This is a genomic window from Cellulomonas sp. URHB0016, from assembly GCF_054057935.1.
The window spans coordinates 854,511-1,084,103 of sequence record NZ_JBSRZU010000001.1 but is presented as its reverse complement, the minus strand read 5'-3'; the positions used below and the strand labels follow the sequence as shown (position 1 = coordinate 1,084,103).

Genomic DNA, 229,593 nt, shown 5'->3' with positions numbered 1-229,593 from the left:
TCGCGCACTACGGCGGTCTGCAGGCGCTCAACACGGTCGCCGGTCCGCTCCAGGTCTTCCGCGGCGCGGCCGTGCTCGACGGGCACGTGCTGCCGCTGACGCCGAGCGGTCTGGAGGTCCTGCGGCTGCTCGCTGCTGCGAACGGCTCGGTCGTGGCGCGCGAGCAGGTGCTGCAGGCGCTCCCCGGTGACTCGACCGACCCGCATGCCGCCGAGGTCGCCGTCGCTCGCCTCCGGGACGCGACGGGGAGCCGGGAGCTCATCAGGACGGTCGTCAAGCGGGGGTACCGCCTCGAGCTCGAGCACACCGCATGACGAACGCGCTCCACGCGGCCCGGCCGGCGCCCGTGCTCGTCGGCTGCTCGCACGGCACCGACAACGAGGACGGCCGGGCGGCGATCCGGTCCATCCTCGACGGCGTCCGGACCCGTCGGCCGGACCTCGCCGTCCGCGCGGCGTTCGTCGACGTCCAACAGCCCGAGGTCGCCGATGTGGTCCGCAGCGCCCTCGCCGAGGGCGCGCCGGGCGTGGTCGTGGTGCCTCTGCTGCTGTCGGTGGGATTCCACGTGAAGGTCGACATCGCCGCCGCGGTCGACGTGCCGGCCGCCGACGCGTCCGCACCCCTCGGACCCGACCCGCGGCTGGTCGACATCCTTGCCGACCGCCTCGCGGCCGCCGGGCTGCGGGACGGTGACGCGGTGGTGCTCGCCGCCGCGGGGTCGAGCGACCCGGCCGCCGCGCTCGCGGTCGAGGCCGTCGCCGCCGGGCTGTCCGACACCCTGGACCTGCCCGTGACGATCGGCTACGGCGCCGGGGCCGAGCCGCGGGTGCCTGCCGCCGTCGCCACAGCCCGCGACGGACTCGCCGGCGGCGGCCGTGTCGTCGTCGCGTCCTACCTGCTGGCGCCGGGCTACTTCCGCGACCGGGTCCTCGAGGCCGGGGCCGATGTGGTGGCCGAACCGCTGGCACCCGACGAGCGCCTCGTCGAGATCGTCCTCGACCGGTACGAGGAGGCCGCCGACGCCGTCCTGGCCGAACGACCGGCCCAGGGTCCGACCGACCCGGACTGAAGCGTTTCGGGGAGCCAGTCCGTGGACATGCCCTTGCCGTCCCACCGTGCTCACCGTAGGAATCGTCGGTGCCCTCCGACTCGCCCCGCCCCCGCCCGTTCCTGCCGCTCCTCGCCCTGCTCGCAGGGGGTGCCCTGCTCGCGGGGTGCACCGCCGGTGAGGTCGACGGCAGCGTCGAACCGGTCGCGGACGTCTCCGGCGGCCCGACCATCGGACCGTCCCCGGACATGCGGCCCGCCGACGCGCTCGACTGCCTCCCGGAAGGCTCGGCGACGGCCACCACGGGATCCGAGGACGACCCGACGCTCGTCGCCTGGACGGGGGCGGGCTCCAAGGCCGTGCTGCTCGCGCCGCAGAACGAGAGCGGTCCGTGCGAGTGGGCCGACCAGATCACGCGCCTCGCGGGCGAGGGCTACCTCGTCGGCACGTTCAGCTGGTCCTCCGACAGCGCCCAGTCGGTGCGGGACGCCGTGCAGGTGCTGCGGAACGTCGGCGGGCAGGACTTCGCGCTCGTCGGGGCGTCGAAGGGCGGCACGTTCGTCGCGGGGCTCGCCGACGAGATCTACCCGAAGACCGTGGTCGCGCTCAGCCCGCCCGCGGACTTCGAGGGGCAGGACGCCCGCGCCGAGTCCAGCACCTACGACGGCCCCCTCCTGGTCATCGCGTCGGCCGACGACACCGTCGTGCCCGCGGACTCGTCCAAGCTCGTGTCCCGCGCCGACGACCCGTCGACGTTCGTGGTCGTCGACGGCGGCGCGCACGGCGTGGACCTGTTCGCCGGGCCGCACAAGGCCGAGGTGGAGCAGGCGATCGACGACGCGCTCGCTCAGGGGTTCGCCGACTGACGCCGGCACCGCCCCTGGGCCGCCGTGGACGTCAGAGGTAGCGCAGCGGGTCGAACTCCTCGAGCGGGATGATCCGCAGGCGCGGCAGCTGCACGTTGAACGCCGCCACGTCCGACTCCAGGTCGAACGTGGCGAGCCCGCGTGCTGTCAGGCCGGCCAGCGCGGTGCTCGTGAACTCGCGGAACGCCAGCAGGCCCACCCGGCGGTCGGGGTCGTCGACCAGCACCTCCACCTCGGGTGCGAAGTCCCCGTCGTGGCTGGCCAGGAGCACGTCCCCCTCGCGGTCCGCGATCGCGGCGAGGGTGCGCTTGATGCCGATGTCGACGACCTTCTCGTACGACTCGCCCGAGAGCGGGATCGGCTGGAAGCCGATCGCGAGGAGCGCCTGCACGAACGGCATCGGCAGGTTGCCGTTCGACGCGTTGAGGAAGAAGAGGCCCTTCACCGGCTGCTGCCAGGTCTGCTGCGCGAACGTCAGCACGCGCTCCCAGCGCGGACGCTGCTCGGGCGTCGGGCGGCCGCCGAAGATCGACGACCCCAGGGTGGCGTCGATGTTCTCGCCGTCGACGAGGAGGTAGGTGGTCCTGCCGGCGGTGTCCTGGCTCATCGGGCCAGCGTATCGGCGCCCCAGCAGCTGCCGCGGGCGGGTGCCGGCGCGATGCGGGGTTTCGCGGGGAAGCATGCGGGCAGGTCGGACGTTGTTGCGAACGCATGGTCCTGACGACAGGAGGCAGCAGGATGACGACGCACGGTCGTGAGCCCGCAGGGACCCGCGAGGCGGCCGAGGCGTGGGAGTCGCTGTTCCGCGCGCAGGTGGCGCTGATGCGTCGGTTCCAGCGCGACGACGTGTGGGGACCGCTGTCCATCCGTGAGTACGACGTGCTGTTCACGCTGTCCCGCTGCCCCGGACGCTCGGCCCGGCTGAAGGAGCTCGGCGAGGGCTCGCTGCTCACCCAGCCGAGCCTGTCACGGCTCGTCGAGCGGCTCGAGGCCGACGGCCTGGTGGTCCGCGGCCCGGTGCCCGACGACGCCCGAGGGGTCGCCGTGACCCTGACCGAGGACGGCGCTCGCGTCCAGCGCGAGATCGGCCGCAGGCACGTCCGCACCATCGGCCGCCTCGTCGGCGGAGCGCTCGACCCCGACGAGCTCGCGACGCTGCGGGCGCTGACCGACAAGCTGCGCGCCGCCCAGGCCCGGATCCCCGACCCGGCCTGACCAGGTCAGGACCTCCGGCCCATCCGCCGGTCCCGTCCCTCGCGCACGATGGACGAGGTGGTCGGCGAGTGCCCGGCGGCTGTGCGGTGCGGAGGGGAGCCAGGAACATGCGCGTGCTCGTCACGATCGCGTCTCGGCACGGGGGAACCTGGGGAATCGGCGAGACCGTCGCCGACGTCCTCCGGCGGCGCGGGCACGAGGTGTCGATGCTGGAACCGGACGACGTGGCCTCGCTCGACGGCGTCGACGCCGTGGTGCTGGGCTCCGCGGTCTACACGGCCCACTGGTTGCCCGCGGCCCGCGAGCTCGCGGAGCGGCTGGGCAGCGAGCTCGCCGAGCGGCCCGTGTGGCTCCTCTCCTCGGGGCTGGCGACGCAGCCCGCCGCGGCGGCGAACTCGCCGCACGAGATCCAGGAGCTCGTCAGGCGGATCGGAGCCCGCGGGCACCGCAGCTTCCGCGGCCGCCTCGACCGGAACGCCCTGACGTTCACCGAGCGGGCCGTCATCGCCGGCGCCCGGGCCAGGGACGGCGACCACCGGGACATGGCAGCCGTCGCCGCCTGGTCGCAGGAGGTCGCCGACGCGCTGACCCCCGTGCACGTCTGACCGTCACCGCCCGCGGGCCGCATGCCGGCCCGGCGCCGGTCAGACGACGCGACGCTCCGTGAGCCGCAGCGCCCTGAGCTCGGCCGCGACGGCTGCGGTCGCCGGCCGGTCCGAGGGGTCCTGTGCGGTCATGGCGCCGAGGAGGCGTCCCCACTCCGGGCCGAGCTCGGGCGGGATCGGTGTGGGGTGCAACAGGCGCGCGAGCGAGCTCGTGAGCGCGTCGCCCGGGTAGGCGCGCACGCCCGTGAGGCACTCGAGGAGCACCAGTCCGAGCGAGTAGACGTCGCTCGCCGGTCCTGCCTCGCGGCCGAGCGCCTGCTCGGGGCTCTGGTAGCCGGCGGTACCTGACGTGGTGAGCCGCGGCTGGTTCGGCTCCGGGTCGACCGCCGCACGGGTCGCCGAGCCGACGGCCGCAGCCGTCGTCGCGGACGCGATGCCGAAGTCGGCCAGGACCACCGGCAGCCACGGCGCGTCCCGTCCGCCGGTCGGTGCGGGGGCCGAGGCGACGAGCACGTTCGAGGGCTTGACGTCCCGGTGGGTCACCCCGGCTGCGTGGGCGTGGCCGAGGGCGACGGCCAGCTGCCGGCCGACGTCCGCGGTGAGGGCCGGATCCAGCGGCCCGTCGGCGATCGTGTCCCGCAGCGTGCGCCCGTCGACGAGCTCCATGACGAGGAACGCCACGGGACCGACTCCGTCGAGCACGTCGGCGCCCACGTCGAGCAGGGCGACCAGGTTCGGGTGCGCGAGGCCCGACAGCACCCGCGCCTCGTGCGCGTAGCGGCGGATCTCGTCCGGTGACGCGGACCCGAGAGCGAACACCTTGACGGCGACCTTGCGGTCCAGCCGCGCGTCGGTCGCGACCAGCACCTCTCCCGACCCGCCGCGGCCGAGCGCACCGCCGAGCCGGTAGCGCCGGCCGAGCACGGCTCCGCCCGGCAGGCGGTCGTCGGTCAGGGTCACGGTGTCCTCGGAGGGCTCGGAACGGGGGACGGTGCCGGGAGCACCTCCGAAGAAGGTATGAGCGGGAGGTCCTGGCCGCACGTCCAGGGCGGTCTGGTCGCCCATCCGGGTGAGGGGCCGGCGCCTGTGTCCACCGGGCGACGGACCGCCGGCGATGAAGGACCGGGCCTCGTCACCGAGCGCCGGGAGCGGCCGGAGGCGGTGCCTGGTTTCCTGACAGGTTGTCCTATCAAGATCACGCCGCTGCAGGCCTCCGCCGTCGCGGGCGCCCGCGCGTGCGGTGCGATGATCGGTCGGTGGCCCCCAACACACCGCCGAGCCTCCGCACGCCCGAGACCCAGCCGGCAACGGCGCCCGCAGCCTCGCTCGGAGCAGCCCCGTACGACGCCCTGCTGCTCTTCTCGTTCGGCGGCCCGAACGGTCCCGAGGACGTCATGCCGTTCCTGCGGAACGTCACGGCCGGCAAGGGGATCCCCGACGAGCGCCTCGCCGCGGTCGCGGAGCACTACCTGCACTTCGGCGGCGCGAGCCCGATCAACGGCCAGAACCTGGCCCTGCAGACCGCGCTGACGGCCGAGCTGGACAGACGCGGCCTCGACCTGCCCGTGGTGTGGGGCAACCGCAACTGGGAGCCCTACACGCGGGACGCGCTCGCGGCCGCGTACGCCGCGGGTGCCCGGCGGGTCGTCGCCCTCGTGACCAGCGCCTACGCGTCGTACTCCGGCTGCCGGCAGTACCGCGAGAACCTCTGGGCGTCCCTCGACGACCTGGGGTCGGAGCTCGGTGGGCCCGACGGTGCGCACCCCCTCGTCGTCGACAAGGTCCGCGCCTACTTCAACCACCCGGGCTTCGTCGAGGCGAACGTCGACGCCGTGGCGGAGGCCTACGGGCGGCTCGGCGCCGACGCCCGTCTCGTCTTCGTCACGCACTCGATCCCCGGCACGATGGAGGCCGCCTCGGGCGCGGCCGGCCCGACGTACCGCGAACAGCACCTCGACGTCGCGGAGGGGGTGGCGGCTGCCGTCGGCGAGCGCCTGGGCCGCACCCTCACGTGGGACCTCGTGTACTGCTCGCGCTCCGGGCCGCCCAGCCAGCCGTGGCTCGAGCCCGACGTCAACGATCACCTGCGCGTGCTCGCGGCCGAGGGCACCAGCGCCGTGGTGCTCGCGCCGATCGGCTTCGTCTCCGACCACATGGAAGTCGTCTTCGACCTGGACACAGAGGCGCTCGCCACCGCCGCCGAGCTCGGCCTCACGGCGGTCCGCGCCGACACGGTCGGCACGCGCGAGGTGTTCGTGCGCGGTCTCGTCGACCTCGTGCTCGAGCGTGCCGCGCGTGCTCGGGCCGTCGACGCGGGGGAGCCCGCCGTCGAGCCCACCGTGACCGGGAGCCTGCCGCCCCGCCGCGACGTGTGCGCCCCCGGCTGCTGCCGCCAGCGCGACGGCGTCGACTCCGGCATCCCCGCCGCCTGCTCCGCGGACCCCTGGTCCTGACCCCATCCCTGCTGCGAGAGGACCACCCGTGAGCCACCCCGCCCCCGACGCCGAGGCGCTGAACACCACGATCCGCTACACGATGTGGTCGGTGTTCGCCCTGGAGGAGGTGCTCCCGGAGGACGAGGACGAACGCGCCGGTCTCGTCGCGGCCGCTCAGCGCGCCGTCGGGGCAGACGGTCTCGTGGTCCGCGGGTGGTACGACGTCGCCGGTCTGCGGGCGGACGCCGACCTCATGGTCTGGTGGCACGCGGAGACCGTCGAGGAGGTGCAGGGCGCCTACCAGCGGCTGCGGGCCAGCGAACTCGGTCGGCACCTGCTGCCGGTGTGGTCCGTGGTCGGCCTGCACCGCGCCGCGGAGTTCAACCGCGCCCACGTCCCCGCCTTCCTCGCGGGCGAGCCGGCGGGCGACTACCTCTGCGTGTACCCGTTCGTGCGGTCGTACGACTGGTACGTGCTCGACGGCGACGACCGCCGCCGGATGCTCGTCGAGCACGGCGAGGCCGCCCGGGACTACAAGGACGTGCGCGCCAACACGGTGTCCGCGTTCGCGCTCGGGGACTACGAGTGGATCCTCGCGTTCGAGGCCGCCGAGCTGCACCGCATCGTCGACCTGATGCGTGACCTGCGGAACACCCAGGCCCGGCTGCACGTGCGCGAGGAGATCCCGTTCTACACCGGCCCCCGCACGACGCTCGAGGCCTGGGCGGACCGCCAGCCGCGCGGCTGACCGTGCGCCGGCGGCACGCCCCGTCGAGCACCGGACAGGGTCGCGTCTGCGGTGCCATCATCGGGACATGGTCGACGTGGACGGGACATGGCGGTTCACCGCGCTCGCGGGTGCTGACGTCGGGGCGCTCGGGGGACGCGCGCCCTGGCTGACGTTCGACGGTGACGGGCAGGTCTACGGGATGGCGGGCGTGAACCGGGTGCGTGGCACGTGGACGGCCGACGGGGACACGATCAGCTTCGGTCCCGTCGTGTCGACGCTCATGGCCGGGCCACCTGAGGCCACGGTGTGCGAGCGTGCGGTCCTCGCGCTGCTCGGCGCCCGGCTGACCGTCGCCGCACCCGGCACCGGAGAGCTGGAGCTGAGCTCGGCCGGGGGTGCCGCGGCCACGCTCGTCCGCGACGACGAGGTCGGTCGGGTCTGAGCCTCGGCCCTCAGCGTGGCCAGGCGGCGGCCAGCGACCTCAGTGTGCCGATGCGCGTCTCCACGTCGTAGGCCGTCCCCGTCACCATGAGCTCGTCGGCTCCGGTCCGGTGCACCAGGTCGGCGAGCTCGGCGACGGCTCGCTCGGCGGTCGTGGCCACCTGCGTGCCGGGGACCTTCGCGAAGAACTCGGCGGCGGCCTGCGGGTCCAGGTCCGCCAGCGCGGTCGCGGCGTCCTCCGGCGAGAGGATCGGCGCGAGCGGTCGGCCCGTGCGCAGGCTCAGCGCCATGACCCTGCTCGGTCCGGCGAGGAAGTGCGCCTCCTCGTCGGACGCCGCGACCAGCACCGATGCCGACACCATGAGCCGTGGTGCCTCGAGGACCACCGAGGGCCGGAACGACCGGCGGTAGGTGTCGGCAGCCTGCAGGGTGTGACCGGTGTTGAAGTGGTGGGCGTAGCTGAACGGCAGGCCGAGGCTCCCGGCGAGCTCGGCGCTGAACAGGCTCGACCCGAGCAGCCACACCTCCGGGCTGGACGTGGCGACCGGTGTCGCCGTCAGGCGCTGTGCCCGCACCGACGGGGCGGGGCCGTCCAGGCGGACGCCCAGCAGGGCCAGCACGTCGACGACCTCGCCCGGGAAGTCCTCGTGCCCGAGCCCTTCGACGGTCCGGCGCAGGGCCGCGGCCGTGGTGGGGTCCGCGCCCGGCGCGCGCCCGATGCCGAGGTCGATCCGCCCGGGATGCAGCGCCTCGAGCATGGCGAACTGCTCGGCGACGACGAGTGACGGGTGGTTGGGCAGCATCACGCCGCCCGACCCGACCCGGATGTGCGCGGTCGCGGCGGCGAGGTGGGCGATGAGCACCCCGGGCGCCGTCGACGCGACGGCGGGCATGGCGTGGTGCTCCGCGACCCAGAACCGGTGGAAGCCCAGCTCGTCGGCGGCGGCCGCCAGCCGGGTGGTCGAGGCGAGCGCGCTCCCGCTCGTGCCGCCGGCGCTCACGGGCGCGGTGTCGAGGACGGACAAGGGCACCGAGGGTGCTGGTGAGGTGGTCACGCCCAACGCAACACGTCACGGCCACGGGCTACTCCCGCGCCGGCCGTCAGGGGTAGAGGCCGCGGATCTGGTGCGCCTCCGCCACGCGCCGGACGCCGATCGCGAGCGCCGCGTCGCGCATCGACAGGCCCTCGGCGTGTGCGAGCGACGCCACCGCACGGTAGGACGTGAGCATCCGCTGCTCCAGGCGTTCGGCGATCTCGTGCTCGGTCCACCAGTACGCCTGGTTCGCCTGGACCCACTCGAAGTACGAGACGACGACGCCGCCGGCGTTCGCCAGGATGTCGGGCACGACCACGACGCCACGGTCGGCGAGCACGCGGTCGCCCTCGGTGGTCGTCGGCCCGTTGGCGGCCTCCACGACCCAACGCGCCTTCACGCGCGCCGCGGAGTCCTCGTCGAGGACCCCCTCGACGGCGGCGGGGATGAGCACGTCGACGTCGAGGGCCAGCAGCTCGGCGTTCGTCACGGGCTCCGCGCCGGCGAAGCCGACGACCGTCCCGCTCTGCTGGACGTGACGCAGGAGCGACGGCACGTCGAGCCCGTCGCTCGCCCGCACCCCGCCGTGCTCGTCGCTCACCGCGACCACCCGGGCACCCGCCTCGTGCAGGAACCGTGCCGCGTGGGAGCCGACCTTGCCGAAGCCCTGGACGGCCGTCGTCACCTCGTCGAGCCGTACGCCGGCGTCGGCGAGCGCCGCCGTGGCGGCGTGGACCACGCCACGGGACGTGGCCGTGGGGCGCCCGAGGGAGCCGCCCACGGCGAGGGGCTTGCCGGTCGTGACCGCGGGGATCGTGTACCCGAGGTTCACCGAGTAGGTGTCCATGACCCAGGCCATGGTCTGCTCGTCCGTGCCGATGTCCGGAGCCATGATGTCGCGCTCCGGGCCGATGATCGGCATGATCTCGCTGGTGTAGCGGCGGGTGACCCGTTCCAGCTCCGCCGACGAGTGCAGTCGCGGGTCGATCGTGACACCGCCCTTGGCGCCGCCGTACGGCACGTCGACCACGGCGCACTTCCAGGTCATCCACATGGCCAGGGCGCGGACCTCGTCGACGTCGACCGACGACGAGTACCGCAGGCCCCCCTTGCCCGGCCCGCGCGAGATGTTGTGCTGTACCCGGTACCCGGTGAACAGGACGATGCTGCCGTCGTCGCGCCGCAGAGGGATGGCCACGTTCATCTCGCGGCGTGGCGTGGCGAGCATCTGGTGCAGGCCCTCGTCGTAGCCCAGGATCTCGATCGCCGACGCCAGCTGGGCGCGGGCGGTCTCGAGAGGGGCGGTGTGCGGGGGACGGGGCTCCGTTGCCTGGTCGGTCACGTCCCTACCCTGGTCATCCCTGCACCGTCCCGCCACCGCGGCCAGCGGGCGAGCCGAACCCGTCCGCTCCTCGGTCGAGACAGTCCGGCACATCAGCAGATCTGCGACTCCTCCATGGGCCTGACCACCGACCCGCCGAGGTGCCGCGAGTGGCGGGCGGGCACGAGCACGCAGGTGCCGAACGTGCCGTTGAGGTACACGGGCTTGACGAAGACGTCCGTGGAGCGGCAGTTGATGGTCCGCACCGAGTAGTAGGCCGGCTTGTACACGTACACGCCCGTGAGGTACCCGCACCAGGCGTCCTCGTCCTCGATCGTGGCGGTGACCTCCGCCCCGGCGTGCGTCTGCGGCAGGCCGGACACGGCCTCGACGGCCAGGTCGCCGCCGGCCACCGGGCCGGTCGCGTCGGTCGCGTGGGCCGGTGCCACACCCAGGCAGAGCGCAGCGCCCAGGAGCACGCTCGCCAGGGTGACGGATCGGGTCGATGGACGCAGGCTCACGGGGGGTCCTCTCGTTCGACGACGGTGTCGACGGCGCTCGGCCGGGCGCCCAGGATGGCCGGACGCCCTCGCCCGGTGCAAACGTGCTGTTCCCGTCCACCCCGTTGCGTCGTCGGTCGGTCCGGCAGCGCCCCTCGTCGGCAGGGCACAGACTGTGTGGACCAGCGGCAGGGGGTCCGCCGGCGACGGCGGGCTCGCCAGAGCCGCGGACGACGAGGGCGGTGCGGACGGTCGATGGCGGACGACGGGCAGGTGGTGGACGAGGCGGTCCGCCTGGCAGGGTCCTGGCTCGCCGCGACGTCGAGCGCGCAGACCGCCGCGGAACGCCGCACGACGGGTCGGCTCGCCGCCCTCGTGGCAGACCCTGCCGGGCTCGAGCTGGCGGTCCGCTTCGTCGACAGGGTGGCCCGGCCGCGGGACGTGCGGGTCGCTGCCCGGGAGCTCGAGGCGCTCGCGGGCACGGCGGACGCCGCTGCGGGTTTCCTCGGTCCGCTCGACCGAGCCCTGCTGGGGCTGGGGACACGCGTCGCTCCCGTGCTCCCGGGCGTCGTCGTGCCGGCGGCCCGGCACCGCCTCCGCCAGCTCGTCGGGCACCTGGTGGTCGACGACGGCCCCGCGCTGCGGCGCCATCTCGCGGCGATGCGCACCGCGGGCTTCCGGCTCAACCTCAACCTGCTCGGCGAGGCCGTCCTCGGTGAGCGGGAGGCGACGGCGCGCCTCGCGAGGGTGCGGACCCTCGTGGAGCGGCCGGACGTCGACTACGTGTCGGTCAAGGTGTCGGCGGTCGCCAGCCAGCTCTCCACCTGGGACACGGAGGGCAGCGTCCGGCGCGTCGTCGAGCGCCTGCGGCCGCTGTACGTGGCCGCGGCGCGCCACGGTAGCTTCCTCAACCTCGACATGGAGGAGTACCGGGACCTCACCCTCACCGTGCGGGTGTTCGAGCGTCTCGTGTCCGACCGTGACCTGCTCGGTGCGCCCGCGGGGATCGTGCTGCAGGCCTACCTCCCGGACGCCGCGGACGCGCTCGACGAGCTCACCGACCTCGCGACCCAGCGGCGCGACGCGGGCGGCTCACCGCTCAAGGTGCGTCTCGTCAAGGGCGCCAACCTCGCCATGGAGCGGGTGGAGGCCGAGCTGCACGGCTGGCCGCAGGCGCCCTACCCGACGAAGGCGGACGTCGACGCCGCGTACCTGCGCCTCGTCGACCGGGCGCTCACGCCGGGCCGTGCCGAGGTCCTGCGGGTCGGCGTGGCCAGCCACAACCTGTTCCACGTGGCCGCCGCACACGTGCTCGCGACGTCACGGGGCGTCGGCGCGGCACTGGACGTCGAGATGCTCCAGGGCATGGCACCCGCGCAGGCCCGCGCGGTCCGGGACCAGGTGGGACCCGTCCTGCTCTACACCCCGGTCGTCGCCCGCGACGACCTCGACGTCGCGGTGTCCTACCTGGTCCGGCGGCTCGAGGAGAACGCGGCGGGCGAGAACTTCCTGCACGCGCTGTTCGCACCGGCCGACGAGCACGCGATGCCCGCCCAGGAAAGGGCGTTCCGGGACGCCTGGCGGGACCGCGAGGAACCGTCGGTGGCGCCGCGCAGGGTCGCACGTCCCTTCACCGACTCGCTCGTGCCCGCCGGGTTCCTGAACACGCCGGACACGGACCCCGCCGTGGCGGTCGCGCGTGCGTGGGCCCGAGGAGTCACGGCGCGGGACGTCCCGGTGCTCTCCGGCGCGATCGAGGTGACGACGGCCGCCGAGGTCGACGCGGTCGTCGCCCGCGCCGTCGTCGCCGCACCGGCCTGGGCGTCGACCTCCCCGCCGGTGCGGGCAGCCGCCCTGCGACGCGCCGCGGACGCTCTCGAGGACGCTCGGGCGGCACTCGTCTCGACCATGGTGCACGAGGCGGGAAAGACCGTCGCCGAGGCCGACCCGGAGGTGAGCGAGGCCGTCGACTTCGCGCGGTACTACGCGGACCGGACCGACGACCTCGCCGACGGCGTCGTCCCCGGAGCAGTCCACCGGCCCGACGGCGTCACGGTCGTGACCCCACCCTGGAACTTCCCTGTCGCGATCCCCGTCGGTTCCGTGCTCGCGTCGATCGGCGCCGGATCGCCCGTCGTCGTCAAGCCCGCGCCCCAGACGCCGCGGTGCGCGCGGGTCGCGATGGCCGCCGTCGCCCAGGCCCTCACGGACTCGGGTGTCCCGGAGGGTGTGCTGACCGTGGTGCTCAGCCCGGAGGGGGAGGTGGGCCGCAGGCTCGTCGCCCACCCGGACGTCGCCCGCGTCCTGCTCACCGGCTCCATCGAGACGGCCCGTCTCTTCGCGCGGTGGCGCCCCGGACGCGACGTGCTCGCCGAGACGTCGGGCAAGAACGCGGTGGTCGTCACCCCCTCCGCGGACGTCGACCTCGCTGTCGCCGACGTCGTCCGGTCCGCCTTCGGCCATGCCGGGCAGAAGTGCTCCGCGGCGTCCCTGCTGATCCTCGTCGGTTCCGCGGGACGCGACGACAGGCTGCGTCGCCAGCTCGCCGACGCCGTCGCGTCGCTGCACGTCGGGCCCGCGGACGACCTGTCCACCACCGTCGGCCCGCTCGTGGAGCCCGCGTCCGGCAAGCTCGAGCGTGCCCTGACGACGCTCGACCCGGGGGAGGCGTGGCTCGTCGCCCCGCGGCGGCTCGACGACGAGGGCCGGCTCTGGACCCCGGGCGTGAAGCACGGCGTCGCGCCCGGGTCGTGGTTCCACGTGACCGAGTGCTTCGGACCGGTGCTCGGGGTGATGCGTGCCGACACCCTGGACGACGCGATCGAGCTGCAGAACGGCGTGCCGTTCGGCCTCACCGGCGGTCTGCACAGCCTGGACGACGACGAGATCGAGCACTGGCTCGACGAGGTCCAGGTCGGCAACGCGTACGTCAACCGGCACATCACCGGGGCGATCGTGCAGCGCCAGCCGTTCGGCGGGTGGAAGGCGTCGGTGGTCGGCCCCGGCGCGAAGGCCGGCGGACCCCACTACGTCGCGCAGATCGGCACCTGGGCCGACGCTCCGGACGTGCCCCAGGACGACGAAGGGTGGCTCGCGTGGGCGTCCCGCGACGACGAGCGCGCGTGGCGGGCGACGTTCTCCCGGGAGCACGACGTGACAGAGCTCCGGGTCGAGGCGAACGTGCTGCGCTACCGCCGCGTGCCCCTGCTCACGCTGCGCGTCGGCGACGGGGCACGGCCGCGCGAGGTGGAGCGGGTCCGCAGGGCGGCCCGGACCGCGGGCGTCCCCGTCGTCCTGAGCCACGTCGGCGACGAGTCGCACGAGATGTTCGCCCGCCGCGTGCGCAGGGGTGCGGTACGGGGACGGGTCCGGGTGGTCGGCGGCGCGCCCGGGCTGCGGACCGCGGCCGCCCAGCACGCCGGGGAGGTGACCGTCCTGGACGGTCCGGTGCTGGCGAGCGCCGAGCGTGAGCTGCTCACCGTGCTGCGCGAGCAGGCGGTGAGCCGGACGCGGCACCGGTTCGGGCACGTGGACGAGTCCCAGGATCCGGGCTGAGACCGACCACGTGCTGAGCTCGGCGGCCGCCCTGTCAGGCGGAGGCGCGGATGACCAGCTCGGGCGCGAAGATCAACGGCTCGGCCGGCAGCGCCGCACCCTGGAGCTGGTCCAGGAGGCGTGCGCCGGCGGCACGCGCCATCGCCACGACCGGCTGGATCACGCTCGTCAGCGGTGGCGTGGTCGACGCGGCGACGCCGAGGTTGTCGTACCCCACGACCGCGATGTCCCCCGGGACCTCCCGGCCGTGCTCGGCGAGCACGCCCAGCGCGCCGGCCGCCATGAGGTCCGACGCGATGAAGATCGCGTCGAGGTCCGGGAAGCGGGCGAGCAGCTCGCGTGCGGCCCGTGCGCCGGAGGCGATGGTGAAGTCTCCGTGCACCACCGCGTCCTGCGGGAGCCCGGCGGCCTCCATGGCGTCCCGCCAGCCGAGGAGCCGGTCGATGCCGGCGGACATGTCCTGGGGCCCGGCGATCGTCGCGACGCGACGACGGCCCTTGTCGATGAGGTGCTGGGTCGCCATGCGACCGCCCTCGTGGTTGTCCGTGTCGACGTACTGCACGTCGCGCTCGTCGGCCGAGAGCGGCCGCCCCACGAACACGTTCGGTACCCGGGATGCGAGCAGCGCACGGTCCAGGTCGTCGTCACGGTGGTGCGACACGACGATCGCGCCGTCGACGTGGCCGTTGCGCAGGTACCGGATGGTCCGCTCGCTCTCACCCGGCCGGGCGATGACGAGGACCACCTGGATGTCCGAGTCGGCGAGAGACGTGCTCAGTCCGTTCAGGGTGCCCGCGAAGAAGGGGTCCGACAGCACGCGTTCGTCGGGCTCCGGGACCACCAGGGCGATCGAGTCGGTCCGCTTGGTGACGAGCGAGCGGGCAGCACGGTTCGGGGTGTAGCCCAGGTCGGCGACGGCGGCCTCGACGGAGGCGAGCGCCTCGGGCGAGACCCGAAGGCCCCCGTTGATCGCGCGTGAGGCCGTCGAGCGGGAGACTCCCGCGCGCTCGGCGACCTCCTCGAGCGTCGGCGCGGGCGGCCGGACGGGCTCGATGCGGGCCGGGATGTTGTCGACCACCATTGGTCTTCCCTCCTGTGGCTGCCTGGGCGGGCAGCGGATACGTGCTGGACGGACGACGAGGGCGGGGTGCCGGGGGCACCCCGCCCTCGTGACCTTCACCGGATCATTGCGCAGACGGTGTCGCGCGACATCCGGGGTGGAACCAGACGCACGGCGTCAGCCCTTGACGGCGCCTTGCATGATGCCGGCGACGAGCTGACGGCCCGCGATGAAGAACAGGACGAGGAGCGGGATGATCGAGACCGTGACCCCGGCCATGATCAGAGCCATGTCCTTGAAGTAGGACGCCTGGAGCAGCTGGACCGCCATGGGGAGCGTGGGGTTCTCGCTGCTGAGCACGATGAACGGCCAGAAGAACTGGGTCCACGAGCCGACGAACGTGAACAGACCGAGCATGACGGCGGCCGGCCGGGCGGCGGGCAGCGCGACGTGCCAGAACGAGCGGATCATCGAGGCGCCGTCCACGCGGGTCGCCTCGATGAGCTCGTACGGGAGCGCCCCCTCGAGGTACTGGGTCATCCAGAACACGCCGAAGGCCGTGACGAGGCCCGGCACGATGACCGCGACGAGCTTGCCCGTCCAGTGCAGCTGGGCCATCACGATGAACAGCGGGATGATGCCGAGCTGCACCGGCACGGCCGTGGTCGCGATGACGAACACGAGCAGACCGTTGCGGCCGCGGAACCGCAGCTTCGCGAAGGAGAAGCCGGCGAGGGTCGAGAACAGCACGACCGACAACGACGTGACCACCGCGATGATGATGGAGTTGCTCAGGGCCTTCCAGAAGTGGATGTTCGAGCTCAGGACCCGGTTGACGTTGTCGAGGAACTCGCCCTGCGGGATCGGCGACGGGATCGGGTTCTGCGCGATGTACTGCGAGTTCGACGACGCGAGCAGGAACGCGTAGTAGAGCGGCAGCATCGCGGCCACGACGGCGATGGCGATGATCAGGTAGGTGACCCAGCCCGGCCGCCGGTCGGAGCCGGCGACCTTGCTCTTCTTGCGGGCCGCCGCGCGTGCAGCGCCCTTGCCCGCGGTCTGGGCGATGACGGGAACAGAGGGGGCGCTCATCGCTTGACCTTCTTTCGGGACTGCTCCGGCGAGTCGTCGGACGAGATGCGCCGGGTGATCGAGAAGTTGATGATCCCGACCGCGACGATGATCAGGAAGAGGATCCAGGCGACGGCGGATGCTCGGCCGAAGCTCTTCTGGTTGCCCCAGCCGACCTCGTAGATGTACATGGTGGCGGTCATCCACTGGCGGCTAGGACCGCCCTGGCCGGTCTGGTCGAACAGGCGCGGCTCGTCGAAGATCTGCAGGCCACCGATGGTGGACGTGATGACCACGAAGATGAGCGTCGGCCGGAGCATCGGGATGGTGACCGAGAAGAACTGGCGGACCCGGGTCGCACCGTCGAGGACGGCCGCCTCGTACAGGTCTCGCGGGATCGCCTGCATGGCGGCCAGGAGGATCAGGGTGTTGTACCCGGTCCAGCGGAAGTCCACCATCGAGGCGATCGCGATGTGGCTCGGCAGGACCTGGGCGTGCCACCCGATCGGGTCGATGCCCATCTTGCCGAGGATCGTGTTGACGATGCCGAACTGGTCGGCGAACAGCTTGCCGAAGATGAGGCTGACCGCGACGGGCGCCACGACGTACGGCAGCAGGACACCCATGCGCCAGAACGTCTTCGCCCGCAGGTTCGCGTCGAGCAGCGCCGCCAGGACGATCGCGATGACGAGCTGCGGGATCGTCGACAGGAAGAAGATGCTGAAGGTGTTGCGGATGCCCTTCCAGAAGTTCGGCTGCTGGAGGATGTAGGCGTAGTTCTCGAACCCGACGAACTCACCCTTGCCGCCGATGAGGTTCCAGTCGTGCAGCGACACGAAGGCCGTGTAGACGAGCGGGAACAGGCCGGTCAGCGCGAAGAGGAGGAAGAACGGGGAGATGTACAGGTAGGGCGAGAGCTTGACGTCCCAACGCCCGAGCGTCTGGCTGAGACCGACCCGGCGCGGGGAGCGTCCCGGATCGGTCTGTCCGCCGCGGTTCGTGCGCGGGGACGTGGTGGAGGTGGCCATCGGTTGTCCTTAGCAGGGGGCGAGCGTCGAGAGGGGAACGGCTGTGAAGCCGGGCCGGTGCGACCAGCGCACCGGCCCGGCTTCAGCTCAACGTCAGCCCAGCGCCTTGACGGCGGTGAGGAACGTGTCCCACTGCGCGGCCGGGTCGCCCTTGTTGACGTCCACCTCGGTGAGCGCCGACTGCATCGCGTCGTTGATCGCGAAGAAGTGCGGGCCCTTGTAGGTCGGGACGATGCCCTCGGCGCGGTTGGCGAGGATCTCGCCGGTCGGGGCGTTGTTGAAGAACGCGTTCACGGCGCCCGTGAACTTCGGGTCCTTCAGGCCGTCGACCTGGCTGGGGACGGTGCCCTTGTTGAGGAACGCCTGGACCTGCTGCTCAGGAGCGGTCAGCCATGCGGCCAGCTCCTTCGCCTCCTTGGGGTGCGCGCCCTGCTCGGGAACCGTGAGGAACGAGCCGCCCCAGTTGCCGGCGCCGCCGGGGTAGACGTCCGCGAGGTCCCAACCGGTCACGCCGGCCGAGTTGCCCTCGATGACACCGAGCATCCAGCCCGGCGCGAGCATCGTGGCGAAGCCGTCCTTCTGGAAGGACGCGGTCCAGTCGTCGCTCCACTGGGACATGTGGGCGGACAGGTTGTCCGTGACCGAGGCCTTGATGACCGCGTCGTAGATCTCCTTCACGCGCGGGTTCTCCGCGGCGATGATCTCGTTGGAGTCGGGGTCCTCGTAGGGGGCCTCCTCCTGGTAGATCATGCCCTGCCAGATCGCACCGGCCGAGTCGAACCAGGGGCCGCCGCCGCCGGCCTGGTACTGCTTGCCGGCCGCGAAGTAGTCGTCCCAGCTGTTGCTCGTGCCCTTGATGAGCTTGGCGACCGACTCGCGGTCCTTCGGCAGGCCGGCCTTCTCGAGGAGGTCGCCGCGGTAGGCGATGCCCTCGGGACCGAAGTCCGTGCCGTAGCCGAGCAGCTTGCCGTCGGGGGTCGTGACCGCCTTGGTCTTGAAGTCGAGCCAGCGGCCCTCGAGGGCGGGGTCCGTCAGGTCGACGAACTTCTCGGGGTACTGCATGAGCTCGGGCATCCAGTCGGTGTCGACCGCCTCGATGTCCGAGAGGCCCGAGCCGGCGGCGAGACGCGTGTTGAGGTTCTCGCGAGCCTCGTTCGACGTCGCGGCCTTCTTCTCCTTGACCGTGATACCCGGGTGCGACTCCTCGTACTGCTTGAAGAGGTCCTCGGTGTAGCCGAACTCGTTGAACGTGGCGACGGTCAGCGTGATGTTGCCGCCGCTCGTGCCCTCGTCGTCGGAGCTGTCACCCGAGTTGCCGGAGCAGGCGGTGGCGAGCAGGGCGATGCCCGTGACCCCGGCCGCGGCTGCCCACATCTTGCTTGTGGTCTTGCGCACAATGACTCCCTTGTCAGTCGGACGGCGTCCTCGCCGTACCCCTGGGCGTCCGTCGACCGTCTGCCGCAGGGGCCGCCGGCGGGCGTCGGACGTGGGCCTGGTGGACCCCGCGCGAGAGGCTCCCATCCGCAGTCTTGCGGGAGCGTTCCCACGCGCTGGATGAACTGTCGTCGGCCGCCTAGGCGGTGTCAAGGATCACCCGGTGCACCGGCTCGGTGGTAGCGATCTCACGGACACGTTGCCGCAGGTCAGAGCGTTTTCGGGAGCCAGCCGTGTTACCGAATCGTTACGGCTGGTTCGCTCGTCCGTGATCTGCGAGCCATTGCGCCGCGACGGCCTCCTCGGCGCTGAGCGCCCCCTGGACCGCGCCCGCGGCGGCCTGCTCGACCGCTGCCCCGAACAGGGGGACCGCCGCGTGCAGGTCGCCCTCGTAGACGAGCTGGCTGGCGCCTGCGCCGGCGGGCTGGAGCGACGCACGGCCTGTCAGGCGCACGGGCGCTCCCGCGATCTCGACGACCACGGTGCCGACGCGCCCACCGTCCGCCCCTGCGGCCTCCCACGCCTCGACATGCCGCACGTCCAGGCTGCTCCCGACGAACCCCCGCAGGTGGGCGGGGATGCTGTCGGTCGGCAGCGAGCGCCGCGTCGTCACGGTGAACGCGTCCTGCGGCGAGCCGGTGACGTCGACGTGCTGGTCCAGCGCACCGCTCGCGGCGAGCTTGAGGTGCACGTACTCGGGGTCGGCGAGCATGACGGCCGCCGACGTGGGACCGGTCGCGATCGCGACCGAGACGCTCAGGTGCACGATGTTCCTTCCAGGCATGCAGCGGGCCTCCGGCGGATCTGCGCCGGACGGCACGTGGCGGCGGCTCCGCCGTCCTGACGAGGGTATCCGTCGATGCTCTCCGCGCGCCCCCGCGGTGGGTGCGAGGCCGCGGAGCCCGTCACGGGGCGGTCCGTGCCGTGGGGCCACCTACCCTGGTCTCGTGTCCACCCTGAGCACGCTCGTCGCCCGCCACGCCTCGCTCGACGCCGCCGACCTCGAGTGGCTGCACCTGCTGGTGGGGGACTGGCAGGTCCTGTCGGACCTCGCGTTCGCCGACCTCGTCCTCTGGCTCCCCACCCAGGACGGCGACTTCATCGCGGTCGCGCAGTGCCGGCCGTCGACGGGGGCGACCGTCCACTACGACGATGTCGTCGGGTCCCGTGCGCCCGAGGGCCAGCGGCCGCAGCTGCAGCGCTCGCTCGACGAGGTGGCCCCGCAGCGGTCCCGCGAGCCGCGCTGGTTCGGCTCGTACGCGGTCCGCGAGGAAGCCGTGCCGGTGGTGCGGCGCGGACGTCCCATCGCGGTGATCGCCCGGCAGACGAACCTGGGCGGGGCGCGGACGCCGAGCCGGCTCGAGCTCAACTACGTCGAGGCAGCGGACGACATCTTCGCGATGATCTCCCGCGGTGAGTTCCCCGCCACGGACGCGCCGACCGGTCCGCGCCGCGGCGCCCCCCGCGTGGGCGACGGCCTGGTCCGGCTGAACTCGGAGGGCGAGGTGCTGTTCGCGAGCCCCAACGCCCTGTCCTGCTTCCACCGCCTCGGCGCCCTCGGGGACCTGGCCGGCCGCTCGCTCGTCGAGGTCACGGCCGACCTCATCGAGCACGAGGCCACCGTCGACGAGTCCATGCCGCTCGTGCTGATGGGCCGGGCGCCGTGGCGGACCGATGTCGAGGCCCGCGGCGTCGCGCTGTCGCTGCGCGCCGTGCCGTTGACCGAGCACGGTCAGCGCATCGGCGCGGTGCTGCTCTGCCGCGACGTCTCCGAGCTGCGCCGGCGGGAGCGCGAGCTCATCACCAAGGACGCCACGATCCGTGAGATCCACCATCGCGTGAAGAACAACCTGCAGACGGTCGCCGCCCTGCTGCGGCTGCAGTCGCGGCGGATGGAGTCGCCCGAGGCGCGGGAGGCGCTCGCGGAAGCCATGCGCCGGGTCTCGACGATCGCACTCGTGCACGAGACGCTGTCGCAGACGCTCGACGAGATCGTGCCGTTCGACGACCTCGTGGGCCGGAGCCTGCGCCTGGCGGCCGACGTGGCGACCGCGGGTGCGCACGTGCGGACGCTCGTCCGCGGGACGTTCGGGGCCATCCCCGCCGAGGACGCGACGGCGCTCGCACTGATCCTGACGGAGCTCGTCACCAACGCCGTCGAGCACGGTTTCGACGGCAGGGACTCGGGGACCGTCGAGATCTTCGTCGAGCGGGACGTCGACCGCCTGCGCGTCGAGGTCGCGGACGACGGCGCCGGCCTGCCGCCGGGCCGGGGGGCCGGCAGCGGTCTCGGCACGCAGATCGTCTCGACGCTCGTCACCAACGAGCTCGGCGGCACCATCGCGTGGACGCCGCGCGAGGGTGGCGGTACGTCCGTCGTGATCGAGGCCCGCCTGCGGGCCAGGGACGCCGCGGTCTCCGGCCTCTGACGGGCGCGACCCGGCGTGAGCCCCGCGGCTCGCCGCAGGTCCGGTGTCCGTTCGGTCGTCGGTCCGCTGAACGGCGGGGGAGTCCTCAGACGGACGGACCGGCACGCCGTGCGGCGGGCCGGTCCGTCCGGTGGTGCGTGGTCGAGGAGGTCAGCCGGCGCGACGCTGGCGGGCGGTCCGGCGCTTGAGCGCGCGGCGCTCGTCCTCCGACAGGCCACCCCACACGCCCGCGTCCTGACCGGTCTCGATGGCCCACTTCAGGCAGGTGTCGACCACGGGGCAACGCCGGCAGACGGCCTTCGCCTCGTCGATCTGCATCAGCGCAGGACCCGTGTTCCCGATCGGGAAGAACAGCTCAGGGTCCTCGTCGAGACACGCTGCGCGGTGGCGCCAATCCATGACACTCTCCTTGGGCGCACGACTGCCCACCGCCCCGGGTGAGGGCGCGCGGCTGTCCTGCATGATCGGGGTGGGGGGGAACGTGCTCCACCAAGGGTCACACCGTGGCCGCCGGGGCACAAGGGGTTACAGGAAGGTTTCGGCCCGGTAACGGATGAGGCGTTGGTCACACCTGTGCGCCCGTTCGGGGGCGTGGCAGACCGTGCCTCCGGCGAGGTCGACGCGCTCTCGGACGAAGGTCCAGGTCAGCGCGCTGCGCCGCGTTGACGCTGGCCACGTCGGTCCCGAGCGCTCCGTGTGCCTACGCTGGAGCTGTGAGCCGCCCCCGATCCGTCCCCCTGGCCGTCGTGTGCGCCCTCGTCGCCGCGGAGGCGCTGGGGTTCCTCGGACTCGGGATCGCGTTCGTGACGGAGCTCGCGCGTGGTAATGCGGACCTCCCCGCTGCGACCGTGTTCCTCGCCCTGTTCGTGCTGGGCGTCGCCGCGCTGCTGGGTGGGGCCGCCAGAGGTCTGTGGAAGGGCCGGCGCTGGGCGCGATCGCCGGTCATGACCTGGCAGATCCTTCTCCTGGTGCTGTCCCTGGGGTGGTTGGGCGTCGAGGCGTCGGCGTGGGCCGTCGCCGTGGCCTGCGTGGCCGTGCTCGTGGGTGTCGGGCTGCTGCTGCCACCGGTCGTCGCGGCAACCACCAGTGCCGACGCCGGACGGGACGCCTCCGACCGTCAGGACGGCGGCCCTGGGCCCACGGTCGATCCCTCCCGGTCGAAGGCGTAGAGCTGCACGGGCGTCACCGTCCGGCCCACGACGACGACGCCCCGCCCGGCAGGGCGGTCCGCGGGATCCGCGAGCCAGGCCGCCCGGCCGCCCACGAGCTCGGCCGACGCGGCGTCGTGCAGGTCCAGGACCACCGCCCGTCGCTGCCGGAGGAGCGAGGGCGTGAGGCCGCGGAACGCCCCCGTCGCGGCTGACGACGTCGTGGCCGCGACGAACCGGCGGCCAGGACCCGACCATCGCGCCCACGCGTCGACGAGCTCGGGGTGCGTCCGTTCCTTCTCGTCGAGGTCGTCCACCAGCACTGTCCAGCGGCCCGACCGGTCGAGCGCTGTCAGGTCCGCCGCCCCACCGGCCAGGTCGAGGTCGACGACGCCGCGGAGCGCGGGGACCGGCCCGCCCGCGAGGTCGACGAGCCGGAGCACGGGCTCGCCGTCAGCAGCGAGCGCCTCCGCCACGAGCCTGAGCACTGTCGACCGGCCCGACCCCGGCGGACCGACCACCAGCAGACCGGGCCGGACGTCGAGCTCGACCACGGCCGCGCCGTCGCCGCCCACACCGATCGGGACGCGCCCGGCGGTCCCGTGCGCCCCCAGCGGGCGTGCCGTGTACCGCGGGAGCGGCTCGACGCGGACGGGAGGGAACAGAGCAGCCGCGACCTGGCCCCGCGCCGCCCCGGCGGACGTGGGCGCAGGTCCGGGCAGTGCCACCTGACAGAGCAGGGCCTGTTCCGGTCCGAGGTGCACCGCGCGACCGGGCACAGGACGCGGTCCACCGACGGCAGCGGGCACGCCGGCGACAGCATCCAGTGACGGGTCGGCGACGCGGAGGACGAGCCGGTCGCGGAACTGTGCACCGTGACGCACTGCGCTGCCGGTGACGTCGCTGCTCGCGACGACCGCGACGGCCGGTCCACCCGCTCGCCACAGCCCGGCGAGCCGGTCCGACCCGGCACCCCGGGCCAGCGTGCCCAGTGCGTCGAGCACCGCCGGCAGCCCGTCCACGAGGAGGACAGCACGTGGTCCGGGCCCGGCCGGCCGGTCGGCGGCGGGGCGCGATCCCAGCAGCTCGGCCAGCCGTGCGACGCGGACCACCTCGTCCGACCGGGCCACGGTGCCGACCCGACCATGGAGGTCGTGTGCCCGGATCAGCTCGACGGCGCCTGGTGGAAGGCCGACGGCGTGCACGGCGAGGCCGGCGCGCAGCGCCTCGACGCCCACCGTGACGAGCGTCGTGGTCCGGCCGGACCCGGGGCCGCCGAGGACCAGGAGGTGCCCGTCGGCCGGGTCCCACCGGACGGGCGTGCGGCGCTGCTCGTCAGGGACGTCGGCGACCGCCACGGCCAGCCCGGGTCCCGGAGCGACGTCATCGACCGTGAGCACGTCGGGAAGGGCAGGCAGCCATGGCACCGGCCGTGCCGGACGTCCGGCGGCAGCGCGCCGCGCGGCGGTGACCCAGGCAGCGGTGTGGTCCTCGGAGGTGCGCGCCGGGGACTCCGGCGTCCAGGCCCGTGCGCCCGCCGTGCCGGGGCCAGGTGCTCCTGAGGCAGGACTCCGCCGGCCGGGCGCGGCGTCGCAGTGCGTCACAGGCTCGCAGTCGCGCGACCGCAGGGGGGCTGGGCCATGGCCGCGCGAGGGCGGCACCGTCGAGGGTCGCCCTGCCCCCGGGTCGAGCCACCTGGAGGTGCTCGGGGCTGCCGCCTGCCCGCCGCAGCACCGCACGGCCGGGCGTCGAGGGAGACAGCAGCGCAGCATCGGGCACCTCGACGACGTCGAGGGAGTCGGCCGGGTCGGCCACGCGCAGCGCGATGCGCAGGGAGGTGTTCGCGCGCAGGTCGGCGCTGACCGCCCCCGCCGGGCGCTGTGTGGCGAGGACGAGGTGCACGCCGAGGGCCCGGCCCTGCGCGGCGAGCCGCACCAACGTCCGGGTGGCGTCGGGCAGGTCGTCGACGAGCGCGCGGAGCTCGTCGACGACCACGAGGAGGCGCGGGGGACTCGCGGGGTCGCGCGGGTCGAGCTCGGCGACGTCGCGGGCACCGTGGTCGGCGAGCACGCGTTCGCGACGACGCAGCTCGGCACGCAGGCCTGTGAGGACCCGGCGGGCGCGGGGCTCGTCGAGGTCGGTGACGTGGTCGACCACGTGCGGCAGGCCGGCGACGGAACCCAGGCCGGCCCCGCCCTTGAAGTCGACGAGCAGCACCGCGAGCCGTTCGGGCGGGTACCGCAGCGCCGTCGAGAGCACCCAGGTGGTCAGCAGCTCGGACTTTCCCGCGCCGGTCGTGCCGGCCACGAGCGCGTGCGGTCCGTCCGCGACGAGGTCGACGACGACCGTGGCGAGCCCCGACGTGCGTCCGATCGGCGCGGCAAGTCCGGCGTGCGTGGAGCTCCACGCCGCGCGGATCGCCTGGGCGTCCGGGGCAGGCACGTCCGGCAGGGCTCCGAGCGACACCCGGGCAGGCAGGTCGTCGGCGGGACGACCGCTCGAGCCTGCGGTCGGCTCGAGCGTCTGCGCTCGCAGCTCACGGACGCCCCACGCCCTGGTGAGCTGCGCCCGTGCGGTGTCGGTCGAGACCGCCTCCAGCGGCACCCGCCGCCACCCGCCGTGACCTCTGCCGCTCCGAACCCGGCCCGGGGGGCGGGCGCCCGACCTCGTCGTCGGCCCTCCACGCAGCCGCGCGGTCGTCGGCGCCACCTCGAGCACGTTCCGGCACCATGCGGGTACCTCGCTGCGCGAGGGCAGCACCAGGAGCAGCCGTCCGCCGAGCCCGGCGTCCGACCGCAGGGAGGTCACCCCGCCCGTGACCCGCGGCAGGTCGACGACGACCACGTTCTCCTCGTCTCCGGTCAGTGGTCCGTCGGCTGCGTGCGCCGCCGGTGCGGCCCAGGACCAGGCGTCCGGCGCGTGGGTGTGAACCGTGACGGACACCCGTACGTGCGTGCCCAGCTCGCCGAGGAGGATCGCGCGTGCCGCGGCGAGCGCGGTGCTGCGAGGCCCGACGACAGCGAGCGTGCCGTCGCTGTCCCACGGCGCCGCACGGTGGAGCACCGGACCGCCGTCCAGCGCGAGCACGGTCGCGGCGACCAGGCCGGCCGGGTCCCGCACCTCGTCCTGCGAGGGCGCTTGCGCCGGCCCCTCGAGGGAGGTCGCACGGTTCGTGGCCAGCAGGGCGAGCGGACCCGAGACCGCGGTGAGCAGCAGGAGCGGCTGGCGCAGGACGGCGGCGAGCACCACGGAACCGGCGACGGGCGCGAGCACCGTCAGCCAGGTGGCTCCGCGCCCCGGTCGCCCGACCGCGGGTCGCCCGTCCGTGCGGGCCGGGGGCGACGGGGCAGAGCTCGACCGGGACCGCAGGACGAGCGTCGTGCCCCCGACGTGGAGCTCGTCGTCCGACCGCCAACGCCGCCACGCGCGACGGCGCACCGTCAGGGGCCGCCCGGCCCGCCGTCGCCACCACGCGGGGGCGGCCCGCACGAGGACGGCACGGCTGTCCGCCTGGACCCGGACCCTGCCGTTGCTGCACCGGACGCGGACCGAACCGAGGTCCGGGTCCGCAACCGCCAGGTGCTCGCGGCCGGTCGGCCGGGTGGGGTCCGTGGCGCCCGTGGTGCGGACGATCACGTCGCCGTCCGGCCTGACGCGGTGCAGCCGGCCGCAGTCCGGTCCGGCGACGACCGCCACATGGAGCGCCGAGTCCAGCGCGCGCTCCGCCTCCGGGCGTGGCCCTGCGCCGGGTCGCAGTCGGCACCCCGGCACCAGCGGATAGGCACCCACCTCGTGCGTGTCGTCGAGCACCGCGTCGTCGACGGCCAGGCGCACGGCCCCGCTCGACCAGCCGGCCCACCCGGTCAGGCGGGCGAGCTCGCCGCGGAGGCGTGACGCGCGCAGCCCGCGCTCGACCTCGACGACGGTCGAGACCAGTCCGGGGCCACGACGCGGGTCGGGGTGCAGGGCGGTGAGACGCACGCGTGCAGGGTGCCCTGCCGTGCGGGCGGTACCGGCGTCCACCCGGAGCTCCGGGGGACGCCGGCGCCGTCCACAGGCCCGGCCGTCGGCTCGGTGTCAGTCCACCGCGAGCGCCGCGACCGGTGACGTGCGGGCGGCGGCCCGTGCGGGCAGGACCGACGCCCCCAGGCCGGCCAGCAGCGCGACGACCATGACCAGCGCGAGGTCCGCCCACGGGACCGCCAGCCGCAGGTCGTTCGTCCGGCCGAAGGCCGTGGCAGCACCCGCCCAGCCGTAGAGCAGCCCGAGGACCACGCCGAGCGCGGCTCCGACCACGGCGATGAGCATCCCCTCGACGGCGAGCATCCACCGCAGCTGCCGCCGTGTCAGGCCGATCGCCCGCAGCGTCGCCGACTCACGACGGCGCTCGATCACGGACAACGACAGGGTGTTCGCCACGCCGACCACGGCGATGACCACGGCGACGGCCAGCAGACCCACCACGACCGCGAGCAGCGACGAGATCAGCCGCTCGTAGGACTGCCGCTCGGCCGCGGCGCTCGCCACGGAGACGGGGGTCCCCGACAGGGCATCCTGCACGTCCTGGATCACCTGGCTCGCGTCGGCAGAGTCGTCGAGCCGCACCCACAGCTCGGCAGGCGCCGGATAGGAGGCGAGGCGGGCCAGCGTCGCTCCGGTGACGATCGGGTCCTGGCCACCGAGGTCGGACGCGACGGCCTCGAGGGGGAGCGACCCGGGGGCCGGGGGAGGGGTCCCGTTCCCGTCGTCGTCCCCGTCGGGCGGCTTCGGCACGGCACGGAGGTCGACGCTCCCGGCGAGGCGGTCGTCCCGCTTCGTCAGGAGCAGCGTGCCGTCGGTCAGGTCGTCGAGCGCCCCCGTGCTGCGGAGCACCTGGGCGGCCTCCGTGGGGTCCGGGCCGGCGACCTGCAGCTGGTCCTCACCGATCCGGGCGTAGGCGACCGGGACGGAGACGACGGCGTCGACACCGGGCAGGTCCGCGACCGTCGCGACCGCGCCGTCGAGCGGCTCGGTGCTCCCGTCGGTCCGGGTGACGGTGAGGTCCACCGGGTACCGCTCGGCCAGGTCCTGCGCCAGCGACTCGCGTGCGCTCGCGGCGCCCGTGCTCATCATCACGACGAGCGTCACCCCGATGAGCAGCGCGGTGCTCGTGGCGGCCGTGCGGCGCGGGTTGCGGACCGTGTTGGCCGACGCGAGGCGTGCGCTCGTGCCGGTCGCCCCGAGCGCCGTGCCTGCCAGCGAGACGACGCGCGGCACCCAGAGCACGGCACCGAGCAGGATGCCGACGAACGACACCGCACCGGTGAGGAGCCCGAGCCCCAGCAGGGCGAGGTCGTCGCCGCTGCCGGCCCGGGACGCCGCGACCGTGAAGAGCAGGCCGGTGACCCCGCCGATCGTGAGCACCAGGGAGACCGCCAGCCGGAGCCTGCCCGCCCGGGCGCCGACGGTCGGCGCGTCGACCGGTCGGAGGGCGGCGACCGGGGGGACGCGGGTCGCGGTGCGCGCGGGGACGAGCGACGCCAGGACGGTGACGAGGGTGCCGACGAGCACCGGGACGAGGGCCACTGTCACCGTCACGTCGACGGTCCGCGGCAGGGGCACTCCCTCGTTCATGCGTCCGAGCACCGTCAGCGCGCCCTGGGCGAGGGCGGTGCCCGCGAGCAGCCCGACGAGCGATGCGGCACCGCCGAGGATCGCCGCCTCCAGCAGGACGGAGCGGCGCAGCTGACGCTTCTCCGCGCCGACGCAGCGCAGCAGCGCCAGCAGCCGGACCCGCTGGGCGACGAGCACCTGGAACGTGTTGGAGATGACGAGCGCTGCGACCAGGAGCGCCACGGCAGCGAAGCCGAGCGCGACGGCGCGCAGCACGTTGCCCCCGCCGGACACCTCGGACACCGCCTCGGCGGCCGCCTCGTCCTTCGTCAGGACGCGCAGCTCCGGGACCCTCTCGCGGAGGGCGGCCCGGGCGGCGTCCACGCTGCCGTCCGTGGCGATCAGTGCGGTGCCGTCGCGCAGGTCGTCGGAGGCGGCCGGGGACCAGCGGGCGAGGTCGTCGGGGAGCGCGAAGCCGGCGCCGCCGAACTGGGCCCAGGCACCGTCCGGGTCGTCGACGATCCCGACCACGGTCAGCGTCTCGGTCGTCATGGCGTCGCGTCCGGAACCGGTGTCCTGCGCCGTGAGCGTGTCGCCGACACCGACCCCCAGACGTGCGGCGGTCGCGCGCGGCAGCGCGATCTCGCCGGCGACGGCCGGCATCGCACCGAGGCCGAGCCTCAACGGCGTGAGGCTCTCGTCGGACGGGAGCGGCACGAAGTTCTGCCATGTCGTGCGGGTCGAGCCGCGCAGCTCGACGCCGCCGACGTACACGTGGTCCGCGGCCGCGACGCCCGGGGTGCCCCGCACCTCGTCGAGCGTGCCCCCGGTGAGGTCACCGGTGACGACGAGGTCCGCGTGGCCCAACGTGGCGGTGACGGCGTCGTAGCCGGTCCGCGTGATGACGCCCCCGGCGAGCAGCGTGGTGGTGAGGAACGCCGTGCCGATCGCGATGGCGACCGCGGCGGCGACGAGCCGCCCGGCGCTGCGGCGCATCTGGGCGAGCGTGAGCTGCAGCATCAGAGCCCCACCGCCGGTGCCGGCGAGGTGCCGTCGAGGGTGCGCAACGCGTCCAGACCGGTGAGGACGGACTCGGGGGTGGGGTCGACGATGTCGCCCGCCACCCGGCCGTCGGCCAGCATGACGACCCGGTCCGCGTACGCGGCGGCGGTGGGGTCGTGCGTGACCATGATGACCGTCCGGCCGAGCTCGCGGACGGAGCGGCGCAGGAAGCTGAGCACCTCGGCGCCCGAGCGGGAGTCGAGGTTGCCGGTCGGCTCGTCCGCGAACACCACCTCCGGCTTCGCGACGAGCGCCCGCGCGATGGAGACCCGCTGCTGCTGGCCGCCGGACAGCTCGCCGGGCCGGTGCCCGAGGCGCTCGCCGAGGCCCAGCGTGGTGACGAGCATGTCGAACCACTCGCGGTCCGGCCTGCTGCCGGCGAGCTGCAGCGGCAGCAGGATGTTCTGCTCGGCCGTGAACATCGGCAGCAGGTTGAACGACTGGAAGACGAAGCCGACCCGGTCTCGTCGCAGCCGCGTGAGCGCGCCGTCGTCGAGCGACGTCAGCGCCGTCGGCCCGAGCCGTACCTCGCCGGACGTGGCGTCGTCGAGACCCGCGAGGAGGTGCATGAGGGTGGACTTGCCCGAGCCCGAGGGGCCCATGATCGCCGTGAACGCCCCCGACGCGAAGTCGACGTCGACCTCGTCGAGCGCGCGGACGGCTGCGGGACCCTGCCCGTACACCTTGGTGAGCCCGCGTGCGCTCGAGGCGGGCGGGTGCGGCTCGTCCGGGCGGGTCGGCTCGGGGGTGCGGGAGAGGGCGGTGTCCATGAGGGCTCCTTCGCGGCGTCGCTGGCAGGTTCGACGCTAGGTCCCGGACCTGCGGCGACGCGTCGGGCGCGAGGCTGGCCGGGGTGCTCCGGGTGTCATCCCGCAGGCGTACGTGCCGGCCGGCGGCGTCAGCCGCCGGGTCGGACCAGGCCCGTCTCGTAGGCCACGACGACGGCCTGGACCCGGTCGCGCGCACCGAGCTTCGCGAGGATCCGTCCGACGTGCGTCTTGACGGTGGCCTCCGCCACGAAGAGGTCGCGACCGATCTCGCTGTTGGACCGGCCGCGGGCCATGAGGAGCAGGACCTCGCGCTCGCGGTCGGTGAGGTCGGCGACCGCCTGCCGCGCGGGGTCGGTGGGTGCCCCCGGCTCGTCGGGCGGCAGCACGTCGACGAGGTGCTCGAGCAGCCTCCTGGTGCTCGACGGGGCGATCACGGCGTCGCCGCGGTGCACGGTGCGGATAGCGGCGAGCATGTCCTCGGGCGGCGTGTCCTTGAGCAGGAAGCCACTGGCTCCCGCACGGATCGCCGCGAGCACGTACTCGTCGAGGTCGAACGTGGTGAGCACGATGATGCGCGGCGCGGGCGAGTCCTCCGTGGCCCTCGCCGTGATCTCCGCCGTGGCGACGAGCCCGTCCATGGTGGGCATCCGCACGTCCATCAGCACTACGTCGACGGGCCCGGTGACGGTCCTGGCGGCCGGGTCGAGCGCGCGCACCGCCTGCGCCCCGTCACCGGCCTCGAGGACGACCTCGAGGTCGGGCTGCGAGTCGATGACCATGCGGAACCCTGCGCGGACCAGCTGCTGGTCGTCGACGAGGGCCACCCGCACCGGGTCGGGGATCGGGTCGCTCACAGGGTCTCCTCGTCGTTCGCGCTCGCGGTGGTTCTCTCGGCGGGGGTGGGAAGCTGTGCGCGGACCCGGAAGCCGCCGCCAGGACGCGGGCCCGCCGTGACCGTGCCGCCGAACATCGTGGCGCGCTCGCGCATGCCGAGCATGCCCTGCCCGAGGCCGTCGCTCTCCGCGGACGCGCCCCGTCCGTCGTCGTCGACCTCGACCAGGATCGCCTCGGGCTGCCAGCTCACCATGACGGTGACCTGCGGGTCCGGTCCGGCGTGCTTGAGGACGTTCGTGAGGGCCTCCTGCGCGATCCGGTACACGGCGAGGCCCATGCCGGGCGGGAGACGCCGCGGGGTGCCCATCCGGACGAGCGAGACGCGCACGCCGCTCGCGCGGACCTGCTCGACGAGGGCGGTGATGTCGTCAGCGCCCGGCTGGGGCGCGAAGCGGTCGGTTCCCGGGACCGACCCGGTCCCGGGCGAGTCGGCGCCGTCCGGACCGGCCCGGAGGATGCCGAGCAGCCGCCGCATGTCGGTGAGAGCGGCGCGTCCCGTCTCCCCGATCGTGGCCAGCGCCCGCGTGGCGGCCGTGGGGTCTGCGTCGGCGGCGTACCTGCCACCGTCCGCCTGCGCGATCACCACGCTGAGCGAGTGGGCCACGATGTCGTGCAGGTCGCGCGCGATGCGGGCGCGCTCGGCGGCGGTGGCGATCTGGGTCTGCTGGTCGCGCTCGACCTCGAGACGCTGCGCGCGGTCGACGAGCGCCTCCATGGCCTCGCGGCGGGATCGTCGCGCGAGCCCGAAGGCCCAGACCGCGACCATGAGGGACGACGCGAGCACGGCCGTCATCACGGCGGCCGGCGGGTAGGACGAGCCGGTCAGCAGCACCGTCAGCGTCAACGACCCGAGCAGGGCGCCGATGATGGCGACCCGGTGCGCCCACCGCGGCCCGTGCACCGTCACGGAGTAGAGCGCGACCAGCACGGCGAGGTCCCCCGGGAGGACGACCGGTGTGAGGAACAGCATCTGCAGCAGGGCGACCACGTAGACGGTGGCGGCCGACGCGGTGGGGCGGACCCTGCGCCAGGCGAGCGGGGCCACGAGCAGCACCGTCACGAGAGGCAGCAAGTACGTCGGGCCGCTGTAGAGGGCGGGTGCGGCCGCCGAGACGGGCACGCCCAGGAGGAGCAGGAAGGCGGTCGCCATGCCGTCGACCGCGAAGCGGTGCGACTCCTCCCAGCGCAGCAGCCGCTCCCATCGATTCACACCCCGAGGGTAGGTTGCGGTGCGTGCGGCGACGTGACCCTGCAGGAGGACGGGCCCGCCGCGCAGGTCAGCCTGCGGGTGCAGACGGGCGGGCGTGCCACCGGCCGGCAGAAATCGGGCGCGCGCCTGTGCCGGACGAGACCCGCTCGTGACCTAGCATGAGCGAATGACCCAGGTGCTTCTGGCTGAGGACGATCCAGCGATTGCCGAACCTTTGGCCCGCGCGCTCGGGCGTGAAGGTTATGACGTGCGCGTGCAAGGAACAGGTCAAGGCGCGATCGACGGTGCCGCATCGGCGGACCTGGTGGTGCTCGACCTCGGTCTGCCGGACATGGACGGGCTCGACGTGGCGCGTGCCATCCGGAACATGGGGCTCACCACCCCGGTGCTGGTGCTCACCGCGCGGGCGGACGAGGTGGACCTCGTGGTCGGCCTGGACGCCGGCGCCGACGACTACGTGACGAAGCCCTTCCGCCTCGCGGAGCTGCTGGCCCGCGTGCGGGCCCTCCTGCGCCGGAGCGTCGGCGACCCCGGCGACGAGGACGAGCTGCACGCGCAGAACGTGCGCGTCGACGTCGCGGCCCACCGGGCGTTCCAGGCCGAGCGCGAGCTGCACCTGACGGCCAAGGAGTTCGACCTGCTGCGGGTCCTGGTGGCGGCCGCCGGCACCGTCGTGGCGCGCGAGACCCTCATGCGCGAGGTGTGGGGCTCCGACCCCACCGGCTCCACCAAGACCCTGGACATGCACGTGTCCTGGCTGCGTCGCAAGCTCGGCGACGACGCCAACTCCCCGCGGTACGTCACCACGGTGCGGGGCATGGGCTTCCGGTTCGAGACCGGCAACGTGAGCGCCGTCGAGCGGGTCTGACGGGTGCGTCGTCGCGTCCTGCAGGCGACCATCGCCGCCGTCACCGTCGCGGTCGTGCTGCTCGGCTTCCCGCTGGCCTTCCTCGGCGCCCAGCTGGTCCGGGAGAACGAGGTCCAGAGCCTGCAGGTCCGGGCGCAGAACATCGCCCGGTCCGTCGACTTCCGCATCGAGTCGAACATCGCGCTCACCAACCGCATGCTGGTGTCCGCCACCGGCGGTGACGGGGAGATCCCGGCCTCGGTGATCGTGCGCGCGCCGGACGGCACCGTGTACGAGGCCGGCGACCGCGTGCAGGGCCGCAGCCTCTCGGTACAGACCACGTCGGCGAAGCGCGCCACGGTCCTGCTGTACGTCTCGTTCTGGGACGTGTTCTGGCTCAGTGCCCGGGTCATCGCGCTCGTGGTCGTCGCCGCCGTGGTCGCGTTCGCCGCCGGCATCGCGATGGCGATCTGGCAGGCCAACCGCCTCGCCGCCCCTCTGGTCTACCTCGCGGCGTCGGCGGAGCAGCTCGGGTCGGGCCAGGTCCGACCACAGCTCGAGCCGTCCGGGGTCGAGGAGATCGACCTCGTGGCCGCCGAGCTCGCGCGCAGCGCGGACCGGATGGCCGGACGGCTCGCCGCCGAGCGCCAGTTCGCGGCGGACGCCTCCCACCAGCTCCGCACGCCGCTGACCGCACTGTCGATGCGGCTCGAGGAGATCATGCTGACGAGCGCCGAGCCCGAGGTCTCCGAGGAGGCCCGGATCTCGCTCGAGCAGGTCGAGCGTCTCGTCCGGGTGGTCGACGACCTGCTCACGCGCTCCCGCCGGGCACACGGCGGGACCACCGAGGCCGTCAGCCTTCTCGACGTCGTGCACCAGCAGGAGGAGGAGTGGGCGCCGACGTTCGAGGCGGCGGGACGCCGGCTCGTCGTCGAGGTCGAGCCCGGCACGCAGGTGCTCGCCACCCCCGGCGCGCTGGCGCAGGTGCTCGCCACGCTCATCGAGAACTCCCTCAAGCACGGCGCAGGCACCACCACGGTCCGGTCGCGCGTCGGTGGGCCCGCCCGGGCGGTCGTCGTGGAGGTCGCCGACGAGGGGCAGGGGGTGCCCGACGACCTCGCGCCCCGGATCTTCGAGCGGGAGGTCACCTCCGGTGCAGGGACGGGGCTCGGCCTGTCGCTCGCCCGTGACCTCGCCTCGGCCGACGGCGGGCGCCTCGAGCTCGCGCAGCGCCGGCCGGCCGTGTTCGCGGTGTTCCTGTCCGGCGTGCCCGCCTCCATGCGCCCCGACGTGGTGCTGCCCCGGGGCTCGGTCGTGTCGGCCCGACCGGACCGGCGCCGTCGATGAGCGCGACGGGCATCTCCCGTGCGGCCGGACCCGGCGGCCTCCGACGACGGCGGCGTCCGACGACGTAGCCTGCGAGCCGGCGGGCCGCACCGGGCGCCCCATGTCCGGACGACGACGAGGAGGAGCGGATGTACCGGCTCACACCTGCCACGCACCACGACGCATGGGGTTCCACGACCGCCATCCCGGACCTGCTCGGGCTCGTACCTGACGGTCGCCCTGTCTCGGAGGCGTGGTTCGGCGCCCACCCGAGCTCACCGTCGGTGGTGGCCGGCTCCGACGGTCCGGAGCCGCTCGACGCCGTCGTCGCGGCCGACCCCCACGGGACGCTCGGCGCCGACGTCGCCTCCCGGTCCGGTGACAGGCTGCCGTACCTCCTCAAGATCATCGCCGCCGCCTCGCCGATCTCGCTCCAGGTCCACCCGAGCGTCCAGCGCGCCCGCGCGGGATACGCCGCGGAGGACGCGGCCGGCGTCCCGATCGACGCCCCGCAGCGCAGCTACCGCGACCTCAACCACAAGCCCGAGCTGGTCTACGCACTGAGCCGCTTCGATGCGATGGTCGGGTTCCGGGCGCCGCGTCGCGCCGCGGAGCTCCTGGTGGGTCTCGACGCGCCCCTCGCCGCCGACCTGCGCGACCTGCTGGTGGCCGACCCGTCGCCGGAGGGCGTCCGTGCCGCGTTCGAGTGGCTGGTCTCACCAGGGACGCGTCCCGGTGCGGGGGCGGTGCTCGAGTTCGCCGAGGCGTGCACCAAGCGGCTCGTCGACGGGTCGCCCTCGCCGCGCACCGACCGGACCGTCAACCGCCTCGCTGCGGCGTACCCGGGTGACGCGGGGGCGGTGACGTCCGTCCTGCTCAACCCCGTCACGCTGCGCACGGGCGAGGCGCTGTTCGTCCCGGCCGGCACCGTCCACTCCTACCTGCAGGGCGTGGCCGTGGAGATCATGGCGAACTCGGACAACGTCCTGCGGGCGGGCCTGACGACGAAGCACATCGACCTCCCCGAGCTGCTCGCGAACCTCGACTCGGTCGCGGCGCCGCCGATCCGCATCGCGCCCGAGCGCGTGTTCACCTCGACGGAGATCTTCTACGCTCCCGTCGACGACTTCGAGCTGTCCGTCACGCGGCTGACGGACGAGGGCGTCGCGACGATCCCCGGTCGAGGTCCTCGGGTGCTGCTCTGCCTGGAGGGGGAGGTCGAGGTGCGCACCGCCTTCGACGGCTCCCTGTCGCTCACCCGCGGCCAGGCGGCGTTCGCGCCGGCGAGCGAGGGCGCGGTGACGGCGTGGGGCGACGGGTCGCTCGTCCAGGCGGACGTGCCCTGACCGCCAGGATCGGGTCGTCAGGTGGCCACGGCCTCCGTGGTCAGATCTGGTGGCCGGTGAACACCCAGCGCTTGTAGCCGAGGTACCGCAGCACGGTCCCGATCGCGATGCCGACGACGGTCGCCACATTGTCCTGGAGCGGGGTGGCGAGGCCCAGCACGTAGTGCGAGAGCGCGAGCGTGCCGATCGGGACCACGGCCGCGATCAGATTGATGGCGCTGAACACCACGAGCTCCTTGCCGCGCCGGTCCGTGCGGTGGGCCGAGAACGTCCAGTGCCGGTTGCCGAGCCACGACACGAGCGTCGCGGCGAGGACGGAGATGATCTTGGCTGTGATCGGCTTGTGCTCGAGCAGGTGGTTCGGGCCGAAGCGGAGCAGGTTGAACAGACCGAGGTCGACGACGAACGCGACGCCGCCGACGGACAGGAAGCGCGCGATCTCGTAGACCCGGGCGCGCATCGCCGCCGACAGCAGGGCCGACTGCACCACGGTCGGCTCCGTCGCTGCGGTGCCGGGGAGCACGCCGGGGGACGCGGCGACTGCTGGTCCGTCGGCTGTGCTCACGGTCGGCTCCTTCGGGGTCTGCAGGCTGCAGGGCTCCGGCGAGGATAGCCCTGCCACCTGGGAGCCCGGTCGGCCTCCTGCGGGCGAAGCGTTTCAGCAGCCCTGCGGCGCCCCTCGTCGGAGCCCCGTGCGGCTCGGCTAGGCTCGTCGCCCGTGACAGCACCCGTGGTGGCAGTGGTCGGTGGTGGGCAGCTCGCCCGCATGTTGGCGCCTCCGGCGACCGCGCTCGGCGTGCACCTGCGGGTGCTCGTGGAGAGCGCGACGTCCTCGGCCGCGCAGGTGGTGGTGGACGCGCCGGTCGGCTCCGCGCGTGACGAGGACGCGATCGAGCGCCTCGCCGCAGGGGCTGCGGTGCTCACGTTCGAGCACGAGCACGTGCCGAACCGGCTGCTCGACACCCTCGCCGGCGCAGGCGTGGCCGTCCGCCCGGCCGCCGCCGCACTCGTCCACGCCCAGGACAAGATCACGATGCGCACGCGGCTGGGCGAGCTCGGCATCCCGTGCCCGCGCTGGTCGGTCCCGGCGGCGCCCGCGGACCTCGAGCAGTTCCTCGGGACGGTGGGCGGCGTCGCGGTCGTCAAGGTCGCCCGAGGGGGCTACGACGGCAAGGGTGTCCGGGTCGTGCGCGCCGCGACGGACGTGAGCGACTGGTTCGCGGCCGCGGCGGACGGCAGCGGTGCACAGCTCCTGGTGGAGGAGAAGGTCCCGTTCCGGCGCGAGCTCGCGGTGCTCGTGGCCCGCCGCCCGGGCGGCGAGGTGTGCACGTGGCCCGTCGTCGAGTCGGTGCAGCGCGACGGCGTCTGCGCCGAGGTCGTCGCCCCTGCGCCCGGCCTGGCCGACGCCACGCGTCACGAGGCCGTCGAGGTCGCCGTCCGTGTCGCCGAGGGGCTCGGGGTGACGGGCGTCCTGGCCGTCGAGCTGTTCGAGGTCGACGACGCGGCCGGAGGACCCCCGCGCGTCCTCGTGAACGAGCTCGCGATGCGACCGCACAACTCCGGGCACTGGACCATCGACGGTGCCGTCACGAGCCAGTTCGAGCAGCACCTGCGGGCCGTGCTCGACCTGCCGCTCGGCGACACCGCAGCGCGGGCGACGTGGACGGTGATGGTGAACGTGCTCGGCAGCACGCTGGAGGAGCTCACGGACGCCCTGGCGGACGTGGCGAGGCTGGACGCCGGGGCGAAGGTGCACCTGTACGGCAAGGAGGTGCAACCGGGCCGCAAGCTCGGCCACGTCAACGTGAGCGGCGACGACCTCGACGAGGTCCGTCGCCGCGCGAACGCCGCTGCAGCGCTGCTGCGGGGCGAGGCACCGCACCGGACGACGGAGGCGTGATGGCAGCACAGGCCCTGGTGGGCATCGTCATGGGATCGGACTCGGACTGGCCGGTCATGGAGGCCGCCGCACAGGCGCTCGCCGAGTTCGACGTGCCCGTCGAGGTCGACGTGGTGTCCGCGCACCGGCAGCCCGACAAGATGGTCGACTACGGGCGGACCGCCGCCGACCGAGGGCTGCGGGTGGTCGTCGCGGGCGCCGGTGGCGCGGCCCACCTGCCCGGCATGCTCGCCTCGGTCACCCCGCTGCCGGTCATCGGGGTCCCGGTGCCGCTGGCGCACCTCGACGGACTGGACTCCCTGCTCTCGATCGTGCAGATGCCCGCCGGCGTGCCGGTCGCGACCGTGTCGGTCGGCGGCGCGCGCAACGCCGGCCTGCTCGCTGTCCGGATCCTGGCCGCAGGCGTCGACGCGGACGCCGGGCGGTTGCGGGCGGCGATGAGCGCGTTCCAGGACGGGCTGCGGGCTCAGGCCGACGAGAAGGGCCGTCGGCTCCGGGAGAGGTCCTCGGGCCGCCCCTCCACGGGGTTCACCGCCTGACGCGGGTCGCCGCACGCTCCGCTCCGCCCTCGGGGGGATCCGACGTCTCGTCGTGTGAAGACGCGGTGACGTTTCCCGGTGGCGTGCGCCCTCGACGCGCGGACCGGGCCGGTCCTGCCTACCGTCGACCGGATGACGACCCCGCCCGCACGTCTCGCGGTCCTGGACGGCCTGCGCTTCGCCGCGGCCGCGGCCGTGGTGCTCTACCACCTGACCGCCCGCACGTCGCCGGCCTGGGGCCCGGACCAGGCCGGACGCCTCGGCGGCATCGGTCGGTGGACGGCGTACGGATCGCTCGGCCCCGAGCTGTTCTTCGTCATCAGCGGCTTCGTCGTCCTGATGACCGCCTGGGGGCGGCCGACCGCGCAGGTGGTCGCCTCCCGGGTGGCGCGGCTCTACCCGGCGTACTGGGTGGCGGTGCTGGCCACGGGCGGGCTGCTGCTCGTGCTGTGGCCGGAGGGCAAGCAGGTGACGGCCCACCAGGTGCTGGTCAACCTCTCGATGGTGCAGGCCGCGTTCGGCGTCGACCACGTCGACGGCGTGTACTGGACGCTCTGGGCGGAGCTGCGGTTCTACCTCCTCGTCGGGCTGCTCTCCCTGGTCGGGATCACCCGGCGGCGGGTTCTCGCCGTCGCCCTCGCGTGGCCCGTGGTCGCGCTCGTCGCCGAGCGTGCCGGGCAGGAGACGGCGGCGGTGGCGCTGGTCTCGGACTACGCACCGCTCTTCGCGGCCGGCATGGCCCTGTACCTGCTGTACCGCCCGTCCGACGACGACGGCAGGCGCTTCGTCACGCTCACCTGGTGCGTGGTGGCGGTCGACAGCGCCGCGGCGGTGTGGAGGGTGGTGCCGTCACGCGAGGCGGTGCTCGCCCGGACCACCGGGCACGCGCCGTCGGCCGTGCTACTGGGGGTGGGCGTCGTGCTGTGCGTCGCCGCCGTGGCGGTCGCGACGCTGACACCCGTCGCGCTCCGGTCGTCGCGGACGCTCGTCGCGGTCGGGGCGCTCACCTATCCGCTCTACCTGGTCCACGAGTACTGGGGGATGTACGTGGTCCACCTGCTCGCGACCCGGGTGCCCGCTGCGCTGGCGCTCGCCGGCGCGCTCACCGTGGTGGTCGGGGCTGCCTGGCTGGTCCACCGGTACGTCGAGGTGCCGGGGGGTCCGTGGTTGCGGTCCACCGTGGAGCGCATGCTCGTGCGCGCCCGGGCTGCGGTCCTCGACCCGGTGACGGTGGGGCCGCGGCTGCTCGGCCTGCACGGCTGAGACCGCTCAGGACGTCGGCATCCCACCCACGGGGCCGGCGGGGAGCTTGCCGTCCCTGATCGCCACGAAGAACGCCGGCGCGGCGTCAGGGTCGAGCAGGACCGTCGAGCCGATCTTGCCGGGCCGGTAGTTGATGCTCTTGATCGGCGGTGTCCCGGTGATCCCACCCTCGCCGTTCGCCGCCTTGAACGCCAGCGCCATGCGTGCCAGGTCGACGATGCCCGACCCGTCGTCGACCGTCAGCGACGCCGTGCCGGCATCGACGAGCGCGACCTGCTGGCCCGGGTGCCAGACGAGCGACGTGGGCTTGACCTTGCCCATCACCGCGCTGATGAGCTGGCGCTGCCGTTCGGCACGCCCGACGTCGCCGGTGGGGTCGGCCTTGCGCATCCTCGAGAACGCCAGGGCGTCCACGCCGCCGACGTCGTGGCAGCCCGGGGTCCAGACCATCCCGGAGTCCGCGTCGTCCACGGCGGTGTCGTAGCAGAGGTTCACGCCGCCGACGGCGTCCACGACCTGCTCCACGCCTGCCATCCCGATCTCGGCGTAGTGGTCGACGGTGAGGCCGGTGAGCTGCTCGACGGTCTTCACCAGCAGCGGCGCCTGGCCCCACGAGAAGGACGCGTTGAGCTTCGCGTCGCCGTGCCCCGGCACCTGCACGAACGTGTCGCGGGGGAGCGAGATGAGCGCCGTCGGGCCATGCTCCGGCACGTGCAGGACCAGGATCGTGTCGGTGCGCGCGCCTTCCGTCGTCGTGTCGTCGATGGCGCCGTCAGCGCGCGAGTCGGAGCCCGTGAGCAGGTAGGTGGTGCCGGGCGTGCCCGCCGCTCCGGAGAGCGCGGCGGTGTGCTGGACCTTGCCGTCGGCCCACATGACGAGACCGATCGGCCAGGCGAGCAGGGCCACGGTCACGGCGAGCACCACCACCACGACCAGCCCGCGACGGCGTCGGTGCGGCGACGCGAGACCGGTGCGTGCGGCCGCGCCCCCAGGACCCACACGAGCTGCCGTCGCCGCAGGACCGACGCCGGCCGGCGTCGCCGCAGGACCGACGCGAGCCGGCGTCGCGGACGGACGCCCGGCGGTGCCCGGGGGCTGCGGACGGGTCGCGGGCCGGGGCGGGACGCCCCGTGCCGGTGCGCCGACAGGCCGGGTCGTGCTCCGGGGCGCCGGCGACGCAGGACGCGTCCCCGACGCGGAGCCGGCCGTCCGCGCGGCCTGACCGGCTGGAGGACGGGAGTGCTGTCCGGCAGGGGTGAAGGAGGCAGGCCGGCCCGGCGTCCCGCGTGGCGGCGTCGCGGGCGAGGCGCCGGACGGAGCCGGACGGTCCGGGCGGCCACCGCCGACGACGATCGCGTCTCCGTCGGCACCCGCCGCCGGGCGGGAGGGCGCGGACCCCGGCGTGAACGACGGGGGAGCGGGTCGGCTGCGACGGTCGTCGGTGCTCATCGAGCGCTCACTCGGCCGCGCACACGGCGGTGGTGTCGTCGGCGGTGAACGCCTCGCGCCCGGCCTTCTTGGTGGGCGCCGGGGTGGGGGCCGCCTCGACCGGCGGCGGGGGGACCGCGGGGCTCGCCGGTGCCGTCGGCGGGGCGGTCGTCGGCGCGGTGCCCGGCGCAGTGGTCGCGGCCGTGGTCGGCGCTGTCGTCGGGGCCACGGCCGTGGCCTCGCCCAGGGCCGGCACGTCGTTCGCGATGTTCTGCCAGACCTGATCCGCCGCAGGCAGCCACACCACTCGGTTCGGGTCGCTCGGTGCGGGCCCCCACGGCACGGTCATGAAGGTGATGCTGCCACCGCGGATGGTGCGCATGTTGTAGGCGAGGCCGACCATCGTGCTCGTCGACATCCCGCTGTCGACGGTCAGCGAGCTGGTCGCCGCGTTGAGGAAGCCGGCGAGCCGCGGCACGTCGGTCAGGACGTTCTGCGACAGGACCTTCTGCACCATGGCCGCCACCAGCCGCTGCTGGTTGCCGATCCGGTTGGTGTCGGACCCGTCGCCGACGCCCTTGCCCTTGCGGGCCCGGGCGAACGCGAGCGCGGTCCCGCCGTCCAGCGTCTGGTTGCCGGCCTGCACGTACAGGCCGGCGTCCTCCGACGTCATGGCGGTCGGGATGCAGATGGGAACGCCGCCGATCGCGTCGACCATCGCCTGGAAGCCGGCGAAGTCGACCACCACGAAGTGCTCGGGCTGGATGCCGGTGTTCTCGGCGACGGTGCGGATGGTGCAGGCCGCCGCGGAGGCCATGTCCCCACCCATGTCCCAGCCCGTCGCGAAGGCCGAGTTGAACATCCCATGCGTCGCCTTGGACGTCCTGCCGTTCGACATGGTGCAGGACGGGATGTCGACGAGCGAGTCGCGGGGGATCGAGACCGCCTCGACGCGGGTCCGGTCCGCGGAGATGTGCACGAGCATCGTGGTGTCCGACCGCATCCCCGACGCCTTGCCGCCGATCTGCGCGTTGACGCCGTCGCGCTGGTCCGACCCGAGGATGAGCAGGTTCACGGCCTGGCCGGCGTTCGGGTCGTCCGGGTCGGGCGCCTTGCTCGGTGCCGGCGCCTCGCCGACGAGCGCGGAGACGTCCACGCGGTCGACGTTGCCGTCGAACTTCTTGATCACCGCTGCGGCCCCGGTGATGCCGAACGCGAGGACCCCGACCAGGGTGAGCGCCAGGACGCGCACCGTCCGGTGGGAGCCATGGGTGCGGGCATGCCTGGCGGCTCGGGCGCGCTGGACAGCGGCGTGGCGGGATGTCACCGGATGATCCTAGGAGGGCCATCGGCAGTCCCGGGGGAGCGCGCGCACCGGCGGGGTGGAGGATCTGTGCAGATGAGCGGCTGCGCCGGCGTGTGCGGAGCTGCTGCGGCGGTCCGTTAGGTTCTACGCATGGCAGTCGTGGTGACCGGGGGCGCGGGGTACATCGGTGCACACCTGGTCCGGGTGCTCCAGGGCACGGGACGGGACGTGGTCGTCGTCGACGACCTCTCCACAGGTCGGGAGAGCCGGGTGCCCGGCGTGCCGCTGGTCCGGCTCGACCTGGCCGAAGCGGACGGTGCCGCCCGTCTCGAGCGTGTCCTGCGGGACAACGACGCCGACGAGCTCGTGCACCTCGCGGCACGCAAGCGGGTCGACGAGTCCGTCGCACGACCGCTCTGGTACTACCAGCAGAACGTCACCGGCCTGGCGCACGTGCTCGAGGCGGTCACCGCTGCCGGCGTCGGACGCGTCGTCTTCTCGTCGTCCGCGGCCGTGTACGGCGACACGCACGAGCGGCTGGTCCGCGAGCAGTCGGCCACGGTCCCGGTGAACCCGTACGGGGAGACGAAGCTGATCGGCGAGTGGCTCCTGCGGGACTGCGCCCGGGCCGGCACCCTCCGGGCGGTGGCGCTGCGGTACTTCAACGTGGCGGGCAGCGGCTGGCCCGAGCTCGGCGACCCCGCTGTCCTCAACCTCGTCACGATGGTCCTCGAGCGGCTGTCCCGCCACGAGGCGCCGCGCATCTTCGGGTCGGACTACGAGACGCCCGACGGCACGTGCGTCCGGGACTTCGTGCACGTGATGGACCTGGCTGAGGCGCACGTCGCCGCGCTCGACCACCTGGCACGACCGGACCGCCCGGCCTTCGAGGCGTTCAACGTCGGCACGGGCCGGGGCGCCTCGGTGCTCGAGGTGGTCCAGCAGCTCGTCGCGCTGGCCGGCGCCGATGTCGCGCCTGTCCTCGAGGGGCGGCGTGCGGGTGACCCGCCGAGCGTCGTCGCGCAGGTCGACCGGTTCCACGAGACGGTCGGCTGGCGAGCGACCCGTGACCTGTCCGAGGTGCTGGCGAGCGCCTGGAGCGCCTGGCAGCACCAGGAGCGGCCGCCCGGCTGACCGCCGGACCCACGACCGCCGGGCCCACGACCGCCGGGCCCACGACCGCCGGGCCCCACGACCGCCGGGCCCCACGACCGCCGGGCCCCACGACCGCCGGCGGTAGCGCGTCAGGCAGGGAGGCGGCGCGCCGCGACCGCCGACTGCTCGCTTCCCTCAGGTGCCGGCACGGTCAGCGGGTCGATCCCGGCCTCGTCGAGCGCGATCCGCCGGGCGAGCTGGGTGATCTGGGTCTCCAAGCCGCGGAACCGCAGGTAGGACGACGCCATGTAGCCCAGGAACACCAGGACGAGGACGTACAGGAGCAGGTCCGTGCCGCGGCCCACGCCGAGCACGTTGGCAATGGCGTTCCACACGTCCGGCACGACCACTGACGCCATGGCGAACAGCACGAACGCCAGCATCGCGATGCGCCGCAGCGCGAGGTGCCGGGCACCCTGAGGTGCGCGCATCGCGACGAGCGCGATCAGCAGGATCGCGACGATCAGGACGACCTTGATCCACATGGTGACCTACTTGTACAGGAGCTCCGTGAGGATGTTCACGGAGTTCAGGATGGACTGGCCCTTGGACCGGGAGTAGTCGGTGTAGAGGATGTGGACCGGCATCTCGGTGTAGCGCAACTTCGCCTTGCCCACCTGGTCCACGATCTCGGACGCGTGCGCCATCCGGTTCTGCTTGATGGACAGCGCCGCTGCCGCCGTCGCGTTGAACGCGCGCAGCCCGTTGTGCGAGTCGGTGAGCCGGACGCCCGAGCTCATGTTGGAGAAGCGGATGGCCGTCTTGAGCACGAGGGTCTTGAGGAAGCCCGGCTTGGTCCGGCCGTCGAGGAACCGCGAGCCGAAGACCACGTCCACGTCCCCTGCACGCAGGAGGTCGACCATGGCGGCGGCGTCGCTCACCTGGTGCTGCCCGTCCGAGTCGAACGTGACGAGGTAGCGGCATCCGGGCTGACGCAGCGCGAACGTCAGCCCGGTCTGGATCGCCGCTCCCTGACCGAGGTTGATCGGGTGGCTCACGACCCTGGCACCGGCGTCCCCGGCCTCCGCGGCCGAGTCGTCGCTGCTCCCGTCGTCGACGCACACGATGTTCGGGAACGTGGTGAGCGCGTCCTTGACGACCTGGGCGATGACCGTCGCCTCGTTGTAGAGCGGCACCACGAGCCACGTGTCGTCGTAGCGTGCCGCGTCCGCGGGCGCGCCGGAGGGCACGCCCACGGGCACGTCACCGTCCGAGCTGGGCATACTTCACCTCGGTCGCGTCCTTCTGCGGGCGCCACCACGACTCGTTCGCGCGGTACCAGTCGACGGTGGCCTCGAGCCCGGCACGGAAGTTCTCGTAGCGCGGGACCCAGCCGAGCTCGGTGCGGAGCTTGGTGGAGTCGATGGCGTACCGCAGGTCGTGGCCCGGGCGGTCGCTCACGAGGTCGTACGCGTCGGCGGGCTCGCCCATGAGCTCGAGGATCGACTCGACGACGGCCTTGTTGTTCTCCTCGCCGTCGGCGCCGATCAGGTACGTCTCGCCGATCCGGCCCTTGTCGATGATGGCCCACACGGCGCTGTTGTGGTCCTCGACGTGGATCCAGTCCCGCACGTTCTCGCCCGTGCCGTACAGCTTGGGGCGGACCCCGTCGATCACGTTGGTGATCTGCCGCGGGATGAACTTCTCGACGTGCTGGAACGGACCGTAGTTGTTCGAGCAGTTCGAGATCGTCGCCTGCACCCCGAAGCTGCGGGCCCAGGCGCGCACCAGCAGGTCGGAGGCGGCCTTCGTCGAGGAGTACGGGCTGCTCGGGTTGTACGGCGTGTCCGGTGTGAACTTCGCCGGGTCGTCGAGCTCCAGGTCGCCGTACACCTCGTCGGTGCTGATGTGGTGGTAGCGCACACCGTGGCGGCGGACGGCCTCGAGGAGCTGGTAGGTACCGATCACGTTGGTCCGCACGAACGGCCACGGGTCGTGCAGCGAGTTGTCGTTGTGCGACTCCGCGGCGAAGTGGACCACGAGGTCGGCGTCCTTGACGAGGCCGTCGACGATGTCCGGGTCTGCGATGTCACCCTTGGCGAGGACGACCTTGCCGTCCACCGGGTCCAGGCTGCGCTCGTCACCGGCGTACGTGAGGGCGTCGAGCACCGTGACATGGACGTCCGGACGCTCGCGGACGGTCTGGTGGACGAAGTTGGAGCCGATGAATCCGGCCCCGCCGGTGACGAGCAGGCGCATGGAGGAGTCCCTCGTGTCGTGGATGTTTCCCGCACAGATGGTAGTCCGCTCCGTGCTCCGGACAGGACGACGTCAGCCGCGCGCCGGTGACCGGTACGGTCCCACCGCTCGTGCGGGCACAGGCACGAGGAGCGCCTGGACCTCCGCCCGGGGGACGGTCGCCGTGCGCCCGATCCGACGGCGTGCGGCGAGCATCCGGGGCAGGAGGCGGGTCGCCGAGCCGAGCACCCGCAGCCGGACGCGGACCTGCTCGGCAGGCTGGGAGCGTCGCAGCGCCACCGACGCCGTGGTGAGGACGAACCGGCCGAGCGCGCGGCACGCGAGCCCGACCGTCGCGTCCTTCGTGAGCACGAGGAGCCGGTTGCGCTGGTCGTGGAACTGGAAGAACGCGCTGCCCTCCCGCGACGACGCCGAGTGCTGGTGGCGGACGACGGCGTCGTGGACGTGCTCGACGGTCCAGCCGGCCAGCCGGAGCCGCCACGACAGGTCGGTGTCCTCGTAGTACATGAACAGGGTCTCGTCGAACAGCCCGACCTGCTCCAGCGCCGCGGAGCGCAGCGCGACGGCGGCCCCGGAGAACCCGAACACCTCTGTCGGCGGCCGGTGCGTCGCGGCGTCCTCCAGCCAGCCACGGTCCACCCCGTACCCGTCGACGCGCACGCTGTTCCCGGTCGAGTTGACCAGGACGACGTCACCTTCGGGATCCGCGACGTACGTCCCGTGCGGCCCGACGACCGCGTGCGGCGCCGCCTCCGTGCCGACGGCGCGGAAGCGCTGGTCGAGGAGCACCGTCGAGGCCAGCGCGGCGACATCGGCCGCAGCCGCGCGCGCCGCCCCGGCGAGCGCGGCCAGGAAGCCCGGGTCCGGGACGGCGTCGTCGTTCAGCAGGACGACCCAGGGGCTCGTCGCGCCGCGCAGCCCGACGTTGTTGCCGGCGGCGAAGCCGAGGTTGGTCGGCGAGCGCACCAGCCGCACCTCGGGGTACCGGGCGGCGACCAGGTCGGCGGTCCCGTCGGTGCTCGCGTTGTCGACCACGACGACGTCGAGCTCGGCCGTGCCACCGTCCTGCCCACGCAGCGCGTCGAGGCACGCGGTGATCCGGTGGGCGGCCTGGTAGGCGACGACGACCACGGTGAACCTCATGACGCCGCCCGCAGGTAGGCCGCGAGCGTCCGGTCCGCGCACAGCGCCCAGGAGAACCGGCGGGCATGCTCCCGTCGTCGGGTCCGGGCGTCGTCGTCGTCCACCGTGTCCAGGACGCGAGCCAGCGCGTCGGCGAGCGACGCCACGTCGAGTGGGTCGCCGAACGTGCCGAGGTCGCCCACGACCTCGCGGAGCGTCGGGATGTCGGCGGCGACGACGGCACGTCCTGTGGCGAACGCCTCGATGGCGGGCAGGCCGAAGCCCTCGTCCACCGACGGCAGGACCAGCGCTCGGGCTCCGCCCACCAGCGCGCGCAGCTCGTCGTCGGAGAGCCAGCCCGTGAGCAGCACGCCCGGCTCGCTCAGCAGCCCCTGCTCCCGCCCGGCCGGACCGGCGAGCACCAGTGCCGGCGCGTCCGGACGGGACGTGCGCAGCAGCCGGTAGGCCTCGACCAGGCGCGGCAGGTTCTTGCGTGGGTCCAGCGACCCGACGAACACGAGGTAGCCGTCCGGCAGGTCCGCGACGGCGGCGGGGGGCGCGCTGGTCGACGCCTCGAACCACGCCTCGTCGACCCCGAGGTGCGTCACGGTCACGCGGTCCTCGGCCAGCCCGTAGTGCTCGATCACCTGGTCGGCGACCGTCCGGGTCGGTGTCAGGACGTGCGCACCGCGCTCGATGGCACGCGGCACGAGGACGCGGTACGCGAGGCTGGCCGCGCTCACCGTCTCGGCGTGCCGCTCGTAGGTGAGGTCGTGGACGGTCACGACCTCACGGGCCCGGCGCGTGGGCGGGCTCACGAAGTTCGTGCCGTGGAACACGTCCGTGGCCCCGGTGAGCAGCTCGACCGGCGGCCACGAGGCGCGCTGCCAGGCGGCACGGACCACCCGCGCCGGGACGCGTCGACCGACCTGCCGGACCGTCGAGGGGAGGTCGGTGAGGCGCCCACCGTTCCAGGTCCAGGTGGTCGCCTGCAGCCCGACGGGGGCACCGGCACGCTCCACCGCACCGGGCAGGTGTGCGAGCAGCTGCTCGACGTACCTGCCGATCCCCGTGCGCGTCCCGAGCAGGGGCGTGGCGTCGAGCGTCGTCAGCATCGGCATCGCCTCATGCTCCCGCCGCGAGCGCGACGGGAGCGGAAGCCCGGTCGGCGCCGGGTGGGAGGGGCGCGGGGGCGAACCGCACGCGGGCGAGCAGGGCGAGGGGGGCCGCCGCGATGATCATCTGCGTGACCAGCGTGTACCGGGGGTTCGGGTCCAAGCTCGTCATCAGGGTGAAGAACGCCGCGCAGGCGAGCGCGGTCGTCCCGAGGACGAGCAGCACCCCGCCCAGGGCCTTGTCCTCGGCCCAGCCCCGTCGGCACGCGACCGACACCACCGCGATGACGAGGACGAGCAGCGCGCTCATCACCACCGACCACGCCATGACAGCCCGGCTGAGCGCGGGCTGCGGGCCGGCCATGCGGGTGAAGTCCCACTGCGAGTACGTGCTGGCCCCGGACAGCCAGTCCGCCGAGACCGCGAACGGTCCGAGCGCAACGTGCGCGACGTCCAGGGCCGTCTGGCCGGCGACCTCGAGCGCGCAGCAGCCGATCGCGGCCCGGATGACGGCGTTCACCCCGTCTGCGCCGGTGCTCGCGCGGAGCTGGGCCAGGGCGGTGCCCCGGCTGTCGAATGCCTCCACGGCCGGAGGGTCCGGGACCTCGGCCGCGATCTCGGGGTCGAGCAGTGGCGCGAGCTCCTCGAGGTGCTCGTAGGCGATCCGGTCGAACAGCGCTCCGGAGACGGTCTGCTGCTGGCGGCCCAGGTCCGCCGTCTGGGTCTGCTCGTTCAGCGCGGTCGCGGCGAACGCAGGAACGACGGCGCACGTCACCAGGATCACGACGCCCACGCCGAACGCGCGCATCGTGAGGTGGTGCCGCAGCAGCCGCACCAGGAGGTAGATGCCCGCCACGCCTGCGATGCCGAGGCAGATGTATGTCCGGTCGGGGCGGATCAGCACTGACGCGGCACACCCGCCGGCCACCGCGACGACCGCCGCCGGGCGCCGGTCGTCGCGTGCGACCACCCGCGCCAGACCCGCCGCGAAGACGAGAAGCGCCGACGCCGCCAACGAGTCCGTGAGCACGGCGACCGTGTAATGGAGGGGCAGCGGCAGGGTGACGACGACGGCCGTGACGGCCGCCACCCAGCGTCGCTGCATCGTTGGCGTCACGGCGCGGACGAGGAACCAGGTGGCCAGGACCGACACGACGAGCTGGACGCCGGCCACCAGGGGGTGCCACGGGATGCCGAGGGTGTCCCCGACGTCCATGGCCGCGCGGAGCACCAGGGGGTACGCCAGGGTGCGGTACCCGTCGATCGCGAACGTGACCGACTCCACGAGGTACTCCGGGGTGTCTCCGTACTCGGGGATGCTGCCGAGGTTCGCGCACCACCACCACAGCCCGAGGAGCACCTGGACGACGCCCGTCACGGCGACCGCTGCGGCGGTCCAGCGCACCGCGGTGGAGAGGCGGGTGGAGGCTCGCGCGTGTGCGACCGTCACCCGTGGTTCCCCGTTCCGCGGCGGAACGTCCGCCGTCCCGACCCGCAGGATCGTACCCGGCCGAGGCGTCCGGCCGAGATCCGGGCTGCCGCCGACACGCAGCCGGCGGAGCCCCGCGTCGCGGTGCCTCGCCCGTACTGTGCAAGGGACGGCCAAGGAGGTTCGATCATGGCGCGACGCACGCGCGGTCTCTGCTCGGCGGGTGCGGTGCTGGCGCTGCTGGTGGTCGGGCTGCTCCCCGGTCCGGCAGCGGCCGCCGGAACCGGCTCGACGGCCGGCCAGGAGCCCTCGGCCCCGGTCACCGCCCCGGCGCCGACGCCGACGCCGAGCGTCACGGAACCTGCGCCGATCCCGAGCGTCACCGACGCCGCGCCGACGCCGACCGTCACGGCCCCGGCGCCGAGCGTCACGAGCACCGCGCCCGCCCCCGCACCGAGCCACTCGCTGCTCGCCACGGCACGTGGATCGCTCTCCGCCGAGCCGCGGCCCTCGTCGTTCACCCCGCACGCGCTCGACCCCGGGACGGGCACGGACCTCTCGGTCGAGCTCGAGACGGCGCCCTTCACGCTCGCCGCCGTCACGTGGACGGACGGGTCTGCCACCGTCGGCGTGGAGATCTCCGTCAGGACGTCCGGCGTGTGGACCGCCCCGCAGACGCTCGAGGCGGAGGAGGGCGGCGAGTCGGGTCGCGGCGGCACGGCGCCGCTCATCTCGGTCGACCCGTCGACTGCGGTCCGGGTGCACCTGAGCCGCGCCGCCGGGGCCGCGTGGCCCGCAGGGCTCCGGCTCGACCTGGTGGACGCCGGCACGGGCCCGGCGGCGCCGTCGGCGTCCGCCAGGTCCGTGTCTCCCGACGCGTCCACCGACGCGAGCGCGAGCGTGATGTCCGCCGCGGTGGGTCAGCCCGACATCATCACGCGCGCGCAGTGGGGCGCCGACGAGTCGATCAACACCAACATCCCGTCACCGGCGCGGTTCCTGAACGTGGCCTTCGTGCACCACACGGCCACGACGAACGCCTACGGCCCCGCGGACTCCGCCGCGCAGGTGCGCAGCATCTACGAGTACCACGTACACGGACGCGGCTGGCCGGACATCGGCTACAACTTCCTCGTCGACCGCTACGGCCAGATCTTCGAGGGACGGTCGGGCGGCATCGAGCTGCCGGAGGTCGGCGCGCACGCGGGCTCCGGGTTCAACACGGGCAGCGTCGGGGTCGCCGCGATCGGCACGTTCGACGCCTCGGTCCCGGCTATCGTCCCGGAACGCATCTCCCAGGTGATCGCCTGGAAGTTCGGCCTGCACCAGGTCGACCCGTACTCGACCGTCGCGATGACCAGCGGGGGTGAGGGCAACGTCCGCTGGCCCGCTGGCACCACCGTGTACCTGCCCGCGATCTCCGGGCACCGCCACACGTCGTTCACCGACTGCCCGGGCGAGGCGCTCTTCGCCTATCTGCCTGCGATCCGGGACCGCGTGTCGACGCTGCTCGCCCAGGCGGCCAACACACCGTGGCTGGCGGGGACGTTCGACGGCCTGCGCCTGCAGGGGGACCGCGTGACGGCGTACGGCTGGGCGGTGTCCACGGAGGCGCCCGGCCAGGCGCCGACGGTCCGCGTCCGCACGTGGAGCCGCTCGGCCACGGGCAGCACGGGCGTCGCGCGGCCGGACGTGGCCGCGATCCATCCTGAGCTCGGGGGCCGCACCGGGTACGAGGTGTCGCTCACGCTGCCCCGCGGCGGCTACCAGGTGTGCGTGGACGTGACCACCGCCGGGCGGCCCACGGTCACCGTCGCCTGTCGTTGGATCACGGTCGCGGCGGGCAGGATCGTCGGCAACTTCGAGGAGGTGCAACCGCGGATCGGCGGAGCCACCGTCCGCGGCTGGGCGCTGCAGGTGGGCGCCGGCGGGTCGAACAAGGTGCACGCGTACCTCGACGGCCACTGGGCCGCGGAGCTGTCCGCCGACGGGTCGCGGCCCGACGTCGCGGCGGCCTACCCCGCGGACGGCGCCGCGCACGGGTTCTCGGCGAACCTGTCCGTGGCCGCCGGCAGCCACGAGGTCTGCCTCTACGTGATCAGCCTGCTCTCGTCGGAGACCAACCCCCTGCTGGGGTGTCGTCAGGTGACCGTGCCCTCGGGCGCTCCGGTCGGCCACCTCGAGGACGTCGTCGGCGGCGACGGCAGCGCGCACCTCGTGGGCTGGGCCTTCGACCCGGAGGTGGACGCGCCGATCGACGTGCACGTGTACCGCAACGGTGCCTGGGCCGGACTGGTGCGGGCGGGAGTGGCGCGTGGGGACGTGCAGCGCGCGTACGGCCTGCCCTCCGCGGCCCACGGCTTCACGCTCGACATCGGCCTGCCGACCGGTGTGCAGCAGGTGTGCGCCTACGGCATCAACCAGGGCACGCCGGCGACCAACCCGTCGCTCGGCTGCCGCACGGTCGGCGTGCCGCTCGGCAACCCGTTCGGCTCGCTGGACGTGGCAGGCCGCTCCGGCGGCACCGCGCGCCTCGTGGGCTGGGTGATCGACCCGGACACGCGGGGCGCGACGGCGGTGCACGTGTACGTCGACGGACGCTGGGGTGGCGCGTTCGTCGCCGACCAGCTCCGCGCCGACGTCGGCCGTGCCTACCCGACGCTCGCTGCGCGGCACGGCTTCGACGTCGCGGTGCCGGTCGGCTCGGGCCCGCACACCGCGTGCGTCTACGCCATCAACAGCGGCGTCGGATCGACCAACCCGCTCGTCGGCTGCGCGAGCATCGCGGGCTGAGCGGGGGCGGAACCGGACGGCGCTCGGCCGGTCCCGCCCTGCGCCGGGTCGTCAGCGCGTCACGCCGGGCACCACGGTCTTGGCGTAGGTGTACCCGGCCTCCTCGACGACGAACGGCAGGATCCGTTCGAGGGCGTGCAGCATCGTGCCGTCGATCGGCACCGGCTCCTCGGGGTACTCGTCCCACGTCAGCTTCGCCTCGAGTGCCGGCCGGAGAGCCTGCGGCCGTGCCCAGAACATCGACCCCATCGGGAAGTCGAAGTGGTTGGGCAGCGTCGTCGTCAGCCCCAGCCGCGCCACCAAGGACTCCGCCGCCGACCTGTTGAGGTCCCAGTCGTTCAGGTGGGGATCCTCGGGCGACACCAGGCCGAGCGTCGGGTCGGCTGCGAACGCCGCGCAGATCTCGTCGAGCATCGGGGCCTGGCCGCCGACCAGGTTCTCCCAGAGGAACGTCCGCCACCGGTCGGCGGTCGCGCTCTCGACGTGAGGGCTCTTCTTGCCGTGCACGTGGAGCACGAGGTCGTACTCGTTCAGCTCGTCCGCACCCAGCTGCGTGAACAACGGCGCGAGGTCGCGGCCCCGGTTGGGGACGAGCCGGACGTCCCACCGGGCGAGGCCGGACCTCTCCAGCCCGCGGCTCAGCCGATCGACCTTCGACGCGGACGTCGTGGTGAGCACCAGCGCCACGGGTGTCTCGTTGCCGGCCAGGCGCTCCAGGAGGTCGGCGGCCAGGTCGGGGTAGTGGAAGTGGCCGTGCACCAGGACGCGGGGGACCGGGTCCGGCGCGGGAACGGGGCTCTGCCTGGGCCGGATGACCTGGCGCCTCCAGGGCCCGGCCGGCTCACCCTTGCGCAGGTAGTCGGCGAACGGGTCGCCGTCCCGGTCGGGGTCGTAGCCCGGTGCGCGCTCCGCGTACACGAGCGGGTTGAACCCCTCGGTGGGACGGCGCGCGATCAGGCCCGCGCGAGGTCGAGCCCGCGGAGCGACGAGCGCCGAGCGTCGAACGTACTGCTCGACGTACGAGGGGAGCGGGCCGGCGGCACCCGTGCCGGCGTACAGCTCCGCGCTGAACCTGCCGCTCTCCTCGATGACGGCCGCGTCGTCCAGGGCCTGGACCGCGCGTCGCTTCGCAGCGAGCCCGAGCTCGTCCAGCCGAGCGGCGTAGCGGCCGATGTCGAAGGCGACCTCCGCGGCGCGTCGCAGCCGTTCGCCGTACTCGCGCCGCCGTTCCGGGTCCTCGGCGAGCGCGACGATCGTGGCTGCGGCCGCTGCGCTGTCCAGGTGACCGACGACGAGGTCGCTGAGACCGGCGTCACGGTGCAGCCACTCGGCATAGCCGCTCGCCCCGTCGAACGCGACGACGGGCAGGCCCGCGATCGCTGCGTCGATGGTGACGTTCGGCAGGGGGTCCAGCCGGGAGGACAGGAAGAGGATGTTCGCGCGCTCGTAGAGGGGCGCCAGGTCGGCGACCGGTGCGAGGAACGTCACGATGCCGCCGGCGTCGCTGCGGCGAACCTGTTCGTGCAGGTCGTCGATGTACCACTGCAGCGGCGGGATCCGGTCGCCGATCCACGCGAACACCACGGGCACCCCAGGAGCGGTGCGGTGAGCGTTCACCGCTGCCTGGATGAAGAACTCCACTCCCTTGCGTGGCGCGATCGTCCCTGCACCGATGACGAGCGTGGCGTCCGGGTCGAGCTCGGCGAGGAAGCTCCTGAGGTCCCGCTCCGGCAGGTCGGCCGCGATGCCGTCCGGACCGCGCGGGGTCGTGCGCGGCACGAAGGACTGCGGGTCGCCCGGCGGCAGGGTCGACTTCCCCTGCGGAACGATGTGGTACCCACGCCCGAGCATGTCCGCGTACTCGGTGCGCATGGAGTCGACGACGAGCTCGGCAGGGAAGACCAGGTCCGAGGCGGAGCCGAGAAAGGCCGACAGCACGCCGTGCGGCCGCATGCTCGGCGCGAACTCGTGGACGAGGCCGACGACGGGCACGCCCGCTCGCTCGAGCGCGGGGACGAGCGGATAGGTGGCCGCCGAGTTCGCGACGGCGTACACCGGCCGGTACGTCTCCGCGAGGTGCCGGGCGATGACCTCGTCCTCGCGCGGGCTCCACGCCTGCGTGTCGTCGAGGGACAGGGTCGCGGCGGCGACGCTCTCGATGTCGGGGCGGAGCTCGCCGCCGCGCAGGAGGACGGCGACGACGTTGTACCGGTCGCCGAGCTCCCGCAGGATGTTCCAGCCGAGCACCGGCGCACCGGTGCGGGTGGCGTCATGGAACAGCAGGAGCACGGTCGACCGCTCAGGATCCAGCTCGCGGACGTGCGTCCGGGAGGTGCCGAGCACCGAGTGCCACCGCCGGCCCTCGGCGCGGCCGCTGGTGTGGAAGTGGAGCCGGAGCTGGGCGTCGTCCATCTCCGCGAGGTCGTCGTTGGTCGCCCGGTAGTACGTGGCGTCGAACGTCGAGTACAGGCTCTGGATGTCCAGCCCGCCGTCCGCCACCGCACCGCCGGTCACGCTCGAGATCGACAGCGGACGACGACGCGTCAGCCGCCGCCCGGCACGTCTCACGCGCCCGGCAAGCTTGCGGGACGCGCGGATGGGAGCCGTCACCCGCCACGAGAGCGTGCGGCGGACGGCCGCGAGCTCGTTGCGTGCGGCGCTCAGCTCGGCGGTCAGCACCTGGGATGCTTCGCGCGCCGCCGCCTCCTGTGACTCGGCGCGCTCCGCTTCGGCGGTGAGGCGCAGGGCCGCCTCCGTGAGCTCCGCGGAGAGCCTGTCCGCCTCCGTGCCCCGCTCGAGCAGATCCTCCGCCAGGACGGCGGCCTCGGTGCCGAGCCGGGTCAGCTCGGCACCGCGCCGGTCGATCTCCTCGCGCAGCGTGGCCTCGACCTTCAGGAGGCGGTCCCGATCCCTGCGCAGGTCGTCCCGCTCGCCGGTCACCGCGAGCCGGTCGGCGGTCAAGGTGTCCCGCTCGGCGACCGCGGCGTCGCGTTCGCGCGCCCGGGCGATCAGGGCACCGTCGTCCTGGCCCGGCGCCAGCCGGACGCCGAGCACCTGCGAGGTGCTCGCGTCGACGGCCCGGCCGAGCACGGTGGACTGGAAGTCCCGCTCCCGGGACCAGCAGCTGTCGAGCGACGTCTGGTCGAGCGGGACGTCGAGCCGCGCGGAGAGCGTCGTGAGGAGGGCCTCGAGCGTCGTCGGTGTGCCCTCGGCGGGCGGCGCGATGGAGTCGAGCGAGGCGAGCGAGTCGTAGAGGGCCCGGAACACGACGTAGCGCAGGGTGACGGGCTCGGTCGACGACCACTCCAGGTCGACGAACCGCCGTGCCTCACCGGAGACCATCAGGTTGCGTGGCAGCGCGTCGACGTAGTGGCCCGGCAGGACGGTGTCCGGCTGGAGGTCGCCGACGTCGGGCAGGCTCGCCCGGAGCTCGTCGAGCCACACGGCGAACCAGTCCGCCAGCTGGTCCAGGGTCCAGCCCGGCCTCCCGACGATCGCGGCCAGCTCGCCCGACCACGGCCGTCCCGGCAGGTAGCGCTCGTCGGCGAGCACGAGCTCGACGTTCCCGACGACCGCAGGAAGAGAGGGATCCGACCGCTCCCGCCGGACGACGATCCCGTCGTCGGACGGCTCGAACGTGGTGGTCTTGGAGAACTCGGTCCGGCGGTCCGCCGACCCGAAGTACCAGGCGAGCGGGCGGTCCTCGGCCAGCGCGCTCGCACTCGCTCGCACCAGGAACGAGTTCGCGAGGTCGGCGACCAGACCGTTGCGCTCGACCGGGCCCCAGGCACGGCTGAGGGCGAAGGTCGTGCCGACATCCTGGTGGTCCTGGCCGGCCCGGGCGACGAGCGGCGTGGCGTCGAAGCCCGAGTCGGGCGCGAGCGCGCGCTCCGACAGCACGGTGGTGGGGAGCTTGTAGTCGGGGAACGGGAAGTACCAGTCCTGGTGACCGAGCCCGGCGCGGCTGATCCGCTCGGTGAGCTCCTCGCGCCCGAAGGTCACGACCGTCTCGTCGCCGTAGCGGTCCTCGATCCCGAACATGGGGAGTCCGACGTGGTCCTCGGGGAAGCCCGCGAGGTACTTGAGCCCGAGCTGGTTCTCGATGGCCAGAACGAGCTGGCCCCCCGGCGCGAGCAGCCCCGCGACGTGGTCCAGCATGATGTCCACCGGGTCCCGGCCGTCCGGTTCGAACCCGAAGACGCGCGAGTACTCCAGGACCCCGACCACGACGACGGTCGTGAACTGCTGCGGCCGGCCGAAGCCCTGGATCGTGTCGCCGACCACCTGGACGTTGTCGAGGTCCCGGCACCGGTCGGCGCACACCGTGGCCCGGCGCACCGATCCCTCGACAGCCACGGTCTCCAGGCCGTGCTCGCCCAGGGCACGTGTGACGGCTCCCATCCCCGCGCCGATCTCGAGGACCGGACCCTCCATCAGCGGGAGCAGCGGCCGGACCAGGTTGGCCCGCTGCGAGCTCAGGTGGTAGCGCGTCGGCCAGTCGCGGATGTGGCGGCTCAGCTCGGGCGATCGTGAGCTGAGGTCCGTCGAGTCGCGGACAGCCTGGGCGACGGACGACTCGAAGTCGTCGCCGTCGTTGTAGGTGAAGTCGTCCTCCGCTCGTCCCTCTCGGAGCCAGAGCCGACTTCCGGTCACGCGTCGGTAGCCGTGCTGGGCAAGGTCGAGGGTCACGTTGTGCGCTCCGAGGCGAGTGGTGGTGCAGGCTTGACGAGATGGTCGCCCGGGACCTGCGGGTCCGGGACCGAGAGCAGTGTGGCCGACACCTCGCGCGAGACCAGAGCCCAGGTCCGCTCGATCCCGTCCCGGAGCGAGACGCGGGGTCGCCAGCCGAGCTCGCTCTCCGCGAGAGAGCAGTCGAGCCAGGTGGAGCGTGCGTCGAAGCCCCGCGCGGGGAGCGGGCGCGGCCGAGGGGCGTCGCCACCACAGGCGGCCGCGATGGTGCTGTGCAGCTCGCGCAGCGTCGTCGGGGTCCCCGAGCCGATGTTGAGCACGCTCTGTCCTCGGAAGTCCTGCTCGACGGCGGCGACGAGTGCGGAGGCGATGTCCTCGGCGTAGACGTAGTCGCGCGCGACCTCGGGATCACCGAAGATGTGGATCTCCTGGCCCGCGGCGATGGCGTGGATCCAGTGCGCGACCACACCCTGTCCGGGCGCGACCGTCTGACCGGGCCCGTAGGCGTTCGAGACCCGCAGGACGAGGCCCGCGTCGTCGTGCTCCAGCAGCCGGTTCTCGAGCTCGATCTTGGTGCGGCCGTACGCGGTCCGCGGGACCACCGGTGAGCTCTCCGCATACGGGGGGCTCGCCATCTGGTCGTAGACGGCTCCGCCCGAGCTGAGAAGGATGGTCCGAGGTCCGTGCTCGACACCTGCGACCGCCGTGACGTAGGCGTGGAACGCGAGCAGGTCGAGCTCGATGCGGTCGGGATCGTTCTCGGCGATCATCGGGTTGACCGACGACGCTGCCCACACCACGTGGTCCGACACGGCGATCCGCGGGTCGACCTCACCGAGCGTCACCGGCGGTTCGGACCGGCCGAACTCGTGGACCACGTGCCCACGCTCGACGAGCAGCCGGGTGATGTGCCCCCCGAGGAAGCCTCCGCTGCCGACCACGCTCACGACCGATGGACGTACCCGCCTCGTCGTCATGGCAGCCGGCAGAGCCGCAGGAGCGACGCGCGTGTCCGCAGTGATGAGGTCGAAACCGGGCTCGCCGTGTCTCGACGCACCGAAGGAGTCGCTGTGGCCATGGGCAACAATCATGCCGTACTCGCACAGCGGCCCCTGCAGGACATCGGGGGTGAGTCCGGTCCGACCGATGGGCTACGGTTTTGCCTCGCAACCGGCGGCTCGGACAACGCGTCGTCCTACGGGAGGAGCGCGCGACGTGGCGGGGACAGCTGGCCGGATTTACAGCCTGCAATGGCTTCGCTTTGCCGCCGCGGCCGCCGTCGTCGTCTACCACAGCGCGGTGTATCTCAGCCTGATGCAGGGCGAGCAATGGGCGGTCGAGATCGTTCCGCCGTGGCTCGGAGCGGTCGGCGTCGCCATCTTCTTCGCCCTGTCGGGCTACCTCATGAGCGTGATGATGGTCCGCTACGGGGCCAGCACGTTCCTCCTGCACCGGGTCGTGCGGCTGTACCCGATCTACGTCGTGATCGTCGCGCTGGTCCTCGCCGCGGGCAGGGTGTCCCCGATCAAGCCGCCGGTGGACGCGAACGCGCTCCTCCTCTTCCCTTACGGCGGCGGCACGTACCCCCTCGGCGTCGAGTGGACCCTCGTGTTCGAGATCGGGTTCTACCTCTTCGTCGCCGCCCTGATCGCCCTGGGGCGCCAGAAGTCGGCCGCCTCCGTGCTGATCGGCTGGCTCGCGTTGATCCTCCTGCACAACGTGCTGCGCCCCGACAACCCGGCGGTGAACGTGTTCCCCGCCCACCAGCTGCCCTTCGTCGCGCTCAACACCGCCTTCGCGTTCGGCATGCTGCTGCCGCTCGTCCTCACGTGGTCGCCGCACCCGGTCCTGGCGGTGCTCGTGGGCACGGCGCTGTGGCAGCTCGGCTCGAGCATCGGTGTGACCTGGGGTCGCTGGGGCCTCGGGTTCGGCTCTGCGCTCCTCGTGCTGAGCCTCGTGAGGTTCACGGGGTGGAGGGCCCTCTTCGGGGACACGGTCCTCGGTCGGCTGGGAAACCACCTGGGCAACTACAGCTACGCCCTGTACCTGTGTCACGTGACCGTGATCCGGACCTTTTACGCAGTCAATCCGTCGATGGATTCACGGCGCTCGTTCTTCGCCGTCGTCGCGCTCTCGTTCCTGCTCGCGGTGCCGTTCGGTTGGCTCGACATGCGCATGTACAGGTTTCTCAAGGCGAAGGTCGACACCGGTCCTCCGCGAATACTGGCAGTCTGTGCGGCCGTCTTCGCTGCGGGGTTCGTGGTGCAGTTCATCCGCTTCTTCTAGCGCGCCCGGTCCTCGACATGTCGGCCGGGTCCGGCGTCAGTCGGTGCCGTGGTCGACCGCGTAGGTCCAGTGCTCGATGCCGGACCACCTGAACGAGCCTGTCGGGGTGAGGCACGGGAGGTCGAGCCTGCGGCCGGAGATGACACCGGTCAGCTGGGGGAGGCGCTCGGCGACGGTGCAGGGTGAACCCGCCACATTGATGACGTCGACGCCCGGGTTGCTCACGGTGAGCTCCCGGTCGTCCGTCCACGTGAACGTGATGTACGCGGCGCCCCGGTTCCACACGTCCTCGTCGCCGCCGGGGACCAGCTGCTCCCACGACTCGCGGTCGGGTCCGGCGAGCTGGTGACCTGAGATCGCCGGCACACCGGTGCCGATCATGAGGCTGTCGACGTACCAGCTGTCGGAGGCCACGACCTCTCCGGCAGCGCGGAGCCTCGTCCCGTCGCGAAGCATCTGGTCGGCGACGGTCGTCCCGCGCATGTCCGCCAGCCCGACGAGGACCGGGTTGACCTGCCACACGAGCGAGGCACCGAGCAGCACGGCGACGACGTACCCGGCGAACCAGCGTGGACGCCAGGTGATCGTGGCGACGACGAGGGCGAGCACGAGGCTGGAGATCCAGATCGTCTGGCTCGTCAGTGTCGGGAAGGTGGTCCGCATGAGGGACGCGGCATTGGCTGCGACCAGGAAGACCACCCCGCCGCACAGCAGCGGGAACGCCACGCGCGAGCGTTCCTGGAGGCCCGGGAGCAGGAGGCAGACCAGCGCGATCGACAGGTAGCCCAGGACATCCGCCGCGCGGGTCGCGGGCACGAGGTCGATGACCGGGATCTTCGCGCCGATCGTGCCGAAGTCCACCAGCGCCCAGGCGAACCAGAAGCCGGTGACGGCCGTCAGCGTGATGGAGGCGGCGCGGTGAGCGGCGTCGCGGAACACCACCCCGCGGGCGAGCAGCAGCACCGCCCACACCGCGGCGACCGCGAACGACGACGAGATCACCGACCTGTTGGTGCCGTCGGCGATCGGGAGGTGCTCCGCCTGCCCCAGAGCCGTCGCGGCGAAGATGTCCGGCATCGGCTTGGGCGTGCCGGACGACACCCGCGCACCCGGGTACGTCGTGTGCAGCACCGCCTGGATCGACGCCCAGTTCTCGAGCGCGAGGCCCAGGAGCAGCAGCGCGGCCACGGCCCCGGTCGAGAGGACGACGACGAGCGACGTCGTCCGGGTGGCCCGGTTCGCGAGCATCCCGGCCACGCCCGTCAGGAGGATGCCGGCGGCCAGGACGATCGCCCACGGCTGGTAGTGCAGGGGTGTCCGGGCGAGGAGGACGGCGGCGCCCAGCCCCCAACCGACGGCCGCCGGCCGGCGGTTCTCGAGCCATCTCGCGCTGCACCGCTGCATCGCCGCGACTCCGGCGATGGTGAAGCCGAGCAACGGCAGCGGGGCGAGGGACCACCACGCGGTCGCCGGCGAGACGGCCATCAGAGCGGCCGCGAACGCGCCCATCCAGCGGTTGCCCGTGAGCGTCCCGAAGAACGCCGGTGCGCCGAGCGCGAGCAGCAGGAGCGGCAGCCACCACCGCGCGGCGACGAGCCAGGCGTCCGGCAGGTAGGGGCCGAGCCGGAGCGCGGCGCCGTCGAGGAGGACGATGCTCGACACCGGTCCCGACGGGAGCTGGGAGATGAACCCGTGAGGGGCGGTCAGCGGGTTGAGCGACTCGGAGGAGCCGGTCGCCGTGACACCGAGGTTGAACGGCATCGAAGTGAGGTACTCGTCGCTGCGGAGCTCGACCGGCTCGCCGAGCTGGAGGCCGTGCGGGTGCGCAGGATCCTGCCGCATGGTCGAGATCCCGACCGACGACATCGTCACGCCCAGCAGGACGAGCACCAGGTAGACGACGACCGGACCGACGATGCGCCACGGGACTCCACGGAGGCGCTCCGGCACGTGCACTCAGACCCCCCCGATCGATGACGCAGTGCGCGGACCTCGCCCGCTCGGCCGGCGACGCGTGCCGGACGGGTCCGGGCGCCGACCGTCGGACCTCAGCGCAGCTTGAGGCCGCGGGCGACCTTGCCCGCCATCCGCCGCGCACGTCGCTCCACGCTGGCGTCGCGCTGCCGGCGCAGCTGGGCGAGCTCGGCCTCCTGGAGCGCGAGCCGCACATGCAGGCGCTCCATCTCGGACTCGGCGCCGGAGAGCCGGTGTGCCGTGGCAGTGAGCGCCGCCACGTCGGCGACGAGGCCGCGGTGCCGGCCGAAGTCGGCCAGGTGGGTGTTCAACGCAGCGCGCAGCGTGCCGGCGGCCCGCTCCTTGCGCGCCGCGAGACCGGGGTCGCTGGTGTTCACTGCGGCCTGGAAGTCGGACTCCACGGCGATGAAGCGTTCGAGCGCGTCGTCGTCGACCGCGAGGCCGATCGAGGTGCCCAGCTGGGTCACCAGGTCGCGCACGGTCGCGGCGGCACCACCCCAGGCCTCGGCCTCGCTGGTCCGGGCGATCTCCACGGCGGTCCAGTACAGGCCCCGTACGAGATGGTTCTCGCGGCCGTACCCCTGGATGTGCCACTCCTGGTCGATGACCGTGGGCTCGCCGTCCGCCTGCACGATGATGTTGTGCGGGACGAGGTCGACAGGGTTGCGCTCCGCGTCGGGAACCAGGTCGGTCCAGCGCTTGAGCAGTGCCCCGGCCTCGTCGGGATGGCGCGCCAGGAGCTCGAGGAGCGTGTCGCCGAGCACGTGCGGCGCGTCCGCCTCGACCACGTGCTGCACACCGTCGACGCCGGGGTCACCGCCGTGGGTGCCGCGCGCGATCGGGGTCCGACGGAACCGGATGCCTCCCTCGGTGTGCACGACCTCCGCCCGGACGCCGAACCTGGGCTGCCGGGTCGCGGTCATCGCGACCGCGAGACGGTCGGCCGGCCAGAGCGACGACGGTGCGCCACGGTCCGCCACCATGACGAACGAGTTGGCGAAGTTCTCTCCCACGCCGGTGTCGACGAGCGTGGCCCACGTGAGCCGCTCGTCGGCGAGCGACAGACGTGGCGTCTGGTAGTCGCGGCTCGGCATCGGGGGCAACCGACGGGCCAGACCGCGGTCCAGGGCGTAGAGCGCGTCGTCCATGAGCACCCGGGGCAGCTTGTAGTCCGGGAAGACGCCGAGCGTCCGCGGCTGGAAGCCGGTCTGCGCGAGCATCGAGGTGAGCCGCTCGCGGGTGAACGTGCGCGCCGGAGACGGCAGAGGATAGCCCTCGATCGAGTCGAAGGCTCGGTCGGAGTGGTCCTCCGGGGCTCCGACGAGGTACTTCACGCCGACCTGGTTCTCGATCGCCAGCACGAGAGACCCGTTCGGGCGCAGCAGCCCGTGCACCCGGCGCAGGAAGTCCGTGTACGGCGTCGGGTCCTCGGCGCCGTTCGCGACGTACTCGAGGACGCCGATGACCACGACCACGTCGTAGGTCGGCTCGAGCGGGACGTCCTCGAGCATCCCGACCATGACCGCCACGTGGTCGAGGTCCCGGGTGCGCAGGCGAGCCACACGGGCGCGGGCAGCCATGGGCTCGACCGCGTCGACCAGCGCGCACGTCTCGCCGAGGTACCGCGTGATCGGGCCGCAGCCTGCCCCGATCTCCAGCACGCGGGCGTCAGCGGGAAGGTCGAGCCCGCGCAGGAGGTTGGCCCGCGTGGTGGTGAGGGAGTACTCGGTGGCCCAGTCGCTCGCCTCGTCCGCGAGCTCCTGGGAGCTGGAGGACAGGTCGGTCGCGCGCCCCACGATCTCGGCGAGCTTCGCCTCCGCACCGTCGGCATAGGTCAGGCCCGGGTCCGACAGCACGCGACAGCCGTGCGCATCGAGGACGCCCAGGTCACGGACCGGCGTGGAGTCCAACATCATGTGCCCTTCGACGGGTGGCGATGGTCGGTGCTGTGCGTCCCCCGCGGCAGTGCCAGTCGCGCCCGCCGCGCCACTGCGGCACCGATGTCTCGAGCGCGATCGAAGGTGTTCAACGATCGTGCGAGCGCGACCTGAGCCCGCCTCCGACGGTCGGTGAGATCGGGGGCGGGCCTCGGGTGGGAACAATACTGCACGAGTGGTTCGGCGACGTTCCGCCATTCGAGCGTCGCCGCGAGCTCCCGTGCCCGGTCCCGGGCGGTGGCCAGCCCGGCCCTGTCCGAGAGCGTGCGGTCCAGGAGGTCGACCAGGGCGTCGAGGTCCCCCGGAGCGACGGTCCAGCCTGCGCCGCGCGCCGCGACCAGGGCGCCGAGCGCGTCACCGGAGGTGGAGACGGTGGGCAGCCCGGCCCACAGGTGGTCCAGGATCCGGGTCCGGAAGGAGAACTGCGTCTCGACGTGGTCGAGGAAGGTGCACACGCCGAGCGTCGCGTCCGCCAGGTAGTCGCCGCGACGCTCGTACTCGACCCACGCGGGCAGGAAGTGCACGTGGGTGCCGAGCACGCCGAGCGTGGCGGCGGCGTCGCGTGCGGCGCGGTCCGCACGTCCGCTCGCGACGTCGGGGTTCGGATGCGCCCCGCCGGCGAACACCAGCTGCACGGACGGGCGCGTCACGACCAGCCGGGCGACCGCCCGGACCAGGATCTCGGGGTCGAACCAGTTGTAGAGACCACCGCCCCACCACAGGATCTCGTCCGCGTCGGTCAGCGAGGGGACCGCCGCACGCAGTGCGCCCCCGGAGCCGGCCGGCGGCTCGGAGGGCGTCCCGAAGGGGACGATGCCCAGCAGCGATCCGAGCGTCGGGTCGTCGTCGTAGGTGTCCGGGTTGACGCGGCCGACGGACGCGAGGTGGCCCAGCCAGAGCGTGCGCTGCTCGGTGGAGGCGCACATGAACCAGTCGCCGAGGAGCGTGCTCGTGCGCAGCGCACGCACGGCGGCCGCGACGGCGAGCTGCCGGTGCCGGGCCGGCAGGTCGATCGTCCGTTCGAGGGCCTCGAGGTGGTACGGGTCGTACAGGTCGACGACGATCCGCGACCGGCTCCGGGCCAGGCGCGGATAGCGGTGGAGCGTGTCGCCACCGGTCACCACCACGTCGGCGGCGGCGAGCGTCGCGACGACGTCCGACGGCTCGACGTGCCGCACCGGGACACCGACGACGGAGCCGGTGACCGCTCCGGTGCTCACCACCGCGACGTCGAGGCCCGCGTCCCGCAGGACGCGGCCCAGCTCCAGCACCCGGATCGCCGGTCCCGCCACGCGGGCACTGATCGGTTCCGGGGTGAGGAAGGCGACTGACGTCACGCCTGCGACTCGGGGTCGCACAGGTAGCCGTAGATGTCGCCGAGCGCACCGTCCCAGTCGGAGTGCCGTTCCGCGATGTCCTCCAGGCCCGCGGCCGCCAGTGACCGTCGCAGCGGCGCGTCCTCGATGAGGCGAGAGAGCTGCTCGACCAGCCCGGACACGCCGAGCTCGGCGAGCAGCGAGTTGCGGTTGTGGTCGAGGATCCAGTGGCCCCACGGGTTGTCGAACGCGACCACGGGCACCCCCGAGGCCATCAGCTCGAGCGGCAGGTACGACGGGTGCTTGGAGACCGTCAGGGCCAGGCCGATGTCGACCGTCCGGTAGAGGACGCCGGTCGCGCGGTAGTCGAGAAGACCGAGCTGCTGGATGTCGCCCGCCCGCGAGGTGCCCTTCGCCCACGACCCGGCGGCGACGATCCGCACCCGGGTGCCGTACCGCTTCTTGATCTCGCCGAGCGCGAGCGAGGCGATCTCCCAGCAGTTGCGCCAGTGGCCGGGCCGCCCGTACAGGAAGATCGTGACGGCACGGTCGTCGGGACGGGGCTCGTCGGCGTCGTGGAACACCTTGCGGTCCACGGCCGGCATGAACGACATGCCCTTGCCGCCGTACTCGCCGGTGTAGATGGAGTGCAGGTTCTTGGTGTTGCAGACGCCGTAGAGACCGAGCCGGTAGGACTCCTCGGTGAGGGCGTACATGGAGCCCGCCGGGTAGAACATCGGCTCGAAGTCCTGGATCAGGTAGAATCGGCGCGGTGCGCTCGTCGACTTGGCGACGAAGTACGCGGTGACCCACAGCGTCGCGATCGACGCGTCGGCGGCCGGCACGGCTGCGAGGCCGTCCTCGCTCCCGTCGTGGAACACGATCTCGGAGTCGGCCAACCCGGGGAACGCCGCCGCCAGCGCGCTGCGGACGTAGTTGTCCGACGGGGCGCCCCACACGACGAAGCGGTTGGTCACACCGTGCTCGCGCCGCAGGAGGTCGGCGATGCGGAACGCGGTGTTGATGCCGCCGTAGTACGGGGAGTCGATGTCGGGGATGAACCAGTTGACGGTGCGGACCTCGCGGTAGCCCGTGGTCGACGCGTGCACGGCCTCGACCTTGGCCCGGTCGCTCGAGTCCGCGCGGCAGAGGTCGGCCAGCATGAGGGCCTCGTTCTCGTCGCTGGTCTGACGGAACACCGTCAGGTTGCGGCCGAGCGGTTCGGACAGCATCTGCCGGGCGGTGGGCTCGAGCGGGCTGCGCAGCCGCGGGACACGGCTGGTCAGCGAGAGGTGCGGGGAGAAGTACGGGTCGCCGCCCAGGACCCACGGGTTGTACCGCCAGTAGCTGGCGAAGAAGTCCTCCGGCGGCACGGTCGACCCGCGCGTGGCCGACTCGAGGTGGCGGACGCCGACGTGGGGCGAGCAGACGTTGCGGCGACCGGAGAGCACGGCGTCCAGGCCGAGGGTCACGTCGGAGCCGCAGAGGACGAACCTCTCGTCGAACCCGCCGAGCTCGTCGAACACGTCACGCCGGATGGCGAGGCACGCACCGGTGACCGCGAGCGTGTTCCGGTACCGGTCGGTCGGGCCCAGGAGGCTGTCCGACCCGGGCCTCATGCCCTGGAACAGGTGGTCGGCGAAGCCGCCGATGCCCAGCACCACGCCGCCGTGCTGGATGTCCCCGTCCGCGTCGAGGAGCTGCCCGCCGACGCAGCCGATCCCCGGCCGGAGGGCCCAGCCGACGAGCTCGTCGAGCCACGCCGGGTTGGCCACCTCGGTGTCGTCGTTGAGGAAGACGACGACCTCTCCGTCGGTCGCGGCCGCCGCCACGTTGTTCACGCGTGAGTAGTTGAACGGCGTCTCGGTCCACCACGTGACCGTGAGGTCGTGACCGAGCTCCGTGCGCTGCCCCGCGTACCAGGCGTCGTTGTCCTCGCTCCGGCCACCGTTGTCGATCACGTGCACGTCCCACTCACCGGCATAGGTGGTGGTGGTCAGCGAGGCCAGGGCCCGCCGGAGGAGCGGGCGGTTGTGGCGCGTGGGGATCACGATCGAGACCTTGGGCCAGGTCCCGGGCTGCGGCGTGACCCGCAGCGAGTCACGTTCGACGCGGACGCGCGCCGCGCGCCCGGTGCGGTCGAGGTGGGCACGGACGACGTCCGCCCCGTCCTGCGTGACGGTGTCGTGGTGCGTCCGCACACGGCTCAGCGGCCGTGCGACGCGGCCCGCGACCAGGGGGAGCTCCGAGGCGCGGAGCAGGAGGTCCCAGAGGGCCGCGTCGACCGTCGGCGCCCCGAAGCCCGCGAGCTGGACGAGCATCGCGCGGCGGATGGCGAACGCGGCGCCGACGTAGTTCGCGCCCAGCAGCGCCTCCGGCGACCACTCGGGGCGCAGGCGCAGGCCGTTCGCGTCGGTCGTCGAGAGCTCGTCCCAGACCAGGACGTCGATGAGCGGGTTCTCCCACGTCGCGGCAGCCACCCGGTACAGCGCGTCGGGCGTCAGGCGGTCGCCGGCAGGCAGGAACAGCACGTAGTCGGCGTCGGACGCGGCGGCGGCGAGCGCCACGTCGGCCGTCCACGTCTGGTCGGGGCTCTGCAGCGTCCGCGCCACCTCGGAGGAGCTCGAGCCCGCGACCGCCCCTGCGACGACGATGTCGTGGTGCGTCCACGTCTGCGCCGAGACCGAGTCGACGCTGGCGTCGACGTCGTGGCCCGTCGCGCCGTTCGACGGCACGACGACCAGGAACCGGATCGGTGCGAGGGCTGCGCGTGCCTCGACACGTTGGGCACGCAGCTCGTCGCGCGACGGGACCTGGCCGGCGGACCACGCCTCGACCGACAGGTGGGGGGAGCGCACCGCGCCCGTCGTCGTGAACGCGACGCGCACCTGCTGGGCGGCACCCCGGGTGATGCGGGCCGTGTCCAGCGTGGCCTTGGCCACGGCGCGGCGACGGCTGTTGGCGGGCAGCTGCTCGGCGGTGGTGCGCCGGACGCGCTCGTAGATCCCGCGGGGTGTGGGCATCGGGCTCATCGTGACTCCTCGAGACTCGGCTCGGTGACCGTCGTCTGGCCCCAGGATCCCGGGAGCAGCACGTCGCCGCCTTGCGCGGGACCGGCTCCGGCCTGGACGGTGAGCTTGAGCGCCCGGTCCAGATGGTCGTAGACGTGCGTGAAGCTGCCGTTCGTGACGCCGATCGACACCATCCAGTGCCCGCTCTGCAGGGGCAGGGTGGCCAGGTGGTAGTCGACGTAGCCGGTCCCCGACAAGGTGCCGAGGTCGAGCGTGACCGAGTTCGGCCCGGCGACCTTCTGACCGTGCTCGGGGGTGAAGGCGAGCGCGAACACCGGGCTGTCGATCGGGACGTGGGCCTTGTAGTGCACGCGGACCGTCATGGCCTCGCCCACCACGGGGAGCCCGCCGCTCTCGGCGAGGACGTCGACGCCGGTCACCTCGAGCTCGCCGCCGCCGCGCCTGTTGGTCGTGTCCAGGCCCGGCACAGGGTGCTCCACGTGCGCCCGCGTGACCCGCTTGTTCTCCATGCGGTTGACGTCCTCGACGTAGGCATCGACGACCTCGACCGCCGAGCCCTCCATGACGAGCGAGCCGTGGTCGAGCCACGCCACCCGGTCGCACATGGACTGGACGAGCGCGAGGGAGTGGCTGACGAACACGATCGTCACGCCTCGCGCACGGAGCTCGGACAGGTAGTCGAAGCAGCGCCGCTGGAAGTCCTCGTCACCGACGGCGAGGATCTCGTCGACGATGAGGATCTCGGGATCGAGGTGGACGGCGATGGAGAACCCGAGCCGCGCATACATGCCGCTCGAGTAGACCTTGACCGGGGAGTCGATGAAGTCGCCGAGGCCCGCGAACTCGAGGATGCGGTCGAACGCCTCGTCGATCTTCTTGCGCGGCATGCCCAGGATCGAGCCGTTGAGGTAGATGTTCTCGCGGCCCGAGAGCTCGGGGTGGAAGCCGGCACCGAGCTCGAGCAGGGCGGTCACCCGGCCCTCGTGCGAGATGCGACCCGACGTCGGACGGTGGATGTTGGCCATCAGCTTGAGGAGCGTCGACTTGCCCGACCCGTTGTGCCCGATCAGGCCGTAGGTCGTGCCGCGCTCCACCTGGAGGGACACGTCCCGGAGGGCCCAGAACTCGGTGACCGGCGACCGGCCGCGCACGAAGACCTCCTTGAGGCTCGTGCGGCGCTCCTGCGCCAGACGGAACCGCTTCGAGACGTTGTCGACGGTGACGACCATGTCCTTCGAGGTGCTCACAGCTCCTCCGCGATGTCGAGGGCGGCACGTTGGAAGACGGACCAGCCGAGGAGGAAGACGACCACCGCGACGGCGACCATCCCGACGATGAGCAGCAGGCTGGGCATCGTCCCGTACCAGAGCACGTCACGGGCGGCCTGGACGTACCAGCTCAGGGGGTTGAGGCCGAGCAGCGCGCGTGCCGGGATGCCGGAGCTGGTGGTGACGGGGATGTCCTCGGGCGCGTAGATGATCGGCGTCGCGTAGAAGAGCAGCTGCAGGCCGATCCCCACCAGGTGGCTGACGTCCTTGTAGCGGACGTTGGCCACGGAGACCATCAGCCCGATGCCGAGCGAGAAGACGGCGAGGAGCAGGAAGACCACCGGGATGAACAGGGTGGCCCACGCGAGGTTCTGCGCGAACGCGAGCACGACCAGGAGGATCCCGAACTCGATCAGCGTCTGCACACCGGCGGACATCGCGTTGCCGATGACCGGGGCGAACGCGGGGAACCGGATCTTCTTCAGCAGGGGTCCCGCGCCGATCAGCGACCCCATGCTCGTCGTCACGATGCCGTTGAAGAAGTTCCAGCACACGAGGCCGATGAACAGGTAGATCGTGTAGCTCTCGAGCGTGCCGTTGCCGGCCAGCGGAGGCTTGCGCTGGAAGATCGTCGAGAACACCAGCGTGAAGATCAGCAGCGTCGCCGCGGGGTTGGCCAACGACCACAGCCAGCCGGCGACGCTTCCGCGGTAGCGGCCCTTCAGCTCGCGCCGAGCAAAGTTCGTCGTCAGTGCGCGGTAGGTCCAGAGGTCGGACAGGTCCTTCATCTGATGTGTGATCTCCCAGATCGGCCGAGCCGTACCGGCTCCAGCGGCGTCGGCCACCGCGCAGCGCTCGACTTTACCTCAGAGGACCGGGCAAACCGGCGCGAGCGAATGTGTCGAAGGTCTCCCGCGCGGCGCGCTCCCACGTGTACGTCGACGCCGTCGCACGTCCGGCCGTACCCCAGGCACGCGCCTCGGGTCCGAGCGCCGCACGCAGCCCGCGGGCGATGTCGTCGACGTCACCGGGGTCGACCAGGACGCCGGCGCCCGCGGCGAACTCCGCCATCGAGGTCTTCGCGCTCGTGACGACCGGGACGCCGTGCGCCATCGCCTCCAGGACCGGCATGCCGAACCCCTCCCACGACGACGGGAAGCAGAACGCGGCCGCGCCCGCGTACGCGCAGTGCAGGTCGTGCTCGGAGAGCCTGCCCACCGTCCGGACGCGGCCCGGGTGCGCAGCGACCGCGACGTCACCCCACCCCTGCGGTCCGGCCAGGACCAGCCGGACCTCGGGCGGCAGCTCGGCCCGGACGAAGGCGTCGACCATGGCGGGCACGTTCTTGCGCGGCTCCAGGGTGCCGCACCACAGCACGTACGGACCGTCGATCCCGTGGCGCCGGCGGAACGCGTCGACGTCGGCGGACGAGATCACCGGGACCGACACGCCGTGCGGCACGACGGCGATCCGGTCCGCGTCGATGCCCGCGTCGACGCAGTCGTCGCGCGTGGCCGCCGACGGCACGACGACGACGGCGGCCTCGTCGATCGTGCGCTGCAGGCTGCGGGCGAAGAACTTGTTGCCGCGCGCGGAGAAGTGCTCGGGGCTGCGCAGGAAGGCGACGTCGTGCACCGTGACGACGAGCGGCCGCCGCGTCGGGGGCACGGCCCACGTGGTCGCGTGCACCACCTCGGCCCCCGCCACGAGATGCTCCGCCCGGGGGAGCCGCACCGTGTTCCACGCGTCGTACAGAGCGCGGCGGGGCAGGGGTGCGACGACGGTCGAGCGCAGCGTCGGCGCGATCCCGGCGGCGGGCGTGGCGCCCCGCCGGTGCGCGGCGCGGATCCCCACCACCGGGGTGTCGAGCGCCGCGAGCGCCTCGGTCAGCCGCGCGACGTACGTGCCGGACCCGCCCGGGACCGGCTGCCAGCACTGCTCGACGACCATCGCGACGCGCATGTCGTCCTCGTCCTTCGTCGGCGGCCGGCGGCCGGGTGTCGTGCCTCCTGCGCAGCGAAGTATGCCAAGACGTCCGGCTCCACCCGAATCGAGCTGTGGCGGAGTCGTGGAGCAGGTGAGTCGGCGCAGGGGCACCGCCGGTGACGCCCTAGAGTTCCTCCGGTGCCGCGTGCGGCACCGCACGCCGCACGAACTAGGGGAGCCCATGGTGGACGTCGTCGAAGCAGCTGCGCCACGGGAGACGGGCACTCGCCGGCACCTCCCCGAGACGGTGCGGCGCCTGCTCGCCCCGGTGCTCCTGGTCGTGCTGGCCTTCACCCTGGTGTCGGTGCATGTCGGCGACTACACCAAGATCGGCCCGATCGACGAGCTCCAGCACATCGACTACCTGATCAAGGCGCCGCACGTGGTCGTCGTGGGCGAGCGGGTCGGCCAGCAGGCGATGGAGGAGGAGGCCTGCCGTGGCCTCGACTACCCCCTCAAGGGCCTGCCGGACTGCGAGGTCGGCACGCGGTACAACCCGAGGGACTTCCAGGAGGCCGGCTACAACACGGCCTCGGTGAACACGCCGCTCTACTACACCGTCACGAAGGCGTTCGGCTGGCTCCTGTCCCCGTTCACGCCCGGCGACAGCATCGTGACCGACGCGCGGATGGCGGGGGCCGTCTGGCTGGGCCTCGGGCTCGTGCTCGCCTACGCCGTCGGACGTCGGATGCGGGTGCCGCGCACCCCGCTCTTCGTCGTCCTGGTGCTCGTCGCCTGCACGCCGTCGGTCCTGTACCTGAGCTCCACCGTCAACCCGGACGCCGCGTGCCTCGCGGTCGGGGCGTCCGCGGTGCTCGCGACGCTGTGGTGGGAGGAGGCCCCCCATCCGCCGTTGGCCGGTCCTCGTCCTCGCCGTCGCGGTCGGGGTGCTGCTCAAGGCCACCAACGTGATCATCTTCCTCGCGATCGGCGCCTACATCCTCCTGCAGCTGCTCGACTGGTGGCGGGGCCGCCGGGCCGGGCGCGAGGACGGACTGTCGGGGAGCGTCACCGCGGGACCGAAGGGACTCGTGGTCGGGGGCGCGGCCGTCCTGGGCACGTTCGTCGTCGTGCAGCTCGCCTGGGCGGTCCTCGTGGGGGTCGTGACCTCGAGCAGCAGCGCGGTCCCGCCCATGGCGCACGAGTTCACGATCCCCAGGTTCCCGCAGGCGCACGCCGTCGAGGCCGTCGGGATCTTCCTCAACCCGCTCGCGTCCTACCTCGTCGAGGTCGGCCCGGGCGAGTACCTCGCCGCGACGCAGCGCCTCACGGGCGTCCTGCTCTCCACGGCGCTGGTCGCGCTCGCCGTGTTCGGCCGGACGCTCGGCAGGGTACGGACCCTCGCGCAGGGCGGAGCCATCGTCGGGCTGATCGGCGCTCCCGCCTTCGTCGCGCTGAGCTACTTCGCGCAGGGCGTCTACTTCGCGCCACCGCCCCGTTACGGGCAGACCCTCGTCCCGCTCATGGCGGTCCTCGCGGCCTACTCGCTCCGCACGCGTGCGATGGTCCGGCTGGCGGCTGCGATGGCGGTGGTCATGCTCGTCCTGACGGTCTACCGGATCGTCGCTTTCTGAGGGTCGGCCGCCGCCGGTCCTCAGGGTCGGCAGCCGCCGGCCGGATACGAGACGTCGCAGCGCCGGCCGGGCTCCGCGTGACTGCCGAGCCGGCCGGGCTCCGCGTGACTGCCGAGCCGGCCGGGCTCCGCGTGACTGCCGAGCCGGCCGGGCTCCGCGTGACTGCGGAGCCGGCCGGGCTCCGCGTGACTGCGGAGCCGGCCGGGCTGCCCGTGGTCCCCGAGCGGGTTGGGTCACCCGTGGTCGCCGAGTCGGCCGGGATGCGCGGGGTCGCCCAGCAACCTCGCGCATCCCGGACCGGCGGCTCGCACGCGCCGGTGACGAGGGGAGCCGCCCGACGGCCGTCGCTCAGCCGACCGTGACCGTCCGGCACGGCAGCGGTGTCGCCGGTCCTGAGGTGGTGTCGATCGCGAAGGCACAGACCGAGTGGCTGCCGGCACCGGCGACGAAGGACGTGGTGAAGCCCTGGTTGGCGCCGGCGTGGTACGCCGCCCCCACGTCCGGTCGCGCCTGGTCGGTCGTGACCGCCCCGCCCCAGGCGCCGTCGACGTAGAGGTGCACCTGGACCGGACCTGTCGTGTCGGGGTCGAGCGCCCAGCCCTGCACCGTCACGGTCGTCCCGCTCACCGTCGCCGAGTCGACGCTCCCGAGCGGCGCGCGGTTCACCACCGTGACCGTCCGGCAGCCCATCGGCGTGTTCCCACCGGAGGTCGCGTCGATCGCGTACGCGCACACGGTCTGCGTCCCGAGCGCCGCGGTGAACGTCTTGCTGAAGCCCTGGTTGGCACCCGAGTGGTAGGCGGCGGCCACGTCGGACCGCGGCCGGTCCGTGGTGACGGCCCCGCCCCAGGCACCGTTGACGTAGTAGTGCACCTGCACCGGGCCCGCCGTGTCGGGGTCGAGCGCCCAGCCGGAGAGCGTCACCTGGTTGCCGTTCGCGACCAGCTGCTCGAAGTTGGCGACGGGCAGGATGTTGGCCGGCGCACCGGCCACCACCACGGTGCGGCAGCCCATCGGTGCGTTGACGGCCGACTGGGTCGTGTCGATCGCGTAGGCGCAGACCGAGTGCGTGCCGGCGCCGGCCGTGAACGTCTTGACGAAGCCCTGGTTCTGGCCGGTCTTGTAGGCGGCCGCGACGTCCGCGCGCGGCTGGTCGGTGGTCACCGTCCCGCCCCAGGCGCCGTCGACGTAGATGTGGACCTGCACGGCCCCGGTGGTGTCGGGGTCGAACGCCCAGCCACGCAGGGTGACGCTGGTGCCGCTGGCAGTCAGCGACTCGAAGTTCCCGACCGGCACCTTGTTCACGACCGTGACGGACCGGCAGGCCAACGTCGAGTTCTGCCCGCCGGAGCTGTCGATGCCGTACGCGCAGACCTGGTGGGTGCCCGCAGCCGCTCCGACGGTCGCGCTGAAGCCGTGCGACAGACCCACACCGGGGTAGGCCGCGAGGACGTCGTACCGCGCCGCGCCGGCGGCGAAGTCGCCCGACCAGACGCCGTCCACGTACACGTGCACGTGGATCGGGTCGGTGGTGTCGGGGTCGAACGCCCAGCCGTTGACCGTGATCGAGCCGGCCGTGGTCGTCGTGCCGTCGATGTTGCCGAGCGGCTGCCGGTTGCCCGTGGGGGAGCCGAACCAGTCGTAGAAGTAGTTGAAGAAGTTGCGGTTGCCGTACGACGAGCACGAGTCGCCGGTTCCGGTGCCGGCCGCGATCGCTGCCGCGTTGGGCTGGTAGGGCGTGTAGTTGTACAGGCCGGCGGTCGCCTGGTTCTGGATGTAGACCGACGACGAGCCGCAGGCCTCGTTGGGGTGGTAAAGGATCGTGTTGGCGCGGCCGGCCCGGTAGTTCCGGGTCGCTGCGGTGGCCTTGTACACCTGGAACTGGCGCGCGGCCATGTACACCTGGTTGAACAAGCCGTAGTACTTCTCGTCGCACACGGAGGTGTCCGGGCAGCCATAGCCCATGGCCTTCTGGTAGATCGCGGCGGTCCCGGCCGTCTTGCGCGTCACCAGGCTCTGCTCCTTCTGCAGGATGACGAGCAGGGCCTGGGGGTTGACGCCGCAGGAGAGAGCGACCCGCGCGATGATCGTCGCCACGCGCTCGCTCCCGGCGGTGTACCCGCTGCAGTACGCGTCGGCGGCCTTCGTGCCCGAGATCATGGCGTAGTCCTTGAGGCACAGCGTGCCGTCGGACGCCGGGACGCACGCCGCACCCTTCTGGTCGAGGAAGGCCTGGATCGCGGCCTCGCCCATGGTGTTGCGGTCGTAAAAGATGCCGTCCGAGATGATGTAGCCCGGGTCGAACAGGCCCGTGGGCGCGGCGGAGGCGATCGGCGCCCCGACGACGGCGGTCAGCCCCGACGTCGCGACGACCAGGGCCAGGATCGCGGCGCAGCGGCGGCGCAGGGCGGCTTTCATCAGGGAACCTCGATCTGTTGCGGGTCGGCGTGGCCGACCGACGTCGACGACTCGTACGTGAGCTGAGCGGTCCAGGCCCCGGAGCCGAGCCTGGCCGCGGGGACGGAGATCACGCCGCAGTCCGTCGACGACGGTCCCGGCTCGGCGGGCTGGTCCGTCGTGACGGCCCTCGCGCCCTGCGTCAGGACGAGATGGCAGACCCCGTCCGCCTCCAGCACGGCCACGAAGCCCGCGACCTCGACGGCGGCCGACGGCGCGTCCCACGTGGCCGACGTGACCTGGAGCCCGACCTGCGTGCGACCGTCCTGCGGCGCTCCGGGCGCAGGCGCGTGCGTCGGAGCTGCCGTCACGGGCTTCCCGGCAGCGTCGTTCGCCGTGGGGCTCGACGCGACCGATGTCGCGGTCGCCGTCACCGTCGGCCCTCCACCGGCCGCGCCGGTCGTGGTGGCGCCGGTCGTGGTCGTGCCGGTCGGGGTCGCTCCGTCGGCGGACTGCGCAGGACCACAGGCAGCGAGCAGCACGACGACGCACGCGGCCGACGCCGCGGACGCAAGATGACGTCGTAGCTCGCTTCGCACGGGGGATGACCTTTCGACCGGGCACCCACCGGGTGCAGGAGACGCCCAGGCATGCTAGCCGGTCCGGACGCCGAGCCGGTGGACGGAGAGGAGCGCGTCGCACGACCAGGTCGCCCGGTCCGGGTGAAGCCGCCGCCCTCGTACGATCTGCCCGTGAGGATCCTGCTGGACGCCACCGCCGTCCCCGCCGACCGCGGCGGTGTCGGCCGCTACCTCGACGAGCTCGTGCCGGCGCTCGCGGACACGGGGGTCGACCTGGTCGTCGCCTGCCAGGAGCGCGACGTCGACCGGTTCGGTGCGCACCGGGCGGTCGACGTCGTGCCGGCGCCGGGCGCCCGCGGCCCCGTCGCACGGCGGCTCGCCTGGGAGCAGACAGGACTGGTGTCGCTCGCGCGCCGGCTGCGCCCCGACGTCCTGCACAGCCCGCACTACACGATGCCGCTGGCGACGGGCGTGCCGACGGTGGTCACGCTGCACGACGCCACGTTCTTCAGCCACCCGGACGCCCACCTGGCGCTGAAGGCCCGCTTCTTCCGGACGGCGACGCGGGTGGCCCTCCGCCGCGCCGCGGCGGTCGTCGTCCCGTCGGCCGCGACCCGGGACGAGATCGCGCGGTACGCCGGGCGGTCGAAGGGGCCCGTGCACGTCGCGCAGCACGGCGTGGACCTCGAGCGCTTCCGACCGACGTCGGTCGCGGAGCAGGAGCGGGTCGCGACGAGCCTGGGCCTCGCGGGCCGGACCTACGTCGGCTTCCTCGGGACGCTCGAGCCCCGCAAGAACGTGCCCGCGCTCGTGCGGGCCTGGGTCCGCTCGTGCGAGGGGTCGGACGCGCCGCCGGCGCTCGTCCTGGCCGGTGGTCGAGGGTGGGACGACACCATCGACGCGGCGCTCGCTGCGGTGCCCGCCCGCCTGACGGTCCTGCGGCCCGGCTACCTGCCGCTCGACGACCTGCCCGGGTTCCTCGCGGGTGCGGTCGTCCTCGCGTACCCCAGCCTCGCGGAGGGCTTCGGGCTGCCGGTGCTCGAGGCGATGGCCTGCGGCGCGACGGTGCTGACCACCCGCGAGACGTCGCTCGCGGAGGTCGGCGGCGAGGCCGTCGCCTACTGCGGGACCGACGACGGGTCGATCTCGGCCGAGCTGTCGGCGCTGCTCGCCGACCCCGCACGTCGGGAGGCCCTCGCCGGTGCCGCGGTCGCCCGTGCCCGGACGTTCACCTGGGCACGCTCGGCCGCCCAGCACGTCGAGGCGTACCAGGCGGCGCTGAGGTCCCGGTGAGCGTCAGCGGGTGCGCCGGCCCAGCTCGTCCAGGTACACGGTGACGTCCTCGACGCGGGGGAGCAGGCCCTGGTCGCGCGCCTCCAGGAGCGAGGGCGCGGCGAGGTCCTTGTCCGAGAGCTGCGGCGTGATCGGCCGGCCGGCGCGGTCGGTCGCCGGCCACTCGATGCCGACGGTCGGGTCGAGCGGGTGGATGCCGTGCTCGCGGCCCGGGGCGTACCCGGTGGAGCACAGGTACAGCACCGTCGAGTCGTCCTCCAGCGAGAGGAACGCGTGTCCCAGGCCCTCGCCAAGGTAGATGGCGCGGCGCTCCACGTCGTCGAGCAGCACGGAGTCCCACCGGCCGAACGTGGGGGAGCCCACGCGGATGTCGACCACCACGTCGAGGACCGCCCCGCGCGCGCAGGTCACGTACTTGGCCTGTCCCGGCGGTACGTCGGCGAAGTGGATGCCGCGCAGCACCCCGGCCGCGGACACCGAGCAGTTCGCCTGCTGCAGGTCGAGCGGATGTCCCACCGCCTCGGCGAACGCGCTCTCCTTGTACCACTCGAGGAACACGCCCCGGGGATCGCCGAACTGCTGGGGGGTGATCTCCCAGGCGCCGGGCACGGTCAGCTCGCGGAACTGCACGGAGTGGTCCTCTCGTCGTGGTCGGCGCTCAGACTACCGGCCGGGATAGGGTGACCGACCGGTAGAGGAGACCGTCGGTCGAACGAAGGAGAGCACGGTGCGCTGGTTGGTCACGGGGGCCTCGGGGATGCTCGGCACCGACCTGGTCCGCCTGCTCGAGGCGCGCGGCACGGACGTCACGGCCGCCGGGCGGGACCGCCTGGACGTGACCTCGCAGGCGTCGGTCGAGGCCGCCGTCGCCGGTCACGACGTGGTCGTGAACTGCGCCGCGTGGACCGCGGTCGACGACGCGGAGACCCACGAGGCCGCGGCGTTCGCAGCGAACGCCGTCGGACCGGCCCTCCTGGCACGTGCCTCGCGGGCGGCGGGCGCACGGCTGGTGCAGATCTCCACGGACTACGTCTTCGACGGCGTCGCCACCGAGCCCTATGCCGAGGACGGCGCCGTCGCACCGCGGTCGGCGTACGGACGGACCAAGGCCGCGGGCGAGTGGGCGGTGCGTGCCGAGACGGACGACCACCTGGTCCTGCGTACCGCGTGGCTGTACGGCGCCCACGGGAGCTGCTTCCCGAAGACCATCGCGCGGCTGGCCGCAGAGCGTGGGGGGCTCGACGTCGTGGACGACCAGGTGGGCCAGCCGACGTGGACGGCGGACGTCGCCGACCTCGTGGTCCGGCTGGTGGACGCCGGCGCCGCCTCCGGCACCTACCACGCGACGTCGTCGGGACAGACGTCGTGGTGGGGCTTCGCACGCGCCGCCGTCGCCGCTGCCGGCCTCGGCCCCGAGACGATCCGTCCGACGTCGAGCGACGCGTTCGTCCGTCCGGCTCCCCGGCCGAGCTACTCGGTCCTGGGGCACGGCGCGCTGGAGGCCGCCGGGATCTCCCCGATCGGCTCCTGGGAGTCGCGCTGGGCCGCCGCGAGCGCGGCCGTGCTCGGATGACCGCACCCGTCGAGCAGCCGGCCCTGATCGGCGGCCGCGGCATCGCGTCCGTCGGTGTCGCGTCGATCGTCGCGGCGGCATCGGGGTACCTGGTGATCTTTCTCGTCACCAGGTTCCTGCCGGTCGCCGAGAACGCCGACTTCCTCGTCTTCTGGTCGCTGCTGTTCGGCGGGTTCGCGGTGCTCGGCGGGATCACGCCGGAGACCACGCGGGCCGTCGGCGCTGCGGGCCCGCACGAGCGCTCGGGGGCTCGTGTCATGCCGTGGACCCTCGCGACAGGTGCCGCCGTGGCCCTGGTCGTCGTCCTGACGGCCCCCGTGTGGCACGACACGCTGCTCGGCGACGGTTCGTGGCCGGCGGTCGTCCTGGTCTGCGTGAGCCTGCTCGCCTTCGCCGGGCACCTCACGATGGTCGGCACGCTCACCGGTCGTGGCCGGTGGGGCCTCGTGTCGGCGTACGTCGGCGGGGAGTCGTTGCTGCGGCTCGTCCTCGTCGGCCTCGCGGTGCTGCTCGGTTCCGAGCTGTTCGGGCTCGAGGTGGCGGTCGCCGCGTCGGCCGGTTTCTGGCTCGTCGTGACACCGTGGTCGGCCGTCACCCGTCGGGCCGTGGCCACGCTCGCCGACGTGGGACCGCGCCGCCTCGTCGGCAACCTGCTGCAGGCCGTGCTCGCGGCGGTGGGCACCGCCGCGCTCGTCGTCGGCTATCCGACCCTCCTCCGTGCGACCACCGATGCGGCACAGTGGGCGACCGCCGCTCCGCTCCTCCTGGCGATCTCCATGACGAGGGCGCCGCTGCTCATCCCACTGAACGCCTACCAGGGTGTGGCCATCCGCTACTTCCTCGACCCCGCCCGTGGGCCGGTCCGCGCCCTGACGCGACTGAGCCTCCTGGTGCTCGGCGCCGGCGCGGCCGGAGCGGCGCTCGCCGCGGTGCTCGGCCCGTGGCTGATGACCACCCTGTTCGGGCCGGCCTACGAGGTCGCGCCGGGCATCCTCGCCGCGCTCATGGTGGCCGCGAGCACGGTCGCCGTCCTCACGCTCACCGGAGCGGCGGTCCTCGCCCTGGGGCGGCACGGGGCGTATGCGGCCGGATGGATCGTCGCGGCGTGCACGTCGCTCCTCCTGCTGTTCGTCGACCTGCCGCTCGACCAGCGGGCCGTGGTGTCCCTCGCCCTGGGTCCGCTCGTGGGGATCGGCGTCCACGCGCTCGCGGTGAGGTCGGCGGTCGCCTCGGCGCCGCACCCCGCCCCGGCGTGACTTCGCCGGCGGCACGCACTTAGGGTGGCGCAGCCCTCCGGAAGGACCCGCCATGCCTCTCGACATCCTGATCCCGTTCTGGGGTGACCCGGCCCTGCTGCGCGAGACCGTGCGCAGCGTCCAGGCCCAGACGAGCGACGACTGGCTGCTCACCGTCGTGGACGACGCCTACCCCGACCCGAGCGTGGGCGAGTGGTTCGCGGGGCTCGACGACCCCCGCATCCGGTACGAGCGCAACCCCGCCAACGTCGGCATCACCGGCAACTTCCGCCGCTGCGTCGAGCTCGCCACACAGGACCGGATGGTCGTCGTGGGGTGCGACGACCTGCTGCTGCCGAACTACGTGGCGACCGTCCTCCGGGCGCACGAGCACTTCCCGCAGGCCGACATGATCCAGCCCGGGGTCCAGGTGATCGGTGCGGACGGCGCGGTCGTGACGACGCTCACCGACACGGTCAAGCAGAGGCTGCTGCGCCCCCGCGCACGGACGCCGCGGCTCCTCGGCGGGGAAGGTCTCGCCGTCAGCCTGCTGCGGGGCAACTGGCTCTACTGGCCGTCGATCGCCTTCTCGCGTCGAGCGCTCGCGACGGTGGGCTTCAAGGACGACTACCCGGTGACGCAGGACCTGGCCGTCGAGATCGACATCCTGTGCGCGGGGGGGACGCTGCTGCTGGTGCCCACCGTGTGCTTCTCCTACCGCCGTCACGACGAGAGCGCCTCGTCGTCCACCGCGGTCGACGGGAGCCGGTTCGACGGTGAGCGCCGGTTCTTCGCGGCGGCCGCAGAGCAGGTCGCCGCGCTCGGCTGGCGACGCGCGGCCCGGGCCGCGCGCGTGCACGGGACGTCCCGCCTGCACGCGGCCACGCTGCTGCCACGCGCGGTGAAGGTCCGTGACGCGGCCGCGGTGCGCGTCCTCGTGCGTCACGCGTGCCTGTGAGCCCGGGCCGCGTGAGAGACTGAGCGGCTGCCGCACGACGGCCCCCAGACCGCCAGGAGACACCGCACGATGCCTCGACTTCTCGTCGATCTACTGTCCTACACCGGCACCAAGGGCGGCATGGAGACCTACGCCCGCGAGCTGTACAAGCAGCTCGGGACGATGGGCACGGACTACGAGTTCGTCGGCTGGGCCAGCACCGAGCTGATGACGAAGGACCACTCCTGGTTCCCGGGCGAGGTCGTGAGCTCGGGCTACTCGGGGGAGAACCGGTTCGTGTGGGCGTACGGGGAGCTGGTCGGCTCGGGGCGGGCTGCCACGAAGCTCGGCGCCGACCTGGTCCACTGCCCGGCGACCCTGGGGCCGATGCGCTCCTCGGTGCCGACCGTCATTACGATGCACGACCTCCTGTACTTCAGCCACCCCAAGCTCATGGCGACGCCGCTGTACACCGAGCCGGTGAAGCTGATGGAGAAGCTGGCGGCGCGCAACGCGGCGCACATCCTCACCGACAGCGAGGCGTCCGCCGCGGAGATCCGCCGGTACCTGCCGGTCGACCCTGCACGGATCGAGGTCGTGCCGCTCGCCGGGACCACCCGTCCCACGAGCGCGACGGCGAGGCCCGGCGAGCGTCGCTCGGACCTGATCCTGGCCCTGGGCAACCGGCTCCCGCACAAGAACTTCGCCGGCCTCGTCCGTGCCATGGCCCTCGTCGACCCCGCCGTGCGGCCCACGCTGGTGGTCACCGGGAGCCGCGGGGACGACCCGTTGCGCCCGATCGTCGAGGAGCTCGGACTGCAGGGCAGCGTCGACCTGCGGTCCTGGGTCTCGGACGAGGAGATCGACGAGCTCTACGCGACGGCGACCGCCATGGTCATGCCGTCGTTCGGGGACGGGTTCTGCCTGCCGGCGCTGGAGTCGATGCTCGTCGGCCTGCCGGTGATGCTCTCGGACATCCCCGTCTACCACGAGGTCGGTGGCGAGGCGGCGCTGTACTTCGAGCCCACCGACCTGGCCTCGATCGCGGCGGCGATCACCCGGGTGGTCACCGAGCCCGAGCTGGTGGCCAAGATGTCGGCCGACGGGTTCGCCCAGGCCGGCATCTTCTCGTGGGAACGGGTCGCGAACGAGACCCTGGCCGCCTTCGACCGCGTGCTCGGTCGCTGACCGGGCCTCAGGCCAGCGCGGCCAGCGTGCCGTGCAGCAGGTCGATCTCCCGCTCGATGGGGAAGTGGTGGTTCCCGACGAACAGGCCGTCCTCGTGCACCTTGTCGGCGTTCGGCAGGGCCGCGGGCACGTCGGCGTCGAGGTAGCGCATCACCGGGTTGCGGGTGAAGTTGCCGGCGACGACCGGGCGGCACTCGATGCCGTCGGCGGTCAGGGCGGCGACGACGTCCCGCCGGCGGCCGGCGAGGGCGCCCTCGAGCACGAGCGAGAAGCCGAACCAGCTGCTCTCGCCGACCTCGCGCTGCAGCCGCACGGTCGGCAGGTCGGCCAGGCGCTGCGCGAAGTACGCGGCGTTCGCGCGTCGGCCCGCGACGAGCTCGGGGACCTTCGCGATCTGCTCGACGCCGAGCGCGCCCGACATCTCGAGCGGACGCACGTTGTACCCCGGCAGCACGAACCGGAACAGGTCGTCGAACCGGTCACCCGACTTGGCGTGGACCACGTTGTCGTCGGGGAGCTCGCGTGTCCAGCCGTGCGCCCGCAGCGACACCAGCATCTGACGCAGGTAGTCGTCGTCGGTGAGGACGACGCCGCCCTCCATGGTCGAGATGTGGTGCGAGAAGAACGAGCTCAGGGTGCCCATCACGCCGAAGGTCCCGGCGGAGCGGCCACCGAGCGTCGCCCCCAGGGACTCGCAGTTGTCCTCCAGGACGAGCAGGCCGTGGGCGTCGGCGATCTGCTGGAGCCGCGTGTAGTCGAGCGGGTTGCCCAGCAGGTTGACCGCGAACACCGCCTTGGTGCGCGGGCCGATCGCCGCCTCCACCTGGTCCAGGTCCAGGTTCAGCGTGTCGAGGTCGATGTCCACGAACTTGAGACGCAGGCCGTACTGGTGCACGGGGTAGTAGGTGGTCGCCCACGACACCGCGGGCACGATGACCTCGTCGCCGGGCTGCAGGTCGTTGCGCGGGTCGAGGACGGCCGCCGCGACGGCGAGCAGGTTGGCGCTGCTGCCCGAGTTGACCATCACGGCGTGGCCGCTGCCGAACGCCGCCGCGCAGAGCCGCTCGAACTCGGCGACGAGGGGCCCCATGGTGAAGCGCCCGCTGGCGATGACGTTCTGGAGGGCGGCGAGCTCCGCCTCGTCCCAGGACGAGGTGGCGAGGGGGAACGCGGGTCCGGTGGTCTCAGGCATGGGTCTCTCTCAGGTCAGACGGTGGTGAGGAAGGCGGCGTAGGTCTGGGCGATGCCGTCGCGCAGGCTGGTCGGGGTCGTCCAGCCGAGCCCGCGCGCGAGCGAGGAGTCGATCAGCCGGCGCGGTGCGCCGCTCGGGCGGTCGACGTCGTAGACGAGCTCGCCGGTGAACCCGACGGCCTCGCTCGCGGCCTCGTAGTACTCGCGGACCGAGTGGTCCACGCCGCACCCGAGGTTGAGCGCGTCGGGCCAGGCGGCCAGGTGGTCCACCTGCTCGACGAGGAAGCGGGCGAGGTCACCGGCGAAGGTGAACTCCCGACGTGCGGTGCCGTCGCCCCACACCGCGACGGTCGGTGCTCCGTCGGCGTGCGCGCGATGCACCTTGCCGAGGGCGGCGCCGACCAGATGGGCAGTCTCGGCGTCGAAGTGGTCGTACGGGCCGTACAGGTTCGACGGCACGGCGACGCGGTAGCGCACGCCGTGCTGGGCGCTCGCGAACGCGCACAGCCGCGCGGCGGTGCCCTTGGCCAGGGCGTACCCCTCGTTCGCGCGCTCGAGCCGGCCGGTCAGCGCGTCCGACTCGACGAAGGGCCGCTCGTACGCCTCGGGGTAGACCACGGCGCTGCCGACGTAGAGCAGGTCACCGACCCCCGCCTCCAGCGCGGCGCCGATCACGGACGTGTCGAGCAGCAGGTTGTCCTGCAGGTAGGTCGCGGGCTCGGCCAGCTTGGCGGCGATGCCGCCGACCTTCGCCGCGGCGTGGATGACGGCGTCGGGCCGCACGTCTGCCAGGTAGCGACGCGTGGCCGCGTGGTCACGCAGGTCGACGTCTCGCCGCGTGACCACGACCAGCTCGTCGTCGGGGCGTCGGGCGGACCAGGCGTCGGCGAGCGTGCGGCCGAGCATCCCCCCGCCGCCGGTCAGGAGCGCGCGCACAGGGAACCTCCGGGTCGGCCAGCGGGAACGGGTCGTCCGAAGGTGTTAACGGGTCTGGACCTCGTCGACGAAGTGCTGGCCCTCGGTCTCGAGGGCAGCCACGTCGGCGTCGACCATGATCTGCGCGAGCCGCGGCGTGTGGATCTGCGGTGTCCAGTCGAGCAGGTCCGCGGCCTTGGCAGGGTTGCCGATCAGCGCGTCCACCTCGGTGGGCCGCAGGTACCGCTCGTCGAAGCGGACGTACTTCTCCCAGTCGAGGCCCACGTGCTCGAACGAGAACTGCAGGAAGTCGCGGACCGAGTAGGCGGTTCCGGTGGCGACCACGAAGTCCTGGGGCTCGTCGTGCTGCAGCATGCGCCACATCGCGTCGACGTACTCGGGCGCATAGCCCCAGTCACGGACGGCGTCGAGGTTGCCCATGTAGAGCTCGGACTGCGTGCCGGCGGCGATCCGGGCCACGGCCCGCGTGATCTTGCGGGTCACGAACGTGCCACCGCGGCGCGGCGACTCGTGGTTGAAGAGGATCCCGTTGCACGCGAAGATCCCGTAGGCCTCGCGGTAGTTGCGCGTGATCCAGTACGAGTACACCTTGGCCACGCCGTAGGGGGACCGCGGGTAGAAGGGCGTGTCCTCGTCCTGCGGCGGCGGGGTCGCACCGAACATCTCGGAGCTGCTCGCCTGGTAGAACCGCGGGGTCACGCCGGAGGCGCGGATCGCCTCGAGCAGGCGGATCGTTCCCAGCCCGGTCGAGTCGCCGGTGTACTCGGGCTCGTCGAAGCTGACCCGGACGTGCGACTGGGCGGCGAGGTTGTAGACCTCGTCGGGCTGGATCTCGTTGAGCAACGTCACGAGGCGCGACCCGTCGGTGAGGTCGCCGAAATGGAGGAACAGCTTGTGGTCCTCGCTCTGGGCTTCCTGGTAGATGTGGTCGATGCGCTGCGTGTTGAACGTGGAGGCCCGGCGGATCAGGCCGTGCACCTCGTATCCCTTGGAGAGCAGCAGCTCGGCGAGGTAGCTCCCGTCCTGGCCGGTGATTCCAGTGATCAGCGCACGCTTGTTCGTGGTCATCGGGTTCAGACTGCTCCAGTCGTTCGTTGCGCCGCACTCTGCGGCGATCGCGGGCGGTCGCCGCAACGACCATGGGAGCCTACCGGGTGCGGCAGGCGGGCTGATGGGCTGGTGGGCGTCACGCCTCGTCGAGGAGGCCCAGCAGGTAGGTCCCGTATCCGGACTTCACGAGCTTCTCGGCGCGCAGGCGCAGCTCGTCGTCGGAGAGGAAGCCCTGGCGCCAGGCCACCTCCTCGGGGGACCCGATCTTGAGACCCTGCCGGTGCTCGATGGTGCGCACGTAGTCGGAGGCCTCCAGCAGCGAGTCGAACGTCCCGGTGTCCAGCCACGCGGTGCCACGGGGAAGCACGTCCACCTGGAGGCGGCCCTGCTCGAGGTAGACGCGGTTCACGTCCGTGATCTCGTACTCGCCGCGGGGCGACGGCTTGAGGTCGCGCGCGATCTCGAGCACGTCGTTGTCGTAGAAGTACAGGCCCGGGACGGCGTAGCTGCTGCGCGGCCTGGCGGGCTTCTCCTCGAGCGAGAGGGCACGGCCGGCGTCGTCGAACTCGACCACGCCGTAGCTCGTGGGGTCGGCGACGCGGTAGGCGAACACCGCACCGCCCTCGATGTCGTGGAAGCGCTGCAGCCGTGAGCCCAGTCCGGGCCCGTAGAAGATGTTGTCGCCGAGCACCAGCGCGGCGCTCTGCGTCCCGATGAACTCGGCGCCGAGGACGAACGCCTGGGCGAGCCCGTTGGGCTCCGCCTGCACGGTGTACTCGATGTTGATGCCGAACTGCGAGCCGTCACCCAGGAGCCGACGGAACTGCTCCGCGTCGTGCGGTGTGGTGATCACCAGGACGTCCTGGATGCCCGCCAGGATCAGCGTGGAGAGCGGGTAGTAGATCATCGGTTTGTCGTACACCGGCACCAGCTGCTTGCTGACGCCGAGGGTGATCGGATGAAGACGGGTGCCGGAACCGCCGGCCAGGATGATGCCGCGCATGGGTCAGTAGTCTGGCCCATCGTCGGCACCCCTCGCGACAACCGGTCGCCGGCCGCTCTCGCTGCTCGCGCCGGGGCGGTCGGTAGACTCCGCGGACGCCCCGACGAACGGATCCTCTCGAGTGCACCGCATCCTCCCCGCCGCGCAGTCCTACGCCTGGGGCTCGACCACCGCGATACCGGAGATCCTCGGGCTGGAGCACGACGGGACACCGCTCGCCGAGGCGTGGTTCGGGGCGCACGAGACGGCGCCGGCACTGGTGGCGACCGCTGACGGCTCGGTCCCGTTGCACGCGCTGATCGCCCGGGGCCCCACCGCCGCGCTGGGCGACGACGTGGTCGCGCGGTTCGGCACGGGCCTGCCGTACCTCCTCAAGCTCATCGCCGCCGACCGGCCCCTGTCCCTGCAGGTGCACCCGCCCCTCGAGCGCGCACGCGAGGGCCACGCCGAGGAGGAGGCGGCGGGCGTCCCCGTCGGTTCCGTCCGGCGCAACTACAAGGACCGCAACCACAAGCCGGAGCTCGTCTACGCGCTGACCCGGTTCGAGGCCGTGTGCGGCTTCCGGGCGCCGCGCCGGGCCGCCGAGCTGTTCGCCGGCCTCGGTGCACCGCTCGCGAAGGAGCTGCACGGGATCCTGATCCACGACCCCACGGTCGGTGGCATCCGTGCCGCGTTCCGGCAGCTCCTCGAACCGGCCACGCGTCCGTCGGCGGACGAGGTCGGCGAGGTCGCGGAGGCCTGTGCGACGCGGCTCGCCGCCGACTCGCCCTCCCCGCGGGCCGACCGCACCGTGGTGCAGCTCCAGGCCGCCTACCCCGGTGATCCAGGAGTCGTCACGTCCCTGCTGCTCAACCCGGTGACCCTGCAGCCCGGGGATGCGATGTTCGTGCCGGCCGGCGGCGTGCACGCCTACCTGAGCGGGGTGGCCGTCGAGGTCATGGCGAGCTCCGACAACGTGCTGCGCGCAGGTCTCACCCCGAAGCACGTCGACGTCCCGGAGCTCCTGCGGAACGTCGACTACGTCGCTGCGCCGCCGATCCGTATCGCCCCCGAGGAGTCCCACGCGGGGACCAAGGTGTTCTACGCCCCGGTCGACGACTTCGAGCTGTCGGTCACCGACATCCGTGACGACGAGGTCCACCCGTTGCCGGGCCGCGGCCCCCGGGTGCTGCTGTGCCTGGCCGGCGAGGTCACCGTGTCGGCGGCCAGCGGCTCGCTGGCGCTCGGCAGGGGACAGGCGGCGTTCGTCCCGGCGGACGACGGTGCGCTCGCAGGCCGTGGCCACGGGGTGCTCGTCCAGGCGGACGTGCCCTGAACGCTGCCCGGCACGCCCCGATCCCCACGCGGACCGACCCGCCGAGTCAGCCGAGCCGCTCCGCCGTCACCTGCTCCGTGGTGCGGAGCCGGTCGAGGCGCAGCGGGTCGGCGGCCAGCGCCGCCCGCAGCGGCTCGTCGACGAGCACGACCGAGCCGTCCCCGGCCAGCGCCGCCAGGGCGTCCTCGGCCGCTCCTACCCCCCCGCCCGCCGACGCCTCGGCGGCGACGAGCCACCGGGCCGGGCTCTCGACGGCCGCCCGTTCGACGGCGTGGGCCACGAGCGTGGCGTGCGGCTCGACCCGATCGGCCGTGACGAGCGCCGTCGCGCCCAGGTCGGTCGGCGGTGCCGTCGTGATCGCGTCGCCGTACGTCATCACGGCGGACGCCGCATCGACGGCGCCGGCCGGCAGGTCGCCGGGGAACCGGCGGCTGAGCATCGGGAGGGACACGGCCACGAGCTGCGAGACGCCGCGGTACGACCCCGGGTCTGCGGTCACCACGAGGTCCGTCGCGTCCCCGTCGGCGCCGGGCGTCACCACGCCGGCGCCGACGCGCCAGACGGCGAGGGCCCAGACGACGGCCCGCCAGTGCCCGGGGAGGTCGAGCGTCACGCGCGCTCCTGGCCCGACGTCGAACTCCTCGACGAGCAGGTTCACGGTCTTGCTGACCCAGTTGTCGAGCACGGCGCCGGACAGCTCGACGCGTTCCCCGTCCGCCGAGTACCACGTGATCCGGGGACGCCCGGGCTGCCGCGTGAGAAGGGTCAGCAGGTCGGCGATGGTGGTCACAGGCACGTGCTCCAGGGTAGGGCGACACGCGGCGTTCACCCGTCCGCCGCAAGATCACCCCGACATATCCGGGCAACTACCACGGCTCCGCTTGACGACGCGGAACGACACGCGTGTAATTCCTTAGAACGGATTCACGACAGCGCGAGCACCACGACGCGTCGGCCGGGCCACCGGCGGACCGCACCAGCCGAGCCTTGCACCGCAGCACGATCAGACGAAGGACCCGCACGGAGGCACGCAATGTGGAACCTGCTCGACGACGAGGACGAGAACTTCCCCTCCGACGCACGGAACGCTGCACCGCAGCAGCGCTCGAACGTGCTGCCGCTGTTCGGGGTGCCCGAGGACGACGGTCCGATGGGGTGGCAGGAGCGCGCACTGTGCGCCCAGACCGACCCCGAGGCCTTCTTCCCGGAGAAGGGCGGCTCGACCCGTGAGGCCAAGAAGGTGTGCACGGGCTGCGACGTCCGCTCCGAGTGCCTCGAGTACGCACTCGCCCATGACGAGCGTTTCGGCATCTGGGGCGGTCTGTCCGAGCGCGAGCGGCGCAAGCTCAAGCGTCGCGTCGTCTGACGAGTGTCGCTCCCGGGCCTCACGGCCCCGGACGGCATGATGGCCGCAGCATGACTGAGACCCTCCCGCCCGTGGGCCTGCCCACGGCGACCGCCGCGACACCGGTGACGACGCCGGTGACCGCCGTGGTCGTCACCCGAGGCGTCACCCGCTACCTCGTCGCGACGCTCGAGGCGATCGCGTCGTCCCGGCGACGGCCGCTCCGCGTGGTCGTGGTCGATGCGGGTGCCGACCCCGACCAGCGTGTCCCGCCGGCGCTGGAGCGCGCGTTCGCTGCGGTCGTCGACGCACCACGCCCACAGCTGCGCGCGGTCGCCGTGCCGGGCGCGCGCACCTTCGGCGACGCCGTGCGCCGCGCCCTCGGCGACCCTGATGTCACCGCGGACGGCCCGGCCACACCGTGGCTGTGGTTGCTGCACGACGACAGCGCCCCTGCCCCGTCGGCCCTGGGCGAGCTCGTGAAGGTCGTGGGGCACGCGCGGTCCGTCGCGGTGGCGGGAGCCAAGCAGCGGACGTGGACCGAGCCGGAGCGGCTGCTCGAGGTGGGCGTGCGGACGTCACCCGCGGGTCGGCGGATGACCGACGTGGAGCCCGGCGAGCTGGACCAGGGGCAGCACGACGGTCGCGTCGACGTGCTCTCCGTCGGGCTGGCCGGTGCGCTCGTGCGGCGCGACGTGTGGGACGACCTCGGCGGGCCGGACCCCGTGCTCGGGCCCTTCGGCGACGGCGCCGACCTCTCCCGGCGGGCCAGGCTCGCCGGTCACCGGGTCGTCGTCGTTCCCTCGGCAGTGGTCCGGCACGCGCAGGCCGGCTACCTGGGCCTGCGTGGTGACGCGGTTGCGGGGCAGTCGGGTACCGACGAGCCGGTCGACCTCGACGGCGACGGCATGGACGACGCCGCCGACCCCCGCCGGTCGTTCCGCGAGCGGCGCCGCGCGTCCTTGCACGCGCGGCTGGTCGGCGCCCCGGTGCCGTTGGTGCCGGTGGTGGCGGTCCTCGCCGTGCTGGGTGCCGTCCTGCGGGCGTGCGGCCAGCTCGCAGCCAAGCAGCCGGGCCTCGCCGTGGACGAGCTCGTCGGCGTCCTGCTCGCCCTCCTGCGCCCGCGCGCCGTGGCCCGCGCCAGGGCACGTGCGCGGCGCACCCGACGGCTCAGCCGGCGCACACTTCGCCCGCTGCAGGCGAGCTGGCGGGAGGTGTGGACACAGGCGCAGGACCGGCGGCTCGCCCGCGCGGCGGCGCGCCGCGTCGTGCAGGCACCGAGCGAGCTCGAGCTGCGCGAGCTGGCCGAGCTGACGACCCGGCGTCGCACCACGCTCGGTGTCGTCGTCGTGCTCCTCGTCGCCGCCACGTCCGTGGCGTGGGGCTCCTTGGTGGGTCCCGTGGTCGGGGGAGCCCGGCTGGTGGGTGGTGCGCTCGCACCCGCGGTGGGCGACCTCGGCAGCCTGTGGGTGGCCGCGACGTCGGGATGGGTGGCGGACGAGCTCGGTGGGCCGGGTCCCACCGACCCGCTCCTGACCGTGCTCGTCGGCCCGACGGCGCTGACCGGGGGGTCGCTCGGCACCGCGGTGGCCGTCCTCCTGCTGGGGGCGGTGGTCCTCTCCGGTGTCGGCGCCTGGGCAGCCGCGGGGGCTGCGACCCGGTCGACCGTGGCCAGGGCGTGGGCCGCGGTGGTGTGGGCGTGCGCCCCGGTCCTCCTCATCGGCGTGGGTGACGGACGGCTGGGACCTGTCGTCGCGCACGCCGCGCTGCCGTGGGTCGCGCTCGGCCTGGCCCGCGGGCTCGGGGTGCAGCGCGTCGACCAGGTCCTCTCCGGCCTGGTCACCGCCCGCCGTTCCTCGGACGACGACGACGTGCACGGTGGCGACGTGCCCGGTGGCGACATGCCCGGCGGCGACGTGCTGGACGGCGACGAGCCCGGTGGCGACGCCACCCGACGTGGCGCCGAGGCCGACGACACGACACCGGTCCGTGGCGTCCCGACCGTGCCGACCCAGCGTGTGTCGGGCGACGGCGCCGCGACGCCGGCCGACCGCGCCGTCGCGCCCGCCCTCGTCGGGGCGCCGGATCCCACCGGGTCGATCGCCGGCGCGGCGGGGGCGGCCCTCGCGTTCACCGCGGTCGTCGCGGGCGCACCGGCGCTGCTGGTGCCCGGCGTGCTGGCGCTGCTGGCAGTGGCGCTCGGGGCGCGACGGCGTCGAGGACGCGTGCTGCTCGTCGCCGTGCCCGCGCTGGTCCTGCTGGCGCCGACCCTCGTCGAGGCGGGCCGGCGCGGCCTGGGGGGATGGCGGCTGCTGCTGGCCGGCCCCGGGCTCCCGACGGCCTCGACAGGCTCGGACCCCGTCGGCCGTCTGCTGGGCGTCCCCTCGGACGCCTCCGCACTCGTCCCCGACTCGTTCACCGGCATGCTGGCGACCGCATGGCCGTGGGCGCTCGGCGCCGTCGTGCTGGTCCTGGCCGTGCTCGCCCTGCTCCGAGGTGCTCCCGTCGCCAGGGCGGTCCGCACCGCGTGGGTCGTCGCGGTGCTCGGCCTCGCCGCGGCCACGGTCGCGGTCGCCGTGCCTGTGGCGGTCGCGGACGGCACCGTCGTGCACGGCTGGGCCGGTCCCGGCGTCTCGCTCGCCTCGGCGGGGCTCGTCGCCGCCGCGCTGCTGGGCGCCGACCGGGTGCGGGACCGCCTCGCGCGTCGCTCGTTCGGCTGGCGTCAGCCCGTGGTCGCGCTGCTGACGGCCGTCGCCGTGGTCGTCCCGCTCGCGGGTCTCGGCGGATGGGCGTTCCAGGCCCGCGCGGGCAGCGGCGCGCCGCTGCACACCGTGGCCGGGCCGGTCGTGCCTGCCGTCGGCCAGCAGGCGCAGCTGTCACCGTTGCGGTCGCGGATCCTCGCGCTCGCCGTCGGTCCCGACGCCGTCTCCTGGCAGCTGATGCGCGGGGACGGCCCCATGATGGTCGACGGCGCCGCCGCCGTCAGCACGCGCACGCTCGACGGGGACCTGACCGACCCGACGTCGTCCGGCCCCGATGCCGCGACCGACGAGGTGCAGTCGCTGGTGGCCCGGCTCGCCTCGGGGGCGAGCGGTGACGTCGCCGGTCCCCTCGCGGCGCTCGCGGTGGCGGACGTGCTCGTGCCGGCGGTGCCCTCTGGCGGTGGCGAGCCGGACGGGGCCGAGCCGGACGCAGGCGACTCGGGCGACGCGACGGCTGCGCGTGACGAGCTGGTCAGCAGGCTCGACGCGACCGCGGGGCTCGAGCGCGTGACGCAGAACGCCGCCGGGACGCTCTGGCGGGTCCGGCCGGCGACACCGGGCACGGTCGTCGTGCCGGCGTGGGCGCGCGTGCTGGACGGGGGCGCGACCGTGACGGATCCCGCGGCGACGGCCGTCCCCGTGGCGTCCGAGGGTCGGACCGTCGACACCGACCTGCCCGCTGGAGCGGCGGGACGGCAGCTCGTGCTCGCCGAGCGTGCGGACCCCCACTGGCACGCGTGGCTCGACGGCAGACCGCTGCGGGCCGTCGACCAGGGGTGGCGGCAGGGATTCGAGCTGCCCGCCTCCGGCGGTCGGCTGGTGGTCCGCCTCGACGTGCCCGACGCTCAGCTCTGGCTCGTCGCGCAGGGTCTCGTGGCGCTGGTCACGGTGCTGCTCGCGGTGCCGGTCCGACGACGCCGGGCGGCGCGCGCATGAGGACGACGGAGACCGACGGCACGGGCACGGGCGACGGCGGGCGGCAGACCGGGCGCGATGCTGCGACCGTCCCGGCGTCGGCAGTCTGGAGAGGGCGGCTGGCCCGCGCGGTCAGCGGGATCGCGGTCCTCGGTGCCGTCGCCGGTGTGGTGGCGCTCGGACAGTGGCCCCTGAGCGGCACCGCAGCGGCACCGACGGTGCCGCCGGAGCAGGTCGCCGTGCCTCCGTCCGCGACGACGCTGGTGTGCCCCGGGCCGTTGATCCTGCCGGACGACACCGGGCGCGGCGACGCGGCGTTCGACCCGACCCCGGTGGACCCGGTCACGTCCCTGACGGCGGTGACCTCGGTGGCCGCCGGTGCGCAGGGTGAGGCGGTCGCGGCGGGTGCCGTGACGACGCTCGACGGCTCCCGGACGAGCGCGACGCTCCCCCCCGGAGGCGCGGGGACCACGGTGTCGCCGGTGGCCGGGCCGCTCGTGGTGCACGCCCAGCCCGGCACCGAGCCGGCGAGGGTCGGAGCGGTCGCCGGCGGCCTCGTGACCGCCGGGGACCTGCGCGGCCTGTCCGCGGCGTCCTGCCTGCAGCCGGTCGCGGACGCGTGGCTCGTCGGCGGGGCGACCGACCTGTCCAGCACCGCCCATTTGGTGCTCGACAACGCCGGCTCGACGGCGGCCGAGGTCACGCTGGAGCTGTGGGGCCCGTCCGGACGGGTCGACCTCTCCGGTGAGCGGTACCTCGTGGCGCCGGGCGGTGAGCGGGTCGTCGGCCTCGGGGGCGTCGCCGCCGAGCAGCGCAGGGTCGCGCTCCATGTGACGGCGACGGGCGGCCGGGTCGGGGTCCACGTCCAGGACTCGGCGCTCGACGGGTTCACCCCAGTCGGCACCGACCTCGTGGTGCCCGGGGCACCGCCGTCGCGCCGGCAGGTCGTCCCCGGGGTGGCCGTCGTCGCGTCGGCCGTCGACGACCCGCATGCACCTGCCGTGCGTCTGCTCGCACCGGGTCACGCCCCGACCACGGCCCACGTGACCCTGCTCGGTCCGACGGGGCCCCTGCAGCTCCCGGGTGCGGAGTCCGTCGAGCTCACGCCGGGCGAGGTGACGGACGTGCCGCTGGGCGGGCTCGCCGCCGGCGCCTACACGGTGCTCGTCAGCGCGGCCGAGCCGGTGGTGGCAGCCGCGGTGGTCAGCCGACCGGGAAGCCCCGGGGTCCTCGACGACACGCCGTCGGCCGAACGCGGCTGGGCCGCCTCGGTGACGCCGGGGCCCGGCGGCGTCGTGGTCCTGCCGGAGGGGACCCGCGGGACGCTCGTGGTCGGTGCCGTCCCGGACGGGGACGACGACGGTACGGAGGGCACCGCGCTCGGGACCTTGCGGCTGCTCGGCGCGCGCGGCGAGCTGCTCGGGGAGCGGCCGGTGAGCGTGCCTGCCGGGACGACCGGGTCGTGGACCCTCGAAGGGCTGCTCAGCGGCAAGGGCCCGCTGCGACCGGGCTCGACGACGGCGACCACCCCGGCGCCGCCGGCGCCGCGCGGCGGTGCGGGCCGTCGACCTCGTCACGCGCTCGGGAGCAACGGTGCGACTGTCGTGGGCGCTCGTCGCCGAGGTCGACCGGCCGGACGGCGTGCTCGTCTCCGTCCTCGGTCCGGTGCCGGTCCGGTCCGGGGCGCCCAGCGTCGCCGTGCGGCCGGACCCGCGGCTCGGGACGCGCTGACGGAGCACCGTCACCCGGTGCGGGTCAGCGGGCGGCGCGCAGCTCCGCACGCTCGCGCACGCGCAGGCCGAGCGACGTGAGCAGCCGCACCGGCGCCTGGTACCGGTGCGGGTAGCGGCGGGCGACGTAGCGGGCCGCGCTGGCATGGTGCGCGGAGATCATCGAGGCGGGCCGCTCCCGCCACGACGTGCCACCGACGTGCGTGACCCGGGCGGCCGGGACGTACAGGTTCGTCCATCCCGCCCGGCCGAGCCGGTCGCCCAGGTCCACGTCCTCGAAGAACATGAAGTAGCCCTCGTCGAACCCGCCCACCTCGGCGAAGGCCTCCGAGCGCAGCAGCAGGCACGCCCCCGAGAGCCAGCCGGCGGCACGCTGCCCACCGGTGTGCTCGTGGTTCGCCCGGTAGGCGCGGGTCCACGGGTTGCCGGGCCACAGGCGCACCAGCAGCGCGTGCCCGGCGCCCTGGGTGAGCGACGGCAGCGCACGCGCCGAGGGATACACGGTGCCGTCCACGTTGAGCAGCGCGGGCCCGAGCGCGGCGGCCCGCGGCTCGGCGGCGCCGGCCTCCAGGAGCGTGTCGAGGGCACCGGCCTCCCACTCGATGTCGGAGTTCGCCACCACCAGCCACGGTCCGGTCGCGTCCAGGGCGCCACGGTTCGCGGCCCCGCCGTAGCCCAGGTTCCGGCCGGCGACCACCAGGCTCGCGCCGTACCGTGCCGCGACCGCCCGGGCCACGGTGTGGTCGTCGCCGTTGTCGACGAGCACGAGATCGACGGGTGCGGTCGTCGCGGAGGTGAGCGTCGCGGCGAACCTCTCGAGCTCGGGACCGGGGTGGTAGACGACGCAGACGACGCGGACGGTGGCGGAGGTGGCAGGGCTCATCGTGCGGACAGGCTAGTGGGCCTCGCCGTAGTCCGGGTCCACGTCCTCCGGAGCACGGCCGAGCATGTGCGCGACCTGCTCGACGACGACGTCGCGCACCAGGTCGGCGAGGTCGAGCGGGTCCGACGCCCGCGACTCCACCGGGCGGCGGTATACGACCACTCGCGCGGCCAGCCCCGCGTCGGCCGGGAAGTACCGGCCGAGGGGGACCCCGCCCCGCTCCCACGGCGCGGGGTCGGAGGGCGGCACGTCCTCGACTGCGAACTCCGTGCCGTCGAGCTGTCGGGCCCACCGACGCTCGAGCCGCTCCACGGCGTCGAGCACCAGGTCGTCGAACCTCTCGGCGCGGGTGCGGTACGCGGGCATCGTCGTGGGCATCAACGGGCCGCGGGGACCCCGGCCGCGGCGGTCTCGCCGGCGGACCGGCTGCACGACCGCACCGCTGCCCGTACGGGCCGCGGAGGCACCCATCCGCCGGCCCAGGACGGGTCGGCGGGCGTGCGGCGAGGGGTTCGATGCGCCGTGCGAGGTCACCCCAGCACTGTAATCCGGCGTGGCCGACCCACCGCGTCGGCGCCCCGGGGTACGGTCGGCCCGTGAGATCCGTCCGGCAGTGCTCGCGCACCGCGTGCGGCCGCGCCGCCGTCGCGACCTTGACCTACGTGTACGCCGACTCGACGGCGGTGCTCGGTCCGCTCGCCCAGCATGCCGAGCCCCACTCCTACGACCTGTGCGTCCAGCATGCCGAGCGGCTCACCGCGCCGCGGGGCTGGGAGGTCGTCCGGCTCACCCCGGACCTCGGACCGGCATCCCCGAGCCGCGACGACTTGCTGGCGCTGGCCGATGCGGTGCGGGAAGCGGGCCGAGGACGGGCGCCGGAGCCGGAGCCGCTCCCGGACGCGGTCGGTGCGGCGCTCGCCGAGGCGCCGCGGCGGGGCCATCTCCGGGTGCTGCGCGGAGAGGGCGGCTGAGACGATGGCACGACGGCGGGGGGACGCCGCCCGGGCGCGGGCAGCGCAGCAGGCCGAGCCGCTGGGCTCCCTCAGCCAGGCCGGCGGGCCGTCCATCCCCGGCACGGACGCGTGCACGCGCTGTGGCGAGCGTGACCTCACGCGGATCCGCATGACGCTCGTGGGGGGCCGCCTCGCCGTCTTCGTCTCGTGCCCGTCGTGCGAGCAGACCAACTGGTTCGCCGTCGACGGTGACGGCACTCCGCTGAGCAAGGACGAGATCGGCGGCGACAGCGCCGGCTGACCGCCGCTCGGGAACGGTCGAGGCGGCGGTGGCCCATCCCACTACGATGCGCGGGTGACCTCTCCCTCGCCCGACCGGGTCGACCTGTCCGCCCTCATCAAGGCCTACGACGTCCGTGGTCTCGTGCCGCAGGAGCTGAACCCGGAGGTGGCGCAGGCCATCGGGGCCGCGTTCGCCGAGGTCGTCGTGCGGCCCGAGGCCCAGGGTCGGCCGCGCGTGGTCGTCGCGCACGACATGCGCCCGTCCGGTCCGGAGCTTGTCGAGGCGTTCGCGGCCGGGCTCACGGGCAGGGGAGTCGACGTGGTCCGCATCGGCCTCGCCTCGACCGACGGGCTGTACTACGCGTCCGGTGCTCTCGACATCCCGGGGGCGATGTTCACGGCGAGCCACAACCCCGCCGAGTACAACGGCATCAAGCTGTGCCGCGCGGGTGCACGCCCCGTCGGTCAGGACTCGGGCCTCGCACGGGTGCGCGACCTCGCGGGGGAGTACCTGGCGAGCGGTCTCCCGCAGGACGCCGACCAGGTCGGTGAGGTGGGCGACCAGGAGATGCTGGGCGACTACGCAGGATTCCTGCGCGGGCTCGTGGACCTGTCGGCGATCCGGCCGCTCAAGGTCGTCGTGGATGCCGGCAACGGCATGGGCGGGTACACCGCACCTGCGGTGCTCGGCACGGAGGCCGGTCTGCCGGCGCTGCCGCTCGACGTCGTCCCGCTGTACTTCGAGCTCGACGGCACGTTCCCGAACCACGAGGCGAACCCGCTGGAGCCGGAGAACCTGCGTGACCTGCAGCGTGCGGTCGTGGAGCACGGCGCCGACATCGGCCTCGCGTTCGACGGCGACGCGGACCGGTGCTTCGTGGTGGACGAGGCCGGTGACCCCGTGTCGCCGTCGGCCATCACGGCGCTCGTCGGGCTGCGAGAGGTGGCGCGCGAGCGGGCGGCCGGGCGCACCCCGACGGTGATCCACAACCTCATCACGTCGCAGGTCGTGCCCGACCTGCTGACGGCTGCGGGCGCCCGCACCGTGCGTACCCGCGTGGGCCACTCGTTCATCAAGGCCCAGATGGCCGAGCACGAGGCCGTGTTCGGCGGTGAGCACAGCGCGCACTACTACTTCCGCGAGTTCTTCTACGCGGACACCGGCATGCTCGCCGCGCTGCACGTGCTGGCGGCGCTCGGCGGCCAGCCGCACGCGCTCTCCGCCCTCGCCGAGCAGTACCAGCCGTACTCGGCCAGCGGGGAGATCAACTCCCGCGTCGCGTCGGTCGAGGAGGCCCGCGGCCGCGTCGTCGAGGCGTACGTCACGCAGCAGGGCGCCGGTCCGGTGACCGTCGACGAGCTCGACGGGCTGACGGTGTCACACTGGGACGGCCGGCCGCAGTGGTGGTTCAACCTCCGGGCGTCGAACACCGAGCCGCTGCTCCGGCTCAACGTCGAGGCGGTCGACGAGGACATCATGGAGAAGGTGCGCGACGACGTGCTCGCGCTCGTGCGACAGGGGGCCTGATGAGCGACGAGACCACTGCGGTGCCCGCGCTCGAGCCGTGGGCACGTGACCTGCTGCGCTGCCCCGTCACGGGTGCCACGCTCGTCGACGGCATCGGGCCCGACGGCACGCCCGAGCTCGTCTCCACCGACCCGGACAACCCGCTCGCGTACCCCGTGCGCGACGGCATCCCCGTGCTGCTGGCCGACGAGGCCCGCACGGTCTCCGCCTGAGGGGGTGGCCGGTGGGCCCCTCGTGACCCGCGCGGGGCGAATGATCCCGCCCGCCGCCCGCGTCGCCTAGGCTGCGGCTGCCCGCTCGTCACGGGCGCCGACGACGGACGGGGACATGCGGATGGCGCACGGCGGCGGCACGCGGGCGATCCTCGCAGCCCTCGCGGCGAACCTGGGGATCGCGGTGACGAAGTTCGTCGCGTACCTGCTGACGCAGTCGAGCTCCATGCTGGCCGAGTCCGTCCACTCGCTCGCCGACTCCGGCAACCAGCTGCTCCTGCTCCTCGGGGGTCGTCGGGCGCGCCGTGAGGCCGACCCCAGCCACCCCTTCGGCTACGGGCGTGAGCGGTACCTCTACGCGTTCATCGTGTCGATCGTCCTGTTCTCGCTCGGCGGGCTCTTCGCCCTCCACGAGGCGTGGCAGAAGTGGCAGGAGCCGCACCCGATCGAGGGGCGCTGGTGGTGGGTGCCGCTCGTCGTCCTCGTCGCCTCGATGCTCATGGAAGGCTTCTCCTTCCGCACCGCCGTCAGAGAGGCGAACCTCACCCGCGGAGGGCAGTCGTGGGCGCAGTACGTGCGGGCCGCGAAGGCGCCCGAGATCCCCGTGGTGCTGCTCGAGGACTTCGGTGCCCTCATCGGGCTGGTGCTGGCGTTGTTCGGTGTCGGGCTGACCCTGATCACCGGTGACGGCCGGTGGGATGCCGCCGGCACCGCCGGGATCGGGCTCCTGCTCGTGCTCATCGCCGTCGTGCTGGCCGTCGAGACGAAGTCGCTCCTGCTGGGCGAGTCGGCGACGAGCGCGGACGTCCGGCTGATCGAGGCGGCACTCGTCGGGCACGGCGTGCCGTCCGTGATCCACCTGCGCACCATGCACCTGGGGCCCGACGAGCTCCTGGTCGGCGCCAAGATCGAGGTGTCCGCCGCCGAGAGCGCCGCCGAGGTCGCCGCGGCGATCGACGCCGCCGAGAGTCGCGTGCGAGCCGCCGTCCCGATCGCCACCGTCATCTACCTGGAGCCCGACCTGCGGCGCGCGCCCGACCGCGCGCCCGACCCGAACGCCTGACTGCACGAGCACCGCGCGACAGCACCGACAGCACCGACAGCACGACGCACCCGACCGCGAGCGAGGAGTGACATGACCGTGTTCAGCGAGATCCCCGGCCTCTACAAGGTGCGCGACCTGAGCCTGGCGGAGGCGGGGCGGCACCAGATCCGCCTGGCGGAGCACGAGATGCCGGGCCTCATGGCGCTGCGGGCGGAGCTCGGTCCTGAGCAGCCGCTGGCCGGTGCACGGATCGCCGGGTCGTTGCACATGACCGTCCAGACGGCCGTCCTCATCGAGACGCTCGTCGCGCTCGGCGCCCGCGTCCGCTGGGCGTCGTGCAACATCTTCTCCACGCAGGACGAGGCCGCCGCGGCGGTCGCCGTCGGTCCGCACGGCACCGTCGACGCGCCCGCGGGCGTCCCGGTGTTCGCGTGGAAGGGCGAGACCCTCGAGGAGTACTGGGAGTGCACCGAGCAGGTGCTGCTGTGGCCGGACGCGGACGGCCCGAACCTCATCCTCGACGACGGCGGCGACGCCACCCTGCTCGTCCACCAGGGAGTGCAGTTCGAGGCCGCCGGCGCGGTGCCGGACGACCCGCAGCCCGACGCCCCGGGCTTCTCGGAGGAGCTGACGGTCGTGCGCGGGGTGCTGCGGCGCTCGCTCGCCGCCGACCCCCAGCGCTGGACGCGCGTCGCGAAGCAGATCGTCGGCGTCAGCGAGGAGACCACGACGGGGGTCCTCCGGCTGTACCAGCTCGCCGAGATCGGCTGGCTGCTGTTCCCGGCGATCAACGTCAACGACTCCGTCACCAAGTCGAAGTTCGACAACAAGTACGGCATCCGGCACTCGCTCCCCGACGGGATCAACCGCGCGACCGACGTCCTGATGGGAGGCAAGGTCGCCTTCGTCTGCGGCTACGGCGACGTCGGCAAGGGGGCCGCCGAGGCGTTCCGTGGGCAGGGCGCGCGGGTGATCGTCTCCGAGGTGGACCCGATCTGTGCGCTGCAGGCGGCGATGGACGGGTTCCAGGTGACCCGGCTCGAGGACGTGGTCGGCGAGGTCGACTTCGTCATCACCACGACCGGCAACGTGGACGTGGTGACGGTGGGACACCTGACGGCGTTGAAGGACAAGGCGGTCGTCGGCAACATCGGGCACTTCGACAACGAGATCGACATGGCGGGGCTCGCGGCCGTGCCGGGCGTCGTGCGGACCGAGATCAAGCCCCAGGTCCACGAGTGGACGTTCCCGGCGGCGGACGGGCGCGCCGAGCGGTCGATCATCGTGCTGTCGGAGGGGCGGCTGCTCAACCTGGGCAACGCGACCGGCCATCCGTCGTTCGTCATGAGCAACTCGTTCTCGAACCAGGTCATCGCGCAGGTCGAGCTGTTCACGCGGCCGGGTGCCTACGACCGTCAGGTGTACCGGTTGCCCAAGGTGCTCGACGAGAAGGTGGCCCGGCTCCACCTCGACGCGCTCGGGGTGCGGCTCACCGAGCTGACGAAGGTCCAGGCCGTCTACCTCGGTGTCGACGTCGCGGGCCCCTACAAGGCGGACCACTACCGATACTGACCGGCACCGGCCGCCTCACTGGGCGGGGTCGGGCACCCCGTACGGCAGCCGGTGCAGCAGCTGGGCCTCGGTGGCGTCGCGCTGGGCCGCGACGAGGCGCGCCCGCAGCTCCCGCTCGCGCCGCTCGGCGAGCACCGCGGCGAGGAACGCCTCCGGGTGGGTGCCCGGGGGCGGCAGGGGGTGCACGTACCGCTGCACCTCGGCCGTGAGCTGCTCGCCGAGCTGCACGCGCGAGGCCGGGTGCAGCTTGGCGGCCCGGACGAGGAACTGCCGGACCGCCAGCGCCAGACCGTCCGGCAGGCGGGCGATGTCGGCCCGCGCGGCCCAGCCCGCGAGCCACGGCGGCATCGGCGCAGCGGTGCGCAGCGCGGTCGCGCCCCGCACGCGCAAGGCGTAGGTGCCGGCCAGGATGTCGCCGACGCGCTTGCCCTGGGGGTGCACGATCGAGCAGATCAGCGCTACGGAGCCCACCGTCAACCACAGCTCGACGACCCCGACGAGCGCCCGGACGAACGCCTGACGGAACACGAGCGGCCCCCCGTCGTCCCGGACGATTCGGGTACCGGCCACGAGCTTGCCGACGGACCGTCCACGGGTGAGCGTCTCGACGGTCGTGGGGACGATCACCATGACCGTGGCGGCGAGGACGATCGGCAGGATGGCCGCACCGGCCTCGGAGTCGGCCGCGCCCGACAGGGCGAGGAGGAACAGGGCCACGAACAGGCCGACGCCGACCACGAGCAGGTCCAGCAGCGCGGCGAGGACCCGCGAGATCGGCGATGCAGGCTGCGAGTCGAGCAGCACCCCCTCGCCGATGACGACGCCGTCCATGTGCCCTCCTTCCGTGTCGCCGGCCAGCGAGCCGTACCTGGCCCTGCCTGCGGAGACTAGCGTCTGTGCGGCCCGGCGGGATGGCAGGCTGTGCGGCATGGATCTCGACGCCTATCAGGCGGCCCGTGCCGGGGCGTGGCAACGCCTCGACCACCTGACCCGGACACGTCGGCGGACCGGTGCGGAAGCAGACGAGCTGGTGCGCCTCTACCAGGCGACGGCGACGGACCTGTCGGTCATCCGCTCCGCGGCGCCGGACCCGGAGCTGGTCAGCAGGCTCTCCCAGCAGCTCGGTCGGTCGCGCTCGGCGATCGCGGGCGCGCACGAGCCGACCTGGCGCGACGTCGCGACCTTCGTGGTGGTGTCGCTGCCGGCCGCGCTGTACCGGATCCGCTGGTGGACCGTGGCGGTGACCGCGGCATTCGTCCTGCTCGCCGTCAGCAGCGGCGTCTGGGTCGCGACCCAGCCCGAGGCGCTCGCGGCGATGGGCACGGCCAGCGAGCAGCAGGAGTACGTGGACAACGCGTTCGCCGAGTACTACGACCCGGGCGCCGGGTTTGCGGCGACGGTCTGGACCAACAACGCGTGGATCACGGCGGTGTGCATCGGGTCGGGGATCACGGGCATCCTTCCGGTGCTCACGCTGGTGTCGAACGCCATCGCCGTCGGCGCCGCGGGCGGGATGATGGCGGCGCACGGTGAGCTCGACCTGTTCCTCCAGCTCATCGCACCCCACGGGCTCCTGGAGCTGACCTCGGTGTTCGTGGCGGGCGCCGCAGGTCTGCGGATCTTCTGGACGTGGATCGACCCGGGCCCGCGCCCGCGCGGACGGGCGCTCGCAGAGGAGGCGCGCGCGCTGTTCACCGTCGCGATCGGGCTGGTCGGCACCCTCGCCGTGTCGGGGGTCATCGAGGGGTTCGTCACCGGGTCGGACCTGCCGTGGGTGGTCAAGATCGCGATCGGGGTGGTCGCGGTGTCGGCGTTCTGGGTCTACACGATCGTCCTGGGCCGCCGGGCGGTCCGTGCCGGGGAGACGGGCGACGTCACCGCGGACCGCGGCGGCTACACGCTCGCCACCGCGGGCTGACGGACCTCAGCGCACGAGGACGTCGTGCTCGGCCGCATCGTCGGCGAAGAACCGCACGAACCGCGCACCCTCGTCGTCGAGCTCGCGCCGCTGGGTGCGGCTGACCGGGTCGAGCGGCGTGACCTCGAGGGTGGCCAGCTCGCGGCGTGCCCGGCCGGCGGCGTCGAGGCGCGTGCGCCTGACCGACCAGGTCGCTCCCACCCGGCCGTCGACCAGCACGGTGCCCGGGATCACGCCGTTGCTGCTCTGCAGGCTGCGCCTGCGCTCGTCGCTCACCAGGCGGCTGCGGTCGGCGTGACCCAGCAGCACGTTGTCGAAGTCGGGCAGGAACCGGACGGGCGCAGGCACGTCGCCGCCGGGCCGCGGGCCGGCGGGGACGTCCAGCACGGTCCGGGGGCGGACGCCGCCCGGCGCGGGGGGTGCCGAGAACCGCACCAGGCGGTCACCGAGCCGGTCGACGACCGCCCGCAGCCCGGTCAGGCCCGACCACGTCTGCACGTCCGCGACGGTCGCCGGGCCGAACGCCGTCAGGTACCGCACCACCACGCGTTCGAGCTCGACGGCGAGGACGTCCGGGTCGGTGACGTCGGGGGAGGCTGCCGTGGCGTCCGGACCGAACCAGGACCACGCCGTCGTCCACGTCGTCGCGCCCGAGCGGCCCCAGACGCCGCGCGGCGGCACCTGGACGAGAGGCAGCGTGCCGCGCGCGCCATGCGCCAGGGTCGCCGGGGCGACGTCCGGCCAGCGTTCTCGGAGCAGGGCGCCCAGCTCGGTCGTCCTGCGGGGCTCGGCCTCGACGAGGGTGCGCGCTCTCGCGCTGAGCTCGCCGATGTCCAGCGTGCGCAGACCGGCGGCGTGCGCCGCGTTGACCAGCAGGTCCTTGCGGTACAGCGGCGCGACGAGCTCCGGCAGGAGCAGGGCGTCCGCCGCGGTGACGAGGTGGATCGTGCCGCGCATGACGGCGATCCGGGCGGCGGTCCGGTCGAGCAGCGTCTCGCCCAGGTCGGCGTGCCGGAACGACGAGAGACGGCTCCACAGGCCGACGTACGGCGACCACGCGTTCTGCGCCTGGAGACCGACGAGGTGGTCGACCATCGCGAGCACCGGCACGTCCGCCCGGTCCAGCAGGTGCTGGCGGGCCAGGAGCGCCCGGTTGAGCTCGCGGGTGTCGATCGGCGGGTCCGCGGTCACGGTCGCACGTTATCGGTCGACGTCGGCCGGAGCTCCGTGGACCCGGGAGATGCGGACCGCGGGAACCGGCGCCCGGGCCGCGCCACGGGCCAGTCCGGGCGTCTCGACCGGCCCGGGGATCAGAGTCGACCCGCCGCCTTGAGCGCCAGGTACGTGTCGGCCAGCCGCGGCGCGAGCTCGTCGGGCAGCGCTTCGAACACCTCGACGCCTCGCTGCCGCAGCCGCTGGGCGACGGCGGCCCGTTCCAGGCCGGCGCGCTCGGCCGCGGCGGCGTCGAACACCGCGCTGACGTCGTCACGGCCCTTGCGCAAGGTGTCGACCTCGGGGTCCTGGACGGACGCGAGCACCACCTGGTGGCGATCGGTGAGCTGACCGACGACCCCGAGCAGGCCCTGCTCGACGGCGGCGGGCTCCAGCGCCGTCAGCAGGACGACGAGCGCCCGCTGGCTCATCCTCCGGCGTACCTCGCCCACGATGCCCGACCAGTCCGTCTCGACGAGCTCCGGGTGCACGTTCGCGAGCGAGTCCGCGAGCGCCGGCATGAGGCGGGACCCGGACACCCCGGCAGCGCGGGCCCGGACGCGGCGGTCGTAGGCGAGCAGCTCCACCCGGTCGCCCGCACGGCCGGCCAGCGCCGCGAGCAGCAGCGCGGCCTCGATCGACGCGTCGATGCGCGGTGCGTCGAGCACGCGGACCGCCGACGTGCGGGCGCTGTCGAGGACGATCATCACGCGCCGGTCCCGCTCCGGGCGCCAGGTCCGCACCACGACGTCACCCCGGCGGGCCGTGGCCCGCCAGTCGATCGCCCGGACGTCGTCGCCGATCACGTACTCGCGCAGGGAGTCGAACTCCGTGCCCGGGCCGCGGACCTGCACGGCGGCCCGCCCGTCGAGCTCGCGGAGCCGGGCGAGCCTGCTCGGCAGGTGCCGTCGGGACGCGAACTCGGGCAGGACGCGGAGCCGCCCCGCCACGGTGAGCGACGCCTGCCGGCCTGCGAGCCCCAGCGGTCCCGACGTGCGGATGGTGACGCGGTCCGCGTGGGCGTCGCCGCGCCGGGTCGGCACGAGCGTGGTGCGCAGCCGTCGACCGTCCCCCGGTGGCACGTCGACGGTGTGACGGCCCGTCTGTGCCGCGGTCGACGGCGGCCACGCGTCGCGGACCACGGCCCGCAGCCGGCGGCTGCCGACGTTCGTCACGGTCAGGGTCGAGTCGGCCGGCTCCGTGAGCCGCACGGACACCGGCACGTCCCGCTCGACGGCCACCTGGCGGGGCGACGCAGCGAGTGCCGCGTCCACGACGCACAGCGCGACGACGACGACAGTCCAGACCAGCACGGTCCCCGCCGCCGGGAGCACGAGCACCACCGGGACACCCAGCACCGCCAGGACCACCGCCCGCCACGTGAAGGTCACGACGCGCTCAGCGGGGGACGGGGACGGAACCGAGGACCGTGTCCAGGACCGCCTCGGGGTTGACGCCCTCGAGCTCGGCCTCGGGCCGGAGCTGCACGCGGTGGCGCAGCGTCGGATGGGCGAGCGCCTTGATGTCGTCGGGCGTCACGTAGCCGCGGCCGGACAGCCACGCCCAGGCCCGCGACGTCGCCAGCAGCGCGGTCGCCCCGCGGGGCGAGACGCCGAGCGACAGCGACGGGGAGCGCCGCGTCGCCCGGCACACGTCGACCGCGTACCCGAGCACCTCGCGCGACACCTGCACCCGGGCGACCTCGGCGCGAGCGCGCGCGAGCAGCGCGGCGTCCGCGACCGGCCTGACTCCCGCCGCCGCCAGGTCCCGCGGGTCGAAGCCGGCCGCATGCCGGGCCAGGACCTCGACCTCGTCCTCACGTTCGGGCAGCGGCAGCGTGAGCTTGAGCAGGAACCGGTCGAGCTGCGCCTCCGGCAGCGGGTACGTGCCCTCGTACTCGACCGGGTTCTGGGTGGCGATCACGAGGAACGGGTCCGGCAGGGGGCGGGGGGTTCCGTCGACGGACACCTGACGCTCCTCCATCGCCTCGAGGAGCGACGCCTGCGTCTTGGGGGGCGTCCGGTTGATCTCGTCGGCGAGCAGCAGGTTCGTGAACACCGGGCCCTCACGGAACGAGAACTCGGCCGTGCGCGCGTCGTACACGAGCGACCCGGTGATGTCGCCGGGCATGAGGTCCGGCGTGAACTGCACCCGCTTGGTGTCCAGGTCGAGCGCCGCGGACAGCGTCCGCACGAGCAGGGTCTTGGCGACGCCGGGCACGCCCTCCAGGAGCACGTGTCCCCGGCACAGCAGCGCGATGACCAGGCCGCTCACCGCGGCGTCCTGCCCGACCACGGCCTTGGCCACCTCGGTCCGGACGCCGGCGAGCGCCGCGCGCAGCTCGTGGGACGGCTCGGCCGGCACGTGGTGACCGGAGGTGTGCGGCGCCGGCGCGGGGGCGGGCGGAGGCGCGACCGCGGGCGCGGCGGCGGCCGGCGCCGTGATGGAGGGCGCGGCGGCCGCCGGCGGTGCGACGTCGGGGAACGCGGCAGGCGGCGGTGGGTCCTGCGGTGCCGGCGGGGCTGACGGGGCTGACGGGGGGGCTGCCTGCGGCGCCTGCGAGGCGGTGAGCGGTGCGTCCTGCGGTGCAGACACCGGTGCGGCCGCGGGCGGGGCGACCGGCGCAGGAGGCGCGACGGGCGCCGCCGGCCCGACCGGGGCAGGGGGGCCGGCGGGGACGGTCCCGGAGGACGGGCCCGTCGGTGCGGTCCCCGGGACGGGGGCGTGGTCGGGCAGGGGCATGCCGGGGGTCTCCTCGGTCACGATCGGTGAACCTCGCTCTCCAGGTGGTCCAGGTCCAGGGCCAGCCGTGCCAGGCCGGCGTCGTCCCGCGGTGGGGGACCGTACAGCAGGTGCTCGACAGCCGCGGCGTCGCGTCCGGTGGCGCGCGACACCGCCTCGACCAGGGGCTCGGCGCCGGCGGACCGTGGCAGGCCCAGCCGGTGCGCGCACCGGCTGGCGGCACCGGCGCGCAGGGCCGCTGCGGCGTGCCCGTACGCGCGCGCGCGCCGGTACAGCCTGCCGCGGCCCCGGGTGGTCTCCCCGGCCCGGACGACGACAGGCAGCGGCTCGGTGACGAGCCGACCGAGGCGGCGCCCGCGTGCGAGCGCTGCGACGATCACGACGAGCACCAGCGCCAGGCCGACCAGCCGGACGCGCGGTGGCACGAGGTCGCTGAGCGCCGGCCCGTCGCCGTCCCCGGACGTACCCACGTCGTCGATCGACGGGATGAACCAGACCAGCCGGTCGTGCTTCCCGAGCATCCGCAGCACCAGCGCTGCGTTGCCCTGCTCCGCGAGGTGCTCGTTGGTGAGGGGACCGGTGTCGGTGAGCGTCGTGACCCGCTGGTCGCCGCCCACGACGGCGTACGCGCCGGTGTCGGGGTCGTCGCCCACGGGGAAGCAGACGGTCACTCCCGGCCCGGTGGCGGTGACCGATCCCGACGCGGTGACCGTGCCGGCCGCGGTGGCGTCCGGGTCGTCGCACTCGGCGGTGCGGACGTCGGAGGCCCTGTCGGAGCCCCCGGTCCCGCCGACGACGAGGCCGCCGGTGAGACGCTCGGCCGCACCGGTGTACCCGACGAGCACCAGGTCGGCGCCGGTCTCGTCCAGAGCGTCGAGCTGCTGGTCGTCGAGGAAGATGCCGCCCACCACCAGCAGCGTGCTGTCGGGCGTCGCAAGACCTGCCGCATCGGCGACGCGTCGCACGAACCGGACGTCGACGCCCTGCCCCTCCAGGATCTGTGCCGCTGCTCGGGCACCGCCGGGTGCCGGGTTGTCGGGCGCGACGGGGGTCGTCGAGGTCCTCGGCTCGGGGAGGGCCGCAAGCAGCCCGACGAGCACGAGCAGCCCGAGGATCGCGAGCGGCGCGCGGAACCGTCGCCAGCGAGAGGTCGCCCGCGTCCGCGTCGACGTGCCGTCGCCGACGACCGGGCCGTACGGGGAGCCGGGGGAGGAGCCGCGAGCTGCGCCGCTCGGGCCCTCTCCGGGCCCGGGGACCGGTGCGGAGCCGTGCTTGGGGAGCACAGGGGTCGTCCCGCTCATCGGGCCGCCTCCAGCGGCGCGGCGGACCGCCGGGCCGGCGCCACGGGGCGTGTGCCGCGGACGTCCCGGTCCAGCGCCCGGAGAAGGTCGTCGTCGGCGGCCGTCGCCTCGACGTGCCCGTACGCGACGTCGTCGAACAGGCGCCCACCGGCGCTGAGCTCGTCACCGAGGGACGGCAGGCGGACGGCCGCGGCCACGGTCGCCTCGTGAGCGGTGCGCCCGAGCCGGGCGTCGAGCACGGTGCGCTCCTCGAGGTCCCGGACGACGGCGCGGAACCGTTCCACGACGGCCAGCGACCAGTCGCCCGCGGCCGATGCGGCGTCGGCGGCCGTACGGAGCTCCGCGGCGGTCCGCGTGTCGTCGCGCCCCAGCACCGCCCGTCCTGAGCCGGCCGCCGCGGCTCGTGACCGCCGGACCGGTCCGAGGAACCACAGCACCGCGACGGCGACCGCGACCGCGATGCCGATCACGAGCGCGAGCGAGGCCCAGGAGGACACCACCGGAGCCGGGATGCCGTTCAGCATGTCGACCAGCCAGTCGATGAGACGCTCCAGGAGCGAGCGCGACTGGTGGTAGACGGGGTCGGCCAGCTCGTCCTGCGCCCACCGTCGCGCGGTCGACGCGTCTGGTTCGACCGGCACCTCGGACCGGAGCATGGCCCACGGCCCTCCGGCGCGCACCGCGAGCGTCACCCGTCGGCCTGCGCGGCCCGGGCCAGGTCGATGTCGAGGCCCTCGCGACGCATCCGGACGTCGATGTACAGCAGCGCGACGACGGCGGCGAGGTACGTCGTCGCGAGCGTCATGGCCACCACGCTCCCGATGCCGACCAGCACGACGCTCGCGAACGACGTCCCGGCGGCGTCCTGCAGGACCACTGCGGTGAACAGGGACACCGGCACGACGATGACGTAGCTGATCACCGAGACCATGATCGTCACCAGCAGGTACGTGCCGAGCAGCCGCCAGAAGCTGCCGCGAGTCAGCCGCCACGCCCGGCCGATCGACCGCCAGAACGCCTTGCCCTCGAGCATCAGTGCAGGAGGCACCAGCAAGGTCCGGACGCCGAACCAGAGCAGCGCGACGATCAGCGCCGCGGCGCCCAGCAGCCCGACGCCCACCGCTGCGGCGACCATGTCCTGCGAGGCGAGCAGCACCACCGCACCGACGACGACAGCGGCGAGCAGCAGCTCGGCCACCCCCGCGAGCACGGTGAAGCCCAGGACCCACCACACGCGGGACGTCCTGAGCGCCTGACCTATCGTGACCGTCTGGCCGAGCACCGACCTGCTCACGGACAGGATGACGAGGCCCGTGAGCACCGTCGTGGCGACCTGCGTGAACGGCAGGCCGAGAAGACTGCCCACGCTGGCACCGGCCTGGTCGGCGAACCCGAGCTCCCCCGTGGGGTCGACGTCCGAGGCGAGCTGGTCCAGTGCATCGGCGAGCAGCCCCTGCACGTACCACCGGGTCAACGACTGGAGCACCACCGCGATCGTCACGACGGCGGCGGCGAGCCCGAACATCACCCGTGGGTTGGCCCGGACCGCCCGGAACGCGCCGTCCAGGATCTCACCGACGCTCAGGGGGCGCAGCGGGATGATGCCCGGCTGGAGGGCAGGCGGCCGCCATGGACCACCGGACGGCGCTGCCGGCGGAGGGACCGCAGGACCCCACCCGGTGCTCAGCTGACCGGGTTGACCAGGCTGCCCAGGTGGGCCGGGCTGAGGCTGGCCCCAGGAGGTGGGCGGCGGCACGGGGCCGGCGGGGGGCGGCGCGGCGCTGGGCGGCGCACCGGTGGGCGACGCCCACGCGGGTGGGCGGGGCGCGTCGTCGTGCGGGCTCGTCATGCGAGCGCGGCTCCTCGGCTGTCGTCGTGCGTCTCGTCGTCCTCCCTGGTCCGGCGCACGTCACCGTGCACGGCCGGGGCGATGCCCATCGTGCCACGGGGCCCGGCAGCCCACGGTGCGCTCACGCCGACCTGTGGATCTGCGGGTGATCTGTGGACGACGGGGCCGAACCTGGACGGACTCCCAGGGTCGCGGTGCGAGAATGCGCCCATGAGAGGACGCGTGCTGGTGGTCGACGACGACACCGCGCTGGCCGAGATGATCGGCATCGTGCTGCGGTCCGAGGGCTTCGACCCGGTGTTCTGCGAGGACGGCGACGCGGCGCTCGGGGCGTTCAGGGCGACACAGCCCGACCTGGTGCTGCTCGACCTCATGCTGCCCGGCCGGGACGGCACCGAGGTGTGCCGCCAGATCCGCGCCGAGTCCGGCGTCCCCATCGTCATGCTGACGGCCAAGAGCGACACCGTCGACATCGTGCTCGGCCTGGAGTCCGGCGCGGACGACTACATCTCCAAGCCGTTCAAGCCGAAGGAGCTCGTCGCACGCGTCCGCGCGCGGCTGCGTCGCAGCGACGAGCCCGCACCGGAGCACCTGTCCATCGGGGACGTCGAGATCGACGTCCCGGGGCACCGCGTCGCGCGCGCCGGCCGGCCAGTGTCGCTGACGCCGCTCGAGTTCGACCTGCTGGTCGCGCTCGCCCGCAAGCCCTGGCAGGTGTTCACGCGTGAGGTGCTCCTCGAGAAGGTGTGGGGCTACCGCCACGCCGCCGACACGCGGCTGGTGAACGTCCACGTCCAACGGCTGCGCTCCAAGATCGAGAACGACCCCGAGCAGCCCGAGATCGTGGTCACCGTGCGCGGCGTCGGCTACAAGGCGGGCGTGACCTCGACGTGACGTGGGAGAGGACCGTGCCGTGGTGCGGGTGAGCAGCGCCTGGCGGCTGGTCCGGGCGCGCGCCCGTCGACGGGTGCGCCAGTGGCCTCGGCTGTGGCGGTCGTCCCTGCAGCTCCGTGTCATCGCGTCCACCCTGGCGATCGGGCTCGTCGCCCTCGGCATGGTCGGTCTCTACGTGGGCGAGCGGATGCGGGACGACATGTTCCGCACGCGTCTCACGCAGGTGCTGCAGGAGAGCGCCCGGAGCACCCGGCAGGCCCAGCTGGCGTTCGAGTCGACCGACGCGAGCACTCCCACCGAGGTCCAGCAGCTCCTGAAGGACGTCGCGTCGGCACAGCGCACGGGTGGCCTCGGCGAGCGTGAGGTCTTCCTGCTCCGGGCCCCTGGGCAGAAGTCGGCCGTGTCCGTGGCACCGCCCGCGTCCGACCCGGACCTCGTCCCGCTCGTGAGCGGCGAGCTGCGGACGGCGACCGCGGACGGCGGTCAGCACTGGCAGTCCGTCGCGCTCCCGGTCGAAGGTGGCGGCTCGGCCCCGGCCGTGCTGGTCGGCCAGGACGTCGAGGTGCCCGTGGTCGGGACGTTCCAGATGTTCTTCCTGTACAGCCTCGAGTCCGAGCAGGCCCGCCTGGACTTCCTGGAGCGCACGCTCGCGCTCGCCGGCGTCGCGCTCGTGATCCTGCTCGGCAGCATGACCTGGCTCGTGACCCGGCAGACCGTCCACCCCGTCCGGCGCGCCGCGCAGGTCGCGGAGCGTCTCGCGGACGGGCACCTCGCCGAGCGCATGCCGGAGCGCGGCGAGGACGAGATGGCGACACTGGCGCACTCGTTCAACGAGATGGCCGCGAGCCTCCAGGACCAGATCCGACGGATGGAGGAGCTGTCGGCCGTGCAGCGCCGCTTCGTGTCCGACGTGTCGCACGAGCTCCGCACGCCGCTCACCACCATCCGGATGGCCGGCGAGGTCATCCACGCCTCCCGCGACGGCTTCGACCCCGCGGTGAAGCGGTCCGCCGAGCTCCTGCAGACCCAGCTCGACCGTTTCGAGGACCTGCTCGCCGACCTGCTGGAGATCAGCCGGTTCGATGCGGGCGCCGCGGTGCTCGACGCCGAGGGACGCGACCTGCGCGACGTGGTCATGAACGCCGTGGACCATTCCGCCCCGCTCGCCGAGCGGCGTGGGTCGTGGCTGAGCGTGCGCCTGCCCGACGTCCGGTGCGTCGCGGACGTCGACCCCCGCCGGGTCGAGCGCGTGCTGCGCAACCTCCTGGTGAACGCGGTCGAGCACGCGGACGGCAGCGCCGTCGAGATCACCGTCGCGGCAGACGACCATGCCGTCGCCGTCACCGTCCGTGACTACGGCGTCGGCATGACCCCCGACGAGGTGACCCACGTGTTCGACAGGTTCTGGCGTGCGGACCCGGCCAGGGCCCGCACCACGGGAGGCACCGGCCTCGGTCTGGCGATCTCGCTCGAGGACGCCCATCTGCACGGCGGGTGGCTCGAGGCGTGGGGCCGCCCGGGGCGCGGGGCGAGCTTCCGGCTCACGCTGCCGCGGCGCGCGGGCATCCGCCTCACGGGGTCGCCCTTGCCGCTCGTCCCGGACGAGGCGCCGCCGCCCGACCCGGTGCGCTTCCCCGTCACGCGCCTGCGCACCGATCCGGCCGCGCTCCCGGAGCTCGAGGCCGCGGGGCACGACGGGTCCGACCTCCGGCCGGTCGGCCCGGCCGACCGCCGCCAGGAGGTCCGATGAGAGCCCGACAGACCCGTGCGCGGGCGCTGCTCGCGGCGCTCGCGGCGTCGACGGCACTCGCCCTCGGCGGGTGCGTGGCGGTCCCCACGTCCGGCGCCGTGCAGGAAGGCCGGTCGGAGGTCGTCGAGCCGGCGGGCGTCGTGGCGCTCGCGGAGGGACCCCGTCCGGGGGCCAAGCCTGACGAGCTCGTGGAGAGCTTCCTCCTCAACGCACCGCTGGACTTCCGACAGCAGTTCGCGGTCGGCCGGCTGTACCTGGCGGGCGAGGCCGTCGAGACCTGGGAGCCCCTCGCGCGTGTCGTGGTCGCCGGCGGGCCGCCGGACATCGTCGCCACGGGCAGCGCGACGGTCCAGGTCGACGTCCCGGTGATCGCGCGCGTCGACGCCGACGGTCGGTACACCGAAGCGGCCAGCGGTGCGCACGAGTCCCTGACGTTCGAGCTCGTCCAGGACGACGAGGGGCAGTGGCGCATCTCGAGCGCACCGCCCGGGCTCGTGGTCTCCAAGCTGGACTTCGAGAGCCTGTACCGCGCGACGTCCTTGTACTTCCTCTCCCCGGACAGCCAGTACCTCGTGCCTGAGGTCCGCTGGCTCCCCACCTTGAACCTCGCGACCTCCGCCGTGCGCGCGCTGCTCGCGGGACCGTCGCCGTGGCTGCGCGACGCGGTCCGCACCGCGGTCCCGGACGGCGTGCAGCTCAAGCCCCAGTCGGTGCCCGTCAGCAAGGCGGGTGTCGCGACGGTCGGTCTGGACGCGGCGCGGACCTCTGCGGTGCTCGACGCCGACCGGCCGCTGCTGCTCGCGCAGATCGAGGCGACCCTGCGTCAGGTCCCCGAGGTCGGCAATGTTCAGCTCCAGGTCGGAGGCGTCCCGCTGGACGCCGACGAGGGTGCGGCGACGCTCCAGCGTGGCACGCCGCCGGGCGGTGAGATCGAGATGCTCCAGGCAGGGCGCCTCGTCCAGCTGAGCGGCAACGACCTGAGTCTCGTGCCGGACGTGCCGCCACTGACCGGGCTCGACGCCCACAGCCCTGCCCGCAACGACGACGGCTCGGTACGGGTGCTGCTCTCGGGCCGCAGCGCGCTCGTCACCGCGCCGACCTCCGAGGCCACCGCGCAGACGCTCCTGACCGGTCCGAGCCTCGCCGCGCCGTCGGTGGACCGGTTCGGGTGGGCGTGGACCGGGGACGCGCTCGGCGAGCTGCTGGCCGGCAGGCTCGGAGAGGCACCGGTCCGTCTGGCACCCGACTGGGCGCAGGGCCGCGCCGTGACCGCGGTGCGCGTGTCGCGCGACGGTGCCCGGATCGCGGTGGTGTCCCGTGGGGCGGACGGCGTGGCGGTCGAGGTCGTGGCCGTGAGCCGTGGCGCCGAGGGCGTCCCCCAGCGGGTCGGCTCGCCGGTGCGGGTGGGCGTGCCGCTGGTCGACGCCTCCGCGGTCGTGTGGCTCGACGAGTCGACCCTCGGCGTCCTCGGCACCAGCGGCGGGACGGCCGCTCTGCAGCAGGTCCCGCTCGCCGGGGCGACCACCGCGCTCCCGGAGGTCGCGGACCTGGTCGGCGTCGCGGGCGGCAAGCAGCCGTACGTCAGCACCGTGGACGGCGAGCTCCTTCGTCTCGTCGGCCAGTCGTGGGTGCGGGTGCCGGGCGTCGAGGACGTGGCTGACCCGTCGTACCCGGGCTGACCGAGCCGTCCACAGCCCGTCCGGTCGCACGCTCGGCCGCGTGCAGGCCGCTGCTCGTCCACCTGCCGGCGGCGGCCGAGGCACGTTCGGTGCATGGGAGCCGATCTCGCGCGGGCGTTGCTGGGCCTCGCGCTGCCCGTGTCGTGCGCAGGTTGCGACGTCGACGACGTGGCGTGGTGCGCCGACTGCGCCCGGCACCTCGCCGGGCCGCCGTGGCGGTGCGAGGACCGGGCGGGCCGTCTGGACCTGCTCGACGGCCGGCCCGCGCTCCCCGTCTGGACGCTCGCGGACTGCGTGGGCCCGGTCCGACGGGCCGTCATCGCCTGGAAGGACCGGGGCCGGTTCGACGTCACGTCGACGTTCCGGTCTGCCATGGCGGGTGCGTCCCACGCGACAGCTGCCGCGTGGCGGTCGCGCACGACCGAGCCGCTGATCGTCGTCCCGGCACCGTCCACCGCGGCAGCCCGGCGCCGTCGGGGCGCCGACCTCGTCACGGACCTCGCGCGAGGTGTCGTCGACGGGGCCGTCGTGGCCGGGGTCGACGCACGGCTCGAGCCGGTCCTCGAAAGACGCCGCGGGGGCGACCAGGTGGGGCTCGGGGTCCGCGAGCGTGCCCGGAACCTGCACGGGCAGGTCATGGTCCGGGCACGGGGAGCCCCGCGCGTCGCGAACGGTGCGGTCCTGCTGGTGGACGACGTGCTGACCACCGGCGCGACCGTCGCGGCGTGCGCGGCGGCCCTGCGCGGTGCGGGGGCGGTCGTCGTCGGGTGCCTCACGCTCGCGTCCACACCCCCGCCGGGAGCCGCCGGCAGGGCGATCGGGAGGTGAACCAGGTGGCACCGGCCCTGCTGATTGGATTCTGGGCGACGGGGGGGCTTACCGTGGTGCTCAGAGCCGACGGTGTCGGGCGCAGCAGGATCCCGGAGGGGATCGGCGCGCCGGCCTGCGGAGGAGGTGGTGCCGCCTGATTGCCCCGTCGGGGCAACACAGTGCATGTCGCCCGGGCGGCGTCGATGCCGCCCCTGACCTCCCAGGAGGCTCGCATGGAGATCGTGGTTGCAGGCCGGCACACCGAGGTGCTCCCGAAGTATCGGGCGCACCTCGAGCAGAAGCTCGCGAAAGTCGAGCAGCTGGCCCCCCGCGCCCAGCGGATCGACGTCCTCGTGTCGCACGAGACGAACCCTCGTCAGTCGGGCAGCTGTGAGCGCGTCGAGCTCACGGTCGTCGACAAGGGACCCGTGATCCGCGCAGAGGCGTGCGCCGACGACCGGTACGCCGCGCTCGACCTCGCGCTCGCCAAGCTGCTCGAGCGACTGCGTCGCACCCGCGACCGGCGCAAGGACCACCGCAACCACACTCCGATCACGCCCGTGGACGTCCGCCCCCCCGACGACCTCGCCGATCTGGTAGCCCCCTCGCGCGCGGCGGAGGACGACGGCGCCGTCGAGACCACGCTCGGAGACTCACCGGTCGTGATCCGCGAGAAGACGCACGAGGCCTCGCCGATGACGGTGGACGACGCGCTCTACGAGATGGAGCTCGTCGGGCACGACTTCTACCTGTTCGTCGACGCGGAGACCGCCCAGCCGGCCGTCGCCTACCGGCGTCGTGGCTGGAGCTACGGGGTGATCAAGCTCGACATGCCCGTGCAGGGCACGGTCGCCGCCGCGGGCTGATCCAGCACCGGTCAGGCAGCGCCCCACGCACCACGCACCAGCGCGACGCCCGGTCCTCAGGGACCGGGCGTCGTCGTGTCGGCGGTGCACGGCAGGATGGCGTCATGGCCGGTCCTCCCGAGCAGCTCTCCGCGTCGCAGGCACGTCGGACGGCGCTGCGGGCCCAGGGTCTCGACCGCCCCCGTCGTGCCCTGCGAGGCCCGGTGGACGCGGGCGTCTTCCAGCAGGTCGTCGACCGGCTCGGCCTGCTGCAGATCGACTCGGTGAACGTGCTGGCACGCGCCCATCTCATGCCGGCGTTCAGCAGGCTCGGCCCGTACGACACGGCGGTGCTCGACCGTGCCGCGGGTACGCAGCCGCGTCGTCTGGTCGAGTCGTGGGCCCACATGGCGTCGTTCGTGCCGCCGGAGACGTTCCGGCTGCTCGAGTGGCGGCAGCGGGACTACCTCAACGAGGCCTGGGGGGCGATCGCCGCGGTGCCGCTGCAGCACGCGCCCGTGGTCGAGGAGGTCCGGGCGCTCATCGCGGAGCAGGGGCCGATCACGGCCCGTGACGTGCAGGTCCGCTTCGAGGCGGAACACCCCACCACCAGAACCGACTGGGGCTGGAACTGGACGGTCGCCAAGCGGGTGCTGGAGTTCCTCTTCTTCACGGGCGAGGTCACGTCCGCCGGGCGGAACCCGGCCTTCGAGCGCAGGTACGACCTCACGTCCCGCGTGCTGCCGGCACACGTGCTCGCCCGGCCGTCGCCGTCCGACGAGGACGCGGTGCGCGCACTCGTCGAGATCTCCGCCCGCGCGCACGGAGTCGCCACCGTCCGTGGCCTGGCCGACTACTTCCGCATCACCCAGCGACGGGTGCTGCCGGCGGTCGCGTCGCTCGCCGAGGACGGCATCCTCGTCCCGGTCGAGGTCCAGGGATGGGGCGGACGGCCGGCGTACCGGCACCGGGACGCGACGCTGCCGAGGCGGGCCACGGGAGCGGCGCTGCTCAGCCCCTTCGATCCGCTGGTGTTCGAACGGCAGCGCCTGGAGGAGATGTTCGGGCTGCGGTACCGCATCGAGATCTACGTGCCCGAGCCGAAGCGTGTGTGGGGCTACTACGTGCTGCCGTTCCTGCTCGGGGAGTCGATCCCTGCACTGGTCGACCTCAAGGCGGACCGTCGGGCGGGCGTCCTGCGGGTCCACGCCGCGCACCGGACGGGGAGCCCGGACGCCCCGACCGACGCGGTCCTGCTCCCGGCGCTGGCGGCGGAGCTCGAGCTGCTCGCCCGGTGGCTGGGCCTCGACACGGTGGTCGTCGGCGCCGCCGACGGTGCGCTGCGCGGAGACCTCGCGGCTCCGCTGCAGTCCGCGACCGTTGCCCCATGACGACCCGGCGCGACTTCGCGCTCGTCGCCCTCGCGGGAGTGCTCTGGGGGACCGGCGGGCTGGCGGGAGCCGCGCTCGCGGATGCCGAGCAGCTCTCGGCCCCCGCGGTCGCGGCGTGCCGGCTCCTCGTCGGCGGCGGTGTCCTGCTCGTCGTCCTCGCGCTCACAGGTGCGCTGCGCACAGTGCCCCGGACGCGGGTCGTCGCTCGTCGCGTGGTCCTGACCGGGCTGCTCGCGGCGGTCTATCAGGCGGCCTACTTCTCCGCGGTGGCGCGGGCGGGCGTGGCGACGGCGACGCTGGTGGCCCTCGGTGCCGCGCCGGTCCTCGTCGCGGCCGGGGCCGCGGTGCTCGCCCGGCGGCTCCCGTCCGGTCGCACTCTGCTCGCCCTGACGCTCGCCCTGACCGGGCTCGCCTGCCTGGTGGGCACGTCGGGGGGCGGCGGCCCGGCGGACGGCGGTCGCCCGGGCGGGGTGCTGCTCGCCCTGCTGGCGGCGGGGGCGTTCGCGGCGATGACCGCCGTGAACCGGGGCCCCGCCCCGGGCCTGGGTGCGCTGCCCCTGACCGCGCTCGCGTTCACGCTGGGCGGAATCGTGCTCGTCGGGGTGGCCGTGGCTCTCGGTCCGGGTGTCTCCGTGCCCTCGACGGCGCAGGGCTGGGCCCTCGTCGCGTACCTCGCCGTGGTGCCCACCGCGGTGGCGTACGGCGCGTACTTCCGCGGTCTGGACACGGTTCCGGCCACCACCGCGGCGCTGCTCGCGCTCCTGGAGCCGTTCACCGCGACGATCGGCGCGGTCCTGGTCCGGGACGAGCAGCTCGGCGTGACCGGCGTGGTGGGGGCGGTGCTCCTCGCCGCCGCCGTGGTCGTTCTTCGCCCACGCACCCGCCGCTCGCCTACGATGGTCGGGCCCGGCCGTGCGGCCGGTGACACCAGCCGCTCCGACGCCGCGCGCGCCCGGGGTGCGAACACGTCGGGAGTCATGCGTGCCAGCGATCCTCGAGAAGGTCCTGCGCCTCGGTGAAGGCCGGATCGTCAAGAAGCTGTCGGGCATCGCCCAGCAGGTCAACGCCCTGGAGGACAGCTTCGAGTCGCTGTCCGACGCCGAGCTGCGCGAGGAGACGGACCGGTTCCGGGCCCGCCTGGCCGACGGCGAGTCGCTCGACGACCTGCTGCCGGAGGCGTTCGCCGCCGTCCGCGAGGCCGCGCGTCGCACGCTCGGGCAGCGCCACTTCGACGTCCAGCTCATGGGCGGTGCCGCGCTCCACCTCGGCAACATCGCCGAGATGAAGACCGGTGAGGGCAAGACGCTGGTCGCCACGGCACCGGCCTACCTCAACGCGCTGTCCGGCAAAGGCGTCCACGTCGTCACGGTCAACGACTACCTGGCCGGCTACCAGGCCGAGCTGATGGGCCGCGTCTACCGGTTCCTCGGCCTCACCAGCGGGGTCATCCTGACCGGGCAGACGCCCCCCGAGCGGCGCCAGCAGTACGCCGCGGACATCACGTACGGCACCAACAACGAGTTCGGGTTCGACTACCTGCGCGACAACATGGCGTGGAACACCGACGAGCTCGTCCAGCGCGGCCACAACTTCGCGATCGTGGACGAGGTCGACTCGATCCTCATCGACGAGGCGCGTACCCCGCTCATCATCTCCGGCCCGGCCTCGGGCGACGCCAACCGGTGGTACGCCGAGTTCGCCAAGGTGGTCCGCCGGCTGCAGGCCGAGCGGGACTACGAGGTCGACGAGAAGAAGCGCACGGTCGGCGTCCTGGAGCCCGGCATCGAGCGCGTCGAGGACTACCTCGGCATCGACAACCTGTACGAGTCCCTCAACACCCCGCTCATCGGCTTCCTCAACAACGCCATCAAGGCGAAGGAGCTGTTCAAGCGGGACAAGGACTACGTGGTGATGCAGGGCGAGGTCCTCATCGTCGACGAGCACACGGGCCGCATCCTGCCCGGCCGCCGCTACAACGAGGGCATGCACCAGGCCATCGAGGCGAAGGAGGGCGTCGCGATCAAGGCGGAGAACCAGACGCTCGCCACGATCACGCTGCAGAACTACTTCCGCCTGTACGCCAAGCTCTCCGGGATGACGGGTACGGCCGAGACGGAGGCCGCGGAGTTCCAGGGCACGTACAAGCTGGGCGTCGTCCCCATCCCCACCAACCGCGAGATGCAGCGCATCGACCAGCGGGACTTCGTCTACAAGAGCGAGGACGGCAAGTTCGACGCGGTCGTCGCCGACATCGTGGAGCGGCACGCCAAGGGCCAGCCGGTCCTCGTCGGCACCACGAGCGTCGAGAAGAGCGAGCTGCTCAGCTCGAAGCTCAAGAAGCAGGGCGTCCCGCACGAGGTCCTCAACGCCAAGCACCACGCACGTGAGGCGCAGATCGTCGCGCAGGCCGGCCGCAAGGGCGCGGTCACGGTCGCGACCAACATGGCGGGGCGTGGCACGGACATCATGCTCGGCGGCAATGCCGAGTTCATGGCCGTCGCCGACCTGGCCGCCCGTGGTCTCGACCCTGCGGAGAACGCGGAGGAGTACGAGGCCGCGTGGCCGTCGGCGCTCGACAAGGCCAAGGCGGCCGTCGCGGCCGAGCACGACGAGGTCACCGAGCTGGGCGGCCTGTACGTGCTGGGCACCGAGCGTCATGAGTCGCGACGCATCGACAACCAGCTGCGCGGCCGTTCCGGCCGTCAGGGCGACCCGGGCGAGTCGCGGTTCTACCTGTCCATGCAGGACGACCTGATGCGTCTGTTCAACTCGGGTCTCGCCGAGTCGATGATGACGCGAGCCGGCTTCCCCGAGGACATGCCGCTCGAGTCGAAGATCGTCACGCGCGGTATCCAGTCGGCGCAGTCGCAGGTCGAGTCGCGCAACTTCGAGATCCGCAAGAACGTCCTGAAGTACGACGACGTGATGTCCCGTCAGCGCGAGGTCATCTACGAGCAGCGCCGCCGCGTCCTCGAGGGCGAGGACCTGCACGAGCAGGTCGGCCACTTCCGCAGGGACGTGCTCGCTGCGTACATCACCGGCGCCGCGTCGGAGGGCCGGCCGGAGGACTGGGACCTCGACGCCCTGTGGACCGCCCTGAAGGCGGTGTACCCGGTGACGATCACGCCCGACGAGGTCGTCGAGCAGGCCGGCGGACCCACGCGGCTCTCTGCGGACCTGATCGAGCGGGAGATCCTCTCCGACGCCGAGCACGCGTACGCGGAGCGCGAGGCGGCGATCGGCTCGGACAACATGCGGCAGCTCGAGCGGCGCGTGACGCTCTCGGTGCTCGACCGGAAGTGGCGCGAGCATCTCTACGAGATGGACTACCTCAAGGAGGGCATCGGCCTGCGGGCGATGGCCCAGCGCGACCCGCTGATCGAGTACCAGCGTGAGGGTTACCAGCTCTTCAACGCGATGACCGACGCCATCAAGGAGGAGACGGTCGGGTACCTGTTCAACCTCGAGGTCCAGGTGGCGGAGCCCGAGGCGCCTGCCGTCACCGCCGACTCGGCCGTGGCCGCTGCGGCGACCGCCGGCGCCTCCGCCAGCGCCCCTCGCGGGGTGCAGGACGGGCCGAGGCTGGTCGCCAAGGGCATCGACGGACCGCAGGAGCGGGTGCCGCTGCAGTACTCGGCCCCTTCGGTCGACGGGGACGCGTCCCGGGTCACCGGTCCGGCGGACGCGTCGACGCAGGACGCGCCGGCGCCCGCCGACGGCACCGGCAACCGTGAGGCCCGACGCAAGGCCGCGAAGCAGCAGCGCAAGCACTGACGGACCACCCGCCGTCGAGGTCGTCAGCCGACCTCGACGGCGGTTGCCCGCCAGGCGCCGCGGTGCGACTCGATGCGGAGTGCGACCGCCCGGACGTGGCTGCCGTCCTCGATGACGACCGACGCCTCGCGCACGTGGGCGTCGATCGCGCAGACCCGTACCCGTCGTACGGCCGGGGGCCGGGACGGGCCGTGCGGCCCGAGGACACGGACGGTCAGCGCGGCCCGCTGGTGCACGGTCTCGTACACGCCAGGCGTGACCCAGCGGGCGAGCTGACCGGGGGAGCGGCGACCGCCCAGGACCTCGACGGTCGCCTGGGCGATGAGGCCGGCCAGTGCGGCCACGTCCCCCTGTGGGCTGGCCCCACGGTCCTCGTCGGCGGCGTCGAGCACGGGTGAGCGGTCGGAGGCCCGCAGGATCCTCAGGCGCCGGCCGAGTGACGGCGGCACGGCGTGGGCGGGGCCGTCGGCGTCGAGCGGTGCCGCGGCCGGCGGCAGTGCCACCAGTCGTGCCGTCGGGACGGTTTGCACAGGTCGGCGAGCGGTCGGCACCCGGTCCTCGCCTCGGCAGCCACCGACGGGGACCAGGAGGCCGGCGCGGGCGAAGATCTCCTCGGCCGTGGTCTCCGGCTCGAGCACCAGGGCGGTCATGCGCCGGCCCCGTCCACCGTCGCGGTCGGGGGCACGACGAGCACCTGGCCGGGCAGCAGCGCTCCTGGGTCCGCACCGATCAGCTCGGCGTTCGCGGCGTACCAGGCGGGCCAGGCGGCCGCGACCTGGGCGTCGTCCGCGCCCGCAGGCAGGTGCCGGGCGGCGATCCGCCACAGGCTGTCACCACGCAGGACGACCACCGTGGCGGGCCCCGCCTCCGGGATCTGCCGCACGGGCGGCGCGAGCAGGTGGGCCGCCGGGCTGGTCCGAGTCGACGCGGTGGCTTCCGGCTCGGACGGCGCCGTCGACGTCGCGACCGAGGCCGCCGGCGCGCTGGGCGGCACCGGGTCGTTCGTCGTCGGCTCAGCCGCCGCCTGGGAGGACGACGCAGCCGAAATGCCGGCAGACGACGGCGCGTCGGTGGGCACCGCTGTGGCGGACGAGGTGAGGTCCGACCCCGCCGGTCCCGCGTCGGTCACCTCCGACCCGTCGGACCCTGTGACCGCCCAGCCGAGGTCCTGATCGGGTCCGACAGGCAGCGCAGTGCTCGTCACCGTGACGCCCGCCGGTTCGGCGGCCGGCTCGGCGGCTGTGGCGCTGGTGACCATGCCCAGTCCCAGCCCGGTGCCGATCGCCAGGACGAGCGCCCGTCGGACCACTGCCGGTGCGTACCGCAGCAGGACGCGCTCACCCGACCGCCAGGTGACGCCTGCGGCCCGCACCGCGACGCAGCCCAGCGCGAGAAGAGCCGAGCAGCCGAGCCAGGCGACGACGGCGAGCCCGGTCACCGTCACGCCGATCTCGACGAGGGTGTCGACGCGTCGCGGACCGGCTGCCGGTGAGAGCAGCCCGGACGCGTGGGTCACCAGCACCATCGCGAGCGCTGCACACGCCCCGAAGCCCACGACGAGGAGTCCGGTGGACCTCAGGCGCTGGCCCTTCTGCGATGCGACGACGTGCGGTGGCGTTTGGCCCATATCGGTGCCTTCCAGTGCTGTTTGATGCAGTTCGATGAAATTTGCTGCGCCTAGATGTACCCGAATGTCTGGTTCGGTGTCCACCCCGGCGGCTGAGCAGCGCCGGTGGAGGCAGGTTCGGGAGACGGCGCGCGCCTGGTCGAGCCGGACCGTCGTTCCGTCGGCCACCGGCACAGGGAGTCGTCGCGGTCGTCCTGCGTCCTGGGTCCGGGGCGATACCTTCCCGTCGTGACTGATCACTTCTCCGTACCCCGCGTGCTGCGCGACCTCGACAGGCCGGTGCCAGGCATCGCGCTGACCGGCTGGCGGACACGCGTTCCGATGCCGCGCCCCGGCCTGACGTTCCCGGTGGTCCTGTTGGCGGGCGGTACCGGTCTGCTGGTCCGCGAGGCCCGCACGGGCTTCGCGGCCACCGCCCCGTACCACGGCTTCGACCTCCCGGTCTGGATCCCGTGGGCCATCGCCGTCGCGTTCGGTCTCGGTCTGCTGCTCAAGCGGGTCCGCGACCCGAGGCCCTCCTGGTACCGCTGGTGGTCGTTCGTCGACTACCGCGAGGAGCCGGGCGGCATCCGGCTGCTGTCCAACCGCGCCAAGGCGACCGATCCGGGAGTCCTGGTGCGCCGCGGCGAGAACGTCGAGATCCATGCCCGGCTGGTCGGGGGTTCCGTGGAGGGCGGGCGCGAGTACGAGTTCCGGATCCACGCGCCCGGCGGGGACCTGGAGTTCCGCGCGGAGATCTTCGTCCAGAAGCTGTCGATGGCGCCGCTCGACGAGCAGGCGACGCGTTGGGGTTTCACGCTGTCGACGCACGGGAAGGCCGACCGGATCCGTCGGGCGGCTCCCACCCAGGACGGCGCCACGAGCTGGCACGTCTGAGCGCGACGTCCGGGCGCCGGCCCTCCGCCTGGCGGGGGAGCGCTCACCGCTCGTCGACCGTGCCCCACGCGTCCAGCAGGTCCTCGTCCCGACCGCGTCCGTCGCGGGCGTCAGTGGCCTGGCCGGGTACCGGGAGCCACCCGCGCGGTGCCCCCGTCGTTCGATGCTCGGACATGCCCGCCTCCACCGTGACGCGCGCCCGCCGGGCGACCTTCGCCGCGGCCACCGCAGGACCCCGCGGTCCCAGGCAGCGTGAAGGTCGCCATGACCTTCCCGGCAAGGTCGAGTCCGCCAACGCGACCATCGACCACGACACGAACACGGTGACGTGGACGGCTGACGGGACGACGCCGATGAAGATGGCGGGCAGTCGCCGCCGAGTCGGGCAGGGCGCGGGCCATGGCGCGCCGTACGGCGCCGGGCCGGGACCGTACGCCGTACGCCGTACGCCGGACGCTATAGGGATCATCCCGAGCCGACCGACGGCGCGGACCTTCGCCACGCGCGCTCGACGCCCCTACGGTGGCGGGGTGCGGTGGGAGACGTTGTTCGCGGACATGGAGGCGCAGCTCGACGCCGCTGGTGCGGCGGAGCGGGAGATGCGGGTCGCCGAGCTCACCCGAGCGGAACGGGCGACCGTCGCCCTCGTCGACCGGGTCCGGGCGTCCCGGGGTCAGCGCGTGCGTCTGCTCGTCAGGACCGGGGAGACCATCGAGGGCGAGCTCGTCGACTGCGCCGCCGAGTGGCTGCTCGTCGCGGCCTCACCTCTCCAGCAGGTGCTCGTCCCGTACGCCGCCGTCGCTGCGGCGGGCGGCCTGTCCGGCCACGGCGCGCCACCCCCGGGTGCGGTCGAGCGCAGGATCGGGCTGGGGCACGCGTTGCGGGCGCTCGCCCGCGACCGGATCACGGTCCGTGCCGGCCTCCACGGTGGCGAGCTCGTGGGACGGATCGAACGGGTCGGGTCGGACCACCTGGAGCTCAGCGCGACGCAGGAGCGGAGCGGTCGCCTGTGGACCGTACCGTTCGGCGCTCTGGCGACCGTCCGCTCGGGCTGAGCCCGCCTTGCGTGGCGCCCACGAGCGCGCGGCGCTCCGGCCCTACGAGGCGTGGTCGCGCGTGGCGTCCGTCTGCGACGACGCCCGTTCCCGGGTCTGCTCGTACATCCGCTGGATGTACCGCTCGAGCTCGGCGGACTCGACGCGCCAGATCCCGCGGCCACCGATCTGGATGGCAGGCAGCTCGCCCGAGCGCACGAGCGCGTACGCCTGGGGTGCCGAGATGTTCAGGATCTCGGTGACGTCGGCGAGCGTGAGGAACCTCGAGGCCATGCCCGCAGTGTGGCACGCGGTGGCGCCGCGCCCCGGTTGTCCACAATGCTTCCGCAGCGCCCCGGTTCGTCCGGGCAGGATGGCGCCCGTCGTGGGTTCACCGCGGCACGGAGCGGGACGACAGGGGACCAGATGAACGCGAGTGTGCTCGACCTCCCGACACCGGTCGCAGCCCGGCTGCGGCGACCGGGCTGGCGCGACCCCCGTCTGCTCGCCGGCGTCGCGATGGTCGCAGCCTCGGTCGTCCTCGGCTCGTGGGCCGTCCGGACGGCGCAGCGGACCGTTCCCGTGTACGTGGCCCGGGAGAGCATCGTGGCCGGGCAGCGTGTCGAGCCGGGCCTGCTCGCCGTCGTGGACGTGCGGCTCGGCTCGGTCGACGTGGGCAGGTACCTCGCAGCCGACGAGCCGCTCCCGGAGGGTGCCACGGTGCTGCGGACGGTCGGCGCCGGAGAGCTCGTCCCACGGGCGGCGGTCGGCGCGGCCCAGGACGTCGACGTGCGGCCGGTCGCGATCACGCTCGTGCGGCCCCCGGCGAAGGCGGTGACCGCGGGGGCGTTGGTCGACCTCTGGTTCACCCCGGCCGAGAGGACGGACGCGGACAAGGCGTCGGACGGCGGCGGTGACGGCGCAGCGCCCGACGCGACGCCCGACGAGACCGTTCCCCACGAGCTCGCGACCGGCCTGACGGTCGCCGAGGTGAGCGACCCCGACGGAGGCTTCGCGGTCGCAGGCGGAGCGACGGTGCAGGTGCTGGTCCCGAGCACCCTCCTGGCCGTCGTTCTCGCTGCCCTGTCCGGGGACGGCACGGTCGACGTGGTCCCGGTCCCCGGATCGGGGGGCTGACGTGGCAGTCGGGGTGCTGTGCGCCGTCCAGGGCACGGCGGAGTCGATCCTGGTCCAGGCCATGGAGGGCTCCGGTGGACGGTTGAGCGTGACTCGGCGCTGCGCCGATCTCACCGAGCTGCTAGCGGCCGCCGAGGCGGGTCTCGGCACGCTGGCGGTGGTCTCCGTCGACCTCGACCTGCTCGACCGCGAGTCTGTCGAGCTCCTGCATCGCGCCGGGGTGCGCGTCGTCGGTGTCGCGGACCCCGCGAGGCCGTGGCTGGGCGAGCGGCTCACCTCGTTCGGCGCCGACCTCGTCGTCGACGCGCCCGGCGACGAGGAGGGCGCCTCCGGGGTCGTCCGCGACGCCCTGCGCGTCCTGGACACCGCGGCCGACGACCGGTCCCGGGTCGTGCCCAGCGCTGCGTCCGCCGCCCCGGTGGCCGCTGTGGCGGCCCGTCCCGAGCGGGGTTCGGTCGTCGCGGTCTGGGGACCCACGGGAGCGCCCGGTCGCACGACCGTCGCCGTCAACCTCGCCGCAGAGCTCGCGGCCGGTGCCTCGACGCTGCTCGTCGACGCCGACACGTACGGGGGATGCGTCGCGCAGGTGGTCGGGATGCTCGACGAGGCACCGGGCCTCGCCGCCGCCGCACGTGCAGCCGGTCAGGGCACGCTCGACGTCGCGACGCTGGCGAGGCTCACGCCGACGATCGCCCCGGGTCTGCGGGTCCTGTCCGGCATCTCCCGCGCCGACCGTTGGCCGGAGCTGCCCGCATCGTCCCTCGATGCCGTGTGGTCGGTCGGGCGGTCGCTCGCCCGCTGGACCGTCGTGGACTGCGGCTTCTGCCTGGAGCAGGACGAGATCCTCAGCTACGACACGCGTGCGCCGCGGCGCAACGCGGCGACCCTCAGCGCGCTCGAGGCGGCCGACCTGGTGGTGGTGGTCGGCACGGGAGACCCCGTCGGGATCCAGCGTCTCGTCCGGGGGCTGGGGGAGCTCACCGACCTCGGCCTCGGCGTGTCCCGCCTCGTGCTCGTCAATCGCGTGCGGGCGTCGGTCGCCGGTCCCCGGCCGGCCGAGGCGGTCGCGCAGGCGCTCGCGCGCTACGCGGGCGTCACGGACGCGTGCCTCGTGGCCGAGGACCGGCCCGCGCTCGATGCGGCACTCCTCGAGGCGAGGACACTGCGGGAGGCGGTCCCTGGCTCGCCGGCGCGTCGTGCGCTGGCGGTCGTGGCGGCGCGCGTCGAGCGCGCACTCGCACCGGCTGCGTCCGGGGCCCGCTGACGGGCGGGGCCGGCCGCGGCGCTGCCCGGGCGGGGCCGGCGGGGGCGCTGCTCGGTGCGCCGCGGCGGCGTTGACCCACGGAAGCGACCGGATGGCCACCGACGGACCGCGGGCTGCGGCGGCCGTGGGCGCTCCAGAGACCGGCTGGCGGGCACACTGGGGTCCGTGCGCATCTACCTCCCCGCCACGCTCGACGAGCTGGCCCCCGACTCCCTGTCGCTGGCCGCGCGACGCGCGCATGCCGTGACGCCCGCCCTGCGTGCAGCCCTGCCCGAGGAGGACGAGGAAGGTCTCGAGTTCGCGGCGCAGCTGGCGGCCGCAGACGACTCGCTCGCCCTCCTGGGGGACCAGCCGGACGCGCCGCGCCTCCGCGTCGTGGTCTCGGTGGACGTACCCGACCGCGCGGTCGTCACGGCGACGGACCCGGACGACGCTCCGAGTGCGGTGGACCTGCTCGACGACCTCGGCCGTGAGGACATCGCCTGTGTCCACGTCGACGAGCCTGAGGCACGCGAGGACGTCGGTCGTGCGGCCGCCGGCGACGAGGCGGCACTCGCGGCGCTCGACGAGCGGGACCTGCTCTGGTACGACGCGACGGAGCTGGGCGAGATTCCCCGCTGACGACCGGGGCCTCGCAGCGGCCAGTCTCGAGGCGACCCGGTGAGGTCGTCGGTGGGGCCCGCCCAGGTGTCGTTCGTCACGAATGGCCGTCCACGAGAGCCTCAGTTGGACCCGCGACGTCGCGCTCGGGTAATGTTCACCGGCGGTACGGCGTCCGGGTGGACGACGGTTCGCGGACGATGCGAGCCACGGTCCCGGAGGTCATACCCCCATGGGGTATGGTGTAATTGGCAGCACGACTGATTCTGGTTCAGTTAGTCTAGGTTCGAGTCCTGGTACCCCAGCGCGAGCACCGCTGACCTGCGGTCCGAGTCCTTCGGAGCGTCAGGTAAAGTGTTTACTCGGTAAGCGAGGCCCACGGGTCTCGCGGCTGATAGGCCCCCGTTGTGTAGCGGCCTAGCACGCCGCCCTCTCACGGCGGTAGCGCCGGTTCGAATCCGGTCGGGGGTACGTCGAGAGGCCCGGTCACCATGGTGACCGGGCCTTCGTCATGCGTCGCACGCGATGCCGGGCTGGTCATGCCGAGCACGCCGTGCCGCACGCCCAGCGGCCCCCGCCGGCCACGGTCCGGCGCCGTCCGCGACGTCGACCCGGTCGCCGCCCGCCCGGGCCGGGAACCGGCCCAGCCACGCTGCAGTCGCCTCCCGGCGACCCGGCAGACGACCACAGCGTGGACGGCGCTAGTCCGCCGTGCGGCGCAGGACCTCGGTCAGCCGGTTGGCGGCGGAGACGACGGCCGACGCGTGCAGGCGGCCCGGCTGGCGGGAGAGGCGCTCGAGCGGTCCGGAGACCGAGACGGCTGCCACGACCCGCCCGGACGGTCCACGGACGGGCGCGGACACCGACGCCACGCCGACCTCGCGCTCCGACACCGACTGGGCCCAGCCACGACGCCGGACGCCGGACAGGATGGTCGCCGTGAACTTGGCGCCCTGCAGCCCGCGGTGGAGCCGGTCGGGCTCCTCCCAGGCGAGCAGGATCTGCGCCGCCGAGCCGGCCTGCATCGTCAACGTCGCACCCACCGGGATGGAGTCGCGGAGCCCGATCGGACGCTCGGCGGCGGCCACACAGATGCGCAGGTCACCCTGGCGACGGTAGAGCTGTGCGCTCTCCCCGGTGTGGTCGCGCAACGCCGCCAGCACCGGCCCCGCCGCGGCGAGGAGACGGTCCTCGCCGGCGGCGGTCGCGAGCTCCGACAGGCGGGGGCCGAGCACGAACCGACCCTGCATGTCGCGAGCGACGAGACGGTGGTGCTCGAGCGCGACCGCCAGCCGATGGGCTGTAGGGCGAGCAAGATGGGTGGCGGTGACGAGCTGCGCAAGCGTGGCCGGACCGGCCTCGAGCGCACTGAGAACCGACGCGGCCTTGTCCAGGACGCCGACTCCGCTAGAGTTGTCCATAGGTCGATATTGGCGTCTCGAAGGCTGAGATGCAAGCAGGTCGGCCTACGAACCCGGGAACTACCCCCTCCCGGACTACGAGAACAGGACCGAGAACATGGCCGGCACGTTGGCGGAGAAGGTCTGGGACGCACACGTCGTGCGCCGTGGCACGGACGGTGTGCCGGACCTTCTCTACATCGATCTCCACCTCGTCCACGAGGTGACGAGCCCGCAGGCGTTCGAGGGACTGCGGCTCGCGGGCCGCCCCGTGCGCCGCCCGGACCTCACCCTTGCCACCGAGGACCACAACACTCCCACGCTCGACATCGACCGGCCGATCGCCGACACGACGAGCCGCACCCAGATCGAGACGCTGCGCCGCAACGCCGCGGAGTTCGGCGTCCGGATCCACTCCCTCGGCGACGCCGACCAGGGCATCGTCCACCAGGTCGGGCCCCAGCTCGGCCTCACCCAGCCGGGACTGACCGTCGTCTGCGGCGACTCGCACACGTCGACGCACGGGGCGTTCGGCGCGCTCGCCTTCGGCATCGGCACCAGCGAGGTCGAGCACGTGCTCGCCACCCAGACGCTGCCGCTGGCGCCGTTCAAGACGATGGCGATCACCGTGAACGGCGAGCTGCCGTCCGGTGCGACCAGCAAGGACATCATCCTGGCGATCATCGCCAAGATCGGCACCGGCGGCGGGCAGGGCTACGTGCTCGAGTACCGCGGCGAGGCCATCCGCGCGCTGTCCATGGAAGCGCGCATGACGATCTGCAACATGTCGATCGAGGCCGGGGCGCGCGCCGGCATGATCGCGCCGGACCAGACGACCTTCGACTACCTCCAGGGGCGCCCGCACGCGCCGGAGGGCGCCGACTGGGACGCCGCCGTCGAGTACTGGAAGACGCTGCGGTCCGACGACGACGCGCAGTTCGACGTCGAGGTCGTCCTCGAGGCGTCCGACCTCGAGCCGTTCGTCACGTGGGGCACCAACCCCGGCCAGGGCCTGCCCCTGTCGGGCTCCGTACCCGTGCCCGAGGACATCGCGGACGCCAACGAGCGGGTGGCCGCCGAGCGGGCCATCGAGTACATGGGCCTCACGCCGGGTCAGCCGCTGCGCGAGATCAAGGTGGACACCGTCTTCATCGGCTCCTGCACGAACGGCCGGATCGAGGACCTTCGCTCGGTGGCCAAGCTCGTCCAGGGCAAGCACAAGGCCGACGACGTGCGCGTCCTCGTGGTGCCCGCCTCCGCTCGCGTGCGCCTGCAGGCCGAGGCCGAGGGGCTCGACAAGATCTTCCTCGACTTCGGCGCCGAGTGGCGCAATGCCGGCTGCTCGATGTGTCTGGGCATGAACCCCGACCAGCTCGCGCCGGGGGAGCGGTCGGCGTCCACGTCGAACCGCAACTTCGAGGGCCGGCAGGGCAAGGGCGGCCGCACGCACCTCGTGTCGCCGCTGGTCGCGGGCGCCACGGCCATCCGCGGGACGCTCTCGTCGGTCGCCGACCTGGGCCCCGACGTCGTCGCGCCCGACGGCAGCCCGCTCACCGACCTGCAGACGGTCTGACCGCCCGACCCTGAGAGAGAGACCGTCATGGAGAAGTTCAGCCAGCACACCGGCGTCGGGGTCCCGCTGCGACGCAGCAACGTCGACACCGACCAGATCATCCCGGCCGTGTACCTCAAGCGGGTGACGCGCACCGGGTTCGAGGACGCGCTGTTCGCCGCCTGGCGCGGCGACCCGGCCTTCGTGCTCAACCAGGAGGCGTACGCATCGGGGTCGGTACTCGTCGCCGGGCCCGACTTCGGCACGGGGTCGTCGCGTGAGCACGCCGTCTGGGCGCTCAAGGACTACGGGTTCAAGGTCGTCATCTCGAACCGCTTCGCGGACATCTTCCGCGGCAACTCGGGCAAGCAGGGGCTGCTCGCCGCGCAGGCGTCGCAGGAGGACATCGAGCTCATCTGGAAGATCCTCGAGACCCGCCCCGGCACCGAGGTCACCGTGGACCTCGAGTCGCGCACCATCACCTGCGACGACGTCGTGGTGCCGTTCCAGGTCGACGACTACACGCGTTGGCGCCTGCTGGAGGGCCTGGACGACATCGGCCTGACCCTGCAGCTCGCGGACCAGATCCAGGAGTTCGAGGCGACGCGCGAGCCCTGGCGCCCGCGCACGCTGCCCGCCAAGCACCTCCCGCCGGTCGAGATCCAGGCCGCGCGTCCGGTGCACGTGGAGATCTCCGGCTCGCGCTGACCCGGGCGGCGGGGTCGCCGAGCGCGACCCCGCCGTTCCCACGCGCGCCGGCGCTCGGATGGCTACGGTGATCCCCGGAGCGTGCACCCGGCCGGCGAGAGGGACCAGCATGGTGGGCAAGACGCAGATCGTGGACCGGGCTGTCGCGCGCGGGGCGGAGCGCGGCCAGGCCGCGGCCGCGCTGGACGCCGTCCTCGACGAGATCACGACCGCCCTCGCCGCGGGCGAACGGGTGACTCTCGTCGGATTCGGCACGTTCGAGGCGGCGAAGCGCAACGCGCGCAGCGCGCGCAACCCTCGCAGCGGAGCGGTCGTCGTGGTGCCCGAGACGACCGTCGCCCGGTTCCGCGCCGGGACCTCGCTGCGTGCGGCGGTCGCCGGCAGGTCCGGCACCAAGAGCACCAGCGTGTCGTCCACGACCGCGTCGGCCGCAGTCCCCTCCGCCGTGACGGCGCCGGCGACGGAGAAGTCGGTGCCGGCACGCGAGGTCGGGTCGCCGCCCGTACCGGAGCCGGACGACCACAAGCACAAGAAGAGCAAGAAGGCGGCATCCACGGCGAAGCAGGCCAAGGGTCAGGCCTCCGCTGCTCAGTCCCACGGCCGCGCGGCGAGCAACGTCAAGGACGACGGCAAGCATGCGAAGGACCGCAAGCACGGCAAGGACGACAAGCAGAGCAAGCAGAGCAAGCACGGAACCACCAGCAAGCACGGCAAGAACAGCCGCAAGAAGTAGGCACCGCGGCGTGTCCGGGCTTGTGAAGGTTCTGCGCCGGCGACGGCGCGCCGGACGCGGTGCGGTCAGGAGCACACCCGGGCGTGGGAGACGATGAGTTCATGAGCGACCTGCTGTACGTCGACGGCGGCAACCCCTTGTCGGGCGAGATCACCGTGCGCGGAGCCAAGAACTTCGTGTCCAAGGCCATGGTGGCCGCCCTGCTGGGTGAGACGCCGAGCGTGCTGCGCAACGTGCCGCAGATCCGCGACGTCGCCGTCGTGACCGGTCTGCTGGAGCTGCACGGCGTCAAGGTGGACGCCGACGCGGACGCCGGCGTGCTGCACCTGGACCCGACGGACGTCGAGTCGGCGCACGTGGCGGACATCGACGCGCACGCCGGGTCGAGCCGGATCCCGATCCTGTTCTGCGGCCCGCTGCTGCACCGGCTCGGCGAGGCGTTCATCCCCGACCTGGGCGGCTGCCGCATCGGCGACCGGCCGATCAACTACCACCTCGACATCCTGCGGCAGTTCGGTGCGGTGGTGGAGAAGCACGAGAACGGCATCCACATCCGTGCCCCACGGCGGCTGCAGGGCACGAAGATCGCGCTGCCGTACCCGAGCGTGGGCGCCACCGAGCAGCTGCTCCTCACGGCAGTCCGTGCCGAGGGCATCACCGAGCTCGCGAACGCCGCGATCGAGCCCGAGATCATGGACCTCATCAACGTCCTGCAGAAGATGGGCGCGATCATCTCGGTCGACACCGACCGCGTGATCCGCATCGAGGGCGTGGACCGGCTCGTGGGGTTCCAGCACACGGCGCTCGCCGACCGCATCGAGGCGGCGTCCTGGGCGGCCGCGGCGCTGGCCACCGGCGGAGACGTGTACGTGCGTGGCGCGACGCAGCCCGAGATGACCACGTTCCTCAACACGTTCCGCAAGGTCGGCGGCGAGTTCGCCGTGGACGACGACGGGATCCGGTTCTACCACCCGGGCGGCGACCTGCGGTCGATCCAGCTCGAGACGGACGTGCACCCCGGGTTCATGACGGACTGGCAGCAGCCGCTCGTGGTGGCGCTCACGCAGGCTAAGGGCCTGTCGATCGTCCACGAGACGGTGTACGAGAACCGGTTCGGGTTCGTCGACGCGCTCGTCGGCATGGGCGCCACGATCCAGGTGTACAAGGAGTGCCTCGGCGGCCGGCCCTGTCGGTTCGGGCAGCGGAACTTCTACCACTCGGCCGTGATCAGCGGCCCGACGCCGCTGTCCGCGTCCGACATCGAGGTGCCGGACCTGCGGGGCGGCTTCAGCCACCTCATCGCCGCGCTGACCGCCAAGGGCACGTCGGCGGTGCGGGGCATCAGCCTCATCGACCGGGGCTACGAGCGGTTCACCGGCAAGCTCGAGGCGCTCGGCGCCGAGTTCAGCCGCGACTGACTCCCGGTAGCATCGGCTCCCGTGCAACCACCGGCTCGTTCCAACCGCGCGTACCGCGTGGTCGCCCACATCGTGCGCCCCCCGCTCAGAGCGATGACCCGTCGTGAGTGGCGAGGTGCGGAGCACATGCCCACCGACCGCGGGTTCATCGCGGCGAGCAACCACATGACGAACATCGACCCGCTGACGTTCGCGCACTTCCTGTGGGACAACGGCTTCGCCCCCAAGATCCTGGCGAAGGCGTCGCTGTTCACCGTTCCCGTGATGCGCGGCGTGCTGCACGCGACCGGTCAGATCCCGGTGCACCGCAACACGTCCGCGGCCGGTGAGTCGCTCAGCGCCGCCGTGGCCGCGATCGAGGCGGGGGAGTGCGTCGCGGTGTTCCCGGAGGGGACGCTGACACGCGAGCCCGACCTGTGGCCCATGACGGCGAAGACGGGGGTGGCCCGGCTGGCGCTGGCCACCCGCGCCCCGGTGGTCCCCGTGGCGCAGTGGGGTCCTCAAAACCTCCTGGGCCGCTACGAGAAGCTCCTTCGGCCGATCCCGCGCAAGAAGATCACCGTGGTGGCCGGGCCTCCGGTGGTCCTCGACGACCTGTACGACCGGCCGCAGGACACGGCCACGCTCCGGGAGGCGACCGACCGCGTCATGGACGCGATCACGGCGCTGCTCGAGGAGGTCCGCGGCGAGCGCGCCCCAGCGGTCCGGTACGACATGCGCAAGGCGCCGACCGCCGGCGGGAAGCCCGCGGGCGGGGACGCGGCGCCGAGGCCGGAGCTGTGACGGCGGACGTCATCCCGCCCGAGGGCGGATCCCGTGGCACGCTGCGTGCCGCCGTGCTGGGCGCGGGCAGCTGGGGCACCACGTTCGCCGCGGTGATGGCGGACGCGGGGTGCACCGTGACGGTGTGGGGCCGGGACGAGAAGACCTGCCGGCAGATCACCGAGCAGCACCGCAACGAGACGTACCTGCCCGGCGTCGAGCTTCCCGCCGGAGTCGCGGCGACCACCGACGTGCGGGCGGCCCTCGCGGGCGCCGACATCGTGGCGGTGGCCGTGCCGTCGCAGGTGGCCCGACGCACGCTCGAGCCGTTGCGGGACGCCATCGGGCCCGACGCGGTGGCCGTCTCGCTGATGAAGGGCGTGGAGCTGTCGACGGACCGGCGGATGAGCGAGGTCGTGGCCGAGGCGCTCGCGATCCCGCACGACCGGGTGGCCGTCGTCTCGGGGCCGAACCTGGCCCGAGAGATCGCCCGGCGGCAGCCCACTGCGACGGTCATCGCGTCGACGAGCGACGTCACCGCCCAGCTCGTCGCCCGTGCGTGTGCCTCGTCGTACTTCAGGCCGTACACCAACCGTGACGTCGTGGGCGTCGAGCTGTGCGGGGCGGTCAAGAACGTCATCGCCCTCGCGGTGGGCATCTCGCAGGGGCGCGGTCTCGGCTACAACACCATGGCGACAGTCATCACCCGGGGGCTCGTCGAGATCACGAGGCTCGGGCTCGCGCTCGGGGCCGACGCCGACACGTTCCCGGGGCTCGCGGGCATGGGGGACCTGATGGCCACCTGCGCGTCGCCCGACTCGCGCAACCACACCCTCGGCGGCCACATCGGTCGCGGCATGACGCTCGACGAGGCGATCACGGCCACAGGAGGGACCGCCGAGGGTGTGAAGTCCTGCCGGTCGGTCCTCGAGCTCGCGACGTCGCTCGACGTGGAGATGCCCATCACGCACGCGGTCGTGCGGGTGCTGCACGAGGGGCTTCCCGTGGACGAGCTGGCCCCGCTGCTCCTCGCCCGCCCGCACAAGGCCGAGCGGGCGTAGCGACGGCTGGCCCGACCGGCCGCTGGGAGGCGACCTTGCCGGGGCGCGACTTCAGAGCGACGACAGCGCCTGGTCGAGGTCGGCCCAGAGATCCTCGACGTCCTCGATGCCGACGGACAGCCGCAGCAGGTCCTCGGGCACCGTCGCCGCCTCGAGCGGGAACCGGCGGCGTCGCTCCAGGCTCGACTCGACGCCGCCCAGGCTGGTCGCCGGCATCCACAGCTCGAGCGCTGAGACGACAGCGTCGGCAGCTGCGGCGCCGCCCTGCGGGTGCAGGCCGATGATCGACCCGAAGCCGTGCATGAGCCGGGCGGCCCGCTCGTGCCCGGGGTCGGTGGGCAGGCTGGGGTGCCGGACCGCAGCGACCGCCGGGTGCGCCACGAGCCGGCGTGCGAGCTCGGCGGCATTGGACTGCGACCGCTCCACGCGGAGCGCCAGGGTGCGGACGCCGCGCAGCGCCAGCCATGCCTCGGTGGGACCTGCGACCGCGCCGTGCATCGTCCGGTAGGCCAGCAGCCGGTCGTGGAGCTCGCGGTCGTCGGTGAGCGCGGCACCGAGCACCACGTCCGAGTGACCCGCGAGGTACTTCGTGACCGAGTGCACGACCACGTCGGTGCCGAACTCGAGGGGGCGCTGCCCGAGCGGCGTCGCGAACGTGTTGTCCGCCGCGACGAGCGCTCCGACGGCGTGCGCCTCCTGGACGAGCACCGGCAGGTCGGCGACCTCGAGCATGGGGTTCGTGGGTGTCTCCGCCCAGAGCATCGACGCCGGCCGGTCGGTGCCGCGCACGGCCGCGACGACCTCGTCGGTGTCGGCGATGTCCACGAGCGTCAGCTCGACCTGGGAGCGCTCGCCGAGGTCACGCGCGTACGCGAGCGTCACGTTGTACGCGTGCCTCGGCGCCACGATGCGGCCGCCCGGCGGTACGAGCGACATCGCCGCGGCGATCGCGGCCATCCCGGAGGAGTACAGCAGCGCGGGGCGGGTCGATGCCTCCAGCACGCCCAGGACCTGCTCGAGCGGGTGCCAGGTCTCCGTGCCTGCGCGCGCGTAGAAGTGCTCCCCCGTGGGCACCTTGCCCTGCGACATGTACGTCGACGACAGCACGATGGCGGGGTTCACCGGGGTGCCCTGGCGTCGTTCGGGCCGCCCTGCGGCGACGACGGACGTGGCGGGTGCGAGGGACCGGCGCTCGGGCATGCGTGCAGGTTACGCGCGTGGCCTCGGATGGAGCACGAGGACGCCCGGCGCGGACTCTCGGGCCGGTAGGGTCGTGCGCGATGAACGACACGTCCGACTCCCAGCAGCCTGCCCCCGCCACCCCCCGGTCGGCCCGGCCGCGGGTGATGGTGCTCTTCGGCGGCAGGTCGGGGGAGCACTCCATCAGCTGCGCGACGGCCGGGGGCGTGCTGCGGGCCATCGACCGTGACCGGTACGACGTGCTGGCGGTCGGCATCACGCCGGCCGGCCGGTGGGTGCTCGCCGAGGACGACCCGGACCGCTGGGCGATCGTCGACGGACGGCTCCCGCAGGTCGAGGACACGGCGGCGCACGTGCTGCTGCCCCAGGCGGTGGACGACCGGGACGTGCTGGTCCTCGAGCAGGGTGTGCTCCCGCGGAGCGTCGGCGAGGTCGACGTGGTGTTCCCGCTGCTGCACGGTCCGTTCGGTGAGGACGGCACGCTGCAGGGCTTGCTGGAGCTCGCCGACGTCCCGTACGTCGGGGCGGGCGTGCTCGCGTCGGCCGTCGGCATGGACAAGCACATGATGAAGCTGGTGCTCGCCGGGCACGGGCTCCCGGTCGGCCCCTTCGAGGTGATCCGGCCCGGTGAGCTCGACCGGGACCCCGAGGGCGTCATCGCCCGCGTCAAGGCGCTCGGGCTCCCGCTGTTCGTCAAGCCCGCCCGCGGGGGGTCGAGCCTGGGCATCACCCGGGTCGACGACCTCGCGGACCTCACCGCCGCCGTGGACGCGGCTCGCGTGCACGACCCGAAGGTGGTCGTGGAGGCGGCGATCGTCGGCCGGGAGGTCGAGTGCGGTGTGCTCGGTGGTCGCACCGGTGAACGCCCCCGTGCCTCGCTGCCGGGTGAGATCGTCGTCACCGACCCGCGGCACACGTTCTACGACTTCGAGGCCAAGTACCTGGACGAGGACGGCGTCACGCTCGCCTGTCCCGCAGACCTGGCGCCGGACGTCGTCGCGGACGTCCAGGAGGCCGCGGTGCGGAGCTTCGAGGCCGTGGGTTGCGAGGGGATCGCCCGCGTCGACGTGTTCGTCACGCCGGAGGGCCGCGTGGTCGTCAACGAGATCAACACCATGCCGGGCTTCACGCCGTACTCGATGTACCCGCGGATGTGGCAGGCGAGCGGGGTGACCTACGCCGAGCTGGTCGACGAGCTCATCGCGCTCGCCCTCGCACGGCCGACCGGGCTGCGGTGACGCGTCCTACCCGGTCGCGCTGAGCCCGTAGGCACGATCAGAGGCAGGCGCCCGTCGTCGTCGTCCGGTCCACGGCGGGGCCGAGCGCGTCGACGAACGCCGTCGACCGCGCCTGGGCGACCTCGGCCGGTACCTGGACCTCGACGGCGGGCTCGCGACCATAGGTGGTGAACGTCCACGCGCTGGTGGTCTCGTGCTCCGGGTCGTCCGCCACGGCCACCCAGTCGACCGACGTGCCGCCGGGTGTGGCGACCGTGACGCAGTGCTCCGTCGTCGGGCCCAGCGGCTCCACCCCGCACCGCAGCACCACCGGGTGTGCGGGGTCGCCCCAGGCCGTCGTGGCCTGGCTGGTGGTGTCCCGGCGCGGCAGGCCGTCCCCGAGGGAGTCCGGCGTGGCGAGGACGACGCTCGCGCACACCGGGTCCGTCGCGTGCGGCGCGACCGTCACGGGTACGGCGCTGGTGCACCCCGCGAGCAGGGCGGCGCAGGCAGCGGCTCCGAGCAGCGCACGGCCCGCCGGCCGCTTCGGATGGCGTCTGGTCCGGGGCACACGTCACGGTAGCGCGACCGGCCCCGACCCCCGGCAGCCGTCGGTCGGTGACCGACGTGAGACGGCCCACGATGCGAGCGGGGGCGGATCGCCGGCGTCTACGGTGGCGGCGTGGACGACCAACCTCGCGTGTCCGACCTCTCGGAGGAGCAGCTGCTCGCGCGGATCTTCCCGCACCTGCCGACCGGGACGGGCACGCTGGTACCCCCCGGCGACGACGCCGCCGTGGTGCTGGCTCCCGACGGGCGGGTGGTCGTCACGACCGACGTGCTCGTCGAGGACCGGCACTTCCGGCGCGCCTGGTCGAGCGGGGAGGACGTCGGGCGCCGGGCGGCCGTGCAGAACCTCGCCGACGTGGCGGCGATGGGTGCCCGGCCCACGAGCCTCGTGGTGGCTCTCGCCGTCCCCGGCGACCTGCCTGTCGCCTGGGTGGAGGGGCTCGCCCGGGGGCTCGGCGCGGTGTGCGGTCCGCTGGGCGTGGGCGTGGTGGGGGGAGACCTGTCCGGAGGACCGGTGGTCGTCGTGGCCGTCACGGCGCACGGAGACCTGGAGGGGCGACAGCCCGTGCTCCGCTCGGGTGCCCGGCCCGGGGACGTCGTGGCGCACGCCGGCACCTGCGGCAGGTCCGCCGCGGGGCTCGCGCTCCTCCATGCCGGGCTGGGCGCTGCCGACCCGGCGGCCGTCGGTGCCTATCTGCGACCCGTCTCCCCGCTCGCTGCCGGTCCTGCCGCGGCCGTCGCCGGCGCCGGGGCGATGCTCGACGTGTCGGACGGGCTGCTGCGGGACGCGGGTCGCCTCGCACGGGCCAGCGGGGTGCAGGTGGACCTGGACGACCCCGCGGTCTCGTTCGCCACCGACCTCGCGGCGCTGGCGCCCGCCGCCGCGGCCGTGGGGGCGGATCCCACCGAGTGGGTCCTCGGAGGCGGAGAGGACCACGGGCTGCTGGCCACGTTCCCGGCGGACGCGGTGCTCCCTGCAGCGTTCCGGGCGGTGGGGACGGTGCGCGCGGGGTCCGGGGTCCTCGTGGCAGGGCGGACCCCGACGGTTCCGCCGGGCTGGGACCACTTCGCCGGCTGACGCCGGCGACATCGAGCAGGGTCGGCACGCTTGCCGGCCCGGCGCCGGGATCAGCCTCGGCGGTACCGGACCTCGAGGAGCTCCGCGCCGCCGAGCTCGTCGTACCGCTCGACGCCGTCGGCCTGGAAGCCGTGCCGACGGTAGAAGTGGCGGGCGCGCTCGTTGGCCGCCAGGACCCAGAGCGAGAGCCGGGTGCGCTCACCGGCCTCGCCGATCACCGTGCGCATCAGGTCGCGCGCCACGCCGTGACCCCAGACGCCGGGATCGAGGTAGATCGAGTAGATCTCACGGTCGCCGCGGCCCGCGTCCTCGTCGCGGGCCGGGCCGAGGCTCACGAACCCGACGATCTGAGGTCCTGCCTCGGCGACCCAGGTGCTCACGTTGTCCGTGGGCCCGGAGCGCAGGAAACGTGTCCAGTCGGCGGTCCGCGCCTGCGCGTCGAGGGAGTCCAGGTACCCGTCCGGCACGATGCCTGCGTAGGCCTCCTGCCAGGAACGGACGTGCACGCCGGCGATGCCCGCGGCGTCGGCCTCGCCCGCGGGCCGGATCGTCACGTCGTCGAGCTGCTCGATCATGGGGTCACCATGCCACACGCCCCGGGCAGCGCGAAGGCCCGTGAGGCGAATACCTCACGGGCCTACGGCAACGCTGTGGTGGTGCGTCAGACGGCGCGCTGGACCTTGCCGGCCTTGAGGCACGAGGTGCAGACGTTGAGTCGCTTCGGAGTGCCCGCCACCACCGCGCGCACGCGCTGGATGTTCGGGTTCCAGCGGCGCTTCGTGCGCACGTGCGAGTGCGAGATGCTGTGCCCGAAGCTCGGGCCCTTGGCGCAGACGTCGCAGTTGGCAGCCACGGTCTTCTCCTGTGTTCTTGCGGTTCGGCCGGGGCCGACGCGTCGGCCCCGATGCTGTACGGGCACGCCGCGGGTCGCGGCGAAGTCGGGGGCGGGGCGCTGAGCGTGCCCTCTCAGGCTCCGTCGTGCGCCACCTGTGCCCGAAGTCCTCCGGGCAACCGGTCAAGACTAGCCCATGCCTCCACGGCACCCCAAATGGGCCTCGGAAGGCGGCGTCGCCGCACGCCACCGCACGCCGACAGACGCCCCGGTCGGCGGCGGCGGTGGGTGTGCGTGTCGGTGATATCGGGCAGGGTGTCCGCAGAGGCGTCCGGGCCTCGGTGCGACGACGGAGGTCTGGTGGAGCAGCTCGACGCGGCAGTGGTGCGCGCCTGGGCGTCGGGTGCCCGGGCGACGCTCGACTCGGCGCGTGAGCGCATCGACGCGGTGAACGTGTTCCCCGTCGCCGACGGCGACACCGGCACCAACGTCCTGCTCACGGTCGACGGGGGAGTGGCCGCCGTGGGCGCCGTGCCGGCCCACGGCTCCGCCGCCGACGTCGCGCGGGCGTTCGCGCACGGTGCGATGCTCGCGGCCCGGGGAAACTCGGGCGTGATCGTGAGCCAGTACCTCGCGGGCTTCGCTGCCGCGCTGCCCGACGTGGCGGGGCCGTCGGACGTCGCCCACGCGCTCGCCGCGGCCGCCAGCGCCGCCCGGGGTGCGGTCGCCGACCCCCAGGAAGGCACGGTCCTCACTCTCGCCGACGAGGTCGGCGCCCGCGCGGTCCGCGCCGCTGCGGAGGGCGCGTCACTGGGTGTCCTTCTCGAGGCAGTCGTCATGGACGCGCACCGCGGTCTCGCGAGGATCAGCGCCGAGCACCCGGTGCTGCGTCGAGCGCACGTGCTCGACGCCGGCGCGTGCGCCCTGCTCGTGATCCTCGACGAGCTCGCCGTCGCCGGGCGCGGTGAGCACTCGTCCGGGGTGGTGCCGGCATGGCTCCCGGGCAGGCCCGGCGTCGTGGACGGCGTCGCGGCCCCGGGCGGCTCCTTCGAGGTGATGCTCCTGGTGCGGTCGACCGGCGGTGCCGTCGGGGACCTCGGCGCCGACCTCCGGGAGCGGATGCACGTGGTCGGGGACTCCGTCGCGGTGGTCGGTGCCGACGGATGGTGGCACGTGCACGTGCACACCGACGATCCCGAGCGAGCCGTGTCGCAAGCCGCCGTCGGGGCCCGCGAGCAGGTCGTCGTGCGCCTCGTCGACTCCCCGCACGGGTCGTCCGGCCTCACCGGCGAGCCGGGTCGCTGGGGTCTGGTGGCCTGCACGGCGTCGCCGGCGCTCGCCGCCTGGTACGCGACCGCCGGAGCGGTCGCCGTGGTGCGGTGCCCGGAGACGCCGGTCACCGCGGCGCACCTCGCGCGGGCCGTCACGGACACCGGGGCGGCGAACGTGGCCGTGCTGCCCGGCGGCGCCGTCGGCGCGGACGTGCTGTCCGGCATCCACGCGTCAGGGCGGGCCCCGGTCGTCCAGGTGCTCGACGCGGGTGACGCGCTCCGCACCGTGGTCGCCACGTTGGCGTTCGCCGGGTCCGCGGCCCCGTCGGCCGCGCACGCGGCAGCCGTGGCCCTCGGCCGGGTCCGCGCCGCGACGGTCGACGACGACCTGGTCCCGGGTGTCGAGGCGTTCCTCCGCGCCGAGAGCCGGCCCGGCGACCTGAGCCTGACGGTGGTCCACCGCGACACCGTCGAGCCGGCGACCGTCGATGCGCTCGTCGCACTGCTGGCCGCCCGGACCGACGGCGTCGAGCCGGTGCTCGTCGGCCCGACGGGTCAGGGGCCCGCGTTCCTCGTGGGACTGGACTGATGGCCGCGCGGTCCACCGGGCCGGGCGTCCGGTACGCCGACGGCGTGGAGCCCTCGCGCGGGTACCTCGACGAGCCGGTGACGTCCGTCGTACCCCGGTCCGCCAAGCCGTTCGCCGCCCTCGGCATCCGGACGGTCGGCGACCTGCTGCGCCACTACCCGTGGCGGTACGCCGACGCCGGCACGCTGACCGACATCGCTGGTCTCGCCGTCGGGGAGGACGTCGCGATCGTCGCCGAGGTGCGCCAGGCGGTGGTCCGTCGCGCGCGGACCACCCACGCGGCCCGGCTCGAGGTCCAGATCACGGACGGCACGCGCACGCTCCAGCTCATCTTCTTCGGTGCCACCCGGCACCACGAGGCGCTCCTGCGGCCGGGCCGTCGGGGGCTGTTCTCCGGCCAGATCGGCGAGTTCGGCGGCCGGCCACAGCTCGCCCATCCCACGTACGAGATGTTCGACGACGACAGCGAGGGCGAGCGGCAGGCCGTCGAGCGGGCCGAGTGGCCCCGGCCCGTGTACCGCGCCGTCGCGGGGCTCGACACGACCAAGATCGGCCGCGCCGTCCGGACGGTGCTCGGCCCGCTCACCGAGAGCGACGTCGAGGACCCCGTGCCGCCGGCGGTCCGGGAGGCACGTCGCCTCGGTTCCCGTCGGCAGGCGCTCCAGGACGTGCACGAGCCCCGCACGGAGGCCGACTGGCGACGGGGACGGGCGCGCCTGCGGTTCGAGGAGGCGTTCGTGCTGCAGGCCGAGCTGGCTCGGCGCCGGGCGAGGGCCGCCGCCGAGCCTGCCACTGCCCGGCCGCGCGTCCTCGGCGGGCTGCTCGACGCCTTCGACGCGCGCCTCCCGTTCGAGCTGACCGCCGGTCAGCGTGAGGTCGGCGAACAGATCTCCGGTGAGCTGTCCGGCGCGGTGCCGATGCAGCGGTTGCTGCAGGGCGAGGTGGGCTCGGGCAAGACCGTCGTGGCGCTGCGCGCGATGCTCCAGGTCGTCGACGGTGGCGGCCAGGCGGCGCTGCTGGCCCCGACGGAGGTCCTCGCCGCGCAGCACGCCCGGTCGTTGCGTGCCCTGCTCGGCGACCTCGCGGAGGGCGGCATGCTCGGCGGAGCCGAGATCGGCACCAGGGTGGCGTTGCTGACCGGCTCACAGCCGGCGGCCGTCAAGCGGGCAGCCCTGCTCGACGCCGCGGGTGGAGCGGCCGGCATCGTCGTCGGCACGCACGCCCTGCTGTCCGCCACGGTGCAGTTCGCCGACCTGGGCCTCGTGGTCGTCGACGAGCAGCACAAGTTCGGCGTCGAGCAGCGTGACACGCTGCGCGCGAAGGCCGCCACGTCGCCGCACCTGCTCGTCATGACGGCCACGCCGATCCCGCGCACGGTCGCGATGACGGTGTTCGGCGACCTCGAGACGTCCGTGCTGCGCGAGGTGCCCGCCGGGCGCAGCGGAGTCACCACGCACGTGGTCCCCGCCGAACGGCCGGGCTGGCTCGACCGGACCTGGCAGCGGGTCCGCGAGGAGGTCGACCGCGGGGGACGGGCGTACGTGGTCTGCGCGCGGATCGACGGCGACGAGGCGGTGGCGCCGGACGACGACGTGGCCCTGGCCGACGAGGACGCCGGGTCCGCCCGGGCGCCGCTGCGGGCGGTGCTCGAGGTGGCCGAGGAGCTCCGCGCCCTGCCCGCGCTCGCGGGTGTCGAGGTCGGCACGCTGCACGGCCGGATGCCGCCGGAGGACAAGGACCGGGCGCTGGCCGAGTTCTCGCGCGGTCGGCTGCCCGTGCTCGTGTCCACGACCGTCGTCGAGGTCGGCGTGGACGTCCCGGAGGCGACCGTGATGGTCGTTCTCGACGCGGACCGGTTCGGCGTGTCGCAGCTCCACCAGCTGCGGGGACGGATCGGTCGCGGGAGCGCGCCGGGCGTGTGCCTGCTGGTGTCGTCCGCGCCGGACGGCACGCCCGCGGCGGCGCGGCTCGAGAAGCTGGCCAGCACGTCGGACGGGTTCGAGCTCGCGACCTTCGACCTGGAGCAGCGCGGAGAGGGCGACGTGCTCGGCGCGTCCCAGTGGGGCGGGTCGTCGTCGCTGCGGCTGCTGCGCGTGACGCGGGACGCGGAGGTCATCGAACGGGCGCGGCAGGACGCTCGCGCGCTCGTGGACGAGGATCCGGAGCTCGCGGGCTGGCCGCCGCTGCAGGCCGCGATCGACACGATGCTCGCCGGTGACCGGGACGAGTTCCTCGACCGTGCCTGACCCGGGCGCCGGCGCACGGTCCGCCCGCCGACGGCCCGCCGACGCCCCCTGGACGGGTCGTGCCGCGAACGGTGCGAGGCCGGCATCGGTCGCGGCTACCCTGACGGACGTGTCGAAGCCCGTCGTACGCGCCCAGGACCTGCTCGTCGGCTACGGCGGGGCACCCGTGTGCGCCCCCGTGTCGTTCACCCTGGCGCCGGGGAAGGCCGTCGCGCTCGTGGGGGCGAACGGCTCCGGCAAGTCGACGGTGCTCCGGGCCGTGATCGGGCTCCTCGAACCCGTGTCCGGGTCGTTGCAGGTTCTCGGCGGCGCTGTCGACGAGCGGGACGTCGGATTCCGCCGGCAGGTGGCGAGCGTGCTCGACGACGACGCGTACTTCCCGGCCCTCACGGTCTCGGAGCACCTCTACCTCACGGCGCGCGGGCACGGGGTGCGTGGCGCCGACGACGTGGTGGCAGAGCTGCTCGCCGAGTTCGGGCTGACCGACCACGCGCGCTCGCTGCCGGTCTCCCTGTCGTCCGGGCAGCGCCGCCGCCTGCTGCTGGCCGCGGGGTTCGTGCGGCCGCGGTCGCTGCTGGTGCTCGACGAGCCGGAGCAGCGGCTCGACAAGGCGATGCGGGACCGCCTGGCGGCCCGGCTGGTGGAGGAGAAGCGCGCCGGTGGGTCGGTGCTGCTCGCCACCCATGACGCCGAGCTGCTCCGTGCCGTCGCGGACCGCGCCGTCGTCGTGGCGGACGACGTCTCGAGGGTGATGTCGCCGTCCGACGCGGCGCAGGTCATCAGCCGGGAGAACCCGTGAGCGAGGGCCCCGCCGACACCGCCGGCGACATCTCGGCCGCTGCCGCGGAGGCCGGCGAGCACCCGGGGCCCGACGAGCCCTCCGACCACGCAGAGCCCGCGGTCCAGCCCTTCGACGTCGGTGCGGTCCCGCCCGCGCGCTCGATCCGCAGGTTCACCGCGCAGGCGGGCAACGCGCGCGGTGGCGCGAGCCTCGGCTCGCTCATGTCGGACATCTACTACGCGGTGATCTCGGTGGCGATCAGCATCGGCATCGCTCTGGGCTTCGCCCAGGCGATGCGCGTGGCCCTGCCGCCGGCGCCGGACGTGGCACCCCCGCAGGGCCTGAGCCTCGCCGCGCTGGTCGTCGTGATCCTGGTAGCCCTCGCCGGGGTCCTGCTGTCCCTGGCCGGGCGGCTGGGTCCGGTGGGGGCCGGCGGCGCTGAGGCGGCGTGGTGGTTGAGCCTGCCGGTGGACCGCCGAGGTCTGCTCCGCCCCGCGGCGCGCCGGCTGCCGGTCGTGGCCGCGCTCGTCGGGGCGGTCGTCGTGACGCTGCTCGACGCCGGGCTCCTGAGCGACACCGGCGGACGCCTGGTCCGGGTCGGGCTGGCGTCGGCGCTCGCGGCGGCGGCGATCGTGCTCCTCGCGGGCGTCCTGCAGTCGGTCGGCGTCCCCCGGCGGACGACTGCGCTCCTCGGCGACCTGCTCCTCGTCGCTGCTCCGGTGTCCGCCGTCGCCCTCGCGGCGCTCGGGTGGGACCTCGACGCCCTGCCGGGACCGCCGTGGGTGCTGGTCGTCGGGCTGGCGGTGCTCGTCGTCGCGCTCGTCCTGCTCGTCGACCGCCGTCTGGGCCGGATGCCGGGACGGTCGTTGCGCGAGAGCGGGTCCGTCGCCTCCCAGGCCGTCGGCGCCGTCGTGTCGATGGACTCGCGGGAGCTCGGGCGCGCGCTCACCGACGGCGCGGCGCCCTCGGCGCGGCGGTGGGTGTCCCGCCTGCGGACGGCCCGCGGCCCGGCGTCGGCCCTGGTGACGGCGGACGTCGTCGTGCTGCGGCGCTCCGCACGGCACGTGGTGCAGCTCGTGGTCGCGGCCCTGGTGCCCGTGCTGGCCAGCACCGTCCCGCAGCTGGCCAGTCCCGCCGGGGTGCTGCTCGCCGTGCTCGTGTCCGGGTACGTCGCCATGAGCGCGACGGGGGAGGGCGCGCGTCGGGCGGAGATGGCTCCCGTCCTGGACCGGCTGCTCCCGCTGGAGGCGAAGGAGGTCCGGCGGCTCCGCATGGTCGTGCCTGCGATCGCGATGCTGCTGTGGTCGATCGTCGTGTTCCTGGCGGTCGGTCGTTGGGCCGGGGACCTGGCCGGCTGGCTGGCCCTCGGCCTGGCCACCACGCCCGTGTGGGCAGCGGGCGCCGTGCGCTCGTCGTACCGCCCTGCTCCCGACTGGGGAGGTGCCCTCGTGTCCACGCCGTTCGGTGCGCTGCCCACCGGTGTCGGCAGCGTGCTCGCCCGCGGGCCGGACGTCGTCGTGCTCGGCCTGCTGCCCCTGTGGATCGCGCTCCTGCTGAGGACCGTCAACACGCCGCTGCTGTTCGCCCAGGTCGTGCTCGCCGTCATCGCCGTGACGCTCGCGTCGTCGATCCGCACGGGCTCGTTGCTGGAGCGGCTCATGGAGCAGACCGAGCAGCCGGGCTCGACGGGACCGACCGGCTCGGCGCGTCCTCCGCGACCATGACCCGCATCGTCGCGGGAAGCTCAGGCGGCCGCACGCTCGAGGTGCCCCGCAGGGGCACGCGGCCGACGAGCGAACGTGTCCGCGAGGCGCTGTTCTCGCGGCTGGAGCACCTCCACGTCGTGAGCGGTGTCCGTGTCCTCGACCTCTACGCCGGGTCCGGCGCGCTCGGCCTCGAGGCGGCGAGCCGCGGGGCGGTACACGTGACGCTGGTGGAGTCGGGCCGGGACGCCGCGGCGGTGTGCCGGCGCAACGTGGCGACGCTGGGGCTCGGTGAGGTGGTCACCGTGTCGGCCGAGCAGGCCGAGCGGTTCGTGCAGCGGACGGTCGCCGCGCCGTGGGGCCTGGTGCTCGTCGACCCGCCCTACGACCTCACGGACGACGACCTGGGCGCCGTCCTGGGTGCCCTCGCTCTCCCTGGCGTGCTGGACGACGGTGCCGTGCTGGCGGTCGAGCGGTCGCGTCGCGCGCCCGAACCGCGCTGGCCCGAGGGGATGGTGCGGTTCGACCGCCGCGCCTACGGCGACACGGTCGTGTGGTTCGCGGAGCCGGACACCGTGGTGGACGCCCCACCCGCACCCGCCGCGGACTGAGGGCGTCCCAGCGCGACCAGGCCGGGACCGCCGGGCGCCAGCTCGTGCCGTCCGAGCTCGACGTAGCCGAGGCGGGCGTAGAAGGCGTGGTTCCGGGGGTCGGTGGTGCACAGCCACGTGTCGCGAGCGAGCGCGTCGGACTCCAGGACGCCGGCACGGACGAGGTCCCCGCCGATGCCGCGCCCCTGCTCGTCCGGCGCCACCACGAGGTAGTTGAGGTAGTCGGCGGGTGCGGCCGGGGCGGATGCCGTCGATGCCCGACCCAACGCCGTGAGGATCTCCGTCGCACGGGCCGCACCGACGAGCAGCGCCAGCGCTCCTGCGGGCGTCGGCAGCGAGGCCGTGACCGGGTGGAGCGCGGGGTCGACGCCGTGCAGCCGCCATGCGGCGACGCCGACGACACGACCGCCGTCGACGGCGACGTGCACCCGTCCCAGCGCGAGGTAGCGGTCGACCGAGGGTCCGAGCCAGGCGGCGCACGCCTCGGTGCGCGTCGGGTCGTCCGGCAGCGCCCACCGGATCATCGGGTTGTCGCGGAACCCGAGGGCCAGCACGGTGCGGATCGCGGGTGCGTCGTCGGGGGTGGCCGTCCGGACGTGCGGGGTCTCGGGCATGCGGTCGAGCATGGCGCGACGACGCGGCCCTGACCAGGCCCGACGGGGCTTGCGCAGGCGCTCCGCGGACGCTGGCCTACCCTGGCGACGTGACCATCGCCGTCTGCCCGGGGTCCTTCGACCCGATCACCCTCGGCCACGTGGACGTCGTGCGACGTGCGTCGGCCCTGTTCGACGAGGTCGTCGTCGGCGTCGCACGGAACTCCGCGAAGACCGCGCTGCTGACGTCCGACGAGCGTGTCGCGCTGGCCCGCAAGGCGCTTGCTGAGGTGCCCGGCGTCCGCGTCGAGGCGGTCGACGGGCTGCTCGCGGACTTCGTCGCGGACGTCGGCGCGGGCGCCGTGGTCAAGGGCCTGCGCAGCGGTGCGGACTTCGACGCAGAGCTGCCGATGGCGCTCATGAACCGGCATCTGTCCGGTGTGGAGACGGTGTTCGTGGTGGGTGACCCGTCGCTGGCGCACGTCGCGTCGTCGCTGGTCAAGGACGTGGCCCGGTTCGGCGGGCCGGTCGACGACCTCGTGCCGGCGGGTGTCGCCGAGGCAGTCCGGGACGCGCTCGCCCGATCGACGACGAGGAGCTGACGATGACCGAACAGGAGCCCACGACCCGCCCCGAGGGCCTCACGGGCGTGCTGGACGCGATCGGTGCCGCCGTGACGCACGCACGGGCCATGCCCATGTCGTCGTCCGTGCTCGTGAACCGCGCGGAGCTGCTCGACCTCGTCGACCAGGCGCGCGACGTGCTGCCCACCCAGATCACGCGGGCGGACGCCGTGCTTGCGGACGCGGACTCGGCGCGGGCCGCCGCGCAGGCCGAGGCCGACGCGATCGTGGCCGATGCCCGCGTGCGGGCGGCAGCCCTGGTGGACGCCGAGCAGGTCGTCGTGGATGCCCGGGCACGCGCGCAGGAGATCGTCGCGGAGGCGGAGCAGGTCGCCGACGGCCTGCGCCGCGACGCCGACGACTACTGCGACCGGCGGCTGGCCGACTTCGAGATCGACCTCGGCAAGGTCCTCGGCCAGGTGCAGGCCGGCCGCGCGAAGCTCGCCGAGCGCCTGGAGGACGCCTCGGGTGCGTGAGGTGCCTCGATTTTGGGTGGCACCCGCACGTGTCGTAGAGTTGGCGGTTGGTCCTGCTGGTCATGGCGTGGACCGAGATCTGACGAGGGGACCGGCCGTGCATCGCCCTGTTCACCTCGATCCCCGTTCGCCGTTCGTGCTCGACACCCACGAGCTCGGTCGACGTCCGGGATCGACGCGGACCGTGCAGCTGACGGTGGGCGCCCCCGAGGATCTCGGTACCGACGTGATCGGCGTCCCCCCAGGGACCGACGTCGAGCTGGATCTGCGGCTCGAGGCGGTCATGGAGGGGGTCCTGGTCTCCGGATCCGTCCGGGGCCGGGCGATCGGGGAGTGCGTGCGCTGCCTGGGCGAGGTCGTCGAGAACGTCGACGTCACGCTCACGGAGCTGTACGTCTACCCTGAGCGCGCGGCCGTCGCAGCGGAGGACGGCGACGACGAGGAGGACGTGCGCGAGCTGGAGGGCGACCTGATCGACCTCGAGCCCGCGCTGCGGGACGCGGTGGTGCCGGCTCTGCCGTTCCAGCCGCTGTGCAGCCCTGACTGCCCGGGTCTGTGCTCCGAGTGCGGAGCACGCCTGGCGGACGACCCTGACCATTCGCATGAGACGCTTGACCCTCGCTGGGCCGCTCTGGGCGGTCTTGCGAGCCTGGTCGACGAGACGAAAGAGAGCTAGCCGTGGCGGTTCCGAAGCGCAAGATGTCGCGCAGCAACACCCGTGCGCGTCGGTCGCAGTGGAAGACCACTGCCACGACGCTCCACTCGTGCCCGCAGTGCAAGGCCGACAAGATGCCGCACACGGCCTGCCCGTCGTGCGGCACCTACAACGGTCGTCGCTACGCCGAGGCCGTGCGCACCGAGCACGAGGCCTGAGCACCACCTCGGACACCGTGACGCACCCATCCACCGGAACGCCGGCATGAGTGCTGCCGCGGAACAGCTCGTCGAGAAGCTCGGGGTCCACCTGGACCCCGAGCTTCTCGTGCTCGCCCTGACCCACCGGTCCTTCGCGCACGAGGCCGGCGGCATCCCCACCAACGAGCGCCTGGAGTTCCTCGGCGACACCGTGCTGGGGCTGGTCGTCACCGAGTCGCTGTACCGGACGCATCCCGACCTGCCGGAGGGCGACCTCGCGAAGATGCGAGCCGCCACGGTGTCGCAGCGAGCCCTCGCGGAGGTGGCCCGCGCGCTCGACCTCGGCGAGTACGTGCTCCTCGGCAAGGGCGAGCTCAGCACCGGGGGCCGGGACAAGGACTCGATCCTGTCCGACACGCTCGAGGCCCTGTTCGGCGCCGTCTACCTGTGCCACGGGCTCGAGCCGGCGCGCGGTGTCGTCAGCCGCCTCGTCGGGCCCACCCTGACGGCCGCGGCGGACCTCGGTGCGGGGCTGGACTGGAAGACGTCGCTGCAGGAGCTCTCGGCTGCCCTGGGCCTCGGGGCGCCCGGCTACGAGGTCGTCGGCGAGGGGCCCGACCACGCCCGGACGTTCACGGCGCACGCAGTGATCGCCGGTGAGGCGCGCGGGACGGGCACGGGCCCCGCGAAGAAGCTCGCCGAGCAGAAGGCCGCCGCCGACGCGTACCGCGCGCTCGAGGCGCAGCACGCCCGGGCCGCCGCTGCCGACGACGCTGCCGCTGCGGACGACGCTGCCTCTGCCGCACTCTGAGCGATGCCTGAGCTGCCCGAGGTGGAGACCGTCCGCGACGGCCTCGCCCGCCACGTGCTGGGGCGCCGCGTCACCCGCGTGGACGTCCACCGGGAGTACAGCGTCCGGCGCCACGTCGAAGGGCCGCTCGACTTCGCCGGGCGGCTCCTCGGCCGGCGCTTCGACGCGGCGGTCCGGCGCGGCAAGTTCGTGTGGCTGCTGCTCGACGAGGGTGACGACGCGCTGCTCGCGCACCTCGGCATGAGCGGGCAGCTCCTGGTCCGGCAGGGCCCGGACGGGCTCGTCGACCACCAGCACCTGCGGGTCCGGATGGCGCTCGACGACGGGTCGGCGCTCGACTTCGTGGACCAGCGCACGTTCGGCCACCTCTCGGTCACCGACCTCGTGCCGACCAGCGACGGCCTCCCCGGCGGTCGGGGTGCCGACGTCCCCGTGGTCCCCGCCCCGGTGGCGCACATCGCGCGGGACCTCCTCGACCCGGCCCTGGACAGAGCCGCCGTCGTCTCCGCCCTGCGCGCCCGGCGGACCGGGATCAAGCGCGCGCTGCTCGACCAGACACTCGTCTCCGGCGTCGGCAACATCTACGCCGACGAGGGTCTGTGGCGTGCCCGACTGCACTACGCGCGACCCACCGAGACGCTGCGCCGTGCGGAGGCGGAGCGGGCTCTCGACGGGGCGCAGGAGGTCATGGCCGAGGCACTGCAGCAGGGTGGAACGAGCTTCGACGCCCTGTACGTGAACGTGAACGGCGCGTCCGGGTACTTCGACCGCTCGCTCGCGGTCTACGGCCAGGAGGGCCGACCCTGCCCCCGGTGCGGCGCGCCGGTCCGGCGGGACCAGTTCATGAACCGGTCCTCGTACACGTGCCCGGTGTGCCAGCCGCGTCCCCGCCGGGGCCGCTGGTGAGCCGTGGGCCGACGGTCAGCGCGGCACCACGTTCCGTAGCGGGCGCCCCTCCAGGTACGCCGCGAGGTTCTCGGCGAGGAGCGCAGCGGCGCCCAGGGGGCGGCCGCCCGCCGCGTGCGGGCTGACGAGGATCCGGGGCTCGTCCCACAGCGGCGAGTCGGCGGGGAGCGGCTCGGTCTCGAACACGTCCAGCGCCGCACCCGCGAGGCGCCCTTCCCGGACGGCGTCGAGCAGCGCGCCCTCGTCGAGGGTGGGCCCGCGGCCCACGTTCACCACCCAGGCGTGCGCCGGGAGCGCCGCCAGGACGCGTGCGTCGACGGCATGGTGGGTGTCGGCCGTCGCGGGGAGCAGGCTGATGAGCAGATCCGTCGCGGGCAGCACCGAGCCGACGTCCTGAGCCGCCACGACCGGGTGCCCGTGCCGCTCGCCGGAGCGGGTGGCGACACCGGTCACCTGTGCCCCCAGGGCGACGAGCAGGGGCGCGAGCCGAGCCGCGATGGAGCCGAAGCCCCAGACCAGCACGCGGGCTCCCGAGAGGGAGCGGAACTCGTCGCGCCGCACGTGCTGCACGCCTCCGAGCTCACCGGCCCACCGGTGCGCCTGCTGCGCGCGCACCAGATCGGGCAGGCGCCGGGCGCACGCGAGCACGAGCGCGAGCGCGTGCTCGGCGACGGGGCCGTCGTGCAGGCCGCGACCCGACGTGACCAGCACCTCGGGTGCGAACCCGGCGCCGAGCACGCTGTCGGGGCCGGCGGCGAGGCTCTGCACCCACCGCAGGCGCGGGAGGCGCGTCGCGGCGTCACGGAGGTTGCCCGGCCCGTTGCCCCATGCCACGAGCACCTCCGCGTCGAGGGCCTCGTCGGGGAGAAGGTCGTCGACCCGGTAGCGGAGCGTCCGGACCCCGTCGGGGAGGGCGGAGGCCTCGTCGAGCGTAGTGGGCAGGAGCACGAGCGTCACACCCGCACGATGCCACGAGCCGCCCGGTCCGGCTGCCCGCGCGCTGAACAGCACGGGGCGCGGCCGCGGATACGATGCGAACGTGCCAGCGCCCACGTCGTCCGCGAAGAACGGCCCGATCACCGTGATGATCGTCGACGACCACGAGGTCGTGCGCCGAGGGATCGCCGAGGTCATCGAGCGAGCCGACGGGATGACCGTCGTGGCGGAGGCCGGTTCGGTCGCGGACGGCGTACGTCGTGCCGGGCTGGTCCGGCCGGAGGTCCTGCTCGCGGACCTGCAGCTGCCGGACGGCACGGGGATCGACCTGATCCGAGCGGTCCGCGAGGCGCTGCCGGACGTCAGGGCGATCGTCCTGACGTCGTTCGACGACGACGACGCGCTGGCCGCCGCCCTCGACGTGGGTGCTGCGGCGTACCTGCTGAAGACGGTCCGCGGGGCGGAGATCACCGATGTCGTGCGTGCCGTCGCCGCAGGCCGCACGCTCCTCGACGACCGCACGGTGACCCGTCGTCGGGCAGGCCACGAGGACCCGACGGAGAACCTCACGCCGAGCGAGCTGCGCGTGCTCGACCTCATCGGCGAGGGCTTGTCGAACCGGGAGATCGCGGAGCGCCTCGGGGTCGCCGAGAAGACCGTGAAGAACCACATCACGTCGCTGCTCGCGAAGATGGGGCTGCAGCGCCGCACGCAGGTGGCGGCGTGGGTGGCGTCCCGCAAGCACAGCAGCTGGCGGGGCGACCCCGGACACTGACGGCGACGGGACCAGCGGCGGGCCGCGACAGACGGAGCGGGTCAGGCCAGCGGCGCGGTCCACCGCAGGTGGGTGCCGGTACCGACCTCGGACGGGCCGAGCACGAAGGTGCCGTTGTGCTGCCGGGCCCGCGACGCGAGGTTGCCGGTGCCCGACGCCCGGTCCCGGGTCGCGGGCATGCCGACGCCGTCGTCCTCGACCTCGACGCACACGGAGCCGTCCGCCCCCGAGCCGCGCACCGCGACCCGCACCGTCACCGAGCTCGCGTGGGCGTGCCGGGCGGCGTTGGCCAGGCCTTCCCGCACGACGGCGACGACGTCGTCGGTCAGCGCCGCACCCAGGCGGTCGTCCATGCGGTCCTCGTCGAGCTCGTCGTCGGCCAGCGGGCTGCCGTCGAGCGTGAGCACGACCGACGGCGCGAACCCCAGGCCGGTCCGGGCCAGGGACGCCTCGCGCCGCAGCCTCTCGACCAGGCCGGTCGCGGCGTCGGGGTCGCGGAGCCTGAAGACGATCTCGCGGATCTGCCGGACGGAGCCGTCGACGTTGTCGAGCGCCTCGTCGACGATGCTCAGCAGCTCGCTCGGGTCGACGCCGCGGGCGGCGCGCCGGCGGACGGTCTCGAGCTGCATGCCGGTGGCGAACAGCTGCTGGATCGCCAGGTCGTGCAGGTCCCGGGCGATCCGCTCGCGCTCGTCGAGCAGCGCGGCGACGTCCTGGGCGTGCCGGGCCTCGGCGAGCACGTACGCGAGGGCCGCCTGGGCGGCGAACGACTCCGCGGTCGCGAGGTCCCGCTCCTCGAACACCGGCCGTCCGGCCAGCCGGAGCAGCAGCAGCACGCCGACGCCACGGCCCGACGTCTGCAGCGGCGCGAACATCGCGGACCCGAAGGCGGCGAGCTCCGGGACGACCGTCCGGATCGACTCGGACGGCGCGGAGGGCGATCATGCCCTTGTTCTCCAGCATCACCTTCTCCGCGCGACCGCCCGCAGGCATCATCGTGCCGACCAGGTCGGGCGCGAGGTGACCGACCGCGAGCTCGATGAGCAACGTGCCGCCGAGGCCCGGCAGCGCGAGCGCCGCCGTGTCCGCGCGAGCCACCTCCCGGGCGGTGGCGGCGACGTGCTCGAGTGCCTCCTCCTCGTCCACGCCCTCCAGGAGCATGGTCGTGACGTCCTGCCCGGCGCGCAGCCAGTGCTCCCGTTGCGCCGCCTCGGCGTAGAGCTGGGCGTTCGCGACGGCCACGCCTGCGGCAGCGGCCAGCGCGACGACGAGCTGCTCGTCCTCGTCGGTGAAGCTGCCCGCCTTCTCCGACAGGTAGAGCTGGCCGTACACGTGCCGCCCGACGCGGACCGACGCGCCGAGGAACGACCCCATCGGCGGGTGGCCGGGGGGGAAGCCGCCGAAGGCGGGGTGCTGCGTGAGGTCGTCGAGCCGGAGCACCCCCTCCGGAGGGATCCGGCCGAGGACGCCGTGGGCGTGCGGCGCGGTCGCGAGCATCCGTGCGACGGCGTTCGGGACGCCCGTGTACACGAAGGTCGTGGACGTGCCGTGCGCGTCCAGGACGTTGATCGCCCCGTACCGCGCACCGGTGAGGCGCGCGCTGACCTGGACGAACCTGTCGAGCACCGCGGGGAGGTCGAGCTCGCTCGCCACCGCGAGGATGGCGTCGAGCAGCTCGGTGACCCCGACGGCGGACCGCCGGGCCGGCTCGGGCTCCACCTCAGACAGGACGCCCTCCGCGAACGGGGTCCCGATCTGCCTGCTGTCCGGCGTCGGCGCGTCGCGCACCCGTACCCCTCTCGCGCGGGACGAGCGGGTCCGGCCCGGTGGCCGCCTCGCGCTCGACGGCCTCACGGTAACGCGGGTTGCGTGCGACCAGGCCCTGGTGAGTGCCGCGTGCGGCGACCCGCCCGTCCTCGAGCACGACCACCTCGTCGGCGGCGCCGAGTGCGGAGAGCCGGTGGGTCACGACGAGGACGGTGCGCCCGTCGGTGCGTGCGGTGTCGAAGAGCCGGCCGACGACGGCGTCCGCGGTGACGGGGTCCAGGTGCTCGGCGGGCTCGTCGACGAGCAGCACCGGGGCCGGCGCGAGCAGGGCACGCGCCAGCAGCAGGCGGCGGCGCTCCCCTCCGGAGACGGTCCTCGCGTCGGGGCCGACCAGCGTGCCGAGGCCGTCGGGGAGGCCCGCCAGCCACCCTCCGAGCCCGACACGGTCCAGCACGGCGAGGGCCTCGGCCGGCGTGACGTCCCCGCGGGCCACCCGGAGGTTCTCGAGGACGGTCGTGCCGAACACGTGGCCGTCCTCGAGAGCGGCGACCACGACGTCGGCCGACGGTGACCCGCCGCCCTCCACCCGCACCGTGCCCGAGACGGCGGGCAGCAGACCGGCGAGCGTCAGGAGGGTCGTCGTCTTGCCGGCGCCGCTCGGCCCGACGAGGGCGACGGCCCGGCCGGGTCGCAGGTCGAGGTCGAGTCCTGCGACGACGGCGCCGCGGCCGGGCCATCCGCACGACAGGCCCCGGACGACGAGCCCGGCAGCCGCGGCGGGTCGACGTGGCTCCGCCGGGACAGGGGTGCCCGCGGCATCGAGCAGCGCGACGACCCGTGCGGCAGCCGCACGCGACCGCTGCACCTGGAGCGCGGCCGCGGGCAGCATCCCGGTCGCCTCGAACGCGGCGAGCGGGGTGAGCACCACGACGGCGAGCTCGACGGGTGACAGCAGTCCCCGCCCGACCGCCGGCACGCCGGTGACGAGCGCGGCGACCACGGCGAGCCCGACGGCGAGCTGTCCGAGCCCGGCGGCCAGCGCCGCAGGCCGCGCTCCCGCGTCCGCCGCGGCGGCGATCCGCGCGTCGGCGTCCCTCAGGGCGGCGAGCTCGGCATCGGCGTGCCCGGCGACGGCGAGGGGTCCCGCGTCGTCCAGGAGCGCGAGCGCGGTGGCCGTCATGTCCGCGCGCGCCTGCAGGGCACGCCGCTCCGAGGTGCGGGCGCCGCGGGCGGCGAGCGCCGGGCCCGCCACGCCTGCGAGGAGAAGGCACCCGCCCAGCGCCAGCCCGGCGGGAACCCAGAAGGCGCACATCGCCGCCACGGTGCCGACGCCGAGCACGGCGGCCACCCCCGCGGGCAGCAGACCGCGGACCACCACGTCCCCGACGGCATCCACGTCGGCGCCGACGCGCGCCAGCAGGTCGCCGTGACGGAGCCGGAGCAGCGCGTCCGGGCGGCCGGCGGCCAGCCGCTCGTAGAGCGTGGTGCGCAGCGTCGTCATCCCGCGCAGCGCGAGGTCGTGCGACACGAGGCGCTCGCAGTACCGCAGCACGCCGCGCCCGATGCCGAACGCCCGCACCGCGACGGTCGCCACGGTGAGGTACATCACGGGCGGCATCTGCGAGGCGCGGGCGATGAGCCATGCCGCGGTGCCGGCCAGCGCGATCGCGCACCCGAGCGCGAGCGACCCGAGCAGGACGGCCAGGGCGACGCGCCGCCGGTCGACGTCGAGCAGCCTCACCGCCCGCAGCAGGGTGCCGCGGGGGATCGTGGAGCCGGACCCGTCGGGCGCGGGCATGTCGGGCCGGGGTGCACCGGTCGTGGTCACACGGGCACCCCTTCGCTCGAGCGCACGGTCACGACCGTGTCGGCGCACGCCGCCAGGGACGCGCGGTGCGCGACGAGCAGGACGGTGCGGCCCTCGTCGCGCAGCCGGCGCACGGCGGCGAGGACCACCTGCTCGCCGGCGTCGTCCAGGTGTGCGGTCGGCTCGTCGAGGACCACCAGGGGCGCGTCGGTGAGCAGGGCGCGCGTGAGGGCGACCCGCTGGCGCTGTCCGAGGCTCAGGCCCGTGCCCGCCCGGCCCAGCACCGTGCCCCAACCGTCGGGGGCGCCCGCCACGACCGCGTCGAGCCCGGTGAGGGCCGCCGCCGCGTCTCGAGCCGCGTCGCTCCGTGCGCCGACCACCGAGTCGATCGTCCCCGGCTCGAGGACCGGCCGCTGGGGCAGCCACGTGACCTGCCGCCAGAACGAGGGCAGGTCGATCTCGTCGAGCCCGGTCGACGGCGCACCGGGGGCGTCGAGCACCACGCAGCCCTCGTCGGGTCGGAGCAGGCCGAGCAGCAGCTCGACCGCGGTGGACTTGCCCGCGCCGCTCGGACCGACGAGCGCGACGACGGACCCGGGCTCCAGCGTGAGGTCGAGCCCCGACGGGGCGAGCCCTCCGCCCGTGCGGACCCCGACCGACCGCAGGTGCAGCGTCGTGGTCGCGAGATCCGGGGCGGGTGCGGTGCCGGCGGCCGGGGCGGTCTCGTCGAGCACCGCGAACGCCTGCTCGGCGGCAGCGACCCCGTCGGCGGCCGCGTGGAACTGTGCGCCCACCTGCCGCAGCGGCCAGAACACCTCCGGCGCGAGCACCAGGACCGCCAGCCCTGTCACGAGGTCGAGCTCACCGTCGACGAGCCGCAGCCCGATGGCGACGGCGACGAGCGCGACGGCCAGCGTGGTGAGCAGCTCCAGCACCATCCCGGACAGGAACGCGACCCGCAGCGTGCCCATCGTGGCGCGCCGGTGCGCGTCGCCGAGGGCGTGCACCCGGGCGGCCGGGCCGCGCTCGCGGCCGAACGCGCGAAGGGTCGGCAGCCCGGCGAGCAGGTCGAGCACCTGGGCGCCGAGCCGCTGCATGGTGGCGAGGCCCGCCTCCGAGCGCCCCGCGGTGAGGCGGCCGACGAGCACCATGAACAGCGGGACGAGCGGCAGGGTCGCGAGCAGGATCGCTGCCGAGACCCAGTCGAGCCCCAGCACCACGAGCAGCGTCCCCGGGGTGACGGTCGCCGCGAGGACCAGCTGTGGCAGGTAGCGCACGAAGTACGGCTCCAGCGAGTCCAGACCGCGGGTGGCCAGCGTGACGGTGGCCGCGCCTCCGGTCGCCGCCAGCCGGCGGGACCCGAGCGCGACCGTCCGGGCGATGACGGCCTCCCGGAGCTCGCCGACCGCCCTGGTCGCCGAGCGGTGCGCCCAGCGCTCCTGCGCGGACGTGACGAGGGCCCGCGCCAGCACCACGACCGCGAGCCATGCGACGAGCGGCGCCAGGGCGTCGATCGTCGCCGCGTCCTGCACGGCCCGCCCCAGCGCGCCGGCGAGCAGCAGCGCCTGCGCGACGACGAGCGCGGCGGTGAGGATCCCGAGCGCGGCCGTGAGGCCGACGTACCCCCGCGCCGAGCGGGCGTACCGGAGCAGGCGCGGGTCGAGCGGCCTCATGCGGCCAGGCCCTTCCGCGGGGGCCTCATCGCGCGTCGGAGCCCGATCGCGTGAACGTCAGGCCGACGCTCTCGGGGATGTGCTCGGCCGAGATGCGCTTGCGGAACACCCAGTACGTCCACCCCTGGTAGAGCAGCACCAGCGGGGTGAGGATCACGGCGACCCACGTCATCACGGTGAGCGTGTAGTGCGTCGAGGACGCGTTCGTCACGGTGAGCGAGTTCGCGGGGTCGGTCGCGGGCATCACGTCGGGCCACATCGAGCCGAAGATCAGCACCACGGCTGCGACGATCGCCACGGCCGACGCGCCGAAGGCGAGCGCCTCGCGTCGCACCCGGGCGGCGGCCACGAGGACCACGAGCGCGCCCGCGGCGACCACGACGGCCGCCCAGGTCCACGCCACCGAGTAGGCGATCTGAGCCCAGACGGCCCAGATGCCCGCGACGGCCAGCGTGACGACCGACCAGCGCGCCGCGAACACCCCGGCCTTCTCGCGGACCTCGCCCGCGGACTTGAGCGCGAGGAACACTGCACCGTGCGTGAGGAACAGGAGGGCCGTGGTCGCACCTCCGAGCAGCGCGAACGGGTTGAGCAGCGCCCAGAAGCCGCCGACGTACTGGTGGGACGCGTCGAGGTCCACGCCGCGCACGAGGTTCCCGAACGCGACGCCCCACAGCACCGCAGGCACCCACGAGCCCACGACGAGCCCGCGGTCCGCCCAGCCGCGCCACCGCTCGTCGTTGATCTTGCCGCGCCACTCGAACGACACGACCCGGACGATGAGGGCCAGGAGGATGAGCAGCAGGGGTAGGTAGAAGCCGGAGAACATCGTCGCGTACCACTCGGGGAACGCCGCGAACGTCGCACCCCCGGCGGTCAGCAGCCACACCTCGTTGCCGTCCCACACGGGTCCGATGGTGTTGATCATGACCCGGCGGTGCCTGTCGCGGTCCGGTCCGCGCCCGAAGACGCCGAGCAGCATCCCGACCCCGAAGTCGAACCCCTCGAGCACGAGGTAGCCGGTCCACAGCACGGCGATGAGCACGAACCAGACGGTCGTGAGCTCCATGGTCGTCGGCTCCGTTCTCAGTACGCGAAGGAGAGGGGGCGGTCGGCCGACGCGGGGTCGTCCGGGTCCGGCCGGTTGGCGGGGTTGTCGGGGCTCGGGTCCTTCTCGGTGTCCGCGACGCCCTCCACGGTGTACCGGTGCATGAGGCGGTACCAGACGACGGCGAGCGCGGCGTAGAGGGCCGTGAACGCGACGAGCGACGTCAGGATCGTGCCCGGGCCCGCGACCGTCGACACCCCCCGGGCGGTCAGCAGCCACACGCCGTCGACGCCCGACGGGTTCGGGTTGGGCGCGACCACCCAGGGCTGACGGCCCATCTCGGTGAAGATCCACCCGAACGACGACGCGAGGAACGGCGTCGCCAGGGCGACCAGGGCCAGCCGCGAGACCCACACGTTGTCGCTGACCCGGCCCTGGCGGGTGACCCACAGGGCGACGAGGGCCAGCGCGGCGGAGCCGGCGCCGAACCCGATCATCAGCCGGAACGACCAGTACGTCACCGCGAGGTTGGGCTGGTAGGAGATCGGCTCGCCGTCCGTGTCGGTGAACCCGTACTTCTCCTCGTACTGCTGCTGGAGGTCCTGGACGCCCGGCAGCGGGGCGTCGAAGTCACCCGTCGCCAGGAACGACGTGAGGCCGGGGATCTGGATGAGGTGGGTGACGCCCTCGCACGAGTCGGACAGGTCACCGACGGCGAGGATGGAGAACGGCGCGCCGCCGTCGGTCGTCTCGCACAGGGCCTCGGCGGCTGACATCTTCATCGGCTGCTGGTCGAACATCAGCTTCGCCTGCTGGTCGCCCGAGAGCGCGACGGCGACCCCCGACGCGAGCATCACGACGACGCCGAGCACGACCGCCGGGCGGTAGACGTCGCGAGCCTTGTCCGCCTCGCCGCGACGGGCCAGCCTGACCATCCACCAGGACGCGATGGCGGCGACGAAGGTGCCCGCGGTGAGGAACGCCGCAGCGATGGTGTGCGGGAAGGCAGCCCAGAGCGTGGGGTTGGCCAGCACAGCGCCGATGTCCACCATCTCGGCACGGCCGCGCGCCGCGTTCAGGATCGTCCCGACGGGGTGCTGCATCCACGAGTTGGCCGCGAGGATGAAGAACGCCGACAGGTTCGTCGCGATCGCGACCGCCCAGATGCAGGCGAGATGGATCCGCTTCGGCAGCTTGTCCCAGCCGAAGATCCACAGGCCCAGGAACGTCGACTCCACGAAGAACGCGGCGAGCGCCTCCATGGCGAGCGGTGCGCCGAACACGTCGCCGACGAAGCGCGAGTACTCCGACCATGCCATCCCGAACTGGAACTCCTGCACGATCCCCGTGGCCACGCCGATCGCGAAGTTGATCAGCAAGAGCTTCCCGAAGAACTTCGTCAGCCGCAGCCACCGCTCGTTGCCGGTTCGCACCCACGCGGTCTGCATGATCGCCACCAGCGGGGCGAGCCCGATCGTCAGCGGCACGAAGATGAAGTGGTAGACGGTCGTGATGCCGAACTGCCAGCGGGCCAGTGCGAGGGCGTCCACGTGTTTCTCCCGTGGGTCGTGCGAGCGGTTCGGGTGAGGTCGAGCGACCTTCTACGACCGGCGTGGTCGGTCGCGGCCTGGGGGAACGCTAGGACCGAGACCAGTGTGCTCCCGGGACCAAGGTCCCGGGTACTGACAGGTCGTCCGCATCCGGGGGCGTCGGTCGCCATGCCCGGGAACCAGCGGGGGCGGCACGCCGGAGAACGTGCCTCGCTCGCGTTGGAAGGGCCCTGTGCGATACTGGCTGCGGCCATCGGGGCGCCCACACCGCCCCGGAGACCCTTGAGCTCGCAGCACCAGCGCGTCGTGCGCGCCAGCCCGCCGCCCGGTCGTCCCGCAGGGTTCCCCAGAACCCGGAGCGGATCGGACCCGGCAGGCGATGGCGCCGGCCCCGGTGCAGCAGCCACGACCGACGACTTCCGTCGCCACGCCGAGGGCGTGCGTGACGACCGACCGACCGGGGACCACCGCGTGTGGGCGGGGCTTCCCGGTACCCAGGAGCACTCCGCGTGACCGACGAGAACACCCCCGAGACCGCTGCAGCAACCACGACGGCCGGGGGTGACGCTGCTCCGGCACCCGTGCGGCGCCGCCGGGCCTCGCGCAGTGCCGCTGCCCCCGCCACCGCACCCGTCGCGGCCGAGCCCGTCGCCGAGCAGGCCGTCGTGCAGCCGGCCGCTCCGGTTCGCGAGCCCGTCGTCGACGCAGCGCCGGCGACGGCGATCGCGCCGCAGGACGCCCCCGAGGCGCCCCGCGCTCGCCGGTCACGGCGCGTCACCCGCACCGTCGTGACCGAGCCTGCGTCCGACGAGCCTTCCGCCGCTGTCGCTGCCCCTGCCGCTGCCCCTGCCGCCGCCGGTGCGGCAGCCGAGGCGGACGCCGTGACAGGAGCCCGAGCGGGTGGCCGTGGCCGTGGCCGCGCCCGGGCGGGCGCCGCGGCCCCGAACGTCGAGCCGGCCGCGCCCGCACCGCACGTCGAGCCGGCCCAGGCGGCACAGCAGGTGGGGGCGGCACAGCCGGCCGAGCCCGCCGAGCCGACGAAGGCTCCCCGTCGCCGCCGCGCCGGCTCCCGCGCTGCCGCACCGCCGGAGCCCGTGACCGCGCCCGTCGAGCAGCCTCTTGCCGTGCCCGCCGAGGCCGAGGTCGAGACGGCGCAGCCGGCGGGATCGGCAGCGACGCTCGACGTCCGCGCTGCCTTCGCCGCCACGGCGCCGGCCGCGACGGCGCCGGCCGCGACGGCGCCGACCGCCACGCCGACGGCAGGATCGTCGACGACCACCGATGCGCCTTCCGGCACCGGGATGCCGCGTCTGGCCACCACCGCCCTGCTGTTCCAGGCACCGGACCCGTCCGCGGCCCGTCCGCGCCGCCGCCGCGCCCAGGCGAGCGCCGGTTCCCCGGAGGAGATCTCCGAGGAGGCTCGCCGCATCGAGCGCGAGGAGCAGGAGGCCGCGGAGCGGGAGGCCGCCGAGCAGGCGCGCCGCGATGCGGCGACCGAGCAGCCGCAGGAGCAGGACGACGTCGCGCCGACCACGGTGCGCCCCACGCGTCGGCGCGGCCGGCGGGGCCGCGGCGCGGAGGGTGCTCCGTCGGACGTCGAGGCGACCGTGGAGGACGAGGCCGTCGTCGAGCCGTCGCTTCTCGAGGAGATCGTCGAGGTCGACGTCGAGGATGCCGCGGCGACCGACGAGGTCGACGAGGTCGAGGAGGCCGACGAGGCCGACGAGGTGACCGAAGGGCTCGGCGGTGCGCCCCGGCGTCGGCGACGTCGTGGCGGCCGCGGCCGCCGGACCCGCGCGGACCAGGGCGGCGACGGCTCCGGCGAGCCCGAGGAGCCCGACGAGGACGCCGACGAGGAGTCCGACGCCGAGGATGCCGAGGGCGACTCCGAGGGCGAGACGGGCGAGGGTGCGGGCTCGAGCCGCCGCCGTCGCCGCCGCCGCCGGGGAACGCGCTCCGAGCCCGGTGAGAGCGTCGGCGACCGCCCCCGCAGCACGCGTGCGGCGAGCGACGAGGTCACGGCCCTGCGCGGCTCGACGCGTCTCGAGGCGAAGCGTCAGCGCCGCCGTGAGGGCCGCGACGCGGGCCGCCGCCGTCAGATCATCAGCGAGGCCGAGTTCCTGGCCCGTCGTGAGTCGGTCGAGCGGTCGATGGTGGTCCGCGAGAAGCACGGCCGGATGCAGATCGCGGTCCTCGAGGACGGCGTCCTCGTCGAGCACTACGTGTCGAACCAGGCGCAGTCGTCGATGGTCGGCAACGTCTACCTCGGCCGCGTGCAGAACGTGCTGCCGAGCATGGAGGCCGCCTTCGTCGACGTCGGCAAGGGCCGCAACGCGGTGCTCTACGCCGGTGAGGTCAACTGGGACGCGGCCGGGCTCGACGGTGGTCAGCCGAGGCGCATCGAGCAGGCGCTCAAGTCGGGTGACTCCGTGCTCGTCCAGGTCACCAAGGACCCGATCGGCCACAAGGGCGCGCGTCTGACCTCCCAGGTCACCCTCGCCGGGCGGTACCTCGTGTACGTGCCGGGCGGAGGCATGACCGGCATCAGCCGCAAGCTGCCCGACACCGAGCGCAACCGCCTCAAGAGGATCCTGCGCGAGGTGGTCCCGGAGTCGGCGGGCGTCATCGTGCGGACCGCCGCCGAGGGGGCGAGCGAGGACGAGCTGCGCGCCGACATCGCCCGCCTGCAGGGCCAGTGGGAGGCGATCGAGAAGAAGTCGAAGACCGCGTCGTCGCCCGCCCTGCTGCAGGGTGAGCCGGACATGGCGATCCGCGTGGTCCGCGACATCTTCAACGACGACTTCAGCTCGCTGGTGGTCCAGGGGCAGGACGCCTGGTCGACGATCTCGTCGTACATCGACGAGCTCGCGCCGGACCTCGCGCAGAAGGTCTCGAAGTGGACCGCGGACACGGACGTGTTCTCCGTGCACCGCATCGACGAGCAGCTCGCCAAGGGCATGGACCGCAAGGTCTGGCTGCCGTCGGGTGGCTCGCTGGTCATCGACCGCACCGAGGCCATGACGGTGGTCGACGTCAACACCGGCAAGTTCACCGGCTCGGGCGGCACGCTCGAGGAGACCGTCACCCGGAACAACCTCGAGGCCGCCGAGGAGATCGTCCGTCAGCTCCGGCTGCGGGACATCGGCGGGATCATCGTCATCGACTTCATCGACATGGTGCTCGAGTCGAACCGTGACCTCGTGCTCCGTCGGCTCGTCGAGTGCCTGGGGCGTGACCGGACCAAGCACCAGGTCGCCGAGGTGACGTCGCTGGGTCTCGTCCAGATGACGCGCAAGCGCGTGGGCCAGGGGCTCGTCGAGGCGTTCAGCGAGACGTGCGAGCACTGCCACGGGCGCGGCTTCATCGTGCACGAGGAGCCCATCGAGAAGAACCAGCGCCCCGAGGCGGGAGCCGTGCAGCAGGCTGCACCCGTGCTGGACGGCGAGGCGAAGCGTTCACGTCGCAAGCGCGGCGGTGCCAAGGAGCCGGTCGGACTCGTGCCGCACGCGGTCCCGGTCCTCCCGGAGGCGCGTGAAGCGGTCAAGGCGACGCTCGCGACGATCGCGGCGGCGGCGGCGCACGCGCACGAGCACGAGCAGCACTCGGCGCCGGTCGCCGTCGGCGCCGACACCCCGCCGGCCCGGGATGTCGCCAAGGTCGATGCCGTCGAGGTGGGCGCCGCGCCCGCCCCACGGCTGGACGTGTTCGCCGAGTTCGCCGGCTTGCAGGCGCCGGCTGAGCCCGCCGGCTTGCAGGCGCCGGCCGAGCCCGAGGGGCCGGTCGAGGAGCTCGAGCTGACGGCCGTCCCGGCCGACGTCTTCGAGGCGCCCACGGACGACGAGACCGAAGATCCCGACGACGGCGTCCAGGGTCCGGCCGAGCAGCAGCACTGACGGCCGGTACCCGGTGCGACGTGCATTGCGTCACGTCGCACCGGGGCCGGTCGCCAGGTTTGACCCTGCGGCGTGGGGTCCGTACCCTAGAACGTCGGCGCGTCGTGTGCGCGCTGGTCGTGCGTGCCGCCGTTATCGGTGCCGACGCGAACTCCCGCAGGACCCGGCGAGATCCGGCTGCAGCGGGATGTGCGCGGGTGCGGGCGGGCACCAGACGAGATTTCGACCTGAGAAGTTCGACGAGCAGAGATGAGCAGCAACGTGGTGTACGCGATCGTGAAGGCTGGCGGCCGCCAGGAGAAGGTCGCGGTGGGCGACGTCGTCGTCGTCGACCGCCTCGCCGCGCAGGCCGGCTCGACCGTCGAGCTCTCGGCCCTGCTCCTCGTCGACGGTGAGAAGGTCACCACCGACGCCGCGGCTCTGGCCAAGGTGAAGGTGACGGCGGAGGTCGTCCGGGACGAGAAGGGCCCGAAGATCGACATCCTCAAGTACAAGAACAAGACCGGCTACCGCAAGCGCCAGGGTCACCGCCAGAGGCTGACCCGCCTCAAGGTCACCGGCATCAACTGATCTCGCTCCGCGGGCCACCCGCGGTTGCACCCCACGTACAGCAAGAGAGCAGGTTCGTCATGGCACACAAGAAGGGCGCGAGCTCCTCGCGCAACGGCCGCGACTCGAACGCCCAGCGCCTGGGCGTCAAGCGCTTCGGTGGCCAGGTCGTCAAGGCCGGCGAGATCATCGTCCGCCAGCGCGGCACCCACTTCCACCCCGGCAACAACGTCGGCCGTGGCGGGGACGACACCCTGTTCGCGCTGACCGCCGGTGCCGTCACGTTCGGCACCCGTCGTGGCCGCAAGGTCATCGACATCGTCGTCGCCGAGGGCTGACGACCACAGACCAGCAGTCGACGAAGGGGCGCACCGGTGCGGTGCGCCCCTTCGTCGTGTGACGATCGCCCGAGGCGATCGGCCGAGATCAGGAGGGTATGCCGTGGCGACGTTCGTCGACCGGGTCGTGCTGCACGCGACCGGCGGTGACGGTGGGCACGGGTGCGCGTCCATCCACCGCGAGAAGTTCAAGCCGCTGGCCGGGCCCGACGGCGGCAACGGGGGCAACGGGGGGTCGGTGATCATCCGGGTCGACCCGCAGGTCACGACGCTGCTCGACTTCCACCACCTGCCGCACCGGCACGCGCCCTCGGGCACCATGGGCATGGGCGACCACCGGCAGGGCTCCACGGGCGGCGACCTGATCCTGGGAGTGCCCGACGGCACGGTCGTCAAGTCTCCGGACGGCACGATCCTCGCCGACCTCGTGGGCCTCGGTGCCGAGTACGTCGTGGCGCAAGGTGGCCGGGGCGGGCTCGGCAACGCGGCCCTGGCGTCGCCGCGGCGCAAGGCGCCCGGGTTCGCCCTGCTCGGCGAGCCGGGCGAGTCCCACGACGTGGTGCTCGAGCTCAAGACCATCGCCGACGCGGCGCTCGTGGGCTACCCGTCCGCGGGCAAGTCGAGCCTCGTCGCGGCCATCTCCGCGGCTCGCCCGAAAATCGCGGACTACCCGTTCACGACCCTCGTGCCGAACCTCGGCGTGGTGCAGGCCGGGTCCTCCCGGTACACGGTGGCCGACGTGCCGGGCCTCATTCCCGGGGCGTCCGAGGGGCGTGGGCTGGGGCTGGAGTTCCTCCGGCACGTCGAGCGGTGCGCGGTGCTCGTGCACGTGCTCGACTGCGCCACTCTGGAGCCGGACCGCGACCCCCTCTCCGACCTCGACGTCATCGAGGCCGAGCTGGCCCAGTACGCCGGCGACATCGGCATCGAGGGCGGACGCACGCCGCTGACCGAGCGGCCGCGGATCGTCGTGCTCAACAAGATCGACGTGCCCGAGGCGCGTGACCTCGCCGAGCTCGTCCGGCCTGAGCTCGAGGCACGTGGGCTGCGCGTCTTCGAGGTCTCGACCGCCAGCCACGAAGGTCTGCGCCCGCTGACGTTCGCGCTCGCGGAGGTCATCGACCAGGCCCGCCGGGACGCGCCGCAGCCCGAGAACACGCGCGTGGTCCTGAGGCCCAAGGCCGTCGACGACGCCGGGTTCACCGTGACGAAGCGGGAGTCGGGCGGCCAGGTGTACTTCTCCGTGCGCGGTGAGAAGCCGGAGCGCTGGGTGCGTCAGACCGACTTCTCCAACGACGAGGCCGTCGGCTACCTCGCCGACCGGCTCGCGCGCCTGGGCGTCGAGGAGCGGCTGTTCACCACGGGTGCGGTCGCGGGTGACGAGGTCCGGATCGGGCCCGACCACAATGCGGTCGTCTTCGACTGGGAGCCGACGCTCATCACCGGCTCCGAGCTCCTCGGTGGCCCTCGCGGCACCGACGTCCGCCTGGAGAACCAGGACCGCCGTCCGAGCCGTGGCGAGAAGCGCCAGGAGTACAAGGAGCGCATGGACGCGAAGGCCGCGGCTCGGGACGAGCTCTGGACCGAGCGAGAGTCGGGCGTCTGGACGGACCCCGAGCGGGACTGACCACCGACGCTGCGCCGGTCCGACGACCGGCGCAGCGCCCCCGCCGCGCTTCCCACGGCGCGTCCGCGCAACGGATGGTCCCGAGACCTGGGCCGGGGGCGGGGCAGAATGCTCGTCGTGACCGCCGCCGCCCTGCACTCGCGTGAGCAGCTGGCCGAGGCCGCCCGCGTCGTGGTGAAGGTCGGCTCGTCGTCGCTCACGAGCCCCGACGGTCGGCTCGACCCCGACCGGCTCCGCGCGCTGGTCGACGTGCTCGCCGCGCGTCGCGCCGCCGGGGGCCAGGTGGTGCTGGTCTCGTCGGGCGCCATCGCCGCCGCCATCGGCCCGCTGGGCCTGGCGACGCGTCCTCGCGACCTCGCGACGCAGCAGGCGGCGGCGTCGGTCGGCCAGGGCCTCCTCGTCGCGCACTACACGAGGGCGTTCGCGGACCACGACCTGCGCGTGGGCCAGGTGCTGCTGACCGCGGAGGACACCGTCCGACGCGGCCACTACCGCAACGCGCACCGGGCCCTGACCCGCCTGCTCGACCTCGGCGTGGTGCCGATCATCAACGAGAACGACGCGGTCGCGACGGACGAGATCCGGTTCGGCGACAACGACCGCCTCGCCGCCCTCGTCTCGCACCTCGTGCACGCCGACGCGCTCGTGCTGCTCACCGACGTGGACGCCCTCTACACCGGCCCCCCCGCCCGACCGGGTTCCCGGCGGGTCGAACTCGTGGACGGGCCGCGTGACCTCGACGGCGTCGACGTGTCGTCGCGGGGGAGCGCCGTCGGGACGGGAGGGATGGTCACCAAGCTGGAGTCCGTCGCGATCGCCACGCACTCCGGGGTGCCGGTCGTGCTGACCTCGGCGGCCCAGGCCGCGGCGGCGCTCGCCGGCGAGGACGTCGGCACGTGGTTCGCGGTCACGGGGCAGCGCACGTCGATCCGGCTGCTCTGGCTCGCCCACGCCGCGAAGGCCCATGGACGGCTCGTGCTCGACGAGGGAGCCGTGCGGGCGGTGGTCGACCGGCGGACGTCGCTGCTGCCCGCCGGCGTCACAGGGTCCGAGGGCACCTTCGAGGCCGGCGACCCCGTCGAGCTCGTGGGGCCGGACGGGGTGGTCGTCGCCCGCGGGCTGGTGGCCTACGCGTCCGACGAGGTGCCCGGCCTGCTCGGCCGGACGACGTCCGACCTGCGCGCCGACCTCGGTCCGGGGTACGACCGCGAGCTGGTGCACCGGGACGACCTGGTGCTGGTGCGCCGGCGCAAGGTGCCGGCCCGTCGCTGACGGGCCGCCGAGACGCGCGGGCGCCCGGCCGTGAGCCGGGCGCCCGCGATCGTCACGTGGACAGCCACGCCCCCGTCAGCTGGTCCAGCCGGGAGTCGGCGCCCAGCGTGATGCCGTGCACCTCGGTCGAGAGCCCGAGGAACGTGGTGAGCTCGTGCACGGGCACCACGTGGTGCTGCGTGACGAGCCGCTCCTGGGCGTCGGCGAGCACCTGGGACCGCTTTGCGGGGTCGCCCGCCGTGAGCTGCGCCTGCAGGAGCTGCTCGAGCTGGGGGTCGGCGATCCGGTAGAAGTTGGTCGCGGTCGTCGAGTACTGGGTGCGCAGCACGTCGCCGTCGGCGCGGGACAGGTTGCCCCAGACGAGGTCGAAGGCGCCGGACTTCAGCTTGTCCTGGAACTCGGGGACGGTCCCGCTCCACAGGGTCGCGTCGATGCCGACGGCCTTGAGCTCCTGCTGGACGAGCTGTACCGACGTCTGGTTGGGGGAGAAGTTGGTGATCCACACGAGGGTCGGAGCGAGCCGCTGGCCGCTCTTCGCGTAGATGCCGTCGGCGCCCTTCGCCCAGCCGCCGGCCTCGAGGACGGACGCGGCCTTCTTCGGGTCGGTGACCAGGTCGTCGGACAGGTCGACGACGTCCGGCGTGGTGCCCGCGAGCGGGCTCTTCGCGACGGCGAAGCCGTCGACCAGCGCGGTGTCACGGATCTCGGTGGGGTTCACGGCGAGCGAGACGGCCTCCCGGACCACCGGGTCGGCGCCGAACGGGCTCGACTCGTTGAAGGTCAGGCCGAACACGATCCCCGGGTTGGCGCGGTGCACGACCGGGAAGCCCGCGTCGTCGAGCGTGGCGATGTCGGTCGGCTGGACGCCGCCGATCACGTCGACCTGCTCGGACGTGAGCGCGCCGGTCCGGACACCCGCCTCGGGGATCACCTGGAACGTCACCGAGTCGAGGTGCGGGGCCTCCGTGGCGCCGTCGGGGCCCCAGGCGTAGTCCGCGCGGGCCTGGAGGACGCTCTCCACGTCCTTGGTGTAGTGGTCGAGCGTGAACGGGCCGGTGCCGACGACACCGGTGCCCGTGGACCTCTGGTCGAACGGGACCGCGATGGTGGAGTCCGCCACGATGCCGAGCGCGACGGTCGACGTGGCCTGGGGGAACGCGGCGTTGGGCGACGAGAACGCGACCGTGACGGTGTGGTCGTCGACGACCGTGGCGCCGGTGTAGCCGATGAACGAGGGCGCGCCGCCGCTCTTGGCACCCGCCGCGACGATGTCGTCGAACGTCGCCTTGACCGACGCGGCCGTGAACGGCGTGCCGTCGGAGAACGTCACACCGTCGCGCAGCGTGAACGTGAACTCCGTCGAGTCGGCGTTCGGCGACCACTTCGTGGCCAGCCACGGCTTGAGCGTGCCGTCCGCCGGGTCCTGCCAGAGCAGGGAGTCGACGACCTGGCGGGTGACGTACAGGGTGTCGTTGCCGGAGCCGATGCCGCTCGGGTTGACGGAGATCGGGTCGTTGCCGATGGCGAACGTCAGGTCGCCACCGTCGACGGGGGCGTCCGACGACGAGGCCGACGCGCCGGCGGTCGGGGCGCCGGCGTCGTCCGAGCAGGCGGCGAGGGCGAGGGCGGCGACGGACAGGACGGCGAGCGCGCGCAGGGGGCGTGCGACGGACATGGGTGCTCCTGGGACGTGACGGACGTGCGTGAGGGGTGCATGGGGCGCGAACGATGGGGCGGGTAGCGAAGGTCGGTGGCGGGGCCGGCCCACGTCGGACGCGCCGCTTCCACCCCGCATCGGGTCAGGCCGGAGCAGTCGCCTCACGTGGGCCGCCGGGACAGCAGCCGGTCACGACGCACCTCCGGCGCCGGCGCGCACGCGGCTGCCCGGGATGGCGGACAGCAGCTCGGCCGTGTACTCGTCCTGCGGGTCGGCGAACACCTGCTCGACGGCGCCGTGCTCCACGACGCGCCCGCGGGACAGGACGAGGACCTCGTGGGCCACCTGTCGCACGACCGCGAGGTCGTGGGAGATGAACAGGTAGCTCAGCCCCAGCTCGTCCTGAAGTCCTGCGAGCAGGTCCAGGACCTGGGCCTGGACCGAGACGTCGAGCGCGGACACGGGCTCGTCGAGCACCACGGTCTCGGGGCGCAGCGCGAGCGCTCGGGCGATCGCGACGCGCTGCCGCTGGCCCCCGGAGAGCTCGGCGGGGCGGCGCTGCAGCGCGGTGGACGGCAGCGCGACGAGGTCGAGGAGCTCGGCAGCCCGGGCGGCCCGGTCGCGTCGGTCGCCGAGCCGGAAGGCCCCCAGCGGCTCGGTGACGATCCGTTCCACCGTCCAACTCGGGTCGAGCGACGCGTACGGGTTCTGGTAGACGACCTGCAGCCGCCGGCGCAACGCACGCAGCGCTGGCCCGCGGGCGGCGGTGACGTCCTGGCCGTCGACGAGCACGAAGCCGGACGTCGGGTCCGTGAGCCGCAGGGCCAGGCGCGCGGTGGTGGACTTGCCCGAGCCGGACTCGCCCACCAGGGCCAGCGTGCGCCCGCGAGGCAGGGCGAACGAGACGTCGTCGACGGCCCGCAGGCGTCCGCCGCCCGCCGAGCGGGGGAGCGGGAACTCCTTGACGAGGTGACGGACCTCCAGCGCGGTCGGGGGTGTCGCTGCCGTCGTCGGGGGTGCGGCGGCGCGGGTCCGTGCGCCGCGGAGGCTCGGCGCGGCCGCGAGGAGCGCCTGCGTGTACGGGTCCTGGGGCGAGCCCAGCACGGCGTCGGGGGTGCCTTCCTCGACGACGCGACCCTGCGACATGACGACGATCCGGTCCGCCCGGTCCGCCGCGACGCCGAGGTCGTGCGTGATGAGCAGGACGCCCGTCCCCGTGCCGGTGGTCAGCTCCTCGAGGTGGTCGAGGATCTGCCGCTGCACGGTGACGTCGAGCGCGCTGGTCGGCTCGTCCGCGACCAGCAGCCGCGGCTGTGCCACGAGCGCGATCGCGATGAGGACCCGCTGGCGCATCCCCCCGGAGAGCTCGTGCGGGTACTGCCGGGCGCGCACCTCGGGGTCCGGGAGGCCCGCCTTGCGCAGCGCCTCGACGGCGGCGACGGGCGCGGAGCGACGACCGACCAGGCCGTGGATGCGCAGCACCTCGGCGACCTGGTCACCGACCCGCTGGACAGGGTTGAGCGAGACCGTCGGGTCCTGCGGCACGAGCCCCACGAGCCGGCCCCGGACCGCCTGCAGCGCGCGCGGCGCGGCACGGGCGACGTCGTGCCCGAGCAGGTCGACGGTCCCGTGCTCGATCCGCGCGCCGGCGGCGAGGAGCCGGACGACGGCGGCCGCGGTCGTCGACTTCCCGGAGCCGGACTCGCCGACCAGCGCGACAGTCTCGCCCGCGTCGACGTGCAGCGAGACGTCCCGCACGGCGCGGACGTCTCCCCGGCTCGTCCGGTAGGTGACGGCGAGGTCGGTCACGGTCAGCAGCCGCTCACCCCCGGTCATCGGGTGCCCCGGTCGCCGTCGAGGGCCCTCGAGATCCGGCCGGCGGCCAGCACGCTGGCGGCGATCGTCAGGCCGGGCAGGGTCGTGAGCCACCAGGACGTCCGCAGGTAGTCCCGGCCGCCGGACACCAGCGCACCCCACTCGGGTGCGGGCGGCGGCTCGCCGTACCCGAGGAAGCTCAGTGCCGACACCGCGAGGATCGCGGCACCGAGCTCGAGGGCGGCGAGGACGACGACCGGTCCTGTCGAGTTCGGCAGCACGTGCCGGAGCAGCACCGACCACCAGCGGCTGCCGCCGGCGTGCGCGGCCTCGACGTAGACGGACGTGCGGACCCGCAGCACCTCGGACCGCATGATGCGCGCCACCGACGCCACGCTCGCGAGACCGACCGCGATCGCCACGTTGACGGTGCCGAATCCGAGAGCGGTGATGAGGGCGAGCGACAGCAGCAGGGACGGGATCGACAGCAGCACGTCGACCGTCCGCATCACGACGTCGTCGAGCACGCCACCGACGAAACCCGCCAGCAGGCCCAGCAGCGCGCCCACGACGAGGCCGACCCCGACGGCGACGAGCGCCGCCTGGAGCGTCAGGTGCGTGCCGTGGACCACACGCGTGAACAGGTCCCGGCCGAGCTGGTCGGTGCCGAACCAGTGCGCGGCCGACGGACCCTGCAGCTTGTCCGCCGGGACACCCGTCAGCGGGTCACCGGCAGCGAGCACGGCCGGGGCGAACGCGGCGAGCACCACGAGCGCCGCCCACACCACCGCGAGCACGAGCCCGGGCCGACGCAGCACCCCGACGACCCGACCGCGCCACAGGTGGCGGGCGACGAGGTCCTCCTCCCGACCGCGCACGCCGGCGTCGGCGGGGGCGGCGTGGCGGTCGGCGGGCTGCGTCGGCTCGGGGAGCGCGGTGCGCGCGTCGAGGGCGGTCACGCGGCACCCACCAGTGCGGGCTCGGTGGACCGGACCGCGACCGCGCGCGGCCGGCGGACCCGGACGACGCGCGGGTCGATCAGGGGGTACAGCACGTCCACCAGCAGGTTGACCAGCACGTACACGAGCGCCGCGAACAGGACGATGCCCTGCACCACGGGGATGTCCTGCGCGCCCACGGACGTCGCGGTCAGGCGGCCGACCCCGGCCCGGGAGAACACCGTCTCGGTGACCACCGCGCCGGACAGGAGCCCGCCGACCACCAGACCGGTGACGGTGAGCGTCGGCAGCGCCGCGTTGCGCAGCGCATGCGAGAGGTGCACCCGTGCGCGGCTGGCGCCCTTGGCCCGTGCCGTGTCCGCCCACGGCTCGTGCAGGGTGCCGAGCAGGCTCCGCGAGAGCATCTGCGCGATGAGCGCACCCGTGGGGAGCGCGAGCGTGACCGCCGGCAGCACCAGCGAGGAGAACCCCTTGTTCCCCACTGCGGGAAAGATCGGGAACGTGAACGAGAACCACTGCACGAGGGTGAGCCCGAACCAGAACGACGGGATCGCGACGCCCAGCGGCGGCAGCGACAGCAACGTCTGCGAGAGCGCGCGGCTGCGCACGTAGGTGGCCAGCACAGCGAGACCGCCGCCGAGCACCAGCGCGAGCACCAGGCCCAGCGCGGCGATCTGCGCCGTCGGAGGCACCGCCTCGGCGATCAGGGCGGCGACCGGCCGTCCGTTGACCACCGACGTGCCGAGGTCGCCGTGCAGGACCCGGCCGAGCTGGCGGACGTACTGGACCGGCAGAGGCTGGTCGAGGCCGTACTGGGCGCGCAGGTCGGCGAGCTGCTCCGGGGTGATGTCGCTGGACTCCGCGCCGTACATCAGCGAGACCGGGTCGCCGGGCAGCGCGTACAGGACGACGAACGTCACCGTGTACGCCGCCCAGAGGACACCGAGCGCCTGGGCCAGGCGGACGGCCAGGTAGCGGGTCATGGGGCTCCAGGTCGAGTGGGACGGGTCGTCGGAGACGCCGGAAGTTAGGGCGGAGGTCCAGGCGGGTCAAGGCCTCCTTCGTGGCGTCTCGACATGTGACAGCCGGCCGGGTCTGGCGTGGGCCGATGGCCGTTCCCGCGATGTGAGACGACGACGCGTTCCATTGACACGGGCCGGACGACCACCGACTCTGCGCCGCGCCCGACAGCTCCCGTCGAGCGACGCCGCGCCAACCCCCTGGAGCCCTCATGTCCGTCGACGTCGTCGACGAGCAGCCCACCGTCCGGGCCCTCGCCGACTCGCGCTACGGCGCCGCCGCACCCGCACGCCTGGTCTCGTCCGACGTGGTGGCGCTCCAGCTCGCGCACCGCTCCGTACGCCGCTACCTGCCCGACCCGGTGGACGACGACACGCTGGCCACCATCGTCGCCGCCGCGCAGTCGGCCGCCACGAGCTCGAACCTGCAGCTGTGGAGCGTGGTCGCCGTCCGCGACGACGACCGTCGGGCCGCGCTGTCGTCGTTGGCCGGCGACCAGGCGCACATCACGCAGGCACCGCTGCTGCTCGTCTGGCTCGTCGACCTCGCGCGTGCGCACGCCATCGCGGACCGGCACGACGCACCGACGGCGGGCGCCGGATATCTGGAGACCGCCGTCGTCGGGTTCGTCGACGCGGCGCTCGCGGCCCAGAACGCGGTGCTGGCCGCGGAGTCGCTCGGCCTCGGCACCGTGTACATCGGCGCCCTGCGGAACACGCCGGCGGACGTCGCCGCGCTGCTCGGCCTGCCCCGGCACGTCTTCGCCGCGTTCGGGCTCGTCGTCGGCCGCCCCGACCCGGACGAGGGCGCGCGCGTCAAGCCTCGTCTTCCGCAGTCCGCCGTGCTGCACCACGAGGTGTACGACGAGGACGCGCACCACGCCGCCGTCGACGGCTACGAGCGGACCATCGGCGAGTTCTACGCCCGCGAAGGACTGTCCCACTCGTGGGTCGAGCGGGTGCTGGCCCGCCTCGCCGGCCCGCACGCGCTCAACGGTCGCGACCGGTTGCGCGACGCGCTGGGGGCGCAGGGCTTCGAGCTGCGCTGACCCCACCACACGCGCGCCGTGCGGCCCGTGCCCGTCGTCCCCACCGATCCCCGGAGTGACCATGACCCGCTCGACCGCACCCGCCGAGGACCTCACCCTCGAGGAGGCCGGGGACCTCGCACCGCTCGTCGACCCCACGGAGGCCGCCGCACGCGTGACCGCCGGCGCGTTCCTCGTCGACGTCCGCAGCGAGGCCGGCCGGGCCCGCACGGGCGCGATCCCCGGCGCCACCGTGGTGGACCGCTACGACGTGGACGCCGACTTCGACCTGACCTCGTCGCTGCGGCTCCCGCCCGTGCTGTCCCTCGACACGCCGATCGTGGTGGTCTGCGGGTCGGTCCGCGGCTCCGGGCCGGTGGCGGCGGCGCTGCGCGACAAGGGCTTCACGAACGTCGTGCACGTGGACGGCGGCGCCGCCGCGTGGAAGGACGCCGGTCTGCCGATCGAGGAGCCCGTCGCGCCCGACGCGGTCGCTCGGTGACGCTCGACCGGCACTCCGCACCGGTGGGGGTGCGGATCCGGCTCGTCGCGTCCCACGAGCACGACGCGGTCGCCCGGCTCTCCCTCGCCGCGTACTCGCACGACTACGCGCTCAGCGACACCTACGCGGCGTCGCTCGTCGACGTGGCGACCCGGGCACGCGACGCGCAGGTGTGGGTCGCAGAGGACCTCGCGACCGGCGAGCTGCTCGGCACCGTCGCGACACCGCGTCCTGGTGAGCACATCTCGCCCCTCGGTCGGGACGGTGAGCTGGACTTCCGCCTGCTCGCGGTCGCCCCGTCGGCCCGGGGCCAGGGGGTCGGTGCGCTCCTCACCCGGTTCGTCGTCGAGCTGGCCCGGCAGCGAGGGCTGCACCGGGTCGTCATGAACTCCGGTCCGCGCATGACGGGGGCGCACCGGCTCTACCACCGCCTCGGGTTCGTCCGTCTCACGGACCGCGAGACCAGGGTCGTCGAGGGCGGCACGCTGCTCGCGTTCGGCCTGGACCTGCCCGTCGCGCCCGCCCGCCCCCAGCACGACCGCCTCGACGAAGGAGCACGTCCGTGAAGTTCCAGGTCCTCGACATCGTCCCGCACGCCCCCCACCCGGTCACCGGTGAGCTCGTGGACCCGTCGACCCGCTTGGAACGGGTCGTCGAGACGGCGGTGCTCGCCGAGGAGCTCGGCCTGGACTCGTTCGCCGTGGGGGAGCGGCACGCGGGCGACTTCCTGTCGTCCTCCCCGACGGTGCTGCTCGGCGCGCTCGCGCAGGCCACGGACCGCATCCTGCTCAGCACCGGCGTCACCGTCCTGTCGCTGCTCGACCCGGTCCGGGTCGCCGAGGACTACGCGACGATCGACCTTCTCTCGCGCGGCCGGCTGGAGATCGTCATCGGCAAGGGCAACGAGGACAAGCACTTCCCGCTTGTTCGGCCTCGACATCGCCCACCAGTACGACTACCTCGAGGAGAACTACGCGCTGCTGCGCCGCCTCCTGCGCGAGGAGCACGTCGACTGGGACGGCACCTTCCACGCGCCGCTGCGCGACGCCACCACCCTGCCCCGGCCGTTCGACGGGCCGTTCCGCGTGTGGCACGGGTCGGCGACCAGCAGGTTCGCGGTCGAGCACGCAGCCCGGTACGGCGACCCGATCTTCACCGCCAACGCCCTGCAGCCGCGCGAGGCGTACCAGGTGCTCATCGACCACTACCGCGAGCAGCTCGAGGTCCACGGGTTCGACCCGTCGGCCGCCTACGTCGGGTCGGGATCGGGCGGCCTGTTCCTCGCCGACACGACGGAGCAGGCGACCGCCCAGTACCGCGCCGTCTACGAGGGCTTCGCCGCCCGCGCCGCCGCTCGGCACGTCGGCGACGCACGCCCGGGGAAGGTCTCGTCGTTCGCCACGATCGAGGACGCGGTCGAGCGCGGGCCGGCGCTCGTCGGGTCGCCCGAGCGGGTCGCCGAGAAGATCCTCGACTACCACGGCTCGTACGGGCACGATTTGCAGTCCGTCTCGCTCAACCCGGTCCTGCCGTACGCGCAGCAGCACGACGTGCTGCGCCGGTTCGCCGAGGAGGTCGTGCCGCTCGTGCGTCGCGAGCTGTCGACGACGCTGTGGGGACCGGACGACGCGGGCCGTGCGCGCGGGCTGGTGACGTCGGACCCTGTGCTGACCTGACCGCCTGGACGGACGCCCCACCAGCGGCCGGGCCAGGACTACCCTGACGGGATGACCGCCTCCCTCGACACCCAGGTGCAGGACGACGCCCCCGCCCAGGTCGACGTGGCCGGCCAGGTCCGGGCCGTCGCGCAGCGCTCGAAGGTGGCGGCGCGGTCGCTCGCGACGGCGACGCGCGGGACCAAGGACGCGGCCCTCCTGGCGCTCGCGGACGCGCTCGTGGCGGCGTCCGACCAGATCATCGCGGCGAACGCGGTGGACCTGGTCCGGGGCAACGAGAACGGCACGTCCGCGGGCCTGCTGGACAGGCTGGCGCTCACGCCTGAGCGGATCGAGGCGATCGCCGACGCGCTGCGCGAGCTCGCCGGGCTGCCGGACCCGGTCGGTGAGGTGGTGCGTGGCTCGACGCTCCCCAACGGGCTGCGCCTGCGGCAGGTCCGGGTGCCGATGGGCGTCGTCGGGATGATCTACGAGGCCCGGCCCAACGTCACGGTCGACGCCGCCGGGCTCGCGCTCAAGAGCGGCAACGCCGTGATCCTGCGCGGCGGGACGGCCGCTGCCGAGTCGAACGCGGTGATCGTCGACGTCCTGTCCCGAGCTCTCGTCGCGCAGCGGCTGCCCGGTGACCTCGTCCAGTCGATCGACGCGTACGGGCGCGAGGGGGCCGTGGCGCTCATGCATGCCCGCGGGCTCGTCGACGTGCTGGTGCCGCGCGGGGGAGCGGACCTCATCCGGACCGTCGTGCAGGAGTCCACGGTGCCCGTCGTCGAGACGGGCGTCGGCAACGTGCACCTCTACGTGGACGAGAGCGCCGACCTCTCCGTCGCCCTGCCGATCGTGCTCAACGCGAAGACGCAGCGCGTCGGCGTCTGCAACGCGCTCGAGACGCTGCTCGTGCATCGGGACGTCGCCGAGGAGTTCCTCCCGGTCGCGATCGCGGCGCTCGCGGACGAGGGCGTCACCGTGCACGGCGACGAGGCGACCCTGCGGCTCGCGCCGGACGAGGCCGACGTGGTGCCCGCCACCGACCAGGACTGGGCCACGGAGTACCTGTCGCTCGACCTCGCCGTCCGCGTGGTCGATGACCTGGACCAGGCCCTGGAGCACATCCGGACGTGGAGCAGCGGACACACGGAGGCGATCGTCACGCAGGACCTCGCCGCATCCGAGCGGTTCGTTGCGGAGGTCGACTCCGCGGCCGTCATGGTGAACGCCTCGACCCGGTTCACCGACGGCGGGCAGTTCGGCCTGGGCGCCGAGATCGGTATCTCGACGCAGAAGCTGCATGCCCGCGGACCCATGGGGCTCGCCGAGCTCACCACCACCAAGTGGATCGTCCACGGGGACGGTCACGTCCGGCCCTGACGGCACATCCCACCGTGCGACACTTGTCGCTCACTCCCACCCCCCAGGAGGATTGACGTGCACGCTGCCCTGATCACCGCCGCCGCGGAGGCTGCCGAGCAGACGCGCGAGCTGCCTTTCTCGCCCGTCGTCTTCGGTGTCGGTGCGTTCGTCGGCCTCGTCGCGATGCTGCTCGTCACCTACGCCTTCCGGAGCGTCGGGACGCGTCACTGACCGGCGCCACCGGTCAGACGTGGGGACCCGGAGCGATGACACGACGACCTCGCGTCGGGGTGATGGGCGGCACGTTCGACCCGGTGCACCACGGCCACCTCGTGGCCGCGAGCGAGGTCGCCGCGCGGTTCGACCTCGACGAGGTCGTGTTCGTGCCGACCGGCCACCCCACGTTCAAGCAGGCGCAGGAAGTCACGGTCGCCGAGCACCGGTACCTGATGACCGTCATCGCGACCGCGTCGAACCCCAGCTTCACCGTGAGCAGGGTGGACGTCGACCGGGAGGGGCTGACGTTCACGGTGGACACCCTGCGTGACCTCAAGGCGCAGCGTCCGGACGCCGAACTGTTCTTCATCACCGGAGCCGACGCCATCGAGCAGATCCTCACGTGGAAGGATGCTGAGGAGCTGTTCACGATGGCGCAGTTCGTGGCGGTGACCCGTCCCGGGCACGCGTTGTCCGTCGACGGCCTGCCTGGTGACCGGGTGCACGTCCTCGAGATCCCCGCGCTGGCGATCTCGTCGACCGACGTCCGGGAGCGTGCCCGAGCCGGGCAGCCCGTCTGGTACCTGGTACCGGACGGGGTGGTCCAGTACATCGCGAAACACCGGTTGTATCGAGGTCAGTCATGAGTGAACCAGGAGAGCGGCGCCGACGTCGCGAGCTCGAGCGCGCCGCGGACGAGGGTGGGAACCCGGTGTCGACGGACGGTGACGGCGGGGCTCCTGGCGACGCCGCGGGTCCGGTGTCCCGGCGCGCGATGCGCGCCCCGGCCGAGTCGCCGCAGGTCCCGTCGTGGTCGGCGCAGCAGACCCCCGAGGCACCGGCCCGTTCCCGGCGGTCGATCCGTGACACGTCGCTCGACCCGACGAGCACGTCCCGCATCCCCCCGGTCCCCGGCGGGTCCGGCACGCCCGCGTGGTCCGCTCAGCCGAGCCAGCCCGCCGCGACGGCCCAGCGTCCTGCGCCGGCGTCGTCACCGGCGCGGCCGGCGCCTGCCGCACAGCCGGCGCGCCCGGCTGCGGCCCCGCAGCAGACCCGTCCGTCGCCGGGTGCCGCGTCGACCGGGACCGCGTCAGCGCCGCCGCGTCCCGCCTCAGCTCCAGCCGGTCAGCGGCCTCCCGCGCCGGCACCCGTGCCGTGGGGGCAGCCGCCCGCCGGTTCCCCGGCCGCCGGCTGGGGTGGGTCGTCCGCCGGTGGCCAGGCGAGCGCGCCCGCTGTCGGCGCGCCGTCCGTGCCGCCGCGACGAGCCACGTCTGCTGCCGGGGCGGCCACGTCCCGGCCGGGCGGTGAGCCGTCGTGGTCCCCGTCGCCGTCCGCCCAGCCGCCGTCCGCCCAGCCGGCGTCCTCGCAGCCGGCGTCCTCGCAGGCAGCCGCGTCGCAGCTCGCGCCCTCGCAGCCCGACCCGTCGCGGCAGGCAACCCGGGTGCCGGGGCGGCAGGCTTCGTCCCCTCAGCCGTCGCCGAGCCCGTCCGCCTGGGGTGCTCCCGCCGGCGCCGCGCCGCCGACCCCTGCACCGTCGGCCTGGCAGACACCGCCGAGCCACGCACCGTCCACGGACGGTCGGTCGCCGGCCTGGCAGCCCGGCGACGCGGCCGGGAGCGGCACCTCGTCGCCCGCGGCCGCGCCGTGGCAGGCGTCCACCTCGTCGTCGGCCGGGGCCGCGCCGGCCGCGTGGGTCCCCACCCCCGCACCGGCACCGGCGCCCGGCCCGGCAACCGCGGAGCCCGCCGTCCCAGCCCCGCGCTGGGGCGGGTCGTCCGCACCGTCCACGGGGTTCGGCGCGGCGCCGTTCGGGGAGCCCGAAGCCGTACCGAGCCCACGTCCCGCCGACGAGCTCGACGACGAGGACGAGGACGACGAGGACGACGAGAGTCGACCGCGGCACCCGTACACGTGGCTGCACCTCATCGTGCTGGCGCTGGTGGCCTTCGTGCTCGGGTTCCTCATCACCTTGCTCCTGACGAGGGAGCCCGCTGACGGCGACAAGAGTGCCGCGCCCGTCGGACCCGTCACCATGACGACCGGTCAGGTCGTCGGCGGCGCCGGCACGACCTGACCCCCCACCACCCGAGGAGATCTGTGCCCGCCACCGAACGAGCCGTCGAGCTGGCCATCGCTGCGGCCCGCGCCGCCGCCGACATCAAGGCCGAGGAGATCATCGCTCTCGACGTGAGCGAGCAGCTCGTCCTCACGGACGTGTTCCTCATCGCGTCCGGCACCAACGAGCGGCAGGTCGGGGCCATCGTCGACGCGGTCGAGGAAGCGCTGTTCCACCTCGGCGCCAAGCCCGTCCGGCGCGAGGGCAAGGCCGCAGGCCGCTGGGTGCTCGTCGACTTCGGCGACGTCGTGGTGCACGTCCAGCACCAGGAGGACCGGGTGTACTACGCGCTCGAGCGCCTCTGGAAGGACTGCCCCGTCATCGACCTTCCTGCCGACGCTCGTGGCGGTGCCGGCCAGGGTCCGGAGGCGTGACCGCCGCTCGACTGCTGCTCGTCCGGCACGGGCGGACGGCGTACAACGCCGGCGCCCGGCTGCAGGGCCAGGTCGACATCCCGCTGGACGACGTCGGACGCTGGCAGGCCCGCACCGCCTCGGCCCTGCTGCTGGCCCGGCACACGCCGACCCGCATCGTCGCCTCGGACCTCAGCCGTGCCCTGGAGACGGCGCAGCTGCTCGGACGCGCCGCGGGCCTGGACGTCGAGACGGACACGAGGCTGCGCGAGCGCGGGTTCGGGATCTGGGAGGGTCTCACGGGCGACGAGATCAACCTCCGCTGGCCCGGGGAGTTCGCCGTGTGGCGTGGCGGTGGCGAGCCCGCCGGTGTCGGTGCCGAGACCCGGGCCCAGGTCGCCGCACGAGCCGGCGCGGCGTTGCTCGAGCTCACCACGGACCTGGAAGGGGACCAGACGCTCGTCGTGGTCTCGCACGGCTCCGCGATCACGTCCATGATGGCCGTGCTCCTCGGCCTCGACCCGGGCTCGCACGCCTTCGCCGGGATGCACAACGTGCACTGGGCCGAGCTCGTCCGTGCCGGTTCCGGGCTGGAGCCGGCCTGGCGCCTGCTGGGCTACAACCTCGGACCGACAGACGCGTCGTCCGACTGGAGCGCGGGGCCGGACATCCGGCGCGAGTCCGACCAGGACGCGGAGACGCGGGACCCCGATTAGCGTTTGGGCACGCGTTCGTCCTAGACTCTCCGAGCGCCCACGGGCGTGGTGGTCCGCTTCTGGCGGGCTGTCGAGCAGGACAACGGGGCTGTGGCGCAGCTGGTAGCGCACCTGCATGGCATGCAGGGGGTCAGGGGTTCGAATCCCCTCAGCTCCACCGAAGTTGCAGGTCAGAGGCCACGTCGGGATCCTGAGCACAGGAGCCGGACGTGGCCGCTGATGTTCTGGTGGCGTCTCATCAGCCGCGACTCGACCTCGCGTGGTCGCGTCTCGGGCCCCGAACGAGCGGGTGCCGAGCCGGTGGCCGAGCAGCGGGCAGCCGACGACCGGGACGTCGCGAGGATCTGGGAGCGCGGCTCGAACCGGAGCCTCGGGATGCTGCCGTCGACACCGGCAGAGACTGCGCTTCGGTCCGATCCCGCCGTGGCGGGCAACGTGGCGCTCCCGCCGGGGGCGACTCGACCGGCTGCGGTCCACACACCGCCCACCTGGCAGGAGGATCCGATGGACCCCACGTTCGATCTCGACGGTGTCGAGCCCGATGCCGAGGACAACCTGCGCGAGTACATCGACCGCCTGGTTGCGGAGGGGTACAGCGTTGCCGGGGGCGAGGGTGCGGACCCGGTCCTCATCGACCCGGGTGGCAAGGCGGTCGAGACGTGGCGCGACGACTATCCCTACGACGAGCTCATGGACCGAGACGAGTACGAGGCGGAGAAGTACCGCCTGCAGATCGAGCTGCTCAAGCTGCAGTACTCGGCGGAGGACCACGGCGAGCGTCACATCGTCGTGTTCGAGGGCCGCGACGCGGCCGGCAAGGGTGGGACGATCAAGCGCTTCGTCGAGCACCTCAACCCACGAGCGGCACGGGTCGTCGCGCTCGGCAAGCCCACGAGCAACGAGCAGGGCCAGTGGTACTTCCAGCGCTACGTCCAGCACTTCCCCACGCAGGGCGAGATCGTGCTGTTCGACCGGTCCTGGTACAACCGGGCGGGTGTCGAGCGCGTGATGGGCTTCTGCTCCGACGAGGAGTACGCCGCGTTCATGCGGCAGGCGCCCGACTTCGAGAGGCTCATCGTCGACGACGGGACCCACCTGACGAAGTTCTGGTTCTCGGTCACCCGGCGTGAGCAGCGCACCCGGTTCGCCATCCGTCAGATCGACCCCGTCCGCCGCTGGAAGCTGTCGCCGATGGACCTGGAGTCGCTCGGCCGCTGGGAGGAGTACTCCGCGGCGAAGGAGGCCATGTTCGCCGGGACCGACACCGACCATGCGCCGTGGATCTGGGTCCGGAGCAACGACAAGAAGCGCGCCCGGCTGAACGCGATGCGCCACTTCCTCAGCCAGTTCGACTACGACGGCAAGAACGAGGACGTCATCGGCGAGGTCGACCCGCTCATCGTCCAGCGCGGACGCATCACCTCCGGCGACTGACCGACCGGGACGACCTCCCTCCGCAGGTCAGCGTCCTGTCGCAGAATCCTGGGTCTGGGCATCCGCGGCGTCGACGTCCGCGAGGGGCCACCCGACGGCGGCGAGCAGCGCGCTGACACGTGCGATGTCGCTGTCCAGCGGTTCGGCGTCGACGAGCTCCTCGATCTGCTCACCCACGACTGCGCGGGTGGCTCCGCCGTCCGGGTGGAGCAGCACGATGCGGTCCACGACCTCCACCATCTCCTCGGCGGTCAGCTTCCGCCGCAGGAGGGCGAGCAGAGCCACGTAGTCGCGCTCGGGGACACCGGTGGGGTAGCCGGCGCGCAGCCACTCGGCGACTCGGCGAACGACGCTCGGCCGCCGGACCATCACGTGCCTCCCGTGAGGATGCGGACCACACCGAACACGACGGCCCCGAGCGCGACACCGAAGCAGAGCACCGCCGCGCCCGTGCGCCAGGCGACTCGTGGCGCACCGGGTGCTGCTCCCTCGGCGGGCGCGAGGGCGCGCACGCCGAGCGCGAACAAGGCCGGGATCCCAGCGCCGAACAGGAGGCCGGCGACCAGCACCTTGCCGAAGGTCTCGCCGTCGATGTAGCTGCCCATGTCTGGTGTCCTCTCAGACCATCGCCGGTCGTGGTTCACCGACCGGCGGGGCCCACTCGTCGTTGACGTTGCGGTCGTTCACCGCCGAGCCGCGTGACGCCAACCACAGGCCGGCCGACGCGCAGACCAGGAGCGCCAGGACGATCAGGGTGCCCGCAGGTCCGTCCAGCCACAGCTGGATGCCCTCTGCCGCCGCCCCTACCGACGCGGCCGCCGGCAGGGTGATGAGCCAGGCCGCGACCATCCGGCGGGCGGTGCTCCACCTGACCTCGGTGCGTCGTCCCACGCCCGATCCCATGATCGAGCCGCTGGCCACCTGGGTCGTCGACAACGGGTAGCCGAACTGGGACGAGGCGAGGATCACGGCCGCCGAGGACGTCTCGGCGGCGAGCCCCTGCGGCGACTCGATGTCGACGAGTCCCTTGCCCAACGTCCGGATCACCCGCCACCCGCCGACGTAGGTGCCGAGGCCGATCGCCAGCGCGCAGCTGACGATGACCCACGGTGGAACGGCGGAACCCTCGGGCAGTTGGCCGGCGGCCACGAGTGCGAGGAGCAGGATGCCCATCGTCTTCTGGGCGTCGTTGGTGCCGTGGGCCAGGGAGACCAGCGACGCGGAGCCGACCTGCCCCCACCGGAACTCGGTGGCGCGGTCGCCACGCGGCATCCCGCGGGTGATCCGGTACACGAGCCAGGTGCCGGTGGCCGCCACGAGACCCGCGACGACCGGGGCGAGGATCGCAGGGAGCACGACCTTCGAGAGCAGGCCGTCCCATTGCACGCCGGAGGCTCCGGCCGCGGCGAGCACAGCCCCGACCAGGCCGCCGATCAGGGCGTGGGACGAGCTGGACGGCAAGCCGAAGTACCAGGTGGTGAGGTTCCAGATGATGCCGCCGCAGAGGCCGGCGAACACGACGGGAAGCGTCACGGCGTCCTGGTCCACGATGCCGTTCGCGATGGTCGCCGCGACGGTCAGGGACAGGAACGCGCCCGCGACATTGAGGATGGCGGAGAGCAGCACGGCGGTCTTCGGCCGCAGGGCCTTCGTGGCGATCGAGGTCGCCATGGCGTTCGCCGTGTCGTGGAAGCCGTTCGTGAAGTCGAACGCGAGTGCGGTGACGACCACCAGCACGAGCAGAGGGATACCAGTCACTCCTCGACGGTCCGACCGGTCACGGCCACGGTGCAACCCGTGGGGACAGTGTTCATCTCCCATTCACCTCGACGTCAGCTCAGCCGGGTTGCACCGTGACGTCGGCGTTCGGTTCCCACCGTCATCGTGGTGGGCCTGGAGCCCGAGATCTCGACGCCGTGGTGATCGACATCCCGGAGTGCGGCACGCAGGCGCGTGTTCGTCCGGACGTCGCCTGAGGTTCGTCCGCCCAGCGGGATCACCTGTGATCGTGGGGCGGGCTGCCCGCACCGTCGTGGGCACCGTCATCCGTCCAGCCGTCCCCGGAGAACCGATGAACCTGCTCCGCAGCGCTCTGCCCACCGCCCTGGCCGTCGTTGCCGTCGCGGGCGCCGTGATGCCGCCGGCGTCCGCGTCCTCCGACCGCGGGAACGGGCACGACGAGGCGGCGCGGTACACCTTCGCCGTCATCGGTGACATCCCGTACGGGGCCGCCCAGATCGCGGCCTTCCCCACGTGGATCGACGAGATCAACGCCGCCGACCCCCAGCTGACCTTCCACGTCGGCGACATCAAGAACGGGTCGTCCCGCTGCAACGACCCGTACTACACACTGATCAGGTCGGACTTCGACCGTTTCGAGGCTCCGCTGGTCTACACACCCGGCGACAACGAGTGGACCGACTGCCATCGCGCGAGCAACGGGTCCTACGTCCCGCTCGAACGGCTCGCGTACGACCGTGCGGTCTTCTTCGCCCGTCCCGGCTGGTCGCTCGGACAGCACCCGGTCAGGCTCGACTCGGAGGCTCGCCAGGGATTCCCCGAGAACGTCCGGCTGCGCCGGCACGGCGTCGACTTCGCGGTCGTGCACGTGGTCGGCAGCAACGACGGGCTGCAGCCCTGGGACGGGCTGGGCAACGCGGTCGCGACCCCGGAGCAGGTCGCCGCCGAGAAGTCACGGATGGCGAACGCCCTGACGGTGGTCCGCGACACGTTCGCCACCGCCCGCCAACGCCACGACCGCGCCGTCACCGTCCTGCTCCAAGCCGACATGTTCGATGCGACCTCCACTCCGGCATGGACGGACATCTCGGCCTTCCAGCCTCTGGTGCAGACCCTCGTGGACGAGTGCAGCCGGTTCGACGGTCAGGTCTACCTCGTCAACGGTGACAGCCACCTCTACAACGCGGACCGGCCCCTCGCGACCGGGTCGCCCTGGCTCAGACCCTACGGCGTCGCCGGCTCGGCGGACAACCTGCGCCGCATCACCGTGGACGGCTCGAGCAACAACACGGACTGGCTACGGGTGACGATCAACCACCCGGGAGCGGCGGACGTCCTGAGCTGGGAGCGCATCCCGTACGTCGCGCAGTGACGTGGTCGAGGACGCCGACCGCCGTCGGCACCCGTGGGAGAGGGATCGAGCCGGCGCCGGCCCTGTCAGCCGTGATGTTGGGTGACACCTTCCCCGGTCGACACGAGCCGGCTGCCCGTGGTTCACGCGTCGCGACCACGCTCGTCCCCCGACCTGACGAGGGGATGTGAGCCGTGCGTGCCGTTCAAGAGCCGACGATGCGGTCGTCGTGGTGGGTGGTCGAGGAACCGACCTACGTCGTGGACCTCATGGCGAGCTCCGCTCACGCGGCTGAACGGTGGCGGCTGTCCGACGTCGACGACGTGAGCGACGTCCTCGAATGGGTCCGCCGTCACCAGCGCCACCGTGTGGCGACGATCAGCGTGGAGGTGTCCGACGAGTACGGGCTCATGCTGGTACCACTGACGCGACTCGCCTCGGTGCCCGCGCTCGCGTGACGCGTCGTGGACGAATCCGTCCGGTTGCCGGCGACGTCCGTCAGAGGGGTTCACGTGGCGGTCATCGGGTCCTCGACGCGTGGTCGGACGTGCGTCGCCGGGGTCCGGTTCGCTGGAGCGCATGAGACGCAGCGCAGCACTCTCGGTCCTCGTGGCGGCCGTCACGGCCGCCCTCGTGATGCCCGTACCGGCAGTCGCCGCTGACCGCGGTGGCGCGCCCGGTGCGCGGGGCGGTGCCACGGTCCTGCAGCCGACACTCGTGGCGCGCGCCACGCTGTCCGCCGACTTCCTGGCACCCGGGCCGCCTTCGGGGGCGCTCGCGACGGCCGCCAACGGACGGCAGGGCCCGTTCGCCGGTCAGGTGATCCCTGGCTTCTCCGGCATGGTCGACGTCGGTGACGGCACCTTCTGGGCCCTGCCGGACAACGGGTTCGGGACGAAGGCGAACTCCGCCGACTTCCTGCTGCGTCTCTATCACGTGACGCCGAGCTGGCAGACGGCCGACGGGGGAGAGGGCGCGATCGGCGTCGGGGAGTTCATCTCCCTGCGCGACCCTGACCACCGCATCGACTTCCCCATCGTCAACGACGCGACCACCGACCGCCTGCTCACCGGCGCCGACTTCGACGTCGAGTCCGTGGTGCGGGAGAAGGACGGCAGCTTCTGGGTCGGTGAGGAGTTCGGACCGTTCCTGCTGCACGTGGACCCGACGGGCGTGCTGCTCGGCGCGCCGGTGCCGTTCCCGGACGGGAAGTCTCCGCAGAACCCGTACCTGGCGGCCGGGGAGGTGCCGCGGGTGCGTGCGAGCCGCGGTTTCGAGGCCATGGCAGGGTCGCGTGACGGTCGGTTCCTCTACCCGATCACCGAGGGCGCGTTCGTCGACGACCCGGTGCAGCGACGCCGCACGATCTACGAGTTCGACACGGCCGGCGGCGCGTACACGGGCAGGACGTGGGCGTACCAGACGCACCAGGACGCCGACGTCGTGGGCGACGCGTTCATGACCGGCAGGCACGAGCTGTTGCTCATCGAGAGGGACGACTTCCAGGGTGCCGCCTCCGTGGTGAAGCGGGTGTACCGGGTCGACCTGGACCACACCGATGCCGACGGCTTCGTGACGAAGAGCCTCGTGCTGGACGCGCTGAAGATCGCCAACCCGGCACATCTCGGCTCGGGCGACGGCTACGGCACCGACGACCCGTTCTCGCTGCCGGTGCAGTCCTTCGAGACGGTGGTGCAGCTCCGGGACGGCCGGCTCCTGATCGCCAACGACAACAACTATCCCGGCAACGCGACGCGCATCCCGGGCACGCCCGACGACACCGAGATGGATGTCGTCGAGCTCCGGCAGACGAAGCCCTCCAAGCCCGGTGAGGTCACCGTCATCGGGCATCGCGGCGCCAGCGGGTACCGCCCGGAACACACCCTGGCCTCGTACGAGACGGCGATCCTGATGTGCGCGGACTACATCGAGCCGGACCTCGTCTCGACGAAGGACGGCGTGCTCGTCGCCCGGCACGAGAACGAGATCGGTGGGACGACGGACGTCGCGGACCACTCCGAGTTCGCCGACCGCAAGGCGACGAAGACCATCGACGGGCGCGCGGTCTCGGGCTGGTTCACCGAGGACTTCACCCTCGCCGAGCTCAAGACCCTGCGCGCCAAGGAGAGGCTCCCCGCCGTGCGCCCGGCGAACACGGTGTTCGACAAGCTCTACGAGATCCCCACCTTCGACGAGGTCCTCGATCTTGCGCGGCACTCCGTGACCTGCGACGGGCGGCCGGTCGGGGTCTACCCGGAGACCAAGCACCCGACGTACTTCGACTCGTTGGGGCTCTCCCTCGAGGAGCCGCTGCTGGCCCAGCTCACGGCGAACGGCATGGACGACCGCCGGTCCCCGGTGGTCATCCAGAGCTTCGAGACGGGCAACCTGCGCCAGCTCCACGACATGACGAAGGTCCAGCTCGTGCAGCTGGTGGACTGCTCCGGCGCGCCCTACGACCTGGTCGCGGCCGGCGACCCGAGGACGTACCGAGACCTGGTCACGCGCTCCGGTCTGGCGCAGGTGGCCCGATACGCCGGCGGCGTCGGGCTCTGCAAGGACCTCATGATCCCGCGGAACGGCGACGGCACGCTCGGCGCACCCACGTCCGTCGTCAGGGACGCCCACCGTGCCGGCCTCGTCGTGCACGGTTGGACGTTCCGCCGGGAGAACCAGTTCCTCCCGGCGGACTTCCGCAGCAGCACCGACCCGAACGCGCCCGGCGACCTCGCCGGTGAGATCCGGGTCTTCGTCGGCGCAGGCATGGACGGGCTCTTCAGTGACAACCCGGACGTCGCGGCCGGCACCGTCGGCTGACCACGCCCCCGGGGCGTGTCGAACGTTCGGGGAGCCCGCGCAGACTCAGGCGCTCAAGGTGGCGATGACCCGGGGTGAGGGGCCCGGCTCCGCATGGAGTCGTGGCCTCTGCGCCGTCGTGCCGGTCAGTAGCTCGGCGTGCGGTGCTCGTCGACGTCGACGACCGACCGGCAGGCAGCGCACTCGCCGGCGTCAGGGCCGTCGTCGACGGGGAAGCTCGTGATCGGCGAGACGTACTTGCCGCACACGCTCATGCCGTCGCGGAAGAAGTGCTGCCGGGTGTCCCCGCCAGTCAGGCGCAGCCAACCCTCGGACTGGGTGGTCCCCATGTCGAGCTCCTCTGGTGGGTCGCGGTGAAGCCGACCTCTATCGTCGCGGTGAGGTCGCTGCCGCAGCAGGGACGAACGGCCCGGGTCGTGGGTCCGGCGGATCGCTGGGCTGATCCGTACCGGGCGTCGCTCCTGCCGTCGATCGGGACCACCGAACGGCACGATCAGCAGGCCGGGCTGGCGCGCGCGGCGCCGTCGCGGTCGTGGAGGTGCAACGCCCTGACGGCGACCGGCCGTTCCTCGTGCGCCGTCGCCTGGCTCAGGCCCGGCAGAACGTCGCTGAGGAGCACACCGTCGGGTGCTCGAGCACGTCCTAAATGTTTCGGCACTGGCTTCGATAACGATATTTCGACACGGTGGGGGCCAAAGCCAGGCACACACGTTCGTCCGCCCACCTTCTCCCCGCGCAGCCGCTGTGGTCTGCGATGCCGGAGGCGGAGCGTGACGATGTCGATACGCCCGCACCGCTGCGCGGTGGTCCACGCGCACGCCGGGCGATCGCGCGTGCCGCGCCTGGCTGTCAGCGCCACCCGACGCCCATCGGGTGCCTACCGAGAGGTGCCACATGAGAACGACCCCGGCACGCGCGAGGACTGCCCTCGCCGCCGCGACGCTGGCCGTCGCCACCGCCGTCACCTGTATCGCCGCCGCACAGTCCGCCCAGGCGGCGGAGAGCACCCTGGGTGCGGCTGCGGCGCAGAGCGGCCGGTACTTCGGTACCGCGATCGCGGCGTACAAGCTCAGCGACTCGACGTACTCGACGATCGCGAACCGTGAGTTCAACATGGTCACGGCCGAGAACGAGATGAAGCAGGACGCGACCGAGCCGAACCAGAACCAGTTCAACTTCACCAGCGGCGACCAGATCGTGAGCTGGGCGGCCAGCAACGGCAAGAAGGTCCGCGGTCACACCCTGGCCTGGTACTCCCAGCAGCCCACGTGGATGCAGGGCATGGAGGGGTCGGCGCTGCGCAGCGCGATGATCAACCACGTGACCCAGGTCGCCACCCACTACAAGGGCAAGGTGTACTCCTGGGACGTGGTGAACGAGGCGTTCGCCGACGGCGGCTCGGGTGGGCGCCGTGACTCGAACCTGCAGCGCACGGGCAACGACTGGATCGAGGTCGCGTTCAAGACGGCCCGCGCCGCGGACCCGAACGCCAAGCTCTGCTACAACGACTACAACACCGACAAGTGGTCGGACGCCAAGACCCAGGGCGTCTACAACATGGTCAAGGACTTCAAGTCGCGCGGCGTGCCGATCGACTGCGTCGGGTTCCAGTCGCACTTCAACCCGAACAGCCCGGTCCCCTCGGACTACAAGACGACCCTGCAGAACTTCGCCGACCTCGGCGTCGAGGTGCAGATCACCGAGCTGGACATCGAGGGCTCGGGCTCCGCGCAGGCGACCAACTACCAGAACGTGGTGAACGCGTGCCTGGCCGTGACCAAGTGCGCCGGCATCACGGTGTGGGGCGTGCGTGACTCGGACTCGTGGCGTTCCTCGGCCACGCCGCTGCTGTTCGACGGCTCGGGCAACAAGAAGGCCGCCTACACCTCGGTGCTGAACGCCCTCAACTCGGTGCCGAACCCGACCACGCCGAACCCGACGACGCCGAACCCGACGACGCCGAACCCGACGACCCCGGCACCCACGACGCCGGCGCCGACGACGCCCGCACCCACGACGCCCGCGCCCAGCGGGGCGTGCTCGGTCGTCTACTCCGCGCCGAGCCAGTGGAACGTGGGCTTCACCGCCGGCGTGAAGATCACCAACAAGAGCAGCCAGGCGATCAACGGCTGGACGCTCACCTGGTCGTTCCCGGGCAACCAGACCATCACCCAGGCCTGGAGCACCGTCGCCAGCCAGAGCGGCTCGCAGGTCACCGCCAAGAACGCCAGCTACAACGGCACGATCCCGCCCGGCGGCACCGTCGAGTTCGGGTTCAACGGCGCGTACAGCGGCAGCAACCCTGCCCCGACGTCGTTCGCTCTCAACGGGACGGCCTGCTGACCGGCACCGCCTGCTGACCAGCACGTACTGCTGACGCCCGGCCGTCGCCCCCGAGGGGGCGGCGGCCGGGCGCTGGTCTAGGGTCCTGAGCGTGATCGAGGGCGCTCCCGTGCGAAGGCGACCGAGCGTCCCGACGGCCTTCGTGAAGGAGATGAGGATGTCCCCCGACCAGCTCACGTTCGACAACCCGGTCGAGCGCCACGCGCACATCAAGCCGCATGCCTCCTGGCAGCCGCTGCCCGGCCTCGACGCCGAGCTCGACCCGAAGGCCGACCACGGCGAGACGAGCTACCGCGGCACCGGTCGCCTGCCTGGCCGCAAGGCGCTCATCACCGGGGGTGACTCGGGTATCGGCGCGGCGGTCGCCATCGCCTTCGCGCGGGAGGGGGCCGACGTGGCGATCGGCTACCTGCCCGAGGAGCAGGTGGACGCGGAGGCCGTCGCGGCGGTCGTGCGTGCGGAGGGTCGCACCGCGGTCCTCATCCCCGGTGACATCCGGGACCGCGAGTTCTGCCGGTCGCTCGTCGCGCAGGCGGTGGAGGGCCTGGGAGGGCTGGACATCCTGGTGAACAACGCCGCCCACCAGGTGTACCACCAGTCGTTCGACGAGCTCGACGAGGACGACCTGCACCGCACGATCCAGACGAACACCTACGCGATGTTCTGGATCACGCGCGACGCGCTGCCGCACCTCGGGCCGGGCTCGACCATCATCAACAGCACCTCGGTGCAGGGGTACAACCCGTCGCCGATGATCATCAACTACGCGTCCACCAAGTTCGCCATCATCGGCTTCACCAAGGCGCTGGCCGCCGACCTGGCCCCGCGGGGGATCCGCGTGAACGCGGTGGCACCCGGCCCGGTCTGGACGCCGCTGCAGGTGTCCGACGGGCAGCCGACCGAGAAGCTGAACGGCTTCGGCGAGTCGTCCTGGCTCGGCCGGACGAGCCAGCCCGTCGAGCAGGCGCCCGCGTACGTGTTCCTCGCGTCGCCGGAGTCCAGCTTCGTGGTGGGTGAGGTCATCAACGTCAACGGCGGGGCGAACGTCCCCTGACGTGATCGGTCACCCGGTGGCGACGACCGCGGCGGCCTACCGTCTCCCAGGTGCGTACTCATCCGCTCTGGAACCCGTTCGAGATCCCGTCCGCGCAGGAGATCGACGCGGCACGAGCGGTGGCGGGTGCACGGTCACCCGAGCTGGTGGAGGTCGTGGCCCCGGATCCCACCTGGGCCGAGTCGTTCGCCGTCGTCCGCGACCAGATCCGCACGGCCCTCGGTGAGCGTGCGCTGGCCGTGGACCATGTCGGGTCGACGTCGGTCCCCGGCCTGTGGGCGAAGCCGGTGATCGACGTCGACCTCACTGTCGCCGACTCCGCCGACGAGGGTGCCTGGCTGTCCGACCTCGAGGCCGCAGGCTTCGTGCTGCTGGTCCGTGAGCCCGACTGGGAGGAGCATCGGATGGTCGGCGGCCGGGCGCCGACCAGCAACGTGCACGTCTTCTCGCCGGGAGCGCGCGAACCGCGACGAGCCCTGATGTTCCGCGACTGGCTGCGTGCGCACCCCGCCGACCGCGACGAGTACGCCGCGGTCAAGCGCGAGGTCGCCGCGCGCGGCTTCACGGACGGGATGCTCTACAACAACGCGAAGGCGGGGTTCATCTACGACCTGTACGAGAAGGTCTTCGCCGGAGACGCCCGGCACGAGCACGACCTCCACCCGCGGGCGGACGCGGTGGCCGAGGACCGACGGGCCCCGAGCGGGTCGCCGGTCGTCTCGCGCCCGACCGGAGAGTGACGTCGGGCGGCCGGTTCAGGAGCCATCCACGTCCGGGTCGGCGGCTGCGCGCACGAACCGGTCGGCAAGCCCTTCGGACCCCTGCGCGAGGAGGGTCACGTCGGATCCCACGAGCACGAACGAGGCGCCGGCGTCCAGGTACGCGCGCGCCAGGGCCGGGTCGAACGCGTTGACCCCCACCGGCCTGCCTGCCGCCCGCACGGCCTCGAGGGCGCGGCGGACGGCGGCGACGACGTCGGGGTGGCTCTGGCGGCCGAGCAGACCCATCGAGGCGGCGAGGTCGGACGGCCCCACGAAGACCCCGTCCACGCCGTCGACGGCCGCGATCGCGCCGGCCGCGGCGACGCCCTCGGCGGTCTCGACCTGCACGACGAGGGACACGTGCTCGTCCGCGCGCTCCAGGTACCCGTCGACGCGGCCCCACCGTCCCGAGCGGGCGAGCGCCGCACCGACGCCCCGACGCCCGCGTGGTGGGTACCGCACGGCGTCGACGACGGACCGCGCCTCCTCGGCCGAGGACACCATGGGGACGAGGAGGTTCTGCGCGCCGAGGTCCAGGACCTGCTTGATCGTGACGACGTCGCCGACCGGGACCCGCACCATCGTCGTCACCGGGTAGGCGGCGACGGCCTGGAGCTGCGCGAGCACCGACCCCAGCCCGTTGGGTGAGTGCTCCATGTCGATGATCAGCCAGTCCAGCCCGGAGCCCGCGCAGATCTCCGCGACCAGAGGGCTTCCGGTGCACAGCCACATGCCGACGAGCGGCCGGCCGCTCGGCCCCCGTGCCTGCTCGCTCTCGAGGGCGTCGCGGAAGGTCGGGGTCAGACGAAGCGGCATGTGATCGTCCCCAGGTCTCGGTAGTCGGCGAGCACGGTGTCGCCTGGGTGCACCCACATCGGACGGGTGAACGAGCCCGCGAGCACGAGCTCGCCGGCCGCCAGGTGGTCACCGTGCCGGGCCAGGGTGTTCGCCAGCCAGACGACCCCCATCCCCGGGTGGTCGAGCACGGCACCGGCGACGCCGGACTCCTCGACGGTCCCGTTGCGGTACAGCATCGCGGCGACCCAGCGCAGGTCGACGTCGTCGGGCCCGACGGGGACGCCACCGACGACCATCGCGCCCATCGCCGCGTTGTCGCTGATGGTGTCGACGATCGTGCGGCCCGGCAGGTCGATGCGGGAGGACAGGATCTCGAGCGCCGGGACCACGTGCTCGGTGGCACGCAGCACGTGGGCGAGCGTCGCGTCAGGGCCGTGCACGGGCTGAGCCAGGCGGAAGGCGAGCTCGACCTCGACCCGGACGTTCGAGAACCTGCCGTGCTCGATCGCGGCGCCGTTCTCGTACACCACGTCATCGAAGACGACCCCGTAGTCGGGCTCGTCGATGCCGGTCGCCGCCTGCATGACCTTCGACGTCAGGCCGATCTTGTGGCCCACCGGTCGCCGGCCGGCAGCCACCGCCCGGCGGCGCCACTCGCCCTGCACCGCATAGGCGTCCTCGACGGTCATGCCGGGGTGGCGCGCGGTCAGGAGCGGCACCGTGGTCCGGTCCCGCTCGGCGGCGGCGAGCTCGTCGGCGATCAGGGCGACGGCGTCGGCCGGCAGCACGCGAGTCACAGCTGGTGCCCCAGCTTGTACTCGCCCTGCTTCCAGGTCGGGAGGTGGCCGGGGGCGTCGCCCTGGCGGGTGTAGGAGAACCCGTCGGCCCCGATGGTGACCTCCAGCTCGCTGTCGTCCGTGCGCGCGACGACCGGCTGCGGGTGGCCGTCGAGGTCGAGGACGAGGGACGCCTCGGTGTACCAGGAGGGGACGACCGGGTTGCCCCACCAGTCGCGGCGCTGGTTGTCGTGGACGTCCCAGGTGACGACAGGGTTGTCCGGGTCCCCGGTGTAGTAGTCCTGCGTGTAGATCTCGACGCGGTGCCCGTCGGGGTCGCGCAGGTACAGGTAGAACGCGTTGGACACGCCGTGGCGGCCAGGGCCGCGCTCGATGCGGTCGGACATCCGCAGCGCGCCGAGCCTGTCGCAGATCGCCAGGACGTCGTGCTTCTCGTGGGTCGCGAAGGCGACGTGGTGCAGGCGAGGACCGTCGCCGCCGGTCATCGCGGTGTCGTGGACGGTGGGCTTGCGGCGCATCCACGCGGCGTACGTGGTGCCGGCCTCGTCCTGGATGTCCTCGGTCACCCGGAACCCGAGGTCCTCCATGTACCGCACGGCCCGCGGCACGTCGGGCGTGACCTGGTTGAAGTGGTCGAGACGCACGAGCGGGCCGGGCGGGTGCAGGTCGTAGCGCCACGCGAGCCGCTCCACGTGCTCGACGTCGTGGAAGAACTCGTAGGGGAAGCCCAGCGGGTCCTGCACCCGGACGGAGTCGCCGACCCCTGTCGCGAAGCCGGCGGCCCGCCGTTCGACCCGGCACCCCAGGTCGCCGTAGAACACGACCGCGCGGTCGAGGTCCTCGGGGGAGCGGACCCGGTACGAGAGGACGCCGACCGCCGCCACCGGGCCCTCGCGCAGGACCAGGTTGTGGTGGATGAACTCCTCGAACGAGCGCAGGTGGACGGTGTGCGCGTCCTCCTGCGTGACGACGAGGCCGAGGACGTCCACGTAGAAGTGCCGGGAGGCGGGGAGGTCGGTGACGACGACCTCCACGGAGGCGGCGCGCAGGATGTCAGGCGGGACAGGCCTCGTGTTCACGTCAGGATCCCTTGCCGAAGGTCGGGTTGTGCGCCTCGCCGAGCGAGACGTGCACGGCCTGCTGGTGGGTGTAGAAGTCGACCGAGCGGTACCCGCCCTCGTGGCCGAGCCCGGAGGCCTTGACCCCACCGAACGGGGTCCGCAGATCGCGGACGTTGTTGCTGTTGAGCCAGACCATGCCTGCCTCCACCGCCTGGGCGAATATGTGCGCCCGCCGGAGGTCGTTGGTCCAGACGTACGCCGCGAGGCCGTACCGCACGCCGTTGGCCAGCGTGAGCGCCTCCTCGTCGGTGTCGAACGGGGTGAGGGCGACGACCGGGCCGAAGATCTCCTCCTGGAAGATCCGGGCGTCGGGCGGGACGTCGGCGAACACGGTGGGTGCCACGTAGCTGCCGGTCGGGAAGCCCTCCGGCCGCCCACCGCCGGCGACCAGGCGACCCTCCGTCCGGCCGATCTCGATGTACCGCATGACCTTGTCGTAGTGCTCGGGGTGCACGAGTGCCCCGACCTCGGTGGTCGCTTCGTGCGGCGGGCCGACGACGACGCGCGCCGCCTGGGCGGCGTAGCGCTCGACGAACTCGTCGTAGACCTCGCGCTGGACGAGGATCCGGCTGCCCGCCGTGCACCGCTCGCCGTTGAGCGAGAACACGCCGAAGATCGTCGCGTCGATCGCGGCCTCGAGGTCGGCGTCGGCGAAGACGACGGCGGGCGACTTGCCTCCGAGCTCCATCGAGAGGCCCTTGAGGTGCGGCGCGGCGTTGGCGAAGATGAGCTGCCCGGTGCGGCTCTCGCCGGTGAAGGACAGGAGCGGGACGTCCGGGTGCCTGACCAGCGCGTCGCCCGCCTCCTCCCCGAGCCCGTGGACGAGGTTGAACACGCCGACGGGTAGCCCGGCCTCCTCGAAGATACCGGCCCACAGCGAGGCGGAGAGCGGCGTGAACTCCGCGGGCTTGAGGACGACGGTGTTGCCGGTGGCCAGTGCGGGCGCCAGCTTCCAGGACTCGAGCATGAACGGCGTGTTCCACGGCGTGATGAGCCCGGCGACGCCGATCGGCTTGCGGTTGACGTAGTTGAGCTGCCGGCCCGGGACCTTGTACGCGTCGTCCACCTGGGCCACGACCAGGTCGGCGAAGAACCGGAAGTTCTCGGCCGCCCGGCGCGCCTGGCCGAGCGCCTGGGTGATCGGGAGGCCGGAGTCGAAGCTCTCGAGCTCGGCGAGCCGGGCGTCCCGCTGCTCGACGATGTCGGCGACCCGGTGGAGGACCCGCGAGCGCTCGCGCGGGAGCAGGTGCGGCCAGGGCCCGTCCTCGAACGCACGCCTCGCCGCCGCGACGGCACGCGCGACGTCGTCGGCCTTGCCGGCCGCCGCATGCAGGTAGGTCTCGTTCGAGGCAGGGTCCAGCACGCCGAACGTCGCGCCGTCCACGGAGTCGGCGTGCTCGCCGCCGATGTAGTGCTGGAGGCGTCCGGGCAGGTCCGGGGGCAGGTGGCGGAGGGCTGCCACCGGGTCGGTCGTCGTCTCGCCCATGGGGTCGCCTCTCAGGGTGCGGTCGTCACACCGGCGTCGACCGGCGTCTGGTCGGGGTGCTCGTGGCTGAGGTAGGCCGCGAGCGTGGCCGAGCGGTGGGAGCGGGCCGCCCGCTCGATGTCCGCGAGGGGTGCGCAGGTCTCGACGAGGTCGAGGAGCGTCTCGTGCTCGCGCACCGACTCCTGCGCACGGCCGGGCACGAAGCTGAACGTCGAGTCACGCAGGTGGCCCAGCCGCACCCACTCCGCGTCGACGAGCGCGAGCAGACGAGGGTTCGGGCAGGCGGCGAAGAGCACGGCGTGGAACTCGTGGTTGAGCGACGTGAAGGTGCGCGGGTGGAAGTCGTGGAGCGACTCGACGAGACGGCGGTTCAGCTCACGAGCCAGCCGGAGGGCGTCGTCGGTCAGGTGGCGGGCCGCGAGCGCCGTGGCGGCTCCCTCGAGGATGGCCAGCGTCTCCATGCTGTGCCGGTACTGGGTGTCGTCGATCATCGAGACGCGGGCACCGACGTTGTGCTCGAACGTCACCAGCCCCTCGGCCTCGAGCCGTCGGATCGCCTCGCGCACCGGTACGACGCTCATGCCGAGCTCGTCCGCGATCGACCCGAGCACCAGGCGGTACCCCGGAGCGAGCTCCTCACCGGCGATCCGCTCCTTGAGCCAGTGGTAGGCGTGCTGCGACTTGCTGCGCGCGGACGCCGCGCCGGTCATCGGCTGTCGCGCCATGCGTCGAACCTCGCCCTCCGTCGCGCGTCCATCGGGAAGAGGCCGTCGAGGGGCTGGCCTGCGGCGACCTGCTCCGCGATCCAGCCGTCCTCCTCCTCCTGGGCGAGCGCGGCGTCGACGACCTCCTCGACGAGGCCGGGAGGGACGACGACGACCCCGTCGTCGTCGCCGACGACCACGTCGCCGGGCTCGACCGTCGTCCCGCCGCACGCGACGGCCACGTCGAGGTCCCACGGCACGTGCCTGCGCCCGAGCACCGCCGGGTGCGGGCCCGCCGACCAGACGGGGATGCCGACGGCGGCGACGGCGGCGTGGTCGCGGACGCCGCCGTCCGTGACCACGCCTGCGGCGCCGCGGGCGTGGGCACGCAGCGCGAGGATGTCGCCGAACGTGCCGGACCCGGTCTCGCCGCGCGCCTCGATGACGAGCACCTCGCCCTCGCCGACGCCGTCGAACGCGCGCTTCTGGGCGTTGTGGCCGCCGCCGTGCCGGGCGAACAGGTCCTCGCGGGCGGGCACGAGCCTCAGGGTGCGCGCCGTGCCGACGAGCTTGGCACCGGGGTGCATCGGCAGGACGCCGTCGATCGTCACCTCGTTCAGGCCGCGCCTGCGCAGCTGGGCGCTGAGTGCGGCGACCGGGGCCCGCAGGAGCTTGTCGCGCAGCTCGGCCGTGATGCGGAAGGGCTCGAGATCCACGCCCGCGGTGGTGCGCGAGCCCCAGGCCTCGGCGCGCTGCTGGTCGTCGACCGTGGGCAGCGACCCCAGGGTGCCGTCGAACCCGTGCTCGCCCTGGGTGACGGTCGTGACGAGCCGGCCGGACGTCGGCGCCCCGGGCGCGTCCGGCGCGTCGACCTCGACCTCGACCACGTCTCCGGGGACCACGACGGAGGAGCCGGCGGGAGTGCCGGTGAGGATCACGTCGCCCGGCTCGAGCGTGAGGTGCTGCGAGAGGTCGGCGACGAGCTGGGGGAGCGGGAACAGGAGCCCCGCGGTGCTGTCGTGCTGCCGGAGCTCGCCGTTCACCCACGTGCGCAGCCGCAGGCACCCAGGGTCGACCGCGCGGGCGTCGAGGAGACCGGGCCCGAGGGGGGTGTACCCGTCGCCGCCCTTGGACCTGAGGTTCGAGCCCTTGTCGTTCGTGCGCAGGTCGTACAGCCCGAGGTCGTTCGCCGCCGTGACCCACGCGACGTGGTCCCACGCCCGGTCCAGCGGCACGCGCCGGGCGGCGGTGCCGATGACGAGCGCGATCTCCCCCTCGAAGGCGAGCAGCTCGGTGCCGGGCGGACGCTCGACCGTGCCGCCCGAGGGTGCGACCGAGCTCGACGGCTTGAGGAAGTACGACGGGTCGGCGGGGCGGCGGCCGCGCTGGTCGGCGCGCGACGCGTAGGCGACATGGATCGCGACGATCTTCCCCGGACGGCCGGGAAGGGCCGAGAACCTCCGGTCCTCGTCGGGTGCCTCCTCGCCGGAGGTGCTGTCGTGGTTCATGCTCTCCTCGTCGGTGTGATGAGAGGGGTGGGCGTCGGTCCTCGGTCAGCCACCTGACCGGCAGATCTCCTCCCAGAACGGTGCGACCACGGTCCCGGAGATCCGCAGGTCGAGGAGCAGGAACGGCCGCTCCGTGGCGGCACGCCCGCGCCAGGACGTCAGCGCCTCGAGATCCTCCACCGACCGGACGACGACGCCCTGGGCCCCGAGCGCGGTGGCCACCCCGGCGAAGTCGACGTCGGGGATGAGCATCGGCTCCCGCGCGAGGCCCCTGCGCCCGTAGAGGTGCAGCTCCGCGCTGTACGCCCCGTCGTTCCAGACCACCGCGATGCCACGGCCTCCCGCGACCCGGACCGCGGACTCGAGGTCGGCGAGGGCCATGAGACCACCGCCGTCGCCGGTGGCGAGGACCACGGTGGTGTCGGGCCGGGCCAGCGCGGCCCCCACCATGCTGGGGAAGCCGAGCCCGATGGCCTGGAACGCGGTGCCGACCATCACCATCCGGTCCGGTGCGGACACGGGCCAGTACATGTTCGCCCAGCCGAGGAAGTGCCCGCCGTCGGAGACGACCACGCGGTCCTCGGGCAGCAGCTCGGCGAGGCGGGCCGCTGCCGAGCGCGGGTCGAGCCGCCCGTCCGGGGCGGTTCCGTCCCCTGGCTCGTGCCGCCGGGCGACGGTCAGGTCGACGGACTCGCGCCATCCGCTCGACGTGGCACCCGCGGGCGTGACGAGCTGCTCGAGGATCGCGGCCGCGACGACCGCGGCGTCCCCGCGGACGTACCCGGCGACGTGCGGGTGGGTCGCCGCGGGTGCCACATCGACCTGGAACACCCGGCACCCGGGGGCGAAGAGGTCGCCGAACCGCATCGTGAACTGGTTGAGCGCGGCCCCGACGACGACCGCGACGTCGGCCTCGCGCACGATCGCCATCGCCGCGGAGGCGCCGAACCCGCCCGCGACACCGAGGTCGAACTCCGCCCGGGGGAACACGCCCCGGCCGAGGGCCGTCGTCGCCGTCAGCGCACCGGTGGCGTCAGCGACGGCGCCGAGGGTCTCGCCCGCGCCGGCCACCCAGGCGCCGCGTCCCGCGAGGAGCAGCGGTCTCCGGGCGGTCGCGAGCGCTGCGGCGACCTCCCGCACGACGCCGTCGGCGAACGCCCCGCGCACGGCGAGCGGCTCGGGCACGCGTGGCGTCGGTGTCTCGGGCACCGGGCCGGTGTCGAGGGTCGCGACGTCGTAGGGGATCGCCAGCACGGTGGGCACGCGGTAGGTCAACGCGTGCTCGACGGCGATGACGGTGGTGGCCGCGGCATCCGTGCGGCCGACGGTGTAGGTGCGCGCGCCCACGGCGGACGCCATCGCGATCTGGTCGACGTCCCACGGTCGCGGACCCGACGTGGGCTCGTCGCCCACGACGAGCACGAGCGGCACGTGGGCCTGCACGGCCTCGGCGAGGGCGGTGAGCGTGTTGGTGAATCCCGCCCCGTACGTCGTGGTCGCCGCGGCGAGCCGACCGGACGCGCGGTGGAAGGCGTCGGCGGCGACGACGGCACCGGCCTCGTGCCGCACGGCGACGAAGCGGGCCCCGGTCTGGCACGTCAGGGAGTCGACGAAGTACGCGTTGCCGTTGCCCATGACCCCGAACACGTGGTCGACGTGGGCGGCGAGCGTGACCGCGACGTGCGCGGAAACCGTCGGCATGGGGCAGCGCCTCCCGGACGGGTCGACCGCGTCGTCGCGGCCTGGGAGGGATAATATACGATCCGTCGCACCTCGACATCGGCGTCAGGGGAGTCGGACATGCAGTTCCACCACCATGGCTACGTCTCGGGCGATCCCCGGGTCCAGCCCGCGGCCGGCGTCGGGCTCGACCGGCCCGACGAGCTCCCCGACGAGGTGGACGTCCTGATCGTCGGTGCGGGCCCGGCGGGGATGATCGCGGCCGCCCAGCTCTCCCGGTTCCCGTCGGTCAGCACGCGGATCGTCGAGCGCCGCGCGGGGCGGCTCGCCATCGGGCAGGCCGACGGCATCCAGGCGCGCAGCGTCGAGACGTTCCAGGCGTTCGGGTTCGCCGGCAGGATCGCCGAGGAGGCGTACCGCATCACGGAGATGTCCTTCTGGCACCCGGACCCCGCCGACCCGTCGCGCATCGTGCGCGGAGAGCGGCCGCCCGACGACCCCCGCGGGATCAGCGAGTTCCCCCACCTCATCGTCAACCAGGCCCGAGTGCTCGACTACTTCGCCGAGTACATGGCCTGCTCACCGAGCCGGCTGGCGCCCGACTACGGCTACGAGCTCCGCGGCCTCGCACGCTCCGACGACCACGTCACGGTCACGCTCGTGCGGACCGCGGGGGAGCGGGCCGGGGAGGAGAAGGAGGTGCGAGCGAAGTACGTCCTGGGAGCCGACGGTGCCCAGAGCCGGGTGCGGGCCGCCATCGGCTGCACCATGGAGGGCACCTCGGCGTTCCACGCCTGGGGCGTCATGGACGTCCTCGCCGTCACCGACTTCCCGGACATCCGCCTCAAGTGCGCGATCCAGTCCGGTGCCGGCGGCAGCATCCTCCTCATCCCGCGCGAGGGCGGCCACCTGTTCCGCATGTACGTCGACCTCGGGGAGGTCGACCCCGGCGCCCACCACGAGGTGCGCAGCACCACGATCGAGCAGATCGTCGCGCGGGCGCAGGACATCCTGCGCCCCTACACGCTCGACGTGCGCGACGTCGCATGGCACAGCGTGTACGAGGTGGGGCACCGGCTGACCGACCGGTTCGACGACGTCCGCGTGGCCGAGACCGGCGCTCGCGCGCCCCGGGTGTTCATCGCCGGTGACGCCTGCCACACCCACAGCGCCAAGGCCGGTCAGGGCATGAACGTCTCCATGCAGGACGGCTTCAACCTGGGGTGGAAGCTGGGGTACGTCCTGACGGGCCGCAGTCCTGAGAGCCTGCTCGCCACGTACTCCGCCGAACGTCAGGTGGTCGCGCAGCACCTCATCGACTTCGACAAGGAGTGGTCCACGCTCATGGCGACGCCGCCGGAGGAGCTCGGGGACCCGGGCCGGCTCGCCGACTTCTACGTGCGGACCACGGAGTTCCTGTTCGGGTTCATGACGCAGTACCCGCGCTCGATGGTCGTCGACGAGCCGACCCACCAGGCGCTCGCCACCGGGTTCCCGGTGGGGAAGCGGTTCAAGTCGGCCGCCGTCGTCCGCGTCGCCGACGCGAACCCCCTGCACCTCGGGCACCAGCACCTCGCCGACGGGCGCTGGCGCGTGTACGCGTTCGCCGACCGGGACGCCTCCGCGCTCGCGGCATGGGCCGGCTGGATGGTCACAGCGCCGGACTCTCCGGTGCTCGCGCACACGCGGCAGGGGGAGCAGCTCGACGCCGTGCTCGACGTGAAGGTCGTCTACCAGCAGCCGCACCTCGACGTCGACATCTCGGCCGTGCCGTTGCTCTTCCTGCCCCGCACCGGCCCCTTCGAGCTCGTCGACTACGAGAAGGTGTTCGCCACCCACCCCGCCGACGACGTCTTCGAGCTGCGTGGCGTGGACCGAGCCGGGTGCGTCGTCGTCGTCCGGCCCGACCAGTACGTCGCGGCGGTGCTGCCGCTCGACGCCACGGACGAGCTCGCGGCGTTCTTCCGGCAGCACCTGATCACGCATGCCCGCCGACCGGTCGAGTGACCCGTCAATGGCTCAGGTCGAGGCGGCCTCGCGCGCGAGCCGGGCCGGGGTGTCGTCGTCGAACTCGGCGAAGAACCCGCCCACGCGATCGGTGAGCTCGCCCATGCCGTCGCACGCGAACAGGACGGGCTGGTAGTGGCTGATGTCGTACTCCAGCGTCGCCATCTGGTGGAAGTCGACGGGACGGACGTCGGCCCCACGGAACTCCTCGATCTCGCCGTAGGAGGAGAGCAGGCCCGCACCGTACGCACGGAGCTCGCCGTCCTGGTACATCACGCCGAACTCGATGGTGAACCAGAACACGTCGGCCACGTACTGCAGGCCCTCGGGCGTCTCGCACCGTCGCGCCGCCTCGCCCGCGCGACGCTTGACGTCGGCGACCGCCGGGTCGGCGAGGAGATTGCAGTGCCCCACGACCTCGTGGAGGATGTCCGGCTCGGGCGTGTAGAGCGGCTGCGACGGGTGGCGCAGGTACTGGGTGGAGTGGAAGACGCCGTCCGCGAGCGACCCGTAGAAGACGTCGAGCGGCACCAGGCCCGCAGCCGGATGCAGCTGGAAGCCGCTCAGCGGCCTCAGGCCCGCGCTCACCTCGTCGAGCTGCGGCACATGGTCGGTGGGCAGCCCGAGCGCCTCCTTGCCCTCGAGGAAACCGCGGATCGCGAGGCGCTCGTGCTTCGGCGCGAGCTCACGGCAGACGGTCTGCCAGATCTCGTTCTCGGACTCGGTGTAGTCCACGCGCGGCACCGGCTCCCCGGGTCGCCATGCGAGCGCCGGGGCGGCGATCTCGTTCCGGCGGCGCCGGTACGCGTCGTCCTGGGCGCCGGGGTGGTCGTCCGCGAGGTGCACGGTGGCCTTGCCGTCCTCGTCCGCGGTGACGGGGGCGTAGAGCTGGCCCTCTTCGAACATCGATCCGTTCTACGCCGGTCGTCGGAGCGGCGCATCTCCCGGACGTTCCGGTGTGCGCCGGGGGCGGTGGAGCGTCTTCCAGCAGCCAAATCTGTCGACGATAGAGTGTGCGGCGGAGGTGCGTCCATGTCGGAGGACTTCACGGCGGATGCGGCCAGGATCGCCGCGCTCGGAGAGCCGGTGCGCCGAGAGCTCTACCGCTTCGTCGTGGCGCAGGACGAGCCGGTCAGCCGGGACAAGGCGGCGAGCGGCACCGGCGTCCCGCACCACGTCGCCAAGTTCAACCTGGACAGGCTCGTCGCCGCAGGGCTGCTGGACGTCGAGTACCGGCGTCCCCCCGGCCGCGGCGGCCCCGGGGCGGGTCGTCCCGCCAAGCTGTACCGGCGTGCTGCCCGGGAGGTGGCGGTCAGCCTGCCGGAACGCCGGTACGACCTCGCGGGCCATGTCCTGGCCGAGGCGATCACCGTCGCCGACCGTGATCGCATCCCGGTCGCTGACGCCGTCCGGACGGCCGCCCGGGCAACGGGCCGCAGTCTGGGCGAAGCCGCCGGCGGTGACGTCGACGAGGCCGTACCGGCTCGCGACCGCGTCAGCCAGGTCCTGGCCCGTCACGGGTACGAGCCGCGCACGGTCGAGGGTGAGGTGGTCCTGGCCAACTGCCCGTTCCATCGGCTCGCTGCGGACTACACCGGTCTGGTGTGCGACATGAATCGGGACCTGGTCCACGGCGTCATCGACGCGGTCTGCCCGGGGGCGCTGTCAGCGCGGTTGAGTCCTGGCCCGGACCGCTGTTGCGTCTCCGTCGGCGAGCCGTGAGCGGTCGGGGCCTGGCTCGAAAGCGAAGGTGCTCCGCCACGATAGTTGCGGCTCTCCGGGACCTCGCGGTCGAAGTTGGCCAGCATTCGACCGAGTCTGCAGGGCAGTCGACGGGCAATTTATCGATCAAATACCCGTCTACATCGATGCACAACACTCGATAGAGTGACAAAACGTTTCACACCAGGTATCGCAAGTATGGGATCGCTCCCGCGGCTTGCTCTGCCCCTAGCAGTAGCGCAGGGTGCATGCGCCGGCGATCAGCCGACGCATGCATCTCAAGGAGGATCAATGACGACCCCACGACTCCGGCTCCGCCGCGGACGTCTCGCCGCCGCTACGGGCGGCCTCGCTGTGGCCGCCCTCACCCTGACGCTCGCGGCCCTGCCGGCTGAGGCTGCCGGCAGCACCCTGCAGGCCGCGGCCGGCGGGACCGGCCGCTACTTCGGTACCGCGATCGCCGCGAGCAAGCTCTCGAACTCGACCTACAGCACGATCGCGAACCGTGAGTTCAACATGATCACGGCCGAGAACGAGATGAAGGCCGACGCGACCGAGCCGAACCAGAACCAGTTCAACTTCACCAGCGGCGACCAGATCCTGAACTGGGCCGCCAGCAACGGCAAGAAGGTCCGCGGCCACGCCCTGGCCTGGTACTCCCAGCAGCCCGGCTGGATGCAGAACATGTCCGGCACCTCGCTGCGCAACGCGATGCTCAACCACGTCACCCAGGTCGCCACCCACTACAAGGGCAAGGTCTACGCCTGGGACGTGGTCAACGAGGCGTTCCAGGACGGCAGCTCCGGCGCGCGTCGTGACTCCAACCTGCAGCGCACCGGCAACGACTGGATCGAGGCCGCGTTCAAGGCCGCCCGCGCCGCCGACCCCAACGCCAAGCTCTGCTACAACGACTACAACACCGACAACTGGTCGGACGCCAAGACCCAGGCCGTGTACAACATGGTCAAGGACTTCAAGTCCCGCGGCGTGCCGATCGACTGCGTCGGGTTCCAGGCCCACTTCAACTCCCAGAGCCCGGTCCCCTCGAACTACGACACCACGCTGCGCAACTTCGCCAACCTCGGCGTCGACGTGCAGATCACCGAGCTCGACATCGAGGGCTCCGGCACCAACCAGGCCCAGCAGTTCCAGGGCGTCGTGCAGGCCTGCCTGTCCGTCTCGCGCTGCACCGGCATCACCGTCTGGGGCGTGCGCGACTCGGACTCCTGGCGCTCCTCGGGCACCCCGCTGCTGTTCGACAGCTCGGGCAACAAGAAGACCGCCTACACCTACGTCCTCAACGCCCTGAACGCGGGCAGCACCACCAACCCGACGCAGGAGCCCACGTCGTCGCCGACGTCCTCCCCGACGTCGTCCCCGACCACGTCGCCGACCACGCCTTCCTCGGGCAACCCGAGCTGCACCGCGACGTACTCCGAGGGCGAGAAGTGGAACGACCGCTTCAACGGCACGGTCACCATCCGCGCCAACACGAACATCAGCAGCTGGCAGTCCGCCGTGACGGTGAGCTACCCGCAGCGGATCACCGCGACGTGGAACGGGACGCCGAGCTGGCCCTCGTCCAACGTCATGGTCATGAAGCCGAGCGGCAGCGGTGCGCTCTCGGCAGGGCAGACCGTCTCGTTCGGGTTCACCGTGCAGCACGGTGGCAACTGGACGTGGCCCAGCGTGACGTGCTCGGCCTCCTGACCGTCTGACGCACGCTGACAGAGCCCGTCGGGTGCGGCACCGCTGGTGCCGCACCCGACGGGCTCTCGCCGTCCGGTCCTTGTCAGCCGGTGCGCGAGGGGTCGTCCAGGACCGCCGGGAGCACCAGCCTGGAGTGGTGGCGGCCGTCGTGGTGCACCTGCTGGTGCGCCCGACGGTAGAGGTGCGAGGGCGTGACCCCGGCGGCGGTGCCGGTGCCGGGATTCACGTCGAAGCGCGGGAAGTTCGAGCTCGAGACGTCCAGCCGCAGACGGTGGCCCGCCGCGAACGTCTGGGCGGTGGCCCCGAGCTCGACGACGACCTCGCGCACCTCGCCCGGCGGGACGAGGCCGCCCAGGACCGCCCGGACCCGCGCGATCCCGTCCACCACGGCCATGGCGGAGCCGTCGGGGTGCAGGTCGACCAGCTTCGCCGTCCAGTCGGTGTCCACCGCGTCCGTCGACGCGAACAGGTGGACGACCACGTCACCGATGACGGTGAGGTCGTGGTCGAGCGGTGCTGACACGAAGCGCAGCACGTCGGACCGGCCGTCCAGGGAGGACTGGTCCCACGGTCCTGCTCCTCGGGCGGCCTCGCCGCGGTCGAAGAGGTTGGGCCCTCCGACCGTCGGGACAGGGTCGTGCGGGTCGAAGTCGAAGGTCGACGGCGCGGCAGCACCCTCGACGGCCTCCGGTGCCAGGGCGCCGGCGGGTGCCAGGTGGAACAGGGCAGGCGTCGCGCGTGCGGGGGGCCACTCGTCGAAGTCCCGCCAGGCGTTCTCGCCCATCACGAACACCCGGACCCGCGGCCCGCTCGAGCGAGCAGGCTCCCCGTGGGCGTGGGCGGCCAGGAATGCCACACCCTGCGCGCCCAGCTCCTCGGCCCCCCGTGCGGCCGCGCGGCCGTAGTCGATCTCGCCCATCGCTCGCCCGGGGGCACCGTGGCCCCACGGGCCGACGACCAGCCGGGAGGCGGGGTGGTTCGAGATCCCGAACTGGCGCAGCGTGAGGTCGCGGAACAGGTCGTGCCAGCCGGCGACGAACAGTGTCGGCACCGCGGGTCGGGGCGCGAGGGCGCGCTCCGCCCACCACGGATCGCCGGCGTCGTGAGTCACCCAGTCGCGCCACGCCGGGAAGCGCCGGTCGAGCACGGGGACGTCGCGGAGCGGAGCCGACCGGGCCGCCGCATCCAGGTCCTCCGCGAGCGCCTCCCACTGCCCGAGCTCGGCGGCCACGTCCTCACCGGCGGCGCCGGCGGCACCGGCGCGCAGGATCTCGCCCCGGCTCATCGCCGTCGCCCAGTTCAGCGCCGAGCCGAGCACCAGTGCACCGCCGCGGTACGTCACCTCCTCGGGATCGCCGGGAACCACAGCCAGATGCATGGCCCGCAGAGCGGGATGCGCGGCGGACGCCAGGAACAGCAACGTCTGGGCGAGGTACGACCGCCCCCACCCGACGACCGAGCCTGCGGACCACGGCTGTCGGCTGCACCAGTCCAGGACGTCGCGCGCGTCCTCGACATGGTGCTGCCAGGGGACGAACGTGCCCTCGGACCCGCCGGTCCCTCGCAGGGCGACGACCACGACCGCCATTCCCTGCTCGACGAGTGCCTGGTCCGCCATCTCCTGGCGGGCGGCGTCCACGGGGTAGGGGGTGAGGGCGAGCACGACGGGCACCGTCCCGGGACCGGCCGGTCGGTGGACCGTGGCGCGCAGCGTCGTCCCGTCGGTCAGGAGGACGGGGACGTCCGCCTCGACGACGTGTGCGGCCGTGGTCGGCGAAGTCGCCCTCACCGGGTGCCCGCGCAGGGTTCCGGGCGGACGGTGTCGATCAGGAACGCGTGGGTCACGGTCACCTCTCGGTCTCGGGTCTGGAGCGCGGAGCGGCACGCGATGTGCGCCCCGGTCGTCGATCATCGCGCACGGTCGACCCTGTGCCGGGCTCCGCACCCGCGCGCCGACAGCTCGGCTCCGTGACCCGGGCGGCACGCGGCCGCCGGCCGAGCAGGTTCGCTCGGCCGGCGGTCTGTGGGTTGCGACGTGCCGTCCCGAAGCGAGACCCGGGCCAGGGCGGGGTGCGCCGCCCTCACCATCACGGCGCTGCCGCGGCGTCCGTCAGCCGACCTTCACCAGCTGCCACTGCTGGTTGGCACCACCCCAGCTGGTGTACTGGACGATCGCGGCGCCGTCCGCGGCCGAGGCGCCCTGCACCTCGAGCGCCTTGCCGGAGCCACGGCTGACGAGTGTCACGTAGCCGCCGGAGACGTCGACCACCTGCCACTGCTGGTTGGTCCCGTTGTTGTCGGACCACTGGACGATCGCGGCACCGTCGCTGGTCGACCGGCCGTAGACGTCCAGCACCTTGCCGGAGAGGTTCGAGCGCACCCGGTAGTAGCCGTCGCCGGAGTCGACGAACCTCCACTGCTGGTTGGTGGCGTTGCTGCGGGCCCACTGCGTGATCCGGGCACCGTCGTTCGTCGCGAAGTCGTAGACGTCCAACGCCTTGCCGCTGGTGCGGTTCACCAGGACGTACGACGCGCTGGTGTCCACCGTGGAGCCGGTGTCCGGCGTGCCGATCGACAGCGCGTTCTGCACGGCGGTGTAGGCGGCCTTCTTGTTGCCGGAGCCGTCGAAGAGCAGGGGGTTATCCCCGGTGCGCCAGGAGTCCGAGTCGCGGACGCCCCACACCGTGATGCCGGTGCAGCGGCTGACATTGAGGCACGCCCGGGTGACGCTGCCGTAGATGTTCGCCTGGTTGCCGCCCTGGGCGACGTCGAGCTCGGTGATCTGCACGTCCACACCGAGGTCGGCGAAGCGCTGCAGGTTCGCCTGGTAGTCGCTGGGGATGCCGGAGCCGAGGTGGCTCTGGAACCCGACGCAGTCGATCGGCACGCCGCGGGACTTGAAGTCGCGCACCATGGCGTACACGCCCGTGGACTTCGCGTTGATCCCGTCGGTGTTGTAGTCGTTGTAGCAGAGCTTGGCGTTCGGGTCGGCGGAGCGGGCGGTGCGGAACGCGACCTCGATCCAGTCGTTGCCGGTGCGCTGCAGGTTGGAGTCGCGCCGGCCCCCGGAGCCGTTGTCGGAGTACGCCTCGTTGACGACGTCCCAGGCGTAGACCTTGCCCTTGTAGTGGGTGGCGACCTGGGTGATGTGGTTGATCATCGCGCTGCGCAGGCTGGACCCGGACATGTTCTGCATCCACGTCGGCTGCTGCCCGTGCCACGCCAGGGTGTGGCCGCGTACCCGCTTCCCGTTGCTGGTGGCCCAGCTGAGGATCCGGTCGCCGTTGGTGAAGCTGAACTGGTTCTGGACCGGCTCGGTCGCGTCCATCTTCATCTCGTTCTCGGCCGTGACCATGGTGAACTCACGGTTCGCGATCGTCGTGTACGCCGAGTCGCCCAGCCTGCCACCGGCGATGGCGGTGCCGAAGTACCGGCCCCGCTCGGCGGCTGAGGCGCCGAGCGTCGATGCAGCCGCGGCCGGTTGCGCGACCGCGACCATGCCGGCGACGAGGCCGACGCCGACGAGCAGCGCGGTGGTGCGGCGGCGGGCGTGCCGGCGTCGCGCGGAGGTGGTGGGAGTCACGAGTCGCTCATCTCTCTCGTCGGGTCGTGCTGGACGTGCCGGACACCGACCCGTGGGCCGGCGACGCGGGTGGTGGGTGACTGGCGCTCCGGGGTGATGCGGTCGAGGCGCCGGGCGATGGTCGGTCGCCGGGCCGTCGATGTGGGGGCCGGCCCGAACGGGGCGGCACCGGGACGGTCAGGGACCGGACGTGCGCCTCCAGCAGCGAGCGTCATTGCTCCTCCGACTCCTCGGCACCCGTCACGGGGCGCCTTCGCGGTGCTGCGCGGTCGTCGCCGTGAGACATTCCCGACCTACGCTCCGCACCACGCCGTGTGAGCGTTCACACGACGTCCTGTGACGTGCGTCCGGACGGCCTGGGAACTGTGGGCACACTGCCACCCGGCACGATCTGGCCACCAGACGTCTGAACCGATTCGTCCTCGGCGAGAGGGTGACCGCCCGCCGTGCTCAGCGTGCTCCGCTACGCTGGCGCACCGCGGGCGGCTGTCGCTGCTCCCACCAGGGGCGTGCCGCGACGTCGAAGGGGTGCATGTGGCAACGATGGCGGACGTCGCCCGACTCGCCGGCGTCTCGGTGAAGACGGTCTCGAACGTCATCAACGGCTACCTGTACATCCGCGACTCCACGCGCGATCGCGTGCAGGTCGCCATCGACACCCTCGGGTACGAGGTCAACGTCACGGCCCGGAACCTGCGTGCAGGTCGGACGGGTGTCATCGGGCTGGCCGTCCCGGAACTGGCGCAGCCCTACTTCGCCGAGCTCGCCGACGAGGTGCTCGCTGCGGCGCGGGAGCGGGGGATGCAGGTCCTCATCGAGCCCACCGGGTTCAGCCGGGACAAAGAGCTCGCCGCGCTCCGCAGGCCCCGCCAGCGTCTGATCGACGGCCTGCTGTTCAGCCCGGTCGCGATGGACCCCGACGACGCCGAGCTGCTCGCCGTCGACTACCCGCTGGTGCTGCTCGGCGAACAGATCTTCTCGTCGTCGGTGGACCACGTGACGATGCGCAACACCGAGGGCGCCCGCGCTGCCACGGAGCTGCTGCTCGACGCCGGACGCCGGCGGATCGCCGTGCTCGGGGCGCCCCACGAGCACGCCCGCGGGACGTCCCTCCTGAGGTTCGAGGGCTACCGCCAGGCGCTGGAGGCGCACGGTATCGAGATCGACAGCCGGCTGGTGGCGTGGACGGACCAGGGGTGGCACCGGGCCAACGGCGCTCAGGCGATCGGAGCCGTGCTGGCGAGCGGGGTCGAGCCCGACGGGGTGGTGGCGTTCAACGACGCGCTCGCGATCGGTGCCATGCACGAGCTGAGGGTCCGTGGGCTCGACATCCCCGGTGACGTGGCGGTCGTCGGCTTCGACGACACCGAGGACGCCCGGTTCACCTTGCCGTCCCTCACCACCGTCGACCCAGGACGGCGAGAGATCGCCGAGGTCGCGGTCGACGTGCTCCACCGGCGCCTCCAGGGCGACGGCATCGCCGCCGGGCCCGTGCTCCACTTCGCGAAGATGCGCCTCGTCGAACGGGAGAGCACCCCGCCCCGCGGCGGCTGATCTCGCAGAGCGCGACGACCTCGGGCGTGCCGATTCCGCTCCTGAAATGATTCGTCCGTGGCTTCGATATCGATATCGCGCCAGTGTGAGCGCTAACAGTGCGGGCTAGAGCGACTCGCGCCCACCGTCACCTCGTCGCAGCCGCTGTGGTCCGCGACGCCGGAGGCGGAGGGGGTGACGTCGACGCGTCGGCACCCCGTGCGCGGTGGTCACGCGTGCGCTCGGAGTCGCGCGTGGCACCGCTGGTCGTCAGCGTCATCCGTCACCTGGCGGGTGCCAACAGAGAGGCGCCACATGAGATCGACCCCGGCACGCGCGAGGACCGCCCTCGTCGCAGCGACACTGGCTGTCGCCACCACCGTCACCTGTCTGGTCGCCGCGCAGTCCGCCCAGGCGGCCGAGAGCACCCTGGGTGCGGCTGCGGCGCAGAGCGGCCGGTACTTCGGTACCGCGGTCGCAGGCAGCAGGCTGAGCAACTCGGCGTACTCGACGATCGCCAACCGTGAGTTCAACATGATCACGGCCGAGAACGAGATGAAGCAGGACGCGACCGAGCCGAACCAGAACCAGTTCAGCTTCAGCAGCGGCGACCAGATCCTCAACTGGGCGACCAGCAACGGCAAGAAGGTCCGCGGTCACACCCTGGCCTGGTACTCCCAGCAGCCCACGTGGATGCAGCGGATGGAGGGGTCGTCGCTGCGCAGCGCGATGATCAACCACATCACCCAGGTCGCCACCCACTACAAGGGCAAGGTCTACGCCTGGGACGTGGTCAACGAGGCGTTCGAGGACGGCGGCTCCGGCGCGCGCCGGAACTCGAACCTGCAGCGCACGGGCAACGACTGGATCGAGGTCGCGTTCAAGACGGCCCGGGCCGCGGACCCGAACGCCAAGCTCTGCTACAACGACTACAACACCGACAAGTGGTCGGACGCCAAGACCCAGGGCGTCTACAACATGGTCAAGGACTTCAAGTCGCGCGGCGTGCCGATCGACTGCGTCGGGTTCCAGTCGCACTTCAACTCGAACAGCCCGGTCCCGTCGGACTACAAGACGACCCTGCAGAACTTCGCCGACCTCGGCGTCGAGGTGCAGATCACCGAGCTGGACATCGAGGGCTCGGGCTCCGCGCAGGCGCAGAACTACCAGAACGTGGTGAACGCGTGCCTGGCCGTGACCAAGTGCGCCGGCATCACGGTGTGGGGCGTGCGTGACTCGGACTCGTGGCGTTCCTCGGCCACGCCGCTGCTGTTCGACGGCTCGGGCAACAAGAAGGCCGCCTACACCTCGGTGCTGAACGCCCTCAACGCGGTCAACCCCACCACGCCGAACCCGACGACGCCGAACCCGACGACGCCGAACCCGACGACGCCGAACCCGACCACGCCCAACCCGACCACGCCGAACCCGGGCACGGGCTGCACGGTCACGTACGCCGCGCCGAGCCAGTGGAACGTGGGCTTCACCGCCGGCGTGAAGATCACCAACCTCGGTCCGGCGATCAACGGCTGGACGCTGACCTGGTCGTTCCCGGGCAACCAGACGATCACCCAGGCCTGGAGCACCAGCGCCAGCCAGAGCGGCTCGCGGGTCACCGCGAAGAACGTCGACTACAACCGCACGATCGCCACCGGGGCGACCGTCGAGTTCGGGTTCAACGGCGCGTACAGCGGCAGCAACCCTGCCCCGACGTCGTTCGAGCTCAACGGCACCGTGTGCAACGGGACCGTCGGCCCGACGCCGAGCGCGACCCCGACACCGACCCCCACGCCGACCACCGACCCGACGACGGAGCCCACTCCCACCCCGACGGTCACCCCCACCACGCCGACCGGGACCCTGCCGTCGACCTTCAGCTGGTCGTCGAGCGGCGTCCTCATCAGCCCCAAGCCGGACAGCTCGCACTCCGTGGCGGGCGTCAAGGACCCGTCCGTGGTGTACGCGGACGGCAAGTGGCACGTGTTCGCCTCGACCGCGAACGCCAACGGCTACAGCCTCCAGTACACGAGCTTCTCGGACTGGTCCCAGGCTTCCTCCGCGACGCCGTACTACCTCGACAAGTCGGGCATCGGCACGGGCTACCGGGCCGCGCCGCAGGTGTTCTACTTCGCGCCGCAGAAGCTCTGGTACCTCGTCTACCAGACAGGCAACGCCTCCTACTCGACGACGACCAACATCTCCGACCCGTCGTCGTGGTCGGCACCGAAGAACTTCTACTCGTCCCAGCCGCAGATCATCACCGACAACATCGGCAGCGGCTACTGGGTGGACTTCTGGACCGTGTGCGACTCGGCCAAGTGCTACCTGTTCTCGTCCGACGACAACGGGCACCTGTACCGCTCGGAGACGTCGCTGTCGAGCTTCCCCAACGGGTTCACCAACACGGTGATCGCGATGCAGGACTCCGACAAGTACCGCCTCTTCGAGGCCTCGAACGTGTACAAGATCGCCGGCCAGGACCAGTACCTCATGCTGGTCGAAGCCATCGGCTCGGACGGGAAGCGCTACTTCCGGTCGTGGACGTCGCCCTCGATCGCCGGGACGTGGACCGCGTTGGCGGACTCCGAGTCGAACCCGTTCGCCCGGGCCAGCAACGTGACGTTCCCTGCCGGCGCCTGGACCAAGGACATCAGCCACGGCGAGATGATCCGTTCCGGCACCGACCAGACCATGGAGATCAACCCGTGCGGGATGCGGTACCTCTACCAGGGCATGGACCCGAGCGCGTCGGGGGACTACAACTCCCTCCCGTGGCGGCTCGGACTGCTGACGCAGACCGGCTCGACCTGCTGACACGGCCGCTCGACCGTCGCCCGGCCCTCACGTGAGGGCCGGGCACGGCCGCCCGCTCGCCTGAACGACGGCTGCCGCCCCCGAGGCGGCAGCCGTCGTTCGTCGTGCGAGGACCGTCCGGGCGACCGCGCGAGCCCTCCCGCCGAGGCCGTGGCGAACCGCGCCCCGTCCCGCGTGCGAACGTCCCCGCCACGGGCGCGCGGGCGCCCGCCGGCCGTGCATCAGCCGGCGTGGTCGGCCGACAGGCCGGACGGGTCGTCGGCGTCCTCCTCGGCACGCTGGCGGTCGAGCTGGGTGCGGCCGGAGGTCCCGTCGGGCTCCTGGCCGAGCCCCCGGCGCATCTGCTCGATCTTCGTGGCGGGGACGCGCGGGGGAAGCAGGGGGGTGTCCGCGTCCACGACGGCCTCGACCACGCACGGGCGGTCGGCGGCGAACGCCTGACGCCACACGTCGGCCACGTCGGCCGCCCGGTCGACGCGCAGGCCTCGCAGGCCGAGCAGCTCCGCGTAGCCCGCGTACGGGAACCGCGGCACCGTCTGGGACACCGGGAAGCGAGGATCGCCCTCCATCTCGCGCTGCTCCCACGACACCTCGGACAGGTCCCCGTTGTGCAGCACCAGCACGACGAACCGAGGGTCGGGCCAGTCGCGCCACCTCGCGGCGACGGTGATGAGCTCGTTGAGCCCGTTCATCTGCATCGCGCCGTCACCGGCGAGGGCGACGACGGGCCGACCGGGGTGCAGGAGCTTCGCGGCGATGCCGTAGGGCAGGGCCGACCCCATGGAGGCGAGGGTGCTCGACAGGTGCACCGGCACACCTGTCGGCAACCTCAGGAAGCGGGCGTACCAGTACGTGACCGAGCCGACGTCGACCGCGACCTGGGCGTCGTCAGGCACGTGCCCGGAGAGCTCGTGGACCACGAGCTGGGGGTTCAGCGGCTGGGCCGGTGCTGCGACCCGCGCCGCGGTGATGCGGTGCCACGCGGACACGGAGCGCTCCACGTCGTCGCGCCATCGGCCGCGCCTGTGGGGGAGCAGCGGGAGCAGCTCGGACAGGCTCGCCGCGGCGTCGCCCGCGAGCGCGACGTCCACGGGGTACTTGGCACCGAGGTTCCGGGCCGCGACGTCGATCTGGACCGTGCGCACCGTCCCGGGCGGGGGGTAGAACTCGGTCCAGGGGTCGCTGCTCCCCACGATGAGCAGGGTGTCGCACCGGGACAGGAGGTCGGCCGAGGCCGTGGTGCCGAGGTGTCCCATCACGCCGCAGTGAAAGGGCAGCCCTTCGTCGAACACGGGCTTGCCGAGCAGCGACGTCACCAGTCCGGCGCCCAGCCGGTCCACCACGGCGAGGACCTGCTCCGCGGCGCCCGCCGCGCCCCGACCCGCGAGCACCGCGAGGCGCTCGCCGCGGCCGAGCAGGTCGGCGGCCCGCCGCAGGTCGTCCTCGGGCGGGAGGCATCGGCTGCGGGCCGGGGCGGGGGAGGTGACGACGATCCCGTGCGACTGCTCCCGCTCGGGGAGGTCCGCCTTCTGCACGTCGTGCGGGACGATGACGCACGTGGGGCTCGACGTGGCGAGCGCCGTCCGGAACGCGTTGTCGAGGACGGTCGGCAGCTGCTCCGCGGTGACGGCCGTCTGCACGTACTGACCGCACACGTCCTTGAGGAGGACGGGGAGGTCGACCTCCTGCAGGTAGCCGCTGCCCAGCGCGGTGGTGACCACCTGCCCGACGATCGCGACGACCGGTGTGCGGTCGAGCTTGGCGTCGTACAGGCCGTTGAGCAGGTGGATCGCGCCAGGCCCCTGGGTCGCGAGGCACACGCCGACCTGACCGCCGTACTTCGCGTGACCGGTCGCCATGAAGGCGGCCATCTCCTCGTGCCTGGCCGTCACGAGCTCGATGTCGTGGTTCGCGCGGTGCAGTGCCGCGAGCAGCGGGTCGATGCCGTCACCGGCGTACCCGAACACCCGCTCGACACCCCACTCGCACAGCCTGCGGACGATCCCGTCCGCCACGGTGGCCATGGGCGTCCCCGTCCCGGGCCTCAGCCGGCGTCCGCGCGGTCCTCGTCCTCGGACGCGTCCCCCTCGGTGGCCTTCTCGGGGTCGAGCTCGGACTCGTCCGGGCCGGTGCCCGAGTCCTGCGGCGTGCGGTCGTCGTACGTGCGTGCCATGTGTGCTGCTCCCTCGTCGGTGCGCCTGCCGGCGGCGACGACCTCCCCGGCAGACCGAGCGGCTGTGCGTTTCTCGAGGGCGCGTCTACCGGCACGCTACGTCGGGCACCGCGGGACCGCACCTGCCGCGGGCGACGACACAGGCTGGTCGCGGACTCGGCACGCCTGCGCGCGACGGCACGGTCGCCGGACCATACTCGCGCCATGAGCGCCACCGAGGCAGCGTCCGAGCGGCGATGGGAGTGGCGGGAGGTCGTGGTGGTCGGCCTGCTGTCCGTGACGACGATCCTGACGGCCTGGGTCGGCTTCCAGTCGAGCAAGTGGGGTGGCGCAATGTCCATCTCGTTCAGCCAGGCGTCGAGCGCCCGCATCGAGGCCGCCCGGCTCGACGGGGTCGCCAACCGCAAGATCAGCGTGCAGTCGTCCCTGTTCGCCCAGTGGGTCGAGGCCACCGGCTCGCAGGACGTGCTGGTCGCCGACTTCCTGCGGGACCGCTTCCCGGAGCCGCTCGCGACGGCCTTCGACGCCTGGCTCGCCCTGGAGCCGTTGAAGAACCCCAGCGCCCCGCTGACCCCGTTCGACATGCCCGAGTACGCCGTTCCGGAGGTCGCGCTCTCCGATGCCGCCGACGCTCGAGCCGACGCGAGGTTCGCGCAGGCGCTGAGGAACAACCAGCGGGGCGACAACTACACGGTGCTCACCGTCGCGTTCGCGTCGGTGCTGTTCTTCACGGCGATGTCCGAGCGGATGAGGTCCCGGCGCGGCCGGCACGTGCTGCTCGGCCTGGGCGTCGGACTCTTCGCCGTGGCGACGACCCTCCTGCTGACGTTCCCCAAGCTCGTCTGAGCGGGACGGCGGCCCGGTGCGGTGCGGTGGCCGGGCCGCCGGCTCGCCGTCTCAGGCTTCGGCGCCGACCTGGGCGGTGAGTGCCTGCTCGATCGCCGGCAGGAAGTCGTCCAGGTCGTCGGGCGTGCGTGACGTGATCAGCGTGAACTCGCCGCCGTCGTCCACGACGACGGGCTCGTCGCTCCACGTGGCGCCGGCGTTGCGCAGGTCCGTCGCGAGCGACGCGTAGGACGTCAGGGACCGGCCGTCGACGACGCCCGCCTCGGCCAGCGCCCACGGCCCGTGGCAGATGGCGGCCACGGGACGACCCGACGACGTGAAGCCGCGCACGAGGTCGATCACCTCGGGCTTGAGCCTGAGCGTGTCGGCGTTCAGGGTGCCGCCGGGGATCAGGAGGAGGTCGAACTGCGAACCTGCGTCCCCGTACGTCGTGTCCGGCTGGACGGTTCGGCCCGGGTCCTTGTCGCCCACCAGGGTCTGGATCGGGTCGCTCGACTCCGCGGCGACCACCACGGTCGCGCCCCGTTCCCGCAGGCGCTCCACGGGGACGACGAGCTCGTCCTGCTCGACGCCGTAGTTCGTGACGACGGCCAGGACGCGGTGGCCGCTCAGCTCGGTGCTGCTCATGAGAGCTCCCTCTCGGTCGGTGCGGTGGCTGCTGTCACCGCCGCTCCGGCGCGTCGGCTTCACGCCCGTCCTACGGTAGGCCGACGCGTCGAGCACCCGCACGTGGAGCCGGACGAGCACGCCGCGGGCGACCACCCGGCGGCCTCCGACGCCTCCCGTGCGGCGGTAGGCCACCGAGTCAGGCCCGGGCGCCCGCAGCTGCGACCAGGTGAATTTTCTGGTCGTCCGTAGTGCCTGATTCGTCCAGAGGGCACCATCTCTTCGACGGCGGGAGGAGTGGCGCGGCACAGGGGCTGCGCCGCCGGCCACGCCGTCAGCCGGGGGGCACTCAGCATGGGTATGCAGGTTCGAGCACTCACGGCCGCGGTCGGCATGGCGGGGCTGCTGCTGGCAGCCGCCGCGCCGAGCCAGGCACAGCCCGACCGCGGCGAGGTCGTCGACCTCGGTGTCGACGAGTGCGCGCAGGACGTCAACGGTCTCGGGGTCGTCGTCACGGACACGCACGTGTACCGGCAAGGGCGGACGAGCGCCCTTCCGGGCGGTCTGGACTCGGCGACACGCATCAACGACCACGGTCAGATCGCTGGGTCCGACGAGGGCGTCGCCGCCCTGTGGGACGGTCGACGTGTCGTCACGATCGGGGTCGCCGCACCGTCGGACACCTACTCGTACGTCGGCGGCCTCAACGGGCGTGGCGACGTCGCCGGCACGTCGGGCAGCTTCGGGGGGCGGACGCGGGCCTTCGTCTGGAGCCAGGGGACGCTGCGCGTGCTGCCGGACCTCGGTGGTAGCGCGGGTGCGACCGGGATCAACGACGCCGGCCTGGTCACGGGCTTCGTGTGGGAGGGCACCGATCGACAGCGCGCCGCGCTGTGGGAGGCCGACGGCACGCTCGTGCTGCTGGAAGCCCTCGGCGACGGCCACAGCCTGGCGGCGGCCGTCAACGACCGCGGCGAGGCCGTCGGGTACAGCTACACGGCACGCGGCGGAGTCATGCGCGCCGTGCGGTGGGCGCCCGGCGAGGCGGCAGTGCCGGTCGACGGCGACAGCACCGTGCTGGCGCTGGCGCTGGCGTCCGACGTGAACAGCCGTGGCCGGGTGGTGGGCACCGTCGTCCCGTCGGACGGCACCGAGGCGGGCTTCGTCCGTGACCGCGGTGGCGACCTGCGGGTCGTGCCGGCCCTCGTGCCCGGCGACGTGACGGTCCTGAGCGCCGTCAACGAGAGCGGGACGGCCGTCGGGTGCGAGTTCTCCGGCGACGCCTCCCGCGCGATCCTGCTCTACGCGTCGCGGTGACCGTGTCGCTCGGCCGCAGGCGATCGCGTGCCCGGACGCCAGGCGAACCTGCCCCAAGATGCTCAGCGTGCTGAGTGTGGGCATGCTCGGGTGATGGTGACGACGACTGCCTCCGTGGACCGAGAGCCCGTGACGGCCGACCGGGTCCGTCAGGTGAGCGTGCTCGTCGGTGCAGTCGTCGCGATCGCGGGTGCCGCCGTCGGCTCCGGAGCCTTCGGCGGCCAGGCGATCGCGGACGCCGCCGGCGGTGCGCTGTCGGCGGACGCGACCCCGATGGCGCCGGCGGGTCCCGCGTTCGCGATCTGGTCCGTGATCTACCTCGGGCTCGCGGTGGTGGCGGTCGGTCAGGCGCTCCCGGGGCAGGGGAGCAACCCGCGCCAGCGCGCCACGGGGTGGTGGGTCCTGGCGTCCATGCTCCTGAACGCCGTCTGGATCGGCGTGGTGCAGGCAGGCTGGCTGCTCGGCAGCGTGCTGGTCATCCTGGCGCTGCTGGCCGTGCTGTGCGTCGTGTACGTCGCGCTGGTGGCGCGACCGCCGCGGGGTCCGGTCGACGTGGCGCTGGACGTCACGCTCGGGCTGTACCTCGGCTGGGTCAGCGTCGCGGCCCTGGCGAACATCGCCGCGGTCCTCGCCGACGCCGGGGTCGGCGAGCTCGGGCTCGGCGCGACCGGGTGGTCGACGGTCCTGCTGGTCGCGGCAGCAGTCCTCGCCCTCGCGTACGCCGTGCGTGGCCGGCTCCGACCGACGGTGATCGTGCCCGTCGGGATGGCGATGAGCTGGGGACTGGCCTGGATCAGCATCGGACGGGCCGAGGGTCCGCTCCACGACGGGACGGTCGCGGCCGTGGCGGCGTTGGCGTCCGGGGTCGCGCTGGTCGGCTCTGTCGTGGCGGCAGTCGTCGGCCGGCGCCGTGCGTGACGACCGGGTGACGGCGCCGCTCCCGGCTCCTGCGCGCGGACGCGCAGCCCCCGGCGCGGTCCCCGGTGACCTGGTGCGCGCCGTCGCGCTCGGCAGCGTCGTCGTCGCTACCTGGCGCTACGGCCTCGTGGCGGCGGCGCTGTTCCTCCTCGTGCTCGGGGGCACGATGCTGCCGCGGGCGGCCGGTGTCGGGTCGTGGGTCGACACGGCGTACTGCGCCACGCTCGTGCTCGCGGCATGGGCCGCACAGCTGGACTGGTACGTCGCCGTGCCGTGGCTCGACGTCCCGGTGCACGCGGCGGCCACGGCGCTGGTCGCGGTCGTGGTCCTCGACGCGCTCACGCGCACCGGCGTGCTGGACACCCCCGACACCGCGCGCCTGCGCTGGGGGAGTGCGGTCGTCGTCGTCGGCCTGGGGGCCGTGGCGTCGGTGCTGTGGGAGCTCGGGGAGTGGGCCGGTCACACGTTCCTCGACAGCCGGATCCAGGTCGGCTACGAGGACACCGTCGGCGACCTGGCGGCGGGACTCGTCGGCAGCGTGGTCGCAGCCCTGCTCGTCCGACGGGCGCCGCGGTCGGGAGGTCGTCAGTGAGCACGCTGCCTGCCGTCTCGGTCGTCATCCCCGCGCGCGACGACGCCGGACAGCTCACCGCCTGCCTCGCGCGGCTCGCGGTCCAGACGGTGGCGCCGATGGAGGTGGTCGTCGTCGACAACGGGTCGACCGACACCACAGCAGCCGTCGCCGCGAGCTGGGGTGCCCGGGTCGTCGTCGAGCCGCGCCCCGGCATCCCCGCTGCAGCGGCGACCGGATACGACTGCGCACGAGGCGACGTGATCGCGCGGCTCGACGCCGACTCGCGCCCCGGACCGCAGTGGGTGGAACGGGTCGCCCGGGCCATGGCCGAGGATCCGGCCCTGGACGCCGTGACCGGCTCCGGGGTGTTCGTCGACCTGCGCCCCGCCGTGCTGCGGGGAGCCGCGTCGCGGACCTATCTGGGCGCGTACTACGTGCTCGGGCACCTCGCGCTCGGCCACACCGCGTTGTGGGGGTCCTCGATGGCGGTCCGCCGCCGCTCGTGGCGCGCTGCCCGCACGCTCGTCAGCCTGGACCCGGAGATCCACGACGACCTCGACCTCGCGTTCGCGCTGGGCCCGTCCGCCCGCATCCGGCACGACGCCGACCTGCGGGTGGGGGTCTCCGCACGGTCGCTGCGCGGTCGTGCACAGCGCCGCCGGCGGCTCGACCGGGCATGGCGGACCCTCCGGCGCAACTGGGGCCGCATGCCGCCGTGGCGACGCTGGCAGGCGCACCTGACCAGGTGAGCCTGCCGGCGTCGCCGAGCCCGGTCGCGAGCTCCGGCTCAGGAACGCGGTCGAGGACTGCCGTCCTCGACGGTCACGTCCGGGTCGATCCGGTCGGCGGCGCTCAGCCGTCCGTCGAGGTCGGACCTGGCGCCGCTGACCTCCCGGGCGTGCGCGCGGGCCTCGTTCTGCAGTGCCGCCGCGTCCGCGGCACGGGCATCGGCCTCGGCCTGCGCCAGCCTGGCCTGTGCGTCCAGCCGAGATGCCTCGGCCTCCCTGCGCTGCAGCTCGACCTGCTCCGCGGCGGCCTGCTCACGGATCTCCTGCGCCTTCGCGCGCTGCGCGTCCGCCCTCCTGCGCCCGCGGCCGGTCAGCAGCACCACTGCTGCGACGACGGCCAGGACGAGCACGACGGCGACGATGATCCAGACGGTCTGCGTGTCCATGCTGGAGCCTCCTTCGATGGGTCTGCTCCCTGGCATTGGACTGCCGTCCGTGTCGGCCTGCAACCGGACCGCGACCGTCGCGCCGACCAGCGGTCAGGGCGCTGGCGGCTGCCCCCCGGCGACGTTGACCAGCCAGGCGACCCCGAAGCGGTCGGTGAGCATGCCGAACGTGTCGCCCCACGGCGCCCTCTCGAGCGGGACGGTCACCGTTCCACCGTCGACCAGCTTGTCCCAGTACCCCCGCAGCTCGGTCTCGTCGTCGCCCGAGAGCGACACGGAGTAGTTGTCGCCCGGGTTGTAGGGCATCTGGCTCGGTGTGTCCGCGCCCATGAGGACGAGGTCGGTGGGGCTGACGAGCTGGCCGTGCATGATCTTGTCGGCCTCCGCAGGGTCGTCGCTCGCGTGCAGGTCCCCGAAGGTGCTGAGCGTGAGCTCACCGCCGAGCACGCTCTGGTAGAACTCCATGGCCTGCCTGGCGTTGTCGCGGAACCCGAGGTACGGGTTCAGACGTGTGGTCACGGTCGCGCCTCCATGCTCGACGTGTGGGACCTCCATCCTCGCGGTGCCCGAGCGACGTGGCCAGAGCATGGGTGACGAGGCGCCGCGGGCGCGGGAGAGGGCCTGAGGGTGCCGCGGGCGGGCACCGAGACGTCCGTCACGGTGCCCATCGCCTGGACCGTGCGACGTCCGGAAACGAACGTGCCCTATTTTGGCCCCGTGACCGCACCGCTCCCCCCGCGTGACGTCCGTCGTGGCCTCGCCCACCACGAGGTCCCCGACCCCCTCCGCAACGACGTCCGAGTGCTCGGCGAGTTCCTCGGGCGCGTGCTGCGCGAAGCCGGTGGCGACGACCTGCTGGCCGACGTCGAGCGTCTGCGCGAGCTGGCCATCGCCGCCCACGACGAGCCCGACAGCGACGCGCTCGAGCGGGCCGAGCACCTCGTCGCGACGTTCTCGCTGGCCCGCGCCGAACAGGTGGCACGCGCGTTCACGTGCTATTTCCACCTCGCCAACACGGCCGAGGAATACCACCGCGTGCGAGTGCTCCGGGAGCGCGAGGCCAGCCTCGAGCCGCACCACCTGGCTCCGGACGACTCCCTGCCCGCCGCGGTGGCGCAGGCCACGGCCGAGCTGGGTCGCGAGGAGACCCTGCGCCGGCTGCAGGCGCTCGAGTTCCGCCCGGTGTTCACCGCCCATCCCACGGAGGCGCGCCGCCGTGCCGTGTCGTCCGCCATCCGGCGGATCGCCGAGCTCGTCGCGGAGCGGGACGTCCGCAGCATCGGCGGGATGTCGCTCGTGGAGAACGACCGGCGGCTGCTGGCCGAGATCGACACGCTGTGGCGGACGGCGCCCCTGCGACAGGCCAAGCCGACGGTGCTCGACGAGGTGCGCACGGTCCTCAACGTCTTCGACTCGACCCTGGCCGAGGTCTTTCCGGAGGTCTACCGACGCCTCGACGACTGGCTGCTCGGGGATGCCGCAGGTACCACTCCGCCGGCCGTGCGCCCGTTCGCCCGGGTCGGCTCGTGGATCGGCGGGGACCGTGACGGCAACCCGAACGTCACCGCGGAGGTGACGCGGGAGGCGGCGGAGCTCGCTTCCGAGCGGGCCCTCCGCTCGCTCGAGCTCGCCACCCGTCGCACCGCCGACACCCTCACCCTCGACGCGGAGGGCACGGCTCCGTCGGCCGAGCTGCTCTCCCTCTGGCAGCGCCAGCGGATCATGTCCGAGGCCGTGACCGCGCGGATCGCGGGCGAGGCCCCCGGAGAGCCGCACCGCCGGGTGCTGCTCGTCGTCGCCGAGCGCGTCGCCGCGACGCGCGAGCGGCACTCCGACCTCGCCTACCCGTCCGCGCAGGACCTGGAGTCGGACCTGCTCGTGGTGCAGCGCTCGCTCGCGGCGGCCGGGGCCACCCGGCCCGCCTATGGCGACCTGCAGCGACTGATCTGGCAGGTCACCACGTTCGGGTTCCACCTCGCCGAGCTCGAGGTGCGCCAGCACTCGCAGGTGCATGCGGCCGCCCTGGCCGATCTCGAGGCGCACGGTGTCGAGGGCGCGCGCGAGCAGCGCACCGTCGAGGTCCTCGACACGTTCCGCGCGATCGGCAACGTGCAACGACGGTTCGGCGTCGCAGCCGCGCGCCGGTACATCGTGTCGTTCACCCAGTCCGCCGAGCACCTGGCGGCGGTCTACCGGCTCGGGGAGCTCGCGTTCGAGGGGACCGACGAGCTCCCTGTCATCGATGCGATCCCCCTGTTCGAGACCTTCGCGGACCTCGAGGCGAGCGTCGACATCCTCGAGGGTGCGCTGGCCATCCCGCAGGTGCAGCGACGTCTCGCCGAGAACGGTCGTCGCGTCGAGGTCATGCTCGGATACTCGGACTCGTCGAAGGACGTCGGCCCGGTGTCCGCGACGCTCGCGCTCGACTCCGCGCAGCGCCGGATCACGGAGTGGGCGGACCGGCACGGCATCGCGCTGACCCTGTTCCACGGCCGGGGTGGCGCCCTCGGTCGCGGCGGCGGCCCCGCCAACCGCGCCGTGCTCGCGCAGCCGCCCGGGTCGGTGGACGGCCGTTTCAAGCTCACCGAGCAGGGTGAGGTCATCTTCGCCCGCTATGGCGACCCCGTCATCGCCGCCCGCCACATCGAGCAGGTCGTCGCTGCGACGCTGCTCGCGGGCACGCCGTCGATCGAGAAGCGCAACGCGGCGGCGACGGAGCGGTTCGCGGAGCTCGCAAGCCGGCTCGACGAGCTCTCCCGGAACCGGTTCCACGCGCTGGTGCGTGCCGACGGCTTCCCGCAGTGGTTCGCCGAGGTCACGCCGCTCGAGGAGGTCGGCCTGCTGCCGATCGGGTCCCGGCCGGCGCGACGGGGCCTGTCGGTCTCCTCGCTCGACGACCTGCGCGCGATCCCGTGGGTGTTCTCCTGGTCGCAGGCGCGCATCAACCTGGCCGGATGGTACGGCCTGGGCACGGCGCTCGACGCCGTCGGCGACCTCGACGAGCTGCGCGCCGCGTACGCGCAGTGGCCGCTGTTCACGACGATGATCGACAACGTCGAGATGTCGCTCGCCAAGACGGACGAGCGCATCGCAGCGCGCTACCTGGCGCTCGGCGACCGGCCCGACCTTGCCGAGCAGGTGATGTCCGAGATGACGCTCACCCGCCGGTCGGTGCTCGCCATCACGGACAGTGAGGCGATCCTGTCGCGCCGGCGGATCCTGGGCCGCGCCGTCCAGCTCCGCTCGCCGTACGTGGACGCGCTGTCACTGCTGCAGCTCCGCGCGCTGCGCGGCCTGCGCACGGGGGATGCCGTCGAGCAGGCGGACGACCTGCGTCGCCTGCTGCTGCTCACCGTGAACGGGGTCGCGGCCGGCGTCCAGAACACCGGCTGACGGTCTGCTCGCACCGACCGCCGGCGCACCGCCTCCGACCTCGGGGCGGTGCGCCGGCGGTCGTACCGCGCGCAGGCCCACCCGGACCGAGGCCGGTCAGGACGGCAAGGACAGGACGGCCGGCAGCGTGCGGCCTGCCGCGAGCGCGTCGAGGACGAGGCGCTCGTGCGGCACGACGGGATCGGGCAGGCCGTCGAGCGGGAACCACCGCATGTCCGCTGCCTTCGCCTGCTCGGCGATCACCGGGTCGCCCGTCCAGCGCCGGGCCTCGAAGAACACGTCCATCCGCTGCTCGACCGCGGGACCGTGGCGCTCGAAGCGGTGCAGCACGGTGAGCGGCCGCAGGTCGTCGACCGCCACGGCGATCCCCGCCTCCTCGGCCGCCTCCCGGACCGCCGCCTCGTGCACGGACTCCGCGGGCTCGACGTGCCCGGCGAGAGTGGCCCAGTGGCCGTCCCGGTACCCGGTGCCCTGCCGGAGGTGCAGCAGCACCGCGTCGTCGCGCCGCAGCACCACGTAGGACGCGGCGACGAGAAGGGTGCGGTGGGAGAGGTGGTCGTCGGGGGAGTAGCTCGCGGGCATGCGGCGGAGTCTCGCACACGAGCCGAGCACGCCTCGGGCGGGACCAACCATGGCGGCGCCGGGCGGTTCCCGCTAGAGGCTCTGTTCCGGGGGCCGGACGAGGTGCGACGCGTCGTCGTGTGGCTCGGGCCCGGTCCGTTCGCGGCGCGCGGGCTCCCGGAGGTCCTGTCGAACGGTGCGTCGGGCGTCACGGCCCCGTCGGCCCGAACCGCTCCGTCCTCATGCGCTCCGCGTCGTGGCCCAGGTCGACGAGCAGGTCGGCGACGGTCTCGACGAACGGCGTCGGCCCGCAGACGAACACGTGGGCTCGCGCGTCGGGCGGGAAGCACGCCGCCTCCAGCCGGGCACGGTCGACCCTTCCGACCCGCCCGGTCCACCCGTCGGGCGCGCGCCTGGTCCACACCTGCGTGACGCCCACCCCAGGGCCGGCCGCAGCGAGCTCGTCCGCGTAGAGGGCGTCGACGGGGGTGCGGGCCGAGACGAGCAGCCGGAAGGGGGCGACGCTGCGGGCGCGTGTGCGAGTACGGACCATCGACATCAACGGCACCAGGCCGGAGCCGCCGGCGACGAGCTGGACAGGATGCGGGTCGGTCGGGTGCCACACGAACCAGTGGCCCACCGGACCGCGGAGCTCGATCCGGTCGCCGACCACGAGGTCCTCGGTGAGGTAGGGCGACACCTCGCCGTCGTCGACGACCTGCACGGTCAGCTCGATGCGCTCGTCAGCGGGCATCCCTGTGGGCAGGCTCATCGTGCCGGACGACGCCAGCGAGTAGGAGCGCTGCGTCGAGTACCCGTCCTCGGCGGTCAACCGGACGTCCACGTGCTGCCCGGCGAGGGCGCCGCGCCACCCTGGCACGTCGAGCACGAGCGTCAGGGCGGTCGGGGTCTCCCGGCGGCGCTCGACGACGGTACCGACCCGCCAGGGCAGCACGTAGGGGGTGACATCGATGAGGTCGGCGGCGTCGTCGTCCACGGACAGCGAGCCGTCGAGCCGGAGCGGCGGGGTGCCGTCGGGTGCGCTCGGGGCGTCTCCGGTCAGTCGCCCCAATAGCGCTGCTCCTTCCACGGGTCCCCGTACCGGTGGTAGCCGAGCCTCTCCCAGAAACCCTGCTCGTCCTCCGCGAGGAGGTCGATGCGGCGCACCCACTTCGCGGACTTCCAGAAGTACAGGTGGGGGATCAACAGCCGGGCGGGACCGCCGTGCTCCGGGGCCAGCGGCGCACCGTCGTACCGGTAGGCGATCCAGGCCTGGCCGCCGCGCAGGTCGGCGAGCGGCACGTTGGTGGTGTAGCCGCCGTCGCAGTGCGCGAGCGCGTACTGCTCGTCGTCGCCGATCTCGACCGCGTCGAGCAGGCGGTCCACCGACACCCCGCGCCACGACGTGTCGAGCTTGGTCCACTTGGTCACGCAGTGGATGTCCCTGACGACGTCGTCCGCGGGCAGCGCGGCCAGCTGGGCCCACGTCCACGTCGCTCGCACGCCGTCGCGGCCGCCGACCGAGAACGTCCACGTCGACAGGTCGGCGCGTGGCGTGGGCCCGGCCGAGAGCACGGGGAACCCGCGTTCGAGGTACTGCCCCGGTGGGATCCGGGGATCCGTCTCGCGCTTGCCGCGGAACCCGCGCGAGATCAGTGCCATCGGACGGTCACCTGGAGGTCGCCGTGCAGGTCAGGGCAATGAGTGACATGGTCGCTCCCGGGCGGGTCGCTGTTGCGTCACATCATGCGGCCCTCATGGCCGTTGCGCCAGGTGCGGTTCGCAGGCCGCGTGGTCCCCGGACGGCACGAGGGGACCGCAGCGGTGTGCTGCGGTCCCCTCGTGCGACAGGCGGGTGCGGTCAGCCGCGCGGCCCCTGGGCACCGCCGCCGGCACCACGGCCGCGGCCACGACCGCCCCGACGGCTGCGACCCTGGCCGCCGTCGGTGCCGCCCGCAGCCGGCGCGGACGCCGTGCGGAACTGCTGGCCCGGCGCCCGGCCCTGGGAGCTCCGGCTGCTCGACGAGGTCGACGCGGACGAGCCCTGACGGGGGCCGCCGCCGGTGCGACCACGGCCGCCGCCGCCGGAGGACCGGCCGGCGGGCGCGGACACCGCGACAGCCACGTAGGGCACGTGCGCCGCGACGTCGGGGACGAGGCGCTTGAGCACCGCGTCGCCCGGGGCGACGGACTGCGGCTGCGCCGTGATCTTCGCGGCACGCGTGAGTGCGCGGACGTCGCCGCGCTGCTCGGGCAGGACGAGCGTGACCACGTCGCCGCCGGAGCCGGCGCGAGCCGTGCGGCCGGAGCGGTGCAGGTACGCCTTGTGCTCGGCGGGCGGGTCGACGTGCACCACGAGCTCGACGTCGTCCACGTGGATCCCGCGGGCGGCGATGTCGGTCGCGACGAGCACCTTCACGGCGCCCGACGAGAACGCCTCGAGGTTGCGCTCGCGTGCGCCCTGGCCGAGGTTGCCGTGCAGGTCGACGGCGGGGATGCCGTCGACCGTGAGCTGCTTCGCGAGCTTCTTGGCCTGGTGCTTGGTCCGCATGAACAGCACGCGGCGGCCCGTGCCCGAGGCGAGGTGGTGGATGACGGCCTTCTTGGCCTCCGCGTCGCGCACCTCGAACAGGTGGTGGGTCATCGCGGCGACCGGCGACTGGGCGCTGTCGACGGAGTGCTCCACGGGGGAGGTCAGGTACCGCTTGACGATCTGGTCCACGCCGTTGTCGAGAGTCGCCGAGAAGAGCATCCGCTGCCCGACCCGGGGGGTCTTGTCCATGATCCGCTTGACGCCGGGCAGGAAGCCGAGGTCGGCCATGTGGTCGGCCTCGTCGAGGATGGTGATCTCGATGCCGTCGAGCGTGAGCGCCCTCTGGTTGAGCAGGTCCTCGAGGCGGCCCGGGCAGGCGATGACGATGTCGATGCCGCCGTTGAGCGCGGACGTCTGCTTGCCCTGCGAGACGCCGCCGAAGATGACGGTCGTGTTCAGGCCCATGGCCTTGGCGAGCGGGGCCACCGTGGCGTCGATCTGCGAGGCGAGCTCGCGCGTCGGGGCCAGGATGAGGGCACGGGGACGGCGGGCGACCTTGCCGCGGCCGGCGGCCGCGAGGCGGGCGACGAGCGGCAGGGCGAACGCGATGGTCTTGCCGGAGCCGGTCCGGCCGCGGCCGAGCACGTCGGTGCCGGCCAGCGAGTCGGGCAGCGTCGCGGTCTGGATGGGGAACGGTGCGGTGATGCCCTGGTCCGCGAGGACGGTGACGAGGGCAGAAGGCACGCCGAGGTCGGCGAATGAAGTCACAGATGAAGCCTCTCGGGGAGAGTCGATCGGGGTCCGCCGCCAGAGCAACCAGAGCGAGTGCTGGGGGATCTCCACGACGCGGGGCGCGCGGTTCGCGCTGCCCTCAGGTGGTCCCAGTCTCTCACACTCGGCGCGAGCGCCCCGCAAGAGGGACGATCGTCACAGTGAGGCTGACACCGCTGGGGGCCGGATGAGTGACGTGATCGCGTCGGCGAACGACCTCGTAAAGGTCTACGGGCAGGGCCAGACCGCGGTGCGCGCGCTCGACGGGATCGACGTCGACCTGGTCCGCGGCGAGCTCACGGCCGTGATGGGGCCGTCGGGCTCCGGCAAGTCGACGCTCATGCACTGCCTGGCGGGGCTCGACCGGCCGACCTCCGGCTCGGTGGTCGTCGACGGCGCCGAGGTCAGCCGGTGGTCGGAACGGCGGCTCACCCACCTGCGGCGTACGAAGGTGGGCTTCGTGTTCCAGTCGTACAACCTGGTGCCGACCCTGACCGCGCTCGAGAACATCACGCTCCCGCTCGACATCGCACGGCGCCCTGTCGACCGCGAGCACCTCGACCTGGTGGTCCGCACGCTCGGACTGGGCGACCGGCTGCATCACAAGCCGAGCGAGCTCTCCGGTGGCCAGCAGCAACGGGTCGCCTGTGCCCGGGCCCTGGTCGGCAGGCCCGCCGTGGTGTTCGCGGACGAGCCGACGGGCAACCTCGACTCGACCTCGTCCGCGGAGGTCCTCGGGTTCCTGCGCCGCAGCGTCGACGAGCTCGGCCAGTCCGTCGTGATGGTGACCCACGACCCCACGTCGGCCGGGTACGCCCACCGGGTCCTGTTCCTGGCGGACGGGCGGCTGGTGGGCGAGCTGCGCGACCCGACGCCCGCCGCGGTCCTCGAGCAGCTCGGGGCGGGCGGTCGGTGAACCGCCCATGAACCGCGTCGCGGTGCGGGCCATCCGGGCGCATCTCGTCCGGTTCTGCCTGTCGGTCCTGGCGGTGGCGCTCGGGGTCGCGTTCGTGGCCGGCACGTTCGCGCTGCGCACGATGCTCGGGTCCACGTTCAGCGACATCATCGCGACGACCACCCTCGGCGACGCCTATGTACGGGGCGCCGACGAGGCAGGAGGTGCTGCCGGTCCGGCCGCGGGCTCGCACAACCGTGTCCCGCTGACCCTCGTCGACCCGGTCGAGCAGGTGGCCGGGGTCGCCGCCGCCCTGCCCGACCTGCA

General features: G+C 73.3%; 200 protein-coding genes, 3 tRNA genes and 2 pseudogenes (2 of these 205 running past the window's edge). 108 read left to right on the top strand and 97 right to left on the bottom strand.

Translation table 11 applies throughout. The features are described 5' to 3' along the window. The 3 genes from ACVW07_RS05080 to ACVW07_RS05070 all read left to right on the top strand — a co-directional run. Positions 1-314 carry the final stretch of a uroporphyrinogen-III synthase gene (locus ACVW07_RS05080; RefSeq protein ID WP_456818188.1) on the top strand. 805 nt of this gene lie to the left of the window's left edge, so 314 of the gene's 1,119 nt are visible here — the last part of the coding sequence; its start codon lies beyond the left edge, outside the window; its stop codon occupies positions 312-314. Further along, positions 311-1,069 (top strand): sirohydrochlorin chelatase, encoded by a 759-nt coding sequence (locus ACVW07_RS05075; RefSeq protein ID WP_456818187.1) that lies wholly within the window; start codon positions 311-313, stop codon positions 1,067-1,069. The genes ACVW07_RS05080 and ACVW07_RS05075 overlap by 4 nt, the downstream gene beginning before the upstream one ends. 68 nt (positions 1,070-1,137) lie before the next feature. Continuing rightward, entirely contained in the window at positions 1,138-1,914 is a 777-nt protein-coding gene (locus ACVW07_RS05070; RefSeq protein WP_456818186.1) for an alpha/beta hydrolase, read from the top strand. 31 nt (positions 1,915-1,945) lie between these two features. On the opposite strand, the gene ACVW07_RS05065 is transcribed toward ACVW07_RS05070, so the two are convergent. Next, the gene (locus ACVW07_RS05065; RefSeq protein ID WP_456818185.1) at positions 1,946-2,521 is read right to left on the bottom strand and encodes an NYN domain-containing protein; all 576 of its coding nucleotides are present in this window, start codon (positions 2,519-2,521) and stop codon (positions 1,946-1,948) included. Positions 2,522-2,652: 131 nt separating this feature from the next. Here ACVW07_RS05065 and ACVW07_RS05060 point away from each other — a divergent pair, with 131 nt between their 5' ends. Both ACVW07_RS05060 and ACVW07_RS05055 read left to right on the top strand, forming a co-directional pair. Next, positions 2,653-3,129, top strand: coding sequence for a MarR family winged helix-turn-helix transcriptional regulator (locus ACVW07_RS05060; protein WP_456818184.1), 477 nt, complete (start codon positions 2,653-2,655; stop codon positions 3,127-3,129). Positions 3,130-3,236: 107 nt separating this feature from the next. After that, positions 3,237-3,734 (top strand): flavodoxin domain-containing protein, encoded by a 498-nt coding sequence (locus tag ACVW07_RS05055; protein WP_456818183.1) that lies wholly within the window; start codon positions 3,237-3,239, stop codon positions 3,732-3,734. Between the two features lie 39 nt (positions 3,735-3,773). Here ACVW07_RS05055 and ACVW07_RS05050 read toward each other — a convergent pair whose 3' ends face one another. Further along, a complete protein-coding gene (locus ACVW07_RS05050; RefSeq protein WP_456818182.1) occupies positions 3,774-4,799 on the bottom strand; it encodes a serine/threonine-protein kinase in 1,026 nt (341 codons plus the stop codon). Between the two features lie 191 nt (positions 4,800-4,990). Between ACVW07_RS05050 and ACVW07_RS05045 the strand changes: the two genes are divergently transcribed. The 3 genes from ACVW07_RS05045 (at position 4,991) to ACVW07_RS05035 (ending at position 7,341) form a co-directional block, all read left to right on the top strand. Then, complete coding sequence (locus tag ACVW07_RS05045; protein WP_456818181.1) at positions 4,991-6,187, top strand: ferrochelatase; 1,197 nt, start codon at positions 4,991-4,993, stop codon at positions 6,185-6,187. 28 nt (positions 6,188-6,215) lie between these two features. Continuing rightward, on the top strand, positions 6,216-6,917 hold the full coding sequence (gene hemQ / locus ACVW07_RS05040; protein ID WP_456818180.1) for a hydrogen peroxide-dependent heme synthase: 702 nt from the start codon (positions 6,216-6,218) through the stop codon (positions 6,915-6,917). A 67-nt stretch (positions 6,918-6,984) separates the two neighbouring features. Further along, positions 6,985-7,341, top strand: a complete 357-nt coding sequence (locus ACVW07_RS05035; RefSeq protein WP_456818179.1) for an META domain-containing protein — start codon at positions 6,985-6,987, stop codon at positions 7,339-7,341. A gap of 10 nt (positions 7,342-7,351) precedes the next feature. On the opposite strand, the gene ACVW07_RS05030 is transcribed toward ACVW07_RS05035, so the two are convergent. From ACVW07_RS05030 to ACVW07_RS05020, 3 genes are all read right to left on the bottom strand, one after another. After that, on the bottom strand, positions 7,352-8,395 hold the full coding sequence (locus ACVW07_RS05030) for an LLM class flavin-dependent oxidoreductase (protein WP_456818178.1): 1,044 nt from the start codon (positions 8,393-8,395) through the stop codon (positions 7,352-7,354). A gap of 46 nt (positions 8,396-8,441) precedes the next feature. Next, the gene (locus tag ACVW07_RS05025; protein WP_456818177.1) at positions 8,442-9,716 is read right to left on the bottom strand and encodes a Glu/Leu/Phe/Val family dehydrogenase; all 1,275 of its coding nucleotides are present in this window, start codon (positions 9,714-9,716) and stop codon (positions 8,442-8,444) included. Positions 9,717-9,808: 92 nt separating this feature from the next. Next, entirely contained in the window at positions 9,809-10,216 is a 408-nt protein-coding gene (locus ACVW07_RS05020) for a hypothetical protein (protein ID WP_456818176.1), read from the bottom strand. A 234-nt stretch (positions 10,217-10,450) separates the two neighbouring features. Here ACVW07_RS05020 and ACVW07_RS05015 point away from each other — a divergent pair, with 234 nt between their 5' ends. Further along, entirely contained in the window at positions 10,451-13,750 is a 3,300-nt protein-coding gene (locus ACVW07_RS05015; RefSeq protein WP_456818175.1) for a proline dehydrogenase family protein, read from the top strand. A gap of 34 nt (positions 13,751-13,784) precedes the next feature. On the opposite strand, the gene ACVW07_RS05010 is transcribed toward ACVW07_RS05015, so the two are convergent. From ACVW07_RS05010 to ACVW07_RS04990, 5 genes are all read right to left on the bottom strand, one after another. Next, positions 13,785-14,831, bottom strand: a complete 1,047-nt coding sequence (locus ACVW07_RS05010; protein ID WP_456818174.1) for a LacI family DNA-binding transcriptional regulator — start codon at positions 14,829-14,831, stop codon at positions 13,785-13,787. 156 nt (positions 14,832-14,987) lie between these two features. Beyond that, complete coding sequence (locus ACVW07_RS05005) at positions 14,988-15,902, bottom strand: carbohydrate ABC transporter permease (protein ID WP_456818173.1); 915 nt, start codon at positions 15,900-15,902, stop codon at positions 14,988-14,990. Continuing rightward, positions 15,899-16,909, bottom strand: coding sequence for a carbohydrate ABC transporter permease (locus ACVW07_RS05000; protein ID WP_456818172.1), 1,011 nt, complete (start codon positions 16,907-16,909; stop codon positions 15,899-15,901). Before ACVW07_RS05000 ends, ACVW07_RS05005 begins: the two co-directional genes overlap by 4 nt. Before the next feature lie 93 nt (positions 16,910-17,002). After that, positions 17,003-18,304, bottom strand: coding sequence for an ABC transporter substrate-binding protein (locus ACVW07_RS04995; RefSeq protein ID WP_456818171.1), 1,302 nt, complete (start codon positions 18,302-18,304; stop codon positions 17,003-17,005). 286 nt (positions 18,305-18,590) lie between these two features. Then, positions 18,591-19,127 carry a DUF2505 domain-containing protein gene (locus ACVW07_RS04990; protein ID WP_456818170.1) on the bottom strand — a complete coding sequence of 179 codons (537 nt, stop codon included), beginning with the start codon at positions 19,125-19,127 and terminating at the stop codon, positions 18,591-18,593. A gap of 163 nt (positions 19,128-19,290) precedes the next feature. Between ACVW07_RS04990 and ACVW07_RS04985 the strand changes: the two genes are divergently transcribed. Continuing rightward, on the top strand, positions 19,291-20,772 hold the full coding sequence (locus tag ACVW07_RS04985) for a sensor histidine kinase (protein ID WP_456818169.1): 1,482 nt from the start codon (positions 19,291-19,293) through the stop codon (positions 20,770-20,772). A gap of 150 nt (positions 20,773-20,922) precedes the next feature. Here ACVW07_RS04985 and ACVW07_RS04980 read toward each other — a convergent pair whose 3' ends face one another. Then, the gene (locus ACVW07_RS04980) at positions 20,923-21,171 is read right to left on the bottom strand and encodes a WhiB family transcriptional regulator (protein WP_456818168.1); all 249 of its coding nucleotides are present in this window, start codon (positions 21,169-21,171) and stop codon (positions 20,923-20,925) included. A 314-nt stretch (positions 21,172-21,485) separates the two neighbouring features. Between ACVW07_RS04980 and ACVW07_RS04975 the strand changes: the two genes are divergently transcribed. Continuing rightward, positions 21,486-21,941, top strand: a complete 456-nt coding sequence (locus tag ACVW07_RS04975; protein ID WP_456818167.1) for a hypothetical protein — start codon at positions 21,486-21,488, stop codon at positions 21,939-21,941. Here the strand turns inward: ACVW07_RS04975 and ACVW07_RS04970 are convergent. From ACVW07_RS04970 to ACVW07_RS04945, 6 genes are all read right to left on the bottom strand, one after another. After that, positions 21,890-23,320, bottom strand: a complete 1,431-nt coding sequence (locus ACVW07_RS04970) for a hypothetical protein (protein ID WP_456818166.1) — start codon at positions 23,318-23,320, stop codon at positions 21,890-21,892. The genes ACVW07_RS04975 and ACVW07_RS04970 overlap by 52 nt on opposite strands. Continuing rightward, on the bottom strand, positions 23,304-25,901 hold the full coding sequence (locus tag ACVW07_RS04965; RefSeq protein ID WP_456818165.1) for an FtsK/SpoIIIE domain-containing protein: 2,598 nt from the start codon (positions 25,899-25,901) through the stop codon (positions 23,304-23,306). Before ACVW07_RS04965 ends, ACVW07_RS04970 begins: the two co-directional genes overlap by 17 nt. 96 nt (positions 25,902-25,997) lie before the next feature. Next, positions 25,998-28,532: an ABC transporter permease gene (locus ACVW07_RS04960; RefSeq protein ID WP_456818164.1), complete on the bottom strand. Its 2,535-nt coding sequence runs from the start codon at positions 28,530-28,532 to the stop codon at positions 25,998-26,000. After that, entirely contained in the window at positions 28,532-29,344 is an 813-nt protein-coding gene (locus tag ACVW07_RS04955; protein WP_456818163.1) for an ABC transporter ATP-binding protein, read from the bottom strand. Before ACVW07_RS04955 ends, ACVW07_RS04960 begins: the two co-directional genes overlap by 1 nt. Positions 29,345-29,472: 128 nt before the next feature. Beyond that, positions 29,473-30,198, bottom strand: coding sequence for a response regulator (locus ACVW07_RS04950; RefSeq protein WP_456818162.1), 726 nt, complete (start codon positions 30,196-30,198; stop codon positions 29,473-29,475). Then, positions 30,195-31,448 (bottom strand): sensor histidine kinase, encoded by a 1,254-nt coding sequence (locus tag ACVW07_RS04945; protein WP_456818161.1) that lies wholly within the window; start codon positions 31,446-31,448, stop codon positions 30,195-30,197. Before ACVW07_RS04945 ends, ACVW07_RS04950 begins: the two co-directional genes overlap by 4 nt. 166 nt (positions 31,449-31,614) lie before the next feature. Between ACVW07_RS04945 and ACVW07_RS04940 the strand changes: the two genes are divergently transcribed. The 3 genes from ACVW07_RS04940 to manA (ACVW07_RS04930) all read left to right on the top strand — a co-directional run bounded on the left by ACVW07_RS04940 (position 31,615) and on the right by manA (ACVW07_RS04930) (position 34,967). Further along, positions 31,615-32,316 carry a response regulator transcription factor gene (locus tag ACVW07_RS04940; RefSeq protein ID WP_456818160.1) on the top strand — a complete coding sequence of 234 codons (702 nt, stop codon included), beginning with the start codon at positions 31,615-31,617 and terminating at the stop codon, positions 32,314-32,316. A gap of 3 nt (positions 32,317-32,319) precedes the next feature. Further along, on the top strand, positions 32,320-33,642 hold the full coding sequence (locus ACVW07_RS04935; protein ID WP_456818159.1) for an ATP-binding protein: 1,323 nt from the start codon (positions 32,320-32,322) through the stop codon (positions 33,640-33,642). Between the two features lie 128 nt (positions 33,643-33,770). Further along, on the top strand, positions 33,771-34,967 hold the full coding sequence (gene manA, locus ACVW07_RS04930; RefSeq protein WP_456818158.1) for a mannose-6-phosphate isomerase, class I: 1,197 nt from the start codon (positions 33,771-33,773) through the stop codon (positions 34,965-34,967). 40 nt (positions 34,968-35,007) lie between these two features. On the opposite strand, the gene ACVW07_RS04925 is transcribed toward manA (ACVW07_RS04930), so the two are convergent. After that, complete coding sequence (locus tag ACVW07_RS04925) at positions 35,008-35,532, bottom strand: GtrA family protein (protein WP_456818157.1); 525 nt, start codon at positions 35,530-35,532, stop codon at positions 35,008-35,010. A 153-nt stretch (positions 35,533-35,685) separates the two neighbouring features. Between ACVW07_RS04925 and ACVW07_RS04920 the strand changes: the two genes are divergently transcribed. The 3 genes from ACVW07_RS04920 to ACVW07_RS04910 all read left to right on the top strand — a co-directional run bounded on the left by ACVW07_RS04920 (position 35,686) and on the right by ACVW07_RS04910 (position 38,669). Next, on the top strand, positions 35,686-36,867 hold the full coding sequence (locus ACVW07_RS04920) for a 5-(carboxyamino)imidazole ribonucleotide synthase (protein WP_456818156.1): 1,182 nt from the start codon (positions 35,686-35,688) through the stop codon (positions 36,865-36,867). Continuing rightward, on the top strand, positions 36,867-37,406 hold the full coding sequence (gene purE / locus ACVW07_RS04915) for a 5-(carboxyamino)imidazole ribonucleotide mutase (protein WP_456818155.1): 540 nt from the start codon (positions 36,867-36,869) through the stop codon (positions 37,404-37,406). The genes ACVW07_RS04920 and purE overlap by 1 nt, the downstream gene beginning before the upstream one ends. A gap of 132 nt (positions 37,407-37,538) precedes the next feature. Next, on the top strand, positions 37,539-38,669 hold the full coding sequence (locus ACVW07_RS04910) for an acyltransferase family protein (protein WP_456818154.1): 1,131 nt from the start codon (positions 37,539-37,541) through the stop codon (positions 38,667-38,669). 6 nt (positions 38,670-38,675) lie between these two features. Here the strand turns inward: ACVW07_RS04910 and ACVW07_RS04905 are convergent, their stop codons facing one another. After that, a complete protein-coding gene (locus ACVW07_RS04905) occupies positions 38,676-39,581 on the bottom strand; it encodes an LCP family protein (RefSeq protein WP_456818153.1) in 906 nt (301 codons plus the stop codon). A gap of 544 nt (positions 39,582-40,125) precedes the next feature. Then, positions 40,126-41,424 carry an LCP family protein gene (locus tag ACVW07_RS04900; protein ID WP_456818152.1) on the bottom strand — a complete coding sequence of 433 codons (1,299 nt, stop codon included), beginning with the start codon at positions 41,422-41,424 and terminating at the stop codon, positions 40,126-40,128. 129 nt (positions 41,425-41,553) lie between these two features. Here ACVW07_RS04900 and galE point away from each other — a divergent pair, with 129 nt between their 5' ends. Further along, positions 41,554-42,537 carry a UDP-glucose 4-epimerase GalE gene (galE, locus tag ACVW07_RS04895; protein WP_456818151.1) on the top strand — a complete coding sequence of 328 codons (984 nt, stop codon included), beginning with the start codon at positions 41,554-41,556 and terminating at the stop codon, positions 42,535-42,537. Between the two features lie 110 nt (positions 42,538-42,647). On the opposite strand, the gene ACVW07_RS04890 is transcribed toward galE, so the two are convergent. From ACVW07_RS04890 to ACVW07_RS04865, 6 genes are all read right to left on the bottom strand, one after another. Beyond that, positions 42,648-43,043 (bottom strand): DUF2304 family protein, encoded by a 396-nt coding sequence (locus ACVW07_RS04890; protein ID WP_456818150.1) that lies wholly within the window; start codon positions 43,041-43,043, stop codon positions 42,648-42,650. A 6-nt stretch (positions 43,044-43,049) separates the two neighbouring features. Continuing rightward, positions 43,050-43,781: a glycosyltransferase family 2 protein gene (locus ACVW07_RS04885; protein ID WP_456818149.1), complete on the bottom strand. Its 732-nt coding sequence runs from the start codon at positions 43,779-43,781 to the stop codon at positions 43,050-43,052. After that, positions 43,762-44,757 (bottom strand): dTDP-glucose 4,6-dehydratase, encoded by a 996-nt coding sequence (rfbB, locus tag ACVW07_RS04880; protein WP_456818148.1) that lies wholly within the window; start codon positions 44,755-44,757, stop codon positions 43,762-43,764. The genes ACVW07_RS04885 and rfbB overlap by 20 nt, the downstream gene beginning before the upstream one ends. A gap of 72 nt (positions 44,758-44,829) precedes the next feature. Then, entirely contained in the window at positions 44,830-45,900 is a 1,071-nt protein-coding gene (locus ACVW07_RS04875; protein WP_456818147.1) for a glycosyltransferase family 2 protein, read from the bottom strand. Next, positions 45,897-47,000 carry a glycosyltransferase family 4 protein gene (locus ACVW07_RS04870; protein ID WP_456818146.1) on the bottom strand — a complete coding sequence of 368 codons (1,104 nt, stop codon included), beginning with the start codon at positions 46,998-47,000 and terminating at the stop codon, positions 45,897-45,899. Before ACVW07_RS04870 ends, ACVW07_RS04875 begins: the two co-directional genes overlap by 4 nt. A 4-nt stretch (positions 47,001-47,004) precedes the next feature. Next, the gene (locus ACVW07_RS04865; protein WP_456818145.1) at positions 47,005-48,444 is read right to left on the bottom strand and encodes a hypothetical protein; all 1,440 of its coding nucleotides are present in this window, start codon (positions 48,442-48,444) and stop codon (positions 47,005-47,007) included. Between the two features lie 168 nt (positions 48,445-48,612). On the opposite strand from ACVW07_RS04865, the gene ACVW07_RS04860 reads away from it, so the two are divergent. Further along, complete coding sequence (locus ACVW07_RS04860; RefSeq protein WP_456818144.1) at positions 48,613-51,216, top strand: N-acetylmuramoyl-L-alanine amidase; 2,604 nt, start codon at positions 48,613-48,615, stop codon at positions 51,214-51,216. Positions 51,217-51,267: 51 nt separating this feature from the next. Here ACVW07_RS04860 and ACVW07_RS04855 read toward each other — a convergent pair whose 3' ends face one another. Both ACVW07_RS04855 and ACVW07_RS04850 read right to left on the bottom strand, forming a co-directional pair. After that, complete coding sequence (locus ACVW07_RS04855) at positions 51,268-55,905, bottom strand: rhamnan synthesis F family protein (RefSeq protein ID WP_456818143.1); 4,638 nt, start codon at positions 55,903-55,905, stop codon at positions 51,268-51,270. Next, on the bottom strand, positions 55,902-56,852 hold the full coding sequence (locus ACVW07_RS04850; protein WP_456818142.1) for an NAD-dependent epimerase/dehydratase family protein: 951 nt from the start codon (positions 56,850-56,852) through the stop codon (positions 55,902-55,904). Before ACVW07_RS04850 ends, ACVW07_RS04855 begins: the two co-directional genes overlap by 4 nt. 268 nt (positions 56,853-57,120) lie before the next feature. Between ACVW07_RS04850 and ACVW07_RS04845 the strand changes: the two genes are divergently transcribed. After that, positions 57,121-58,191 carry an acyltransferase family protein gene (locus tag ACVW07_RS04845; protein ID WP_456818141.1) on the top strand — a complete coding sequence of 357 codons (1,071 nt, stop codon included), beginning with the start codon at positions 57,121-57,123 and terminating at the stop codon, positions 58,189-58,191. 36 nt (positions 58,192-58,227) lie between these two features. Here ACVW07_RS04845 and ACVW07_RS04840 read toward each other — a convergent pair whose 3' ends face one another. The 7 genes from ACVW07_RS04840 to ACVW07_RS04810 form a co-directional block, all read right to left on the bottom strand. Further along, a complete protein-coding gene (locus ACVW07_RS04840; protein WP_456818140.1) occupies positions 58,228-60,141 on the bottom strand; it encodes a DUF7657 domain-containing protein in 1,914 nt (637 codons plus the stop codon). Positions 60,142-60,239: 98 nt separating this feature from the next. Beyond that, positions 60,240-62,081, bottom strand: coding sequence for a methyltransferase domain-containing protein (locus ACVW07_RS04835; RefSeq protein WP_456818139.1), 1,842 nt, complete (start codon positions 62,079-62,081; stop codon positions 60,240-60,242). After that, entirely contained in the window at positions 62,078-63,439 is a 1,362-nt protein-coding gene (locus ACVW07_RS04830) for a glycosyltransferase (RefSeq protein ID WP_456818138.1), read from the bottom strand. Before ACVW07_RS04830 ends, ACVW07_RS04835 begins: the two co-directional genes overlap by 4 nt. Beyond that, a complete protein-coding gene (locus ACVW07_RS04825; protein ID WP_456818137.1) occupies positions 63,436-66,441 on the bottom strand; it encodes a rhamnosyltransferase WsaF family glycosyltransferase in 3,006 nt (1,001 codons plus the stop codon). Before ACVW07_RS04825 ends, ACVW07_RS04830 begins: the two co-directional genes overlap by 4 nt. Positions 66,442-66,446: 5 nt before the next feature. Next, positions 66,447-67,697 (bottom strand): ABC transporter ATP-binding protein, encoded by a 1,251-nt coding sequence (locus ACVW07_RS04820; protein WP_456818136.1) that lies wholly within the window; start codon positions 67,695-67,697, stop codon positions 66,447-66,449. After that, positions 67,694-68,506, bottom strand: a complete 813-nt coding sequence (locus ACVW07_RS04815) for an ABC transporter permease (protein ID WP_456818135.1) — start codon at positions 68,504-68,506, stop codon at positions 67,694-67,696. The genes ACVW07_RS04820 and ACVW07_RS04815 overlap by 4 nt, the downstream gene beginning before the upstream one ends. Positions 68,507-68,579: 73 nt before the next feature. Then, complete coding sequence (locus ACVW07_RS04810; protein WP_456818134.1) at positions 68,580-69,680, bottom strand: glycosyltransferase family 4 protein; 1,101 nt, start codon at positions 69,678-69,680, stop codon at positions 68,580-68,582. Between the two features lie 911 nt (positions 69,681-70,591). Between ACVW07_RS04810 and ACVW07_RS04805 the strand changes: the two genes are divergently transcribed. Then, positions 70,592-71,278: a hypothetical protein gene (locus ACVW07_RS04805; protein WP_456818133.1), complete on the top strand. Its 687-nt coding sequence runs from the start codon at positions 70,592-70,594 to the stop codon at positions 71,276-71,278. A 348-nt stretch (positions 71,279-71,626) separates the two neighbouring features. Here ACVW07_RS04805 and ACVW07_RS04800 read toward each other — a convergent pair whose 3' ends face one another. Beyond that, positions 71,627-73,696 carry a hypothetical protein gene (locus ACVW07_RS04800; protein WP_456818132.1) on the bottom strand — a complete coding sequence of 690 codons (2,070 nt, stop codon included), beginning with the start codon at positions 73,694-73,696 and terminating at the stop codon, positions 71,627-71,629. Further along, the gene (locus ACVW07_RS04795; protein WP_456818131.1) at positions 73,696-74,274 is read right to left on the bottom strand and encodes a hypothetical protein; all 579 of its coding nucleotides are present in this window, start codon (positions 74,272-74,274) and stop codon (positions 73,696-73,698) included. The genes ACVW07_RS04800 and ACVW07_RS04795 overlap by 1 nt, the downstream gene beginning before the upstream one ends. Before the next feature lie 153 nt (positions 74,275-74,427). Between ACVW07_RS04795 and ACVW07_RS04790 the strand changes: the two genes are divergently transcribed. Beyond that, complete coding sequence (locus ACVW07_RS04790) at positions 74,428-75,549, top strand: glycosyltransferase family 4 protein (RefSeq protein ID WP_456818130.1); 1,122 nt, start codon at positions 74,428-74,430, stop codon at positions 75,547-75,549. Between the two features lie 3 nt (positions 75,550-75,552). Here the strand turns inward: ACVW07_RS04790 and ACVW07_RS04785 are convergent, their stop codons facing one another. Beyond that, positions 75,553-76,179 (bottom strand): dTDP-4-dehydrorhamnose 3,5-epimerase family protein, encoded by a 627-nt coding sequence (locus ACVW07_RS04785; RefSeq protein ID WP_456818129.1) that lies wholly within the window; start codon positions 76,177-76,179, stop codon positions 75,553-75,555. Positions 76,180-76,276: 97 nt separating this feature from the next. On the opposite strand from ACVW07_RS04785, the gene rfbD reads away from it, so the two are divergent. The 4 genes from rfbD (at position 76,277) to ACVW07_RS04765 (ending at position 80,482) form a co-directional block, all read left to right on the top strand. Then, positions 76,277-77,122, top strand: coding sequence for a dTDP-4-dehydrorhamnose reductase (rfbD, locus tag ACVW07_RS04780; RefSeq protein ID WP_456818128.1), 846 nt, complete (start codon positions 76,277-76,279; stop codon positions 77,120-77,122). Further along, positions 77,119-78,378, top strand: a complete 1,260-nt coding sequence (locus ACVW07_RS04775; protein ID WP_456818127.1) for a hypothetical protein — start codon at positions 77,119-77,121, stop codon at positions 78,376-78,378. Before rfbD ends, ACVW07_RS04775 begins: the two co-directional genes overlap by 4 nt. A gap of 52 nt (positions 78,379-78,430) precedes the next feature. Further along, a complete protein-coding gene (locus ACVW07_RS04770) occupies positions 78,431-79,315 on the top strand; it encodes a glycosyltransferase family 2 protein (protein WP_456818126.1) in 885 nt (294 codons plus the stop codon). Between the two features lie 69 nt (positions 79,316-79,384). Further along, a complete protein-coding gene (locus ACVW07_RS04765) occupies positions 79,385-80,482 on the top strand; it encodes a glycosyltransferase family 4 protein (protein ID WP_456818125.1) in 1,098 nt (365 codons plus the stop codon). A gap of 7 nt (positions 80,483-80,489) precedes the next feature. Here the strand turns inward: ACVW07_RS04765 and ACVW07_RS04760 are convergent, their stop codons facing one another. The 4 genes from ACVW07_RS04760 to rfbA form a co-directional block, all read right to left on the bottom strand. Further along, positions 80,490-81,674 carry a DegT/DnrJ/EryC1/StrS family aminotransferase gene (locus tag ACVW07_RS04760; RefSeq protein ID WP_456818124.1) on the bottom strand — a complete coding sequence of 395 codons (1,185 nt, stop codon included), beginning with the start codon at positions 81,672-81,674 and terminating at the stop codon, positions 80,490-80,492. A 14-nt stretch (positions 81,675-81,688) separates the two neighbouring features. After that, positions 81,689-82,609 (bottom strand): NAD-dependent epimerase/dehydratase family protein, encoded by a 921-nt coding sequence (locus tag ACVW07_RS04755; RefSeq protein WP_456818123.1) that lies wholly within the window; start codon positions 82,607-82,609, stop codon positions 81,689-81,691. A 45-nt stretch (positions 82,610-82,654) separates the two neighbouring features. Continuing rightward, positions 82,655-83,677: a GDP-mannose 4,6-dehydratase gene (gene gmd / locus ACVW07_RS04750; protein WP_456818122.1), complete on the bottom strand. Its 1,023-nt coding sequence runs from the start codon at positions 83,675-83,677 to the stop codon at positions 82,655-82,657. Positions 83,678-83,795: 118 nt separating this feature from the next. Beyond that, positions 83,796-84,662: a glucose-1-phosphate thymidylyltransferase RfbA gene (rfbA, locus tag ACVW07_RS04745; protein ID WP_456818121.1), complete on the bottom strand. Its 867-nt coding sequence runs from the start codon at positions 84,660-84,662 to the stop codon at positions 83,796-83,798. 121 nt (positions 84,663-84,783) lie between these two features. Between rfbA and manA (ACVW07_RS04740) the strand changes: the two genes are divergently transcribed. After that, entirely contained in the window at positions 84,784-85,977 is a 1,194-nt protein-coding gene (manA, locus tag ACVW07_RS04740; RefSeq protein WP_456818120.1) for a mannose-6-phosphate isomerase, class I, read from the top strand. Between the two features lie 46 nt (positions 85,978-86,023). Here manA (ACVW07_RS04740) and ACVW07_RS04735 read toward each other — a convergent pair whose 3' ends face one another. Further along, positions 86,024-86,773 (bottom strand): TIGR03089 family protein, encoded by a 750-nt coding sequence (locus tag ACVW07_RS04735; protein WP_456818119.1) that lies wholly within the window; start codon positions 86,771-86,773, stop codon positions 86,024-86,026. A gap of 237 nt (positions 86,774-87,010) precedes the next feature. Here ACVW07_RS04735 and ACVW07_RS04730 point away from each other — a divergent pair, with 237 nt between their 5' ends. Genes ACVW07_RS04730 through ACVW07_RS04720 form a run of 3 tightly spaced genes read left to right on the top strand, consistent with a single transcriptional unit; the run spans position 87,011 to position 92,810 of the window. Continuing rightward, positions 87,011-87,343, top strand: a complete 333-nt coding sequence (locus ACVW07_RS04730; protein WP_456818118.1) for a WhiB family transcriptional regulator — start codon at positions 87,011-87,013, stop codon at positions 87,341-87,343. A 50-nt stretch (positions 87,344-87,393) separates the two neighbouring features. Beyond that, entirely contained in the window at positions 87,394-91,020 is a 3,627-nt protein-coding gene (locus ACVW07_RS04725; RefSeq protein WP_456818117.1) for a glycosyltransferase, read from the top strand. Further along, on the top strand, positions 91,017-92,810 hold the full coding sequence (locus ACVW07_RS04720; protein ID WP_456818116.1) for a DUF5719 family protein: 1,794 nt from the start codon (positions 91,017-91,019) through the stop codon (positions 92,808-92,810). Before ACVW07_RS04725 ends, ACVW07_RS04720 begins: the two co-directional genes overlap by 4 nt. On the opposite strand, the gene ACVW07_RS04715 is transcribed toward ACVW07_RS04720, so the two are convergent. Further along, on the bottom strand, positions 92,755-93,612 hold the full coding sequence (locus ACVW07_RS04715; RefSeq protein ID WP_456818115.1) for a glycosyltransferase family 2 protein: 858 nt from the start codon (positions 93,610-93,612) through the stop codon (positions 92,755-92,757). The two genes, ACVW07_RS04720 and ACVW07_RS04715, sit on opposite strands and share 56 nt — an antisense overlap. A 12-nt stretch (positions 93,613-93,624) precedes the next feature. Beyond that, positions 93,625-93,990 carry a metallopeptidase family protein gene (locus ACVW07_RS04710; RefSeq protein WP_456818114.1) on the bottom strand — a complete coding sequence of 122 codons (366 nt, stop codon included), beginning with the start codon at positions 93,988-93,990 and terminating at the stop codon, positions 93,625-93,627. A 218-nt stretch (positions 93,991-94,208) separates the two neighbouring features. On the opposite strand from ACVW07_RS04710, the gene ACVW07_RS04705 reads away from it, so the two are divergent. From ACVW07_RS04705 to ahcY, 6 genes are all read left to right on the top strand, one after another. Continuing rightward, positions 94,209-94,583, top strand: coding sequence for a DUF3499 domain-containing protein (locus tag ACVW07_RS04705; protein ID WP_456818113.1), 375 nt, complete (start codon positions 94,209-94,211; stop codon positions 94,581-94,583). Positions 94,584-94,587: 4 nt separating this feature from the next. Beyond that, positions 94,588-94,866, top strand: a complete 279-nt coding sequence (locus tag ACVW07_RS04700) for a hypothetical protein (protein WP_456818112.1) — start codon at positions 94,588-94,590, stop codon at positions 94,864-94,866. A gap of 54 nt (positions 94,867-94,920) precedes the next feature. Further along, positions 94,921-96,375 (top strand): phosphomannomutase/phosphoglucomutase, encoded by a 1,455-nt coding sequence (locus ACVW07_RS04695; protein ID WP_456818111.1) that lies wholly within the window; start codon positions 94,921-94,923, stop codon positions 96,373-96,375. Then, on the top strand, positions 96,375-96,587 hold the full coding sequence (locus tag ACVW07_RS04690; RefSeq protein WP_456818110.1) for a Trm112 family protein: 213 nt from the start codon (positions 96,375-96,377) through the stop codon (positions 96,585-96,587). Before ACVW07_RS04695 ends, ACVW07_RS04690 begins: the two co-directional genes overlap by 1 nt. A 121-nt stretch (positions 96,588-96,708) precedes the next feature. Next, positions 96,709-97,650, top strand: coding sequence for a cation diffusion facilitator family transporter (locus ACVW07_RS04685; protein WP_456821028.1), 942 nt, complete (start codon positions 96,709-96,711; stop codon positions 97,648-97,650). A 72-nt stretch (positions 97,651-97,722) separates the two neighbouring features. After that, on the top strand, positions 97,723-99,204 hold the full coding sequence (gene ahcY / locus ACVW07_RS04680) for an adenosylhomocysteinase (protein WP_456818109.1): 1,482 nt from the start codon (positions 97,723-97,725) through the stop codon (positions 99,202-99,204). 15 nt (positions 99,205-99,219) lie between these two features. Here the strand turns inward: ahcY and ACVW07_RS04675 are convergent, their stop codons facing one another. Next, on the bottom strand, positions 99,220-100,035 hold the full coding sequence (locus ACVW07_RS04675; RefSeq protein ID WP_456818108.1) for an RDD family protein: 816 nt from the start codon (positions 100,033-100,035) through the stop codon (positions 99,220-99,222). 97 nt (positions 100,036-100,132) lie between these two features. On the opposite strand from ACVW07_RS04675, the gene ACVW07_RS04670 reads away from it, so the two are divergent. After that, on the top strand, positions 100,133-101,122 hold the full coding sequence (locus ACVW07_RS04670; protein WP_456818107.1) for a stage II sporulation protein M: 990 nt from the start codon (positions 100,133-100,135) through the stop codon (positions 101,120-101,122). A gap of 6 nt (positions 101,123-101,128) precedes the next feature. Here the strand turns inward: ACVW07_RS04670 and ACVW07_RS04665 are convergent, their stop codons facing one another. The 7 genes from ACVW07_RS04665 to ACVW07_RS04635 form a co-directional block, all read right to left on the bottom strand. Then, complete coding sequence (locus ACVW07_RS04665; protein ID WP_456818106.1) at positions 101,129-102,313, bottom strand: winged helix DNA-binding domain-containing protein; 1,185 nt, start codon at positions 102,311-102,313, stop codon at positions 101,129-101,131. Positions 102,314-102,432: 119 nt separating this feature from the next. Beyond that, positions 102,433-103,725 (bottom strand): DUF58 domain-containing protein, encoded by a 1,293-nt coding sequence (locus ACVW07_RS04660; protein WP_456818105.1) that lies wholly within the window; start codon positions 103,723-103,725, stop codon positions 102,433-102,435. Positions 103,726-103,732: 7 nt separating this feature from the next. Then, positions 103,733-104,779, bottom strand: coding sequence for an AAA family ATPase (locus ACVW07_RS04655; RefSeq protein WP_456821027.1), 1,047 nt, complete (start codon positions 104,777-104,779; stop codon positions 103,733-103,735). A 314-nt stretch (positions 104,780-105,093) separates the two neighbouring features. Then, entirely contained in the window at positions 105,094-106,377 is a 1,284-nt protein-coding gene (locus ACVW07_RS04650) for a DUF4350 domain-containing protein (RefSeq protein ID WP_456818104.1), read from the bottom strand. Continuing rightward, positions 106,374-107,069 (bottom strand): DUF4129 domain-containing protein, encoded by a 696-nt coding sequence (locus ACVW07_RS04645; protein ID WP_456818103.1) that lies wholly within the window; start codon positions 107,067-107,069, stop codon positions 106,374-106,376. Before ACVW07_RS04645 ends, ACVW07_RS04650 begins: the two co-directional genes overlap by 4 nt. Continuing rightward, a complete protein-coding gene (locus tag ACVW07_RS04640; protein ID WP_456818102.1) occupies positions 107,066-107,902 on the bottom strand; it encodes a glycerophosphoryl diester phosphodiesterase membrane domain-containing protein in 837 nt (278 codons plus the stop codon). Before ACVW07_RS04640 ends, ACVW07_RS04645 begins: the two co-directional genes overlap by 4 nt. 320 nt (positions 107,903-108,222) lie before the next feature. Continuing rightward, positions 108,223-108,351: a hypothetical protein gene (locus tag ACVW07_RS04635; protein ID WP_456818101.1), complete on the bottom strand. Its 129-nt coding sequence runs from the start codon at positions 108,349-108,351 to the stop codon at positions 108,223-108,225. A gap of 85 nt (positions 108,352-108,436) precedes the next feature. Here ACVW07_RS04635 and mtrA point away from each other — a divergent pair, with 85 nt between their 5' ends. The 8 genes from mtrA to secA all read left to right on the top strand — a co-directional run bounded on the left by mtrA (position 108,437) and on the right by secA (position 119,369). Then, entirely contained in the window at positions 108,437-109,120 is a 684-nt protein-coding gene (gene mtrA / locus ACVW07_RS04630; RefSeq protein ID WP_456818100.1) for an MtrAB system response regulator MtrA, read from the top strand. A gap of 19 nt (positions 109,121-109,139) precedes the next feature. Then, positions 109,140-110,870 carry an MtrAB system histidine kinase MtrB gene (gene mtrB / locus ACVW07_RS04625; RefSeq protein WP_456818099.1) on the top strand — a complete coding sequence of 577 codons (1,731 nt, stop codon included), beginning with the start codon at positions 109,140-109,142 and terminating at the stop codon, positions 110,868-110,870. Beyond that, complete coding sequence (locus ACVW07_RS04620; RefSeq protein ID WP_456818098.1) at positions 110,867-112,549, top strand: LpqB family beta-propeller domain-containing protein; 1,683 nt, start codon at positions 110,867-110,869, stop codon at positions 112,547-112,549. Before mtrB ends, ACVW07_RS04620 begins: the two co-directional genes overlap by 4 nt. A 93-nt stretch (positions 112,550-112,642) precedes the next feature. After that, a complete protein-coding gene (locus ACVW07_RS04615; RefSeq protein WP_456818097.1) occupies positions 112,643-113,377 on the top strand; it encodes a ComF family protein in 735 nt (244 codons plus the stop codon). A 215-nt stretch (positions 113,378-113,592) separates the two neighbouring features. Further along, the gene (gene hpf, locus ACVW07_RS04610; RefSeq protein WP_456818096.1) at positions 113,593-114,225 is read left to right on the top strand and encodes a ribosome hibernation-promoting factor, HPF/YfiA family; all 633 of its coding nucleotides are present in this window, start codon (positions 113,593-113,595) and stop codon (positions 114,223-114,225) included. Between the two features lie 104 nt (positions 114,226-114,329). Further along, entirely contained in the window at positions 114,330-115,595 is a 1,266-nt protein-coding gene (locus ACVW07_RS04605) for a winged helix-turn-helix domain-containing protein (RefSeq protein WP_456818095.1), read from the top strand. Beyond that, the gene (locus ACVW07_RS04600; RefSeq protein ID WP_456818094.1) at positions 115,592-116,614 is read left to right on the top strand and encodes an EamA family transporter; all 1,023 of its coding nucleotides are present in this window, start codon (positions 115,592-115,594) and stop codon (positions 116,612-116,614) included. The genes ACVW07_RS04605 and ACVW07_RS04600 overlap by 4 nt, the downstream gene beginning before the upstream one ends. Then, positions 116,577-119,369: a preprotein translocase subunit SecA gene (gene secA, locus ACVW07_RS04595; RefSeq protein WP_456818093.1), complete on the top strand. Its 2,793-nt coding sequence runs from the start codon at positions 116,577-116,579 to the stop codon at positions 119,367-119,369. Before ACVW07_RS04600 ends, secA begins: the two co-directional genes overlap by 38 nt. Positions 119,370-119,392: 23 nt before the next feature. On the opposite strand, the gene ACVW07_RS04590 is transcribed toward secA, so the two are convergent. Next, positions 119,393-120,019, bottom strand: coding sequence for an Rv3235 family protein (locus tag ACVW07_RS04590; protein WP_456818092.1), 627 nt, complete (start codon positions 120,017-120,019; stop codon positions 119,393-119,395). Continuing rightward, entirely contained in the window at positions 120,016-120,996 is a 981-nt protein-coding gene (locus ACVW07_RS04585) for a LysM peptidoglycan-binding domain-containing protein (RefSeq protein WP_456818091.1), read from the bottom strand. Before ACVW07_RS04585 ends, ACVW07_RS04590 begins: the two co-directional genes overlap by 4 nt. Positions 120,997-121,224: 228 nt before the next feature. Here ACVW07_RS04585 and ACVW07_RS04580 point away from each other — a divergent pair, with 228 nt between their 5' ends. Further along, entirely contained in the window at positions 121,225-121,872 is a 648-nt protein-coding gene (locus ACVW07_RS04580; RefSeq protein ID WP_456818090.1) for a hypothetical protein, read from the top strand. A gap of 43 nt (positions 121,873-121,915) precedes the next feature. Here the strand turns inward: ACVW07_RS04580 and ACVW07_RS04575 are convergent, their stop codons facing one another. Further along, on the bottom strand, positions 121,916-122,047 hold the full coding sequence (locus tag ACVW07_RS04575) for a hypothetical protein (RefSeq protein WP_456818089.1): 132 nt from the start codon (positions 122,045-122,047) through the stop codon (positions 121,916-121,918). 355 nt (positions 122,048-122,402) lie between these two features. On the opposite strand from ACVW07_RS04575, the gene ACVW07_RS04570 reads away from it, so the two are divergent. Then, positions 122,403-122,927 (top strand): hypothetical protein, encoded by a 525-nt coding sequence (locus ACVW07_RS04570; RefSeq protein WP_456818088.1) that lies wholly within the window; start codon positions 122,403-122,405, stop codon positions 122,925-122,927. 42 nt (positions 122,928-122,969) lie between these two features. Here ACVW07_RS04570 and ACVW07_RS04565 read toward each other — a convergent pair whose 3' ends face one another. Then, positions 122,970-123,200 (bottom strand): helix-turn-helix domain-containing protein, encoded by a 231-nt coding sequence (locus ACVW07_RS04565; RefSeq protein WP_456818087.1) that lies wholly within the window; start codon positions 123,198-123,200, stop codon positions 122,970-122,972. A 132-nt stretch (positions 123,201-123,332) separates the two neighbouring features. Here ACVW07_RS04565 and ACVW07_RS04560 point away from each other — a divergent pair, with 132 nt between their 5' ends. The 5 genes from ACVW07_RS04560 to ACVW07_RS04540 all read left to right on the top strand — a co-directional run bounded on the left by ACVW07_RS04560 (position 123,333) and on the right by ACVW07_RS04540 (position 126,378). Then, positions 123,333-124,043 (top strand): hypothetical protein, encoded by a 711-nt coding sequence (locus ACVW07_RS04560; protein WP_456818086.1) that lies wholly within the window; start codon positions 123,333-123,335, stop codon positions 124,041-124,043. Between the two features lies 1 nt (position 124,044). Continuing rightward, positions 124,045-125,307, top strand: coding sequence for an AAA family ATPase (locus ACVW07_RS04555; RefSeq protein WP_456818085.1), 1,263 nt, complete (start codon positions 124,045-124,047; stop codon positions 125,305-125,307). Between the two features lie 165 nt (positions 125,308-125,472). After that, entirely contained in the window at positions 125,473-125,928 is a 456-nt protein-coding gene (locus tag ACVW07_RS04550) for a DUF6912 family protein (protein WP_456818084.1), read from the top strand. Positions 125,929-126,140: 212 nt separating this feature from the next. Then, a tRNA-Gln gene (locus ACVW07_RS04545) sits at positions 126,141-126,212 on the top strand. A gap of 93 nt (positions 126,213-126,305) precedes the next feature. Further along, positions 126,306-126,378, top strand: a tRNA-Glu gene (locus ACVW07_RS04540). Between the two features lie 230 nt (positions 126,379-126,608). Here ACVW07_RS04540 and ACVW07_RS04535 read toward each other — a convergent pair. Beyond that, positions 126,609-127,328: an IclR family transcriptional regulator gene (locus tag ACVW07_RS04535; RefSeq protein WP_203749002.1), complete on the bottom strand. Its 720-nt coding sequence runs from the start codon at positions 127,326-127,328 to the stop codon at positions 126,609-126,611. Positions 127,329-127,425: 97 nt separating this feature from the next. Here ACVW07_RS04535 and leuC point away from each other — a divergent pair, with 97 nt between their 5' ends. The 6 genes from leuC (at position 127,426) to ACVW07_RS04505 (ending at position 133,541) form a co-directional block, all read left to right on the top strand. Then, a complete protein-coding gene (leuC, locus tag ACVW07_RS04530) occupies positions 127,426-128,880 on the top strand; it encodes a 3-isopropylmalate dehydratase large subunit (protein ID WP_456818083.1) in 1,455 nt (484 codons plus the stop codon). A 27-nt stretch (positions 128,881-128,907) separates the two neighbouring features. Next, a complete protein-coding gene (leuD, locus tag ACVW07_RS04525) occupies positions 128,908-129,567 on the top strand; it encodes a 3-isopropylmalate dehydratase small subunit (protein WP_456818082.1) in 660 nt (219 codons plus the stop codon). Positions 129,568-129,676: 109 nt separating this feature from the next. Continuing rightward, positions 129,677-130,300 (top strand): HU family DNA-binding protein, encoded by a 624-nt coding sequence (locus ACVW07_RS04520; protein ID WP_456818081.1) that lies wholly within the window; start codon positions 129,677-129,679, stop codon positions 130,298-130,300. A 101-nt stretch (positions 130,301-130,401) separates the two neighbouring features. Next, positions 130,402-131,718: a UDP-N-acetylglucosamine 1-carboxyvinyltransferase gene (gene murA, locus ACVW07_RS04515; RefSeq protein ID WP_456818080.1), complete on the top strand. Its 1,317-nt coding sequence runs from the start codon at positions 130,402-130,404 to the stop codon at positions 131,716-131,718. Between the two features lie 21 nt (positions 131,719-131,739). Continuing rightward, positions 131,740-132,501: a lysophospholipid acyltransferase family protein gene (locus ACVW07_RS04510; protein WP_456818079.1), complete on the top strand. Its 762-nt coding sequence runs from the start codon at positions 131,740-131,742 to the stop codon at positions 132,499-132,501. Continuing rightward, on the top strand, positions 132,498-133,541 hold the full coding sequence (locus ACVW07_RS04505; RefSeq protein ID WP_456818078.1) for an NAD(P)H-dependent glycerol-3-phosphate dehydrogenase: 1,044 nt from the start codon (positions 132,498-132,500) through the stop codon (positions 133,539-133,541). The genes ACVW07_RS04510 and ACVW07_RS04505 overlap by 4 nt, the downstream gene beginning before the upstream one ends. Before the next feature lie 51 nt (positions 133,542-133,592). On the opposite strand, the gene ACVW07_RS04500 is transcribed toward ACVW07_RS04505, so the two are convergent. Beyond that, positions 133,593-134,741 carry a trans-sulfuration enzyme family protein gene (locus ACVW07_RS04500; RefSeq protein WP_456818077.1) on the bottom strand — a complete coding sequence of 383 codons (1,149 nt, stop codon included), beginning with the start codon at positions 134,739-134,741 and terminating at the stop codon, positions 133,593-133,595. Between the two features lie 80 nt (positions 134,742-134,821). On the opposite strand from ACVW07_RS04500, the gene ACVW07_RS04495 reads away from it, so the two are divergent. Next, a complete protein-coding gene (locus tag ACVW07_RS04495) occupies positions 134,822-135,979 on the top strand; it encodes a D-alanine--D-alanine ligase family protein (RefSeq protein ID WP_456818076.1) in 1,158 nt (385 codons plus the stop codon). Positions 135,980-136,016: 37 nt separating this feature from the next. Here the strand turns inward: ACVW07_RS04495 and ACVW07_RS04490 are convergent, their stop codons facing one another. After that, entirely contained in the window at positions 136,017-136,529 is a 513-nt protein-coding gene (locus tag ACVW07_RS04490) for a DUF3515 family protein (protein ID WP_456818075.1), read from the bottom strand. Between the two features lie 111 nt (positions 136,530-136,640). On the opposite strand from ACVW07_RS04490, the gene ACVW07_RS04485 reads away from it, so the two are divergent. Continuing rightward, the gene (locus ACVW07_RS04485; RefSeq protein ID WP_456818074.1) at positions 136,641-137,606 is read left to right on the top strand and encodes a thiamine-phosphate kinase; all 966 of its coding nucleotides are present in this window, start codon (positions 136,641-136,643) and stop codon (positions 137,604-137,606) included. A gap of 50 nt (positions 137,607-137,656) precedes the next feature. On the opposite strand, the gene ACVW07_RS04480 is transcribed toward ACVW07_RS04485, so the two are convergent. Both ACVW07_RS04480 and rpmB read right to left on the bottom strand, forming a co-directional pair. After that, complete coding sequence (locus tag ACVW07_RS04480) at positions 137,657-138,181, bottom strand: N-acetyltransferase family protein (protein WP_456818073.1); 525 nt, start codon at positions 138,179-138,181, stop codon at positions 137,657-137,659. An 86-nt stretch (positions 138,182-138,267) separates the two neighbouring features. After that, the gene (gene rpmB, locus ACVW07_RS04475) at positions 138,268-138,459 is read right to left on the bottom strand and encodes a 50S ribosomal protein L28 (protein ID WP_029289091.1); all 192 of its coding nucleotides are present in this window, start codon (positions 138,457-138,459) and stop codon (positions 138,268-138,270) included. Between the two features lie 339 nt (positions 138,460-138,798). Here rpmB and ACVW07_RS04470 point away from each other — a divergent pair, with 339 nt between their 5' ends. From ACVW07_RS04470 to rsmD, 5 genes are all read left to right on the top strand, one after another. After that, the gene (locus ACVW07_RS04470) at positions 138,799-140,298 is read left to right on the top strand and encodes a DAK2 domain-containing protein (protein WP_456818072.1); all 1,500 of its coding nucleotides are present in this window, start codon (positions 138,799-138,801) and stop codon (positions 140,296-140,298) included. Continuing rightward, a complete protein-coding gene (locus tag ACVW07_RS04465) occupies positions 140,298-142,544 on the top strand; it encodes an ATP-dependent DNA helicase RecG (protein ID WP_456818071.1) in 2,247 nt (748 codons plus the stop codon). Before ACVW07_RS04470 ends, ACVW07_RS04465 begins: the two co-directional genes overlap by 1 nt. A gap of 109 nt (positions 142,545-142,653) precedes the next feature. Beyond that, positions 142,654-143,343: an ABC transporter ATP-binding protein gene (locus ACVW07_RS04460; protein WP_456818070.1), complete on the top strand. Its 690-nt coding sequence runs from the start codon at positions 142,654-142,656 to the stop codon at positions 143,341-143,343. After that, a complete protein-coding gene (locus ACVW07_RS04455) occupies positions 143,340-145,049 on the top strand; it encodes a DUF6297 family protein (protein WP_456818069.1) in 1,710 nt (569 codons plus the stop codon). Before ACVW07_RS04460 ends, ACVW07_RS04455 begins: the two co-directional genes overlap by 4 nt. Then, the gene (gene rsmD / locus ACVW07_RS04450) at positions 145,046-145,639 is read left to right on the top strand and encodes a 16S rRNA (guanine(966)-N(2))-methyltransferase RsmD (RefSeq protein WP_456818068.1); all 594 of its coding nucleotides are present in this window, start codon (positions 145,046-145,048) and stop codon (positions 145,637-145,639) included. The genes ACVW07_RS04455 and rsmD overlap by 4 nt, the downstream gene beginning before the upstream one ends. Here the strand turns inward: rsmD and ACVW07_RS04445 are convergent. Next, positions 145,564-146,253, bottom strand: coding sequence for a GNAT family N-acetyltransferase (locus tag ACVW07_RS04445; RefSeq protein WP_456818067.1), 690 nt, complete (start codon positions 146,251-146,253; stop codon positions 145,564-145,566). The genes rsmD and ACVW07_RS04445 overlap by 76 nt on opposite strands. An 89-nt stretch (positions 146,254-146,342) precedes the next feature. Between ACVW07_RS04445 and coaD the strand changes: the two genes are divergently transcribed. The 6 genes from coaD (at position 146,343) to mutM (ending at position 149,903) form a co-directional block, all read left to right on the top strand. Continuing rightward, positions 146,343-146,834 (top strand): pantetheine-phosphate adenylyltransferase, encoded by a 492-nt coding sequence (gene coaD / locus ACVW07_RS04440; RefSeq protein ID WP_456818066.1) that lies wholly within the window; start codon positions 146,343-146,345, stop codon positions 146,832-146,834. A gap of 2 nt (positions 146,835-146,836) precedes the next feature. Then, complete coding sequence (locus ACVW07_RS04435) at positions 146,837-147,331, top strand: hypothetical protein (RefSeq protein ID WP_456818065.1); 495 nt, start codon at positions 146,837-146,839, stop codon at positions 147,329-147,331. Between the two features lie 97 nt (positions 147,332-147,428). Then, positions 147,429-148,007, top strand: coding sequence for a YceD family protein (locus tag ACVW07_RS04430; protein ID WP_456818064.1), 579 nt, complete (start codon positions 147,429-147,431; stop codon positions 148,005-148,007). Positions 148,008-148,009: 2 nt separating this feature from the next. Then, positions 148,010-148,204, top strand: a complete 195-nt coding sequence (gene rpmF, locus ACVW07_RS04425; RefSeq protein ID WP_456818063.1) for a 50S ribosomal protein L32 — start codon at positions 148,010-148,012, stop codon at positions 148,202-148,204. Between the two features lie 46 nt (positions 148,205-148,250). After that, a complete protein-coding gene (rnc, locus tag ACVW07_RS04420) occupies positions 148,251-148,997 on the top strand; it encodes a ribonuclease III (protein WP_456818062.1) in 747 nt (248 codons plus the stop codon). A gap of 3 nt (positions 148,998-149,000) precedes the next feature. Then, complete coding sequence (mutM, locus tag ACVW07_RS04415) at positions 149,001-149,903, top strand: bifunctional DNA-formamidopyrimidine glycosylase/DNA-(apurinic or apyrimidinic site) lyase (protein WP_456818061.1); 903 nt, start codon at positions 149,001-149,003, stop codon at positions 149,901-149,903. A 15-nt stretch (positions 149,904-149,918) separates the two neighbouring features. On the opposite strand, the gene ACVW07_RS04410 is transcribed toward mutM, so the two are convergent. After that, the gene (locus tag ACVW07_RS04410) at positions 149,919-150,860 is read right to left on the bottom strand and encodes an NAD(P)-dependent oxidoreductase (protein ID WP_456818060.1); all 942 of its coding nucleotides are present in this window, start codon (positions 150,858-150,860) and stop codon (positions 149,919-149,921) included. A gap of 127 nt (positions 150,861-150,987) precedes the next feature. Between ACVW07_RS04410 and ACVW07_RS04405 the strand changes: the two genes are divergently transcribed. Then, complete coding sequence (locus ACVW07_RS04405; protein ID WP_456821026.1) at positions 150,988-151,614, top strand: response regulator; 627 nt, start codon at positions 150,988-150,990, stop codon at positions 151,612-151,614. A gap of 41 nt (positions 151,615-151,655) precedes the next feature. Here the strand turns inward: ACVW07_RS04405 and ACVW07_RS04400 are convergent, their stop codons facing one another. The 6 genes and pseudogenes from ACVW07_RS04400 to ACVW07_RS04375 form a co-directional block, all read right to left on the bottom strand. Then, positions 151,656-152,489: a sensor histidine kinase gene (locus ACVW07_RS04400; RefSeq protein WP_456818059.1), complete on the bottom strand. Its 834-nt coding sequence runs from the start codon at positions 152,487-152,489 to the stop codon at positions 151,656-151,658. 418 nt (positions 152,490-152,907) lie between these two features. Further along, positions 152,908-153,240, bottom strand: a pseudogene (locus ACVW07_RS04395) (GAF domain-containing protein); the annotation flags it as partial. Between the two features lie 94 nt (positions 153,241-153,334). After that, the gene (gene cydC, locus ACVW07_RS04390; RefSeq protein ID WP_456818058.1) at positions 153,335-155,209 is read right to left on the bottom strand and encodes a thiol reductant ABC exporter subunit CydC; all 1,875 of its coding nucleotides are present in this window, start codon (positions 155,207-155,209) and stop codon (positions 153,335-153,337) included. After that, positions 155,206-156,861, bottom strand: coding sequence for a thiol reductant ABC exporter subunit CydD (cydD, locus tag ACVW07_RS04385; RefSeq protein ID WP_456818057.1), 1,656 nt, complete (start codon positions 156,859-156,861; stop codon positions 155,206-155,208). The genes cydC and cydD overlap by 4 nt, the downstream gene beginning before the upstream one ends. Positions 156,862-156,886: 25 nt before the next feature. Further along, a complete protein-coding gene (gene cydB, locus ACVW07_RS04380; protein ID WP_456818056.1) occupies positions 156,887-157,930 on the bottom strand; it encodes a cytochrome d ubiquinol oxidase subunit II in 1,044 nt (347 codons plus the stop codon). A 17-nt stretch (positions 157,931-157,947) separates the two neighbouring features. Continuing rightward, complete coding sequence (locus tag ACVW07_RS04375; RefSeq protein WP_456818055.1) at positions 157,948-159,459, bottom strand: cytochrome ubiquinol oxidase subunit I; 1,512 nt, start codon at positions 159,457-159,459, stop codon at positions 157,948-157,950. Between the two features lie 509 nt (positions 159,460-159,968). On the opposite strand from ACVW07_RS04375, the gene ACVW07_RS04370 reads away from it, so the two are divergent. From ACVW07_RS04370 to proB, 5 genes are all read left to right on the top strand, one after another. Next, the gene (locus ACVW07_RS04370) at positions 159,969-163,352 is read left to right on the top strand and encodes an Rne/Rng family ribonuclease (protein ID WP_456818054.1); all 3,384 of its coding nucleotides are present in this window, start codon (positions 159,969-159,971) and stop codon (positions 163,350-163,352) included. 261 nt (positions 163,353-163,613) lie between these two features. Further along, a complete protein-coding gene (gene rplU, locus ACVW07_RS04365) occupies positions 163,614-163,922 on the top strand; it encodes a 50S ribosomal protein L21 (RefSeq protein WP_456821025.1) in 309 nt (102 codons plus the stop codon). 59 nt (positions 163,923-163,981) lie between these two features. Further along, positions 163,982-164,239: a 50S ribosomal protein L27 gene (gene rpmA, locus ACVW07_RS04360; protein WP_456818053.1), complete on the top strand. Its 258-nt coding sequence runs from the start codon at positions 163,982-163,984 to the stop codon at positions 164,237-164,239. A gap of 103 nt (positions 164,240-164,342) precedes the next feature. Continuing rightward, complete coding sequence (gene obgE / locus ACVW07_RS04355; protein WP_456818052.1) at positions 164,343-165,866, top strand: GTPase ObgE; 1,524 nt, start codon at positions 164,343-164,345, stop codon at positions 165,864-165,866. A 108-nt stretch (positions 165,867-165,974) separates the two neighbouring features. Then, a complete protein-coding gene (proB, locus tag ACVW07_RS04350; RefSeq protein ID WP_456818051.1) occupies positions 165,975-167,138 on the top strand; it encodes a glutamate 5-kinase in 1,164 nt (387 codons plus the stop codon). Positions 167,139-167,190: 52 nt separating this feature from the next. On the opposite strand, the gene ACVW07_RS04345 is transcribed toward proB, so the two are convergent. The 4 genes from ACVW07_RS04345 to ACVW07_RS04330 all read right to left on the bottom strand — a co-directional run bounded on the left by ACVW07_RS04345 (position 167,191) and on the right by ACVW07_RS04330 (position 172,552). Further along, complete coding sequence (locus ACVW07_RS04345; protein WP_456818050.1) at positions 167,191-168,813, bottom strand: ABC transporter substrate-binding protein; 1,623 nt, start codon at positions 168,811-168,813, stop codon at positions 167,191-167,193. A 171-nt stretch (positions 168,814-168,984) separates the two neighbouring features. After that, entirely contained in the window at positions 168,985-170,631 is a 1,647-nt protein-coding gene (locus ACVW07_RS04340) for a dipeptide ABC transporter ATP-binding protein (RefSeq protein ID WP_456818049.1), read from the bottom strand. Further along, complete coding sequence (locus ACVW07_RS04335) at positions 170,628-171,488, bottom strand: ABC transporter permease (RefSeq protein ID WP_456821024.1); 861 nt, start codon at positions 171,486-171,488, stop codon at positions 170,628-170,630. Before ACVW07_RS04335 ends, ACVW07_RS04340 begins: the two co-directional genes overlap by 4 nt. Before the next feature lie 77 nt (positions 171,489-171,565). Then, positions 171,566-172,552, bottom strand: coding sequence for an ABC transporter permease (locus tag ACVW07_RS04330; protein WP_456818048.1), 987 nt, complete (start codon positions 172,550-172,552; stop codon positions 171,566-171,568). 248 nt (positions 172,553-172,800) lie between these two features. Here ACVW07_RS04330 and ACVW07_RS04325 point away from each other — a divergent pair, with 248 nt between their 5' ends. The 12 genes and pseudogenes from ACVW07_RS04325 to ppk2 all read left to right on the top strand — a co-directional run bounded on the left by ACVW07_RS04325 (position 172,801) and on the right by ppk2 (position 181,976). Further along, on the top strand, positions 172,801-173,637 hold the full coding sequence (locus tag ACVW07_RS04325; protein ID WP_456818047.1) for an NADPH-dependent oxidoreductase: 837 nt from the start codon (positions 172,801-172,803) through the stop codon (positions 173,635-173,637). Between the two features lie 61 nt (positions 173,638-173,698). After that, the gene (locus ACVW07_RS04320; protein WP_456818046.1) at positions 173,699-174,118 is read left to right on the top strand and encodes a rhodanese-like domain-containing protein; all 420 of its coding nucleotides are present in this window, start codon (positions 173,699-173,701) and stop codon (positions 174,116-174,118) included. Beyond that, positions 174,115-174,684: a GNAT family N-acetyltransferase gene (locus ACVW07_RS04315; protein WP_456818045.1), complete on the top strand. Its 570-nt coding sequence runs from the start codon at positions 174,115-174,117 to the stop codon at positions 174,682-174,684. The genes ACVW07_RS04320 and ACVW07_RS04315 overlap by 4 nt, the downstream gene beginning before the upstream one ends. Further along, positions 174,681-175,794 (top strand): annotated as a pseudogene (locus ACVW07_RS04310) (LLM class flavin-dependent oxidoreductase). Before ACVW07_RS04315 ends, ACVW07_RS04310 begins: the two are co-directional and overlap by 4 nt. Positions 175,795-175,845: 51 nt before the next feature. After that, positions 175,846-177,159 carry a glutamate-5-semialdehyde dehydrogenase gene (locus ACVW07_RS04305; RefSeq protein ID WP_456818044.1) on the top strand — a complete coding sequence of 438 codons (1,314 nt, stop codon included), beginning with the start codon at positions 175,846-175,848 and terminating at the stop codon, positions 177,157-177,159. A 57-nt stretch (positions 177,160-177,216) separates the two neighbouring features. After that, entirely contained in the window at positions 177,217-177,372 is a 156-nt protein-coding gene (locus ACVW07_RS04300) for a hypothetical protein (RefSeq protein ID WP_456818043.1), read from the top strand. Between the two features lie 35 nt (positions 177,373-177,407). Further along, positions 177,408-178,004, top strand: coding sequence for a nicotinate-nucleotide adenylyltransferase (gene nadD, locus ACVW07_RS04295; protein ID WP_456818042.1), 597 nt, complete (start codon positions 177,408-177,410; stop codon positions 178,002-178,004). A 794-nt stretch (positions 178,005-178,798) separates the two neighbouring features. Next, positions 178,799-179,431 (top strand): hypothetical protein, encoded by a 633-nt coding sequence (locus ACVW07_RS04290; protein WP_456818041.1) that lies wholly within the window; start codon positions 178,799-178,801, stop codon positions 179,429-179,431. A 23-nt stretch (positions 179,432-179,454) separates the two neighbouring features. Then, a complete protein-coding gene (gene rsfS / locus ACVW07_RS04285) occupies positions 179,455-179,847 on the top strand; it encodes a ribosome silencing factor (RefSeq protein ID WP_456818040.1) in 393 nt (130 codons plus the stop codon). Continuing rightward, the gene (locus tag ACVW07_RS04280; RefSeq protein WP_456818039.1) at positions 179,844-180,542 is read left to right on the top strand and encodes a histidine phosphatase family protein; all 699 of its coding nucleotides are present in this window, start codon (positions 179,844-179,846) and stop codon (positions 180,540-180,542) included. The genes rsfS and ACVW07_RS04280 overlap by 4 nt, the downstream gene beginning before the upstream one ends. 84 nt (positions 180,543-180,626) lie before the next feature. Further along, a tRNA-Ala gene (locus ACVW07_RS04275) sits at positions 180,627-180,699 on the top strand. 347 nt (positions 180,700-181,046) lie between these two features. Beyond that, on the top strand, positions 181,047-181,976 hold the full coding sequence (gene ppk2 / locus ACVW07_RS04270; protein WP_456818038.1) for a polyphosphate kinase 2: 930 nt from the start codon (positions 181,047-181,049) through the stop codon (positions 181,974-181,976). A 27-nt stretch (positions 181,977-182,003) separates the two neighbouring features. Here ppk2 and ACVW07_RS04265 read toward each other — a convergent pair whose 3' ends face one another. From ACVW07_RS04265 to ACVW07_RS04255, 3 genes are read right to left on the bottom strand one after another with little or no spacing between them, the layout of a single operon-like run. Continuing rightward, entirely contained in the window at positions 182,004-182,345 is a 342-nt protein-coding gene (locus ACVW07_RS04265) for a DUF3349 domain-containing protein (RefSeq protein WP_456818037.1), read from the bottom strand. Then, positions 182,345-182,581: a hypothetical protein gene (locus tag ACVW07_RS04260; protein ID WP_456818036.1), complete on the bottom strand. Its 237-nt coding sequence runs from the start codon at positions 182,579-182,581 to the stop codon at positions 182,345-182,347. The genes ACVW07_RS04265 and ACVW07_RS04260 overlap by 1 nt, the downstream gene beginning before the upstream one ends. Positions 182,582-182,594: 13 nt before the next feature. Continuing rightward, complete coding sequence (locus tag ACVW07_RS04255) at positions 182,595-183,734, bottom strand: anion permease (RefSeq protein WP_456818035.1); 1,140 nt, start codon at positions 183,732-183,734, stop codon at positions 182,595-182,597. Between the two features lie 313 nt (positions 183,735-184,047). Between ACVW07_RS04255 and ACVW07_RS04250 the strand changes: the two genes are divergently transcribed. The 3 genes from ACVW07_RS04250 to ACVW07_RS04240 all read left to right on the top strand — a co-directional run bounded on the left by ACVW07_RS04250 (position 184,048) and on the right by ACVW07_RS04240 (position 187,884). Further along, positions 184,048-185,088, top strand: coding sequence for a hypothetical protein (locus tag ACVW07_RS04250; RefSeq protein ID WP_456818034.1), 1,041 nt, complete (start codon positions 184,048-184,050; stop codon positions 185,086-185,088). Positions 185,089-185,261: 173 nt separating this feature from the next. Then, on the top strand, positions 185,262-185,525 hold the full coding sequence (locus ACVW07_RS04245) for a hypothetical protein (protein WP_456818033.1): 264 nt from the start codon (positions 185,262-185,264) through the stop codon (positions 185,523-185,525). Positions 185,526-185,646: 121 nt separating this feature from the next. Next, positions 185,647-187,884: an esterase-like activity of phytase family protein gene (locus ACVW07_RS04240; RefSeq protein WP_456818032.1), complete on the top strand. Its 2,238-nt coding sequence runs from the start codon at positions 185,647-185,649 to the stop codon at positions 187,882-187,884. Between the two features lie 125 nt (positions 187,885-188,009). Here the strand turns inward: ACVW07_RS04240 and ACVW07_RS04235 are convergent, their stop codons facing one another. After that, positions 188,010-188,213, bottom strand: coding sequence for a hypothetical protein (locus ACVW07_RS04235; protein ID WP_456818031.1), 204 nt, complete (start codon positions 188,211-188,213; stop codon positions 188,010-188,012). A 565-nt stretch (positions 188,214-188,778) separates the two neighbouring features. Here ACVW07_RS04235 and ACVW07_RS04230 point away from each other — a divergent pair. The 3 genes from ACVW07_RS04230 (at position 188,779) to ACVW07_RS04220 (ending at position 192,021) form a co-directional block, all read left to right on the top strand. Then, positions 188,779-190,227, top strand: a complete 1,449-nt coding sequence (locus ACVW07_RS04230) for an endo-1,4-beta-xylanase (RefSeq protein ID WP_456818030.1) — start codon at positions 188,779-188,781, stop codon at positions 190,225-190,227. Positions 190,228-190,384: 157 nt separating this feature from the next. Beyond that, positions 190,385-191,281: an SDR family oxidoreductase gene (locus ACVW07_RS04225; RefSeq protein WP_456818029.1), complete on the top strand. Its 897-nt coding sequence runs from the start codon at positions 190,385-190,387 to the stop codon at positions 191,279-191,281. Between the two features lie 50 nt (positions 191,282-191,331). Next, positions 191,332-192,021, top strand: coding sequence for a GrpB family protein (locus tag ACVW07_RS04220; RefSeq protein ID WP_456818028.1), 690 nt, complete (start codon positions 191,332-191,334; stop codon positions 192,019-192,021). 15 nt (positions 192,022-192,036) lie between these two features. Here ACVW07_RS04220 and ACVW07_RS04215 read toward each other — a convergent pair whose 3' ends face one another. From ACVW07_RS04215 to ACVW07_RS04185, 7 genes are read right to left on the bottom strand one after another with little or no spacing between them, the layout of a single operon-like run. Next, complete coding sequence (locus ACVW07_RS04215; protein WP_456818027.1) at positions 192,037-192,858, bottom strand: HpcH/HpaI aldolase family protein; 822 nt, start codon at positions 192,856-192,858, stop codon at positions 192,037-192,039. Beyond that, the gene (locus tag ACVW07_RS04210) at positions 192,843-193,628 is read right to left on the bottom strand and encodes a 2-keto-4-pentenoate hydratase (protein ID WP_456821023.1); all 786 of its coding nucleotides are present in this window, start codon (positions 193,626-193,628) and stop codon (positions 192,843-192,845) included. The genes ACVW07_RS04215 and ACVW07_RS04210 overlap by 16 nt, the downstream gene beginning before the upstream one ends. A gap of 5 nt (positions 193,629-193,633) precedes the next feature. Further along, positions 193,634-194,716 carry a 3,4-dihydroxyphenylacetate 2,3-dioxygenase gene (hpaD, locus tag ACVW07_RS04205; protein ID WP_456818026.1) on the bottom strand — a complete coding sequence of 361 codons (1,083 nt, stop codon included), beginning with the start codon at positions 194,714-194,716 and terminating at the stop codon, positions 193,634-193,636. A gap of 1 nt (position 194,717) precedes the next feature. Further along, the gene (locus ACVW07_RS04200; RefSeq protein ID WP_456818025.1) at positions 194,718-196,244 is read right to left on the bottom strand and encodes an aldehyde dehydrogenase; all 1,527 of its coding nucleotides are present in this window, start codon (positions 196,242-196,244) and stop codon (positions 194,718-194,720) included. 11 nt (positions 196,245-196,255) lie between these two features. Next, the gene (locus ACVW07_RS04195) at positions 196,256-196,969 is read right to left on the bottom strand and encodes a GntR family transcriptional regulator (RefSeq protein WP_456818024.1); all 714 of its coding nucleotides are present in this window, start codon (positions 196,967-196,969) and stop codon (positions 196,256-196,258) included. Then, a complete protein-coding gene (locus tag ACVW07_RS04190; RefSeq protein WP_456818023.1) occupies positions 196,951-198,456 on the bottom strand; it encodes a fumarylacetoacetate hydrolase family protein in 1,506 nt (501 codons plus the stop codon). The genes ACVW07_RS04195 and ACVW07_RS04190 overlap by 19 nt, the downstream gene beginning before the upstream one ends. A 45-nt stretch (positions 198,457-198,501) precedes the next feature. After that, complete coding sequence (locus ACVW07_RS04185) at positions 198,502-200,157, bottom strand: thiamine pyrophosphate-binding protein (protein WP_456818022.1); 1,656 nt, start codon at positions 200,155-200,157, stop codon at positions 198,502-198,504. Between the two features lie 99 nt (positions 200,158-200,256). Here ACVW07_RS04185 and ACVW07_RS04180 point away from each other — a divergent pair, with 99 nt between their 5' ends. Continuing rightward, entirely contained in the window at positions 200,257-202,143 is a 1,887-nt protein-coding gene (locus ACVW07_RS04180; RefSeq protein WP_456818021.1) for an FAD-binding monooxygenase, read from the top strand. Between the two features lie 12 nt (positions 202,144-202,155). Here ACVW07_RS04180 and ACVW07_RS04175 read toward each other — a convergent pair whose 3' ends face one another. Then, a complete protein-coding gene (locus ACVW07_RS04175; protein WP_456818020.1) occupies positions 202,156-203,049 on the bottom strand; it encodes a phenylalanine 4-monooxygenase in 894 nt (297 codons plus the stop codon). Positions 203,050-203,175: 126 nt separating this feature from the next. Here ACVW07_RS04175 and ACVW07_RS04170 point away from each other — a divergent pair, with 126 nt between their 5' ends. After that, entirely contained in the window at positions 203,176-203,865 is a 690-nt protein-coding gene (locus tag ACVW07_RS04170) for a helix-turn-helix transcriptional regulator (RefSeq protein WP_456818019.1), read from the top strand. A 291-nt stretch (positions 203,866-204,156) separates the two neighbouring features. Next, positions 204,157-205,575 carry an endo-1,4-beta-xylanase gene (locus ACVW07_RS04165; protein ID WP_456818018.1) on the top strand — a complete coding sequence of 473 codons (1,419 nt, stop codon included), beginning with the start codon at positions 204,157-204,159 and terminating at the stop codon, positions 205,573-205,575. An 82-nt stretch (positions 205,576-205,657) separates the two neighbouring features. Here the strand turns inward: ACVW07_RS04165 and ACVW07_RS04160 are convergent, their stop codons facing one another. Together ACVW07_RS04160 and ACVW07_RS04155 are read right to left on the bottom strand one after the other, a co-directional pair. Continuing rightward, positions 205,658-207,364: a CocE/NonD family hydrolase gene (locus tag ACVW07_RS04160; RefSeq protein WP_456818017.1), complete on the bottom strand. Its 1,707-nt coding sequence runs from the start codon at positions 207,362-207,364 to the stop codon at positions 205,658-205,660. 321 nt (positions 207,365-207,685) lie between these two features. Continuing rightward, a complete protein-coding gene (locus ACVW07_RS04155) occupies positions 207,686-209,158 on the bottom strand; it encodes an endo-1,4-beta-xylanase (protein ID WP_456818016.1) in 1,473 nt (490 codons plus the stop codon). Positions 209,159-209,701: 543 nt separating this feature from the next. Between ACVW07_RS04155 and ACVW07_RS04150 the strand changes: the two genes are divergently transcribed. Together ACVW07_RS04150 and ACVW07_RS04145 are read left to right on the top strand one after the other, a co-directional pair. Then, on the top strand, positions 209,702-210,712 hold the full coding sequence (locus tag ACVW07_RS04150; protein WP_456821022.1) for a LacI family DNA-binding transcriptional regulator: 1,011 nt from the start codon (positions 209,702-209,704) through the stop codon (positions 210,710-210,712). Positions 210,713-211,006: 294 nt separating this feature from the next. Continuing rightward, on the top strand, positions 211,007-213,505 hold the full coding sequence (locus ACVW07_RS04145) for a non-reducing end alpha-L-arabinofuranosidase family hydrolase (RefSeq protein WP_456818015.1): 2,499 nt from the start codon (positions 211,007-211,009) through the stop codon (positions 213,503-213,505). Between the two features lie 221 nt (positions 213,506-213,726). Here the strand turns inward: ACVW07_RS04145 and ACVW07_RS04140 are convergent, their stop codons facing one another. Both ACVW07_RS04140 and ACVW07_RS04135 read right to left on the bottom strand, forming a co-directional pair. Then, positions 213,727-215,529 carry a thiamine pyrophosphate-requiring protein gene (locus ACVW07_RS04140; protein ID WP_456818014.1) on the bottom strand — a complete coding sequence of 601 codons (1,803 nt, stop codon included), beginning with the start codon at positions 215,527-215,529 and terminating at the stop codon, positions 213,727-213,729. A gap of 20 nt (positions 215,530-215,549) precedes the next feature. Then, positions 215,550-215,678, bottom strand: coding sequence for a hypothetical protein (locus tag ACVW07_RS04135; RefSeq protein ID WP_456818013.1), 129 nt, complete (start codon positions 215,676-215,678; stop codon positions 215,550-215,552). 204 nt (positions 215,679-215,882) lie between these two features. Between ACVW07_RS04135 and ACVW07_RS04130 the strand changes: the two genes are divergently transcribed. Beyond that, positions 215,883-216,524, top strand: a complete 642-nt coding sequence (locus ACVW07_RS04130) for a hypothetical protein (RefSeq protein ID WP_456818012.1) — start codon at positions 215,883-215,885, stop codon at positions 216,522-216,524. Between the two features lie 51 nt (positions 216,525-216,575). Here ACVW07_RS04130 and ACVW07_RS04125 read toward each other — a convergent pair whose 3' ends face one another. Further along, positions 216,576-217,151, bottom strand: a complete 576-nt coding sequence (locus tag ACVW07_RS04125) for a type 1 glutamine amidotransferase domain-containing protein (RefSeq protein WP_456818011.1) — start codon at positions 217,149-217,151, stop codon at positions 216,576-216,578. A gap of 333 nt (positions 217,152-217,484) precedes the next feature. On the opposite strand from ACVW07_RS04125, the gene ACVW07_RS04120 reads away from it, so the two are divergent. From ACVW07_RS04120 to ACVW07_RS04105, 4 genes are all read left to right on the top strand, one after another. Continuing rightward, on the top strand, positions 217,485-218,447 hold the full coding sequence (locus ACVW07_RS04120) for a hypothetical protein (RefSeq protein ID WP_456818010.1): 963 nt from the start codon (positions 217,485-217,487) through the stop codon (positions 218,445-218,447). Between the two features lie 93 nt (positions 218,448-218,540). Then, complete coding sequence (locus ACVW07_RS04115) at positions 218,541-219,365, top strand: tryptophan-rich sensory protein (RefSeq protein WP_456818009.1); 825 nt, start codon at positions 218,541-218,543, stop codon at positions 219,363-219,365. After that, complete coding sequence (locus ACVW07_RS04110) at positions 219,358-219,957, top strand: hypothetical protein (protein ID WP_456818008.1); 600 nt, start codon at positions 219,358-219,360, stop codon at positions 219,955-219,957. The genes ACVW07_RS04115 and ACVW07_RS04110 overlap by 8 nt, the downstream gene beginning before the upstream one ends. Then, on the top strand, positions 219,954-220,688 hold the full coding sequence (locus ACVW07_RS04105) for a glycosyltransferase family 2 protein (RefSeq protein WP_456818007.1): 735 nt from the start codon (positions 219,954-219,956) through the stop codon (positions 220,686-220,688). The genes ACVW07_RS04110 and ACVW07_RS04105 overlap by 4 nt, the downstream gene beginning before the upstream one ends. A 38-nt stretch (positions 220,689-220,726) precedes the next feature. Here ACVW07_RS04105 and ACVW07_RS04100 read toward each other — a convergent pair whose 3' ends face one another. After that, positions 220,727-221,113 carry a hypothetical protein gene (locus ACVW07_RS04100; RefSeq protein ID WP_456818006.1) on the bottom strand — a complete coding sequence of 129 codons (387 nt, stop codon included), beginning with the start codon at positions 221,111-221,113 and terminating at the stop codon, positions 220,727-220,729. 93 nt (positions 221,114-221,206) lie between these two features. Further along, a complete protein-coding gene (locus tag ACVW07_RS04095; protein ID WP_456818005.1) occupies positions 221,207-221,632 on the bottom strand; it encodes a VOC family protein in 426 nt (141 codons plus the stop codon). A 198-nt stretch (positions 221,633-221,830) separates the two neighbouring features. Between ACVW07_RS04095 and ACVW07_RS04090 the strand changes: the two genes are divergently transcribed. After that, positions 221,831-224,506 (top strand): phosphoenolpyruvate carboxylase, encoded by a 2,676-nt coding sequence (locus tag ACVW07_RS04090; protein WP_456818004.1) that lies wholly within the window; start codon positions 221,831-221,833, stop codon positions 224,504-224,506. Positions 224,507-224,602: 96 nt separating this feature from the next. Here ACVW07_RS04090 and ACVW07_RS04085 read toward each other — a convergent pair whose 3' ends face one another. From ACVW07_RS04085 to ACVW07_RS04070, 4 genes are all read right to left on the bottom strand, one after another. Further along, positions 224,603-225,088, bottom strand: a complete 486-nt coding sequence (locus tag ACVW07_RS04085; protein ID WP_456818003.1) for an NUDIX domain-containing protein — start codon at positions 225,086-225,088, stop codon at positions 224,603-224,605. 187 nt (positions 225,089-225,275) lie between these two features. Continuing rightward, positions 225,276-226,139 (bottom strand): ferredoxin reductase, encoded by an 864-nt coding sequence (locus ACVW07_RS04080; protein ID WP_456818002.1) that lies wholly within the window; start codon positions 226,137-226,139, stop codon positions 225,276-225,278. Then, positions 226,127-226,729, bottom strand: coding sequence for a sulfite oxidase-like oxidoreductase (locus ACVW07_RS04075; protein ID WP_456818001.1), 603 nt, complete (start codon positions 226,727-226,729; stop codon positions 226,127-226,129). The genes ACVW07_RS04080 and ACVW07_RS04075 overlap by 13 nt, the downstream gene beginning before the upstream one ends. Positions 226,730-226,928: 199 nt before the next feature. Next, positions 226,929-228,368: a DEAD/DEAH box helicase gene (locus ACVW07_RS04070; RefSeq protein ID WP_456818000.1), complete on the bottom strand. Its 1,440-nt coding sequence runs from the start codon at positions 228,366-228,368 to the stop codon at positions 226,929-226,931. Positions 228,369-228,558: 190 nt separating this feature from the next. Between ACVW07_RS04070 and ACVW07_RS04065 the strand changes: the two genes are divergently transcribed. Together ACVW07_RS04065 and ACVW07_RS04060 are read left to right on the top strand one after the other, a co-directional pair. Then, positions 228,559-229,287, top strand: coding sequence for an ABC transporter ATP-binding protein (locus ACVW07_RS04065; RefSeq protein ID WP_456817999.1), 729 nt, complete (start codon positions 228,559-228,561; stop codon positions 229,285-229,287). 7 nt (positions 229,288-229,294) lie between these two features. Continuing rightward, positions 229,295-229,593: the 5' portion of an ABC transporter permease gene (locus tag ACVW07_RS04060; RefSeq protein WP_456817998.1), read on the top strand. It continues 2,257 nt past the right edge of the window; 299 of the gene's 2,556 nt are visible here — the first part of the coding sequence; it begins with the start codon at positions 229,295-229,297; its stop codon lies beyond the right edge, outside the window.

Bases quoted from the DNA above. Each gene is read 5' to 3' on its own strand.
- ACVW07_RS05075 (WP_456818187.1), top strand. From the start codon at position 311: ATGACGAACGCGCTCCACGCGGCCCGGCCGGCGCCCGTGCTCGTCGGC.
- ACVW07_RS05065 (WP_456818185.1), bottom strand. From the start codon at position 2,521: ATGAGCCAGGACACCGCCGGCAGGACCACCTACCTCCTCGTCGACGGC.
- ACVW07_RS05060 (WP_456818184.1), top strand. From the start codon at position 2,653: ATGACGACGCACGGTCGTGAGCCCGCAGGGACCCGCGAGGCGGCCGAG.
- ACVW07_RS05055 (WP_456818183.1), top strand. From the start codon at position 3,237: ATGCGCGTGCTCGTCACGATCGCGTCTCGGCACGGGGGAACCTGGGGA.
- ACVW07_RS05050 (WP_456818182.1), bottom strand. From the start codon at position 4,799: ATGGGCGACCAGACCGCCCTGGACGTGCGGCCAGGACCTCCCGCTCAT.
- ACVW07_RS05035 (WP_456818179.1), top strand. From the start codon at position 6,985: ATGGTCGACGTGGACGGGACATGGCGGTTCACCGCGCTCGCGGGTGCT.
- ACVW07_RS05015 (WP_456818175.1), top strand. From the start codon at position 10,451: ATGGCGGACGACGGGCAGGTGGTGGACGAGGCGGTCCGCCTGGCAGGG.
- ACVW07_RS05010 (WP_456818174.1), bottom strand. From the start codon at position 14,831: ATGGTGGTCGACAACATCCCGGCCCGCATCGAGCCCGTCCGGCCGCCC.
- ACVW07_RS05005 (WP_456818173.1), bottom strand. From the start codon at position 15,902: ATGAGCGCCCCCTCTGTTCCCGTCATCGCCCAGACCGCGGGCAAGGGC.
- ACVW07_RS05000 (WP_456818172.1), bottom strand. From the start codon at position 16,909: ATGGCCACCTCCACCACGTCCCCGCGCACGAACCGCGGCGGACAGACC.
- ACVW07_RS04990 (WP_456818170.1), bottom strand. From the start codon at position 19,127: ATGCCTGGAAGGAACATCGTGCACCTGAGCGTCTCGGTCGCGATCGCG.
- ACVW07_RS04980 (WP_456818168.1), bottom strand. From the start codon at position 21,171: ATGGATTGGCGCCACCGCGCAGCGTGTCTCGACGAGGACCCTGAGCTG.
- ACVW07_RS04960 (WP_456818164.1), bottom strand. From the start codon at position 28,532: ATGCTGCAGCTCACGCTCGCCCAGATGCGCCGCAGCGCCGGGCGGCTC.
- ACVW07_RS04955 (WP_456818163.1), bottom strand. From the start codon at position 29,344: ATGGACACCGCCCTCTCCCGCACCCCCGAGCCGACCCGCCCGGACGAG.
- ACVW07_RS04940 (WP_456818160.1), top strand. From the start codon at position 31,615: ATGACCCAGGTGCTTCTGGCTGAGGACGATCCAGCGATTGCCGAACCT.
- manA (WP_456818158.1), top strand. From the start codon at position 33,771: ATGTACCGGCTCACACCTGCCACGCACCACGACGCATGGGGTTCCACG.
- purE (WP_456818155.1), top strand. From the start codon at position 36,867: ATGGCAGCACAGGCCCTGGTGGGCATCGTCATGGGATCGGACTCGGAC.
- ACVW07_RS04910 (WP_456818154.1), top strand. From the start codon at position 37,539: ATGACGACCCCGCCCGCACGTCTCGCGGTCCTGGACGGCCTGCGCTTC.
- galE (WP_456818151.1), top strand. From the start codon at position 41,554: ATGGCAGTCGTGGTGACCGGGGGCGCGGGGTACATCGGTGCACACCTG.
- ACVW07_RS04890 (WP_456818150.1), bottom strand. From the start codon at position 43,043: ATGTGGATCAAGGTCGTCCTGATCGTCGCGATCCTGCTGATCGCGCTC.
- ACVW07_RS04885 (WP_456818149.1), bottom strand. From the start codon at position 43,781: ATGCCCAGCTCGGACGGTGACGTGCCCGTGGGCGTGCCCTCCGGCGCG.
- rfbB (WP_456818148.1), bottom strand. From the start codon at position 44,757: ATGCGCCTGCTCGTCACCGGCGGGGCCGGATTCATCGGCTCCAACTTC.
- ACVW07_RS04875 (WP_456818147.1), bottom strand. From the start codon at position 45,900: ATGAGGTTCACCGTGGTCGTCGTCGCCTACCAGGCCGCCCACCGGATC.
- ACVW07_RS04870 (WP_456818146.1), bottom strand. From the start codon at position 47,000: ATGCCGATGCTGACGACGCTCGACGCCACGCCCCTGCTCGGGACGCGC.
- ACVW07_RS04860 (WP_456818144.1), top strand. From the start codon at position 48,613: ATGGCGCGACGCACGCGCGGTCTCTGCTCGGCGGGTGCGGTGCTGGCG.
- ACVW07_RS04835 (WP_456818139.1), bottom strand. From the start codon at position 62,081: ATGATGTTGGACTCCACGCCGGTCCGTGACCTGGGCGTCCTCGATGCG.
- ACVW07_RS04825 (WP_456818137.1), bottom strand. From the start codon at position 66,441: ATGCCCACACCCCGCGGGATCTACGAGCGCGTCCGGCGCACCACCGCC.
- ACVW07_RS04815 (WP_456818135.1), bottom strand. From the start codon at position 68,506: ATGAAGGACCTGTCCGACCTCTGGACCTACCGCGCACTGACGACGAAC.
- ACVW07_RS04810 (WP_456818134.1), bottom strand. From the start codon at position 69,680: ATGCGCGTCGCGATGGTCGTCGAGCAGTGCTGGCAGCCGGTCCCGGGC.
- ACVW07_RS04800 (WP_456818132.1), bottom strand. From the start codon at position 73,696: ATGAAAGCCGCCCTGCGCCGCCGCTGCGCCGCGATCCTGGCCCTGGTC.
- ACVW07_RS04775 (WP_456818127.1), top strand. From the start codon at position 77,119: ATGACCGCACCCGTCGAGCAGCCGGCCCTGATCGGCGGCCGCGGCATC.
- ACVW07_RS04770 (WP_456818126.1), top strand. From the start codon at position 78,431: ATGCCTCTCGACATCCTGATCCCGTTCTGGGGTGACCCGGCCCTGCTG.
- ACVW07_RS04765 (WP_456818125.1), top strand. From the start codon at position 79,385: ATGCCTCGACTTCTCGTCGATCTACTGTCCTACACCGGCACCAAGGGC.
- ACVW07_RS04760 (WP_456818124.1), bottom strand. From the start codon at position 81,674: ATGCCTGAGACCACCGGACCCGCGTTCCCCCTCGCCACCTCGTCCTGG.
- gmd (WP_456818122.1), bottom strand. From the start codon at position 83,677: ATGACCACGAACAAGCGTGCGCTGATCACTGGAATCACCGGCCAGGAC.
- rfbA (WP_456818121.1), bottom strand. From the start codon at position 84,662: ATGCGCGGCATCATCCTGGCCGGCGGTTCCGGCACCCGTCTTCATCCG.
- ACVW07_RS04730 (WP_456818118.1), top strand. From the start codon at position 87,011: ATGTGGAACCTGCTCGACGACGAGGACGAGAACTTCCCCTCCGACGCA.
- ACVW07_RS04725 (WP_456818117.1), top strand. From the start codon at position 87,394: ATGACTGAGACCCTCCCGCCCGTGGGCCTGCCCACGGCGACCGCCGCG.
- ACVW07_RS04720 (WP_456818116.1), top strand. From the start codon at position 91,017: ATGAGGACGACGGAGACCGACGGCACGGGCACGGGCGACGGCGGGCGG.
- ACVW07_RS04715 (WP_456818115.1), bottom strand. From the start codon at position 93,612: ATGAGCCCTGCCACCTCCGCCACCGTCCGCGTCGTCTGCGTCGTCTAC.
- ACVW07_RS04710 (WP_456818114.1), bottom strand. From the start codon at position 93,990: ATGCCCACGACGATGCCCGCGTACCGCACCCGCGCCGAGAGGTTCGAC.
- ACVW07_RS04700 (WP_456818112.1), top strand. From the start codon at position 94,588: ATGGCACGACGGCGGGGGGACGCCGCCCGGGCGCGGGCAGCGCAGCAG.
- ACVW07_RS04690 (WP_456818110.1), top strand. From the start codon at position 96,375: ATGAGCGACGAGACCACTGCGGTGCCCGCGCTCGAGCCGTGGGCACGT.
- ACVW07_RS04685 (WP_456821028.1), top strand. From the start codon at position 96,709: ATGGCGCACGGCGGCGGCACGCGGGCGATCCTCGCAGCCCTCGCGGCG.
- ahcY (WP_456818109.1), top strand. From the start codon at position 97,723: ATGACCGTGTTCAGCGAGATCCCCGGCCTCTACAAGGTGCGCGACCTG.
- ACVW07_RS04675 (WP_456818108.1), bottom strand. From the start codon at position 100,035: ATGGACGGCGTCGTCATCGGCGAGGGGGTGCTGCTCGACTCGCAGCCT.
- ACVW07_RS04670 (WP_456818107.1), top strand. From the start codon at position 100,133: ATGGATCTCGACGCCTATCAGGCGGCCCGTGCCGGGGCGTGGCAACGC.
- ACVW07_RS04650 (WP_456818104.1), bottom strand. From the start codon at position 106,377: ATGAGCGGGACGACCCCTGTGCTCCCCAAGCACGGCTCCGCACCGGTC.
- ACVW07_RS04640 (WP_456818102.1), bottom strand. From the start codon at position 107,902: ATGTTCGGGCTCGCCGCCGCCGTCGTGACGATCGCGGTGGTGCTCCAG.
- mtrA (WP_456818100.1), top strand. From the start codon at position 108,437: ATGAGAGGACGCGTGCTGGTGGTCGACGACGACACCGCGCTGGCCGAG.
- ACVW07_RS04620 (WP_456818098.1), top strand. From the start codon at position 110,867: ATGAGAGCCCGACAGACCCGTGCGCGGGCGCTGCTCGCGGCGCTCGCG.
- ACVW07_RS04615 (WP_456818097.1), top strand. From the start codon at position 112,643: ATGGGAGCCGATCTCGCGCGGGCGTTGCTGGGCCTCGCGCTGCCCGTG.
- hpf (WP_456818096.1), top strand. From the start codon at position 113,593: ATGGAGATCGTGGTTGCAGGCCGGCACACCGAGGTGCTCCCGAAGTAT.
- ACVW07_RS04605 (WP_456818095.1), top strand. From the start codon at position 114,330: ATGGCCGGTCCTCCCGAGCAGCTCTCCGCGTCGCAGGCACGTCGGACG.
- ACVW07_RS04600 (WP_456818094.1), top strand. From the start codon at position 115,592: ATGACGACCCGGCGCGACTTCGCGCTCGTCGCCCTCGCGGGAGTGCTC.
- ACVW07_RS04590 (WP_456818092.1), bottom strand. From the start codon at position 120,019: ATGACCGCCCTGGTGCTCGAGCCGGAGACCACGGCCGAGGAGATCTTC.
- ACVW07_RS04585 (WP_456818091.1), bottom strand. From the start codon at position 120,996: ATGGGCCAAACGCCACCGCACGTCGTCGCATCGCAGAAGGGCCAGCGC.
- ACVW07_RS04575 (WP_456818089.1), bottom strand. From the start codon at position 122,047: ATGTCCGAGCATCGAACGACGGGGGCACCGCGCGGGTGGCTCCCGGTA.
- ACVW07_RS04565 (WP_456818087.1), bottom strand. From the start codon at position 123,200: ATGGCCTCGAGGTTCCTCACGCTCGCCGACGTCACCGAGATCCTGAAC.
- ACVW07_RS04560 (WP_456818086.1), top strand. From the start codon at position 123,333: ATGAACGCGAGTGTGCTCGACCTCCCGACACCGGTCGCAGCCCGGCTG.
- ACVW07_RS04535 (WP_203749002.1), bottom strand. From the start codon at position 127,328: ATGGACAACTCTAGCGGAGTCGGCGTCCTGGACAAGGCCGCGTCGGTT.
- leuC (WP_456818083.1), top strand. From the start codon at position 127,426: ATGGCCGGCACGTTGGCGGAGAAGGTCTGGGACGCACACGTCGTGCGC.
- leuD (WP_456818082.1), top strand. From the start codon at position 128,908: ATGGAGAAGTTCAGCCAGCACACCGGCGTCGGGGTCCCGCTGCGACGC.
- ACVW07_RS04520 (WP_456818081.1), top strand. From the start codon at position 129,677: ATGGTGGGCAAGACGCAGATCGTGGACCGGGCTGTCGCGCGCGGGGCG.
- murA (WP_456818080.1), top strand. From the start codon at position 130,402: ATGAGCGACCTGCTGTACGTCGACGGCGGCAACCCCTTGTCGGGCGAG.
- ACVW07_RS04500 (WP_456818077.1), bottom strand. From the start codon at position 134,741: ATGCCCGAGCGCCGGTCCCTCGCACCCGCCACGTCCGTCGTCGCCGCA.
- ACVW07_RS04495 (WP_456818076.1), top strand. From the start codon at position 134,822: ATGAACGACACGTCCGACTCCCAGCAGCCTGCCCCCGCCACCCCCCGG.
- ACVW07_RS04480 (WP_456818073.1), bottom strand. From the start codon at position 138,181: ATGATCGAGCAGCTCGACGACGTGACGATCCGGCCCGCGGGCGAGGCC.
- ACVW07_RS04465 (WP_456818071.1), top strand. From the start codon at position 140,298: ATGGCCGCGCGGTCCACCGGGCCGGGCGTCCGGTACGCCGACGGCGTG.
- rsmD (WP_456818068.1), top strand. From the start codon at position 145,046: ATGACCCGCATCGTCGCGGGAAGCTCAGGCGGCCGCACGCTCGAGGTG.
- ACVW07_RS04445 (WP_456818067.1), bottom strand. From the start codon at position 146,253: ATGCCCGAGACCCCGCACGTCCGGACGGCCACCCCCGACGACGCACCC.
- ACVW07_RS04435 (WP_456818065.1), top strand. From the start codon at position 146,837: ATGACCGAACAGGAGCCCACGACCCGCCCCGAGGGCCTCACGGGCGTG.
- rnc (WP_456818062.1), top strand. From the start codon at position 148,251: ATGAGTGCTGCCGCGGAACAGCTCGTCGAGAAGCTCGGGGTCCACCTG.
- mutM (WP_456818061.1), top strand. From the start codon at position 149,001: ATGCCTGAGCTGCCCGAGGTGGAGACCGTCCGCGACGGCCTCGCCCGC.
- ACVW07_RS04405 (WP_456821026.1), top strand. From the start codon at position 150,988: ATGATCGTCGACGACCACGAGGTCGTGCGCCGAGGGATCGCCGAGGTC.
- ACVW07_RS04400 (WP_456818059.1), bottom strand. From the start codon at position 152,489: ATGTTCGCGCCGCTGCAGACGTCGGGCCGTGGCGTCGGCGTGCTGCTG.
- cydD (WP_456818057.1), bottom strand. From the start codon at position 156,861: ATGAGGCCGCTCGACCCGCGCCTGCTCCGGTACGCCCGCTCGGCGCGG.
- cydB (WP_456818056.1), bottom strand. From the start codon at position 157,930: ATGGAGCTCACGACCGTCTGGTTCGTGCTCATCGCCGTGCTGTGGACC.
- rpmA (WP_456818053.1), top strand. From the start codon at position 163,982: ATGGCACACAAGAAGGGCGCGAGCTCCTCGCGCAACGGCCGCGACTCG.
- proB (WP_456818051.1), top strand. From the start codon at position 165,975: ATGCTCGTCGTGACCGCCGCCGCCCTGCACTCGCGTGAGCAGCTGGCC.
- ACVW07_RS04345 (WP_456818050.1), bottom strand. From the start codon at position 168,813: ATGTCCGTCGCACGCCCCCTGCGCGCGCTCGCCGTCCTGTCCGTCGCC.
- ACVW07_RS04340 (WP_456818049.1), bottom strand. From the start codon at position 170,631: ATGACCGGGGGTGAGCGGCTGCTGACCGTGACCGACCTCGCCGTCACC.
- ACVW07_RS04330 (WP_456818048.1), bottom strand. From the start codon at position 172,552: ATGACCCGCTACCTGGCCGTCCGCCTGGCCCAGGCGCTCGGTGTCCTC.
- ACVW07_RS04325 (WP_456818047.1), top strand. From the start codon at position 172,801: ATGTCCGTCGACGTCGTCGACGAGCAGCCCACCGTCCGGGCCCTCGCC.
- ACVW07_RS04320 (WP_456818046.1), top strand. From the start codon at position 173,699: ATGACCCGCTCGACCGCACCCGCCGAGGACCTCACCCTCGAGGAGGCC.
- ACVW07_RS04305 (WP_456818044.1), top strand. From the start codon at position 175,846: ATGACCGCCTCCCTCGACACCCAGGTGCAGGACGACGCCCCCGCCCAG.
- nadD (WP_456818042.1), top strand. From the start codon at position 177,408: ATGACACGACGACCTCGCGTCGGGGTGATGGGCGGCACGTTCGACCCG.
- ppk2 (WP_456818038.1), top strand. From the start codon at position 181,047: ATGGACCCCACGTTCGATCTCGACGGTGTCGAGCCCGATGCCGAGGAC.
- ACVW07_RS04265 (WP_456818037.1), bottom strand. From the start codon at position 182,345: ATGGTCCGGCGGCCGAGCGTCGTTCGCCGAGTCGCCGAGTGGCTGCGC.
- ACVW07_RS04260 (WP_456818036.1), bottom strand. From the start codon at position 182,581: ATGGGCAGCTACATCGACGGCGAGACCTTCGGCAAGGTGCTGGTCGCC.
- ACVW07_RS04250 (WP_456818034.1), top strand. From the start codon at position 184,048: ATGAACCTGCTCCGCAGCGCTCTGCCCACCGCCCTGGCCGTCGTTGCC.
- ACVW07_RS04240 (WP_456818032.1), top strand. From the start codon at position 185,647: ATGAGACGCAGCGCAGCACTCTCGGTCCTCGTGGCGGCCGTCACGGCC.
- ACVW07_RS04235 (WP_456818031.1), bottom strand. From the start codon at position 188,213: ATGGGGACCACCCAGTCCGAGGGTTGGCTGCGCCTGACTGGCGGGGAC.
- ACVW07_RS04230 (WP_456818030.1), top strand. From the start codon at position 188,779: ATGAGAACGACCCCGGCACGCGCGAGGACTGCCCTCGCCGCCGCGACG.
- ACVW07_RS04225 (WP_456818029.1), top strand. From the start codon at position 190,385: ATGTCCCCCGACCAGCTCACGTTCGACAACCCGGTCGAGCGCCACGCG.
- ACVW07_RS04215 (WP_456818027.1), bottom strand. From the start codon at position 192,858: ATGCCGCTTCGTCTGACCCCGACCTTCCGCGACGCCCTCGAGAGCGAG.
- ACVW07_RS04200 (WP_456818025.1), bottom strand. From the start codon at position 196,244: ATGGGCGAGACGACGACCGACCCGGTGGCAGCCCTCCGCCACCTGCCC.
- ACVW07_RS04195 (WP_456818024.1), bottom strand. From the start codon at position 196,969: ATGGCGCGACAGCCGATGACCGGCGCGGCGTCCGCGCGCAGCAAGTCG.
- ACVW07_RS04190 (WP_456818023.1), bottom strand. From the start codon at position 198,456: ATGAACCACGACAGCACCTCCGGCGAGGAGGCACCCGACGAGGACCGG.
- ACVW07_RS04185 (WP_456818022.1), bottom strand. From the start codon at position 200,157: ATGCCGACGGTTTCCGCGCACGTCGCGGTCACGCTCGCCGCCCACGTC.
- ACVW07_RS04180 (WP_456818021.1), top strand. From the start codon at position 200,257: ATGCAGTTCCACCACCATGGCTACGTCTCGGGCGATCCCCGGGTCCAG.
- ACVW07_RS04175 (WP_456818020.1), bottom strand. From the start codon at position 203,049: ATGTTCGAAGAGGGCCAGCTCTACGCCCCCGTCACCGCGGACGAGGAC.
- ACVW07_RS04170 (WP_456818019.1), top strand. From the start codon at position 203,176: ATGTCGGAGGACTTCACGGCGGATGCGGCCAGGATCGCCGCGCTCGGA.
- ACVW07_RS04165 (WP_456818018.1), top strand. From the start codon at position 204,157: ATGACGACCCCACGACTCCGGCTCCGCCGCGGACGTCTCGCCGCCGCT.
- ACVW07_RS04150 (WP_456821022.1), top strand. From the start codon at position 209,702: ATGGCGGACGTCGCCCGACTCGCCGGCGTCTCGGTGAAGACGGTCTCG.
- ACVW07_RS04145 (WP_456818015.1), top strand. From the start codon at position 211,007: ATGAGATCGACCCCGGCACGCGCGAGGACCGCCCTCGTCGCAGCGACA.
- ACVW07_RS04140 (WP_456818014.1), bottom strand. From the start codon at position 215,529: ATGGCCACCGTGGCGGACGGGATCGTCCGCAGGCTGTGCGAGTGGGGT.
- ACVW07_RS04135 (WP_456818013.1), bottom strand. From the start codon at position 215,678: ATGGCACGCACGTACGACGACCGCACGCCGCAGGACTCGGGCACCGGC.
- ACVW07_RS04130 (WP_456818012.1), top strand. From the start codon at position 215,883: ATGAGCGCCACCGAGGCAGCGTCCGAGCGGCGATGGGAGTGGCGGGAG.
- ACVW07_RS04125 (WP_456818011.1), bottom strand. From the start codon at position 217,151: ATGAGCAGCACCGAGCTGAGCGGCCACCGCGTCCTGGCCGTCGTCACG.
- ACVW07_RS04120 (WP_456818010.1), top strand. From the start codon at position 217,485: ATGGGTATGCAGGTTCGAGCACTCACGGCCGCGGTCGGCATGGCGGGG.
- ACVW07_RS04115 (WP_456818009.1), top strand. From the start codon at position 218,541: ATGGTGACGACGACTGCCTCCGTGGACCGAGAGCCCGTGACGGCCGAC.
- ACVW07_RS04100 (WP_456818006.1), bottom strand. From the start codon at position 221,113: ATGGACACGCAGACCGTCTGGATCATCGTCGCCGTCGTGCTCGTCCTG.
- ACVW07_RS04085 (WP_456818003.1), bottom strand. From the start codon at position 225,088: ATGCCCGCGAGCTACTCCCCCGACGACCACCTCTCCCACCGCACCCTT.
- ACVW07_RS04075 (WP_456818001.1), bottom strand. From the start codon at position 226,729: ATGGCACTGATCTCGCGCGGGTTCCGCGGCAAGCGCGAGACGGATCCC.
- ACVW07_RS04065 (WP_456817999.1), top strand. From the start codon at position 228,559: ATGAGTGACGTGATCGCGTCGGCGAACGACCTCGTAAAGGTCTACGGG.